The organism is Amycolatopsis sp. FBCC-B4732 (genome assembly GCF_023008405.1).
In the GTDB taxonomy this organism is placed as follows: domain Bacteria; phylum Actinomycetota; class Actinomycetes; order Mycobacteriales; family Pseudonocardiaceae; genus Amycolatopsis; species Amycolatopsis pretoriensis_A.
Map to the genome: position 1 here is coordinate 1091551 of NZ_CP095376.1, position 230686 is coordinate 1322236.

211 protein-coding genes, 1 tRNA gene and 3 pseudogenes (2 of these 215 running past the window's edge) are annotated in these 230686 nt (G+C 71.1%); 132 read left to right on the forward strand and 83 right to left on the reverse strand.

Features of this window, described 5'->3' with window-relative positions; genetic code table 11:
- The 14 genes from MUY14_RS04260 to MUY14_RS04325 form a co-directional block, all read right to left on the reverse strand.
- A protein-coding gene (locus tag MUY14_RS04260) for an acyl-CoA dehydrogenase family protein (RefSeq protein WP_247020998.1) crosses the window boundary here: on the reverse strand, positions 1–905 show its 5' portion. Its footprint begins 286 nt before the window's first position; only the first 905 of its 1191 coding nucleotides appear in the window; it begins with the start codon at positions 903–905; its stop codon lies beyond the left edge, outside the window.
- A 1-nt stretch (position 906) separates the two neighbouring features.
- Entirely contained in the window at positions 907–1827 is a 921-nt protein-coding gene (locus MUY14_RS04265) for a 3-hydroxyacyl-CoA dehydrogenase NAD-binding domain-containing protein (RefSeq protein ID WP_247021000.1), read from the reverse strand.
- 13 nt (positions 1828–1840) lie between these two features.
- The gene (locus MUY14_RS04270; protein ID WP_247021002.1) at positions 1841–2575 is read right to left on the reverse strand and encodes an acetoacetate decarboxylase; all 735 of its coding nucleotides are present in this window, start codon (positions 2573–2575) and stop codon (positions 1841–1843) included.
- Positions 2572–3315, reverse strand: coding sequence for a crotonase/enoyl-CoA hydratase family protein (locus MUY14_RS04275; RefSeq protein WP_247021004.1), 744 nt, complete (start codon positions 3313–3315; stop codon positions 2572–2574). Before MUY14_RS04275 ends, MUY14_RS04270 begins: the two co-directional genes overlap by 4 nt.
- A 48-nt stretch (positions 3316–3363) precedes the next feature.
- On the reverse strand, positions 3364–4506 hold the full coding sequence (locus MUY14_RS04280; RefSeq protein ID WP_247021006.1) for a CaiB/BaiF CoA-transferase family protein: 1143 nt from the start codon (positions 4504–4506) through the stop codon (positions 3364–3366).
- Positions 4507–4621: 115 nt separating this feature from the next.
- Complete coding sequence (locus MUY14_RS04285; RefSeq protein WP_247021008.1) at positions 4622–5527, reverse strand: LysR family transcriptional regulator; 906 nt, start codon at positions 5525–5527, stop codon at positions 4622–4624.
- A 20-nt stretch (positions 5528–5547) separates the two neighbouring features.
- Positions 5548–6507 carry a toll/interleukin-1 receptor domain-containing protein gene (locus MUY14_RS04290; protein ID WP_247021010.1) on the reverse strand — a complete coding sequence of 320 codons (960 nt, stop codon included), beginning with the start codon at positions 6505–6507 and terminating at the stop codon, positions 5548–5550.
- On the reverse strand, positions 6485–7936 hold the full coding sequence (locus MUY14_RS04295) for a VWA domain-containing protein (RefSeq protein WP_247021012.1): 1452 nt from the start codon (positions 7934–7936) through the stop codon (positions 6485–6487). Before MUY14_RS04295 ends, MUY14_RS04290 begins: the two co-directional genes overlap by 23 nt.
- 61 nt (positions 7937–7997) lie before the next feature.
- Positions 7998–9371 carry a HAMP domain-containing sensor histidine kinase gene (locus MUY14_RS04300; protein ID WP_247021015.1) on the reverse strand — a complete coding sequence of 458 codons (1374 nt, stop codon included), beginning with the start codon at positions 9369–9371 and terminating at the stop codon, positions 7998–8000.
- Entirely contained in the window at positions 9368–10054 is a 687-nt protein-coding gene (locus MUY14_RS04305; RefSeq protein WP_247021017.1) for a response regulator transcription factor, read from the reverse strand. Before MUY14_RS04305 ends, MUY14_RS04300 begins: the two co-directional genes overlap by 4 nt.
- A 45-nt stretch (positions 10055–10099) precedes the next feature.
- On the reverse strand, positions 10100–10285 hold the full coding sequence (locus MUY14_RS04310; RefSeq protein WP_247021019.1) for a hypothetical protein: 186 nt from the start codon (positions 10283–10285) through the stop codon (positions 10100–10102).
- Positions 10282–10686 carry a hypothetical protein gene (locus MUY14_RS04315; protein WP_247021021.1) on the reverse strand — a complete coding sequence of 135 codons (405 nt, stop codon included), beginning with the start codon at positions 10684–10686 and terminating at the stop codon, positions 10282–10284. Before MUY14_RS04315 ends, MUY14_RS04310 begins: the two co-directional genes overlap by 4 nt.
- 62 nt (positions 10687–10748) lie before the next feature.
- Positions 10749–12470: a CocE/NonD family hydrolase gene (locus MUY14_RS04320; RefSeq protein ID WP_247021023.1), complete on the reverse strand. Its 1722-nt coding sequence runs from the start codon at positions 12468–12470 to the stop codon at positions 10749–10751.
- 10 nt (positions 12471–12480) lie between these two features.
- A complete protein-coding gene (locus MUY14_RS04325; RefSeq protein WP_247021025.1) occupies positions 12481–13014 on the reverse strand; it encodes a TetR/AcrR family transcriptional regulator in 534 nt (177 codons plus the stop codon).
- A 23-nt stretch (positions 13015–13037) separates the two neighbouring features.
- On the opposite strand from MUY14_RS04325, the gene MUY14_RS04330 reads away from it, so the two are divergent.
- From MUY14_RS04330 to MUY14_RS04350, 5 genes are all read left to right on the forward strand, one after another.
- Positions 13038–13472 (forward strand): SRPBCC family protein, encoded by a 435-nt coding sequence (locus tag MUY14_RS04330; protein WP_247021027.1) that lies wholly within the window; start codon positions 13038–13040, stop codon positions 13470–13472.
- Positions 13473–13538: 66 nt separating this feature from the next.
- Positions 13539–14114: a TetR/AcrR family transcriptional regulator gene (locus tag MUY14_RS04335; protein WP_315863280.1), complete on the forward strand. Its 576-nt coding sequence runs from the start codon at positions 13539–13541 to the stop codon at positions 14112–14114.
- A 40-nt stretch (positions 14115–14154) separates the two neighbouring features.
- Positions 14155–14529 carry a helix-turn-helix domain-containing protein gene (locus MUY14_RS04340; protein ID WP_247021031.1) on the forward strand — a complete coding sequence of 125 codons (375 nt, stop codon included), beginning with the start codon at positions 14155–14157 and terminating at the stop codon, positions 14527–14529.
- A gap of 17 nt (positions 14530–14546) precedes the next feature.
- The gene (locus MUY14_RS04345; RefSeq protein ID WP_247021033.1) at positions 14547–15263 is read left to right on the forward strand and encodes a M50 family metallopeptidase; all 717 of its coding nucleotides are present in this window, start codon (positions 14547–14549) and stop codon (positions 15261–15263) included.
- A gap of 159 nt (positions 15264–15422) precedes the next feature.
- A complete protein-coding gene (locus tag MUY14_RS04350; RefSeq protein WP_247021035.1) occupies positions 15423–16646 on the forward strand; it encodes an HNH endonuclease signature motif containing protein in 1224 nt (407 codons plus the stop codon).
- Between the two features lie 870 nt (positions 16647–17516).
- Here MUY14_RS04350 and MUY14_RS04355 read toward each other — a convergent pair.
- Both MUY14_RS04355 and MUY14_RS04360 read right to left on the reverse strand, forming a co-directional pair.
- The gene (locus MUY14_RS04355; RefSeq protein ID WP_247021037.1) at positions 17517–18167 is read right to left on the reverse strand and encodes a response regulator transcription factor; all 651 of its coding nucleotides are present in this window, start codon (positions 18165–18167) and stop codon (positions 17517–17519) included.
- Positions 18142–19380, reverse strand: a complete 1239-nt coding sequence (locus MUY14_RS04360; RefSeq protein ID WP_247021040.1) for a sensor histidine kinase — start codon at positions 19378–19380, stop codon at positions 18142–18144. The genes MUY14_RS04355 and MUY14_RS04360 overlap by 26 nt, the downstream gene beginning before the upstream one ends.
- Positions 19381–19551: 171 nt before the next feature.
- Here MUY14_RS04360 and MUY14_RS04365 point away from each other — a divergent pair, with 171 nt between their 5' ends.
- Together MUY14_RS04365 and MUY14_RS04370 are read left to right on the forward strand one after the other, a co-directional pair.
- Positions 19552–20994 (forward strand): glycosyltransferase family 39 protein, encoded by a 1443-nt coding sequence (locus MUY14_RS04365; protein WP_247021042.1) that lies wholly within the window; start codon positions 19552–19554, stop codon positions 20992–20994.
- A gap of 11 nt (positions 20995–21005) precedes the next feature.
- The gene (locus MUY14_RS04370; RefSeq protein WP_247021044.1) at positions 21006–21659 is read left to right on the forward strand and encodes a GPP34 family phosphoprotein; all 654 of its coding nucleotides are present in this window, start codon (positions 21006–21008) and stop codon (positions 21657–21659) included.
- 513 nt (positions 21660–22172) lie between these two features.
- Here MUY14_RS04370 and MUY14_RS04375 read toward each other — a convergent pair.
- Positions 22173–22769 carry a TetR/AcrR family transcriptional regulator gene (locus MUY14_RS04375; RefSeq protein ID WP_247021046.1) on the reverse strand — a complete coding sequence of 199 codons (597 nt, stop codon included), beginning with the start codon at positions 22767–22769 and terminating at the stop codon, positions 22173–22175.
- A gap of 91 nt (positions 22770–22860) precedes the next feature.
- Here MUY14_RS04375 and MUY14_RS04380 point away from each other — a divergent pair, with 91 nt between their 5' ends.
- The 5 genes from MUY14_RS04380 to MUY14_RS04400 all read left to right on the forward strand — a co-directional run bounded on the left by MUY14_RS04380 (position 22861) and on the right by MUY14_RS04400 (position 27356).
- Complete coding sequence (locus MUY14_RS04380; RefSeq protein ID WP_396126730.1) at positions 22861–23358, forward strand: PH domain-containing protein; 498 nt, start codon at positions 22861–22863, stop codon at positions 23356–23358.
- On the forward strand, positions 23355–24827 hold the full coding sequence (locus tag MUY14_RS04385) for a PH domain-containing protein (protein WP_247021050.1): 1473 nt from the start codon (positions 23355–23357) through the stop codon (positions 24825–24827). Before MUY14_RS04380 ends, MUY14_RS04385 begins: the two co-directional genes overlap by 4 nt.
- Positions 24828–24836: 9 nt before the next feature.
- Complete coding sequence (locus MUY14_RS04390) at positions 24837–25601, forward strand: isocitrate lyase/phosphoenolpyruvate mutase family protein (protein ID WP_247021052.1); 765 nt, start codon at positions 24837–24839, stop codon at positions 25599–25601.
- A 32-nt stretch (positions 25602–25633) separates the two neighbouring features.
- Entirely contained in the window at positions 25634–26647 is a 1014-nt protein-coding gene (locus MUY14_RS04395; protein WP_247021054.1) for an aminotransferase class V-fold PLP-dependent enzyme, read from the forward strand.
- An 88-nt stretch (positions 26648–26735) separates the two neighbouring features.
- Positions 26736–27356: a hypothetical protein gene (locus MUY14_RS04400; protein ID WP_247025050.1), complete on the forward strand. Its 621-nt coding sequence runs from the start codon at positions 26736–26738 to the stop codon at positions 27354–27356.
- 4 nt (positions 27357–27360) lie between these two features.
- Here MUY14_RS04400 and MUY14_RS04405 read toward each other — a convergent pair whose 3' ends face one another.
- Positions 27361–28290: a ferritin-like domain-containing protein gene (locus MUY14_RS04405; protein ID WP_247021056.1), complete on the reverse strand. Its 930-nt coding sequence runs from the start codon at positions 28288–28290 to the stop codon at positions 27361–27363.
- A 118-nt stretch (positions 28291–28408) separates the two neighbouring features.
- Between MUY14_RS04405 and rimP the strand changes: the two genes are divergently transcribed.
- From rimP to MUY14_RS04440, 7 genes are all read left to right on the forward strand, one after another.
- Positions 28409–28942, forward strand: coding sequence for a ribosome maturation factor RimP (gene rimP / locus MUY14_RS04410; protein ID WP_247021058.1), 534 nt, complete (start codon positions 28409–28411; stop codon positions 28940–28942).
- On the forward strand, positions 28939–29985 hold the full coding sequence (nusA, locus tag MUY14_RS04415; protein ID WP_247021060.1) for a transcription termination factor NusA: 1047 nt from the start codon (positions 28939–28941) through the stop codon (positions 29983–29985). Before rimP ends, nusA begins: the two co-directional genes overlap by 4 nt.
- 77 nt (positions 29986–30062) lie before the next feature.
- Complete coding sequence (locus MUY14_RS04420) at positions 30063–30380, forward strand: YlxR family protein (RefSeq protein ID WP_247021062.1); 318 nt, start codon at positions 30063–30065, stop codon at positions 30378–30380.
- Between the two features lie 77 nt (positions 30381–30457).
- The gene (gene infB / locus MUY14_RS04425) at positions 30458–33448 is read left to right on the forward strand and encodes a translation initiation factor IF-2 (protein WP_247021064.1); all 2991 of its coding nucleotides are present in this window, start codon (positions 30458–30460) and stop codon (positions 33446–33448) included.
- An 80-nt stretch (positions 33449–33528) separates the two neighbouring features.
- The gene (locus MUY14_RS04430) at positions 33529–33822 is read left to right on the forward strand and encodes a DUF503 domain-containing protein (protein WP_155545954.1); all 294 of its coding nucleotides are present in this window, start codon (positions 33529–33531) and stop codon (positions 33820–33822) included.
- Between the two features lie 9 nt (positions 33823–33831).
- Complete coding sequence (gene rbfA, locus MUY14_RS04435) at positions 33832–34317, forward strand: 30S ribosome-binding factor RbfA (protein WP_247021066.1); 486 nt, start codon at positions 33832–33834, stop codon at positions 34315–34317.
- A gap of 3 nt (positions 34318–34320) precedes the next feature.
- A complete protein-coding gene (locus tag MUY14_RS04440; RefSeq protein WP_247021068.1) occupies positions 34321–35139 on the forward strand; it encodes an alpha/beta hydrolase family protein in 819 nt (272 codons plus the stop codon).
- Here MUY14_RS04440 and MUY14_RS04445 read toward each other — a convergent pair.
- Both MUY14_RS04445 and MUY14_RS04450 read right to left on the reverse strand, forming a co-directional pair.
- A complete protein-coding gene (locus MUY14_RS04445) occupies positions 35131–35754 on the reverse strand; it encodes a class I SAM-dependent methyltransferase (protein WP_247021071.1) in 624 nt (207 codons plus the stop codon). The two genes, MUY14_RS04440 and MUY14_RS04445, sit on opposite strands and share 9 nt — an antisense overlap.
- Positions 35751–36293 carry a TetR/AcrR family transcriptional regulator gene (locus MUY14_RS04450; RefSeq protein ID WP_247021073.1) on the reverse strand — a complete coding sequence of 181 codons (543 nt, stop codon included), beginning with the start codon at positions 36291–36293 and terminating at the stop codon, positions 35751–35753. The genes MUY14_RS04445 and MUY14_RS04450 overlap by 4 nt, the downstream gene beginning before the upstream one ends.
- A 167-nt stretch (positions 36294–36460) precedes the next feature.
- On the opposite strand from MUY14_RS04450, the gene MUY14_RS04455 reads away from it, so the two are divergent.
- A complete protein-coding gene (locus tag MUY14_RS04455; RefSeq protein WP_247021075.1) occupies positions 36461–36691 on the forward strand; it encodes a hypothetical protein in 231 nt (76 codons plus the stop codon).
- A 16-nt stretch (positions 36692–36707) separates the two neighbouring features.
- Positions 36708–37856, forward strand: coding sequence for a flotillin family protein (locus MUY14_RS04460; protein ID WP_247021076.1), 1149 nt, complete (start codon positions 36708–36710; stop codon positions 37854–37856).
- A 31-nt stretch (positions 37857–37887) separates the two neighbouring features.
- Here MUY14_RS04460 and MUY14_RS04465 read toward each other — a convergent pair whose 3' ends face one another.
- Complete coding sequence (locus MUY14_RS04465; RefSeq protein ID WP_247021081.1) at positions 37888–38919, reverse strand: TRM11 family methyltransferase; 1032 nt, start codon at positions 38917–38919, stop codon at positions 37888–37890.
- 25 nt (positions 38920–38944) lie between these two features.
- Between MUY14_RS04465 and MUY14_RS04470 the strand changes: the two genes are divergently transcribed.
- The 19 genes from MUY14_RS04470 to MUY14_RS04560 all read left to right on the forward strand — a co-directional run bounded on the left by MUY14_RS04470 (position 38945) and on the right by MUY14_RS04560 (position 59905).
- A complete protein-coding gene (locus MUY14_RS04470; protein WP_247021083.1) occupies positions 38945–39934 on the forward strand; it encodes a bifunctional oligoribonuclease/PAP phosphatase NrnA in 990 nt (329 codons plus the stop codon).
- A gap of 161 nt (positions 39935–40095) precedes the next feature.
- Positions 40096–40953 (forward strand): AfsA-related hotdog domain-containing protein, encoded by an 858-nt coding sequence (locus MUY14_RS04475; RefSeq protein WP_247021084.1) that lies wholly within the window; start codon positions 40096–40098, stop codon positions 40951–40953.
- Positions 40950–41594: an isoprenylcysteine carboxylmethyltransferase family protein gene (locus MUY14_RS04480; protein ID WP_247021085.1), complete on the forward strand. Its 645-nt coding sequence runs from the start codon at positions 40950–40952 to the stop codon at positions 41592–41594. Before MUY14_RS04475 ends, MUY14_RS04480 begins: the two co-directional genes overlap by 4 nt.
- Before the next feature lie 2 nt (positions 41595–41596).
- A complete protein-coding gene (locus tag MUY14_RS04485; protein WP_247021086.1) occupies positions 41597–44206 on the forward strand; it encodes a PEP/pyruvate-binding domain-containing protein in 2610 nt (869 codons plus the stop codon).
- A complete protein-coding gene (locus tag MUY14_RS04490) occupies positions 44203–45393 on the forward strand; it encodes a cytochrome P450 (protein ID WP_247021087.1) in 1191 nt (396 codons plus the stop codon). Before MUY14_RS04485 ends, MUY14_RS04490 begins: the two co-directional genes overlap by 4 nt.
- Positions 45390–46517 carry a hypothetical protein gene (locus MUY14_RS04495; protein ID WP_247021089.1) on the forward strand — a complete coding sequence of 376 codons (1128 nt, stop codon included), beginning with the start codon at positions 45390–45392 and terminating at the stop codon, positions 46515–46517. The genes MUY14_RS04490 and MUY14_RS04495 overlap by 4 nt, the downstream gene beginning before the upstream one ends.
- Positions 46514–47179, forward strand: coding sequence for a thymidylate kinase (locus MUY14_RS04500; protein ID WP_247021092.1), 666 nt, complete (start codon positions 46514–46516; stop codon positions 47177–47179). The genes MUY14_RS04495 and MUY14_RS04500 overlap by 4 nt, the downstream gene beginning before the upstream one ends.
- Positions 47176–47991 carry an LLM class F420-dependent oxidoreductase gene (locus tag MUY14_RS04505; RefSeq protein WP_247021094.1) on the forward strand — a complete coding sequence of 272 codons (816 nt, stop codon included), beginning with the start codon at positions 47176–47178 and terminating at the stop codon, positions 47989–47991. Before MUY14_RS04500 ends, MUY14_RS04505 begins: the two co-directional genes overlap by 4 nt.
- An 84-nt stretch (positions 47992–48075) precedes the next feature.
- Positions 48076–49395 carry an MATE family efflux transporter gene (locus MUY14_RS04510; protein ID WP_247025051.1) on the forward strand — a complete coding sequence of 440 codons (1320 nt, stop codon included), beginning with the start codon at positions 48076–48078 and terminating at the stop codon, positions 49393–49395.
- A 588-nt stretch (positions 49396–49983) separates the two neighbouring features.
- On the forward strand, positions 49984–51309 hold the full coding sequence (locus tag MUY14_RS04515) for a nitrate/nitrite transporter (protein WP_247021096.1): 1326 nt from the start codon (positions 49984–49986) through the stop codon (positions 51307–51309).
- 44 nt (positions 51310–51353) lie between these two features.
- Positions 51354–52259 carry a tRNA pseudouridine(55) synthase TruB gene (gene truB / locus MUY14_RS04520; RefSeq protein ID WP_281506252.1) on the forward strand — a complete coding sequence of 302 codons (906 nt, stop codon included), beginning with the start codon at positions 51354–51356 and terminating at the stop codon, positions 52257–52259.
- A gap of 29 nt (positions 52260–52288) precedes the next feature.
- Complete coding sequence (locus tag MUY14_RS04525) at positions 52289–53272, forward strand: bifunctional riboflavin kinase/FAD synthetase (RefSeq protein WP_247021098.1); 984 nt, start codon at positions 52289–52291, stop codon at positions 53270–53272.
- An 86-nt stretch (positions 53273–53358) separates the two neighbouring features.
- Positions 53359–53832 carry a helix-turn-helix transcriptional regulator gene (locus MUY14_RS04530; protein WP_086851932.1) on the forward strand — a complete coding sequence of 158 codons (474 nt, stop codon included), beginning with the start codon at positions 53359–53361 and terminating at the stop codon, positions 53830–53832.
- Positions 53832–54335: an RNA 2',3'-cyclic phosphodiesterase gene (gene thpR, locus MUY14_RS04535; protein ID WP_247021100.1), complete on the forward strand. Its 504-nt coding sequence runs from the start codon at positions 53832–53834 to the stop codon at positions 54333–54335. The genes MUY14_RS04530 and thpR overlap by 1 nt, the downstream gene beginning before the upstream one ends.
- Positions 54336–54466: 131 nt before the next feature.
- A complete protein-coding gene (rpsO, locus tag MUY14_RS04540) occupies positions 54467–54736 on the forward strand; it encodes a 30S ribosomal protein S15 (RefSeq protein WP_003084034.1) in 270 nt (89 codons plus the stop codon).
- A gap of 231 nt (positions 54737–54967) precedes the next feature.
- Positions 54968–57220, forward strand: a complete 2253-nt coding sequence (locus MUY14_RS04545; RefSeq protein ID WP_247021103.1) for a polyribonucleotide nucleotidyltransferase — start codon at positions 54968–54970, stop codon at positions 57218–57220.
- 128 nt (positions 57221–57348) lie between these two features.
- Entirely contained in the window at positions 57349–58713 is a 1365-nt protein-coding gene (locus MUY14_RS04550) for a pitrilysin family protein (RefSeq protein ID WP_247021105.1), read from the forward strand.
- Positions 58710–59450: a 4-hydroxy-tetrahydrodipicolinate reductase gene (gene dapB, locus MUY14_RS04555; protein WP_247021106.1), complete on the forward strand. Its 741-nt coding sequence runs from the start codon at positions 58710–58712 to the stop codon at positions 59448–59450. The genes MUY14_RS04550 and dapB overlap by 4 nt, the downstream gene beginning before the upstream one ends.
- Positions 59447–59905: a hypothetical protein gene (locus MUY14_RS04560; protein WP_247021108.1), complete on the forward strand. Its 459-nt coding sequence runs from the start codon at positions 59447–59449 to the stop codon at positions 59903–59905. The genes dapB and MUY14_RS04560 overlap by 4 nt, the downstream gene beginning before the upstream one ends.
- On the opposite strand, the gene MUY14_RS04565 is transcribed toward MUY14_RS04560, so the two are convergent.
- Positions 59891–60856: a phosphate/phosphite/phosphonate ABC transporter substrate-binding protein gene (locus MUY14_RS04565; protein ID WP_247021110.1), complete on the reverse strand. Its 966-nt coding sequence runs from the start codon at positions 60854–60856 to the stop codon at positions 59891–59893. The two genes, MUY14_RS04560 and MUY14_RS04565, sit on opposite strands and share 15 nt — an antisense overlap.
- A gap of 70 nt (positions 60857–60926) precedes the next feature.
- Between MUY14_RS04565 and MUY14_RS04570 the strand changes: the two genes are divergently transcribed.
- On the forward strand, positions 60927–61793 hold the full coding sequence (locus MUY14_RS04570; protein ID WP_247021111.1) for a LysR substrate-binding domain-containing protein: 867 nt from the start codon (positions 60927–60929) through the stop codon (positions 61791–61793).
- 105 nt (positions 61794–61898) lie between these two features.
- Here MUY14_RS04570 and MUY14_RS04575 read toward each other — a convergent pair whose 3' ends face one another.
- Positions 61899–62417 (reverse strand): hypothetical protein, encoded by a 519-nt coding sequence (locus tag MUY14_RS04575; protein WP_247021113.1) that lies wholly within the window; start codon positions 62415–62417, stop codon positions 61899–61901.
- 245 nt (positions 62418–62662) lie between these two features.
- On the opposite strand from MUY14_RS04575, the pseudogene MUY14_RS04580 reads away from it, so the two are divergent.
- Positions 62663–62965, forward strand: a pseudogene (locus MUY14_RS04580) (GtrA family protein); the annotation flags it as partial.
- A 66-nt stretch (positions 62966–63031) separates the two neighbouring features.
- Here MUY14_RS04580 and MUY14_RS04585 read toward each other — a convergent pair.
- A complete protein-coding gene (locus MUY14_RS04585; protein WP_247021115.1) occupies positions 63032–63589 on the reverse strand; it encodes a GNAT family N-acetyltransferase in 558 nt (185 codons plus the stop codon).
- A gap of 114 nt (positions 63590–63703) precedes the next feature.
- Between MUY14_RS04585 and MUY14_RS04590 the strand changes: the two genes are divergently transcribed.
- Positions 63704–64918 (forward strand): winged helix-turn-helix domain-containing protein, encoded by a 1215-nt coding sequence (locus MUY14_RS04590; RefSeq protein ID WP_247021117.1) that lies wholly within the window; start codon positions 63704–63706, stop codon positions 64916–64918.
- 3 nt (positions 64919–64921) lie between these two features.
- Here MUY14_RS04590 and MUY14_RS04595 read toward each other — a convergent pair whose 3' ends face one another.
- Positions 64922–65602 carry a TetR/AcrR family transcriptional regulator gene (locus tag MUY14_RS04595; RefSeq protein WP_247021118.1) on the reverse strand — a complete coding sequence of 227 codons (681 nt, stop codon included), beginning with the start codon at positions 65600–65602 and terminating at the stop codon, positions 64922–64924.
- 67 nt (positions 65603–65669) lie between these two features.
- Here MUY14_RS04595 and MUY14_RS04600 point away from each other — a divergent pair, with 67 nt between their 5' ends.
- A complete protein-coding gene (locus MUY14_RS04600; RefSeq protein ID WP_247021120.1) occupies positions 65670–66788 on the forward strand; it encodes an NAD(P)/FAD-dependent oxidoreductase in 1119 nt (372 codons plus the stop codon).
- Positions 66789–67511: 723 nt separating this feature from the next.
- Here the strand turns inward: MUY14_RS04600 and MUY14_RS04605 are convergent.
- Both MUY14_RS04605 and MUY14_RS04610 read right to left on the reverse strand, forming a co-directional pair.
- A complete protein-coding gene (locus tag MUY14_RS04605; RefSeq protein ID WP_247021122.1) occupies positions 67512–68423 on the reverse strand; it encodes a DUF4097 family beta strand repeat-containing protein in 912 nt (303 codons plus the stop codon).
- Between the two features lie 10 nt (positions 68424–68433).
- Entirely contained in the window at positions 68434–68937 is a 504-nt protein-coding gene (locus MUY14_RS04610) for a toxin-antitoxin system HicB family antitoxin (protein ID WP_247021124.1), read from the reverse strand.
- A gap of 122 nt (positions 68938–69059) precedes the next feature.
- On the opposite strand from MUY14_RS04610, the gene thyX reads away from it, so the two are divergent.
- The 7 genes from thyX to MUY14_RS04645 all read left to right on the forward strand — a co-directional run bounded on the left by thyX (position 69060) and on the right by MUY14_RS04645 (position 76388).
- Complete coding sequence (thyX, locus tag MUY14_RS04615) at positions 69060–69812, forward strand: FAD-dependent thymidylate synthase (RefSeq protein WP_247021126.1); 753 nt, start codon at positions 69060–69062, stop codon at positions 69810–69812.
- A complete protein-coding gene (locus MUY14_RS04620; protein WP_247021127.1) occupies positions 69812–70207 on the forward strand; it encodes an ACT domain-containing protein in 396 nt (131 codons plus the stop codon). Before thyX ends, MUY14_RS04620 begins: the two co-directional genes overlap by 1 nt.
- A gap of 128 nt (positions 70208–70335) precedes the next feature.
- Positions 70336–71577 carry an Nramp family divalent metal transporter gene (locus MUY14_RS04625; RefSeq protein WP_247021129.1) on the forward strand — a complete coding sequence of 414 codons (1242 nt, stop codon included), beginning with the start codon at positions 70336–70338 and terminating at the stop codon, positions 71575–71577.
- Positions 71578–71581: 4 nt separating this feature from the next.
- Positions 71582–72007: a hypothetical protein gene (locus MUY14_RS04630; protein ID WP_247021131.1), complete on the forward strand. Its 426-nt coding sequence runs from the start codon at positions 71582–71584 to the stop codon at positions 72005–72007.
- A 78-nt stretch (positions 72008–72085) separates the two neighbouring features.
- A complete protein-coding gene (locus MUY14_RS04635) occupies positions 72086–73579 on the forward strand; it encodes a serine/threonine-protein kinase (protein ID WP_247021134.1) in 1494 nt (497 codons plus the stop codon).
- Positions 73580–73680: 101 nt separating this feature from the next.
- Positions 73681–74694: a 4-hydroxy-tetrahydrodipicolinate synthase gene (gene dapA, locus MUY14_RS04640; RefSeq protein ID WP_247021136.1), complete on the forward strand. Its 1014-nt coding sequence runs from the start codon at positions 73681–73683 to the stop codon at positions 74692–74694.
- Positions 74691–76388, forward strand: a complete 1698-nt coding sequence (locus tag MUY14_RS04645; protein WP_281506255.1) for a ribonuclease J — start codon at positions 74691–74693, stop codon at positions 76386–76388. The genes dapA and MUY14_RS04645 overlap by 4 nt, the downstream gene beginning before the upstream one ends.
- A 234-nt stretch (positions 76389–76622) precedes the next feature.
- Here MUY14_RS04645 and MUY14_RS04650 read toward each other — a convergent pair whose 3' ends face one another.
- Positions 76623–81284: an eIF2A-related protein gene (locus tag MUY14_RS04650; protein ID WP_247021138.1), complete on the reverse strand. Its 4662-nt coding sequence runs from the start codon at positions 81282–81284 to the stop codon at positions 76623–76625.
- The gene (locus tag MUY14_RS04655; protein ID WP_247021140.1) at positions 81281–81766 is read right to left on the reverse strand and encodes a toll/interleukin-1 receptor domain-containing protein; all 486 of its coding nucleotides are present in this window, start codon (positions 81764–81766) and stop codon (positions 81281–81283) included. Before MUY14_RS04655 ends, MUY14_RS04650 begins: the two co-directional genes overlap by 4 nt.
- Before the next feature lie 160 nt (positions 81767–81926).
- On the opposite strand from MUY14_RS04655, the gene MUY14_RS04660 reads away from it, so the two are divergent.
- Positions 81927–83570: a substrate-binding domain-containing protein gene (locus tag MUY14_RS04660; RefSeq protein WP_247021142.1), complete on the forward strand. Its 1644-nt coding sequence runs from the start codon at positions 81927–81929 to the stop codon at positions 83568–83570.
- Here MUY14_RS04660 and MUY14_RS04665 read toward each other — a convergent pair.
- From MUY14_RS04665 to MUY14_RS04685, 5 genes are all read right to left on the reverse strand, one after another.
- A complete protein-coding gene (locus MUY14_RS04665; RefSeq protein ID WP_247021144.1) occupies positions 83567–84925 on the reverse strand; it encodes a deoxyguanosinetriphosphate triphosphohydrolase family protein in 1359 nt (452 codons plus the stop codon). The genes MUY14_RS04660 and MUY14_RS04665 overlap by 4 nt on opposite strands.
- A gap of 166 nt (positions 84926–85091) precedes the next feature.
- Complete coding sequence (locus tag MUY14_RS04670; protein WP_247021146.1) at positions 85092–86468, reverse strand: amino acid permease; 1377 nt, start codon at positions 86466–86468, stop codon at positions 85092–85094.
- A gap of 41 nt (positions 86469–86509) precedes the next feature.
- Positions 86510–87457, reverse strand: coding sequence for a DMT family transporter (locus MUY14_RS04675; RefSeq protein ID WP_247021149.1), 948 nt, complete (start codon positions 87455–87457; stop codon positions 86510–86512).
- Positions 87458–87506: 49 nt separating this feature from the next.
- Positions 87507–88121 (reverse strand): NAD(P)H:quinone oxidoreductase, encoded by a 615-nt coding sequence (gene wrbA, locus MUY14_RS04680; RefSeq protein WP_247021150.1) that lies wholly within the window; start codon positions 88119–88121, stop codon positions 87507–87509.
- 33 nt (positions 88122–88154) lie between these two features.
- Complete coding sequence (locus tag MUY14_RS04685) at positions 88155–88982, reverse strand: 1-acyl-sn-glycerol-3-phosphate acyltransferase (protein ID WP_247021152.1); 828 nt, start codon at positions 88980–88982, stop codon at positions 88155–88157.
- Positions 88983–89125: 143 nt separating this feature from the next.
- Here MUY14_RS04685 and MUY14_RS04690 point away from each other — a divergent pair, with 143 nt between their 5' ends.
- Both MUY14_RS04690 and MUY14_RS04695 read left to right on the forward strand, forming a co-directional pair.
- Positions 89126–91621 (forward strand): DNA translocase FtsK, encoded by a 2496-nt coding sequence (locus MUY14_RS04690; protein ID WP_247021154.1) that lies wholly within the window; start codon positions 89126–89128, stop codon positions 91619–91621.
- Positions 91622–91661: 40 nt separating this feature from the next.
- Positions 91662–92096: a hypothetical protein gene (locus tag MUY14_RS04695; RefSeq protein ID WP_247021156.1), complete on the forward strand. Its 435-nt coding sequence runs from the start codon at positions 91662–91664 to the stop codon at positions 92094–92096.
- 151 nt (positions 92097–92247) lie between these two features.
- On the opposite strand, the gene MUY14_RS04700 is transcribed toward MUY14_RS04695, so the two are convergent.
- The 3 genes from MUY14_RS04700 to MUY14_RS04710 all read right to left on the reverse strand — a co-directional run bounded on the left by MUY14_RS04700 (position 92248) and on the right by MUY14_RS04710 (position 94013).
- A complete protein-coding gene (locus tag MUY14_RS04700) occupies positions 92248–92853 on the reverse strand; it encodes a nitroreductase family protein (protein ID WP_247021158.1) in 606 nt (201 codons plus the stop codon).
- 52 nt (positions 92854–92905) lie between these two features.
- Positions 92906–93340 (reverse strand): phospholipase, encoded by a 435-nt coding sequence (locus MUY14_RS04705; RefSeq protein WP_247021160.1) that lies wholly within the window; start codon positions 93338–93340, stop codon positions 92906–92908.
- A gap of 163 nt (positions 93341–93503) precedes the next feature.
- Positions 93504–94013: an amino-acid N-acetyltransferase gene (locus MUY14_RS04710; RefSeq protein WP_247021162.1), complete on the reverse strand. Its 510-nt coding sequence runs from the start codon at positions 94011–94013 to the stop codon at positions 93504–93506.
- 123 nt (positions 94014–94136) lie between these two features.
- Between MUY14_RS04710 and rimO the strand changes: the two genes are divergently transcribed.
- The 7 genes from rimO (at position 94137) to MUY14_RS04745 (ending at position 101390) form a co-directional block, all read left to right on the forward strand.
- Positions 94137–95573 carry a 30S ribosomal protein S12 methylthiotransferase RimO gene (gene rimO, locus MUY14_RS04715; RefSeq protein ID WP_247021164.1) on the forward strand — a complete coding sequence of 479 codons (1437 nt, stop codon included), beginning with the start codon at positions 94137–94139 and terminating at the stop codon, positions 95571–95573.
- On the forward strand, positions 95570–96211 hold the full coding sequence (gene pgsA / locus MUY14_RS04720) for a CDP-diacylglycerol--glycerol-3-phosphate 3-phosphatidyltransferase (protein WP_247021166.1): 642 nt from the start codon (positions 95570–95572) through the stop codon (positions 96209–96211). The genes rimO and pgsA overlap by 4 nt, the downstream gene beginning before the upstream one ends.
- 163 nt (positions 96212–96374) lie before the next feature.
- On the forward strand, positions 96375–96941 hold the full coding sequence (locus MUY14_RS04725; protein WP_247021168.1) for a CinA family protein: 567 nt from the start codon (positions 96375–96377) through the stop codon (positions 96939–96941).
- Positions 96942–97040: 99 nt separating this feature from the next.
- Complete coding sequence (locus tag MUY14_RS04730) at positions 97041–97499, forward strand: helix-turn-helix domain-containing protein (RefSeq protein ID WP_247021170.1); 459 nt, start codon at positions 97041–97043, stop codon at positions 97497–97499.
- Between the two features lie 230 nt (positions 97500–97729).
- Positions 97730–98572 carry a PspA/IM30 family protein gene (locus tag MUY14_RS04735; protein WP_247021172.1) on the forward strand — a complete coding sequence of 281 codons (843 nt, stop codon included), beginning with the start codon at positions 97730–97732 and terminating at the stop codon, positions 98570–98572.
- Positions 98573–98607: 35 nt separating this feature from the next.
- Positions 98608–99588 (forward strand): phage shock envelope stress response protein PspM, encoded by a 981-nt coding sequence (locus MUY14_RS04740; RefSeq protein ID WP_247021174.1) that lies wholly within the window; start codon positions 98608–98610, stop codon positions 99586–99588.
- A 395-nt stretch (positions 99589–99983) separates the two neighbouring features.
- Entirely contained in the window at positions 99984–101390 is a 1407-nt protein-coding gene (locus tag MUY14_RS04745) for an amidase family protein (RefSeq protein ID WP_247021177.1), read from the forward strand.
- Here MUY14_RS04745 and MUY14_RS04750 read toward each other — a convergent pair.
- The 5 genes from MUY14_RS04750 to MUY14_RS04770 form a co-directional block, all read right to left on the reverse strand.
- Positions 101362–102399, reverse strand: coding sequence for a quinone-dependent dihydroorotate dehydrogenase (locus tag MUY14_RS04750; protein WP_247021179.1), 1038 nt, complete (start codon positions 102397–102399; stop codon positions 101362–101364). The genes MUY14_RS04745 and MUY14_RS04750 overlap by 29 nt on opposite strands.
- 65 nt (positions 102400–102464) lie before the next feature.
- On the reverse strand, positions 102465–103037 hold the full coding sequence (locus MUY14_RS04755) for a GNAT family N-acetyltransferase (protein WP_247021181.1): 573 nt from the start codon (positions 103035–103037) through the stop codon (positions 102465–102467).
- A gap of 408 nt (positions 103038–103445) precedes the next feature.
- Positions 103446–103934 (reverse strand): hypothetical protein, encoded by a 489-nt coding sequence (locus MUY14_RS04760; RefSeq protein WP_315863261.1) that lies wholly within the window; start codon positions 103932–103934, stop codon positions 103446–103448.
- A gap of 162 nt (positions 103935–104096) precedes the next feature.
- Complete coding sequence (locus tag MUY14_RS04765) at positions 104097–104906, reverse strand: DNA-formamidopyrimidine glycosylase family protein (protein ID WP_247021183.1); 810 nt, start codon at positions 104904–104906, stop codon at positions 104097–104099.
- Positions 104907–104909: 3 nt separating this feature from the next.
- Positions 104910–105803, reverse strand: a complete 894-nt coding sequence (locus MUY14_RS04770; protein ID WP_247021185.1) for a ParA family protein — start codon at positions 105801–105803, stop codon at positions 104910–104912.
- 106 nt (positions 105804–105909) lie between these two features.
- Here MUY14_RS04770 and MUY14_RS04775 point away from each other — a divergent pair, with 106 nt between their 5' ends.
- The 3 genes from MUY14_RS04775 to MUY14_RS04785 all read left to right on the forward strand — a co-directional run bounded on the left by MUY14_RS04775 (position 105910) and on the right by MUY14_RS04785 (position 109213).
- Entirely contained in the window at positions 105910–106638 is a 729-nt protein-coding gene (locus MUY14_RS04775) for a methyltransferase domain-containing protein (protein ID WP_247021187.1), read from the forward strand.
- A gap of 130 nt (positions 106639–106768) precedes the next feature.
- Positions 106769–107983: a DNA polymerase IV gene (dinB, locus tag MUY14_RS04780; RefSeq protein ID WP_247025054.1), complete on the forward strand. Its 1215-nt coding sequence runs from the start codon at positions 106769–106771 to the stop codon at positions 107981–107983.
- A gap of 825 nt (positions 107984–108808) precedes the next feature.
- The gene (locus MUY14_RS04785) at positions 108809–109213 is read left to right on the forward strand and encodes a DUF3040 domain-containing protein (protein ID WP_247021189.1); all 405 of its coding nucleotides are present in this window, start codon (positions 108809–108811) and stop codon (positions 109211–109213) included.
- Between the two features lie 129 nt (positions 109214–109342).
- Here MUY14_RS04785 and MUY14_RS04790 read toward each other — a convergent pair whose 3' ends face one another.
- The 3 genes from MUY14_RS04790 to MUY14_RS04800 form a co-directional block, all read right to left on the reverse strand.
- A complete protein-coding gene (locus MUY14_RS04790; protein ID WP_247021191.1) occupies positions 109343–111820 on the reverse strand; it encodes a DUF3488 and transglutaminase-like domain-containing protein in 2478 nt (825 codons plus the stop codon).
- Positions 111817–113091 carry a DUF58 domain-containing protein gene (locus MUY14_RS04795; RefSeq protein ID WP_247021193.1) on the reverse strand — a complete coding sequence of 425 codons (1275 nt, stop codon included), beginning with the start codon at positions 113089–113091 and terminating at the stop codon, positions 111817–111819. The genes MUY14_RS04790 and MUY14_RS04795 overlap by 4 nt, the downstream gene beginning before the upstream one ends.
- A gap of 92 nt (positions 113092–113183) precedes the next feature.
- Complete coding sequence (locus MUY14_RS04800; RefSeq protein ID WP_247021195.1) at positions 113184–114251, reverse strand: MoxR family ATPase; 1068 nt, start codon at positions 114249–114251, stop codon at positions 113184–113186.
- Positions 114252–114557: 306 nt separating this feature from the next.
- Between MUY14_RS04800 and MUY14_RS04805 the strand changes: the two genes are divergently transcribed.
- From MUY14_RS04805 to MUY14_RS04820, 4 genes are all read left to right on the forward strand, one after another.
- Positions 114558–114908, forward strand: a complete 351-nt coding sequence (locus tag MUY14_RS04805; protein WP_247021197.1) for a hypothetical protein — start codon at positions 114558–114560, stop codon at positions 114906–114908.
- 4 nt (positions 114909–114912) lie between these two features.
- Entirely contained in the window at positions 114913–115437 is a 525-nt protein-coding gene (locus MUY14_RS04810; protein WP_247021199.1) for a DUF3558 domain-containing protein, read from the forward strand.
- A gap of 76 nt (positions 115438–115513) precedes the next feature.
- The gene (locus MUY14_RS04815) at positions 115514–116017 is read left to right on the forward strand and encodes a PPE domain-containing protein (RefSeq protein WP_247025055.1); all 504 of its coding nucleotides are present in this window, start codon (positions 115514–115516) and stop codon (positions 116015–116017) included.
- The gene (locus MUY14_RS04820; protein ID WP_247021201.1) at positions 116014–116769 is read left to right on the forward strand and encodes an ESX secretion-associated protein EspG; all 756 of its coding nucleotides are present in this window, start codon (positions 116014–116016) and stop codon (positions 116767–116769) included. The genes MUY14_RS04815 and MUY14_RS04820 overlap by 4 nt, the downstream gene beginning before the upstream one ends.
- 38 nt (positions 116770–116807) lie before the next feature.
- Here the strand turns inward: MUY14_RS04820 and MUY14_RS04825 are convergent, their stop codons facing one another.
- Complete coding sequence (locus MUY14_RS04825) at positions 116808–117791, reverse strand: hypothetical protein (RefSeq protein WP_247021203.1); 984 nt, start codon at positions 117789–117791, stop codon at positions 116808–116810.
- 683 nt (positions 117792–118474) lie between these two features.
- Here MUY14_RS04825 and mraZ point away from each other — a divergent pair.
- From mraZ to MUY14_RS04885, 12 genes are all read left to right on the forward strand, one after another.
- Positions 118475–118906, forward strand: a complete 432-nt coding sequence (mraZ, locus tag MUY14_RS04830; RefSeq protein WP_125314530.1) for a division/cell wall cluster transcriptional repressor MraZ — start codon at positions 118475–118477, stop codon at positions 118904–118906.
- 216 nt (positions 118907–119122) lie between these two features.
- The gene (gene rsmH, locus MUY14_RS04835; RefSeq protein ID WP_247021205.1) at positions 119123–120076 is read left to right on the forward strand and encodes a 16S rRNA (cytosine(1402)-N(4))-methyltransferase RsmH; all 954 of its coding nucleotides are present in this window, start codon (positions 119123–119125) and stop codon (positions 120074–120076) included.
- Positions 120073–120807, forward strand: coding sequence for a hypothetical protein (locus MUY14_RS04840; protein ID WP_247021207.1), 735 nt, complete (start codon positions 120073–120075; stop codon positions 120805–120807). The genes rsmH and MUY14_RS04840 overlap by 4 nt, the downstream gene beginning before the upstream one ends.
- Complete coding sequence (locus MUY14_RS04845) at positions 120807–122732, forward strand: penicillin-binding protein 2 (protein ID WP_247021210.1); 1926 nt, start codon at positions 120807–120809, stop codon at positions 122730–122732. Before MUY14_RS04840 ends, MUY14_RS04845 begins: the two co-directional genes overlap by 1 nt.
- 236 nt (positions 122733–122968) lie before the next feature.
- Positions 122969–124513, forward strand: a complete 1545-nt coding sequence (locus MUY14_RS04850; RefSeq protein ID WP_247025056.1) for a UDP-N-acetylmuramoyl-L-alanyl-D-glutamate--2,6-diaminopimelate ligase — start codon at positions 122969–122971, stop codon at positions 124511–124513.
- A complete protein-coding gene (murF, locus tag MUY14_RS04855; RefSeq protein ID WP_247021212.1) occupies positions 124510–126012 on the forward strand; it encodes a UDP-N-acetylmuramoyl-tripeptide--D-alanyl-D-alanine ligase in 1503 nt (500 codons plus the stop codon). Before MUY14_RS04850 ends, murF begins: the two co-directional genes overlap by 4 nt.
- On the forward strand, positions 126009–127091 hold the full coding sequence (gene mraY, locus MUY14_RS04860) for a phospho-N-acetylmuramoyl-pentapeptide-transferase (protein WP_247021214.1): 1083 nt from the start codon (positions 126009–126011) through the stop codon (positions 127089–127091). Before murF ends, mraY begins: the two co-directional genes overlap by 4 nt.
- 1 nt (position 127092) lies before the next feature.
- Positions 127093–128499 (forward strand): UDP-N-acetylmuramoyl-L-alanine--D-glutamate ligase, encoded by a 1407-nt coding sequence (gene murD / locus MUY14_RS04865; RefSeq protein WP_247021216.1) that lies wholly within the window; start codon positions 127093–127095, stop codon positions 128497–128499.
- On the forward strand, positions 128486–130006 hold the full coding sequence (gene ftsW / locus MUY14_RS04870) for a putative lipid II flippase FtsW (RefSeq protein WP_247021218.1): 1521 nt from the start codon (positions 128486–128488) through the stop codon (positions 130004–130006). Before murD ends, ftsW begins: the two co-directional genes overlap by 14 nt.
- The gene (gene murG / locus MUY14_RS04875; protein WP_247021220.1) at positions 130003–131127 is read left to right on the forward strand and encodes an undecaprenyldiphospho-muramoylpentapeptide beta-N-acetylglucosaminyltransferase; all 1125 of its coding nucleotides are present in this window, start codon (positions 130003–130005) and stop codon (positions 131125–131127) included. Before ftsW ends, murG begins: the two co-directional genes overlap by 4 nt.
- On the forward strand, positions 131120–132517 hold the full coding sequence (murC, locus tag MUY14_RS04880; RefSeq protein ID WP_247021221.1) for a UDP-N-acetylmuramate--L-alanine ligase: 1398 nt from the start codon (positions 131120–131122) through the stop codon (positions 132515–132517). The genes murG and murC overlap by 8 nt, the downstream gene beginning before the upstream one ends.
- Positions 132518–132521: 4 nt before the next feature.
- Positions 132522–133364 carry a cell division protein FtsQ/DivIB gene (locus MUY14_RS04885; protein ID WP_247021224.1) on the forward strand — a complete coding sequence of 281 codons (843 nt, stop codon included), beginning with the start codon at positions 132522–132524 and terminating at the stop codon, positions 133362–133364.
- Here the strand turns inward: MUY14_RS04885 and MUY14_RS04890 are convergent.
- Positions 133354–133818 carry a M15 family metallopeptidase gene (locus MUY14_RS04890; protein WP_247021226.1) on the reverse strand — a complete coding sequence of 155 codons (465 nt, stop codon included), beginning with the start codon at positions 133816–133818 and terminating at the stop codon, positions 133354–133356. The genes MUY14_RS04885 and MUY14_RS04890 overlap by 11 nt on opposite strands.
- A gap of 87 nt (positions 133819–133905) precedes the next feature.
- Between MUY14_RS04890 and MUY14_RS04895 the strand changes: the two genes are divergently transcribed.
- Together MUY14_RS04895 and MUY14_RS04900 are read left to right on the forward strand one after the other, a co-directional pair.
- Positions 133906–134580 (forward strand): response regulator transcription factor, encoded by a 675-nt coding sequence (locus MUY14_RS04895; RefSeq protein WP_247021228.1) that lies wholly within the window; start codon positions 133906–133908, stop codon positions 134578–134580.
- A complete protein-coding gene (locus MUY14_RS04900; RefSeq protein ID WP_247021230.1) occupies positions 134573–135661 on the forward strand; it encodes a HAMP domain-containing sensor histidine kinase in 1089 nt (362 codons plus the stop codon). Before MUY14_RS04895 ends, MUY14_RS04900 begins: the two co-directional genes overlap by 8 nt.
- On the opposite strand, the gene MUY14_RS04905 is transcribed toward MUY14_RS04900, so the two are convergent.
- Genes MUY14_RS04905 through MUY14_RS04920 form a run of 4 tightly spaced genes read right to left on the reverse strand, consistent with a single transcriptional unit; the run spans position 135624 to position 139393 of the window.
- On the reverse strand, positions 135624–136778 hold the full coding sequence (locus MUY14_RS04905) for a glycosyltransferase (RefSeq protein ID WP_247021232.1): 1155 nt from the start codon (positions 136776–136778) through the stop codon (positions 135624–135626). The two genes, MUY14_RS04900 and MUY14_RS04905, sit on opposite strands and share 38 nt — an antisense overlap.
- Positions 136775–137392, reverse strand: coding sequence for a D-Ala-D-Ala dipeptidase VanX (vanX, locus tag MUY14_RS04910; protein WP_247021234.1), 618 nt, complete (start codon positions 137390–137392; stop codon positions 136775–136777). The genes MUY14_RS04905 and vanX overlap by 4 nt, the downstream gene beginning before the upstream one ends.
- On the reverse strand, positions 137389–138393 hold the full coding sequence (locus tag MUY14_RS04915) for a D-alanine--D-alanine ligase family protein (protein ID WP_247021235.1): 1005 nt from the start codon (positions 138391–138393) through the stop codon (positions 137389–137391). The genes vanX and MUY14_RS04915 overlap by 4 nt, the downstream gene beginning before the upstream one ends.
- Positions 138386–139393 carry a D-isomer specific 2-hydroxyacid dehydrogenase family protein gene (locus MUY14_RS04920; protein WP_247021237.1) on the reverse strand — a complete coding sequence of 336 codons (1008 nt, stop codon included), beginning with the start codon at positions 139391–139393 and terminating at the stop codon, positions 138386–138388. Before MUY14_RS04920 ends, MUY14_RS04915 begins: the two co-directional genes overlap by 8 nt.
- Positions 139394–139670: 277 nt before the next feature.
- Between MUY14_RS04920 and MUY14_RS04925 the strand changes: the two genes are divergently transcribed.
- Positions 139671–139973 (forward strand): hypothetical protein, encoded by a 303-nt coding sequence (locus tag MUY14_RS04925; RefSeq protein WP_247021239.1) that lies wholly within the window; start codon positions 139671–139673, stop codon positions 139971–139973.
- A gap of 347 nt (positions 139974–140320) precedes the next feature.
- Here the strand turns inward: MUY14_RS04925 and MUY14_RS04930 are convergent, their stop codons facing one another.
- Together MUY14_RS04930 and MUY14_RS04935 are read right to left on the reverse strand one after the other, a co-directional pair.
- Positions 140321–140692, reverse strand: coding sequence for an STAS domain-containing protein (locus MUY14_RS04930; RefSeq protein WP_247021241.1), 372 nt, complete (start codon positions 140690–140692; stop codon positions 140321–140323).
- A gap of 226 nt (positions 140693–140918) precedes the next feature.
- Positions 140919–141131 carry a DUF2188 domain-containing protein gene (locus MUY14_RS04935; protein WP_247021243.1) on the reverse strand — a complete coding sequence of 71 codons (213 nt, stop codon included), beginning with the start codon at positions 141129–141131 and terminating at the stop codon, positions 140919–140921.
- A gap of 274 nt (positions 141132–141405) precedes the next feature.
- On the opposite strand from MUY14_RS04935, the gene MUY14_RS04940 reads away from it, so the two are divergent.
- Complete coding sequence (locus tag MUY14_RS04940; protein WP_247021245.1) at positions 141406–141873, forward strand: DUF4383 domain-containing protein; 468 nt, start codon at positions 141406–141408, stop codon at positions 141871–141873.
- A 28-nt stretch (positions 141874–141901) separates the two neighbouring features.
- Here MUY14_RS04940 and MUY14_RS04945 read toward each other — a convergent pair whose 3' ends face one another.
- Positions 141902–142204 (reverse strand): hypothetical protein, encoded by a 303-nt coding sequence (locus MUY14_RS04945; RefSeq protein ID WP_247021247.1) that lies wholly within the window; start codon positions 142202–142204, stop codon positions 141902–141904.
- 72 nt (positions 142205–142276) lie between these two features.
- Between MUY14_RS04945 and MUY14_RS04950 the strand changes: the two genes are divergently transcribed.
- A complete protein-coding gene (locus MUY14_RS04950) occupies positions 142277–143218 on the forward strand; it encodes a LysR family transcriptional regulator (RefSeq protein ID WP_247021249.1) in 942 nt (313 codons plus the stop codon).
- Positions 143219–143237: 19 nt separating this feature from the next.
- On the opposite strand, the gene MUY14_RS04955 is transcribed toward MUY14_RS04950, so the two are convergent.
- Positions 143238–143807, reverse strand: a complete 570-nt coding sequence (locus MUY14_RS04955) for a TetR/AcrR family transcriptional regulator (RefSeq protein ID WP_247021251.1) — start codon at positions 143805–143807, stop codon at positions 143238–143240.
- A gap of 92 nt (positions 143808–143899) precedes the next feature.
- Here MUY14_RS04955 and MUY14_RS04960 point away from each other — a divergent pair, with 92 nt between their 5' ends.
- The 3 genes from MUY14_RS04960 (at position 143900) to MUY14_RS04970 (ending at position 146703) form a co-directional block, all read left to right on the forward strand.
- Positions 143900–144847 (forward strand): ketopantoate reductase family protein, encoded by a 948-nt coding sequence (locus MUY14_RS04960; RefSeq protein ID WP_247021253.1) that lies wholly within the window; start codon positions 143900–143902, stop codon positions 144845–144847.
- Positions 144848–145037: 190 nt separating this feature from the next.
- Entirely contained in the window at positions 145038–145352 is a 315-nt protein-coding gene (locus tag MUY14_RS04965) for a hypothetical protein (RefSeq protein ID WP_247021255.1), read from the forward strand.
- Between the two features lie 469 nt (positions 145353–145821).
- Positions 145822–146703: a diiron oxygenase gene (locus MUY14_RS04970; protein WP_247021257.1), complete on the forward strand. Its 882-nt coding sequence runs from the start codon at positions 145822–145824 to the stop codon at positions 146701–146703.
- A 7-nt stretch (positions 146704–146710) separates the two neighbouring features.
- On the opposite strand, the gene MUY14_RS04975 is transcribed toward MUY14_RS04970, so the two are convergent.
- A complete protein-coding gene (locus tag MUY14_RS04975) occupies positions 146711–147589 on the reverse strand; it encodes an SAM-dependent methyltransferase (RefSeq protein WP_247025057.1) in 879 nt (292 codons plus the stop codon).
- 5 nt (positions 147590–147594) lie between these two features.
- Complete coding sequence (locus tag MUY14_RS04980; RefSeq protein WP_247021259.1) at positions 147595–150462, reverse strand: BTAD domain-containing putative transcriptional regulator; 2868 nt, start codon at positions 150460–150462, stop codon at positions 147595–147597.
- Positions 150463–150839: 377 nt separating this feature from the next.
- Here MUY14_RS04980 and MUY14_RS04985 point away from each other — a divergent pair, with 377 nt between their 5' ends.
- Positions 150840–151118, forward strand: a complete 279-nt coding sequence (locus tag MUY14_RS04985; protein WP_247021261.1) for a hypothetical protein — start codon at positions 150840–150842, stop codon at positions 151116–151118.
- A gap of 214 nt (positions 151119–151332) precedes the next feature.
- On the opposite strand, the gene MUY14_RS04990 is transcribed toward MUY14_RS04985, so the two are convergent.
- Positions 151333–152127, reverse strand: a complete 795-nt coding sequence (locus MUY14_RS04990) for a helix-turn-helix domain-containing protein (protein ID WP_247021263.1) — start codon at positions 152125–152127, stop codon at positions 151333–151335.
- 402 nt (positions 152128–152529) lie between these two features.
- Between MUY14_RS04990 and MUY14_RS04995 the strand changes: the two genes are divergently transcribed.
- Complete coding sequence (locus MUY14_RS04995; protein WP_247021265.1) at positions 152530–153339, forward strand: hypothetical protein; 810 nt, start codon at positions 152530–152532, stop codon at positions 153337–153339.
- Between the two features lie 76 nt (positions 153340–153415).
- Here MUY14_RS04995 and MUY14_RS05000 read toward each other — a convergent pair whose 3' ends face one another.
- A complete protein-coding gene (locus tag MUY14_RS05000) occupies positions 153416–154036 on the reverse strand; it encodes a hypothetical protein (RefSeq protein WP_247021267.1) in 621 nt (206 codons plus the stop codon).
- Between the two features lie 232 nt (positions 154037–154268).
- Here MUY14_RS05000 and MUY14_RS05005 point away from each other — a divergent pair, with 232 nt between their 5' ends.
- The 4 genes from MUY14_RS05005 (at position 154269) to MUY14_RS05020 (ending at position 158745) form a co-directional block, all read left to right on the forward strand.
- On the forward strand, positions 154269–156668 hold the full coding sequence (locus MUY14_RS05005; protein ID WP_247021269.1) for a non-ribosomal peptide synthetase: 2400 nt from the start codon (positions 154269–154271) through the stop codon (positions 156666–156668).
- A complete protein-coding gene (locus MUY14_RS05010; RefSeq protein WP_247021272.1) occupies positions 156668–157402 on the forward strand; it encodes a class I SAM-dependent methyltransferase in 735 nt (244 codons plus the stop codon). Before MUY14_RS05005 ends, MUY14_RS05010 begins: the two co-directional genes overlap by 1 nt.
- A 50-nt stretch (positions 157403–157452) precedes the next feature.
- The gene (locus tag MUY14_RS05015) at positions 157453–158304 is read left to right on the forward strand and encodes a class I SAM-dependent methyltransferase (RefSeq protein WP_247021274.1); all 852 of its coding nucleotides are present in this window, start codon (positions 157453–157455) and stop codon (positions 158302–158304) included.
- 81 nt (positions 158305–158385) lie between these two features.
- A complete protein-coding gene (locus MUY14_RS05020; protein WP_247021276.1) occupies positions 158386–158745 on the forward strand; it encodes a VOC family protein in 360 nt (119 codons plus the stop codon).
- A gap of 42 nt (positions 158746–158787) precedes the next feature.
- On the opposite strand, the gene MUY14_RS05025 is transcribed toward MUY14_RS05020, so the two are convergent.
- Positions 158788–160365 carry a carbamoyltransferase C-terminal domain-containing protein gene (locus MUY14_RS05025; protein ID WP_247021279.1) on the reverse strand — a complete coding sequence of 526 codons (1578 nt, stop codon included), beginning with the start codon at positions 160363–160365 and terminating at the stop codon, positions 158788–158790.
- Entirely contained in the window at positions 160359–161222 is an 864-nt protein-coding gene (locus MUY14_RS05030; RefSeq protein WP_247021281.1) for an isocitrate lyase/phosphoenolpyruvate mutase family protein, read from the reverse strand. Before MUY14_RS05030 ends, MUY14_RS05025 begins: the two co-directional genes overlap by 7 nt.
- Positions 161223–161373: 151 nt before the next feature.
- On the opposite strand from MUY14_RS05030, the gene MUY14_RS05035 reads away from it, so the two are divergent.
- From MUY14_RS05035 to MUY14_RS05060, 6 genes are read left to right on the forward strand one after another with little or no spacing between them, the layout of a single operon-like run.
- Positions 161374–162417 carry an aminotransferase class I/II-fold pyridoxal phosphate-dependent enzyme gene (locus tag MUY14_RS05035; protein ID WP_247021283.1) on the forward strand — a complete coding sequence of 348 codons (1044 nt, stop codon included), beginning with the start codon at positions 161374–161376 and terminating at the stop codon, positions 162415–162417.
- A gap of 58 nt (positions 162418–162475) precedes the next feature.
- On the forward strand, positions 162476–162781 hold the full coding sequence (locus tag MUY14_RS05040; RefSeq protein WP_247021285.1) for an acyl carrier protein: 306 nt from the start codon (positions 162476–162478) through the stop codon (positions 162779–162781).
- A gap of 3 nt (positions 162782–162784) precedes the next feature.
- Positions 162785–164047: a condensation domain-containing protein gene (locus tag MUY14_RS05045; RefSeq protein ID WP_247021287.1), complete on the forward strand. Its 1263-nt coding sequence runs from the start codon at positions 162785–162787 to the stop codon at positions 164045–164047.
- Positions 164048–164094: 47 nt separating this feature from the next.
- Positions 164095–164826, forward strand: coding sequence for a hypothetical protein (locus tag MUY14_RS05050; RefSeq protein WP_247021289.1), 732 nt, complete (start codon positions 164095–164097; stop codon positions 164824–164826).
- Positions 164827–164838: 12 nt separating this feature from the next.
- Positions 164839–165207, forward strand: a complete 369-nt coding sequence (locus tag MUY14_RS05055; protein WP_247021291.1) for a hypothetical protein — start codon at positions 164839–164841, stop codon at positions 165205–165207.
- Complete coding sequence (locus MUY14_RS05060; RefSeq protein WP_247021293.1) at positions 165204–165977, forward strand: endonuclease/exonuclease/phosphatase family protein; 774 nt, start codon at positions 165204–165206, stop codon at positions 165975–165977. The genes MUY14_RS05055 and MUY14_RS05060 overlap by 4 nt, the downstream gene beginning before the upstream one ends.
- On the opposite strand, the gene MUY14_RS05065 is transcribed toward MUY14_RS05060, so the two are convergent.
- The 3 genes from MUY14_RS05065 to MUY14_RS05075 are packed head-to-tail and all read right to left on the reverse strand — an operon-like array spanning position 165950 to position 169514.
- Positions 165950–166981, reverse strand: a complete 1032-nt coding sequence (locus MUY14_RS05065; RefSeq protein ID WP_247021295.1) for a TauD/TfdA family dioxygenase — start codon at positions 166979–166981, stop codon at positions 165950–165952. The two genes, MUY14_RS05060 and MUY14_RS05065, sit on opposite strands and share 28 nt — an antisense overlap.
- Before the next feature lie 32 nt (positions 166982–167013).
- Positions 167014–168294, reverse strand: coding sequence for an aspartate aminotransferase family protein (locus MUY14_RS05070; protein ID WP_247021297.1), 1281 nt, complete (start codon positions 168292–168294; stop codon positions 167014–167016).
- 11 nt (positions 168295–168305) lie between these two features.
- Positions 168306–169514 (reverse strand): hypothetical protein, encoded by a 1209-nt coding sequence (locus MUY14_RS05075; protein WP_247021299.1) that lies wholly within the window; start codon positions 169512–169514, stop codon positions 168306–168308.
- 172 nt (positions 169515–169686) lie between these two features.
- Between MUY14_RS05075 and MUY14_RS05080 the strand changes: the two genes are divergently transcribed.
- The 11 genes from MUY14_RS05080 (at position 169687) to MUY14_RS05130 (ending at position 188616) form a co-directional block, all read left to right on the forward strand.
- The gene (locus MUY14_RS05080) at positions 169687–170979 is read left to right on the forward strand and encodes an MFS transporter (RefSeq protein WP_281506256.1); all 1293 of its coding nucleotides are present in this window, start codon (positions 169687–169689) and stop codon (positions 170977–170979) included.
- A gap of 149 nt (positions 170980–171128) precedes the next feature.
- Positions 171129–173669, forward strand: a complete 2541-nt coding sequence (locus MUY14_RS05085; protein ID WP_247021303.1) for an AMP-binding protein — start codon at positions 171129–171131, stop codon at positions 173667–173669.
- A complete protein-coding gene (locus tag MUY14_RS05090; RefSeq protein ID WP_247021305.1) occupies positions 173666–175162 on the forward strand; it encodes an argininosuccinate lyase in 1497 nt (498 codons plus the stop codon). The genes MUY14_RS05085 and MUY14_RS05090 overlap by 4 nt, the downstream gene beginning before the upstream one ends.
- Complete coding sequence (locus MUY14_RS05095) at positions 175159–176091, forward strand: kinase (RefSeq protein ID WP_247021307.1); 933 nt, start codon at positions 175159–175161, stop codon at positions 176089–176091. The genes MUY14_RS05090 and MUY14_RS05095 overlap by 4 nt, the downstream gene beginning before the upstream one ends.
- On the forward strand, positions 176088–178376 hold the full coding sequence (locus MUY14_RS05100; RefSeq protein WP_247021310.1) for a pyridoxal-phosphate dependent enzyme: 2289 nt from the start codon (positions 176088–176090) through the stop codon (positions 178374–178376). The genes MUY14_RS05095 and MUY14_RS05100 overlap by 4 nt, the downstream gene beginning before the upstream one ends.
- 41 nt (positions 178377–178417) lie before the next feature.
- Complete coding sequence (locus MUY14_RS05105) at positions 178418–179425, forward strand: GntG family PLP-dependent aldolase (protein WP_247021312.1); 1008 nt, start codon at positions 178418–178420, stop codon at positions 179423–179425.
- Between the two features lie 144 nt (positions 179426–179569).
- Positions 179570–182647: an amino acid adenylation domain-containing protein gene (locus MUY14_RS05110; protein ID WP_247021314.1), complete on the forward strand. Its 3078-nt coding sequence runs from the start codon at positions 179570–179572 to the stop codon at positions 182645–182647.
- Positions 182644–183795 (forward strand): acyl-CoA dehydrogenase family protein, encoded by a 1152-nt coding sequence (locus MUY14_RS05115; RefSeq protein WP_247021316.1) that lies wholly within the window; start codon positions 182644–182646, stop codon positions 183793–183795. The genes MUY14_RS05110 and MUY14_RS05115 overlap by 4 nt, the downstream gene beginning before the upstream one ends.
- A gap of 91 nt (positions 183796–183886) precedes the next feature.
- A complete protein-coding gene (locus MUY14_RS05120; RefSeq protein WP_247021318.1) occupies positions 183887–186886 on the forward strand; it encodes an amino acid adenylation domain-containing protein in 3000 nt (999 codons plus the stop codon).
- A 189-nt stretch (positions 186887–187075) separates the two neighbouring features.
- Complete coding sequence (locus MUY14_RS05125) at positions 187076–188476, forward strand: hypothetical protein (protein ID WP_247021320.1); 1401 nt, start codon at positions 187076–187078, stop codon at positions 188474–188476.
- A 17-nt stretch (positions 188477–188493) separates the two neighbouring features.
- Positions 188494–188616 (forward strand): MbtH family NRPS accessory protein, encoded by a 123-nt coding sequence (locus MUY14_RS05130; protein WP_247021322.1) that lies wholly within the window; start codon positions 188494–188496, stop codon positions 188614–188616.
- A 137-nt stretch (positions 188617–188753) separates the two neighbouring features.
- Here the strand turns inward: MUY14_RS05130 and MUY14_RS05135 are convergent, their stop codons facing one another.
- The gene (locus tag MUY14_RS05135) at positions 188754–189773 is read right to left on the reverse strand and encodes an LLM class flavin-dependent oxidoreductase (RefSeq protein WP_247021324.1); all 1020 of its coding nucleotides are present in this window, start codon (positions 189771–189773) and stop codon (positions 188754–188756) included.
- Positions 189774–189946: 173 nt separating this feature from the next.
- Here MUY14_RS05135 and MUY14_RS05140 point away from each other — a divergent pair, with 173 nt between their 5' ends.
- Positions 189947–191500 carry an AMP-binding protein gene (locus MUY14_RS05140; protein WP_247021326.1) on the forward strand — a complete coding sequence of 518 codons (1554 nt, stop codon included), beginning with the start codon at positions 189947–189949 and terminating at the stop codon, positions 191498–191500.
- Between the two features lie 31 nt (positions 191501–191531).
- Positions 191532–192365: a phenylalanine 4-monooxygenase gene (locus tag MUY14_RS05145; protein WP_247021328.1), complete on the forward strand. Its 834-nt coding sequence runs from the start codon at positions 191532–191534 to the stop codon at positions 192363–192365.
- A gap of 176 nt (positions 192366–192541) precedes the next feature.
- On the opposite strand, the gene MUY14_RS05150 is transcribed toward MUY14_RS05145, so the two are convergent.
- The 3 genes from MUY14_RS05150 to MUY14_RS05155 form a co-directional block, all read right to left on the reverse strand.
- On the reverse strand, positions 192542–192808 hold the full coding sequence (locus tag MUY14_RS05150) for a hypothetical protein (RefSeq protein ID WP_247021330.1): 267 nt from the start codon (positions 192806–192808) through the stop codon (positions 192542–192544).
- A 289-nt stretch (positions 192809–193097) separates the two neighbouring features.
- The gene (locus tag MUY14_RS46765; RefSeq protein ID WP_281506258.1) at positions 193098–193226 is read right to left on the reverse strand and encodes a hypothetical protein; all 129 of its coding nucleotides are present in this window, start codon (positions 193224–193226) and stop codon (positions 193098–193100) included.
- A gap of 846 nt (positions 193227–194072) precedes the next feature.
- Positions 194073–194146, reverse strand: a tRNA-Leu gene (locus tag MUY14_RS05155).
- Between the two features lie 176 nt (positions 194147–194322).
- Here MUY14_RS05155 and MUY14_RS05160 point away from each other — a divergent pair.
- The 7 genes from MUY14_RS05160 (at position 194323) to MUY14_RS05190 (ending at position 201298) form a co-directional block, all read left to right on the forward strand.
- Positions 194323–194937, forward strand: a complete 615-nt coding sequence (locus tag MUY14_RS05160; RefSeq protein ID WP_247021332.1) for an ANTAR domain-containing response regulator — start codon at positions 194323–194325, stop codon at positions 194935–194937.
- 426 nt (positions 194938–195363) lie between these two features.
- Positions 195364–196545: a branched-chain amino acid ABC transporter substrate-binding protein gene (locus MUY14_RS05165; RefSeq protein WP_247025058.1), complete on the forward strand. Its 1182-nt coding sequence runs from the start codon at positions 195364–195366 to the stop codon at positions 196543–196545.
- A 106-nt stretch (positions 196546–196651) separates the two neighbouring features.
- Positions 196652–197650: a branched-chain amino acid ABC transporter permease gene (locus MUY14_RS05170; RefSeq protein ID WP_247021334.1), complete on the forward strand. Its 999-nt coding sequence runs from the start codon at positions 196652–196654 to the stop codon at positions 197648–197650.
- Positions 197647–198792 (forward strand): branched-chain amino acid ABC transporter permease, encoded by a 1146-nt coding sequence (locus tag MUY14_RS05175; protein WP_247021336.1) that lies wholly within the window; start codon positions 197647–197649, stop codon positions 198790–198792. The genes MUY14_RS05170 and MUY14_RS05175 overlap by 4 nt, the downstream gene beginning before the upstream one ends.
- Positions 198789–199715: an ABC transporter ATP-binding protein gene (locus MUY14_RS05180; protein WP_247021338.1), complete on the forward strand. Its 927-nt coding sequence runs from the start codon at positions 198789–198791 to the stop codon at positions 199713–199715. The genes MUY14_RS05175 and MUY14_RS05180 overlap by 4 nt, the downstream gene beginning before the upstream one ends.
- Positions 199702–200415 (forward strand): ABC transporter ATP-binding protein, encoded by a 714-nt coding sequence (locus MUY14_RS05185; protein ID WP_247021340.1) that lies wholly within the window; start codon positions 199702–199704, stop codon positions 200413–200415. The genes MUY14_RS05180 and MUY14_RS05185 overlap by 14 nt, the downstream gene beginning before the upstream one ends.
- Before the next feature lie 121 nt (positions 200416–200536).
- Complete coding sequence (locus MUY14_RS05190; protein WP_247021342.1) at positions 200537–201298, forward strand: S9 family peptidase; 762 nt, start codon at positions 200537–200539, stop codon at positions 201296–201298.
- Here MUY14_RS05190 and MUY14_RS05195 read toward each other — a convergent pair.
- A complete protein-coding gene (locus tag MUY14_RS05195) occupies positions 201264–202235 on the reverse strand; it encodes a LysR family transcriptional regulator (RefSeq protein ID WP_247021344.1) in 972 nt (323 codons plus the stop codon). The two genes, MUY14_RS05190 and MUY14_RS05195, sit on opposite strands and share 35 nt — an antisense overlap.
- Positions 202236–202239: 4 nt before the next feature.
- Positions 202240–202680 (reverse strand): PaaI family thioesterase, encoded by a 441-nt coding sequence (locus MUY14_RS05200; protein ID WP_086858832.1) that lies wholly within the window; start codon positions 202678–202680, stop codon positions 202240–202242.
- Positions 202681–202742: 62 nt separating this feature from the next.
- On the opposite strand from MUY14_RS05200, the gene polA reads away from it, so the two are divergent.
- From polA to MUY14_RS05215, 3 genes are all read left to right on the forward strand, one after another.
- Positions 202743–205484, forward strand: a complete 2742-nt coding sequence (gene polA, locus MUY14_RS05205) for a DNA polymerase I (protein ID WP_247021346.1) — start codon at positions 202743–202745, stop codon at positions 205482–205484.
- Positions 205485–205581: 97 nt separating this feature from the next.
- On the forward strand, positions 205582–206115 hold the full coding sequence (locus MUY14_RS05210) for an EF-hand domain-containing protein (protein WP_247025059.1): 534 nt from the start codon (positions 205582–205584) through the stop codon (positions 206113–206115).
- A 206-nt stretch (positions 206116–206321) separates the two neighbouring features.
- Positions 206322–207923 carry a trypsin-like peptidase domain-containing protein gene (locus tag MUY14_RS05215; protein ID WP_247021348.1) on the forward strand — a complete coding sequence of 534 codons (1602 nt, stop codon included), beginning with the start codon at positions 206322–206324 and terminating at the stop codon, positions 207921–207923.
- Between the two features lie 480 nt (positions 207924–208403).
- Here the strand turns inward: MUY14_RS05215 and MUY14_RS05220 are convergent, their stop codons facing one another.
- From MUY14_RS05220 to MUY14_RS05245, 6 genes are all read right to left on the reverse strand, one after another.
- The gene (locus MUY14_RS05220; protein ID WP_247021350.1) at positions 208404–208976 is read right to left on the reverse strand and encodes a TetR/AcrR family transcriptional regulator; all 573 of its coding nucleotides are present in this window, start codon (positions 208974–208976) and stop codon (positions 208404–208406) included.
- Positions 208973–210868 carry a YhgE/Pip family protein gene (locus tag MUY14_RS05225; RefSeq protein WP_247021352.1) on the reverse strand — a complete coding sequence of 632 codons (1896 nt, stop codon included), beginning with the start codon at positions 210866–210868 and terminating at the stop codon, positions 208973–208975. Before MUY14_RS05225 ends, MUY14_RS05220 begins: the two co-directional genes overlap by 4 nt.
- Entirely contained in the window at positions 210865–211548 is a 684-nt protein-coding gene (locus tag MUY14_RS05230; RefSeq protein ID WP_247021354.1) for an ABC transporter ATP-binding protein, read from the reverse strand. The genes MUY14_RS05225 and MUY14_RS05230 overlap by 4 nt, the downstream gene beginning before the upstream one ends.
- A gap of 108 nt (positions 211549–211656) precedes the next feature.
- Entirely contained in the window at positions 211657–212577 is a 921-nt protein-coding gene (locus MUY14_RS05235) for a GNAT family N-acetyltransferase (RefSeq protein WP_247021355.1), read from the reverse strand.
- A 17-nt stretch (positions 212578–212594) separates the two neighbouring features.
- Positions 212595–213506, reverse strand: coding sequence for a GNAT family N-acetyltransferase (locus MUY14_RS05240; protein ID WP_247021356.1), 912 nt, complete (start codon positions 213504–213506; stop codon positions 212595–212597).
- Positions 213503–214354: a class I SAM-dependent methyltransferase gene (locus tag MUY14_RS05245; RefSeq protein WP_247021358.1), complete on the reverse strand. Its 852-nt coding sequence runs from the start codon at positions 214352–214354 to the stop codon at positions 213503–213505. The genes MUY14_RS05240 and MUY14_RS05245 overlap by 4 nt, the downstream gene beginning before the upstream one ends.
- Before the next feature lie 282 nt (positions 214355–214636).
- Between MUY14_RS05245 and rpsA the strand changes: the two genes are divergently transcribed.
- Entirely contained in the window at positions 214637–216136 is a 1500-nt protein-coding gene (gene rpsA, locus MUY14_RS05250; RefSeq protein WP_247021360.1) for a 30S ribosomal protein S1, read from the forward strand.
- Positions 216137–216231: 95 nt separating this feature from the next.
- Here the strand turns inward: rpsA and MUY14_RS05255 are convergent, their stop codons facing one another.
- On the reverse strand, positions 216232–216861 hold the full coding sequence (locus tag MUY14_RS05255; protein WP_247021362.1) for a TetR/AcrR family transcriptional regulator: 630 nt from the start codon (positions 216859–216861) through the stop codon (positions 216232–216234).
- Positions 216862–217032: 171 nt separating this feature from the next.
- On the opposite strand from MUY14_RS05255, the gene MUY14_RS05260 reads away from it, so the two are divergent.
- Entirely contained in the window at positions 217033–217653 is a 621-nt protein-coding gene (locus MUY14_RS05260; protein ID WP_247021365.1) for an HD domain-containing protein, read from the forward strand.
- Positions 217654–217657: 4 nt separating this feature from the next.
- Positions 217658–218098: an OsmC family protein gene (locus MUY14_RS05265; protein WP_247021367.1), complete on the forward strand. Its 441-nt coding sequence runs from the start codon at positions 217658–217660 to the stop codon at positions 218096–218098.
- Between the two features lie 597 nt (positions 218099–218695).
- Here MUY14_RS05265 and MUY14_RS05270 read toward each other — a convergent pair.
- Complete coding sequence (locus MUY14_RS05270; protein WP_247021369.1) at positions 218696–218941, reverse strand: hypothetical protein; 246 nt, start codon at positions 218939–218941, stop codon at positions 218696–218698.
- Between the two features lie 201 nt (positions 218942–219142).
- Here MUY14_RS05270 and coaE point away from each other — a divergent pair, with 201 nt between their 5' ends.
- Positions 219143–220327, forward strand: a complete 1185-nt coding sequence (coaE, locus tag MUY14_RS05275; RefSeq protein ID WP_247021371.1) for a dephospho-CoA kinase — start codon at positions 219143–219145, stop codon at positions 220325–220327.
- Here coaE and MUY14_RS05280 read toward each other — a convergent pair.
- Positions 220324–221584: pseudogene (locus MUY14_RS05280) on the reverse strand (glycosyltransferase family 39 protein). The gene coaE and the pseudogene MUY14_RS05280 overlap by 4 nt on opposite strands.
- On the opposite strand from MUY14_RS05280, the gene MUY14_RS46770 reads away from it, so the two are divergent.
- Positions 221532–221654: a hypothetical protein gene (locus MUY14_RS46770; RefSeq protein WP_281506344.1), complete on the forward strand. Its 123-nt coding sequence runs from the start codon at positions 221532–221534 to the stop codon at positions 221652–221654. The pseudogene MUY14_RS05280 and the gene MUY14_RS46770 sit on opposite strands and share 53 nt — an antisense overlap.
- A 419-nt stretch (positions 221655–222073) precedes the next feature.
- Here the strand turns inward: MUY14_RS46770 and MUY14_RS05285 are convergent, their stop codons facing one another.
- Positions 222074–222592 carry a DUF402 domain-containing protein gene (locus tag MUY14_RS05285; RefSeq protein ID WP_247021373.1) on the reverse strand — a complete coding sequence of 173 codons (519 nt, stop codon included), beginning with the start codon at positions 222590–222592 and terminating at the stop codon, positions 222074–222076.
- A 104-nt stretch (positions 222593–222696) separates the two neighbouring features.
- Here MUY14_RS05285 and MUY14_RS47085 point away from each other — a divergent pair.
- The 3 genes and pseudogenes from MUY14_RS47085 to MUY14_RS05300 all read left to right on the forward strand — a co-directional run.
- Positions 222697–223569 (forward strand): annotated as a pseudogene (locus MUY14_RS47085) (DUF5685 family protein); the annotation flags it as partial.
- Between the two features lie 1211 nt (positions 223570–224780).
- Positions 224781–226937 carry an excinuclease ABC subunit UvrB gene (gene uvrB, locus MUY14_RS05295; RefSeq protein ID WP_281506259.1) on the forward strand — a complete coding sequence of 719 codons (2157 nt, stop codon included), beginning with the start codon at positions 224781–224783 and terminating at the stop codon, positions 226935–226937.
- 141 nt (positions 226938–227078) lie between these two features.
- Positions 227079–227426 (forward strand): MmcQ/YjbR family DNA-binding protein, encoded by a 348-nt coding sequence (locus MUY14_RS05300; protein WP_247021376.1) that lies wholly within the window; start codon positions 227079–227081, stop codon positions 227424–227426.
- Here the strand turns inward: MUY14_RS05300 and MUY14_RS05305 are convergent.
- Complete coding sequence (locus MUY14_RS05305; RefSeq protein WP_247021379.1) at positions 227423–227809, reverse strand: VOC family protein; 387 nt, start codon at positions 227807–227809, stop codon at positions 227423–227425. The two genes, MUY14_RS05300 and MUY14_RS05305, sit on opposite strands and share 4 nt — an antisense overlap.
- A 58-nt stretch (positions 227810–227867) precedes the next feature.
- A complete protein-coding gene (locus tag MUY14_RS05310) occupies positions 227868–229259 on the reverse strand; it encodes a S28 family serine protease (protein WP_247021381.1) in 1392 nt (463 codons plus the stop codon).
- Between the two features lie 280 nt (positions 229260–229539).
- Between MUY14_RS05310 and MUY14_RS05315 the strand changes: the two genes are divergently transcribed.
- Complete coding sequence (locus tag MUY14_RS05315; protein WP_247021383.1) at positions 229540–230040, forward strand: SRPBCC family protein; 501 nt, start codon at positions 229540–229542, stop codon at positions 230038–230040.
- Here MUY14_RS05315 and MUY14_RS05320 read toward each other — a convergent pair.
- A protein-coding gene (locus MUY14_RS05320; protein ID WP_247021385.1) for an enoyl-CoA hydratase/isomerase family protein crosses the window boundary here: on the reverse strand, positions 230037–230686 show its 3' portion. The gene runs 91 nt beyond the window's last position; the window shows 650 of its 741 coding nt (coding positions 92–741); its start codon lies beyond the right edge, outside the window; the stop codon is at positions 230037–230039. The two genes, MUY14_RS05315 and MUY14_RS05320, sit on opposite strands and share 4 nt — an antisense overlap.

Here is a 230686-nt window from a genome sequence, read left to right on the forward strand (position 1 = left end):
CCGAGGCTCTTCACGAGCAGGTCCTGCACCAGCTGGAACCGCGCGATCGGGCGGCCGAACTGCTTGCGCTCCTGCGAGTAGGCCAGCGCGGCTTCGTAGGCGCCGATCATCACGCCCAGCGCCTGCCAGGCGACCCCGCCGCGGGTGGCGCGCAGGATCTCGGCGACGTCGCGGAAGGAGTCGATGCCCTGCAGGCGGTTCGCCTCCGGCACGCGGACGTCGGTCAGGGTGATCTCGGCGTTCTCGACGATCCGGAACGCCGTCTTGCCCTGGATCTTCTCCGGCACGAAGCCGGGCATGCCCTTCTCGACGACGAACCCCTTGACGTGGTTGTCGTCCAGGTCGCGGGCCCACACGACGACGTAGTCGGCGAAGGTCGCGTTGCCGATCCACTTCTTCGCGCCGTTGAGGATCCAGGTGTCTCCGGTCCGCTTGGCCGTGGTGCGCATGCCACCGGCCACGTCGGACCCGCCGAGCGGCTCGGTCATCGCGAACGCGCCGATCTTGTCCATCGCCGCCATCTCGGGCAGCCAGCGGTCGCGCTGTTCCTGGCTTCCACCGCTGTAAATCGAGTACATCGCGAGTCCGTTGTGGACACCGAAGAACGTCGCCACGGACGCGTCCGTGCGGCTCATCTCCATCGCCATCATGCCGGTGAGCAGGTGGCTGACGGCGGGCTTGTGCTCGCCGTAGCCCTCGTACGGCAGGCCGGCGAGACCGCTTTCGCGGAACATGCCGATGAGTTCCTTCGGGAAGGTGCCGGCTTCCCAGTTCTCGTTCACCAGCGGCTTGACGTCGTTCGTCATGAACTCGCGCGCCTTCACGAGCAGCTTGCGCTCGTCGTCGGCGAGCAGCGCCTCGAAGTCGTAGAAGTCGGCGGTCAGCTTGTCCTTCAGCGGTTCCATGTCAGTTCTCCTCCACTGCGTGCAAAACGGCGAGCTGCTTGCGGTCGCGCGTCTCGGCCAGGTCCGAGTACGTGGAGGAGCCGTAAGCGGTTTCGACGGCTTCGATCAGCCGTTCCTGCTCTTCGGGGCTCTGGCTGGGGGTGCCCAGCCCGGCCCACATCTTCTTCATGGACTTGCCGATGTGCTCGGCCATGTGCCGGTAGCCGCCGGGGCCGCCGCCGAGGTGCGAGCCGAGGAACGGCCCGACCGTGGCCCAGCGGATGCCGAGCGAGTTCGTGATGACCTTGTCGAGCTCTTCCGGCGTCACGACACCCTGCTCGACGAGGTAGATCGCCTCGCGGCTCAGCGCGTTCTGCAGCCGGTTGCCGACGAACCCGGGCATCTCCTTGCGCTCCACGACCGGCGTCCGGCCGAGGAAGGTGTAGAACTCGACGGCCCGCTCGACCGACTCGTCGCTGGTGCGCTCGCCGGGGACGACCTCGACCAGCGGGATCAGGTGCGGCGGGTTGAACGGGTGTCCGATGAGGACCCGGCTGCCGTCGATCTCCTCGGTGAACGCGGTCGAGGGGATGGCGCTCGACGAACTCAGCAGCAGCGCGTGCTGCGGAGCTTCCTCGACGAGCTGCTTGAACAGGTCCTTTTTGAACTCGACGTTCTCGGGCCCGTTCTCCTGCACCACATCCGCTTCTTTCACTGATTCAGTGACGCTTTCGGCGATGCTCACCCGGCTCGCCAGCTCGGCGGCGGTGGTGCCCAGGTGCGGTGCGAACGTCTTCAGCGCTTCGGCGATGGCGTCGGCGAGATCCGGGCGGGGGTCGGTGACGCGGACGGTGAGACCGTGGCTCGCGAACAGCGCCGTCCAGGACAGGCCGATCGTGCCGGCACCGACGACTGCCGCGTTCTTCACGACTGTGTCATTCATGCTGTGCTCCCCTTCAGCTGAGGTAGTCGAAGACCGGCTTGACCGGAGCGAGCGTCAGGTCGGTGAGGATGTGGCTGGCGGAGACGACCTCCAGCACCGGCAGGTCGGCCAGCGGGGCCAGGACGTGCTGGAACAGCTGCAGCCGAGCGGGGCCGGTGTAGGCCTCCTTGACCACGACGTCGGTGATCTCGGTGCGGACCAGTTCCTGCACGCGCGGCGCGCCGTCGTAGCCCGGGATCGTCTTGAGCATGAACGTCGGGACGGTGATCTGGCGTTCGGCCTCGCGGGCGTCCAGCTCGTGGTGCTTGTAGCCCATGGTCGCGGTGGCCACCCGGAGCGTCCCGTAGTCCAGCGTGCCCACGAGAACACCGTTGTCGACATAGAGCTTCGGGCTGCCGACCGTCTTCGGGTACGCGCTGACCTCGCGCCCGGACGCCGTCGCCGGGAAGTTGTCGAGGTACATCGCGTGCAGGTACTCGCCGCGCTCGCCGTCGAAGCTGACCTCGATCGCCTGGCCGGATTCGGTGTAGGGGCCGTAGCCGGAGACGTCGCCCATTTTCATGACTTCGAAGCGCACCAACGGTTCTTCGACCTTCAGCGGCTCCGGCACGACGGCGCGCAGGGCGTCGGCGTCGGTGCGGTAGACGATGTTCAGGTACTCGCGGTTCGTGAACCTCGGGACCACGGGCGCGAACGCCGGGGCGGTCAGGGGAGTGGTCACGTGCCGGCGGACTTCTTCGATCTTCATTCGCCTGTCCACTTCGGAGCGCGGCGCTCGGCGAAGGCGGTCATGCCCTCGCGGACGTCGGCGGACTGCATCAGCTTCTTGATTTCCTCGCGCTGCGCGGCTTTCGGATCCGCGGCACGCACGACCTTCTTGACGGCGGCCAGCGCCAGGGGCGCGTTCTCCGCCAGCTTCTCGGCCAGCTGGAGCGCGACGGCGGCGGCGTCGCCGTTCGGCGTCACGCGGTTGACCAGGCCCAGCTCGCCGGCCCGGCGGCCGGTGACGGGCTCGCCGGTCAGCAGGAACTCCATCGCCAGGTGGTGCGGGATCCGCTTCGGCAGCCGGATGACGCCACCGCCGGCGGCGATCAGGCCCCGCTTGACCTCGGGGAGGCCGAACCGCGCATCTTCACCGGCGACGATCAGGTCGCAGCCCAGCGCCAGCTCGAACCCGCCGCCCATGGCGAACCCTTCGACAGCGGCGATCAGCGGCTTGGCCAGCTCGGCGTCGGTCAGGCCGCCGAAGCCGCGTCCCGGGATCTCCGGGGACTCGCCCTTGAGCGCGGCCTTGAGGTCCATCCCGGCGCTGAAGGTGTTCTCGGCGCCGGTCAGGACGCCCGCCCGGAGCGTGGGATCGGCTTCCAGCTCGTCGAGGGCGGCGGCCAGCTGGGTCGCGACGGCGGCGTTGACCGCGTTGCGGGCCTGCGGGCGGTCGATCGTGATCAGCAGGGTGCCGCCGATCCGCTCGGTGCGTACTTCACTCATGACTTCACACTTCCTTGACGCCACTTTCGTAGGGAAAGTTGCGTTGGTCTAGACCAGTTCGGCGAGGACTTCGGCGGTGTCCTGGCCGGCCAGCGGGGCCAGGCGGCGGATCGAGCCGGGCGTCGCGGAGAACTTCACCGGGATGCCGACCGTGCGGATGGTGCCCTCGCTCGGGTGCTCGACGGTGTCGAGCAGGTGGCCGTCGCGGACGTAGGCGTCCTCGTGCGCGCGGTCCAGTTCGAGCACCGGCGCCATCGGGATGCTGTGCTTCGCGCAGACCTCGGCCCACTCCTCGGTGGTCAGCGCCGGCGCGCACGCGGCGATCTGCTCGGTCAGCCACTCGTTGTCGGCGCGGTCGATGGCGTCGCCGTTCACGCGCGGGTCCGCCGCCAGCTCGGGGCGTCCGGCCGCGGCGAAGAAGTCGCGGAAGTTCTTCGGGTTGTAGGGGATGACGCAGGCGAGGCCGTCCTTGGTGTGGACCGCGGCATGGCCCTTCGTCATCGACAGCCCGAACCCGGTGGGGCCCTCGGCCGGCTCGTAGGTGTGCCCGGCGAGGTGCTCGACCAGGTTGAACGCGAGCAGCGTGTCGGTCATCGGGATCTCGATCTGCTGGCCCTCGCCGGTCTTGTCGCGGTGGACCAGCGCGGCGAGCACGCTGTAGGCGATGGTCAGCGACGACACCTTGTCGCCGATGATCGTCGGCAGGTAGACCGGCTTGCCCAATGCGCGGTTGGCCACGTCGACCAGGCCGGAAGAGGCCTGCACGGTCTCGTCGTAGGCGGCGTTGCCGGCCTGCGGGGAGTCGCCGCGGAAGCCCTGCGCGTGGGCGTAGACCAGGCGGGGGTTGCGCTCGGCGACGTCGGCGTAGTTCAGGCCCAGGCGGCTCAGCGCGCCGGGGCGCATGTTGGTGATCAGCACGTCGGCGGTGTCGATCAGCTTCAGCGCCTGCTCGCGCTCGGCGTCGTCCTTGAGGTTGAGGGCCACGCTGCGCTTGTTGCGGTTGACGTTGAGGTTCAGCGCGGTCATGCCCGGCGTGGTCCGGTAGCTGCCCACCCGGACGGTGTCCGCGGGGGACTCGATCTTGATCACGTCGGCGCCCAGGTCACCGAGGATCTGGGCCGCGTACGGGCCCATGACCACGGTCGAGAGGTCGATCACGCGCACGCCGTCCAGCGGTCCGGTGCTGTTCATCGTTCGTCCTTTCGCGCCTTGCTGTTTCGCTCTACCTACGAAGCTAATAGCGTGGGCGCCAAAAGGGAATGATCATGATGCGAACAATGGTATGACCGCAGTGGTCATACCATTGTCAGCTGGTGAGGGGTTCGGCGAAGATCTCTTTCGCGACACCGACGAGTTCTCGCAGGTCGCCGTCGGTGCGATCACGCCGCCAGAGCAGGCCGGTGTCCAGCTGGGGCCGGAAATCGGTGAAGGGCAGCACGATGACGTTGTCGAGCCGGTAGCCGTGCATCGGCGACTTCTCGTCGAGCATGGAAATGGAGAACGCCTCGCCACTGGAAATGATTTCGGACGTCCCGCCGTACCCGGTGTTGGTCAGCCGGATGCGTTTCTTGACGCCGAGTTCGCTCAATTGGTGGTCCAGCTGGTCGAAATAGGCGGGGACGATTTCCTCCGGCGAGGCGACGTACGGGAAGTCGGCCAGCTCGGCCAGGCTGACGGAGTCCCGCCCGGCGAACAGCTCGGCGGGCACGACGGCCCCGAGCCGTTCGGTCATCACGGGCAGCTGCTCCAGCGCGGGATCGGTGACCGGCAGCCGCGCCAGCGCAAGGGCCAGCTTGCCCTCGTGCACCCCCTGCACGAGATCGGCGGTCGTCCCGGGCCACCGCTTGAGCTCGTAGGTCTCCCGAACGCGCCCGGCGAGGGCGTTGACGCGGTCCCGCAGATCGGGGTGCACCCCGGCGGGCATCCCGAGGAAAACGGTCCGCCGCTGCGGCCGGGTCGCCTCGGCGAGCTTCCACGGAATAGCGCCGACCTGCTCGAGCACGTCCCGCGCGAGGGGCAGCAACGCGGTCCCGGCGTCGGTGAGGGTGACGTGGTGGGTGCTGCGGTCGAACAGCTGCTGCCCGAGCTCGTGCTCGAGGTCCTTGATCCGCTGACTGAGCGGCGAGGCGGCCATGTGCAGCTTCCGCGCGGCAGCGGAGAAGTTCAGCTCCTCGGCGACCGCGACGAAGTAGCGCAGGTGCAGCATCTCCACGTGATCACCCTAGACGGCCGTCACCGCCGTTGCAGGAACTGGACGAACTCCCCGAACTCGACCTTGTTCCGGTAGGACACCCGTTTGCGGTCCCGCAGCAGGAGCGGCAGGGCACCCGGGTCGACGTCGTCGAGCAGGACGGGGATCACACGGCGGGTTTCGTCTCCGGAGAACTGGGCGTTGAGGATCGCCTGGTACTCCGCGCGCATCCAGCCCGAATCCCGCTGGTCGATGCTGAAGCACGGCAGGACGAAGCGGCTGCGTGACAGGCCTTTTTCGATCGCGTCGGTGATCGCGTCCCCGAAGGCGATCTGCTCGGAGTCCAGCCAGCAGGTCAACCCCGCCTCGGACAGCCGGCCGGCCAGCTCGGTGACCGTCGGCTTGTCCGGTGACGAGTGACACAGGAAGACGTCGAAGTCGTATTCGGCGGGCGGGTCCACCTGGCTGGGGGAAGGGATGTCGCTCAGGGTCGCGGAGAAGTCCCGCGCCAGCATCGTCGCGCGGTAGAACTTGACCAGCCCGGTCAGCCCGGGGAACGGCAGGTGCGGCACGGTCGCGGACAGCTCGCAGGTCCGGTCGTCCGCGACGATCTCCCCGCGGACGTGCCCGGAGAAGAACTCCAGCGAGAACCGGTTCGCCCGCCTCGAGAGCACCACCGGCTCGGCCGAGACGGCCACCGGCACGAACAGGCCCTCCTTGAACACGCCGATCCGGGCGAACGTCGAGTCCGCCGAGTCGCCCGACGGTGCGGTGTAGAAGGCGAGGAACGACCAGGCGGTGTCGGCCCGGCAGACCAGGCCGGCCCCGGTCTGGTGCCGGTCGGTCAGGGTGATCGACGCGCTGACCCGGCCGTTCAGCATCCGCTGCTCGGACAGGACCGCGTAGGACGTGCCGAACTCGCCGGTGCCCTTCCCGTGCCCGGTGAGCAGGGTTTTGCCGAAGGTCCAGGCGCCCGGCTCAGAGCCTTGCCAGGTACTCACGCAGTGCCTCCACCCGCCGCCCGATGGTCTCGGCGTCGTCCGGGTAGCGCGCGGCCAGCTCGCCGCCGAGGGTGATGGCGCGGGCCACGAGGTCCACCACCATCCCTTCGTCGGAGCCTCTCACGGAGCAGTCGCGGATCGAACTGCGCTGGTACTCCTGCCGCAGGCCTTTGCGCCAGACCGACACGAACCGGGTCACGTCGGGGTCCGCGAGGAAGGGCTCCAGCAGTTCGGTGAGCTCCATCGACACCTCGGAGACCATCACCCGGTTCGTGAGGTTCCGCAGCTCGTACCGGACGCGCGCGGTGTCCTGCTCGGCTTCGAGTGCGTCCGTCACGTGCCGCATGCCTTCCACCTCGGCGATCAGGAGGCGTTTCATGAGGTTCATGTCGCCCGAGTCGAGCTTGTCGAGCATCTCCTCGTCCGACGTTGTCATCGTGTATTGGCTGACCACACTGACCACCAGCGGCTCGGACGGGGTCGCCGCCGCCTGCTCGACCGGGAGCACCTCGACGGCGGCGGTGGCGCTCGTCACGAGCGTGTCGGCGTCGTAGAGCCGCGCGCCGATCTCCGTCCCCTCGTTGCCGAGCGCCTTCGGGTCGATCGACAGGCGCACGGCGAAGTTGAACATGTCCTCGCCCTTGAGCGGCCGGATCCGGTAGCGGTTGCCGCTCTTCTTGAGCATGTTGAGCTCCTGTTCCACAACGACACCGTCGGGCAGGGTCAGTTCGACCCTCGGCCGGTCGAGTGTCGTGCTCAGGGCACCGCTGAACTCTTCCTCGATGATGTCTTCGAGCCGCGACTCGCTGATGCTCCAGAACCGGCCGCCCGAGCCGGAGGCGATGGCTTCGAGGAGGTCCTCGTTGAAATCGTCCCCGATCCCGATCGTCGACGTCGTGATGCCGAGGTCCCGGGATTGCGCCGCTTCCCTGGCCAGCGTGGTCCGCTTGGTCTCGCCGGCGTTGGCTTGCCCGTCCGACAGCAGGAACAGTCGGTTGTAGTGCCGGTCGGTGGTGTGCGTCTGCAGTTCCAGCAAGCCGAGGTACCAGCCGAGCGAAAGGTTGGTGTTGCCTCGCGAACCGACGGCGCGAATCCGCTCCTGCGCCGTGGCGCGGTCCATCTGCGGATTGGCGACCACTTCAGCCTGGCCGTCGAAAACCACCACGGTGAACAGATCGCGTTCGGCGAGGCGGCCCAGGATGTCGAGGCAGCTGCGTTTCGCGGTCTCCAGTTTCCGGCCGTTCATGCTGGCGCTCCGGTCGATCACCACGCACAGGTTCATCCGCATCGCGTCACCGGATTCGCGGGCGGAACTCCCGGCCCGGCAGCGGATTTCGACGACCACGTCGAGGTCGGTGGCCGTGTCGTTCCGCACCGCGGGCCGCTCGGTCAGCACGACCAGTTCGATCGGGCCGCCAGTTTCGCTCATGGTTTCCGCCTCCACCTTTTCCGACGAGGACGCCTGGGAAGTCGCCGGAACACGGCGGTTGTTACGGCGGAGAAGAAACCGCGGTGGTCAACGGGAAAACGATCGTGAACGCCGCCCCGCCTTCCGGGGCCGGGCCCGCGGTCAGCGTTCCGCCCATCCGGGTGACGAGGCCGTGCACCAGCGCCAGCCCGATGCCCGACCCCACCGGCCGCCGATCCCGGTACCTCTTGTTCAGCACGCCCCGCTCGAACGCCACCGGGTAGTCCTCCGGTGCCAGTCCCGGCCCGCCGTCGCGCACCGAAAGTGCGGCTCCGGCGGCCGACACCGAGAGCGCGAACACCATCGGTGCCCCGGCCGGCGTCACCCGCAGCGCGTTTTCCGCCAGTCCGTCGACAACCTGACGCAGCCGCCGGGCGTCCGCCACCACCACGACCGGGGCCGCGGGTGCCGACACCGACAGCCGGACGTTCTCGCGGGCGCACCGCAGCTGCCAGACCTCCGCGCAGTCACGCACGAGCGCGGCCAGGTCCACCGAAGCCAGGTCCAGCCGGAACTCGTCCGCGCCCAGCCTCGCCAGTTCCAGCAGGTCCGTCACCAGCCGCTCCAGCCGCAACGCCTCGCGCTGGATCGTCCGACCCGCGTGCACGGCGTCGTCACCGGTGGCGACGCCGTCCGCGATCGCCTCCGCGAAGCCCGTCACGGCGGTCAGGGGCGTCCGCAGCTCGTGCGACACCGACAGCAGGAACTCCCGCTGCCGCGCCTCGCTCACCGCCAGCGCGTCGGCCAGCGAGTTCAACGACCCCGCGACCTCCGCCACCTCGCGCGGCCCCTGGACCGGGACCCGCACGTCCCGCCGTCCCGCCCGGAGCGAGCCCGCCGCAAGCGCCGCCCGCCGCAGCGGACGGCCCAGTAACCGGCCCGACACGAAGCCCGCCAGTGCCGCGACCACCAGACCGATCCCCAGGGCCAGCGCGATGTTCCGCACCAGCGCGCGCTGCGTCGCGTCGGCGTTGCGCGCGGGCAGGACCAGCGCGAACGCCGCCCCGCGTGCGCCGACCACCCGCGTCTCGACCAGGTACTGGGAGCCGCCGACCGTGACGCGGCCCGAATGGTCCGCCGCCAGCCCCAGCTTGCCCGCGGCCTGCACCGCGACCGCCTCGCCGAGTGCCTGGCCGCCGCCCGCGCGGCGCACCACCACCGAAATGCCCTGCCCGCGCACGACGTCGGCCACCTTGCCGACCCCGAGCCGGTTGCCGATGCCGGTTTCGTCGAGCTGCGTCGCGACGACGTCGGCCTGCGCGGACAGCGAAGACTGCAGCACGTTGTCCGCCGTCGTCCGCACCAGCCGGGCGCCGACCAGCCCGGCGACGATCACCGCGACCCCGGCGACGCCCAGGCACACCAGCGTGATCCGGCCGGCCAGCGTGCCCCTCACGCCGGGTCCGCCGCGTAGCCGATGCCGCGCACCGTCCGGATCGGGCTCGCCGCGCCGAGTTTCGCCCGCAGCTGCGCCACGTGGACGTCGACCGTGCGCGTGCCCGCCGCCGCGGCGTAACCCCAGACGGCGCTGAGCAGCTGGTCGCGCGAAAGCACCTGCCCCGGGTGCCGGAGCAGGTGCGTGAGGAGGTCGAACTCGGTGGACGTCAGCGAAACCTCCGCCTCGCCCGCCCAGGCGCGGCGGCTGGTGACGTCGACCCGGGCGCCGCCGACGGTGAACGTCTCCGCGGCCGGCGTCGCCCCCGACGCGCGCCGCAGCACCGTCCGGACCCGGGCGGCCAGCTCGCGGGGGCTGAACGGCTTCGTCAGGTAGTCGTCCGCGCCGATCTCCAGGCCCAGCAGGCGGTCGAGTTCGTCGTCGCGGGCGGTGACGAACAGCACCGGCGTCCAGTCCCCGGCCGCGCGCAGCGCCTTGCAGATCTCGATACCGTCCATTCCGGACAGTCCGATGTCGAGCACGATCGCGACCGGCTTCAACCGCCGCACGGCGTCGAGGGCCCGCCCGCCGTCGGCCTCGACGTGCACCCCGAAGCCGTCGCGCTTGAGGTAGAGCGCCGCCAGCTCGGCGATCGCGGCCTCGTCCTCGACCACGAGGACGAGGCCGCGTCCCGGTGACCCCATACCTGCTCCCGTCTCCGCCGCTACCGACGGGGAGACGCTAGCCGGTCAGGGGGTGCCATCGCTGTTCATGTCCGACTCGATGCCGTTGAGCGTCGACTCGACGCCACTCAGCTCGGACGACGCGGGCGCGTTGTCGGATGGCGAGCCCATCAGGTTGTCGCGGCACCCGGAACAGCCGAGCGCGATGAGCGCGGCGGCCCCGACCGCCGCCGCGATCCTCGCCGCCCTCACTTCGCCGGCTTGCAGTGCGCGGACGCGAACGCGTCGAGCTTCTGCTTGGCCGCGTCCAGCTCGCCGACGCGGCCCTGGCGCTTGGTGGCGCGCTGGTCGAGCTGGTCGGCGCGCTGCGTGTGGCCCTTGGCGCGCTGGTCGGCGGCCCGCGCCTTGAGGTTGGCGACCGAGCCGCTGATCTCGGCGCCGCCGTTGATCCGCTTCTTCAGGTTGTCGGCCTTCTTCTGCAGCTTCGGCACCCAGTCCGAGCAGACCTGCTGGGACTCCTCGGGGCTGAGCGTGATCGGTGCGACCGGCGCCGGCGACGTCGTCTGGGCCGAGGCCAGCGGCGCCGCCACCAGCAGGCAGGCCGCGCTCCCGGCGCCCGCCAGCGCCAGCCGCGTCCAAGTGGTTCCTCGCATCGTGTCTCCTCGTGTCGGGTACGAGGAGAACTCTGGCCGGGCGGTGTTCGGAGGGCGTCCGCCTAGTGTTCGGGCTTTGTAAGGCCGGCGGTGACCGACGTCCGCGCGAGGTCGAACGTCAGCGTGTCGTCCAGCACCGGCAGCGCCGGGTCGAACAGCTGCCCGTCGGTGCCGCCGAGGAGCAGGCCGAGCCGGTGCCCGGCCGGGACGACGTGGTCGAGGGCGCTGAGGGTGAACGTCATGGTGTACGCCCGGCCCGGGACGAGCGGCTCATCGTGGCGCAGCGACGCGTGGTGCCCGAGGTCCGCCCAGCCCGCAGCGACGATCCGGTGGTCCACGTGCACGAGGTCGGTGGCCGTGTCGAGGAAGCACGCGGAGTCCCCGGGCCGGCTCTCGCCCCAGCACGACTTCGTCGTCAGGTTCTTGATCCCGCTCCCGTAGTTCGCGGTGGCGCGGACGTCGGCCGGCCCGTAGTCGACGAGCGCGACGCCGACCCGCGCGGCGGTCTTGTCCGACGACGCCGTGATCGTCACCGAAGGCGATCCGGCGATCCGCACCGCTGCGGGCAGCGCCGGACCGGTGAACTTCGCCGCCGAGACGCCGGCCGCCCAGTCCTCGCGGCCCACGGCGGGGTCGTCGACGACGGTGGCCGTGCCCGAGCCGCGGAGCCCGAGCGTGCCGCCGGTCGACGGGTACACGGTCACCGGCAGGGCCGCGGGCGGCCAGCTCCGGACGTCGGTCCAGTGATCCGGCGTCGTCTCGAGGTGGACGGCGGGCTCGTGCTCGACGCCGTTGCGGACGCCCTTCAGCCAGCGGTCGAACCAGCGGCCCAGCGTCTCGACCCACTGCGCGCGCTGCAGGTCGAACGGGTCGACGTGCCCGGCCTGGCTCAGCCACGCCTTGCGCGGGACCCCGGCGCGGCCGAGCGCGTCCCAGTAGGTGGCGAACTGGTTCGGCGCCACGACGCTGTCCCCGAACCCCTGCGCGATGAGTACGCTCGCGCGGCCGGGGTCCGGTACGTAGTTCACGCTTCGCCAGTAGGCGTTGTAGTCGCCGTTCGTGCCCATCCGCGCCTTGAGGTCCGCTTCGAACGGCTTGCACAGCTCGGCCGCGTGCTCGTTGTAGGTGAACGACGACCCGGTGTTCTCGGGCGTGGCCAGCGGCGCGCCGTTCGCGACGAGCTGGGCGTAGTTGTCGGCGACCCCTTCGATCGGCACGATCGTCTTCAGCCCGTGGACCCCGGACGCGGCCATGCCGATCGCGGTGGCGCCGTCCTGGGACTTGCCGATGGCGCCGACGTCCCCGGTGGCCCAGTCCGCTTTCACCGGGCGGCCGCCTTCGGGGGCGTCGAAGGCCTTCGCGCGGCCGTTGAGCCAGTTCACGACGGCGTTGCCGTTCGCCACGTCGTCGAAGCACCCCGACGAGCGGTTCGTCCCGCCGACGTCGGCGAGCACCACGGCGTACCCGCGCGGCACGAAGTAGTTGTCGTAGAAGAGCGGCAACTGCTCCGGGGTGCCGTCCGGCGCGTACGTCTTCTTCTGCGACTCGTTGCCCCGGCCGCAGCAGGCGTAGTACGGGCTCACGTCGAGGATCACCGGGACGCGTCCGCCGGTCGCCGGCCGGGCGATGTCGGCGGCGACGCGGTCGATCTTCCCGTCGTGGTCGTGGTCGGTGCCGGTTTCGACCCACGCCGTTTCGCGGACGGGCGGGCTCGCGGCCGCCGCCACGGGCGTCAGCACGGTCGTCGTGAGCACTGCGGCGGAAATCCCCAGGAGCAAGCGCATCGCGCCAGTATCACGCGGGTTGTTCGTACCTGGCCAGGAACTGCGCCATCGCGGCGTCGACGGCTTCGCGGTCACCGGTCGTGACGAGGTCGAGCAGCAGCCCGCGGGTGACGGCGAGGCCGAGCCGGGCGTGGGCTGGGCGGTCGGCTTCGGGGACGCCGTACTTCCCGAGCAGCGCTTCGATCGGGGTCAGCCAGTCGTCGACGACGCCGTCGAGGAGCCCGGTCGTGCCCGGAGTGCCGCCGAGGGCCTGGCCGTAGAGCTGGAAGAACAGCCTCTCGTTGGCGCGCAGGTCGTCGTCGGTGAGCCGCCGCCAGAACTCCGCCGGATCGAGACCGGCGAACGCCGCGCGCTGCCGGGCTTCGACTTCGCGCGCCACCGCCGTGAGCAGGCCTTCCTTCGAACTGAAGTGGTAGATCAGCATGCGGTGGCTGGTGCCGAGGTCGGCGGCGAGGGCCCGCAGGCTCTTGCCCGCGCCGCCGTGGTGGGCGATGTGGTCGATCGCGGCGGCGAGCAGCCGGTCTCGCGGGCTTGTCTCGATCATGTACCAGATGGTACACGTACCAAATGGTACAAAGCATTTCCGTGCGCGGCCGGACGTCCGCGCCGCCCGACGCCGTGTACGCGCTCCTCCGCGACGGCGCGACCTGGCCGGAGTGGTCGCCGCTGGGCTCGTTCGAGCTGGTCCGCGAGGGGGCGGGGGAGCCGGAAGGGCTGGACGCGGTCCGGCTGTTCCGGACCGGCGGCGTCAAGTCGTACGAGAAGGTCGTCGCGCTGGAGCCGGGCCGCCGCTTCGGCTACGCGCTCGAGCACGGCCTGCCGTTGCGGGACTACGTCGCCTACGTCGACCTTTCCCCGCGCGACGGCGGCACCGAGATCCACTGGCACTCGACGTTCACGGCGAAGATCCCCGGCACCGGCTGGTTCTACCGGCGGTTCCTGGGGCGCTTCATCGGGCGGGTCGTGGCGGGGCTGGTCGAGGCGGCGCCGGTGGCCCCATAAGGTGGGCGCATGTCAGCGCCACGACGGGGATCGACCGGCCGCACGCAGGAGGAGCGCAGCGCGGCGATGCGCGTCCGGCTGCTCGACGCGACGATCGACTGTCTCGTCGAGTACGGCTACGCGGGCACGACGACCACCCGCGTCGCCGACCGCGCCGGCGTCACGCGCGGCGCGCAGGTGCACCACTTCCCGACGAAGGCCGACCTGGTGACGTCGGCGATCCGGCACCTGGCGGCCAAGCGCACCGAGGTCGCGATGGCCGAGCTCGACCGGCTCCGCGCGTCCACCGACCCGGTCGGCGACGCGCTGCAGCTGATGTGGGAGATGCACCAGGGCCCGGTGTTTTCCGCGACGGTGGAGCTGTGGGTGGCCTCGCGCACGGACCCCGAACTGCGCCGCCAGATGGCCGCGGTCGAGCCGATCGCGACGTCCAGCCTGGTCGAATTCGGCAAGGCACTCCTGCCGGAGCATGCCGAGCACCACGAGTTCCTGCACGCGGTGTACACGGCGATGGACGTCGTGCGCGGCATCCTCATCGCCAGCTGGGCCACCCGTGACCAGTCGGAGCTGGAGGCCCGCTGGGAGCGCGGACGCCGTCACCTGCGGGTCCTGTTCGAAGCGCTGCTGGCTCCCACTGGCTGAAACGCGTGTTACTCTCTCCGAGAGAGTGAGGAGACACGCCGTGTGGCAGCCCGACCCGTACGACCGCAACTGCCCGACCCGCCAGCTGCTCGACCGCATCGGCGACCAGTGGACGGTGCTGATCGTGGGCGCGTTGAAGGACGGCCCCCTCCGCTTCACGGAGATCGGCCGCCGCGTGGACGGCATCTCGCAGAAGGTCCTGACGCAGACGCTGCGCAGCCTGGTCCGCGACGGCATCCTCACCCGCACGGCGTACGCGACGATCCCGCCGAAGGTGGAGTACGAGCTGACTTCGCTGGGCCGGAACCTGTCTGAGCCGCTGGAGATGCTCGATCGGTGGGCCCGGGAGCACATGTCTTCGGTGCAGGACGCGCGTGAGGCGTACGACGCGGAGCACACGCCGGCGTCGGCGTAGTCCGGGACGGTTCCCCGATGGCGTCCGCGTTCGCCGTGCTCAACGAGACTGTGCCCGCGCCGGGCTGGACGCTGGTCGCCACGACCGCGCTGTTCGCTGCTGCCGTGTCGGCGACGTCGTTCGCGCTCATGACGACCGGGAGACGGTTGCTGCTGAACCGGGTGAACGTTCTCGGGACGCTTTTCCACGAGGGTGGCCACGCACTCGTGAGCATCTTGACCGGGGGCGGGGTGTTCCGGATCGAGATCACCGGTGCCGAGTCCGGTTCCACGCGGCATTGGAACCCGTCGCCGTTCGCGGGTGTTCTCGCCACTGCCGCCGGGTACGCGATGCCTCCGCTGGCCGGTCTCGGTGCGGCTGCGTTGCTGCATCGGGGTTTGGTGCCTGCGGTGCTTGCTCTTACCGCTGTTGCCATGTTGTTCATCCTGCTGTTCACGCGGGACGTCATCACCGGTCTCGTGGTCGTCACGGTTGGTGCGGTGGTGTTTTTTGCGTTGCGGTGGGCTCCGGATTGGGTGAAGAACGGGGTTGCGTATGCGGAGGCTTGGTTGTTGCTGACCAGTGAGGTCGGTGGGCTGGGGGCGTTGGTCGCGAACCGGGTGCGTGGGGTTCGGGGGGATGATGCTTCTTCGCTGGCTGAACGGACTGGGGTTCCTGGGGGTGTTTGGATCGTCGCTTGGTTCGTGCTGATCGGGTGGGCTGTTTGGTGTGCCTTCCCGATGTTGTGGCCGTAGTTTTCGGCTTTACTGATACGGCTTCGCCGGGGCGTGGGAAATCGGCGCTCGTGGTGGTTGCCTTAGGGTGGTGGTCGGCAGCGCCGATTCCCCACGCAACGATCATCGCCACCTGATCGAGTGATGAACATACGGTCGATGGTCGGGTAATCTTGTTGTGTGGACAGAGAAGCGGTGTGGCAGACAGACGCGGAGGCCTTGGCCGACCGTCTCCGTGGGCTGCTCACCGTCGTGCGGTCTGCCGAGGCGGAAATCGGGACTCTGCTGGTGGAAATCGAATCCCGCGGCGTCATGGAACTGTTCGGGTACCGCTCGGTTGCCCGGTTGCTGGAACACCTCGCGGACATTCCCCATACGGCTGCCCAGCGCACGGTCACCCGAGCCCTCGCTCTCACCTCTGCGCACACCCTCGATGCCACGCCCGCTGTTGCCCCCGCCACCGGCGCTGCCGCCCTGACGGGCGCCCTGAGCACCCCGATGATCGACACCATCATCACCGCCCTGACTCCCATCCCGCTCGAACACCGCGACTCCGTCGAAGAGGACCTGCTCGCCTTCGCCGCCGACGCAGGCCACAAGCAAGTCGCGGCCCTGGGCACCCGGATCCTGGCCCACCTCGACCCCGACGGCGCCGAGCCGGTCGATGTCGAGCCCGCCACCCCGACCCGCGAACTCTCATTACGCCGCAGGCGCACCGGAACCTGGGAACTCACAGGCCGGTTCGACGACGAGACCGGCACCCGAGCCAGCGCCCTACTCGACGCCCTGGCCGAACGCCGCAGCGCCGACGATGGCGGAGACTTCCGTTCCCTACAGGAACGCTACGGCGACGCCTTCTCCGACGCCATCGACCTCGCCCTCAACTCCCCAGAGCTCCCGACGCAGGCCGGTGAACGCGCCCACGTCCTAGTCGCCGTCTCCCTGTCGGACCTGCAATCCGGCCTCGGCCAGGCGACCCTGGGCGACACCGGCCGGATCTCCGCGGTCGAGGCCCGCATCCACGCCTGCGACTGCAAACTGATCCCGTCCGTTTTGGGCGCCACCAGCGAACCCCTGGACCTGGGTAGAGCCCGCCGCCTGATCTCACCCGGCCTCCGCCGAGCCCTGTTCCTCCGCGACCGAGGCTGCGCCTTCCCGGGCTGTCACCGCCCACCGCGGCACTGTCAAGGCCACCACATCCGCCACTGGGCCGACGGCGGCCCCACCGATCTCGCGAACCTGGTCCTGCTCTGCGCGCATCACCACCGCTTGATGCACCGCTCCGGCTGGCAAGTCCGCCTCGCGGCCGACGGCCACCCCGAGTTCCTACCCCCGGTGTTCCTGGACAAGCACCGAAAACCCAGGCGCAACAACATCCACCAGCCACTCCCATTCGCAGCCTGACACAACCACATATGGGAAAGGCCCGCAGCCACCGGCTACGGGCCTACACCCACGTCCCCACAACGTGCCTCCGCCAACACTCCCCAGCGACCACTAATCGCCCTCCACGCCCGGCCCCACGCCGCACTCATTCGGCATCCGACGGCAATCGCCTGCCCAGCGCCACCCGCCCGAGCACTGTCCTTAGGCGCTGCCCGCTCAGTGCTACCCGTCCGAGTGGTGTCCTCGAGCGCTGCCGTTCCAGTTCTACTGGCCGAGCCTTGTCTGCGGGTGCTGCCCGCTTGAGCATTGTCGTCGGGTGCTGCCCGCTCAGTGCTACTCGCCCGGGCGGTGTCCTCGAGCGCTGCCGTCCCAGTTTTACCGGTCGAGCTTTGTCCTCGGGTGCTGCCCCGCCCGAGCACAGTCCTTGGGCGCTGTCCGCCCCAGCGCTACCCGCCCGACCACCCGTGTTCTGCCTGGTCCAACGGCGCTCGCCCCGACTGTCGTCCGCCCGGCAGCGTCCGCTCACTGCTGCCCGCCCCAGTGCTTGCCGCCCGAGCGCTGCTGACTTCAGCGGTGCTGCTCAGTGTTGGCCGGCCCGGCGGTTCCGCACGAGCGCTGTCGGCCCCAAGCTGCCCGCCAGCATTGCCCGCCGCCGCATTCCCACCCCAGCACTGTCCGCCCGGGTGCTGCCCGCTCCCGCCTCGAGCGCTGTCCCCCCAGCACTGTCCGCCGCTGCTACCCGCCCGCTAACCCCGCAGTCGACAGAGCACCTACCGGCCGCCGTCATCGCCGAGGGTCCCGCAGCGGGTGCGCGTCAGCCGATCCCCGCAACCGCCAGGAGCCACATCGACCAGGCCGGCTACCGCGCCCGCAACGAAGTCGACACGCTTACCGGACCACCAAACCAGCCTCATGGGCCAGCAACCCCGCCTGCGTCCGGTTAGCGCACTCCAGCTTCACCAGCATCCGCGACACATAACTCTTCACCGTGGCCTCGGCCAGATGCAACCGGCCCGCGATGTCCGCATTGGACAGTCCCTCACCCAGGCACGCCAGCACATCGCGCTCCCGATCGGTAAGCCCCGCAGTCCGCCGCCGAGCATCCTCGCCACGCTCACGCCCGTCCGAAGACAACGCCACCAACCGACGTGCCGCCGACGGTGACAGCACCGTATGACCGTCCGCCGCCACCCGGACCAGGCCGATCAGATCCTCCGGCGGCGTCGACTTCACCAAGAACCCCGCCGCCCCCGCGCGCAGAGCCCGGATGACGTACGTGTCCGCATCGAACGTCGTCAGCGCCACCACCGCGGGCGGGTCGGGCATGGCCGTGATCCGGGCGATCGCCGTGAGACCGTCCACTCCCGGCATGCGCAGGTCCATCAACACCACGCGCGGCCGGTGGCGGATCACGGCCTCGACCGCTTCCGCGCCGTCGGCGGCCTGTGCCACCACCTCGATGTCGCCCGCCGAACCCAGGATCGTGCGCAGGTGAGCGCACACCATCGGCTCGTCATCGACCACGAGCACCGGGATCACAGTGCGTGCCTTCCGCCGTCGGTACGTAGGCGGGCAGTATCGCACCGACCCGGAAGCCGCCGCCGGGGGCTGGGCCTGCCTCGAAGCGGCCGCCGACCAGCTCCACCCGCTGGCGCAGGCCCGCCAGGCCCGCTCCGGAGCCGCTCTTGGCCAGGGCCGGGTCGGGTGGGCGGGCCGCCGCCGTGTTGGTGATCGAGACGTCCAGGCCGGCTTCGCGGTAGTGCAGGGAAACCGTCGCCGACGCGCCCGGTGCGTGCTTGCGCACGTTCGTCAGTGCCTCCTGGACCAGCCGGAACGCCGTGCGCGCGACCGTCGGGGACAGCCGGGCCGGGTCGCCGTCCACCAGCAGCTCCGTCGTCACGCCGACCGAACGGGACTCCTCCACCAGCCGCGCCGGGTCTCCAGGCTCGGCCGGGCTGAGCGTCCGGGCGCCCACGACCTCCGTGCCGTTGCGCAGGACGCCGACCAGGTCGCGCAGCTCGTCGAGCGCTTGGGCGCCTTCGCGGCGGATGTCCTCCGCCGCCGTCCGGACCGCCGGCTCGGCCGACGTCACGCCCAGCGCGCCGGCGTGCAGCACCATCAGGCTGAGCCGGTGCGTGACGACGTCGTGCATCTCGCCCGCGAGGCGCCGCCGTTCCTCCGCGCGGGCCTGCTCGGCGAGCAGGTGCTGCTCGCGTTCTGCTCGTTCCGCGCGGTCGCGCAGCGACTGCAGCAGCTGGCGCCTCGCCTCGAAGTACAGCGAAACCAGGGCCGGCAGCGCCGTGCTGAGCAGCCCGAACGGCGTCACCGCCCAGCTCGGTGTCCACGGCCGCGCGGCCACGACGGCCAGGATCCCGGCGACCCACAGCACGGTCCGCCGGTCCAGCACCCGCGCCGCCTGCGAAAGGATCACCGGGGCGATCGTCGGGACGGTCAGCAGCGCGAGCGGGTTGACCGGCACCAGCAGACCGGGTGCGAACAGGTCGGACGCCAGCATCGCGAACGCCGCCGCCGTGACGAACGCGCACACTTGGACCGGGAACCGGAACAACAGCACCAGCGTGCAGTCGCAGACCACCTGCAGGACCAGCCCGGCCGCCGGGCCGAGCGCCCCCGACGTCCGGTCGCCCAGCGCGAAGAAGAGCGCGTTCAGCCCGGCGAACGCGAACGCGGCGAAGAACAGCCAGTAGGCGTCGGAGCGGCTCGGCCACAACGGCCGCCGGGCGGTGGTCACGCGGTCACGGTAACCGCCGCGCAAGCCCGCCGCGCCCGGATGACAACCAAAGTTGCGGGCCGCCCCCGGAGCCCGCAACCTTCGGCGCCGCGATCACCACCCTCGTCCGCTTTCGCGGGGTCCCGGCGAACCGGTGGACTGGGGACACCACGGCGAAGGGGGGAAGAAGCGATGACTGTCCTGACGCGACCGAAGACGACGTTCGCCACGGGCCCGGTGCTCGTGGTCGCGGGACTGGCCGGGCTCGCGCTGCTGCTGACCAGCGGGCGCTACGCCGGCGGGTTCGACGAGCTCTACTTCCTGGTGGCCGGTCGAGATCACCTGGACTGGGGGTATTTCGACCAGCCACCGCTCATCCCGGCGCTCGCGGCGGCGATGGACTGGCTCGCGCCGGACTCGCTCGTCGTGCTGCGCCTGCCGATGACGCTGGCCGCGGCCGCCGGGGTGGTCGTCACGGCGCTGATCGCCCGCGAGTTCGGCGGCGGCCGCAGCGCCCAGGTGATGGCGGCCGCGTGCTACGCGACCTCCGGCATCGTCATCACGAGCCACTGGCTGGCCACCTACGTGCTCGACCCGTTCCTCTGGACGGTCGTCATGTGGCTGCTGGTCCGCTGGACCCGCACCCGCCGCGACGGCCTGCTCGTCTGGGCCGGCGTCGTGACGGCGGTGTCGCTGGAGACGAAGTTCCTGATCCCCGCGCTCTGGGCGGCGGTGCTGCTCGCCGCGCTGTGGCTGGGCCCGCGGGAGCTGCTCACCCGGCCGAAGCTCTGGCTGGGCGCCGCGATCGCGGTCGTGGCCACGCTGCCGACGCTGGTCTGGCAGGCCACCCACGGCTGGCCGTACACCCACATGAGTGACGTCGTCGCGGCGGAATTCCCCGGCTACGGCGGCTTCGCGCGGGACGCGCTGCTCGGCGCCGGGGTCGGGGCCGGCGTGCTCGCGCTGCTCTACGGGGTCTGGCGGCTGCTGCGCTCGCCCGAACTGCGGCCGTACCGGTACCTCGGCGTCGCGGCGCTGGTGGTGTCGGTGGCCGTGCTGGTCATGCACGGCCGAGCCAACTACGTCATGGGGCTGTACGCGGTGCCGTTCGCGGCCGCGGCCACCGAGCTCAGCAGGCGGAACCTGGTCCGGTGGTGGAAAGCGGTGGTGTGGCCGGTGTTCGCGGTGTCGGCCGTCGTCACGCTCGCCGCGCTGCCGGTGTGGCCGGCGACGGCGCGGACGTCGTACGGGCCGTTCCTGCTCGGCAGCACGTTCGCGCAGGGGGAGCTGCCGCAGCAGGAACTGGCGAAGGCGGTCGGGCAGGCGTACGCGGCCCTGCCCGCGGACGTCCGGGCGCGGACCGCGGTGTACGCCGAGATCTACCCGTTCGCGGCGGTGACGGAGTTCTACGGCCCGCCGTCCGGTATCCACCGTGTCTACAGTGGACACCGCGGGTACTGGTACTTCGGGCCGCCGCCGGAAACGGCCGACGCGGTGCTGTTCCTGGGCTTCGACCCCGGCCTGCTGCGGCCGTACTTCGCGCACGAGACGACGGTGGTCGACGGACTGCTGTGGGAATACGACGGCCGGACGGCGCCGTGGCGGGACATCTGGCCCGCGCTGAAGCGGCAGTGAGGAGAACGACGATGCTTTCCCTGCCCGCACGGGCGTACCTGCTCGCCTGCGACACCCGGCGGGACCGGCTGCCGGACCGCGAGCGCGTGGCGCTGCTGGTCCGCGCGGCGGCACTGACGGACCTGGTGCTGCGCGGCCTGGTCGCCGACGACGGCGGCCGCCCGGTCGTCACCGGCGCCGGCGGCACCGGGCACCTGGTGCTCGACGACCTGCTCGTCGAGCTGGCCGCGGACCCGCACCGCAAGTGGCGCGCCCGGGTCCGCCGCGGTGCCCGTGGCACGCTCGAATCCCTGGAAGCGCAGCTCGACGCGGCCGGGGTGATCACGCTGCGGACGTCGCGGGTGCTGGGGCTGTTCCCGCGCCGCCGCCCGGAGGTCCGCGACCGCGCCGAGGCGGCCGCGCTGCACGACGAGGTGGCGTCGGCGCTGCGGAGCACCGGCGAGGTGCCCCCGGCGGTGGCGGCTCTGACGGCGTTGGCCGCGGCGGTCGAGCTGGGCGCGGTGCTTCCGCGCGCGGAACGGCGGCGGCACAAGGCGCGGATCGCGCAGCTGGAGGAGCAGGCGGGCGCGGCGGTCCCGGCCCTGCGCAAGGTGATCCGCGAGGTGAACGCGGCCCGCGCGGCGGCGATCTCGGCGGCGTCGGGCGGCGGTGGGGGTGGCGGCTGAGCGGTGCCGCCGCGGGGAAGCGGATGTGGCCGGCGGTGGTCGCGGCTGAGCGGTGCCGCCGCGGGGAAGCGGCGGAGCCGGTGCGGCGCAGGTGAATGCGGTGCCGCCGCGGGAGAGCGGTGCCGCTGCCGGGATGGGTTCGCGTGGCGGCCTCGGGTGGCGGCTGAGCGGTGCCGCCGCGGGGAAGCGGCGGAGCCGGTGCGGCGCAGGTAAATGCGGTGCCGCCGCGGGAGGCGGATGCGGCCGGCGGTGCCGCCGCGGGAGAGCGGTGCCGCTGCCGGGATGGGTTCGCGTGGCGGCCTCGGGTGGCGGCTGAGCGGTGCCGCCGCGGGGAAGCGGCGGAGCCGGTGCCGCGCAAGTGAATGCGGCCCGCATGGCGGCGGAAGTGCGGCCGGAGCGGCCGCACTACCGCAGCGGTGCCGCCGCGCGATGGGCTGCGGTGCGGGCGTCCTCCACGGCGCTTCGCTCCGCGGGGGCCGGCTGACGCCAGGGAGCCGAGGGGGCTCGCTGGCGTCAGCCGGTGAACAGCCGGCCGAGGTAGTAGTCCACTGTGGCCACTGCTTCGGCCGGTGTTCGGTGTCCCATCAGGATTTCCGAGCCCTGCGAGTCCGCGAGGGCCCACAGGATCGCCGCCTCCGTCGCGGGGTCGGCCCACGCCGGGACGTCGCCCGCTTCCTGGGCCTGGCGGACCTGGTCGGCGAAGAACGCCAGCAGTTCGGGCATGCCCTCGCCGAACACCTTCGACATCGCCGGGTCGGCGACCGCGCGGATGAAGTACGCGACGCCCATCAGGAAGTCGCCCTCGCTGTCCGGGTCGCGCGGGAGGACCTCGACCAGGCACGCGCGCAGGATCGAGCGCGGGGTCGGCGGTCCCTCGGCGAGCACCTTCGCCGTGATCCGCTCGCTGCGGAGCTTGTGCCGGTGCTCCAGGGCGAACCGCAGCATTTCGTCCTTGGTCTTGAAGTAGTGCTGCACCGATCCCATGGACATGCCCGCTTCGGCGGCGACGTGGCGAAGGCTGACGCCCTCCAGCCCGGCTCTCGTGGTCAGCCGCTGGAGCGCCTCCGCGATCTGCACGCGGCGCTGTTCGTGGTCCACCTGTTTCGGCACGTCCGCTCCCGTTGTCATGCGATCGCATTGCGAAGACCCGGCGTCCGCCGTTACGATGCGGTCGCATTGTAAAACAACCTCGGGGGTATCCGTGTCTGACGGTGTGGTGCGGCTGAGGCCGCCGCGCAACGCGCTCGATCGCCGCGCGATCGGCTGGTGGCGCACGCAGTGGGCGCTCGTGTTCGGGCCGGCCGTGCTGGTCCTCGTCCTGCTCGGCGTGCTGATCCCGCCGGCCGCGTTCTGGCTGCTCGGCCCGGCCGCCGTGCTCGCGGTGGTCGGCGCCGCGTGGTGCGCCGTCCTGCCGGTCTGGTGGTTCGGCCTGCACCGCTGGGAGGTCACCGGCACCGCCGTCTACGTCCGGTCGGGCTTCCTCTGGCAGGAGTGGCGGGTGGCGCCGCTCTCGCGCGTCCAGACCGTCGACACGCTGCGCGGGCCGCTGCAGCAGCGCTTCGGGCTCGCCACGGTCACCGTGACCACGGCGTCGGCGCGCGGCGCGGTCAAGCTCCGCGGGCTCGACGCGCAGGTCGCCGCGGACGTCGCCGAGCGGCTGACCGACCGCACCGAAGCCACGCCCGGGGACGCGACGTGAGCGAGTGGCGCCGGCTCGACCGGCGCACCCTCGGCGTCACCGCGCTCGTCACGGCGGGGATCGCCGTCTCGGCGGGGATCCCGGTCGCCATCGGGACGCGCTCGCTGTGGCTCGTCCCGGCCGCCGTCCTGTTCGTCGGCCTCGGCGTGCTCGGCGACTACGTCCGCTGGCGCGCCACCCGGTTCCGCTGCACGCCCGAGCGCCTGGAACTGGAGTTCCGGTTCGCCGCCCACACGCGCAAGTCGCTGCCGCGCGAGCGGATCCGCACCGCCGACCTGACGGCCAACCCGCTGCACCGCGCGTTCGGCGTCGCCGTGCTGACCGTCGGCACCGGACAGCACGAGAAGTCCGGCCAGAGCGGCCTCACCCTCGCCCCATTGGCCAGGGCGGACGCCGAAGCCCTGCGCACCGAGCTGCTCCACCGCGGCACCGCAACTGAGAGCCCCGGGGCCACCGACGGTTCGCTGGCGAGCCTCGACCCGCGCTGGATCCGGTACGCGCCGGTGTCGTTCGTCGCGCCGGCGCTCGGCCTGTCCGCGTTCGGCGCGCTGTTCAAGGTCGCGGACTGGTTCGGGGCCGGCGGCGGCCTGCTGAACTGGCTGCTGGACCGCTTCGGCGACCTCCCGCTCGCCGCCAGCGTCCTGCTCCTGCTGGTCCTGGCGGTCGTCCTCGGCGTGGCCGGCGCCGCGGGCCTGTTCGCCGAGATGTGGTGGCACTACCGGCTGGACCGCGAACCCGGCGGCACCCTGCGCGTCCGCCGCGGCCTGCTGACGACCCGGTCGGTCACCCTCGAGGAGCGGCGCCTGCGCGGGGTCGAGCTCGTCGAGCCGCTCGGGGCCCGGCTCGCCGGCGCCGCACGCGTCGACGCCATCGCCACCGGCGTGAAGCGCGACGACGACAAGTCCGAATCCAAGACGCTGCTGCCGGCAGCACCGCGGGCGGTGGCCGTCGACGTCGCCGCGAGGGTGCTGGGCGAGCCCGTCGCGGACGTCCCGCTGGTGGCGCACCCGCGGGCCGCCCGTGGCCGCCGGCTGCGCTGGGCCCTGCTGACCGCGCTGGTGCCGGTGCTGGTCCTGCTGGTGCTCGGCGCGCTGCTGACCGACGTCCTGCTCGTGCTGGGCGGGGCCCTCGCCGTCGTCGCGCTGCCGGTCGCGGTCCTGCTGGCCCTGGACGCCTACCGCGGCCTCGGGCACGGTTCGCGCGACCGCTACCTGGTGCTGCGCGCGGGCACGGTCCGGCGCGGCACGGCCGTCCTGGCGCGGGACGGGGTGATCGGCTGGACCGTGAAGCAGTCGGTGTTCCAGCGCCGCCGCGGGCTCGCGACCTTCACCGCGACCACGGCGGCAGGCACCGGCGCCTACTCGATCCTCGACGCGGACGCCGGCGAAGGGCTCGAGTTCGCGGCGGCGGCCGTGCCGGGGATCCTCACGCCGTTCGCTTCGGTACCCGCCGAAGCGTCGCGGACCTAGGTTCGGGGCATGGACGAATTCCGTGCCCTGCACGTCCCCGGGTCCCCGCTGCTGCTGCCGAACGCGTGGGAGTTCGGCGTCGGCGCGTTCCTCGCCGCGCAGGGCTTCCGCGCGCTCGGCACGACGAGCCTCGGCGTCTCCGCGGCGGCGGGGGAACCGGACGGCGCGCCGTCGACGCGGGGCGCGACGGTCGCCCTCGCCGCCCGGCTGACCCGGCTGGACGCGCTGGTGAGCGTCGACATCGCCGACGGTTTCAGCGCGGACCCGGCGGCGGTCGCCGACCTGGCCGGAGAACTGGCCGCCGCCGGTGCCGTCGGCGTCAACCTCGAAGACGGCCGCGCGGACGGCTCCCTGGCGCCGGTCGATGTCCAGTGCGCGCTGGTCACGGCGGTGAAGGAGCGCGTGCCGGAGCTGTTCGTCAACGCGCGGACCGACACGCACTGGGCGGGCGATCGCTCGATCGCCGAAGCCGAGCGGCGGGTGCGGGCGTACGCGGCCGCGGGCGCGGACGGCGTGTTCGTGCCCGGCCTCGCCGAGCCGGCGGACGTCGAGCGGATCGTCGGCGCCGGGCTCCCGCTCAACCTGTTGTTCCTGCCCGGGAAGGTCACCGTGGCCGGGCTGGCCGAGCTGGGCGTCGCGCGGATCAGCCTCGGCTCGCTGCCGTACCGGATGGCCCTCGCGGCCGCCGCCGAAACCGCGCTGGCCGTGCGCGACGGCCGTGACCTGCCGCTGAGCCCGCCGTCCTACGCCGAGGTCACCGCGCTGCTGCCGTAATCGGCTTGCCCCGGTCTGCTTGAGTCGGAGGCATGCGTGCCTTCGGAACCGACTTCGCCGTCCCTCCCGGCTACCTGAACACGCCCAGCGTGGGCATCCCGCCCGCGCCGGTGGCCGAAGCCGTCGCGGAGTCGGTCGAACGGTGGCGGACCGGCGCGACCCGGCCCGGCGAGTTCGACCCGTACGTCGCGCGCTCGCGGGCCGGGTTCGCGCGGCTGCTCGGCGTCGACGCCGAGCGGGTCGCGATCGGGGCGTCGGCTTCGCAGCTCGTCGCGAACGTCGCCGCGGCCTTGCCCGCCGGCACCCGCGTCCTCGCCGCCGAGGGCGACTTCACCAGCGTCACGTTCCCGTTCGCGGCGAACCCGGGCGTCACGGTGACCGAAGTGCCGCTGGAGCGGCTGGCCGGGCGGGTCGAGGGCCACGACGTCGTGGCGGTGAGTGTCGTCCAGTCCGCCGACGGCCGGATCGCCGACCTCCCGGCCCTGCGCGCGGCGGCCGAGGCCGCCGGGGCGGCGGTGCTGCTGGACGCCACGCAGGCGGTGGGCTGGCTGCCCCTGGACGTCGCCTGGGCCGACTGGGTGGTCGCGGCGGGGTACAAGTGGCTGCTTTCGCCCCGCGGCAGCGCGTGGCTCTACGTGCGGCCGGACGCGCACGAGCGCACCCGGCCGGTCGCGGCGAACTGGTACGCGGGGGAGGACCCGTGGACGACCGTCTACGGCCTTCCGCTGCGCCTGGCCGGCGACGCGCGGGCGTTCGACCTCTCGCCGGTGTGGCTGGCCCAGGTCGGCGCCGCGGCGGCGCTGGAGTACCTCGATGGGGTGGACTTGGCGCAGGTCCGCGCGCACAACACCGGGCTCGCCGACGCGCTGCTGGAGAAGCTCGGACTGCCCCCGCGCGGCACCGCGATCGTGTCGCTCGACGCCGATCCCGGGCGGCTGGCCTCGGCCGGGATCGCGGCGAGCGTCCGCGGCGGCCGGGTGCGGGTCGGCTTCCACCTCTACAACACCGTTGACGACGTCGAACGCGTTTTACACGCATTCGAGTGAACTCCGCGCGGACGGTGAACTACCGTATGGCCCCGTGGTTGGTGCTCGTTTCACCCCAGGCCCGTCCGACACGGCCCCGCTGGGCGCGGTGCCCCCGCAGCCCCGCCCCCCGGCGCCGGGGCCGCCGGCGCGCGACACCCGGTCCCTGCTGCTCAGGGGCGCCGGGCTGGTCGCGATCGCCGTCGTCGCCGGGCTGCTGTGGTTCCTGATCAGGCACGACTCGACGCCGGACGAGCCGGTCGCGCAGCCGCCGTCCCAGAGCACGGGGGCCTACCAGTTCACCAAAGTCGCCGGGCCGGAGCGCTCGGACGACTGCCCGGCGACGTCCTACGGCAAGACCAAGGAGTTCTTCCAGGACAACCCGTGCCAGTCGCTGGTCCGCGCGCTGTACACGACCGAGACGGGCGGGCAGAAGGCCCTGGTCTCGGTGGTCGTGGTCGGCATGCCGGACTCGTCGAAGGCCAAGGCGCTCAAGGCGCTCACCGAGCAGGACGGCACCGGCAACGTCACGGACCTGGTGCGCGACAAGACCTTCGCCGGCACCGGCACCCCGAGCCTGAGTGGCAAGAACTCGGCGTACGCCTCGAAGGTCGACGGCACGAACACGGTGATCGTGCTCGCCGACTTCTACGAGAAGCACACCGACAAGGCCCTGATCGAGAAGATCGCCGACGACGCCCTGCGCCTGTCGGCGGACCTCCACTCCTGACCTTTCAGCTCGCCTGGCCGGGCATCGCGATCGCCGTCGGCTTCTCGCCCGCCTCCGAACGCCACGGGGTGCCGCGGCGGGAGGCGGCGACCAGCGCGTGCAGCGCTGTCGTCCGCAAGCCCGCGTCGTCGGTGTGGTTCACCACCGCCAGCCACGCCGACGCGCAGTCCGCTTCGGCCGTCGCGACGACCTGGGACGCCGACTTCGTGTCCGTCACCGGGTTCTTCGGCACGTACGCGGCTTCGGGGGCGACCGGGGTCGCCCCCGAAGCCGCCAGCGTCGTCTGCAGGTAGTCCCGGCGCAGGGCGTGCTCCGCCGCGCCGCTCTTCTCGCCGTCGCCGAAGTCGGCCGGCAGGAACGCGCCGACCAGGCCGTACACCCAGACGGCGGCGTGCTCGGCGGCCAGTGCGGTCTGCAGCGGGTCCACCGCCTCCGCGGGCACCGCGCCCCCGGGTGCGACGCCCACCTTCGGCGCGTCCTCGCCCGGGCCCAGCGCGGGGTCGATGCGCTGCAGCGCCGCGCAGCCCGCCGCCACCGCGGCGACCAGCCCGGCGCGGTAGCGCGGCAGGCCACCGACGAGGTCTTCGGCCTGCTTGCGGGCCGCCGCCAGCCGGTCCTTGAGGTCGCCCAGCGCCGCCGGGGCGGGCGGGGCGGCCGACGGCGAGGGTTTCGGCCGGTTCAAGCGGTCCACTTCGGACTTGAGCGCGGCCGCGTGCGCCGCACGGGCGGCGGCGAGCTGCCCGGCGGCGTCGTCGCCCTTGGCGAGGGCCTTGGCGGCCGCGGCGTCCGCGTCGGCGGCGGCCAGCAGCGGCTGCAGCGGGTCGGGGGTTTCGTCGTAGCCGGGCCCGCAGGCGGCGAGCGGGACGGCCAGCACGGCCAGCGCCCCCGCGCGGAGGGCGGCACGACGGGTCAGGTCGGTCGGTCTTCCGGTCACGTCGGCCCATCCTGCCAGGCCCCCGGCCGCCCCCGCCGCTCGCGCGGCCCGAGCGGGCGACCGGATAAGCTGGTCCACCACCGACCCGACCACCCAGTCCGAACAAGGAGACCCCCACGTGCCAGGAGAACTCGCCAGCCGGCTCCAGCCGATAGTGGCCGAAGCCGTCACCGCCGCGGGTTTCGACCTCGATTCGTTCGAGGTGCAGCAGGCCGGCCGGCGGCAGCTGGTCAAGGTCGTCGTCGACGCCGACGACGGGGTCGGGCTGGACGAGGTCGCCGAGGTCAGCCGCAAGGTGTCGGCGGCGCTCGACGAAAACGACCACGTGCTGGCGAGCGCCTACACGCTGGAGGTCACTTCACCGGGGCTCGACCGCCCGCTCACCCAGGCCCGGCACTGGCGGCGCGCGCGGTACCGGCTGGTGAAGATCACCCCGGCCGACGGCACGGCCTTCATCGGCCGGGTCGGCCACGCGGGCGCGGACGCCGCCCGCGTCCTCGAAGGCGGCAAGTTCCGCGACGTCCGCTACGCCGACGTGGCGAAGGCGGTCGTGGAGATCGAGTTCAAGCAGCCGCCCGCCGAGGACCTGAAACTGCTCGAAGACGACGCGTCCGGCATGATCGCCGCCGAGACGGAGAAGGGGTCGAAGTGAACGTCGACATCGCCGCGCTGCGGGCGATCGAACGGGACAAGGACATCCCCTTCGAAACGGTGATCGAGGCCATCGAAACGGCCTTGCTCACCGCGTACAAGCACACCGAGGGGCACCAGCCGCACGCCCGCATCGACATCGACAAGAAGAGCGGCCTGGTCCGCGTGCTCGCGCACACGCTGACCCACGACGGCCAGGTCGACGAGGAGTGGGACGACACCCCCGAGGGGTTCGGCCGGATCGCCGCCACCACCGCGCGCCAGGTCATCCTGCAGCGGCTGCGCGACGCCGAGCACGAGAAGACCTTCGGCGAGTTCTCCACCAAGGAGGGCGAGATCGTCGCCGGCGTGATCCAGCGCGACGCCCGCGCCAACGCCCGCGGCATGGTCGTGGTCCAGGTGGGCGACACCGAGGGCGTGCTGCCGTCGGCCGAGCAGGTCGCGGGGGAGTCCTACGAGCACGGCAGCCGGATCAAGGCGTACGTGGTCACCGTTTCGCGCGGCAACCGCGGCCCGCAGATCACGCTCTCGCGCTCGCACCCCAACCTGGTGCGCAAGCTGTTCGCGCTCGAGGTGCCGGAGATCGCCGACGGGACCGTCGAGATCGCCGCCATCGCGCGCGAACCGGGGCACCGCACGAAGATCGCGGTCAAGTCCACCGTGGCGGGCGTCAACGCCAAGGGCGCCTGCATCGGCCCGGTCGGCGCGCGCGTGCGCAACGTGATGAGCGAGCTGGCCGGTGAGAAGATCGACATCATCGACTTCTCGGAGGACCCGGCCCGCTTCGTCGGGAATGCGCTGTCGCCCGCGAAGGTTGTATCGGTCCGAGTGGTGGACGAGCGGGCGAAGACCGCCCGCGTCGTGGTGCCGGACTTCCAGCTGTCGCTGGCGATCGGCAAGGAGGGCCAGAACGCCCGGCTTGCCGCCCGTCTGACCGGCTGGCGGATCGACATCCGCAGCGATGCCGCACCGGCCGACGACGAGGGTGATCAAGACCACGCCGGTCCGACGCGGCCCGCCGCGACAACCGGTTCGGCTGAGTGAAGGTCGAAGCGCTAGACTCAGGAGTGGTTCAACGCCCGCGGCGGGTAGCCGAGCACCAGCCCCACCGGATTTCCCCGGTGCGGACTTGTGTCGGCTGCAAGCGGCGGGCCTTGATCGGTGAGCTGCTGCGCGTGGTCGCGGTGGCCGGGCGGGTGGTCGTCGACGAACGTCGGCGGCTGCCGGGCCGGGGGGCTTGGCTGCACCCCGACCCGGACTGCCTGGCCAAGGCCGAACGGCGGCGGGCCTTCCCCAGAGCCCTGCGGGCGACGGGGGCGCTCGACGCCCGCGAGGTCCGCGAGCACGTCGGGCTCATCACTCCGCACCACGAAACCGGGATGCTCCCGGGTTCGCGAGGAATCAAGGAAGCAGGTCGACCCGTCATGAGTCAGCCGTGAAGCTGAAGCCATGAGCGTCAGACAATAAGGACGAGGTCAGCGGGTATCCGCCTGGCCTCCCCTAGATGAGGAGAGTTGTGCCAGGCAAGGCCCGCGTACACGAGCTCGCGAAGGAGCTCGGCATCACCAGCAAGGACGTTCTCGCGAAGTTGAAGGAACAGGGCGAGTTCGTCAAGTCCGCGTCATCCACGGTCGAGGCGCCCGTCGCCCGCCGTCTCCGCGACGCGTACGCCCCCAAGGGCGCCAAGAAGCCCACCCCGGGCCCGTCGGCGCGCCCCGGCCCGCCGGCCAAGCCCGCCGCCCCGAAGCCCCCCGCGCCTGCCCAGCAGGCTCCGGCGGCCAAGGAGGCTCCGGCTCCGGCCGCGTCGGCTCCGGCCGCGCCCCAGCAGCAGGCGCCCGCGGCGTCGAAGCCGGCCTCGCCGGGGCAGCGCCCCGGTCCGCGGCCCGGCCCGCGCCCGGCGACGCCCGCACCCCAGCAGCAGGTCCCGGCCGCGAAGGCCGAAGCCCCTGCCGCGCCCCAGCAGGACACCCCCGCCGCGCCGCCCGCACCGGGCACCGGCTCGGTCGTCCCGCCGAAGCCGCAGGGCCCCAAGCCCGGCGGCCCCAAGCCCGGTCCGCGCACTCCGCGGGTCGGCAACAACCCCTTCGGCGTCGGTTCCGGCGCTCCGCCGCGCCCGCAGGGCCCTCGCCCCGGTGGCGGCCCCGGCCAGGGCGGCGACAACCGTCCGCCGCGGCCCGGTGGCGGCCAGGGCTCGGGTGACCGCCCGGCCCCGCGGCCCGGTGGCGGCGCCGGTGGCAACCGGCCGAGCCCGGGCAACATGCCCCCGCGGCCGAACCCCGGCATGATGCCGGGCCGCACGCAGCGTCCCGCCGGTCCCGGTGGTGGCGCTCGTGGTGGCCCCGGCGGCGGTGCCCGTGGTGGCCCCGGTGGCGGTGCCCGTGGCGGTCCCGGTGGTGGCGGCGGCGGTTTCCGCGGCGGTCCCGGTGGCGGCGGCGGTGGCGGTGGCTTCCGCGGTGGCCCCGGTGGCGGTGGCGGTGGCGGCGGCTTCCGTCCGGGTGGCGGTGGCGGCACCGGTGCCCCGGCGGGCGGCGGCGGTTTCCGTGGCGGCGGCGGTGGCCGTGGCGGCCCCGGTGGCCGTGGCGGCACGGCGGGTGCCTTCGGGCGCCCGGGTGGTCCCTCGCGCAAGGGTCGCAAGTCGAAGCGGCAGAAGCGCCAGGAGTACATGGACAACATGCAGGCGCCCAGCGTCGGCGGCGTCCGCTTGCCCAAGGGGCAGGGCGAGACGATCCGGCTGCCGCGGGGTGCTTCGCTGACCGACTTCGCCGAGAAGATCGACGCCAACCCGGCTTCGCTGGTGCAGGTGCTCTTCCACCTCGGCGAGATGGTCACCGCGACGCAGTCCGTGTCGGACGACATCCTCGAGCTGCTCGGCGGCGAAATGAACTACACGGTTCAGGTCGTCAGCCCCGAGGAAGAAGACCGCGAGCTGCTGGAGACCTTCGACATCACCTACGGCGACGACGCCGGTGGCGAAGAGGATCTGCAGGTCAGGCCGCCGGTCGTGACCATCATGGGTCACGTCGACCACGGTAAGACCCGACTGCTCGACACGATCCGGAAGACGAAGGTCCGCGAGAGCGAGGCCGGCGGCATCACGCAGCACATCGGTGCGTACCAGATCGAGACCGAGCTCGAGGGCAACCCGCGCCTGATCACCTTCATCGACACCCCGGGTCACGAGGCGTTCACCGCCATGCGTGCCCGTGGTGCCAACTCGACCGACATCGCGGTGATCGTGGTGGCGGCCGACGACGGTGTGATGCCGCAGACGGTCGAGGCGATCAACCACGCGCAGGCCGCCAAGGCCCCGATCGTGGTCGCGATCAACAAGATCGACAAGGAAGGCGCGAACCCGGACAAGATCCGGCAGCAGCTGACCGAGTACGGCCTGGTCGCCGAGGAGTACGGCGGCGACACGATGTTCGTCGAGATCTCCGCGCGGCAGAACATCAACATCGACGGCCTGCTCGAGGCGATCCTGCTGACCGCCGACGCCGCTCTGGACCTCCGGGCCAACCCGGACATGGAGGCCCAGGGTGTCGCGATCGAGGCGCACCTCGACCGCGGCCGCGGCCCGGTGGCCACCGTCCTGGTCCAGCGCGGCACGCTGCGCGTCGGTGACTCGGTCGTGGCGGGTGACGCCTACGGCCGCGTCCGCCGGATGGTCGACGAGCACAACGTCGACGTGACCGAGGCGCTGCCGTCGCGTCCCGTCCAGGTCATCGGGTTCACCTCGGTGCCGGGTGCGGGCGACACCTTCCTGGTGGTCGACGAGGACCGCGTCGCCCGGCAGATCGCCGAGCGCCGCGCCGCTCGTACGCGCAACGCGCTCAACGCGTCGCGCCGCAAGCGGGTCAGCCTCGAGGACCTCGACTCCGCCTTGAAGGAGACGAACAGCCTCAACCTGATCATCAAGGGTGACAACTCGGGTACGGTCGAGGCCCTCGAAGCCTCGCTGCTCCAGCTGGACGTCGGCGACGAGGTCGAGCTGAACGTGGTCCACCGCGGTGTCGGTGGCGTGACCGAGTCGGACATCGACCTGGCGACCGCGTCCGACGCGATCGTCCTCGGGTTCAACGTCCGCGCCCAGGGCAAGGCGACCGAGCGGGCCACCCGCGAGGGCGTCGACGTCCGGTACTACACGGTCATCTACCAGGCGATCGACGAGATCGAGCAGGCCCTCAAGGGCATGCTCAAGCCGGAGTACGAAGAGGTCGAGCTGGGCCGCGCGGAGGTTCGCGAGGTCTTCAAGTCCTCCAAGATCGGCACGATCGCGGGTTGCCTGGTCATGTCCGGCGAGATCCGGCGCAACGCCCGGGCCCGTCTCCTGCGCGACGGCACCGTCGTCGCGGAGAACCTGCCGATCAGCTCGCTGCGGCGGTTCAAGGACGACGTGGTCGAGGTCCGCGAAGGCTACGAGTGCGGTCTGACGCTCGGTTCGTACGGCGACCTCAAGGTCGGCGACTCGATCGAGACGTACGAGCAGCGCGAGAAGCCCCGCGCGTAACGCGTGAGTCCCCGGGTGTGCGGTTTCGCACCGCACACCCGGGGTCTTCCCATCCCTACGACACCACCTCAAAACTGCCTATGTTCGTCGGAGCCCTTGAGCTCGACATCCTGCTCGGCGACGTCCATTCGCTGAAGCAGAAGCGATCCGTGGTCCGTCCGGTGCTGGCCGAGGTGCGCAAGCGCTTCGCCGTTTCGGTGGCCGAAGCCGGGCACACCGACCTGCACCGCCGGACCCTCATCGGGGTGGCCGTGGTCGCCGAAGGTGGCGAGCACGTGCGTGACGTGCTCGACTCGTGTGAGCGGTACGTGGCGAGCCGGCCGGAGTTCGAGCTGCTCACCGCCCGCCGCCGGCTGCTCGGTCCAGAAGACTAGGAGAAAGACATGGCTGATCCTGCTCGGGCTCGCAAGCTCGCCAAGCGGATCTCGCAGATCGTGGCGTCCGCGATCGAGCACGAGGTCAAGGACGCCCGGCTGGACTACGTGACCATCACGGACACGAAAGTCACCGGCGACCTGCACGACGCCACGGTGTACTACACGGTGCTCGGCGAGAAGCTGGACTCCGTCCCGGACTTCGCAGGCGCCGCCGCCGCGCTCGAATCGGCGCGCGGGATGCTCCGCTCCAAGGTCGGGCAGGGCACCGGCGTCCGCTACACGCCGACGCTGACGTTCGTCGCGGACACGATCCCGGAAGAGTCGAAGCGGATCGAAGACCTCCTCGCGAAGGCCCGTGAGGCCGACGCGGAGGTCGCCCGCCGCGCGACCGGCGCCCAGCACGCCGGCGAGGCCGACCCGTACAAGGCGCCTCGCGAAGAGAACGAAGACGCCGAAGACGACGAGTTCGCGGAAGAGGAGAGCCGGGGCTGACCCGTGCTTTCCCGCCGCACCCTGCTCGCCGGCAGCGCACTCGCGCTGCTGGCGGGCTGCTCGCCGTCCGCACCCCCGCCCGGTCCGGCCGCGGTGCCCGTCCCGACCCGCCCGTCCGTGCTGCGCGACCCGGTGACCGTGCAGCGCATGCGGTCGAACGCCCGCGGCACGGACGTCGACCTGGTGCTGATCACCCCGGCCGGGGTCCCGGCGTCGGGGCTGCCGGTGTGCCTGGCCCTGCACGGCCGCGGCGCGCAGGCCCGCACGTTCCTCTCCCTCGGTGTCCCGGACCTGCTGACGGCGGCGGTCCGCGCCGGCACCCCGCCGTTCGCGATCGCGGCCGTCGACGGTGACCACTACTGGGTCGACGTCGGCGAAGGCGACGATCCGCAGCGGATGCTGACCGAGGAGGTCCCGGCCTGGCTGACGGGCCGCGACCTGCTCCCGGCCTCGGCGGTGTTCGGCATCTCGATGGGCGGCTTCGGCGCGCTGCGGTTCGCCCGCGACCACCCCGACCTGAAGGCGGTGGCGACGGCGAGCGCGGCCCTGTTCGTGGACTGGCCCGATGCCCGCAGCCGCAAGGTGTTCTCCGGTGAGGACAACTGGCGCGCGGAAGAACCCTTGCTGCACACGGCGGATCTCCGCGCGCCCGCGCTCGGCGTCTGGTGCGGCGAGTCGGATCCGTTCCTGGGCGCGGACAGGAAGCTGGTGAAAGCCGTTTCGCCCGCGGTGTCGAATTTTTCGCCGGGCGGGCACAAGGACGAGTACTGGCGCGGGATCCTGCCGGACGTCCTGGATTTCGTGGGACAGCGGCTACGCTGACGCGCGGGCGAACAGAATCGCTTGCGACACCTTGTTTTCCGGGTTCAGCGACCACTCGGCCTCGACCGTGAACCCGGCCGCGCGCACCCGCCTCGCCAGCCACCACGGCTGCCGGAGGTGGATGTGGACGCGCATCGGGTGCCCGCCGTAGCCCTCGGTCTTCAGCCGGGTCCCGGCGCCGACGTGGTACCCGATCACCAGCAGCCCGCCCGCGCGCAGCACGCGCCGGAAGTGCCCCAGCGCCACCGGGACGTCGTCGTCCGGGACGTGGATCAGCGACCAGGACGCGAGCACGCCCGCCACCGACGCGTCGGGCAGCGCCAGGTCCGTCATCGAGCCCACTTCGAACGCCAGCTCCGGGTGCGCCCGCCGGGCCAGCCCGACCATCGCCGGGGAGAGGTCGACGCCGGACGCGTCGACGCCGAGCGAGGCCAGGTACGCCGTGAAGTGCCCCGGCCCGCAGCCGACGTCCACCGCCGGCCCGTCGACCTCCGCGGCGAACAGCGTCAGGGCGGCCTTGAGGTACGGCTGCTCTTCGAGGGCGCCGGCCACGAACTCGGCGTAGCTCTCGGCGACGGTGTCGTAGGAGGTGCGGGTGTCCGCGAGCCAGCTCACCGCGCGCGCAGCCCGTCGAGGACCATGCCGAGCGCCCGCCGCCAATCCGGGGTGGCGGTCGCCGCGGCGAAGACGATGGCGAGGTCGGGCCCGCGGAAGTCCGTGCGCAGCGCCCCGGCCTCCTGCGCCCGTTCGATGATCCGGTTCATCCGGGAAGCGTTGGCGTGCTTGGCTTTCTCGATCCCCGAGGCCGGGTCGAACGCCCGCGAGCACACCTCGGTGAACCCGCGGTCGGCGACCTGCATGAGCACGCAGCGTTCGAGCAGGAGCACGAAGCCGTCCCAGGGATCGGCGCACCGGAGCGCTTCTTCGGTGATGGCTTCGGCTTCTTCGAGCGTCGGGAGGAAGGCGGCCTCGACGAGGTCGGCCCGGGTGGGGAACCGGTTGTAGAGGGTCCCGATGGCGACCTCGGCCCGCCTCGCGACTTCGTCGAGCGGGGCGTCGACGCCCTTGGCCCCGAAGACTTCCCGCGCGGCGGCGACCAGGGCCTCCCGGTTGCGCCGCGCGTCCGCGCGCAGGGGACGCTCGCCGACGGTCACGCTCCGGAGTATAGCCAAGCCGGACGTCAGTACACGCCCGAGCGGGCTGCCCGGTTGCCTCCTGATCGGAACCTCACAGTGCCCACCGCCGGTGGCGGCCAGGAGCACAATGGGGTTCAGCGGGGGCGCAACCCGCACCGAGGCGGTCAGCGAGGGAGGTCGGCGCCATGCACTCCGACCTCTCCCCGGCGGGCCGGACCGGAGTCCTCCTCGTCGGCACCCGCGGGCAGCGGGGCCCAGGGGAGGTGCTGATCAGGATCAGGGGCGGCCTGGAAACCTTCCTTGCCTGGTCCGACACGGAGCTGCCGAAGGGCACGACCGTCCTGGTCGTGGAAACCCGGGGACGGCGCACGGTCGACGTCGTGGCGTGGGACGCCTCGGATCCTGCTTCTCAGTGATCGCGGAAGGACAGCCGTGTTCGGTTATCGCGTTCCGGCCCCCAACGAGGCGATGCTCATCTCCGGGGGCAAGCACAGCCAGGGCACCTCGCCGTTCCGGGTCGTCACCGGCCACGGCGCGTTCGTCATGCCGGTCTTCCGGAAAGTCCGGTTCCTCACGCTTTCCATGTGCGAGGCCGAAGTGACCGAAGTGTGCGTCACGAAACAGGCCATCGCGCTGACGGTCCGGGCGGTGATCGCGTTCAAGGTCGGCAACGACACCGAGAGCATCGTCAACGCCGGGCAGCGCTTCCTCTCCGACCAGGACCAGATGTCCGTGCTGACCGGCCGGATTTTCGCCGGGCACCTGCGGTCCATCATCGGGTCGATGACGGTCGAGGAGATCATCACCGAGCGGCAGAAGCTCGCGACCGAGGTGCTGGACGGCTCGGCGGTCGAGATGGCGAAGATCGGGCTCAGCGTCGACGCGCTGCAGATCCAGTCGATCGACGACATGAAGCTCGGCTACATCGCCGCGATGGCCGCCCCGCACAACGCCGCCATCCAGCGGGACGCCCAGATCGCGCAGGCGGTGGCGAACCAGGCCGCGGCGGAGGCGGAGCAGAAGTCCCAGCGGACGCAGGCGGAGTACGCGCGGCAGACGTCGATCGTGCAGGCGCAGTACCGCGCCGAGGTCGACAAGGCGCAAGCGGAGGCGGCGCAGGCCGGCCCGCTCGCGCAGGCGCGGGCGCAGCAGGAGGTCATCGACGCGCGCACCGAGCTGGCGCAGCGCGAGGCGGAGCTGCGCCAGCAGCAGCTGGTGGCCGAGGTCATCAAGCCCGCCGGCGCCGAAGCCGAGCGGATCCGCATCCTGGCGCTGGCCGAGGCGGAGAAGATGCGCGTACAGGCGGAGGCGGCGGCGTCGAACAACCGGGTCGCGCTCGACCGGATGCTCATCGACCAGCTGCCGCAGATCGTCAAGGAAGCGGGCCGCGGGCTGTCCGGCGCGAACGTCAACATCCTCAACGGCGCGGACGGCCTGGGCGAGATGGCCGCGGGACTCGTCGGCCAGGGACTGTCCATCTTGGACTCGGTGAAGCGCGGCCTGAGCCCGTCACCGTCGACGCCGGCGGCTCCCGAGGAGAACGGTCAGGTGCCGAAGCCGGCCGAGCTCACGCAGTCCTGAGGCGCTTTGTCGACTCAGGATGCTTTTCGGCTCAGGAGGCGGGTTTCACCGCGACGACCAGGTCGCGCAGGATGGCCTGGTCGACCCGGTGGGCGAACTCCTCCCACGGGCCGCCCTCCCGGACGTCGAGGCCGGCCTTCCGCAGCACCTCGACCAGCTCTTCGCGCGGCAGCACCGTGGTGTTCCACGAGATCCCCAGCGCGCCGCCCGGGCGCAGCACCCGGGTCCACACCGGGACCGCGGCCGCCAGGAGGTCGCGCGGGCTTCGCTGCAGGCCCGCTTCGCGGTGGCTCCCGTGCTGCACGCCGTACGGCGCGTCGGTCACGATCACGTCGAACGAGTTCGCCCGCAGCGCCTCGTCGGTGGTCAGCGTGTCCGCGTTCAGGTACACGAGCCGCCGGGTGTCGCCGGCCTTGTACTCCTCCTTGGACAGCGCGTACTCGATGTCGAGCCGCCGGCCGAGGCGGACCTTGTTCCGGCGCAGCTGGCCCGACTCCGCGGTGTGCTTCACGCGCTTGTTCCGCAGCCACGTCTTGATGAACGCCTCGTACGCCTCGAAGTCCTTGCCGTCGACGTCCAGGCCGGTGGCGTGCAGGCCGTACATCATCGCCTGGTTCAGCGTCGTGCCGCGGCCGCACAGCGGGTCCAGCAGGTACTTCGCCTTCGCGGAAAACGGGTCGGCCGTCGCCATCAGCGTCACGTTCACCAGCAGCTTCGTGAACAGCTCGTTGGTCTTGCCCGCGTACTTCTGGATCGTCAGCAGGTCCGAGTCCGCCTTCGCCAGCGGTGTCACGGTGACTGGGCGCAGGACCCCGTCGCCCAGCTCGAACAGCGCGTACAACGAGGACAGGTTGGACAGCAGCGCGAGGTCGCGCCCGGCCAGCGGGGACGAACTCGTGAAGCGCACGTACCCCACGCCGCCGAGTTCGACCTCGTCGATCGCGGACAGTTCGGCGGCCAAGGCCGCGCCGAAGACCGCCAGCTCGGCGCGCAACAGGGCGGTGGAGGAGGCGGCGTAGACCCGGTTGGCCGACGGGTAGACCAGCATCGCGTACTCAGGCATCCCGCAGAGCGTAGCGTGACGCACCGTGACCCCTACTTCGGCGCAGGACATCCGGGACGCGGTGGCGCTGCTCGCCGCGGCCACCGACGTGACGATCCTCGGCCACGTCCGCCCCGACGCGGACGCGCTGGGCAGCGCGCTCGCCCTCGGCCGGGCCCTCGTGCAGCGGGGCGTCAAGGTGCGCGTCTCCTTCGGCGAGCCCGACGAGGCGCCCGAGACGCTGCGGTGGCTCGACGAAGACGGCCTGCTGACCCACCCGGACGACCTCCCCGCCTCCGAACCGCTGCTGATCTGCGTCGACACGCCGACGCCGAAGCGGCTGGGCCGGCTCGCCGGGCGCGTCGAAGCCGCCGGCGCCGTGCTGGTGGTCGACCACCACGCCACGAACACCTACTACGGCACCTGCCACGTCGTCGACGAGTCGGCCGAGGCCAGCGCGATCCTGGTGTTCCGCATCCTGGACGCACTGGGCGCCGCGCTGGACGAGCCGATCGCGCGCGGGATCTACGCCGGGATCGTCACCGACACCAGCGGGTTCCGCCGGGCGAGCCCGGAGACGCACCGGATGGCGGCGCGGCTGCTGGAAGCGGGCGTCGACGCCGAAGCGGTCGTGCGGCGGATCGTCGACGAGCGCCCGTTCGCGTGGCTGCCGATGCTGTCGTCCGTGCTGAACGAGGCCCGGCTCGAACCGGAAGCCGCTCAGGGCAAGGGTTTCGTGCACGCGGTGGTGCGGCTCGACGCGGCCGCCACCGTGCGCGGGGAAGAGGTCGAGTCGGTCATCGACGTCATCCGCTCGGTACGCGAAGCCGCCGTCGCCGCCGTGCTCAAACAGGACCCGACCAACCCGGCGCAGTGGCAGATCTCGTTGCGCTCCACCGGGATCGACGTCTCGGCAGTCGCCGCGGAGTTCGGCGGCGGCGGGCACCGCCAGGCCGCGGGCTGCACGATCCCGGGCACCGCCGAGGAGGTCCTCGCCGGACTGCGCGCCGCGCTGGAGCGGGCGCCGCTGCTCTAGCCGCACGCCCGGCGGACGGTTTCGTGCGGAACGCACTGCCCGTCCGGGAATTCGGCACTTCGTTGCGCGCTCGCCGCAATCGGGGAGCAAGCCCCGCCGCGATCACGCGCGATGCTTCGTTGCCAGCCGGTCTTGTCCGGCTGGGAACGAAGGAGGCGCGCATGAGCGAAGCGAAGCCGCTGACCGGGCCGGTGCGGAAAACGGGTCCAGGGTGGACCGCGGGACTGACCGTGCCGCGGGAACACCCCTTCTTCTTCGACCACCCGCTGGACCACGTGCCCGGCTCGCTGACCATCTGCGGCCTGCTCGACCTGGCGGAATCGGTGACCGGGCCGGCGGGCGGGGCCGAGCGGCTGCTGCTCGACCTGCGCTTCCCGGCGATGGGGACGCTGTCCGGCCCGGTCGAACTCGGCCTGGCCCCGGCACCGGGTGTGCCCGGCCAGTGGTCGCTGCTGGCCCAGCAGGCCGACGCGGACATCTGCGCCGGCACCCTGCGCCGGGTCGCGGGCCTCGGCCGGCCGGCCACCGCACCGCAACCGGGGGATGCGCGGAACTCGCTGTGCCCCCAGGACCTCGTCCACCGCGTCGACGAGGACAACATCGTGCTCGGCGTCCCGGCCGACGCCGGGGACGAGGTCACCGCGCCCGCCGTGCCGCCCCGGCCGGGGCACTACCTCGACCACGGTGGTCCCGCTTTCTCGGCGCGCAGCCTGATCGAGTCGAGCCGGCAGTTCTTCACCGTGCTGGAGCACTGGGCGGCGGGCTGGTCCTACGGCACCACGGTGCTGTGGACGGCTTTCCACGCCGACCTGCCGGCGTCGCCGCCGAGCCCGGCGTACTCCTTCCGCTGGGTCCGCGAGCCGGTGAAGCGCAGCAAGCTGGACGTCTCGTTCGACCTGCTCGACGCCGAGGGCGTGGTGGCCGGCCGGTTCGACTACGTCGCCATCACCGTCAGCGCCGCCGCGTACGAGCGGTTCCGCGCCGCCCGCGGCCGCCTGGCCGGGGAGGCCGCCGCGTGATCGGCCTCGTGCGGGTGAACCAGGTTCCCCGGCTCCTGTACTTCGTCATCGTCGGCGGCCTCGGCGCGGGCCTCGTGCTGCGCCTGCTCTCGGCCGCCGACCCGCGGTCCGCGGTGGCCGCCGGGTTCGTGCTGGTCCACCTGGTCTGGATCGTCGCGGAATCCCGGATCACCTTCACCCCTAACGGCACTTCGCCGCCCGACCCGACCGTGCTGCCCTACGGTTTCGCGCGCACGGTGGTCGTCGTCGCCGGCGCGCTCGGCCCGCTGCCGTGGGCCGGGGGCCCGCTGTGGTGGACGCCGGCGCCCGCCGCGTTGTTCCTGGGCGGAATCGCGTTGCGGCTGCGGGCGATCGGCGAGCTCGGCCGGTTCTACACCCACCGCGTGCTGCGCCACGACGGCCACGAAGTCGTCACCACCGGGCCGTACCGCGCGGTCCGCCACCCGGCCTACACCGGGATGCTGGCGGCGAGCGCCGGGTACACCGCCTACCTGTTCACCGTGCCCGGCGCCGTCGCGCTCGTGGTGCTCGCCGGGGCGCTGGTGTGGCGGATCCGCGTCGAGGAGCGGATGCTCTTCGACGTCCCGGGGTATCCCGCGTTCGCCGCCGGCCGCGCCCGGCTGGTCCCGGGGGTGTGGTGACCGTGGACCTCCTCCACGACGGCCCGCGGCTGACCGACCCCGGCGTCGTCGGGAATAAGTTCGCCCGCCAGGCCGAGCTCCGCGCCGCGGGGTTCGAAGTCCCCGAGTTCTTCTGCGTTCCGGTGGAGGCGTTCGACGCCGCCCTCGCCCGGGTGCCGGACGGCGAGCCCGCCGCCCGGCGGCGGGCGCTGCTCGGCCACGGCGTACCGGAGCCGCTGGCCGGCGCGCTGCTGGCGGCGTTCGACCGGCTCGCCGGCCCGGACGGCGTGGTCGCCGTGCGCGCCTGCGTCGTCGGCGACGGGGAAGACAGCGCGGCCGACCCGTTCGCCGGGATGAGCGACAGCTTCCTCAACGTCGGCCGCGCGGCGCTGCTCGCCCGGGTCGCCGAGTGCTGGGCGTCCGCGTTCACCGACCGGGCGGTGGCCTACCGGCGGCTGCGCGGCGCGGACCCGGGCGCGGCGCGGGTCGCGGTCGGCGTGCAGCGCATGGTGCGGGCGGAACGCTCGTTCGTCGCGTTCAGCCGCGATCCGCGCACCGGGGCCGCGCAGCACCTGATCGCGGCCGCGTACGGGCTGGGCGAAGGCGTCGTCCAGGAACTCGCCGACGTCGACCACTTCGTGCACGACCCCGCGGCCGGTCGCGTGTCGCGCACGGTCGTCCCGAAGCACCGCATGGTCGTGCCCGATCCCGCTCGCTCGGGTGCGCCGCTGCTCGCCGGCGTCCCGGTCGGGCTCGTCGCGGCGCCGGTGCTGACCGACGCCGAGGTGCGCGAGATCGGCGTGCTCGCCGAGCGGGTGGCCGAGCACTTCGGTGCCCCGCAGGACATCGAGGGCGCGTTGACGGCGGACGGGACGATCGAACTGGTCCAGGCCCGCCCGATCGTCTTCACCGAGCCGGAGCCGGACCCCGGACCGGCGTCCGACGTCATCTGGACCAACCACAACCTGACCGAGAGCTTCCCGGGCGTCACCTGCGCGCTCACCTACTCGCAGGCCCAGGAGTTCTACGAAGTCTGCTTCCGCGGGTTCTACCGCCGGATCGGCGTGCCCGCCCGGTTGCGGCACCGGCACGCCGGCGACCTCGCGCGGATGATCGGGCTGCTCGACGGGCGCGTCTACTACCAGCTCGACGCCTGGTACCGGCTGCACGCGATGATGCCCGGCTGGGGGCTGCTGCGCCCGACCTGGCAGCGGACGCTGGGCCTGTCCGGCGACGAGCTCGACGAGGCGCCGCCGCTGCCGCGCGACGGCCGGCTGCGGACGGTGCGTGCGCTGCCCCGCGCGGTCGCGAGCCTGCTCGGGCACCCGCTCGCCGTGCGCCGGTTCCTGACGTGGTGGGACGACCTCGCCGCGACCACCGGGCCGCTCGACGGCCTCCCGCCGGCGGAACTGGTCCGCCGCTACCGCCGGATCTGGGCGGAGTTCGCCGGGCAGTGGCCGGTCACCCTGCTCAACGGCTACTTCCTGCTCGGCTGCCTGACGCTGACGCAGCGGCTGCTGTCCCGCTGGACCACCGGCGACCCGGCGCTGCTCGTGGGGCTGCTGCCCGGCGGCCCGGAGAACCGCTCGCTGCTGGCCCTGCGCTCGGCGCTGCGGCTGGCCACGCGGTTCCGGCACGACCCGCGGCTGACGGCGGCGCTGGCCGCCGGGACCGACCGGGAGGTGCACGACGGGATCGTCGCCGGCCGCTTCGGGGACGACGTCGCCGAGGCGTTCGCCGAGCACCTGCGCCGGTACGGCGACCGGACCGTGCACGACCTGAAGCTCGAGGTCCGCACGCCGCGCCAGGACCCGTGGCGGCTGATCGGCGTGCTGCGGCCGCTGGTGGCCAGCGGCGAGACCGCCGAAGGCAACCGCACCGCGGAGCGGAACGCCCGCCGTGACGGCGTCCGGCGGCTGCGCCGGGCCTGCTCGAGCCCGGTGCGCCGGATCGCGCTCGGGCTCTGCGTCCGGGTGCTGCGGCGGTTCGTCAAGGCGCGGGAGGACACCCGGTTGTGCCGCAGCCAGCTCTACGGCCTCAGCCGGGACATCCTCTACCGGCTGGGTGACGTCCTGGCCGCCGACGGCCGGCTCGCCGACGCCGGCGACGTCGTGCACCTGCGGGTCGAAGAGGTCCTCGGTGCCGTCGACGGCACCGGCGGCACGGCCGGGCTCGCCGACCTGGCCGCCCGGCGCCGGGCGGAACTCGAAGCCTGGCAAGGGAAACCCGCGCCGCCGGGCTACCTCTCACCGGACGGACCCGGCCGCGACGCCGCCCGCAGCGGCCCGCCGCCGGGTAACGTCCTGCGGGGACTGGCCTCCAGCCGCGGCGTCGTCCGGGCCCGGGCGGCGGTCGTGCTCGACCCGACCGCCCCGGTCGAGGACTGCCGGGATCGCATCCTCGTCGCCCGCGAGACCGATCCCGGCTGGCTGTACCTGATGACCGCGGCGAAGGGCATCGTCGTCGAACGCGGCAGCCTGCTGTCGCACACCGCCATCACCGGGCGGCTGCTGGGGATCCCGACCGTGGTGGCCGTGCCCGGCGCCACCACCGCCATCGCCGACGGCGGCTGGATCGAACTGGACGGCGCGGCCGGCACGGTCCGGCTGCTGCGCACCGAGGAGGCGGGATGAGCGCGCCCGAGTTCCCGTTCACCGAAGGACCCGGGCTCGAACCGCCCGCGGAGTACGGGGAAATCCTCGGTGCCGGCGCGCTGTGTCCGGTGACGCTGGCGGGCGGCCGGCACGCCGTGCTCGTCACGCGGCACGCCGACGTGCGGACCGTGCTCGGCGACCCGCGGTTCAGCCGCGAGGACCACGGGGCCCTGTTCGACCGGGAGGCCGGGTCGCTCGCGTTGCTGCTGACCGATCCGCCGGTGCACACCCGGCGGCGCCGCACGGTCGCGGCCGGCTTCACGGCGCGGCAGGCCGAGGCCGCGCGCCCGGGACTGGCCGCACTGGCGGCCGAGCTGGTCGCCGGGCTGCGGGCGCGGGGCACCGAAGCGGAACTCGTCGAGGAGTTCGCGGTGCCGTTCACCCTTGCGGTGATCAGCGACCTGCTCGGGGTGCCGGCCGCGGACCGGGGCCGGTTCCGGCCCTGGGTGAACGCGATGATGTCGCGCGGCCACGCCTCGCCCGAAGAGGTCGCCGAGGGGCACCGCGCGATGCACGAGTACTTCACCGCGCTGGTCGACGAAATCTGGGCGGGGGACACCCGCGACGGCATCATCGCCGACCTCGCCCCGGTGCCCGGCCGGGCGGGGGAGCTCTCGCGCGAGGAAGCGATCGTGATGAGCGCCGGCCTGCTCGTCGCGGGCTACGAGTCGACGAGCAACCAGCTCGCGTCCTGCGTCTACCTGCTGCTCACCGAACGCGCCCGCTGGGAATCCCTGCTGGGCGAACCCGCGGCGCTCGACCGGGCGATCGAGGAGATGCTGCGCTGGACGTCGTTCACCACCGGCGGCGGCACGCCGCACGTGGCCACCGAGGACGTGCGGCTGACCGACCGGCTGGTGCGCCGCGGCGAGGTCGTGGTGCCGCTGACCGACGCGGCGAACCGCGACGCCGAGGTCTTCGCCGACCCGGACCGGCTGGACCTGACCAGGGAGCCCAACCCGCACGTGGCCTTCGGCGCCGGGCGGCACCGGTGCCTCGGCGCCGAACTGGCGCGGGCCGAGTTGCAGACCGGCCTGGCGGTCCTGCTGCGCGAACTGCCCGGACTCGAACTCGCGGTGCCCGAAGGGGCGCTGCGCTGGCGGAGGGAGATGCAGGTGAGCGGTGTGTGGGAGCTTCCGGTGCGCTGGGCGGGTGACGCGCGATGAGCGAGCCCGCCGTCCCCGACGTGTACTTCACCGACCGGCAGATCGCGGCGGTCCGGCACGTGGTCGAGCACCGCCTCGGCGGCGAGATCGAACTGGCCTACCTGGCCGGGAGCCTCGCCGTCGGCCTCGGCCACGGGACGTCCGATGTGGACGTCTACGCCGTCGGCGACCACCTGCCCGGCCAGGACCACGGCTACGAGCACGACGGCGTCGTGGTGCACGTGACCAAACTGGACGGTGCGCTGGTGCGCCGGCTGGCCGGGCTCGGCAGCCGGTTCACCGCCACCGGCGCCGACCGGGAGCAGTTCCTGCTCGAGTTCAAGGTGCTCAACGCGCTGGTCCGGCTGACCACCGGGCACCGGGTCAAGGTGGCCCCGGCCTGGCAGGACGCGCTCGCGCCGCTGCGCCGGGACGTCGTGCGGCGGATCCTCGTCGCCCGGCACGCCAACATCTTCGCGGCCTTCGCCGAGGACGTCTGGGGCGCGTTGCTCAGCGGCGACCGCTACACCGCGGCGACGGCGTCCGCGATCGCGCTGGAGAACGCGGCGGAAGCGCTGCTGGCGGCGGCCGACGACCTCTACGTCGGCCCCAAGTTCCTCTTCCGCAGGCTGCGCCGGACCGAGGTGACCGCGCCGTGGGCGGGGGAGCTGTGGCGGCTGCTCAACCAGGTCTTCGACGCCGGGCTCGACGACGTCGAAACCGTTGCGGCGCACCGGCTCCGGGTCGGCAACCTGCTGCTGTCCTGGTGCGTGACCGAGGGCTGGGACAAGCCTCTCGCGGAACTGCCGCCGCCGGCGGCCGCGGAGACGTCGCGGCGCAGCCCCTACTTCGCGCCGGTGCGGTTTTCCGACGGCATCGCGCTGATGAGCGCCGAAGAGGCCTACGCCGTGGACGAATCGGTCGTGGCGGCCTGGCGCGACGCCGACCGCTTCGGCCTCGACGGCGGCGAGCTGTCCCCGGCGCTGCGCGGCCTGCTCGCGATCGGCGCGCTGGACGGTCCCGACCGGCCCGGCGCCGAAGCGCGCAACCCGCGGCTGCCCGCGGATCCGGCGGTGGCCGCGCTGATCCGCGTCCAGCCCGGGTACACGGTGCACCCGCAGGCCGCGCCGGTCGCGCGCCCGTGACCGTCCGGAGTGGACCCGTCGTCGCGGTCGTCGGCGCCGACGGGGCGGGCAAGTCGACGCTGACGGCGCTGCTGGCCGAGCGGCTCACCGCCGCCGGCCACGCGGCGGCCCGCGTCGACCGCTGGGACATCGCCGACGCCGGTCGCTACCCCCACGCGAGCTGCCTGACCGGCGACGTCGCGGTGGCGCGCCGGTGCGCGGCGCTGATGCCGGCCGGGCCCCGGCTGCTGTTCCTGCTGTGGGCTTCGGCGCTGGCCCTCGCCGACCGGCCGGGCGAGCCGGGGGAGATCCTGTTGCTCGACGGCCACTGGCAGAAGCACGCGGCGAGCGAAGTGGCTTACGGCGCCGACGTTTCCTGGGTGGAAGCGGTCGGCGCGGGACTGCCCGCCGCGGACGTCACGGTCTACCTCCGGATCGCGCCCGAAGAGGCGTGGGCGCGCAAGGACGGCAAGGCGGTGCCGTTCGAGTGCGGGATGGACCTGTCCGGCTCGCGGGAGAGCTTCCTGGCCCACCAGCGGTCGATCACGGGCACGCTGGACCGCTGGGGGGCTCGGGACGGCTGGCTGGTCCTCGACGCCCGTACCCCGGCGGACCGGCTCGCGGCGCGGCTCGTGCCCCGGGTCCTCGCTTTGGCCGATGGGGAAGCGAGGGAGAGCGCGTGAAGATCGGGCTGTGCGCGTTCCCGACCGACTACGGGATCGCGCCGGGCGCGCTCGCCGTCGCGGCGGAGGAACGCGGCTTCGAGTCGCTGTTCTTCTGCGACCACACGCACATCCCGGTGTCGCGCCGGACGCCGTACCCGCCCGGTGGCGAGCTGCCGCGGATGTACCTGCGCTCGCTCGACCTGTTCGGGGCGCTCACGGCGGCCGCGGCGGTGACGGCCACGCTGCGCGTCGGCAGCGGCGTCTGCCTGGTGGTGCAACGGGATCCCATCGTCACGGCCAAGCAGGTCGCCACCCTCGACCTGCTCAGTGGCGGCCGGTTCCTCTTCGGCGTGGGCGCGGGCTGGAACCGCGAGGAGATGGCCCACCACGGCACGGACCCGAGGACCCGGATGCGGCTGCTCGGCGAGCGCGTCCGCGCGATGCGGGCGATCTGGACCGAGGACGAGGCCGAGTTCCACGGCGAGTTCGTCGACTTCGACCCGCTGTGGTCGTGGCCGAAACCCCGCCGCGTCCCGCCGGTGCTGGTCGGCGGCATGGGCCCGGGCGTGGAGGACCGCATCCTGGCCTGGGGCGACGGCTGGCTGGCCCAGAACGTGACCGCGGACACGATCGATGCCTTCGCCGCCCGCCTCGGCCGGTTGCGGGAGCGGGCGCCGGTGCCGGTGACCTTGTTCAACGCGTCGGCCGACCCCGCGATGCTGGCCCGCTACGCCGAGCTGGGCCTGGAGCGCGTGCTGCTGCTGGTGCCGGACGCGGGCGCCGACGTCGTGCTCCCGCACCTGGACCGCTTGGCGCCGCTGCTGGCGTGATCGACGTCGGATGGCAGGCCCGGAAAGTTCCCCGGTTCCCGCCGGTCAGAACTGTCGGTGGGGGCGGTTAGAGTCCGGTTCGTGGTGAACGTGGAGGAGACCGAGCGGGTGCCGGCGAAGCGCGTGCTGGGCTTGGCCGTGCCCGCGCTGGGGGTGCTGGCCGCCGAGCCGCTGTACGTGCTGGTCGACACCGCCGTGGTCGGCCACCTCGACGCGCTCTCGCTGGCCGGGCTCGCGCTGGGCGGGGTGGTGCTGGCGCAGGTGTCGAGCCAGCTGACGTTCCTGTCCTACGGCACGACGTCCCGCACGGCCCGCCTGCACGGCGCCGGCCGCCGGGCCGACGCGGTCCGCGAAGGCGTGCAGGCGACGTGGCTGGCGCTGTTCGTCGGGTTCTTCGTGCTGGCCGTCGGGCAACTGCTGGCGTGGCCGATCGCCCGGGTGCTGTCGGGGAGCGACGAGATCGCGTCCGCGGCCGTGTCGTGGCTGCGCATCGCGCTGTTCGGCGCGCCCTTGATCCTGGTCACGATGGCGGGCAACGGCTGGATGCGCGGGGTCCAGGACGCCGCGAGGCCGCTGCGGTACGTGCTGGCGGGCAACGGGATTTCGGCCGTGCTGTGCCCGGTGCTCGTGTACTGGGCGGGGCTGGGCCTGGAGGGCTCGGCGATCGCGAACGTCGTCGCGCAGGTGATCTCGGCGGCGCTGTTCTTCGCGGCGCTGGTCCGCGAGAAGGTGGCGTTGCGGCCGGACTTCAAGGTGATGCGCGCCCAGCTCGGCCTGGGCCGCGACCTGGTCCTGCGCAGCCTGGCGTTCCAGGCGTGCTTCGTCTCGGCGGCGGCGGTCGCGGCCCGCACGTCGACGGAGGCGGTGGGCGCGCACCAGGTGGTGCTGCAGCTGTGGACGTTCCTGGCGCTGGTCCTGGACTCGGTGGCGATCGCGGCCCAGTCGCTGGTGGGCGCGGCGTTGGGCGCGAACTCGGCCCGCCAGGCGCGAGGGGTGGCCAACCAGATCACGGCGTACGGCCTGCTGCTGGGGTGCTTCCTGTGCGTGCTGTTCGCGGCGCTGTCGTGGGTGCTGCCGCACGCGTTCACGTCGGATCCGGGCGTGCTGGCGGAGATCCCGCACGCGTGGTGGTTCTTCGTGGCGCTGCAGCCGATCGCCGGGGTGGTGTTCGCTCTGGACGGGGTGCTGCTGGGAGCGGGGGATGCGGCGTTCTTGCGCAACGCGACGCTGGGTAGCGCGGCGCTGGGGTTCTTGCCGCTGATCTGGGCGTCGCTGGGCTTCGGGTGGGGTCTGACGGGGATCTGGACGGGGCTGTCGTTGTTCATGGTGATCCGCTTGGCGTTCGTGGTGGCGAGGTGGCGCTCGGGCAACTGGGCGGTGACGGGAGCGATCCGCCCGGCTTGAGTCGCGGCTCGCGCGGCCGGCCGCGGCCGCGTTGGGTTCCCGAGCCTCGCGGCGACCGCCCGCCTGAACGCAAACCGTTCGGCACCTGCCCAGGTGTCGCGTGGTGCCCCCGAGCTGTGCCGCAGCCGGCCGGCCGGCTGAGCGCGCAGCAGCCGCTCACCCAAGCCGCACCGCGACCCAAGTCGCGCGGCCGCCCGACCCGTTCACCCGGTGGCAGCGGGCTCCGGGCGCACCGGGGTCCCGAGCCCCGCCGGCCGCCCACTTGGGTCGCCCGGCAACCCCAAGCCGCTCGGCGGCCGGTTGCCCACTCGGATTGCGCGGCAGCCCCAGCCGCGCGGCACTTCGTCCAGGTCGCTCGGCGATCCCAAGTCGCGCACTCACCCGCCGCCGTCCGGCCGACCCCACCCGTTCACCCGTCCGAGCGACCCCCACCCAAACACCCCCTGACCACCTGTGACGCCCCCGACCCTGTGGCGAAAACCACCCGGATAACGGCTATGTTTCGCCGTTGCTTAGGCGATACAAGTAGTAGGGACGGCAGCGCGGGCGTCCCGCGCCCCGAACACCGCCGAACCCCTGGAGGTCCTTGTGCCGCCCGCCACCGGCCGCGCCACTGCCCGGTCCTGGCTCGTCTGGCTCGCCGCCGTCACCGTCTACCTCCTCGCTGTCTTCCACCGCACCTCCTTCGGCGTCGCCGGGCTGCAGGCGGCCGAACGGTTCGGGGTCGGGGCCGCCGCGCTCGGCACCTTCACCGTCCTCCAGGTCGGCGTCTACGCCGCCATGCAGATCCCGACCGGTGTGCTGGTCGACCGCTACGGTCCCCGCCGCGTCCTCATCGTCGCCGTGCTGATCCTCGGCACCGGGCAGCTCCTGCTCGGCATCGCGCACACCTACGGCCTCGGCCTGCTCGCCCGCGGTGTGCTCGGCCTCGGCGACGCGCTCACCTTCGTCAGCGTGCTGCGCCTGGTCGCCGCCCACTTCCCGGGCCGCCAGTACGCGCTGCTGACGTCGTTCACCGCCGCCGTCGGCTACATCGGGAACCTCGCCGCCACCGTTCCGCTGTCGCTGCTGCTCGACGTCTCCGGCTGGACGCCCACCTTCCTCGCCGTCGGCGCCCTCACCGTGCTCTACACGCTGGTCGTGGCGCTGCGCGTGCGGGACGTGCCGCACGGCGAAACACCGCCCGTCCGCGAAGAGGTCCGGCCGCGCCAGCTCGCCCACCAGGTCGCCGAGGCCTGGCGGACGCCGGGGACGCGGCTGGGTTTCTGGGTGCACTTCAGCACGATGTTCGCCCCGAACGCGCTGACCCTGCTGTGGGGCGTCCCGTGGCTGGTGCAGGGCCAAGGGCAGACGAAAGCCGCCGCGAGCGCGCTGCTCACCGTGTTCGTCTTCGGGTCGATGGCCGGCGGGCCGCTGCTCGGTGGCGTGATCGGGCGGCACCCGTCGCTGCGGATGCCGCTGGTCGGCGGGTACATCGGCGGCGCCGCGCTGCTCTGGGCGGTGCTGCTGAGCTGGCCCGGCACCGTGCCGGTGCCGGTGCTCGTGCCCGCGTTCGCCTTCCTCGCCCTCGGCGGCCCGGCGTCGATGATCGGCTTCGCGCTCGCCCGCGACTACAACCCGCTGTCCCGCGTGGGCACCGCGACCGGCGTCGTCAACGTCGGCGGTTTCGTGGCCACGACGATCGCCGCGCTCGCGGTCGGCGTGCTGCTTCAGTGGACCGGCGGGAGCTTCCGGCTCTCGCTGCTGGCGATCGTCGCGATCCTCGCGCTCGGCACCTCCCGGATGCTCGTCTGGTGGCGCCGCACCCGCGCCCACCTCTTCCTGGCCGAGGCGCGCGGCGAGGAGCTGCCGGTGCGGATCACCCGCCGCCGCTGGGACGCCGCACTACCGGAGACGCCGATCGTCGCCGCCTGAGCGGCCTGATCGTTCCCCGAGGGACGGCAGCTAGGGTTTGCCGCGTGTCGAGCCCCAAACCGCCCCGCCGCCCCGCCCCGCCACCCGGTCTCCTGATCGTCGACAAGCCTGCCGGGATGACGTCGCACGACGTCGTCGCCCGCGCCCGCCGCATCATGGGCACGCGCAAGGTCGGGCACGCCGGCACGCTCGACCCGATGGCGACCGGCGTGCTGGTGCTCGGCATCGAGCGCGCGACCAAGCTGCTCGGCCACCTGGCGCTGGACCGCAAGACCTACCTGGCCACCCTGAGCCTCGGCAGCAGCACCACGACCGACGACGCCGAGGGCGAAGTCCTCACCGAGGGCGCGACGGACCACGTGACCGACGACGACATCGCGAGCGGCGTCGAGAAGCTGACCGGCGACATCCAGCAGGTGCCGAGCGCGGTCAGCGCCGTCAAGATCGACGGCAAGCGCGCCTACGCCCGCGTCCGCGCCGGCGAGGACGTCGTGATCCCCGCGCGCCCGGTCACCGTCTACCGCTTCGACGTCCTGGCCGTGCGGCACGAAGACGACCACGTCGAGGTCGACGCCGTCGTCGAGTGCTCGTCCGGCACCTACGTCCGCGCGCTGGCCCGCGACCTCGGCGCGGACCTCGGCTGCGGCGGGCACCTGAAGGCGTTGCGGCGCACCACGGTCGGCCCCTTCACCCTCGCCAAGGCGCGCACCCTCGACCAGCTCGAGGAGGCGCCCGAACTGAGCCTGGACCTCGACGCCGCCGTCGCCGCCGCCTTCCCGCGGCGCGACCTCGACGCGGCCACGGCGAAGGCGGTCCGGCACGGGCAGCGCATCCCCGCGGCCGGGCTCGAAGGCACCTACGGGCTCTTCGGGCCCGACGGCCGGGTACTCGCGCTGGCCGCCGACGAAGAAGGCGTGTCCCGCGCGGTGGTGGTGTTGCTGCCCGCCTAGGGTGGGCCTTACAGAGACGGGAGTGCGACGTGCTGCGGTGGCGTGGGCTGGGGGACCTCCCCGGCGGCTGGGGCCGGTGCGTGGTCACCATCGGCGTGTTCGACGGGGTGCATCGCGGGCACCAGGAGCTGATCAGCCGGACCGTGGCCGCGGCGGCCGAACGGGGGCTGCCGAGCGTCATGCTGACGTTCGACCCGCACCCGTCGGAGGTGCTGCGCCCCGGTAGCCACCCGGCGCAGCTGACCACGTTGCGGCGCAAGGCGGAAATCGTCGAGAGCCTCGGCGTCGACGTGTTCTGCGTGCTGCCGTTCACCTTGGAGCTGTCCCGGCTCGCGCCGGAGGAGTTCGTGCACGAGGTGCTCGTCGACCGCCTGCACGCGGCCGCGGTGATCGTCGGCGACAACTTCACCTTCGGCGCCAAGGCCGCCGGCGACGTCGCGATGCTGCGCACGCTCGGCCGCCGGTTCGGTTTCGCCGCCTACGGCGCGGAACTGCAGGGCAAGGAACTGTCCGAAGAGGACCAGGCGTCGATCACCTTTTCCAGCACGTACGTCCGTTCGTGCATCGACGCGGGTGACGTCCTCGCCGCGGCGGAGGCGCTCGGCCGTCCGCATCGCCTGGAGGGCATCGTCGTCCGCGGCGACGGCCGCGGCCACGAGCTCGGCTACCCGACGGCGAACCTGTCGACGCCGCGCTTCGCCGCCGTCCCGGCCGACGGCGTGTACAGCGCCTGGTTCACCCGCTCGGCGGACCCGTCGCGCCGGCTGCGCGCCGCGGTCTCGGTGGGCACCAACCCGACGTTCTCCGGGCGCGAGCGGACCGTCGAGGCGTTCGTCCTCGACGTCGACGAGGACTTCTACGGCCAGCACGTCGCGATCGACTTCGTGACGCGGCTGCGCGACCAGGTGCGCTTCGCCGACTCGGCCGGGCTGGTCCAGCAGATCGACGACGACGTGATCGAGACGAGAAAGGCACTCGAGGTGCCCCCGGACGCCCCGACCGGGGGCGAATAGGGGATTTCGCGTTCACGCACGTGAGGGCGATGGCAAGATGCTCACGGACGGTGTGCGCGGGCAAGGCTTAGGGGAGAGCGGGACTGGTGGAGGACCACAAGATCGTCCAGCGGAACATCGCGTTGCAGCGCGAGTGGTACGGGGAGCCGCTCGGCGACCGCGTGCGCCGGCTCGTCGTCGCGTTCGACGTTTCGCAGGCGTTCTTGGCCGAGGTCCTCGGGATCAGCGCCCCCATGCTCAGCCAGGTGATGAGCGGGCGGCGGGCGAAGATCGGCAACCCGGTCGTGCTGGCCAGGATGATCATGCTGGAGCGCAAGATCCTCGTGCCCGAGGTCGCCGCCGGCAACCGCGACGCGATGCTGGCCGCGATGGAGGACGTCCGCGACTCGCGCCCCACCGTCGGCCGCGACAACATCCCGGTGGTCAACGAAGACGCGAAGGTCCTCGCGTACCTGCGCGACCTGGCCGAGGACGAAGACCTGGGCGAGGCCGCCAAGCGCCTCGACGACGAGTTCCCGGCCATCGCCGACCTGCTCCGCCGGGCGGGCCACGGCTCCTGATGCCGGTCCTGTTCAGCGCGCTGTTCCCGCCGGACGACGTCGTCGCCGCGGTCGCGGACGCCGTGGGCGAGCCGGAACCCGGCCTGCGCTGGGAGCCGCCGGAGCGCTGGCACGTCACGCTCGCCTACTACGGGCCGGACGACGTCGAGGCGCGCGGCGCCTGGCTGGCCGGGCGCCTGGCCGGGCGGACCGGCGTCGACGTCCGGCTGGAAAAGGCCGCGACGTTCCCCGGGGTGCTGTGGTTGACTGTCGCCGGAACGGAGCTGACGCCGCTCGCGCACGCCGCGGGCGCCGACGCCGAAGCGAGGCCGTACGCGGCCCACCTGACGCTCGCGCGGTTCCCCCGGGAAGAACCGGGGCTCGCCGCGCGTTGGACCGAAAAGCTGGCCGGCTTCACGAGCCGGAGCTGGCGAGCCGCCGAGGTGGAGCTGGTCACCAGCGAGCGCGAGCCGGGTGGTCCCCGCTACCGGGTGGCGCGCGTCTTCGAGCTGGACGGCGCCTGAAGCCGCTGTTCAGCGGGCTGGTAACCTCACGACCGGGTCCGGCTGCAGTCCGTGGCGGCCGTGACCGTCTTCCCGGCGTCCATTCCGCGTCCGGGGCCGCACGGCACTGATTATTTCGAGGAGCAACACAAGTGGCGCTGTCCACCGAAGAGAAGAAGTCGATCCTGGCCGAGTACGGCGTGCACGACTCGGACACGGGATCCCCCGAGGCCCAGGTCGCGCTGCTGACCAAGCGGATCGTCGGCCTCACCGAGCACCTCAAGGCTCACAAGCACGACCACCACTCGCGTCGCGGGCTCCTGCTGCTGGTCGGCCGTCGCCGCCGGCTGCTGAACTACGTGATGAAGGTGGACATCGAGCGTTACCGTGCGCTGATCCAGCGCCTCGGCCTGCGCCGATAGCTGCACCCCGAGGGGGAGTGACCACATCGGTCGCTCCCCCTCGGTCTGAAAGAGAACGAACGGCGCGAGCGCGCACGAGGGTCCGTCCGCCGGTCCTCGGTAGTGGTTCCCGGGAAGCGTCCCGGGGGCTTCGATCGAAGACCGGCCTCATTCCTCGAGCGTCCTCAGGCGAAACGGGTCCCAGGGTGGGAGACTCGCGCCGACTGAAGGAACCAAAGAGGAGAAGCATCTATGACCGACTCCACCGGAGTCACCGTGCACGAGACCGAAGCCGTCATCGACAACGGCAAGTTCGGCACTCGCACCGTTCGTTTCGAGACGGGCCGCCTGGCCAAGCAGGCCGCCGGCGCCGTCGTCGCGTACCTCGACGAAGAGACCATGCTGCTCTCGGCGACGACCGCGTCGAAGCACCCGAAGGAGCACTTCGACTTCTTCCCGCTGACCGTGGACGTCGAAGAGCGCATGTACGCCGCGGGCCGCATCCCCGGCGCGTTCTTCCGCCGCGAGGGCCGCCCGTCGACCGACGCGATCCTGACCTGCCGCCTGATCGACCGGCCGCTGCGCCCGTCGTTCGCCGACGGTCTCCGCAACGAGATCCAGGTCGTCATCACCGTCCAGAGCCTCAACCCGGACGACCCGTACGACGTGCTGGCCATCAACGCCGCTTCGGCGTCGACCCAGATCGCCGGCCTCCCGTTCTCCGGCCCGGTCGGCGGCGTCCGCGTCGCGCTGATCGAGGGCCAGTGGGTCGCGTTCCCGACCTGGTCGCAGCTGGAGAAGGCGACCTTCAACATGGTCGTCGCCGGCCGCATCGTCGGTGATGACGTCGCGATCATGATGGTCGAGGCCGAGGGCACCGAGAACACGCTCGACCTGATCGCCGACGGCGGCAAGGCGCCCGACGAGGTCGCGGTCGCCGAGGGTCTCGAGGCCGCGAAGCCGTTCATCAAGGTCCTGTGCGAGGCGCAGCAGCGCCTGGCCGACGCGGCCGCGAAGCCGACCGGCGAGTTCCCGGTCTACCCGGCCTACCAGCAGGACGTCTACGAGGCCGTCGCCGCCATCGCGACCGACGACCTGGCGAACGCCCTCCAGATCGCCGGCAAGCAGGACCGCGACGCCGCGACCGACCAGGTCAAGGCCGCCGTGCTGGAGAAGGTCGGCCTGGGCGAGGGCGAAGCCTTCGCGGGGCGCGACAAGGAGATCGGCGGGGCGTTCAAGGCCCTGACGAAGAAGATCATGCGCCAGCGCGTCCTCACGGAGAAGATCCGCATGGACGGCCGCGGCCTCACCGACATCCGGTCGCTCGCGGCCGAGGTCGCCGTGATCCCGCGGGCGCACGGTTCGGCGCTGTTCGAGCGCGGCGAAACCCAGATCCTGGGCGTCACCACGCTGAACATGCTTCGCCTGGAGCAGCAGATCGACTCGCTGTCCCCGGAGACGCACAAGCGCTACATGCACCACTACAACTTCCCGCCCTTCTCCACCGGTGAGACCGGCCGCGTCGGTTCGCCGAAGCGCCGCGAAATCGGCCACGGCATGCTCGCCGAGCGCGCCCTGGTGCCGGTGCTGCCGAAGCGGGACGAGTTCCCGTACGCGATCCGCCAGGTCTCCGAGGCGCTGGGCTCCAACGGCTCGACGTCGATGGGCTCGGTCTGCGCGTCCACGATGAGCCTGTACAACGCCGGCGTGCCGCTCAAGGCGCCGGTCGCGGGCATCGCGATGGGCCTGGTCTCGGACGAGGTCGACGGCGAGACCCGCTACGTGGCGCTCACCGACATCCTCGGTGCCGAGGACGCCCTCGGCGACATGGACTTCAAGGTCGCGGGCACCAAGGACATCATCACCGCGCTGCAGCTCGACACGAAGCTCGACGGCATCCCGTCGGAGGTCCTCGCGGCCGCGCTGAAGCAGGCGAAGGACGCCCGGACCACCATCCTGGAGGTCATCGCCGAGGCGATCGACAGCCCGGACGAGATGAGCCCGTACTCGCCGCGCGTCACCAGCGTGAAGATCCCGGTCGACAAGATCGGCGAGGTCATCGGCCCGAAGGGCAAGATGATCAACTCGATCACCGAGCAGACCGGCGCCGACATCTCCATCGAGGACGACGGCACGATCTACGTGGGCGCTTCGGACGGCCCGTCGGCGGAGGCGGCGATCGACCTGATCAACGCCATCGCCAACCCGCAGCTGCCCAAGGTCGGCGAGCGCTTCCTCGGCACCGTGGTGAAGACGGCCGCGTTCGGCGCGTTCGTCTCGCTGCTGCCGGGCAAGGACGGCCTGGTGCACATCTCCAAGCTGGGCAACGGCAAGCGGATCGCCAAGGTCGAGGACGTCGTCAACGTGGGCGACAAGCTCCGCGTCGAGATCGCCGACATCGACAACCGCGGCAAGATCAGCCTGATCGTGGTCAAGGAGGACGACGCGAAGCCCGCCGAGGGCGACGCGCCGGCCGCCGACGCCGAGACGGCCGACGCCAAGTAACACCATTCGACGCGAAGGCCTCCTGATCCGCGGTGCCGGGTCGTGGGTGTTCAGGGCGGTTGGAACCGCCCTGAACACCACGACCCGGGCGGGCAGGGGGCCTTCGCGGCATCGTGAGTAAGGAACCCATGGCACGGCAGGTTTCCGGGCACGAACAGCCCATCGGCACCACCCGCACGCTCGAGTCCACCCCGGACGGTGCGGTCGTCAAGCGCAGCGTGCTGCCCGGTGGCCTGCGGGTGATCACCGAGCACGTCCCCGCGTCCCGTTCGGCCACGGTCGGGCTGTGGGTCGGCATCGGTTCCCGCGACGAGCCGGTGGCCGTCGCCGGCGCCGCGCACTACCTCGAGCACCTGCTGTTCAAGGGCACGAAGAACCGCGACGCCACGCAGATCGCCGAGGAGATCGACGCGGTCGGCGGCGAGTTCAACGCCTTCACGGCGAAGGAGCACACCTGCTACTACGCGCAGGTGCTCGACGCCGACCTCCCGCTGGCCGTGGACCTGGTCACCGACGTCGTGTTCGAGGCGCTGTGCACCGACCGCGACATGGACATGGAGCGTAGCGTCGTCCTCGAAGAGATTTCGATGCGCGACGACGACCCCGAGGACCTGCTGCACGAGACGTTCGTCAGCGCGGTCCTGGGTGACCACGCGCTCGGCCGCCCGGTGCTCGGCACCGAGAAGTCGATCGTGGAGATGTCGCCGGTCGCGCTGCGGAACTTCTACAAGCGCCGGTACACCCTGCCGCGGATGGTCCTGGCCGTGGCCGGGAACGTCGACCACGGCCAGGTGCTGCGGCTGGTCCGCAAGGCGCTGAAGGACCGGCTGACCGGGACGGCGACGCCGGTCGCGCCGCGTGAGGGCCGCGCCCGGATCAAGACCCCGCCGAAGCTGGCCCTGCACACCGACGACACCGAGCAGGCGCACGTCATGCTGGGCCTGCGGTCCCTGTCGCGCCACGACGAACGGCGCTTCGCGCTGTCGGTGCTCAACGCGGCCCTCGGCGGCGGCATGAGCTCGCGGCTGTTCCAGGAGATCCGGGAGCGGCGCGGACTGGCCTACCAGGTGTACTCCTCGGTCGCGAGCTACGCCGACACCGGCCACATGGCCGTGTACGCGGGCTGCCAGCCGGAGAAGCTCGGCGACGTCGCCGGCGTCATCCGCGAGGTGCTCGACAAGGTCGGCGTCGACGGCCTGACCGAAGCCGAGGTGGCCCGCGCGAAGGGCCAGCTGCGCGGCGGGATCGTGCTGGGCCTGGAGGACACGTCGTCGCGGATGTCGCGGATCGGCAAGACCGAGCTCAACTACGGCCGCTACCTGGGTGTCGACGACACGGTCGCGCGCATCGACGCCGTCACCACCGAGGAAGTGTGTGCCCTCGCTCGCACTTTGTTCGCGCGCCCGGGCGGGGTCTCGGCGGCGGCGGTCGTCGGGCCGTACGCTCACGCCGACGACCTTCCTGACGACCTCCACGAGGTGATCGCTTCATGACCATCAACGTCGGTGTGCTCGGTGCCCGGGGCCGCATGGGCGCGACGGTGGTGAACGCCGTCGAAAGCGCGGGCGACATGAAGGTCGTCGCGGCGCTGGACGCGGGCGACGACTTCGCGGCCCTCGCCGACGCGCAGGTGGTCGTGGACTTCACCCACCCCGACGCCGTCATGGACAACCTGAAGTACCTGGTGGCGCACGACATCCACGCGGTCGTCGGCACCACCGGCTTCAGCGAGGAGCGGCTGGCCGAGCTGCGCGCGTTGCTGGAGCCGAAGCCTTCGCTCGGTGTGCTGATCGCGCCGAACTTCGCGCTCGGCGCGGTTCTCGCGATGCGCTTCGCGGCCCAGGCGGCGAAGTTCTACGCGTCGGCGGAGATCATCGAGCTGCACCACAACCGCAAGGCCGACGCGCCTTCGGGCACCGCCGCGCACACCGCCCGGATGATCGCGGCGGCGCGCGCGGAGGCCGGCGTGACGCCGGGCCCGGAGGCGACGACGGCCGAGCTGGACGGTGCCCGCGGCGCTTCGGTCGAGGACGTCCGCGTCCACTCGGTCCGCCTGCCGGGCCTGGTCGCGCACGAGGAGATCCTGTTCGGCGGCGAGGGGGAGACCCTGACCATCCGCCACGACTCCCTCGACCGGACGTCGTTCATGCCGGGCGTGCTGCTCGGCGTCCGCACGGTGCTGACGCGCCCCGGCCTGACGGTCGGCCTGGAAAACGTCCTCGACCTGTGAGGGCCCGCAACGTGGCGCTGCTGCTGACGGCGGCGCTGGTGGTGTACCTGGTCCTGCTGGCGGACCGCGCGTTCGCGCTGTTCGCCTCGGGGACACCCCTGGGCATCGCGCTCGGCGTCGGCGTCCTGCTGCTGCCGATCCTCGGCGTCTGGGTCGTGGTCGTGACCTGGCGCAACGGGCTGCAGATCCAGCGCCTGTCACGCCGCCTGGACGCCGAGGGCGCGCTCCCGGACGTCTCCGACCTGCCGCGCCGTCCTTCGGGCCGGGTGGACCGCGACGCGGCGGACGCGTGGTTCGAGCAGCGCCGCGCCGAGGTCGAGGCGGACCAGGAGAACTGGCGGGCCTGGTACAAGCTCGCGTACGCCTACGACATCGCGGGTGACCGCCGCCGGGCACGCGAGACGATGAAGACGGCCGTGGAGCTGGAAGCCGCCGAGCGCTCAGGTGCCGAGTAGCTCCGGCGCGAAGACTTCCTCGACCTGCCGGCGACGGGACGACAGCCCCTGCTCGTGGTGGTACCGCAGGTAGGTTTCGAGCGTCGCGCGGTTGGCGGAAATCCCGTAGGGCCACCAGTTTTCACCGAACTCGGCGAGCGTTTCGTCGACCAGCGCGTCGGCCCACGGCACCATGGTCTGCACCTGGTAGAGCCGCTGCCCGCGGCGGTACCGCTCGGCGGCGGCGTCCTTCGCGGCTTCGAACATGGCGTAGACGCTCCGGGCGAGGCCGGGATCGTCGGCCAGGAGGTCCCGCCGGACGACGACGGCGTGCATGATCGGGAAGATCCCGGTGCGGCGGTGGTAATCGCGTTCGCGCGCGACGTAGTCGGGGAACAGGCGGGCGACGTTCGGGGAGCCGTCGAGCACGCACTGCGGGACGTTGGCGGAGAACAGCGCGTCGATCTCACCGGCGTCGAGCAGATCGCTCAACGTCCTCCCGTCCCCGGCCTGGGTGACGTCGAGGCCGGCCGGGTGCGGGTGGGGGATGAAGCCGAAGGGCGCCGACGGGCGGTCGAGCCCGCCGATCACCCAGCGGTTCTCTTCGGGCTTGAAGCCGTACTCGTCCATGAGGATGCCCTTGGCCCAGACGCCCGAGTCCTGGCCGTAGGTGCCGAATTCGCCGATGGTCCGGCCGGTGAGATCGCCCGGCCCGGCGATGCCCGCGTGGGTGTTGACGAAGACGCAGGAGTGCCGGAACACGCGGTTGGGGAAGATCGGCAGCGCCACGAAGGGCGTGCCTCCTTCGAGCAGGCGCAGGTAGAACGTGAGCCCGAGCTCGGCGACGTCGTATTCGCCGCCGCGGATCGTGCGCTCGAAGATCTCGGGCAGCGTGTCGGCGGTTTCCACGGTGGTGGTTTCGAACAGCTGCCGGGTGGTGTCGTAGGGGAAGCATCCGATCCTGAGGTCCATGCCCCCGATCCTCGGTCCGCGAGCCATCGGGCGTCCAAGACCGGCTGCGTCAGCTCGATACCCTGGAAGTATGGACTTGCGCGTGCTCCGGTACTTCGTCGCGGTGGCCGAGGAACGCCACGTCGGCCGCGCGGCGAGCCGCCTGCACATGGCACAGCCGCCGCTGAGCCGCGCGGTCCGCGGGCTGGAGGACGAGCTGGGCGCGACGCTGTTCGACCGCACCTCGAAGGGCGTCACGCTCACCGCCGCGGGCGCGGTGCTGTACGAGGAGGCGACGGCACTGCTGGCCCAGTCGGCCCGCATCCGCGACCGCGTGACCGCGGCGGCGGGCACGGCGACCCTGGTGGTGGGGACGTTGGCGGACACCGCCGAGCAGGCCGGCGCCCGCCTGGTGGCGCTGTTCCGCGACCGCCACCCGCACGTCGACGTCCGGGTCCACGAGACGGATCTGGCCGACCCGACGGCGGGGTTGCGCACGGGCCTGGTCGACGTGGCCCTGACGCGGACTCCGTTCGGCACCGGGGGAATCAGCACCCACGTCCTGCGCCCGGTCCGCACCGGCGTGGTCCTGCGCGACGACGACCCCCTGTCGGGTCGCCCTTCGGTGTCCTCCGCGGACCTGGCCGGACGCCGCTGGATCCGCCTCCCGGACGGAACGGACCCGCTGTGGGCGGCCTATTGGACGGGCGGCGAGCCCCGGGAAGCCGCCCCGGTCGTCCGGACGATCCAGGAATGCCTGCAGGCGGTGCTGTGGAACGGGATTTCGGCGTTCGCGCCCCTCGGCCAGCCGCTCCCACCGGGCCTGCGCATCGTCCCGGTACCGGACCGCCCGCCGAGCGACCTGGTGGTGGCCTGGCCGAAGTCCGGCGGCGGCCCGCTGGTCCGCGGTTTCGTACGCGTGGCGGCGTCGTTGGGGCCGGCGGACTGGACGCAGTGACGCGGGCCGGCCCCGGCGCGACCGAACCGGCGGCCCTGCCCGCCCCCGAGCGCGCCCGGACCGCTTGCTGTTCCCCTCACCGGCCCGCCGAGGCACTCGACTCACTCAGTGGTGCAGCCACCCGGCGAACACCGCAGGGGAAGCCGCGATCAGGCTGAACCGGATCCACCTTCCGGCCAGCCCGGTCGTCAAGAACGTGGCCAGCCGCATCTGCACCAGCCCGGCCAGCACGCTCGTCGCCATGAACGGCGGCAACCCCACCAGCGAACTGACCCCGTAAGTCCCGGCCATCCAGTGCGGGTGCCGGTGGCAGCGCTCCCGCAACCGTTCGACCCACCCGCGAATCCGCTTCGTCCGCAACTGCCACCGCACCCGCCGCGGCGTCAGAGGCCGCTCGCGGTGCAGCCGGTCGTGCAGCGGCTTCGGCAGCTTGATGGTCCCCCGCGCGGCGAGGTAGTACAGCGTCTTCCCGGCGATCTGCCCGACGGCGACCGCCGCCCCGAGCCACAGCCAGTGCAGGCCCGGCTGGCTCGCGCAGAGCCCGATCAGGAACACCTCGGCGTTGATCAGCGGCACGATGGCCGAACCGAACGCGACGCCCAGCGTCAGCAGGATCCAGCTCATCGTGTCACCTCCCGAAAATCGCTCGCGTTCTTCACGTTATCAGTTCGAAATCCGGAAACACGGGGGTTGGCCCCCGTCTTCGGCCGGGGGTCCGCACCAGAAGATCACCTGCCGGACGGCTTCCGGTCACCTCCCGCTGGAACGCTGACGTCGTGGCCGCCGAGCAACCCCGTACGCCCGCTGACCGCTTCGGCGCCTTCTGCCGGGCCGTCGTCCGGGTACTGCCGCTGGGCCTGTCGCGGATCGTGGCCCCGACGTTCCTCGGCTTCTGCCTCATCAACGGTCTGACGTTCGGCGTCGACCTCGGGTTGCTGACGATCTTCCACGGCCTGCTCGGCTGGCCCGTGTGGCTGGCGATCACGGTCGCCTACGGCTGCGCGTTCGGGCTCAGCTTCGTGCTGAACCGGACGTTCAACTTCCATTCTCACGCCGCCGTCGGAATCCAGCTCGCCCTTTACATCGTGGCGATCGCCGTCAATTACGCCGCGTTTTTGCTGGGTGTGGGCGCGGGCCTGACGGCGCTGGGCGTCGAATACCACGTCGCACGGCTGCTCGCGGGCGCCTGTGAGGGCGTCTTCATGTACGCCGTGCTGCGCTGGGTGATCTTCCGCGACTCAGGTGAGCGCGAGCTCGAGGGTGCCGGTGAGCCGGACCTCGCGGAGCAGCCGCTCGCCGGTGTCGAGCGTGCGGACCGTGCCGTCGGGGTTCCAGCCGGCCCGCCGGTAGAAGGCGAGGGTGGCGTGGTCGCCCTGGGCGACCCAGGCGATGCCGCGGCCGGCGCCGTCGGCCCGCAGGCCCGCGGCGGCCGTCGCGAGTAGCCGGCCGGCGTGGCCGCGCCGTCCCCACCGCGGCTCGACGAGCAGGGTGGCGATCAAGCCGGTGGAGCCGGCGTCCTCGGGCAGGCTGCCGTCGGCGGCGGCGACCTCTTCTTCGGGCGCGCGGCCGGCGACGCAGAACCCGACGGTGAACTCGCCCTCGGTGGCTACGTAGACCAGGCTGCCGGGGTAGTCGATGGTCTCGGTCCAGGTGCCGGCGAGGTCGGCGGCGTCCAGTTCGGCGAGCGCCTGCTTGCCCAGCAGGTCCTCGTAGGCGGCGTGCCAGGTGTCGCGTTGGATGCGGGCGATCTCCGCGGCGTCGGACAGGTCGGCGGGGCGGACGGCGGCGTCGCTCATGGGCAAAAGTTAGTACAGCGGAGCGCAGCTCCTCCGTTGAGGGCGGTGGCGGGGGCATGGATGGATATCGGGTCGCCGAAAACTGTCGGTGGTGGCTGGCATCATGAGCTCACCATGCAAACGATCAGCGTCGCGACGGCCCGGAAGACCTTCCTGGCCGCACAGGGCTTCACCGACCCGCGTCCCTCCGGCGAGCCGTCCCGGCGGCACCTGAAACGCGTGCTTTCGCGCGTCCAGCTGCTGCAGCTCGACTCGGTGAACGTCGCGGTGCGGGCGCACTACATGCCGGTGTTCTCGCGCCTCGGTGCGTACGAGCCCGCGCTGCTGGACGCGGCGGCGTGGGCGCACTCGGCGCGTCAGCCGCGCCTGCTGGTGGAGACGTGGGCGCACGAGGCGAGCCTGCTGCCGATCGAAGACTGGCCGCTGATCCGCTCGGGCGCGAAGCGCGACGGCTGGTGGAAGCACTATGGCCCCTTGATCGAGAAGTCGCCGGGGCTGGTCGAAGAGATCCTTTCGGTGGTCAAGGAACTCGGCCCGATCGGCGCGGGCGGCATCGAGCGCGAGGTCGAGGCGGACGCGCAGCGGCGGGGGCCGGGCTCGTGGTGGGAGCGGTCCGAGGTCAAGCGCGTCTGCGAGTACCTGTTCGGCATCGGCCAGCTGACCACGGGCACGCGCCGGTCGTTCGAGCGGCTGTACGACCTGACCGAACGGGTGGTCCCGCCGGACGTCCTGGCCCGGACGGTCTCGGCGGAGGAGGGCGCGCGCGGCCTGATCGAGCGTTCGGCGCGCGCACTGGGCGTCGCGACGGAGACGGACCTGCGCGACTACTACCGCCTCGGCCCGGCCCCGGCACGCCAGGCGGTGGCGGAGCTGGTCGAATCCGGTGTCCTGGAGCCGGTTTCGGTGCGCGGCTGGAAGGCGGTGGCGTACCGGCACGCCGAGGCCCGCACGCCGCGGTCGGTGACCGGCCGGGCGCTGCTGTGCCCGTTCGACCCGCTGATCTGGGAACGCGCGCGCACCGAGCGGCTCTTCGGGTTCCACTACCGGATCGAGATCTACGTCCCGGAGCCGAAGCGCGTGTACGGCTACTACGTGTTCCCGTTCCTGCTGGACGGCGAACTGGTCGGGCGGGTGGACCTGAAGTCCGACCGCGCGGCGGGTGTCCTGCGGGTGCAGGGCGCCTTCGCGGAGGAGGGCGCCGACGTGGCGCGCGTGCTCCCGGAGCTGGCCGCGGAGCTGCGGCACATGGCGGAGTGGCTCGGCCTGTCCGGCGTCGCGGTGGGCACCCGCGGCGAGCTGGCCCGGCCCCTGGCGAAACTGGTGCGCTGACGGCTATTCCACCGCATGGACCGTGCCGATCCCGGTCAGGATGAGGTCGACGCCCGCCAGGAACTGTTCGCGGTCGTCGTGGTCGCGCATCTCGTCGGCGACCGCCCGCGCGAAGGGGTACTCCTCGGCGTCGAGCGCCTCCCACGCGGTCGAGACGGCGTCGAGGAACTCGCCGCGGCCGGCGCCGGGGTGCACGACGCGCGCGTTCGCGGCGTTCTGGCCGGCGGCGCCGAGAACGTAGTGCACCAGCGCCGAGGTCGCCGTGAACCAGCTGCCCTTCGGCACGCCCAGGTCGCGGACGTGCCGTCCGAAGCTCTCGAAGATCTTCGGCGTCACCGAACCCGACGGACCGCGCGAAAGCTGCGCCGAGAGCTGCGGGGCGAGCCACGGGTGGCCCTCGATCGCGTCGAACAGGCCGAGCGCGACGGCGCGGACCTCGTCCTGCGGTGACCCGGCGGGCTCGGCGCGCCCGGCCCTCAACGCGGCCGAGACCACGGCGCCGGTCGCGGCGTCGAGCAGTTCGCCCTTGTTCGCCACGTGCCAGTAGATCGCCCCGGGGCCGGTGGCGAGGCGCTCGGTCAGCGCGCGGAACGTCAACCCGCGCTCGCCGTCGGCGTCGAGCAGTTCGACCGCCGTCTCGATGATGCGCGCCCGCGAGAGGGCTTCTGTGCGCCGTTGTGCCATGCCTCATCTTGACATGTCTGGAACGCCGTTCCAATATTGGAACCACGTTCCAGAAAGAGGAGTCGCGATGTCCATCCCCGTCACGATCGTCGGCGCCGGCCTCGGCGGGCTCACGCTCGCCCGCGTCCTGCACGTCCACGGCATCCCGGTCACGGTCCACGAAGCGGAGAGCTCGCCGTCCGCGCGCACGCAGGGCGGCATGCTCGACATCCACGAGCACAACGGCCAGCCGGCCCTCGAGGCAGCGGGGCTGACCGACGGCTTCCGCGCCCTGATCCTGGAGGGCCGCGAAGCTACGCGGATCCTGGACCGGACGGGCAAGGTCCTGCTCGACGAGCCGGACGACGGCACCGGCGGCCGCCCCGAGGTCCAGCGAGGCGAGCTGCGCGGCCTCCTGCTCGACTCACTGCCCGCGGGCACGGTCCGCTGGGACCACAAGGTCACCGCGGCCCGGTCCCTGGGCGACGGCCGCCACGAGCTGACGTTCGCCGACGGCACGACGGCGACCACCGGCCTGCTGGTCGGCGCGGACGGCGCGTGGTCCCGCATCCGCCCCCTGGTGTCGGACGCGGTCCCGGAGTACGTCGGCACGTCGTTCGTGGAGACGTACCTGTTCGACAGCGACACCCGCCACCCGGCAACCGCGAAGGCGGCCGGGGGAGGAGCGCTGTTCGTGCCGGAGCCGGGCAAGGGCATCCAGGCGCACCGCGAAACGGGCGGCACGCTCCACACGTACGTGGTGCTGGCGAAACCGCAGGACTGGTTCACCGACTTCACCGACCCGGACGCGGCCAGAGCCCAGATCGCGGCCGAGTTCACGGACTGGGCCCCGGAACTGACGGCCCTGATCACCGACGGCGAGACGGCACCGGTGTTGCGCCCGATCAACGCCCTGCCGCCCGGCCACAACTGGCCCCGCACCCCGGGCGTGACGCTCCTGGGCGACGCGGCCCACCTATCGGTCCCGAACGGCGAAGGCGCCAACCTGGCGATGCAGGACGGCGCGGAACTGGGCCGAGCAATCGCCGCCCACCCGGACGACCCGGAGGCCGCCTTGGCCGAGTACGAGCGGGAGTTGTTCCCCCGCAGCGCAAAGGAAGCGGCGGAGGCGGAGCGTGATTTCGAGACCTGCTTCGGCGAGCGGACCCCGCACAGCCTGATCGACCTGTTCACGGGCCAGGGCTAGGGTCCGGCGCCGGTCCACAGTGGACTCAGGGGGGTTGCGTGCCGCCGATGCCACGGCCAGGCCCGCGTAGCCGCCAACCGCGACCGCCGCGTCGACATCGCGGTCCGGTGGCCATGCCGCCTCGCCCCGCGACTGCGCCGCCGAGCGCCGCAACCGCTGTTTCCGCCGGCTGTACTCACCGACTCGGCCCCGACCCGCCGCGCTCGCCGCGGCGACATGCCGCCCGCCGCTCCCACGGTCGTGGTCGGCGGCCGCGGCAACCGATGGCGTTGCCTGCAGCCGCGGCCCCCTGGCAGCCGCATTTGGCGGCCGTCGCCTGCCGTGCTCGCCGCCCCGGCGATATGCTCGTCGCCGCGGCGACGGCCCGCGGGCGCCCGGATACCGCGCTGCCACGTCCCGCGACCGCTCCCGCCGGGGAGCTGCCCCAGCCGCATCGCCACCGCCACATCGCCCCGGCCACATGCCAGTCGCCCCGGCGACATGCTCGTCGCCGCAACGACGGCCCGTGGCGGCCCCGGATACCGCGCCGTCGCGTCCCGTCCAACGACCGCTCCCGCCAGAGAGCTGCCCCAACCGCATCGCCACCGCCGCGTCGCCCCGGCCACATCGGCACTCCACCGCATCGCCTCAGCCCCGTCGTCGCGGCGACCGGCCACATCTCCCCACGCACGCAGACGGGCCGTCCCCGGCACCCCCGCCGGGAACGGCCCGTCTCCCCCTTACTCAGCCGGCCGCGCGTGTCACCACGGCGTTGCCGGAACCCGTCCGCGCCCGGACCCTCAGCTTCACGTCACCCTCCGGCGCCGCCGCCAGCACGTCCAGCTCGCTGGAAACCCGCCCGCCGCTCGACGTCAGATCGATCTCCGCCGCCGTGCCGCCGCGGATCCCGATCCGCACCTCGCCCGAGCCCGTGATCAAGTCCAGCGAGCCCGAAGCCGCATCGGCCACCGACAGGTCGCCGCTTCCCGTACGGGCCATCACCTCGCCCGAAACCGCGCCCAGCCAGACGTTGCCCGTTCCGGTCGCCAGCGTGGCCGAGCCCGCCACCGAGGACGCCTCGACGTGGCCGCTGCCGCTGCGGAGCTGGAGGCCGGCCAGGGTCGGGCCGAGGGTGATGCCGCCGCTGCCGGTGCGGATCGTGGCCGAGCCGTCCGCGCGGTCGAGCTTGACCTCGCCGGAGCCCGTCAGCAGGTCGACGCGGCCGGCCGAACCCGTCACCGTCACGTCCGCCGCGCCCGCGCGCACCTCCACGTGCGAGCCCGCCGGGGCGTGCACCTTCACCGACAGCGCGACGTTTCGCAGCTGCCACGCCTTCGGGGCCTGGACGACCAGGCGGTTGCCCAGCTTCTCGATCCGGCTCTGCCGCACCGCTTCGGCGGGGGAGCTCGCCGGGTCCACGCCCAGCTGGTCGCCGAAGCGCTCGCCGACCCACGACAGCAGGTTGTTCACCCCCGCCACCCACGGCTGCTGCTCACCCTGGTCGTGCCGCAGCTCCACCCGCGCGCCCGAGTCGCCGTCGAGGACGACTTCGACGCGCCCGATCGTCACGCTGACGTCGAGCTCCAGCGGGCCTTCGGCCTCGAAGTCGTCGACCCGCACCAGCTCGTCGGCCGGCGTCGTCTGTTCCTCGCTCATTTCCGTCCCCTCAGCCTTCGACCCAGCCGTGCAGGCGCGACCCGGATCGGTCGTCCTTGCCGTGGTGCTGCTTGTGCCCGCCGCCGCCGAGCGCGCCCTGCACCGCCTGGGAAACGAACGTGTTCAGCGAGACTCCCTGCGCCGCCGCCGCGCGCTCGGCCTGCCCCTTGATCTGCTCGACCAGGCGCAGGGTGATGCGGGTGATGTCGCCGCCGTCGATCGGTGGTGGCGGTGTGGTGTCACGTGGTGTCGCGCGTGGTGCCGGCTCCTCGGCGGCACCGGTGACGACCACGCGGACGTCGCGCCCGTCCAGCCGCACGTCCACGACCTGGCCCGGCAAGGCGGCCGTGACCTCGGCGGCGAGGTCGGCGAGGGCGTTCATCAACGTCAGGCGGACGGCTGGTTCGAGCGCGGAGGACAGCAACGCGGCCGCTCGCCGGGTCTGCTCGTCCCCGGCGGCAGCCGTGTTCGCGAGGTCCTCGCGAAGGTTGGCGATGTACGGCGTCAAGTCCATGACACCACTATGACGTCAACCGTGGTGTCAGTCAAGGAAGCCGATGGTGTCACGCGTCGCCCGGGACTCCCGCACGGCCCGCGGATAGGCTGCCGGGGGAGTCGTGGACAAGGAGTGCTGACGTGACCGAAACCGTGTCACCCAGGGTGCAGCTGATCGCGAAAACGGAGTTCTTCCCGCCCGAGGATGTCCCGTGGTCGACCGACGCCGACGGCGGCGAGGCGCTGGCCGAGTTCGCCGGCCGGGCCTGCTACCAGTCGTGGCAGAAGCCGAACCCCGCCACCGCGACCAACGCCGGCTACCTCGAGCACATCATGGACGTCGGGCACCTTTCGGTGCTGGAGCACGGCTCGGTGACCTTCTACATCACCGGCATCTCGCGGTCGCTGACGCACGAGCTGATCCGCCACCGCCACTTCTCCTACTCCCAGCTCTCGCAGCGCTACGTCCCGGAGCGCACCGCCGCCGTCGTCGAGCCGGACGTGATCGCGAACGACCCGGTGCTGCACGAGAAGTTCCTCGCCGCGACGCAGGCGAGCGTCGACGCCTACACCGAGCTCCTCGCCGGCCTGGAGGAGAAGTTCGCCGACGTCCCGAGCGCGACGCTGCGCCGCAAGCAGGCCCGCCAGGCCGCGCGGGCGGTGCTGCCCAACGCGACCGAGACGCGCATCGTCGTCACCGGCAACTACCGCGCCTGGCGCCACTTCGTCGCGATGCGCGCGACCGAGCACGCCGACGTCGAGATCCGTGAGCTCGCCGTCGAATGCCTGCGCCAGCTGCAGAAAGCGGCCGCGAACGTCTTCGCGGACTTCACGATCTCGACGCTGCCGGACGGCACCGAGATCGCCACTAGCCCGAAGGTGTTCGAAGGCTGATGAAACGACTCGCGATCGACGTCCGGCCCGGTGACTACGCCGTTGTCCGGCTGCCCGCGGACGCCCCGGTGCCCGCCGAGCTCTTCGAGCCCGGCGAAGCCTTCGTCTCGGTGACCCGCACCCCCCAGGAGCTGTCGGTGATCTGCCCGGCCGGCCGCGAGCCGGCCGGCAGCACGGCGGCGGAGGACGGCTGGCGGCTCCTGTCCGTCCGCGGCCCGCTGGAGTTCACGCTGACCGGCATCATCGCCGCGCTGGCTTCGGAGCTGGCCGCGGCCGGGGTCGCGCTGTTCTCGATGTCGACGTTCGACACCGACCACATCCTCGTCCGCGCCACCGATCTCGAGCACGCGGTGACGGCGCTGCGCGAATCCGGGCACGAGGTCGGGCACGCCTGACGCTTTTCGGCGGGCGATCACCGGGTACTCCGGGCACGACGGTGGGAACCGTCACCCTTGAAATCGAAAGTTCGGCGCGCCTAAACTTCGATTTGGGGTCCCCGACATCCGGTTGAGAGGCAGGCGCCGTGGCAGTGACCGAGGCCGTGCGGCCGAGACTGGCCACCCGCCTGCGCACGGGCTCGGCCCTGCTCGGGCCCGCGTTCGTCGCCGCGATCGCGTACGTCGACCCCGGGAACGTCGCCTCCAACATCAGCGCCGGTGCCCGCTACGGCTACCTGCTGGTCTGGGTGATCGTCGCGGCGAACCTGATGGCCGTGCTGGTGCAGTACCTGTCGGCGAAACTGGGCCTGGTCAGCGGGATGTCGCTGCCGGAGGCCCTGCGCGCCCGGCTGTCCGGGCCCGCGCGGCTGGCCTACTGGGCGCAGGCCGAGGTCGTCGCCATCGCCACCGACCTGGCCGAGGTCGTCGGCGGCGCGATCGCCCTCACCCTGCTGTTCGACCTGCCGCTCGTCGTCGGCGGCCTGATCACCGGCGCGGTTTCGCTGACGCTGCTGGCGGTCCAGGACCGCGGCGGCCAGCGGACGTTCGAGCGCGTCGTCACCGGCCTGCTGCTGGTCATCGCCGTCGGCTTCCTGGCGAGCCTGTTCGTCGAGCCGCCGTCGGCCGCGGACACCCTCGGCGGCCTGGTCCCGAAGTTCGACGGCGCCGGCAGCGTCCTCATCGCCGCCGCGATGCTCGGCGCCACGGTCATGCCGCACGCCGTCTACCTGCACTCCGGCCTGGTCCGCGACCGCCACGGCCTGCCGGACGTCACCACCCGCCGTCGCCTGCTGCGCGCGACCCGCGCCGACGTCGGCCTGGCGATGCTCCTGGCCGGCGCGGTGAACCTCGGCATGCTCCTGCTGGCCGCGACGAACCTCCAGGGCCAAGCCGGCGTGGACAGCATCGAAGGCGCGCACACCGCGGTCGCCGGGGCACTCGGCCCGGGCGTCGCGCTGCTGTTCGCGATCGGCCTGCTGGCCTCCGGCCTGGCCTCGACGTCGGTCGGCGCGTACGCGGGCGCGATGATCATGCAGGGCCTGCTGCACAAGCGGATCCCGCTGGTCCTGCGCCGGCTCGCCACCCTCACTCCGGCGATCGTGGTGCTGGCGGTGGGCACCGACCCGAGCGCCGCGCTGGTCGTGTCCCAGGTGGTGCTGTCGTTCGGGATCCCGTTCGCCCTGGTGCCGCTGATCCGCCTGACGGCCGACCGCACGCTGATGGGCGAAAACGCCAACCACCGGCTGACGACGGTGGCCGCCTGGGTGATCGCGGCGATCATCATCGCGCTGAACCTGGTCCTCATCTACCTGACCTTCGTAAGCTGAGCCGGTGACCCGGGTCTACGCCCTCAACGCCGAATGCGGCGCGCGGGAGAACCACGCTCGTGACCTTGCCCGCCATTTCGACGGCTGGCCCACCTCTGTCTTCTCCGACGGCGCCGGCTGGTGGTGCGGAGTGGCGCCCGAAGGCCCCTCCGGGGTCGCCCCGGCCGAAGACGCGGCGACGATGACCGCGGCGGGCCGGCGGCTGTACTGGCAGCTCCGGACCGCTCCACCGGTCTACCGCTACGCCCTCGCCGGGGTCGGCACCGGCGGGTTCCGCGTCTACACCGACCTGGTGACCGAGGACCTGACCGCTTTCCCCGGCCTGGTGGTTTCCGAAGACATCTGGGCGGCGACCGGCGGCCGCGCCGAGTTCAGCGTCTTCGCGCCCGGCTACCGGTGGCTCCCGTACCGCGGCGAGACTCACCGCTGAGTCACGAATTCCGCGGAACCCGCGGCGCCCGGCGGCGGTCCGACTAGCATCTGCGCGACCGCCGCCAAAAGGAGCACCGTGACCGACGAACAGACCCGTCCGTACCCACCCCAGGCGCCTGTCACGCCTGGTCAGCGGGTCGTCGCCGGCCGCTACCTGCTGCTCGGCGAACTCGGCCGCGGCGGCATGGGCGTCGTGTGGCGGGCGCAGGACCAGGTCATCGGGCGGCAGGTCGCCGTCAAGGAACTGCGCCTGCCCGACGCCGAGTCCGCCGCCGTCTTCTCCGAGCGCGCGCTGCGGGAGGTGCGCACCGGCGGCCGGCTCAACGACCCCGCGGTCGTCACCGTCTACGACGTCGTCACCGACGGCGGCACCACGTTCATCGTCATGGAGCTCGTCGAAGCGCCGTCGCTGGCCGACCTCGTGCGCCAGCGCGGCCCGATGCCCGGCGCGCAGGCCGCGCTGATGGGGGAGCGGGTGCTGGCCGCGCTGCAGGCCGCGCACACCGCCGGGATCGTGCACCGCGACGTCAAGCCGGCCAACATCCTGGTCGCGCCGGACGGCCGCGTGAAGCTCACCGACTTCGGCATCGCGCACGCCGTCGACGACCCGCGCCTGACCACCAGCGGCATGATCGTCGGCTCGCCCGCGTTCATGGCGCCCGAGCGCGTCGAAGGCCGCGAAGCGCTGCCCGCGTCCGACCTGTGGTCCCTCGGCGCGACGCTGTTCTTCGCCGTCGAAGGCACGATCCCGTTCGAGCGCGCCACCACGGCGGCGACGCTGCACGCGATCATGACCGAAATCCCGTACCTGACCCGCGGCCACGGCCCGATCGCCGCGGCCATCCTCGGCCTGCTCGTCGCGAACCCCGACGCGCGGCTGTCCGCCGCCCAGGCACAGAACCTGCTGACCACGGCGCAGGGCGTGCGCCCGACCCCGCCGAACGGCACCGCGATGCTGGCCGGCCCCGCGACGCGGATGGCCCCGCAGGCGCCGCCGAAGAAGAACCTCCGCGCGCTGTGGCTCTCGCTGGCCGTGGTGCTCGTCGTCGGTGCCCTGATCGGCGGGTTCTTCGCGGGCAAGGCCTACCAGACCCCGGCTGTCGACCAGCAGAAGCAGCCGACCATGACCTTCGGCCTCAACGGGCAGCTCCGCACCGCCATCGGCGGCTACTACCGGTGCTTCAACACCCCGGTGCAGGACGGCTCGATCATCAGCGACGACGACAACAAGACCGACTGCGAAAAGAGCCACACGCTGGAGGTCTACGAGATCGGCGGCCTGCTGTCGGTCGAGAACTGGAACTCCGACGACGCCAAGGTGGCCGCCTACCCCGGCCAGGCCGCGGTGACGGCGAGCGCCGAGGCGGCGTGCGCGACCGCGTTCCGCTCGTCGATCGTGCCCGAGCCCAAGCGGCCGGACCTCACCTTCCGCGCGCTCGTGCCGACCCAGGCGGCGTGGGAGAGCGCGCCGTCGAAGAGCGGCGAGGAGCCCACCCGCGAGTTCTACTGCGTGCTCGCCCGGTCCGACGGCGGGCCGATCACCGCGCCGATCGTGACCAAGGTCAAGTAGAAGTTCCGCGACGAGCGGCCGGGTCCCGGAAATCCTCCGCACTTCGCCGGAGGTGACCAGGTCGGCGCGGTTTTGTCGGGGGGACGGGGTACCGTCTGGGCATGTCCAACCCACCTACCGCAGCGCCCGGACGGCCGTTCGGGCGCGTGCTCACCGCGATGGCCACCCCCTTCGACGCCGACGGGTCACTGGACCTGAAGCGGGCGCAGGAGCTCGCCGAGCACCTCGTGGAGCTGGGTAACGACGGCCTGGTCGTCAACGGCACCACCGGCGAGAGCCCGACCACGACCGACGACGAGAAGCAGCAGCTGATCCGCGCCGTGGTCGAGGCGGTCGGCGACCGCGCGACGATCGTGGCCGGCGCGGGCACCAACAACACCGCGCACAGCATCGTGCAGGCGAAGCAGGCCGAGGCGGCGGGCGCGCACGGCCTGCTCGTGGTCACCCCGTACTACTCGCGGCCGAGCCAGGCCGGGCTGTACGCGCACTTCACCACGGTCGCCGACAGCAGCGGGCTGCCGGTGATGCTCTACGACATCCCGCCGCGCTCGGTCGTCCCGATCGAGGTCGACACGCTGCTGCGGCTGGCCGAGCACCCGCGGATCGTCGCGGTCAAGGACGCCAAGGGCGACCTCATCGCCGGCTCCGAGGTCATCGCGAACACCCACCTCGCGTACTACTCGGGTGACGACGGCCTGAACCTGCCGTGGATCTCCGTCGGCGGCACCGGCGTGGTGAGTGTGATCGGTCACGTCGTCGCGGGCCGGATCCGCGCGATGATCGACGCCTACGAGAACGGCGACACGTCCACCGCGCGCACGAACCACCGTGCGATGCTGCCGGTGCTGCGCGCGATGTCGCGGGTCGGCGGGGTCGCGTTCAGCAAGGCGGCGCTGCGGCTGCGCGGCTTCGACATCGGCCACCCGCGCCTCCCGATCGCCCCGGCGACCGAGGAGCAGGTGGTCGCGATCGCCGCCGATCTGGCCCAGGGCGGCGTGCCGCTGGGCGACACGGCGGCCCAGGACTGGCATGGTGAGCGGGTGGCACAAGCAGACTCGAGGGCCGCCTACGTGGCGCCGACCTCGCACACCAGCGTTGGGACCCTGCCTCGGTGAGCTCACTTCCCCCCGGTCCAGGCCCCACCAACGCCCCGCCCGCACTCCCCGAGGGAGCCCTGCGCGTCGTCGCGCTGGGCGGCATCGGCGAGGTCGGGCGCAACATGACCGTCTTCGAATTCGGCGGCCGGCTCCTCATCGTCGACTGCGGGGTGCTCTTCCCCGAGGACGACCAGCCCGGCGTCGACTTGATCCTGCCCGACTTCCGCGCGATCGAGGATCGCCTCGACGACATCGAAGGCCTGGTGCTCACCCACGGGCACGAGGACCACATCGGTGCCGTCCCGTTCCTCTTGCGCCTGCGGCCGGACCTGCCGATCTACGGCTCTCGGTTCACCAACGCGCTGCTCGCGGCCAAGGCCAAGGAACACCGGCAGCGGCCGAAGCTGATCGAGGTCCGCGAGGGCGAGCGCCGCGACGTCGGCGTGTTCAACCTCGAGTTCTTCGCGGTGAACCACTCGATCCCGGATGCGCTGGCCGTGGCCATCCGCACGCCGGCGGGCGTGGTCCTGCACACCGGCGACATCAAGCTCGACCAGCTCCCGCTGGACGGGCGCCTCACCGACCTGGCCGGCTTCTCGCGGCTCGGCGACGAGGGCGTCGACCTGTTCTGCGTCGACTCGACCAACGCCGAGGTCCCCGGGTTCGTCATGCCCGAGCGCGACATCGGCCCGGTCCTCGACGACGTCATCCGGCGCGTCGACCAGCGCGTGATCGTGGCCTGCTTCGCCAGCCACGTCCACCGCGTCCAGCAGGTGCTGGACGCGGCGCACCGGCACGGCCGCCGGATCGCGTTCGTCGGCCGCTCGATGGTCCGCAACATGGGCATCGCCGCCGAGCTGGGCCTGCTCAACGTGCCGGACGGCCTGCTGGTCGACCTCGACCAGGCGAGCAACCTGCCCGAGAGCAAGGTCCTGTTCGTCTCGACGGGCTCGCAGGGCGAGCCCCTCTCGGCGCTGTCGAGGATGGCGCGCGGCGAGCACCGCCAGATCTCGATCCGCGCGGGCGACACGGTCGTGCTGGCCAGCTCGATGATCCCGGGCAACGAGACAGCGGTGTTCGGCGTGGTCAACGGCCTGACCCGGCTCGGCGCGAACGTCGTCCACCAGGGCAACGCGAAGGTCCACGTGTCCGGCCACGCGTCGGCGGGCGAGCTGCTGTACCTGTACAACGCGGTGCGCCCGAGCAACGTGATGCCGGTCCACGGCGAGTGGAAGCACCTGCGCGCGAACGGCGAGCTGGCCATCCGCACCGGCGTGGCCGCGGAGAACGTGGTCATCGCCGAGGACGGCGTGGTCGTCGACCTGGTCGACGGCAAGGCCACCCGCACCGGCCGCGTCGAGGTCGGCCACGTCTACGTCGACGGCCTCTCGGTCGGCGACGTGGGCGAGTCGACCCTGTCGGACCGCCTGGTTCTCGGCGAGGGCGGCTTCATCGCGATCAACGTGGCGGTGGACTCGAACACGGGCCGGCCGGTCAGCCCCCCGACGGTCGCGGGCCGCGGCTTCTCGGACGACCCGAAGGCCCTCGACGCGGTCGTCCCGCTGGTGGAGATGGAGCTGGCCCGCACGGAGGCGGAGGGGATCACCGACACCCACCGCATCGCCCAGGCGGTCCGCCGCGTGGTCGGCCGCTGGGTGGCGGACACCTACCGCCGCCGCCCGATGATCGTCCCGACGGTCATCCCGGTCTGATTTACCTCGCTTCGTGAAGGCCACCTCGGATCATCGAGGTGGCCTTCACGGCGTTCAGCGGGCTTTGGCCAGCAGCAGCGCCAGCGTGACGGTGACCCCCTGGCGGAGAAGCGCCCGCCGAGCCCGGCGCTGTTCGGCACGTGTCGGCTTCATGGAGACAAGTGTTTCGCCTGACGCGGGCCCGGACATCCCGCTATCGGCCGGACCGGGTCCCTCCCAGGGATGAGCTTGCCCCTAGGGGCCTGTCCGCTTAGCCACGGGTAGCGGCCCGAACGTCTCGGCGGGGAGGTAGTCGTTGTGTCCGTTTTCGGTCACGCGCCAGCCCAACGATCGCCAGGCACCTTCGCTGCAACACACCAACTCATGGGTCACTGCATCGAAGACGGCGAATTCATCTCCTGGTAGCAGGACGAACTTATGGTTCGTAAGGCTCTCGAGGTCAGGGTTCCAGATGTGGACAGTGTTGTCGTCGCCGCCGGTGAGTATGCGGGTGCTGTCGGGTGACCAGGCGACGGCGCGTACCCGGCCGGTGTGGGCGGTGAGTTGGTGGAGTTGTTGGCCGGTGTTGGCGTCCCAGATGCGTGCGGTGTGGTCGTCGCCGCCGGTGAGTATGCGGGCGCCATCGGGTGACCAGGCCACTGCCTGCACCCAATTGGTGTGGCCGGTGAGTTGGTGGAGTTGTTGGCCGGTGCTGGCGTCCCAGATGCGTGCGGTGTGGTCGTCGCCGCCGGTGAGTATGCGGGCGCCATCGGGCGACCAGGCAACAGCGCGTACCCAGTCGGTGTGGCCGATGAGCTCGCGGACCGGCTGGCCGTTTTCGGCGTCCCAAACGTAGATGGTGTGGTCGTCGCCGCTGGCCAGGATGTGCGTACCGTCGGGTGACCAGGCCACTGCCTGTACCCATTTCGTATGGGCGGTGAATTCGTCGAGTTGTTGGCCGGTGTCAGCGTCCCAAAGGAAGACTGCGCTGTCGTCACCGCCGGTGAGAATTCGGGTGCCGTCGGGTGACCAGGCCACGGATTCGATCCAACCGGTGTGGGCGGTGAGTTGGTGGAGTTGTTGGCCGGTGTTGGCGTCCCAGATGCGTGCGGTGTGGTCGTCGCCGCCGGTGAGAACGCGGGTGTCGTCTGGTGACCACGTTGCTGCGGTGATCGCGCTGCTGTGGCCGGTGAGTTGGTGGAGTTGCTCACCGCTGCCGGCGTCCCAAATACGGATGGCGCTGTCGTCGCCAGTGAGGATGCGAGTTCCGTCTGGTGACCACGTTGCCGAGGTGATCGTGCTTCTACGATGGCTGAGCTGGCGGAGTTGTTGGCCGGTGTTGGCGTCCCAGATGCGTGCGGTGTTGTCGTTGCCGCCGGTGAGAACGTGGGTGCCGTCGGGTGACCAGGCCGCGGCTTTTACCCAGCCGGTGTGGCCGGTGAGTTGGTGGAGTTGTTGGCCGGTGTTGGCGTCCCAGATGCGGGACGTATCGCCGCTGTCGCTGGCGAGGATTCGAGTCCCGTCCGGCGACCAGGCTACGGCCTGCACCCAGCCGGTTTGGTCGGCGAGTTGATGGAGTTGTTGGCCGGTCTCGGTGTCCCAAACATATACGACGCTGTCGTCGCCGCCGGTGAGGATGCGGGTGCTGTCGGGTGACCAGGCGACGGCGCGTACCCAGTCGTTGTGGCCGGTGAGTTGGTGGATTGGTCGGCTGGTGTCAGCGTCCCAAAGGAAGACTGTGCTGTCGTCGCCGCCGGTGAGGATGCGGGTGCTGTCGGGTGACCAGGCGACGGCGCGTACCCGGCCGGTGTGGGCGGTGAGTTGGTGGAGTTGTCCGCCGGTTTCGGCGTCCCAGATGTGGGCGTTGTAATCGTTGCCGCCGGTGAGGATGCGGGTGCTGTCGGGAGACCAGGCGACGGCGCGTACCCGGCCGGTGAGTTGGTGGAGTTGTCGGCCGGTGTCGGCATTCCAGACGCGAGTAGTGCTATCGTTGCCGCCGGTGAGAATGCGCGTGCCATCGGGTGACCACGATGCCACAAGTACTGAGCCGACGTGGCCGGTGAATTGATCGAGAAGCTGGCCGGTGACTCTATCCCAGATCTTCGCTCCGCCGTCGCCGCCGGTGAGAATGCGCGTGCCGTCAGGCGACCAAGTCACCGAGTTAACGTGACCTGTGTGTCCGAAGAGCGGGACCAAACGATCTTCACTCGCCGGACGGGCTCCTGAGCGGGGAGCGATTCTGAGTCCAGGGACTTTGTAGTGCAACGGCGTGCAGGAGAGGGCCTGGGTTCGGTAGACGGCGGCGCGGTCGAGCCTCGCCCCTTCAATGTCGCAACCGCGAATAATTGTACCTGTTATTCGGGCTGATTCCCACCGAGTATTGCGCATCGATGAATCTCGAATTTCCGCGTTTGTCAAATCTGCGTTGTCGAAGTTGGCGCCGCTGAGGTCTATGTTGGAAAATACGGTCCGCCGAAGATCTGCGCCAGCGAAGTTGGCTCCCGGCATTCGAAGAGGGGTCTGGTCGGAGTCGATCTGCATGTCGGCGAGGTATGCGCCGCCGAGTTGCACTCCGGCGAGGCTGTGGTGGGGGTAGTCGTATTTCTTTGCGTGTAGTGCATAGGCAAGGGCGAGCTCGGACGCTTGACGTGCGTAGCTTCGCCCGACCCGTCTGAGAGATTCCAGGGCTTGGGGCTGAAGGTCGCCGGAAATCAACTGCCCCAGGAAGTCCAGAGTTTCTGCACTGGGTACCCTGAGTGCGATTGTCTCGATGCGAAAATCTCGGTCATTCAACGAATGATAAATATATTGTGCTAAGAAGTACTCGAATAAAGAACGGTGACCGAACTCGAACGAGTCTTCCTCACGCTTCAAAAATGTCGCCGTACGGAAGTCTGATTTCCACAAATCTGGTACGCGCTCTCGATAGTGGCGCTGCAGATCCGGGCGTCGGTCCAGTAGTGCGAGCAGCCAGTCGTCCACCTCGGCGGGGCTCCATGAATTCTTTTCCGATCGCCACAGTTCCGCTGCGATCTCTTCCATCAGCAGACGCTTGTGTTCTGGAGTCAGTGTGTGCTTGCCTTCGTCGCGGGATATCCAGCGATCGACGACCTCTGAGTAGATGTCCACCGAGCGGAGGACTCGGTTTTCTAGCTTTGCCAGTTCGATGAATTCGACCTGGTCGGCGATCATGCGAAGGGTGATCGGCCGCCGGGCCAGATCGGGGAGGTCGTGGACGGCGGCGATCGTTTCCAAGAAGCGGTCCACCCACTCCGCGCCGCGGGTGAGGTTGCCGACCAAGTATTCGCGGATCTGTTTGTCGCGGAACGGTAGCATCAACAGGGCCAGGTAGTCACTGCCTCTTATTCCTTGCCGGGTCTCGCCGGTGAAATAAGTGACCTCATCCCGGATCGTTCGGAAATACTGGGTTCGGCAGCTGAGCAACAAGCGCACGCTCGGGTGGTCGCCCAGCACCCGCCAAATCTGCCGGGTGAAGAGTTGCCGGTCCTGTGGGCCCAGATGCACCAGCACCTCGTCGAGACCGTCGAACACGACCACCACGTTGCCCTTGGACAGTCGGTTTCGAAGCACGGCCGCGTTGAGCCGATCCGACGGCACGCCCGCCGGTCGGGTGGCCTCGAGCATCGCATCCAGGATGTGATCGAGGCTCATCGACCCGGCAAGACCGGCGACCCGGACGTCGCGCAGATCGAAGAGAATGGTCAATGGCACCATTGCGTCGCTCTCGCGCATTTTCAGCAGGTGCTGGGTGAACAGTTTCGTGGTGGTGGTTTTGCCCATGCCGACGTCGCCGAGTAGTGCACAGAGACGTGGCGCACCTGGACGCTCGTCGGTTGCCCAATCGGCGATGCGATGGACAGCACGCAATGGGGGACTGGCGGCCCTTTGCGACGAATCCAGAAGCGATTCCTGAAGACTGGCTTCCGAAATTTCGGGTGGGACGAGATGCCGGCTGTCATCCCTTCGCTGTCGCCGGGCCACCTCGATGGTCCAGTGCATCAAGTCGTCGTCGGTGGTGGCCGTGTGGTCTTGGACGACCGCAGGGCCTGGCGACAGCGCCCGCCTGATCTCTCGAAGCAGAATCCTGACGTAGTTCTTGCGTTGTTCGGCCCGAGTCAGTTCGTCCCAAGGTTTTTCCTGTTGCTGCACGTCGTGCCAGCGCAGCGGAGCCAGATCGAGTGGGCCGTTCGGCAGGCCGCTCAACGCGAAGGCCACTACCGGTCTCGAGGGGTCGAGGGCGCGGCGGCGTTCTTCCTTGTCCGACAGGTATCCCGCACTCAGGAGAACGACACGGACGTCGGCCTCGGCGCTGAGGCGGTCGCGTACTCGGGTGATGTCCTCGCCGAGCGGGACCGATCTCGAGTCGGTGACCTCCCACTTGCGTTCGGAGTCCGCGGCCAGGGATTCACGCACCTGATCGAGCAAAGTCGTCGTTCGCCGCATCGGGCCGGCCTCGACGTGGTAGCTGAGGTACACGCGCGTAGTCGGTTCGCCTAGCTCCGCGACTTCGGCATCCACCGGCCTCCGAATGTCGGTACGGCCGGCGGCAACCTCGGAGAGGGCTACGAGGCCCTTTTCGACTAGGTCGCCGCCGCTGAACCAGCCGTGGCGCTGGTCAGGAGTAGTTTTCCGGGTGTCGAGCTCCAGGCGGAGGTCGACCCCGGCCTTCTCCGCTGCGTCGTTCGCCCGCTTCCGGAAGTCCTTGAAGCTGTCCTGCGCGCGGCTGTCCGGTCCCGAGAACTCCGCGACTTCGAGCGCCTCCCGCAGCAGGAACCGGCCGTCGGCGTCGAGGATGCGGCTGATCTCCGCGAGCCTGGTCGCCTGCATCGTCGTCAAATGCGGGCGCAGCGTCTCGAGGTACTGCTCGACCTCTTGCTGCTGAAGTCGGCTGGTCACAGTGATCGGTATCCGTTCCCGCCCAGGCCGCGCCGGCGGATCGACGCTGCCAGGTCGATGGCGAAGTTCGAGCGCTTGGCGCCGCTCTGTTCACTGAAGCTTCGGCGACCGTCGGCGAAGAAGACGAGTTTGTCCTCGACACCGCAGAAGTCGTGCTGAGGCTCGAACCTGGGCAGCGGACTCAGGGCGACCGGGAGCGCCTGCTTGTCTGCCGTCGGCCCGGCGAACCGGGGGAGCTCGTGTTCCAGGATGAACGGGCTGCCGAAGTAGCGATTGCTCAGCAGGATCAGCCCGAAGTCGGCTTCGTCCAGCCGGTCGAGGATGCCGGGCAGGAGCTCCTCACCGCAGGTCAGGTGGCTGTCCTCCCACCATTCGACCTTGAAGTCACTGAAGACGCTCAGCGCCGGCATCAGGTCGCCGAGCAGGGCCTCCTTGAGCTTCTTGTCGAGCCGGCACCAGCTGAGGAAGATCCGGATCCGCATCTTCGCCTCCTCCGGAACACTCCGGAACGGACTCCGGATCGAAAAAGGGTAACATCGCCACCGTCCGACTGCGGGCTGTTACGCCGTCTGGACCACGAGATGCCGCTTTGCCGCGGGATAACCTTGGTCCCCAGTCGTCTCGCGCAGAGAGGCCGCGCCGATGGGACGTCACTCGCCGGATGGGCGACGCCGGCTGCTCGTGCCCGCCCTCGCGATCGGGCTCGTGCTCGTCCTCGGTGGCGCGGCCTGGGTGACCGTGTCGGCCGTCGGCCGGAAGCCCGGGTGTGACCAGCCCGCGAACGTGCTCGTGACGGCGTCCTCGGACATCGCGCCCGCGTTGTCGCTCGTCGCGCGGGGTCTGGACCTCGCGTGCGGCAGCGTCGAGGTCCAGACCAGGGAGGCGACGCAGGCCGCCGAGCGGCTCGCCATGTCCGACGGCAGCCCACGCCCGCAGGTGTGGGTGCCCGACTCCACGCTCGCCCTGCGCCGCGCGCACCAGCTCGGGGCCGCTGACGTGCCCGAAAGCGGGGCGTCGGTGGCCAGTTCGCCGGTGGTGCTCGGCGTCGCCGCGGACGTCGCCAAGGGCCTCGGCTGGCCCGACCGCACGCCGACGTGGGCGGAGGTCCTGGCCGGGCCCGGGGTCGTCCCCGGCATGCCCGACCCGGCCCATGACGCGGTCGGCGCGCTGGCGCTGCTCGGCCTGCGTGACAGCGTGAAGGCCGCGCCCGAGCCCTCGGCCGCGTACGTCGCGCTGCTGCGGCGGTTCTCGGTCAACGCGCTCGGCGCCGAGACGGACCTGATCGCGCGGCTGCCGGGCTCGAGCGACGGCAGCGGCACGGCCGCGGTGACGGCGTTCCCCGCGTCGGAGAACTCCTTGCTGCGCCACAACATCGAGGACACGTCGTCGCCGCTCGTCGCCGTCTACTCGACCGCGGTGCCCACTTTGGACTACCCGTTCGCGGAACTGGGCGGCATCACCCCGAAGCAACGCCCGATCATCGACGCGCTGCGGGAGGCACTACTCGGCGGCCCCGGCGCCGACGCGATCGCGAAGACGGGCCTGCGCGCGGCGGGCGGCCAGGCGCTGCGCGACCACACCGACGACCCCCGCGTGGCGCCGACGGGCTTCAAGGCCACCAACCTGCCGCCGGCCACCACCGTCGACGAGCTCCTCAACCAATGGGCGGGCGTCAACCTGAGCGCGCGCGTGCAGGTGCTGCTCGACGTCTCGGGTTCGATGAACGCGCAGGTGCCCGGCACGTCGCTGAACCGGATGCAGCTGACGGTGGAGGCGACGCAGAAGGCGTTGCACCTCTTCAAACCGGCGACGCAGCTGCGCATGCTGGCGTTCTCGACCAAGCTCGACGGCGACAAGGACTACTGCGAGATCCTGCCGATGGCCCCGGTGGCCCAGCACCTGGCCGGCGGCGCACTGGACAAGCTCGCCCAGCTGAAGGCAACCGCGGACGGCGGAACCGGCTTGTACGACAGCGTTCTGGACACCTACCGCACCGCCCGCCGCGAGTGGGAGCCCGGCCGCCTCAACCTGGTGATCGTGATGACGGACGGCCGCAACGAGGACCCGCACAGCATCAGCCGCCCGGACCTGCTGGCCGAGCTGGCCAAACTCCAGGACCCCCGCCGCCCCATCCCGCTGATCGGCGTGGGCGTCGGCCCGGACGCGGACAAACCGGAACTGGACCAGATCACGGCGGCAACGGGCGGCCAGGCGTTCGTGGCCCCGGACCCGGCGAGGATCACGGACGTGTTCTTCGGAGCCCTGAGCCGCATCGCCGGCGGCTAGCTGAACCAGGCGCCGAACATCGAACTGTGCGACCGGCCGCTGAGCCGCTCGTCCAGGTCGACGGCTTGGGCTTCGGTCAGCACACAGATGTAGTCGACGACCGCCCGTGCTTCCCGCGCTTCCGCGGACCCTCGGTAAGCGGAGTCGAAGTCAGGGTCCCGCCCCAGTTCTCGATAGATCGAGCGAAGCTGGATCGGCAACCGGGGGCTCTTGGGTGATTCGGTCAGGCAGTCGCGGAGCCGGTCGTAGAGGGATTGGACGATCCGCTTCTGCCCTTCTTGCATCACCGCCAAGGACGGCTTGTCGATGACGTAGTACCAAGTGAGCTCCTTCAAGGCTTCGACCAGGTACTGGCAACGGGCATCGACTGCTATGTGCGGGGGATCCGCCGCGAAGGAAACAGCATTGACGCAGTCGGTGATGTTCGCCGTCGTGATCACGTTCATCGCGGAGCGGTTCTGGCGGGTGTCCCAGCACGAAGACGTGATCTTTCCGAACCTGCTGATGACTTTGTCCAATCCGGCGTCGAACAGAGCCGGCTCGAAGTCCGGCAGCTTGCCAAGCCGGCGTCGGGCGTGTCTGGCGATGCGGTCCCGGTCGCTCACCAGGTCGTGCAGGGGAATGAGCCCGGCCCGGAAACAGTCTTCGATGTCGTGGGTCGCGTAGGTGATGTCGTCCGCCCAATCCATGAGGATGGCATTGGCTGACCTGAGGCTGCTCGTTGCTCCTTTGCGAGCCCACCGGAAGTCCTCGAGTTCGCTCGCGTACGCGCCCCACTTGCTGCCGAATCGGCGATCCGTCCAGGTCGGAGCGGTGAACAGATCGTCTGCGGACCGTGGCCTCGGCCGGGGGTACTTGAGCATCGCGTCGAGTGCGGCCCGGGTGAGGTCGAGACCCGCGTACTCCGTTCTGCGTCTGGCGAGTTTCGTGACGATCCGGAACGACTGGGCGTTCCCTTCGAAGCCTTCCAGCCCGACGGCCCGGCGGAGGCAGGCGTCGAGGACCGGTTCGGACACGTGCCCGAACGGCGGGTGCCCGATGTCGTGCACGAGTCCTGCCGTTTCGACGACGTCGGCGTTGATTCCGAAGCTCTTCCGGAACTCCCGAGCTTCCGCCGAGTCTCCCTGCTTCAGGTGTTGAACCAGCCGACGCCCGAGTTGAGCCACTTTGAGGCTGTGGGTGAGGCGGTTGTGCAGTACCCGTTGTTCGTTCACGGCGGCGACTTGGGCCACTCCGGACAGTCGCCGGAACGCCGACGAATAAAGTACCCGGTCGCGGTCTCGCTGATAAGGAGTTCGGAAAGGATCGTCCTCGGATTTTTCGTGTCGTCGCTTCCACTTTCGTGGGTTCCCCATGGTCGCCCCTCGCTCGTTCGCAGTTGCCGTATACCAACGTCGTGGCCGGCGGCTTGTTACTGCGTGGAAGGGGAAGATCGCCATAGTTGCAGTGTTGTGTCAGATCCGGAAGCATGTTGCGACCCGTGGATGCCGTCGATTGCGGTTCGGCATCGCCGGTCGCGGCTCAGTCGGGTGGGTCGACTGCCGCAGTTCGGATGGATCGCCGGCGGATGAGGGCGTAAACGCCCAAGATCACCGCCAGACTGATCAAACTCAAATACAGCTGGGACCGCGCATCCGAGTCCACGAACAGCATCGACGCCACCACCGCCAGCGTCAGTACCAGCGTCACCCAGCTCAGCCACGGGTACCCCCACATCCGCAGCTTCAGCTTCTCCGGCGCCGAAGCCTCCAGCGCACGCCGCATCCGCAACTGGGACCCGCAGATGATCGCGTACACGAACAACGCCACCGCGCCCGCCGAATTGATGATGAAGTAGAAGATCTTGTCCGGGGACACGTAACTCATCACCACCGCCACGTAACCGACCGAAGTGGACACCAGGATCGCCTTCCACGGGACGCCCCGCTTGTTCGTGTCCGAGATCCACGACGGCGCCCAGCCGTGGCGTCGCAGCGCGAACAGCATGCGGGATGCCGTGTACAGTCCCGAATTCAGCACCGACAGGGCCGCCGTCAGGGCCACCGCGCTCACGATCGTCGACGCCGCCGGGACGCCGAAGCGGCCGAACGCTGCCGCGAACGGGCTTGTCTCGCTCGGGATTTCGCGCCACGGCGTGATCATCACCAGCAGGGTCACCGAACCCACGTAGAACACGATCACGCGCCAGACGATCGTCGACGTCGCCTTGCGGACCGCCGTCTCCGGCTGGTCGGACTCCGCCGCCGCGATCGTCACGATTTCCGCGCCGAAATAGGAAAAAATCACGATCACCACGCCGTGGACGACCGAAAAGCCGCCGTGGGGCACGAAACCGTCGAGAGCGATGTTGCCGACCGAGAAGTGCGCGCCCGGCCAGAGTCCCAGCACGAACAGCAGGCCCAGCACCAGGAACACCACGATCGTCGCGACCTTGATCGACGCCAGCCAGAACTCCGTCTCCCCGAACGAGCGCGCCGACGCCAGGTTCGTCGCCGTCAGCAGGAGCATCAGCGCCAGCGAGAACACCCACGGCGGCACGCCGGGGATCCAGCCCTGCAGGATCTTCGCGCCGGCCACCGCCTCGAACGCGACCACGCCGACCCAGAAGTACCAGTACAGCCAGCCGATCGTGAAGCCCGCCCAGCCGCCGAGCGAGTCGCGGGCGTACTCCATGAACGAGCCCAGTGCGGGGGCGGCCGTCGCCATCTCGCCGAGCATCCGCATCACCAGCACGACGAGCAGGCCGCCCAGCGCGTACGAGAGCACGGCCGCCGGACCTACGGTGCGGATCACCGCGCCGCTGCCGATGAACAGGCTCGCGCCGATGATGCCGCCGAGGGCGATCATGCGGACGTGCCGCTGCCGCAGGTCGGGCCGCAGCCCGGACTTCGTCGTCACGGTGTGGGATTCTCGCACTTCGGCGCCACATCGTGAAGAACTCAGGTCGCGAGGATCTCCGACTTCCGCTGCACCAGGTACGCGCCGCCGAGCAGGATCGCCGAACCGAGCAGCTGCAGCCAGGTGAGCTCCTCGCCGAGCAGCGCCCACGCCGTGACGGTGACGATCACCGGCTCGACCAGCCCCAGCACGCTCGCCACCGACGCCGGCAGGTGCCGCAGCGACGAAATCCCGAAGACGTAGGCCAGCACGGTCGCCACCAGCACCAGCAGGGTGATCAGCAGCCACACGGGCGGGTGCCACGCGCCGAAGCCGACGTCGGTGGCGAGCAGCCCGACCGGCCACGTCCACGGCGGCGCGGCGAAGCTGATGGCGACCGCGCCGATCACCATGCCCCAGGTGACCAGGCCCAGCGGGTCGATGTCGGCCACCGCGCGCTCGCCGAGCAGGAAGTACCCGGCCGAGCAGAGCGCCGCGCCGAAGCCGGCGAGCAGGCCGACGCCGTCGAGCGTCACGCCCTGCCAGACCTGCGCGACCAGCGACAGCCCGACCATCGCCAGCGCGATGCCGCCCCACACCGACCGCGGCAGCCGGTGCCGCCGCACGAACCGCACCCACAGCGCGATCAGCACGGGGGAGACGAACTCCAGCAGGATCGCGATGCCGACGGGGATCCGGCCCGCGGCGACGAAGTAGAGCAGCTGCACGCCGGCGACGCCGAGGAGGCCGTAGCCGGCCAGTACCGGCAGCTCGGCCCGGCCCACCCGGAGTTTCCGCGGCGCGACCAGCGCGACCCCGGCGAGCAGCACCAACCCGGCCAGCGCGATGCGCATCGAGGCCACCTGCTCCGGGGTGATCCCGGCGCTCATCGCGGACTTGCCCAGCGTGCCCGACGTGCTGAAGAACAGCGCGGCCAGCAGGACGAGGGTGGTCCCGCGGCCGCGATGGGCGACCCGGGGCGGGGCGAGGACGGGCAGCTCGGTGGTCACCCCGGCGACTCTAAGCGTGACCGCGTCACTGCCAAAGCGGTTTTCACGGTTACTCGGCCTGCTTGAGCCCCGTCGCGACGTGCGTGGTGATGGTCGCCAGCCGCCGCCCCTGGACGCGCAGCGCGCCGAGGGCGAGGTCGTCGGGCGCCGCGGACTTGCGGGACACGAACGAGCCGCCGTACGGGTTGCCCGACTCCATCAGGTGCGGGTCGGCGTAGCCGAGCGGCACGACGATCGCGCCCCAGTGGTAGAAGACGTTGTTGATCGCCAGCAGCGTCGACTCCAGACCGCCGTGCGCGGTGGACGCCGTCGTGAACGACGTCGCGACCTTGTCGGCCAGCTTCCCCTTCGCCCACAAGCCGCCCGTGCTGTCCAGGAAGGACTTCAGCTGGGCGGCCGGGCCGCCGAACCGGGTCGGGCTGCCGATCGCGAGGCCGTCGGCCCACTCGAGGTCGGCGAGCTCGGCCAGCGCGTGGTGCGGGCCGGCGTCGATCCAGGCCTGCCAGCGCGGGTTCTGCGCGACGGCCTGCTCGGGCGCGGTCTCCCGCACGGTCCGCACCCGCACGTCGGCGCCGGTTTCGCGGGCGCCGGCGGCGAGGGACTCGGCGAGGGCCGCGGTGTTGCCGGTCGAGCTGTAGTAGACGACGAGGATCCGTGTGCTCACGTCCGCCGACTCTAGGGTGCCGGGCCGGGCGTCTCAGGATCCGGACACGGGCTTCCAGGGGCTGACCGTGTCGGTCGGCCGCGTCGGGTCGTGGAAGCGCGGGCGGTCCAGCTCGCCGCGGCGCAGCGGGACCAGGCCGTCGGCGATCGCCTGCATGATCTTCGCGTGCGCGCGCACGCCGGCGCCGGGCCGCTCCGGTTCGATGTCCGAGAGGTCGACGGGGTCGCCGAAGTGCACCTGGAACCGCGGCCGGCGCAGCGGCGCGCTGAGCCCGGAGCGGGCGAGCGGGACCAGGTCGGCCGGGCCGTTGACGGTCTCGGTGCCCCAGTAGACGGCCTCGTGTGCGCCCCACTGGCTGATCGGGATCACCGGCACGCCCGAGGCGAGCGCCAGGCGGGCCGCGCCGGTCTTGCCGCGCTCGGGCCACAGGCCGGGGTCGTGGCTGATCCGGCCCTCGGGGTAGACGATGATCGGCTCGCGCGTGGTCTTCATCGCCTCGACGGCCTCGGCGAACTGCCCGACGGCGGTCCCGGCGTGCTTGCGGTCGACCCGCAGGTGCCCGCTGACCCGCAGCGCCGGCCCGATCACGGGCGCGTCGAGGATGCCGCCGGCCAGCATGAACCGCGGGTTGATGCCGATCCGCTTGCACGCCGCCATCAGCACGAACGCGTCGAACACGCCGATGTGGTTCGCGGTCATCAGCAGTGGCTTGCCGCGCAGCTGAGCCGGGATCCGGCCGGTGACGGTGAGCCGCCCGACCAGGTTCACCAGACCGCGGTCGATGTTCAGCATGGTCCGCCAGATGGCGGGGGCACGGCGGGGCGGTTCGGCGGTGCGCAGCGCGAGCATGGGGCAGAGCATGGCAGACGCCGATTTCACCCGAATGCGCACTGGCCGGATCGGTTCACCCGGATGGCCCCGCCGCGCCGGTTGTGAGGCAGAAGTTCACCCTGAGCCGAGAGTGGCGCACGAGGCGAACGGGCACGGGCGGTTACCGTTGACGCATGGCTGGGTCGGCGACGAGGAAGAGAAGCACGGGAAGCGGCGCGAAGGGGGCAGCGGCGCGCAAGCCGCGTACGCCCGCGAAGCCACGGCCACGTTCGTCGCCCGCCCGCAAGCCGGCCCCGCGCCGCAAGACGCCCGGGATCTTCGGCAAGGGCGTCCGCGGCACCTGGAACCTGCTGGCCAAGGGCACCGGAACGCTGGCACGCACGGTCGGCCGCACCCGTGAGCTCGAGGCCGAACACCGTCGCGACGGCCTGGCGCTCGGCCTGATCGCGCTGGCCATCATCGCCGCCGTCGGCGTCTGGTGGCGGGCCGCCGGGCCGATCGGAGCCGGGGTCGAGATCGCCACCCGGAGCGTGCTCGGCGCCGGGGCCGTGACGCTGCCGCTCGTGCTGGTCGTCGTCGCCGTCGCGCTGATGCGGTCCGAACCGCACCCCGAGACGCGGCCGCGGATGGTCATCGGCACGATCATGGTCGTGCTGTCCGTGCTCGGGATGCTGCACATCTTCACCGCGCTCCCGGACACCAACGACGGCCGGATGTACGCCGGCGGCATCATCGGCGCCTTCTCCGGCGGCCTGCTCACCATGGGCGTCACCACCTGGGTCGCGGTGCCGCTGCTGATCCTTGCGCTCGTCTTCGGCATCCTCGTCTTCACCGGCACGCCGGTCCGCGAGATCCCGCAGCGGCTGCGCAACTGGGGCCTCGACGAGGAGGAGATCGCCGAGGCCGAGGCCCAGCGCTCCGGGTTCGCCACCGACGAGGACGCCGTCACCGACGCCGACCCGAAGGCCGCGCGGCTGCGCAAGCCGTCGCGGCGCCGCCAGGCCGCCGACGCGGACCCCGAGCAGCTCGACATCGACGCGATGCTGGCCGAGGCACCGACGCCGATCAAGCCGCCGAAGGCGCTGCCCAAGCCCCCGGTCGAGGTGCCCGAGAAGAAGCCGAAGAAGGCCCCCGAGCCTCCGCTGGCCGTCACGCGGACCGTCGAGGGGGACTACCAGCTCCCGCCGCCCGACCTGCTGAAGCTCGGCGACGCGCCGAAGTCCCGCAGCAAGGCCAACGACGCCATGATCGAGGCGATCACCGGCGTGCTGGAGCAGTTCAGCATCGACGCGCAGGTCACCGGCTTCACCCGCGGCCCGACGGTCACGCGCTACGAGGTCGAGCTCGGCCCGGGCGTGAAGGTCGAGAAGATCACCGCGCTGACCAAGAACATCGCCTACGCGGTCGCCACCGACAACGTCCGGCTGCTGGCGCCGATCCCCGGCAAGTCCGCGGTCGGCATCGAGGTGCCGAACTCCGACCGCGAGATGGTCCGCCTGGGCGACGTGCTGCGCGCGCCGTCCACGGTCAAGGACAACCACCCGATGGTGATCGGCCTCGGCAAGGACATCGAGGGCCACTTCGTCACCGCGAACCTGACGAAGATGCCCCACCTGCTGGTCGCGGGCTCCACCGGTTCCGGTAAGTCGAGCTTCGTCAACTCGATGCTGGTGTCGCTGCTCGCGCGCTCGACGCCGGACGAGTGCCGGATGATCCTGATCGACCCGAAGATGGTCGAGCTGACGCCCTACGAGGGCATCCCGCACCTGATCACGCCCATCATCACCCAGCCGAAGAAGGCCGCCGCCGCGCTGGCCTGGCTGGTCGAGGAGATGGAGCAGCGCTACCAGGACATGCAGGTCAACAAGGTCCGGCACATCGACGACTACAACAAGAAGGTCAAGTCCGGCGAGATCACCGCGCCGCCGGGGTCCGAGCGCGAGTACCGGCCGTACCCGTACATCATGGCGATCGTCGACGAGCTCGCCGACCTGATGATGACCGCCCCGCGCGACGTCGAGGACGCGATCGTCCGGATCACGCAGAAGGCGCGCGCGGCGGGCATCCACCTGGTCCTGGCCACGCAGCGGCCGTCGGTCGACGTCGTCACCGGCCTGATCAAGACCAACGTGCCCTCGCGGCTGGCGTTCGCGACGTCGTCGCTGACCGACTCGCGGGTCATCCTCGACCAGCCGGGCGCGGAGAAGCTGATCGGCATGGGCGACGCGCTCTACCTGCCGATGGGCGCCGGCAAACCGGTCCGCATCCAGGGCGCGTTCGTCGGTGACGAAGAGATCGCCGCGGTCGTCAACTACGCCAAGGAGCAGGCGCAGCCGGACTACCAGGACGGCGTCACCGCGCAGAAGGCCGGCGAGAAGAAGGAGATCGACCCGGACATCGGGGACGACCTGGACGTCCTGCTGCAGGCGGCGGAGCTGATCGTGACGTCCCAGTTCGGCTCGACGTCGATGCTGCAGCGCAAGCTGCGGGTCGGCTTCGCGAAGGCCGGGCGCCTGATGGACCTGCTGGAAAGCCGGGGCGTGGTCGGGCCGTCGGAGGGCTCGAAGGCCCGCGACGTGCTGATCAAGCCGGAGGAGCTGGAAGGCGTCCTGTTCATGATCCGCGGCGGCGGCCCGGTGGACGCCGACGCCGACGGCGACGACGAGTAGACGGTGCAACCCGTGACGCCGTCCGTTCCGTCCTGAGCACGTGGACCTGAAGCGATTCGTAGCCGGGCTGTTCGCCTTCGCCGTCGTGACGGTGGGCGCCGGGAGCTCGGTCGCCACCGGGCAGCCCGCCGCCCCCGGGCCGGCCACGCCACCGTCCTCGACGGTGAGCGCCCCGGCCGGCCGCGACGTCACCCTGCGGCTCGGGCAGGAGGCCGCCGTCCAGGGCAAGGACCTGACCGTGCGCTACACCCGGGTCGTCTCGGACTCGCGGTGCCGCCCGGGCATGACGTGCATCTGGCAGGGGGAGGCCACGCTGGCGTTCCTGCTGAAGGAGCCCGGCCGCGGCGAGAGCACGACGGCCGAGCTGCACAGCGGCCCGCGTACGGGCCCTCAGGCGACGTCGTTCGCGGCCAGCCGCATCGAACTGGTGTCGGTCAGCGAGGACGGCGGGGAAGCCACGGTCCGGGTCACCTGAGCCGCCGAGGCCCAAGGTGATCCAGACCGCGGCGGCGATCCGCGCCACGTGCCCTTGGTCGCGGCCCGGCCAGGAATGCGATGGCCGCGAGCATGCCGCCGATGGTCTTGACCGGCCCGGACTCCTCGAAGAGTGCGTTGAACTCCAGGAATCACCCGAGCGGCGTGCCCCAGTGGTCCTGGAAGGCCACTTCGGACAGCGGGGTGCGCGGCGCGGGCTTGAAGTCCGGCACGGTCGTGTACGCCACCGGCAGCAGCCCGGCCTGCGTGTGGCCCTCCGGGATGCCGAGGATCTCCGCCGCCTCGGCCTCGCGGGAGAGGTGGTACGTCGTGAGCGTCGAGCCGAGGCCGCGTGAGCGCAGCGCCAGCTGGAAGTTCCACACCGCCGGGAAGATGCCGCCGTAGAAGGCCGCGTCGACCGCGTTGTCCCCGGCCGGGCGGCCCCGCAGGACCGGGATCACGAACACCGGGACGCGCTCGATCACGTCGATCAGGTGCTGCCCGGACGCCAGCGCCCGCGGGTCGCCCGTCTTCGTCGCGAGGTAGGCCTCGCCGACCTCGCGGAACAGCACCCCGAGCCGGTTCTTCACATCCTGGTCGCGCACGACGAGCCAGCGCCAGGCCTGGACGTTGCCGGGTGTCGGCGCCTGCAGCGCCAGGTTCAGGCACTCCTCGACGACGGCGGGTTCGACGGGCCGGTCGAGGTCGAGCTTGCGGCGCACCGCGCGGGTCGTGCCGAGCAGGTGATCGATCTCCATGACCCCATCCTGGCCCAGGCGCGCGCGAGCGCACCCGGGCCGGGGCGCGGGCTCAGCCGCCGAACTTGCGGACCGCCTGGTAGTACGTCCAGGCGGCGCCCTTGCAGGCCACGTTGGAGCCGCAGACGCTCTTGAGGTCGCTGTAGAGGTTGTCGTCGATCTTCAGCCGGTTCGCCTCGGAGAAGCGGCCCTGCTTCTTGTAGTTGCGGTAGCCGAAGTCGTGCCGGTGGCAGCCGGGCAGGAACTGCCAGCCGAACGGCGTGTCCGGCGACCACGAGCAGCCGTCCGACGACCAGTCGAGCTGGCCGGAGTAGGGCGCCTGGTTCCGGATCGACTCGAAGCCGGAGAGGGACGTGGAGAAGAGGTACTGGTCGGTGACCGTCGGGATGTCGACGGCCGCCGCGGTGCTGGCGCCCGCGAGGACGCCTCCGCCGACAGTCACGGCCACCGCCACGGTGGCCCCCAGGTTCCGCAGTGTCGTGCGCATCGTTGCTTCCTTGCCGATCGAGTGACTTGGTGCCCGACCAGCTTCGGGCAGGCCAGTGGCGTGGGTCACCGCCCGAAAGGATGTTGTTGGGAAAATTTCCCCCTGACTTCGCCCCCTAGGCGGGAATCGTCCAGACGACCTAGGGGTGGCCGACCCGGCCGCGTCAGAGCTGCAGCAGCATCCGCGAGTTGCCCAGCGTGTTCGGCTTCGCGTACGGCAGGTCCAGGAACTCCGCCACGCCCGTGTCGTGCGAGCGCCGCATCTCCTCGAACACCTCGTGCGAAACCGGCGTCCCGTCGATCTCCACGAAGCCGTGCCCGGCGAAGAAGCTCGTCTCGAAGGTCAGCACGAACAGCCGCCTGAGACCCAGCTCACGGGCCTCCTCCACCAGCCGCGCCACGAGCAGCCGCCCGACACCCTGGCCGCGGACCGCCTTGTCGACCACCACCGTGCGCAGCTCGGCGATGTCCTCCCAGAGCACGTGCAGGGCCGCCGCGCCGACGACTTCGTCACCCAGTTCGGCGACCCAGAACTCCTGGACCGCCTCGTAGAGCGTGACCAGGTCCTTCTCCAGCAGGACGCGGCCGGCGTCCGAATCGACGAGGGCCTTGATCTTGCGGACGTCGGCGATCCGCGCGCGGCGGACGGTCGGGCGGGGGGAGGCGGACGGCACGATCGTCAACCCTGCCACATCGCCCGGCGCGCGCGGCGACGCAGCTCGCTCTTCGGGTCCGGTTGTCGCAGCCGGGCCACGCCGTCGTCAGGCCGCGTGCACCCGGCGGCTACCCTGAACTTCGTGCCTTCCCCTGCCACGGACCCAGCCGCCACCCGACGCGTCTCCCTGCTGACCCTGGGCTGCGCCCGCAACGAGGTCGACTCGGAGGAGCTCGCGGGCCGGCTCGCGGCCGGCGGCTGGGAGCTGGCGGCCGATCCCGAAGAGTCCGACGTCGTGGTGGTCAACACCTGCGGCTTCGTCGAATCGGCCAAAAAGGACTCGGTGGACACGCTGCTGGCGGCGTCCGACACGGGCAAGAAGGTCGTCGCCGTCGGCTGCATGGCCGAGCGCTACGGCCACGAGCTCGCCGACAGCCTCCCCGAAGCCGACGCCGTGCTGGGCTTCGACCACTACGCCGACCTCTCGGCCCGGCTCGACGACGTCGTCGCCGGCCGCAAGATCGCCTCGCACACCCCCGGCGACCGCCGCAAGCTGCTGCCGATCAGCCCGGTCCAGCGGCCCGCCGCCGCGGAGACCGTCGAGGTCCCGGGCCACGCGCAGCACGGCTGGGGCCCGCGGGTGCTGCGCACGCGCCTCGACGACGCGCCGGTCGCCGCGCTGAAGATCGCCTCCGGCTGCGACCGGCGCTGCTCGTTCTGCGCGATCCCGTCGTTCCGCGGCTCCTTCGTCTCGCGGCAGCCCGACGAGATCGTCGCCGAAGCGATGTGGCTGGCCGAAAACGGCGTCAAGGAACTGTTCCTGGTCAGCGAGAACTCGACGTCGTACGGCAAGGACTTCGGCCGCGACGGCGCCACCGCGCTGGAGCGGCTGCTGCCGCGCCTGGCGGCGGTCGACGGCATCGAGCGCGTCCGCGTCTCCTACCTGCAGCCGGCCGAGACGCGCCCGCAGCTGGTCAAGGCCATCGCCACCACGCCGGGCGTCGCCGAGTACTTCGACCTGTCGTTCCAGCACTCCAGCGAGCAGGTGCTGCGCCGGATGCGCCGGTTCGGCTCGACCGACTCGTTCCTCGCGCTGACCGAGCAGATCCGCGAGTACGCGCCCGAGGCGGGCATCCGCACCAACGTGATCGTCGGGTTCCCCGGTGAGACCGAGCACGACCTGAGCGAGCTGGAGCGCTTCCTGACCGGCGCGCGCCTCGACGCGGTCGGCGTCTTCGGCTACTCCGACGAGGACGGCACCGAGGCCGAGGGCTTCGACGGCAAGCTCGACGCCGAAGAGGTCGCGAAGCGGGTCACCCGGATCTCGGCGCTGGTCGAGGAGCTGACCTCGCAGCGCGCCGAGGACCGGATCGGCACCTTCGTCGACGTCCTGGTCGAGCTGGACGACGACGGCGAGGTCACCGGCCGCGCCGCGCACCAGGCCCCCGAGGTCGACGGCGAGTGCATCATCCTCGACGCGCCGGAGAAGGCCCAGGTCGGCGACTTCCTGCGGTGCGAGGTCGTGGACTCGGCGGGCGTCGACCTGATCGTCCGCGCGGTACCGGACGCCGACCGGTGAGTGCGCTCCCCAGCGACGCCGCCGACGAGGGCCTGACGCACGACGCCCCCGCCCAGGTCCCCGAGCCGACCCCGGTCCCGACGCTCAACGTCGCGAACCTGCTGACGCTGTCGCGGCTGGTCCTGGTCCCGCTGTTCGTCGCCGCGCTGTTCGTCGGCGACGGCCACGACACCACCTGGCGCGCGCTCGCGACCGGCCTCTTCGCCATCGCTTCGGCCACCGACCAGCTGGACGGCTGGGTCGCCCGCAAGTACGGCCTAATCACCGACTTCGGCAAGATCGCCGACCCGATCGCGGACAAGGCGCTGACCGGCGCCGCGCTGGTGGGGCTGAGCGTTCTCGGCGAGCTGGGCTGGTGGGTCACGATCGTGATCGCGGTCCGCGAGATCGGCGTGACGCTGCTGCGCTTCTGGGTGATCCGCCACGGCGTGATCCCGGCCAGCCGGGGCGGGAAGGCGAAGACGATGGCGCAGATCGCGGCCATCGTGGCGTACCTGCTGCCGCTGCCGGCCGGCGCGGACCCTGTCCGCTGGTCGCTGATGGGCCTGGCCCTGGTGCTGACGGTGGTGACGGGCGTGGACTACCTGGTCCGCGCGATCCGGCTGCGCGCGGCCGGGCGCCGGGTCACCGGGAGCTGAGCTTGGCCGAGGTGCCGCGAACGACTCAGGGGGGACCGCCGGCGTCCCGAATGAGTCATTGGCGACCTCCGGCCGGCCCGGCCGCTGCGCGCGAGGTGGCCGCGGGCGGCACCGCCGGGGCGGACCGGCGCCTGTCCCTCACGACCGGGCCGAGGTGCCGCGAATGACTCATTCGCGATCTCCGGCCATCCCCGCCGAGGGTGACGAGCAGGCCGCCGCCCTCGTCGCGGCCCTCACCCGGCGCGGGGAGACCGTCGCCGCCGCCGAGTCGCTGACCGCCGGGCTCGTCTGCGCCACCCTCGCGCGCGTGCCCGGGGCCAGCGCGGCCCTGCGTGGCGGGCTCGTCGTCTACGCCACCGAACTCAAGACCGTCCTCGCCGGCGTCGACGCCACCCTGCTGGCCGAGCACGGCGCCGTCCACCCCGAGGTCGCCGCGCAGCTCGCCGAGGGTGCCCGTGAGCGGTGCGGGGCCACCTGGGGCCTCGGGCTCACCGGCGTGGCCGGCCCGGGCGCGCAGGACGGCGTCGAGCCCGGAACCGTGCACGTCGGGCTGGCGGGGCCAGGAACACGCACACCGCGTGTTTCGGGGGTTCGGGTGGCGGAGCCCCCGACCCGAGGCGAAGCCTCGTTTGTCACAGTCCGTACGCTGGCGTTGAGCGGCGATCGCGACTTGATCAGGACCCGATCGGTCCAGGCCGCGTTTGCCCTGCTTGGGGAACATCTGACGTGAATCCGGCGTTCGCCCTTGGCGTACGGGAGCACCAACTCCTGCGCCCAGGGCACCGCTCTGGGTAACGTAGGGGGTACTTGTACGGAAGGGAGGCGCGTGATGACCGTGCTGTTGCGTGAGGCGATCGGTGATCGGCTCCGTCATGCCCGCACCAACCAGCGTCGTACGCTGCGCGACATCTCCCGCGCCGCCAGGGTCAGCCTCGGCTACCTCTCGGAGGTGGAACGGGGCCAGAAGGAGGCGTCGAGCGAGCTGCTCGCGTCCATCTGCCAGGCTCTGGACCTTCCGCTCGGCGAACTGCTGCACAAGGTGGCGGCGGACGTTTCGGCCCTCGACAACGTCGAGGTCGCGCCGGTCGACGAGCGGATCGTGGAGGGCAGGCCCCGGGAGAAGCGGGGTGCCGAGGCCTCGGCGGCCGGTATCGAAGGCGGCCGCCTGATGTCCGAGCTGATCGGGAACGACCTCGCCGACCTGCGGGTTTCCCCGGCACCGCGGATGAACACCACCCTGCGGACGACGATCGGCCAGCCCAAGCTGGCCTCGACGATCGCGGCATAGTCACAGGTCGGACACGACGACGGCCCCGGGCAACCCGCCCGGGGCCGTTCGCGTTGCCTACTCGGGGTGATCAGGGCGATCCCTGAATTCCGCCGGGTCGCCTGGAACGGACGTGGCCGACCTGACACGATGGAACCCAACGCCGGGGTCGGTGCGTTGCAGAAGCAGGGGAGCGACGCCCCACCCCGAGTACTCAAGGCCCGTGGGACGCAAGAAGGCAGGCGGAGGAGATGGCCAACCCGTTCGTGAAGTTCTGGAAGTACATGATGGCGGCGTTCTCGTCGAAGATCGACGAGCACGCCGACCCGAAGGTACAGATCCAGCAGGCCATCGAGGAGGCGCAGCGCAACCACCAGGCGCTGACGCAGCAGGCCGCCTCCGTGATCGGCAACCAGCGGCAGCTGGAGATGAAGCTCAACCGGCAGCTCGGCGACGTCGAAAAGCTGCAGGCGTCCACCCGGCAGGCGCTCGTCCTCGCGGACGAGGCCCGCAGCAAGGGTGACGAGCAGAAGGCCACCGAGTTCGAGAACGCCGCGGAGAGCTTCGCGACGCAGCTCGTCACGGCCGAGCAGAACATCGAGGACCTGAAGACGCTGCACGACCAGTCGCTGCAGGCCGCGGCCCAGGCCAAGAAGGCCGTGGAGCGCAACTCGCAGATGCTGCAGCAGAAGCTGGCCGAGCGCACGAAGCTGCTCTCGCAGCTGGAGCAGGCGAAGATGCAGGAGCAGGTCTCCGCTTCGCTGAACCAGATGAGCCAGCTGGCGGCGCCGGGCAACACGCCGTCGCTGGAAGAGGTCCGCGACAAGATCGAGAAGCGCTACACCACGGCGCTGGGCTCGGCCGAGCTGGCGCAGAACTCGGTCCAGGGGCGGATGATGGAGGTCCAGGCCTCCACCACGCAGCTGGCCGGCCAGTCGCGGCTGCAGCAGATCCGCGCGTCGATGCACGGCGACTCGGTCGCCCAGGTGACCGACGGCGGCGCGGCGGCCCAGAAGCCGGCGAGCAGCTCGGCGGACATCCAGCGGGAGATCCAGGCGCGCGTGCAGGCCGAGCAGGGCAAGAACCCGGCCTGACCCGGGCTTGAACCAGGGCGAAGGGGGCGAAAGCGATGGGGCAGCAAGGCAAGCGGCGTGACTTCGGCGAACTGAGCGCCAAGCTGGAGAAGCACATCGAGAAGCTGCCCGACTACGCCGTCCGCGCCCAGGAAAAGCTCCAAAAGGTGCAGAAGTACTTCCCGCCGGCCGAGCAGGCCGGCGGGAAGTCTCCGCGCCCGAACCCGCTGCAACGGCCGCCCGTGCGGCGGCCGGACGTGACGACGTCGCTGACGTCGATGGCGAACCAGGTCCCGGCCTTCGCCGAGGCCCGGGCCAAGTGGGACCGCTGGAACCACCCGGCCGCGAAGCTCGAACGCCGCAAGCGGCGCACGGCGAAGGCGCTCACGCTGTGGATCATCCTCACGATCCTGTGCGGCGTGGTCACCGTGGCGGCCGCCGTGGGCTGGATCAGCCCCACCCACGCCGCGATGATGCCGCAGGCGATCACGGCGTTCGCCGGAGTCGTCATCTTCGGCACGTTCAGCGTCCGGTCCGGCCTCAAGCTGCGCGACCTCAAGCGCACCCCGATCCCGGCGGCGCCGGCCGGCCCACCGCCGCTGCCGGCCGCCCGGTCGGCGGCCCGCGAACCCATGGAACGGCTCGCCGAGTGCGAGGCGTCGCTGATCGAGCTGCTGCGCCAGCTTTCGGTGCCGTCCCCGGTGGGCACGGCCCCGGTTTCCGAGGTGGCCGTCGCGGACGCCCGGCAGACGGCGAACGAAGCCGCCGCCGCGCTGCGCGGCCTGGCGGCCCGCATCCAGGCGATCGAGCGCGGCCGGGACTCCGCGCCGGCCCGGGAGAAGGCGGCCTTGGCCGCGGCGGTCGGCAAGCTCCGCGAACAGCTCGACGACGGCATCGAGGGCTACCGCGGCCTGGTCGCCGCGGCGGGCCACACGGTCGCCGCCTCCAGCGACGGCCTGGTGACGTCGAAGCAGGACCTCACCGACGCGACCGACCGCCTGGCGGGGCTGGCGATGGCCCTGCGCGAGCTCTCCTGACCGTCCGATTCCGCCCGGCGCGCTCGCCCGGCGGAACGAAATCCGGCTGATCCCAGCCGGATCCCACGTTTTCCTCGCCCGTCACGCGAATCCGGCTTCGCTGCGCCATCCGGGCACCTCGCTCCGCCGTTCGAGGGCGCCCATGCGGCCGTCCGGCCCGTTCGTCACCCCGCGTGCGTGATCGTGCGTTTCACCCCGGCGTCGCCCCCTGTTCACCTCTTGGTGCCGAAACACGCGCGTAATCGGAAACTGATCGCGACGGAAACGTCGGCGAACTAACGTTTCTGTCATGCATGCAGAGGTGTCACTCGCCGGGAGGCCCGCCGTGCACTGAGGTTCGCCGGCGCCGACCGTACACAGTGGACTTTCTCGACCCGCCGAGGAAAGGACGCCCCGTGAACACGCTCCCGCCGGACCCGGACCTCGTCCCGGTCACCCCGCCCACCGCCTCGCACCGCGTCGTCGCCGCCTTCGAGCGCATCACCGAAGCCGGCCGCCCCGAAATCTGGACCACCCTCCGCGCCGTCGAAGACGTCCTCGTCGACGCCAAGACCGTCGACGAACGCGTCAAAGCCGGGGAAGACCTGCCGCTGGCCGGCACCGTGTTCGCCGTGCAGGACCTGATCGACGTCGCCGGGCAGCCGTCCGGGACCGGCGTGCCGGAGACCAGCGCCCCGGTCGTCGCCCGGCTCATCGCCGCCGGTGCCCTCGTGCTCGGCAAGACCGGTGCCGCCATGGTTTCCGGGACCTGGGACCGCACCAAGGCCGGCGGGAACGGCGCGGCGGTCGCCGTCGCGCTGGGCATCGTCGACCTGGCGCTGAGCACCGGGGGAGCCGTCCCCGCGGCGCTGAACGCCGTCGCCGCCGTGAAGCCGACACGCGGCCTGCTGCCCGCCGCCGACGGCGTCTCCGTCTACTCGAACGGCCTGGTCACCGCGCACCGCGCGCTCACGCAGATGACCGGCGGCGACCGGTCCTGGCCCGCCGACGTCCGCCTCGGCGCCGGCGAGCACCCGAGAATCGGCTACCCCGCCGACCTGCCCCTCGGCGAGGCCGCGAGCCTGGCGCTCGAGACCGTCGTCGCCCGGCTGACGGCGTCGGGGGCCGTGCTGACCCCGTTCTCCGTGCGAGAGCCCGGGTTCGACGGGTTCGACGCCCTCGTCGTGCCCACCGTCCCGGAGCACCCCGGGATCGCCGAAGCGCTGGCCGACCCGGCCGGCGTGGGCCACCGCCTGGCCGCCTGCACGGCGTTCGCGAACCTCCTCGACGTGGCCGCGGTGTCGGTCCCGGTGTCGCCGGGCGACCGCCGTCCGTTCGGCGTCACCTTCCTGACGCGGGCGTTCGAAGACCAGATCGCGCTGGACCTCGCGACCGTCTGCACGGACGAGCCGATGACGCCCTACCCCGAGCCGGGCGAGGACGTCGTCGTGTTCGGCGCGCACCTGCGCGGCCAGCCGCTCAACGCCGAGCTCACCGGGCTCGGCGCCCGGTTCGGCGGACCGGTCCGGACCATCGAGGGCTACCGGATGGTGCTCCTGGGCACCGAGCCGCCGCAACCCGGCGTGCTCGCCGGTGGCGCCGTCCTCGACGGCGAACGCTGGCGGCTGTCCCCGGCCGCGTTCGAGCGGTTCGCCGCCGCGCTCAAGGAACCCTTCGTGCTCGACCGCGTCGAGCTGGACGACGGCACCGCCCCGCTCGCCGTCCGCTGCCTCGCCGCGGACGGGCCCGCTCTGGACCGCTACGAGTCCTGGCGCGGGTACGTCCGGTTCGCTTCTACCGCCGGCCTGCGAGCCCCCGGCTGACGCGGCGCACCAGGCCCGGCCCGTGCAGCGCGAAGCCCGTGTAGAGCTGCACGAGCGACGCACCGGCGTCCACGAGCCGGAGCGCGTCGTCCGGGCCCAGGACGCCGCCGACGCCGATGATCGGCAGGGTCCCGCCGGTGTGGTCGTGCACGAACCGCACGACCTCGGCCGCGCGGGTGGTCAGCGGCCGGCCGGACAGCCCTCCCGCCTGTCCGGCCAGGCCGCTCTCCGCGGCCGCGATGCCGTCGCGGGACAACGTCGTGTTCGTCGCGATGATCCCGGCGACGCCGTGCTCGACCGCGACCTCCAGCAGCTCGCCCAGCGCGTCGTCGGTCAGGTCGGGCGCGACCTTCACCAGCAGCGGCGTCGGCGTGCCCTGGCCGGCCAGCTCCGCGGACGTCGCCCGCAGCTCGCCGAGCAGCTCGGCCAGCGCGGCGCGGTCCTGCAGCTGCCGCAGGCCCGGCGTGTTCGGGGAGCTGACGTTGATCGCGAAGTAGTCCGCGTACGGGTACAGCGCCCGCAGCGAGAACCGGTAGTCCTCGACGGCCTCGTCGAGCGGCGTCACCTTCGACTTGCCGATGCTGATCCCCAGCGGGACGCCGGGTTTGCCGTCGCGAGCCAGCTTCGCCGCGAGCGCTTCGGCGCCGTCGTTGTTGAAGCCCATGCGGTTGATCACCGCGTCGGACGCGGGGAGGCTGAACAGCCGCGGCCGGGGGTTGCCCGGCTGCGCCAGCCGCGTCACCGTGCCGACCTCGACGAACCCGAAGCCCAGCGCGGCCCACGCGGGCAGCGCGCGGCCGTTCTTGTCCATCCCGGCGGCCAGGCCGACGCGGTTGGGGAAGCGCAGGCCGAGCACCGTCACCGGGTCGTCGACGCGGAGGGCGCCGCCGAGCGCGGGCGCCGCCTTGCCGAGCCGGGCGAGGACGCTGATCGTGCGCTCGTGCACCAGCTCGGGGTCGTGGTAGGACAGCCGGTACAGCGCCGGGCGGACGATCTTGTCGAAGAACACGCCCCCATGCTGCCAAACCGCCCGCGGCCCGCTACCGGAGCGCCGCCTTCACGTGAAAGCGGCCACTACGCGCCCGAGGCCCGGAGGTCTTTCCACTCGTCTTCGAGCAGGGCGTAGATCAGCTCGTCGGTCCACTCGCCCTTGACGATCTCGTTCTCCTTAAGATGCGCTTCCCGGCGCATCCCGAGGCGTTCCATCAGCGCGGCGGACGCGGTGTTCCGGCCGTCGCAGCGGCCGATGACGCGGTGCAGCCCCAGGTCTTCGAAGGCCAGCCGCAGCAGTTCGGTCGTCGCCTCGGCGGCCAGGCCCTTGCCGTGGTGGTCCGGGTGGAAGACGAAGCCGATCTCGCCCTGGCGGTGCTCGCTGCTGATCCACTCGAGGTTCAGGTCGCCGATCAGCTGCCCGGTCGAGGCCAGTTCGACCGCCACGGCCAGGAACTGCCCTTCCTTCGTCAGCGTGGAGCTGTGGACCCGCTTGGCCAGCGCGGCGGCCGACTCGGCCCGGCTGCGCGGCCCCCAGTAGAGGTAACGGGCGACGTCGGCACGGGACTGGAAGGAGTTCAGCGCGTCGAGGTCGCCGGGCGTGAACGGGCGCAGGAGCAGCCGATCCGTGGTGATCGGGTAGTCGGGCCTGAGCATGCGTCCAGGCTAGCGACCTTCAGCCGTCCGGGTGACAGAACGGGGAAACGCTGATCGCCGGACGGTCGTCCCGCGACGCCGGGTGGCGCGACCTGCACAAATGAGCACTCCATCGAGAAAATGGAGGAACCCCCGGGGTGCCTCTCGGACGCCGTCAAACGTCCGAGCCCGAGCCGGACTGGTGCTCGGGAACCCCGGGGGCACGGTGACTGCCTGGTATTCGCTATCAGGCATCACGTGGAGCAGGCGATGAGCCAGAAGGTGGCTCAGCTGTAGCGCTGCTCAAAGTCCTCCACGTGCCATCCGCTAGCGGACAGCCACCTCACGAGTCCTGTTGGAATACAACTTGGGACCACCTCCTCTCTCGTGTACTTCCACGCTAGGCGAAGCTCCCAGGGTCCGGCAATGTCATTTTCGCGATCTCACTCCGCAGACGGCCTTCGCGCTGCTCGCCGAGGAAGGACGCGTCGACGGCGTGCTTCGCGAGCCGCGCCGGGGTCGGCCGCAGCCAGCCCCAGCCCCTCGGCGACGTACTCGCCGGTCATGCGCCGCACCGGGTGTGCGGCGACGCTGGTGAGCTGCGCGGTCCGGACGTCGGGCACGCTTCAAGCGAGATCCGGTGCGCCGCACGGTGTTCCCGCAGCGCGGGGTCGGCCGCGAAGCCGGTGCCGTGCCCGATCCGGTGGTTTCGCCCGTGTGCAGGACGGTGTGCAGCCCGGCTTCCCGCGCCCGCGTGAAGAACGGGCCGAACCGCGCTCGCCCGACGCCCGGTTCCGGCCCACCCAACCCGAAGGACACCAGGCCCTCAGGGCGTTCGCGCAGCGCGAACACGAGCGTCTCCCGCCCGGCTTTGACGCCCGTTTCTCCCGGGATGTCGGAGCACCAGGCCAGTTCCACGCCCAGCCCGGCCGCTCTCCAGCCCGGACAGCAGTTCGTCGCCGGGCACTCCGTCGAGCACGTGGTTGTTCGGCGTGACGGTGACTTCGGCGTAGCGGCAGCTCTGCGCGGCGAGATCGGCGGGCCAGTGCGAGGACGGTCGCCAAACGCGCGGCACGGGGCCTACTGCGGCGGGTGCGGTCCGGCCTGGTCCTTCGGGCAGAACCAGGTCGGCCGGCGCTGGACGTCGTGGCCCTGCGTGCGGACCAGGAGCCGTCCGCCGCAGCGGAAGCAGCCCTGGCGGGTGCGCTCGTAGACCCAGTTCTTCCGGTTGCGGTCGAGGTGCCCGGTGGTGCTCTGGTCGAAGCGGCCGGAGCGGGCGTTGGCCAGCAACAGCTTGCGGGCCAGCGCGACCGTGGTGGCGGCGTCCACTTCGGACACCGGAACCCACGGCGTGACGCCGAGCAGGAAGGCGATCTCGCACTTGTAGAGGTTCCCGACCCCCGCCATGACCCGCTGGTCGAGCAGTGCCAGCCCCAGTTCGCGCTCCGGTGCGGCGGTCAGGTTCGCCACCGCGCGCGCCGCGTGCTCTTCCGTCCACTGTGGATCGAGCAGGTCCGGGCCGAGGTGCGCGACGAGGTCGTGTTCCTTCGGCGTGGCGACGATCCTGAGGTCGTGGACGCGGAAGCCGATCACCTGGACGTCGGCCGCGGTGAAGACCACGCGGGCGTGGTGGCCGGGCCGCCGCCACTTCGCGCCGGCGGCGTAGACGTCCCACATGCCGTCCATCATCAGGTGCGAGTGGAGCGTCAGGTCGCCGGAGAAGCGCGTGAAGAGGTGCTTGCCGACCGTGCCGACGCCGAGGACCTCGCGTCCGGCGAGGTCCACAGTGGCCAGCTGGGGCACGCGGAACTCCCCGCGCAGCAGCGTTTTGCCGGCCAGTGCCTTGTCGAAGCGCTTCCCGACGAGGTAGACGGTGTCACCTTCGGGCACGGCTCACCCCGCCGATTCGGACACCTCGGCGGGCGCCTCGGGCGTCTCCGGCGCCGGGCCTTCTGGCCAGTCCGGGCCCTCGGGCTCTTCGCCGGCGACGCGGTGGCGGCCGGCCCGGTTCGAGCGCAGGATCTTCGCCAGCACCATGTTGAACGTCAGCGCGATCTCCTGGGCACCGGGGGAGTGCCATTCGTGGATCGGGCTGCACGCGCCCTGGGCCTGCTGCACCGCCAGGCGGTCGGTGATCGCCGTCGGCATCACCAGCGAACCGAAGTTCTCGCGCAGCTCGGCGATCCGGAACTGGTGCTCGTAGGACCGGACACGCAGCTTGTTCACCAGCACGCCGATCGGGCGCAGCCGCGGGTTGAGGTCCTTGCGGATCTTCTCGATCGCTTCCAGAGCCCGGTGCGCGCCCGCGACGGCGTACATGGTCGGCTCGGTGACGATGAGCGCGCTGTCCGCGGCGACCAGCGCCGACTTCGTCAGCCGGCCCAGCGACGGCGGGCAGTCGAGGATCACCAGCTCGTAGGGCAGCTCGCCGAGCGGCTCGCGGTGCAGTTCGTCGAGCGCGCGGGAGAAGTTCGCCAGCCGCTCGCTGTCGGCGTCGGGGTCGTTGAGCAGTTCCAGCTCTTCGGTGCCGACGAGGACGTCGACGTCCTCGCTCCACACGCTGGGCGCGATCGCGCGTTCGAGCATCTCCCGGGTCGGGGTCTCGAGCACGTCCGCGAGGGTGGCGTCGGTGAACGGCGGGTCGAGCGAGGTGGTGGCGTTGCCCTGCGGGTCGAGGTCGACCACCAGCGTTCGCGTGCCCCTACGCAAGGCGGCGGACGCGATACCGAGAGCGACCGTCGTCTTGCCGACGCCTCCCTTGAGGCTGAGTACGGCGACCGTGTGCACGACGACCAGCCTACGGGTGTGGGCGAGGCGCGCCGTCGGGCAAGGGGCGTTCACTCGAAGGGAGGAGCCGGGGAGGCGGGCGGGGGCGGGCACTACCCTGTCCGGCATGAAGACGGAGACCGTGGCCGCCCGGGGTTCGGGCGCCGTTCGCCGGGTGCTCGAGGCCGAGCTGAAGGCCGCCCGCGCCCGGGGCGTCGAGCACCCCCGCGTCGTCGACGTGGGCGGCGGCAGCGGCGGCTGGGCGGTGCCGTTCGCGGCGGCGGGCTGCCGGGTGACGGTCGTCGAACCGAGCCCCAACGCGCTGGCCACGCTGCAGCGGCGGGCCGAGGAAGAGGGCGTCGCCGACCGGATCACGGTGATCGCGGACGACTCCGACGCGCTGGGCAGGCACGTCGAGGCCGGCTCGGCCGACCTGGTGCTGGCGCACGGCCTGCTGGAGATCGTCGACGACCCGGCGGCGGTGCTGACGGCACTGGCCACGGCGGTCGCCCCGGGCGGCGCGGTGTCGGTGCTGGTGGCCAACCGCCACGCGTCGGTCCTCTACCGGGCGCTGTCCGGCCGCGTCGCCGAAGCCCGGCAGCTGCTGGAGAGCGCGGACGGCGTGGTCGCGGGCGACACCGTGCTGCGGCGCTTCGACGCCGACGGCCTGCGCGCCCAGCTGGTGACGGCGGGCTTGGACGTGACGCTGCTGCAGGGCGACCGGGTGATCTCGGACCTGGTGGGCGGCGACGTCCGCGAAGACGAGCTGGCGGACTTCGAGCGCGTGGCGGCGGCCACCCCGGCGTTGCGGGAGATCGCGAGCCGCCTGCACGCGGTGGCGCGGCCCCCGGCCTGAGCGGCGGATTTCGGCTGACGTGCGGCCGTGACCGGCGGATTCCGGTCGTCGCGCACCGCTTGATCCGGAATTGTCGGTGGTGCCCGGTAGCGTCCCGGGCGTGGGGCGAAATGCTGAACTGCCGGGCGGGATGGCCCGGTTCCGCGTCCGGCCGGGGGAGCCGGCGCCGGACGACGCCGGCTGCGGGCTGCTGCACGTCGACATGGACGCGTTCTTCGTGTCCGTCGAGCTGCGCACCCGCCCCGAGCTGGCGGACAAACCGGTCGTCGTGTCGGGCGGCGGCCCCCGCGCGGTCGTGGCGGCGGCGAACTACCCGGCGCGCAAGTTCGGTGTGCGCTCGGCGATGCCGTTCTCGACCGCCAAGCGCCTCTGCCCGCACCTGATCAACATCCCGCCGACGTCGGGCCTGTACGGCGAGGTCTCCCGCGGGGTGATGGGGATCTTCCGCGAGCTGACGCCGCTGGTCGAGCCGCTGAGCCTGGATGAGGCGTTCCTGGACGTCAGCGGAGCACTGCGCCGCCTGGGCGCGACACCCGCTTCGCTGGGCGCGCAGATCCGGGCGCGGGTCGAGGCCGAGCACGGGATCACCTGCTCGGTCGGCGTGGCGAAGGTCAAGTTCGTGGCGAAGCTGGCGTCGGGGATGGCGAAGCCGGACGGCATGGTCGTCGTCCCGGCGGCGGAAACGCTGGCCTTCCTGCACCCGCTGCCGGTCTCGGCGCTGTGGGGCGTCGGCGCCCGCACGGAGGAACAGCTGAAGCGGCTCGGCCTGGACACGATCGCGGACGTGGCCGCGTTCCCGCCGGAGCGCCTGAAGAAGTCGCTGGGAACGGCGATCGGCGAGCACCTGTACCGGCTGGCGCATGGAGTCGACGAGCGCGCGGTGGTGATCGACTCCCCGGAGAAGTCGATCGGCGCCGAGCACACTTTCGACGTCGACCGCCATGACCGGGCTTCGCTGGGCCTGGAGCTGCTGAGGCTCTCCGAGCGGGTGGGGGCGACGCTGCGGGAGCGGGGCGTCCGCGGCCGCACGGTGTCGATCAAGGTGCGCTTCGCGGATTTCCGCACGATCACCCGTGCCCGCACGCTGATGTCGGCGACGGACGTGGCCCGGGAGATCCACGCGGTGGCGGTGGCGCTGCTGGCGGAGCACGCGCCGACGGGGGCGGTCAGGTTGATCGGCGTCCGCGTGGAGGGCCTGGACACGGGGGAGGCGGGCGAGCAGCTGGTGTTCGATTCCGCGGCGCCCCGCTGGCGCGACGCCGAGGTGGCGGCCGACGTGGCGAGATCGAAGTTCGGCTCGGCAGCGGTGCGGCCGGCGTCGTTGCTGGCACCGCGGGAGCAGTGAGGGGAGAGCGGCCGGAAGTGGCGAGGGAGCCGGTGGAGGGGAGCGGTCGCCCGCCGCCCGCACTGCCATCCGCTCAATCGCCTTCCCCATCCGCCATCCGCTCGCTCGCCGCCTCAACCCGCCATCCGGTCGCGAGCCCCGCCGCCACCCGCCAATCTTGTTGTTCGGCCGCGCACCGGCGGCGAGCGCCAACCCTCCGCTCGCCGCCGGTCACCAGACCACCCGCCGCCGATCCCGCCGTCCGGCAGCGCGCCCGCCGCCCCAACCTGCCTCCACCGCCGACCCCGGTTCAGCCCGCCACTGCCAACCCCGCCCCGCCGGACCGCGAACCGGCTGCCCCACCCCGCCCGCCGACCCCGCGAACCGGCTGCCCCACCCCGCCCGCCGACCCCGCCAACCGTCCGTCCCACCCCGTCCGCGGTCCGGCTGCCGATCCCGCCTCGACCGTTGATTCCGGTTCGGCCGCCTGCTGCCGCCAACCCCGCCCGACCGCCGACCCCGCCAACCGGCCGCCCCACCCCGTCCGCGACCCGGCCACCCACCCCGCCCCACCACCGGTCGTGTACGGAAGGTGATCTTCCGCTCGTCCGCCATCCCCCACATCGCCGCTCAGGCCGTTAACCGGTCACGATGGGCCACCGTGACCCTCCGCGACGCCCCTCCGGCGGGATTTAGCCCAATTCGATCCCTACTGGATGCGGGATCGGGTAGTCGTGCGGGCGCGGGCCTCGTATCCTGGACAGTGCCACCCCGCCTGGGGTTGGCTGTTGGGTCCAGGACGTTGCGCGGCCCGGCGCCCGCGACAGCTGTGCCGGAGGAGGAAAGATGCCACTCTCCGAGCATGAGCAGCGGCTGCTCGATCAAATCGAGCGCGAGCTCTATGCCGAGGACCCCAAGTTCGCATCCACGGTGCGTGGCACCCGGTTGCGTCGCCCCGCTCGCCGACGGCGGATTCAGGGCATCGCCCTGTTCGTGGTGGGCGTGGCCCTGCTGGTGCTGGGCGTGGTGGTGCCGCAGTTCCGGGTGGCCGACATCCCGCTGATCAGCGTGCTCGGGTTCCTCGTGATGTTCTTCGGGGTCATGTTGGCCGTCACATCGATTCGGCACGCCGCCGAGGGGGACGGCAAGGGCGGTGGATCGGGCGCCCGCGGTGGCAAGCAGCCAGGGCGGCGCAGTTCCTTCACCCAGCGGATGGAAGAACGCTTCCGCCAGCGCTTCGAGGAGCAGTAGCGCCGCAAGACCACGAGATCCGCGTCCGGCCACCCAGGCCGGACGCGGATCTTCTTGTGTGCTCTACGCCTCGCCCCGGTGGGTCACCCGCGTCCGTGACAACGGGTGACCCCCGATCGGGTCAACTGCTCAGTCCCGGTTGCGGAACAGGGACTTCGGGAAGAGCCGGCCCTTCCAGGACAGCGGCGCGTTGCGGTGCAGGCTCCGGCGGAGGTGGTCGAACGCCGACGGCAGCGTCGGGTCGCCTTCACCTTCTCCGCCGTACCAAGACCGCTCGACCACGCCGATGACCGTGCGGAGGCCCTCGCGGCCCTCGTCGTCCAGGTGGTGCTTCGCTGCCAGTTTCTGGCCGGCCACGCGGACCGTGTCGCTCGGCGGAATCGGCAACCCGCGGTCAGCGCACTCGGCGCGCAGCTCGGACCACGCCGCGTCCGCCGCGCCCGGGCGGTGGCCGACGATCTCCTGCAGCCGCCGTCGCCTGCCGACGTCGCGGGCGGCCGAGGGGCCGAGCAGCCCGGCCAGGAGCAGCACGACCAGCAGGCTGAACCACCAGGCCACCAGCCAGGTCAGCACGCCGAGCAGCGCCACCCACAGCGCCGCGGCGATCAGCGGCAGCCAGTTCTTGAGCAGCGCGCTCAGCCCGGTGGCCGCCGGTTCGCGGTCCGGCCGTCGTCGTCGTCCGCCGGCGATCACCAGGACCGTCGCCAGCAGCGCGAGCGCGAGCAGCGCCAGCACCAGCGCCCACACCCAGTCCGGCGTGCCCGGGTCGGCCTGCTCCGGGCCCTGCGCCTGCTGGTTCTGCCCGGTGTCGCGCGGGACGCCGGTCGGCGCCGCGCTCGACTGGACCGTGCTGGGCGCCACCTGGGTGTCGTCCGGCTGGTCGCCGTCCTGCGGGCCGGCCTGCAGGTACGGCGGGGTGATGCCGCGCCCGTCGGACAGCGGGGTCGGGTCGAACGTCACCCAGCCCTTGTCGCCGAAGTACGCCTCGACCCACGCGTGCGCGTCCTGGGTGCTGATCGACAGGTAGTCGTTGACCTGCGAGCCGGGGGTGAAGCCGATCGCCACCCGCGACGGGATGCCCGCCACCCGCAGCATCACGGCCATCGCCGAGGCGAACTGCTCGCAGAAGCCGCGCTTGCCGTTGAGGATGAAGTCGGCGAGCGCGTCCGCGTCGTTGGCCGGCGCGGTCTTCGTGTCGTAGACGAAGCCGTTCTGCGCCGTGAAGTACCGCCAGATCGCCGACGCGCGGTCGAAGTCGTTGCCCGCGCCGGCGATCAGCTGCTGCGTCTTCGCGCGGACGCGGTCGTCGACCCGGTCGAGCTCGGTGTAGCGCGGCGGCAGGTCGTCGACGCGCGCGGTCACGCGCAGCTCGGCGGCCGTCGGCTCCTTCAGCGACGCGTATTCGACGTACGACGGCGGGGTTTCGCTGCGCGTGGTGAACACCGTGCCGCTGACCTGGTCGTAGAGGTAGCCGTTGCCGGCACCGTCGATCACCCGCGGCGCGCCGAACACCGGCAGCCAGTTGTCGCGCCAGCTCGTCGGCTCGACGTCGATCTTGCGCGCGGCGCCGGTGCCGTCGTCGCCCGGCGCGGCCGGCAGCTGCGGCCCGACCGGGACGCCCTGCTGCGAACGGCCCTCGTCGTGCAGGCCCCAGCCCTTGTTCGGGTAGAAGGTGTCCAGCGTCATCGCGCGCAGCAGCCGCCGGTCGGTGCCGAGGCCGCGGACCTTGAACAGCTCGCGGTTGGAGCCCTGGTCGAGCATCCCGCGCAGCTCGGTGAACGGCTGGATGCCGAAGCCGCCGGAGCCCGCGCCGGCGCCGTTCCCGCTGGCGCCGAAGGGGATCCGCCCGACCGTGCCGACCCACGTGATCGCGCCGCCGAACAGGCCGAGCACGATCGCCGCGCTGACGACCGCGACCGGCGCGGACAACACGCCCTGCTTGCCGCTGCGGCCGGGTGCTTCACGGGTCCGCCAGCGCCGGTGCCGGTGGTTGCCGTCGACGGCCAGCAGGCCGGCGAAGGCCGCGCCGCCGAGCAGGAACGTCCACCAGGGCAGCATTTCCTCGCTCAGCGCGGCCGGCACGGCGTAGACGCAGAGCAGCACGAGCCCGGTCGCGGCCGGCGCCGCGGCGGCCACCGTCAGCGTGTCGACCAGGACGGCGACCAGGCCGATCAGGATCGTCACCAGGCACAGGATCGGCTGGCTGCCCTCGACCGGCGGCAGCCCGACGCGGATCTGCTCGGCGGCGGCCGAAAGCGTCGTGCCGATCTCTTCGAACGCGTCCGGGCCGGGGATCACCTGCAGGATCCCGTTCGTGGTGAACGCGCCGGTGATGAGGAACAGCAGCACCAGCAGCTGGCCGAGGCCGACCAGCACGGTCGGCACCTGCAGCGAGCGCAGCGCCAGCCCGGTCGCGCCGATCAGCAGGACCGCGACGAAGAGGTAGCCGAACCAGGCCAGTCCGGCCACGACGCTGGTCACCGACGTCGCCGCGCAGAGCGTCGCGATGCCGGCCGCGGCCGGCGCCAGCAGGCTGCTCCGCCAGGCCGACAGCGGGTGCTGGGACGACGGGCGGTTCGCCGGGCGCGGGGGTGCGGAGGTGCTCATCGCTGACCGCCGATCAACGTGTGGCCGCGGGCACCGCTGCGGCTGAGCTCGGCCCACACCTGCGGCATCGGCGAGCCGGGCCCGGCGATGACCACGCCCCAGCCCGACGCGCGCAGCAGCGCGGCCGAGTCTTCGGTGGCCGCGGCCCGCTGCTCGGGCGCGCTCACCCCCGCCGACCAGGTGGGCGTGTCGAGCAGGACGGCGAGGCTGCGGATGCCGCGCGGACGGTACTGGGTCAGTTCGTGGACGGCTTCGGTGCTGACCGTGCCGAGCACGGCGATCAGCTCCTGGCCCTCGCCGGGGTCGCCGGCCAGCGTGATGTCCCGCTGGTGTGCCGGCTGCAGCGCGGCCAGCGCGTCGAGCAGGACGTTGTCGTAGTGGTCCCCGCCTTCGCCGGGGGTGTCGGCGAGGGTGATCCCGTGCTCGCTGACCAGCCGGACGCGGTGCCCGGACCGGCGCAGGTGCAGCGCGGCCGACGCGGTGAACGACACCGCCCACTCCAGGCTGGCGGCCGGGCCGCTGCCGTGGTGCGCGGCGGCGCGGTGGTCGAGCAGCACGGTGGTGCCGCCGCGCCACGGCCGTTCTTCGACGCGCACCATGATCTCGTCGCGGCGCGCGGTCGAGCGCCAGTGCACCTTCCGCAGGTCGTCGCCCTGGCGGTACTGGCGGACGATGACGTCGGCCTCGCCCTGCCCGGCGTGCAGCCGGACGGTGCCGTCGTCGCCGACGCCGATCCCGGCGCCGCTCGGCATGCCCCACAGCGGGACCACCCGGGGCACGACGACCAGCCGCGAGTGCCCGATCAGCTCGCGCTCGAACTCGCACAGCCCGAACGGGTCGGTGATGGTCGCGCGCAGCGGCCCGACCTGCTGGACCCCGCGCAGCACCGGCTGCAGCGGGTAGCGCAGCGCGACGCGGCGGTCGTGCGGGAGCCGCTCGACGACGAACCGCGGCCGCGAACCCAGCGCGTACGGCACGCCGTCCTCGAGCAGGATCTCGCCGGCCGGCAGCCGGCCGCTGCGCCACAGCTCCAGGTGGACTTCGCCGTTGCCGCCGACCGCGACGCGCTGCGGGTTCAGCGTGCGGGTGGCGCCGATGCGCAGCCGGGTCGCCGAGATGAACGCGGCGACCAGCAGCGGCAGCGCCACCACGAACACCGCCACGCGCAGCAGGTCGCGTTCGTTGAGCACGAACGAGCACACCGCGGCCGCGATCCCCGCGGCCAGGAGGCAGCGGCCGCGGGTGGTCAGGCCGGACAGGGCACGCAGCATGCCGTTCTCTTCCCCTTCGCGCGCTGGAACAATTTTTCGGGGGTTCGGGTGGCGGAGCCCCCGACCTGGGGCGAAGCCCCAGATGTCACCAGCTAGGGACGGGAGCCCTGCGGCACCGGGACCCGGTGCAGCACCGCGCGCACGACGTCGGTCGCCGACCGCCGCGCCGCGTGGGCCTCGGTGGTCAGCACCAGGCGGTGCGCCAGCACCGGAACCGCGACCGTGTGCAGGTCGTCCGGGACGACGTAGTCGCGGCCCGACAGCGCCGCCTGCGCCCGCGCCGCGCGGACCAGGTGCAGCGTGGCCCGCGGGGAGGCGCCGAGGCGGATCTCCGGGACCTGCCGGGTGGCCGCGACGACGTCGACGGCGTACCGGCGGACCTCCGGCGCCATGTGCACGTTGCGGACCGTCTCGATCAGGCGGTGCACGGTCTCGCCGTCGGACACCGGCTGCAGCTCTTCGAGGGGGTTGTGGCCGGCGTGCTCGTCGACCATGGCCAGCTCGGCCTGCTGGTCGGGGTAGCCGATGGAGACGCGCGCGGTGAAGCGGTCGCGCTGGGCCTCGGGGAGGGCGTAGGTGCCTTCCATCTCGATCGGGTTCTGGGTCGCGATGACCATGAACGGCTCTTCGAGGCGGTAGGTCGAGGTGTCGACGGTGACCTGGTGCTCTTCCATGCACTCCAGCAGCGCCGACTGCGTCTTCGGCGAGGCGCGGTTGATCTCGTCGCCGACCACGATGTTCGCGAACACCGGGCCGGGGCGGAAGTCGAACTCGCCGGACTGGCGGTTGTAGATCGAGACGCCGGTGACGTCGCTCGGCAGCAGGTCCGGGGTGAACTGGATGCGGCTGACCGTGCAGTCGATCGACCGGGCGAGCGCCTTGGCCAGCGACGTCTTCCCGACGCCGGGGACGTCTTCGACCAGGAGGTGGCCTTCGGCGAGCAGCGTGACCAGCGCGATCCGGATGACGTCGGGCTTGCCGACCAGCACGCGTTCGACGTTGGCGGCGATCCGGCGGGCGGTTTCGTGCAGCTCGTCCAGCGACACTCTGGCGGGCCGGCCGGCGGCCCGGCCGTTGCCCGTGGACTCCGCCGGGTAAGGCGGCCGTCCGGATGCCTGCTCGCCCGATCCGGGCGTCGCAGACTGGATTCTCGACGTCACTCGACCTCCTGGTGGCGCGTGGCCGCGCGCACTGTGCGCACCGCCGGGCCGAACGGCCCCCATCGCTGCTGTCCGCGCGCAGCGACCAGCCTTCCATCCAGTGTGTCAAACCCGGGCGAACCAGGGGCCGGAACCCCGTGAACCCCGGGCAATCACGCCCGCCACGGCGGTTGATGACACTGCGCAAGCAGCGACGATACCCCGAACGGGTGTGTTGTCACCCGATTCTGGGTGCTCCCGCTGACACCCCGCTTTGTCGTATGCTGCGTTTCGAGGTCGCCCGGCTACAGAGAGGCGTAACCGCTCATGAGCGACGTGCGCGCGCAACCGCCGTTCGACGTGCGCGGCTTCGCGGTCGCGCCCGAGCTGGCCGCGGACGCCTACGGGAAGCTCGGTCGGCTGCAGGACGTCGTCGGCGAGATGGTCCGCGAGGCCAAGGTGCTGGGGCGGACGGTGCCGCTCGGCGGCGGGTACGCGGGGGAGCTGGGCCGGTTCATGGCCGAGTACGGCATCGGCGGCCAGGGGTCGGCCGTGCAGCAGCTGACGGCGTTCGGCAAGGAGCTCGAGACGCTCAAGCACCGGATCTCGGAGGCGCTGGCGAAGTACCAGCACGCCGACGAGCAGGCGGCGGACGGGGTGGACTGCTCGGGTGGCTGATCGGATGCGACTGCTGGGGGTCCCGGTCGCGCTGGTGGTGCTCGCCGGCTGCGCGCAGACCTCGCCGCGAACCGAGATCGGCCACACCACGTCGACCCCGGCGTCGTCGACGCCGCCCGTCGCGTGGACCGGCCTGGCCGCGATGGACCCGTGCACCTTGCTCAGCCCCCAGGACCGCTCGAGCGCCGGGGTGAGCGTGCTCGGCAAGCCCAAGGAGATCGCGGGCGCCCGCGCGTGCGACTGGACCGTGCCCGGCGCCTTCGGCGTCACCGTGACCCTCAGCGAGACCGACGGCCTGGCCGACCTCGAAGTCGCGAAGAAGACCGCGACGAAGACGACGGTCGGCAGCCACCCGGCGCTGAAGGTGATGGACAAGAAGGCCGCCGACGGCACCTGCGCCGTGCTGCTCGGGGTCGGCGACGCGGCCAGCGTCCAGATCGACGTCAGCAACACCGGTTTTTCGGACACCCCGCTCGCGTGCCGCCGCGCGGGCACGGTGGCCGGCCTGGTGGAACCGAAACTGCCCTGACCACGAGAGGTGCGCCGTGCCCGACGCCCAACCGCCCGTCCCCACCGCGCGGTACGAGTCCTACAGCCACGAGGCCATGGCCGCGGAGGTCGAGGCGGGCAACGACCCGGTCGCCGCGGGCGAGGCGGGCGCGCGCTGGGACGGGCTGGCGAAACGGCTGCAGGAGTCGACCGCCGAACTGGCCGGGCTGATCACGTCGTCGCGGGAGAACTGGCGGGGCGGCGCGGGCGACGCGGCGCGGGCGGCCCTCGGCCGGGCCGCGGACTGGCTTTCGCACTCCGCCGCCGTCTCGGCTTCGGTCGGCCGCGCGGTCGGCGCGCAGGCGGAGGCGGCGGCGCGGGCTCGGGCCGACATGCCGCCGCCGGTGGGCTACGACCCGGCGTCGATGATCCGGGACGCGGCTTCGTCGGGGAACCTGCAGGTCCTGGCAGGACTGTCGGACGAGCTGGCGGTCCGCCGCGCCGAGGCGGAAGCCGCGCGGCAGAAGGCGATCGACGTGATGCGCACCCGCGACGCGGCGCTGCACGGCCACGTGCCGGCCGAGACGTTCCCCGCCGCGCCGTCGCTGGGGCAGGCTTGATCCGCGTCTCGGCGTCGGCGTTCGACATCCTGTGGACCGACCTCGGCCACGACCGCCCGCCGGAGCCGCTGAGCGTCCGCAGCGTCGGCGGCACCGAGGAGGAACGCGCCGAGGTCCGCAAGGCGGTGTACGACAACCTGGCCGAGCGCGGGCTCTACGACGGTTCTGCGCTGGAGCCGGCGTTGACGGAGCGGCTCGCGCTGCTCGCCTCGGCGGAGGTCTTCGTGGCGTGCGAAGCGATGGTGGACATGACGGCGGAAGCCCCGTTCCGCGCGGTGACGGCGGTCCGCGGCCGCCGGGGCGTCCTGGCGACCCAGCCGGAGCAGACGATCGCACTGGCGGCCATCCGCGACGCCGAGCTGTGCACGGCGATCATCGACGTCCTCCCGGAGCTGACGGCCGGCCCGGGGTACGGGGTGAGCCTGCCGGCGTCGTCCTTGGCGGGCTCGGTGGAGGACCCGGTGTTCTCTTCCCGCGGCGCGGCTTCGGCGGCTTCGTCGGCTCAGCTGCGGGAGGTGCTGGCGATCCAGGCGCGCCCGGTGTACTCGGCGGGGTCGTTCAGCGTGAGCCGCCGTGGCCCGTCGGGGAGGGTGGCGCGGGTGGGCGGGCTGTCGTGGTTCGACACGGACGTGGGCGCGTATTGCGCGACGAAGACGCCGGGGCGGGGCGGGCAGGACTGGGTGAACGTGACCCCGGTGGACAGCACCCGCCTGGCGGCGCGGGTCGCGTCACTGCTCACTCCGGAGGACTGACCCGGCCCCGCAACGTCATGAACGACTCTTTCATGTCGTCAGGCGCCATGAACGACTCTTTCGTGACGTCCGGTCAGGACCACGGGCGGACGCGGGTGGGTTGCGGCGGCCTGGTACGCGGAGATCAGCTCGGCGACGACGGCTCGGGGGTCGTCGCGCAGGCGGCTCGGCACGGTCTGGACCACGGCGACGCCGGCGGCCGCGTAGCGGTTGTTGCGGGCGAGGGTTGCCGCGTAACCGGGCTGCCCGAAGTGGAACTCGTAGGAGTCGATCTCCCAGGCGAGGGCGACGTCGTCGAACCAGGCGTCCGGGGTGGCGATGTAGCGGCCCCGGTCATCGCGGAGTTCGAAGTTCCAGACGGGCTCCGGCAGGCCTGTCCGGCGCCACACCGCCATGGCTTCGGCTTCCGCGGCCGAACGGGCGCCATCGGTGATCTCCCGGAGCGCTGAACGCGGCAACGCGGTTCCCCGCTTGCTGCCGGCCTCCAGCTCAGCGGCCAGCTCGGCCGGGTCGACGCCGAGCTGCTGGACCGCCTCGGCGAGCAAGGCCCGGATCGGTGCCCGCTCACGCAAACGCCGGCACTCGTCGAGCACCGCCCGCACCGCCGGTGCGACGACGAGCCCGTCGCACCGGACCGGAACGGGCATGCGCTTGGTACGTTCGACGAGGACGTAGCCGGTGCTGGTGGTCTTCAGGTGCAGCGGCAGCAGGACGTGGATCAGCTCGCCCGGCACGGCCGGCCGGTCGAGGCCCTGCCTGCGGCACGCTTCGACACCCGTGACCACGGCTTGGTCGCCGCAGTGGAGGAGAGCGCCTTCGACCAGCTGCCGCCGTGTGGGTTCGCCGGTGCGCAGCAGCACCACACCCGGGAGGAGCCGCCGCCAGGGCCCGCCGGGGAGGCACCGCCGGTAGCTGGTTCCCTGCGGCACGCCCAGCGCCTCCAGGTGCGCCACCGCGATCACGCCTCGTCGGCTGGCCGCGAAGAGCGCTTCCGCGTCGCGCGTCCAAGATCCTCTTGTCACTCGCCGATCGTGACTCGTTCGGCCAGAGGGAACCAGAGCTTTGCGCGATCTGTGGACTACTCGGGGTGACTTCGCGTGCCTGTGGACAAGTCCCGGTGTGGTCCGGACGTCATGAACGACTCTTTCATGGCGTCCGGCGAGGTGAACGACTCTTTCATGACATCCACGCGCGGCGGGGGAGGGGCGGGGTGCTCTTCGCTGGATCCAGCCGGGAGCTCCCTTCGGTCCCCACGCACCCCCACTGGCGTCCCGGCGCGCCCGCACCCGGGGGCTCCACGTTCCCCACCCACAGCCCCACGTGCCCTCACCCGTGTCCCCACGGGACCCCACCGAAGGCCCCACGCATCCCCACCCGGGGCCCCACGCACCCCCACCCGGGTCCCCACGGGACCCCACCCGGGGCCCTTAGGGTTCCTTCGCGGCCGTTATGCGGACGTCCGGGGTACAGCTGAGGTTGCTCCGGCCCCCGCCGAGGGGGATCTTGGCCACCGCCCCCCACACTGGCCCCCACCTGCCCCCACCTCGTTGACCTGCGTAAACGGACCACACGACGGAGTGAGCCGTCGGTTTCTCGCGTTGACTGTGGTGAAAAGTGGGGTACGGTGGTGGCCAGTGGGGCGGAAGGGAAGCCCTGGAGCCGTAGACGGTGGTTCGCCACCGGGTGCGGTAGGGAGGTGGAGGCCGTGTTCCTCGGCACCCACACCCCGAAGCTGGACGACAAAGGGCGGCTCGCGCTGCCCGCGAAGTTCCGCGACGCCTTGGCCGGCGGGCTGATGCTCACCAAGGGGCAGGACCACTGCCTCTTCGTCTTCCCCCGCGCCGAGTTCGAGCAGATGGCGCGCAAGGTCGCCGAGGCCCCGTTCACGAACGAGGCGGTTCGGGCCTACCAGCGCTACCTGTTCGCCGGGACGGACGAGCAACGGCCGGACGGCCAGGGGCGCATCACGATCGCGTCCGAGCTCCGCCGCTACGCGGGGCTCAGCAAGGAGTGCGTGGTGATCGGGGCGATCACCAGGCTGGAGATCTGGGACGCCCAAGCGTGGCAGGGCTACCTGGAAGAACACGAAGACAGCTACGCGAAGGCTCGAGAGGAAGTACTGCCGGGCGTCTTCTAGACGTGCGGACGCGGTGCACCTTCGTCGTCGGGGGACGAAGAGGTTCGCCGCCCGCGCGAAGAGGGGAAGCCCACCCGGATGCCGTGAGGCCTCTGTCCGCTCAACAGCCCTGGTGCACCTTCCCCGGTACCAGGTCCGCAGCGGGCGGACAGGGACCTGACGGCATCCGCCATATTTCCCCCGGGCCGCCCAGGCGAGAAAGGGGGAGGGAACACCATGGCGGCACCCGAACACGTCCCGGTACTGCTGAGGCGCATCGTCGAGCTGTTCACCCCTGTGTTCGCCGACCGAGACGGCGTCCTCGTGGACGCGACCGTCGGGCTCGGCGGCCACTCCGACGCCCTCCTCGAAACGTTCCCGCGGCTGCGCCTCGTCGCCTTGGACCGCGACCCGGCCGCGCTGGAGAAGTCCGGGGAGCGCCTCGCGCGCCACGGTGACCGCGTCGACTTCGTGCACACGGTCTACGACGGACTGCCGGAAGCCCTCGAGGGGCTGAAGATCGACAAGGCCGACGGCATCCTGTTCGACCTCGGCGTCTCCTCGATGCAGCTGGACCGGGCCGAGCGCGGGTTCGCCTACTCCAAGGACTCGCCGCTGGACATGCGGATGGACCCGACCACCGGGTTCACCGCCGCCGACGTGCTGAACACCTACGCGCCCGGCGAGCTGATCCGGATCCTGCGGGACTACGGCGAAGAACGCTTCGCGCAGCGGATCGTCAAGGCCGTCGTGAAAGCCCGCGAACAGGAGCCGTTCACCACGAGCGGGCGCCTGGTCGAGCTGCTCTACGACGCCGTCCCGGCCGCCACCCGCCGCACCGGCGGGCACCCGGCCAAGCGCACCTTCCAGGCGCTGCGGATCGAGGTCAACGGCGAGCTCGAGGTGCTCCGCCGAGCCATGCCAGCGGCACTGGGCGCCCTGAAGACGGGCGGGCGGATCGTCGTCGAGTCCTACCAGTCCCTGGAAGACCGGCTCGTCAAGCAGGCGCTGGCCGAGCTCGCGAAGTCCCGCACGCCGGAAGGACTCCCGGTCGAACTGCCGGGACACGGACCTGAGCTGAAGCTCCTCACCCGCGGGGCCGAGAAGGCCGGCGACGAGGAGATCGAACGGAACCCGCGCGCCGCCTCGGTGCGGCTGCGGGCCGCAGAGAGGATCGGAGAGCCGCGATGACCGCTCCCACGAGGTCCCGCCGCCGCACCGCGCCGGCGACGCGGGGACGCGGCGAGGCCGCCCGCACCTCGACCACCGTCGAGCCGGACCCGCAGACCACCGAACCGGGCAAGGCGTCGCCCCGGCGCGCGTCACGAGGCCGCACGTCCGCGGCCGAACGCGCCTACGCCCGCCGTGCCCAGCGCGCCGACCTGCTCAAGGAGCGCGAGCCGCGCCCGCAGCCGAAGGCGGCCCAGCCCGGCACGCCCGCACCGAAGCTCAAGCTGAAGCTGCGGCTGCCGAAGTCGCGCGCCTCGTTCGTGCTGCTGATGATGGCGCTGCTCGCCGTCGGCGTGGCCACCACGCTGTGGCTGTCCACGCAGGCGATCGCCGACTCTTACCGGCTCGAGCAGCTGCGCACCACCAACGCGAGCCTGGCCGAGGCGAAGGAACAGCTCCAGCGCGACGTCGCCAAGGCCGAGTCGCCCGCGTCGCTGGCCCCCGCGGCCCAGCAGCTGGGCATGGTGCCCGGCGGCGACCCGGCGCGGATCGTCGTCGGCCCGGACGGCAAGACCTCGCTCGTCGGCGAGCCCAAGAAGGCCAAGGGGGACACGCCGGCGGTGCCGGTCGCGCCGCCGGCCGCGCCCGCCGCGGGCACGCAGTCGCAGCAGGGCGCGCCGATCGAAGGTGACCAGCCCGCCGTGCCCGCGGAGGAGCAGCCGCCGCCCGCGCAGCCGGGGGCCGGTCAGTGATGGCTTCGTCCAGCCGGGGACAGGTCCGCGCGCGCTCCGCCGGGAGCGCGCGCCGGACCTACTCCGCCGGGACGCGCAGCGCGGCCGCGCGCCGGGGCAACGGCGGCAACCGCACCCGGTTCTCCGCCGTGCGCCTGATCCTGGTCGCCGTGCTGCTCGTCGCCGGCGGGAAACTGGTGCAGGTGCAGTGGTTCGAGGCCGGGGCGCTGTCCGCCGCGGCCGAGCGGCAGCGCACCCAGACCATCGACATCCCGGCCCAGCGCGGGTCCATTGTGGACCGCAGCGGCGCCAAGCTGGCGTTCAGCGTCGAGGTGCGCACGCTTTCGGTGAACCTCAAGGCGCTGCACAAGAGCATGGACGACTTCGCGACGAAGAACCCCGGCACCGCGCGGACCTTCGACAGCGAAACCGCCGCCGCCGCGAAGTACATCGCCGGCAAGCTGCCGAACGTCATCGGCGAGCAGCAGCTGCTGGACCTGTTCCACAAGCAGGCGTCCTTCACCTACCTGGTGAACAACGTCGAGCCGTCGATCGCCACCGACATCGTCAAGCACTTCGCCTGGATCGGCGTCGAGAAGCGCGCGCTGCGCGAATACCCGGGCGGCAGCCTGGCTTCGAACATCGTCGGCGCCGCGAACTGGCGTTCCGACGACCCGGACGTCTCCAAGCACAACCTGCACGGCCTGGTCGGGCTGGAGCTGCTGCGCGACAACGACCTGGCGGGTACGCCGGGCCGGATGATGGTCAACACCAAGAACGGCAGCGACAACGTCGTCATCCCGGGCACGGAGCACGACCTCCAGGCCGCCGTCCCCGGCTCGGACCTCGAGCTGACCATCGACTCCGACCTGCAGTACGAGGTGCAGCGGCAGCTGTCGGACTACGTCCAGCAGTCGCACGCCAAGGGCGGGCAGGCGGTCGTCACGGACACCAAGACCGGCGAGGTCTACGCGCTGGCCAACGACAAGACGTTCGACCCCAACGACCAGTCGACCTGGACCAACGAGGACCTGGCCAACCCCGCGGTCACGACGCCGTTCGAACCGGGTTCGGTGAACAAGGTCGTCACCGCCACCGGCGCGATCGACGAAGGCATCGCGACGCCGGAGTCGACGATCCAGGTGCCGGGCGCGCTGCAGGTCGCCGACAAGACCGTGCACGACGCCTGGACCCACGGCACGCAGACGTTCACCACCGCCGGCATCTTCGCCAAGTCGTCCAACATCGGCACGCTGCTGCTCGCCCAGAAGATCGGCGAGGAGCACTACTCGGAGCTGCTCAAGCGGTTCGGCCTCGGGCAGCGCACCGGCGTCGGCCTCCCCGGCGAGAGCGCGGGCGTGGTGCCCGCGCGCAGCCAGTGGTCGGCGACGACGTTCGGCAACCTGCCGATCGGGCAGGGCCTGTCGATGACCGTCCTGCAGATGGCGGGGATGTACCAGGCGATCGCGAACGACGGCCTGCGCGTGGAACCCCGGATCGTCAAGGCGAAGGTCAACCCGGACGGGACGACGGTGCCCGAGCCGGCGCCGAAGAGCGTCCAGGTGGTCAGCCCGCAGACGGCGAAGACGGTGCGCGACATGATGCGCGCGGTCGCCCAGAACGGCAAGGGCGTGCAGAAGGGCACCGCGCCGACGGCGGCGGTCGAGGGCTACCAGATCTCCGGCAAGACGGGCACCGGCCAGCAGGTCGACCCGCGGACGAAGGCCTACAGCGACCACCTGTACAACATCACCTTCGCCGGCATCCTGCCCGCCGACCACCCGCGGTTCGTGGTGGGCATCCGGCTGGACGCGCCGGACACGACGCTGCCGGTCGGGCACTCCGCGGCGCCGCTGTTCCACAGCATCGCGTCGTACCTGACGCAGCGGTACCAGATCCCGCTGTCGGACGGCCCTTCGCCGGAAGTCCCGCTCATCGTCCAGTAAGCACTGTGCGTCAAAGGCCCCTCACTCCGGTGGGGGGCCTTTGACGCGCCCATCGTCCACATCGGTCCGGAGCGCGGGGGAAGTCCTTGCGGTGCAACAAGGTCCGGGACGTCGCTTAGCACATCTGCCTCAGCCGCGCGCAATCGCCGTACCGCGTGCGGGCGCCCGAACCGGCCGCCGGTAGCCTCTTGGCCGTGTCCGTGTCCTCGTCCAGTTCCCAGGTGCCGGAAAGCCCGGTGAAAGCGGTCCCCGCGCCGCCCCGCCCGGCGCGCATCGACCCGGTCCCGCTGGCGACGCTGCTCGCCAGGGCGGACGCCCGGCTGATCGCCGACTCGCCCGACGCCGCCGACCTCACCGTCACCGGCACCACCCTGCGGGCCCAGCACGTGCTGCCCGGCGACCTCTTCGCCGCCCTCCCGGGGGCCAGGGCCCACGGCGCCGACTTCAGCGACCAGGCGGTCGCCGCCGGTGCCGTCGCGGTGCTCACCGACGCCGCGGGTGCCGAGCGGCCCGCCCTGCGCGACGCCGGTGTCCCGATCCTCGTGCACACCGACCCGCGCGCCGCCCTCGGCGAGATCGCCGCCTGGATCTACGGCGAGCCCTCCCTGCGGCTGGCCGTCCTCGGCGTCACCGGCACGTCCGGCAAGACCACGACGTCGTACCTGGTCGACGCCGGGCTGCAGGCCGCGGGCCTGACCACCGGCCTGATCGGCACGGTCGAGACGCGGATCGCGGGCGAACGCCTGGTCAGCGGCTTCACGACGCCCGAGGCGCCGGACCTGCAGGCGCTGCTCGCGGTGATGCTCGAGCGCGGCGTCACGCACGTGCCGATGGAGGTCTCCAGCCACGCGCTCGCGCTGGGCCGCGCCAACGGCACCCGGTTCGCGGTCGGCGCGTTCACCAACCTCTCCCAGGACCACCTGGACTTCCACAAGGACATGCAGGAGTACTTCGCCGCGAAGTCGCTGCTGTTCGACGGCCGCTCGACCAGCGAGGTCGTCGTGGTCGACAGCGCGTGGGGCCAGGCGCTGCTCACGCCGCAGACGATCACCGTGACCACCGACCCGGGCACCGAAGCGGCGTGGAAGGCCACCGACCTGGAGGCCACCCCGCACGGTGAGCAGACGTTCACCCTGCACGGCCCGGACGGCGCCAGCGCCGCGGCGAAGATCCCGCTGCCCGGCGAGTTCAACGTCGCCAACGCCGTGCTCGCGGCCGCGATCCTGAGCACCGCCGGGGTGGGCCTGGAGCACATCGTCGCCGGGCTCGCGCAGGTGCAGGTGCCTGGGCGGATGGAGCGTGTTTACGTCGGCCAGGAGTTCACCGCCGTCGTCGACTACGCCCACAAGCCGGCCGCGGTCGCCCAGGGCCTGGACGCGCTGCGGGCCCGCACCGAGGGCCGGATCATCACCGTGCTCGGCTGCGGCGGCGACCGGGACACCGCCAAGCGCCCGATGATGGGCGAGGCGGCGGCCCGCCGCAGCGAGTTCCTGATCGTCACCGACGACAACCCGCGTTCCGAAGACCCCGCGGCGATCCGCGCGGCGATGCTGGCCGGCGCCCGCGCGGTCGGACCCGCCGAGGGCGGCGAGGTCATCGAAATCGGCGACCGCCGCGAAGCCATCGAGCACGCGGTCGCGCTCGCGCGGCCGGGCGACATCGTCTTCCTCGCCGGCAAGGGGCACGAGTCCGGCCAGGAGGCCGGCGGCGTCGTGCACCCGTTCTCCGACCGCGACGAGCTGGCCGCGGCCATCCGCAACAAACTCGAGGTGAATGTGTGATCGTGCTCAGCCTGGCCGAGATCGCCGACGTCGTCGGCGGCCGGCTGCACCGCGCCGAACCGGGCGTGCGGGTGACCGGCAGCGTGGAGTTCGACACCCGGCAGCTCACCCCCGGTGGCCTGTTCGTCGCCCTGCCGGGCGAGAAGGTCGACGGCCACGACTTCGCCGCGCAGGCCGTCGAGGCCGGCGCCGTCGCCGTGCTGGCCGCCCGCGAGGTCGACGCGCCCGCGATCGTCGTGCCCCCATTGGGGGAGGGGGAGGCCCACGAGCGGTCGGTCGCGCTGACCGGCGACAAGGACGGCTCCGGCGCCGCGGTGCTGGGCGCGCTGGCCAAGCTCGCCCGGTACGTCGTGCAGCGGCTGGCCGAGGGCGAGCTGACCGTCGTCGGCGTCACCGGCTCGTCCGGCAAGACGTCGACGAAGGACGTCATCGCGCAGCTGCTCGAGCCGCTCGGCCCGACGGTCGCGCCGCCCGGGTCGTTCAACAACGAGCTCGGTCACCCCTGGACGGCCCTGCGGGCCGACGCGAGCACCCGCCACCTCGTGCTGGAGCTGTCCGCGCGCGGCCCCGGGCACATCGCCCACCTCGCCGAGATCGCGCCGCCGAAGATCGGCGTCGTGCTCAACGTCGGCACCGCGCACGTCGGCGAGTTCGGCTCGCGCGAAGGCATCGCGAAGACCAAGGGCGAGCTGGTCGAGGCCCTGCCCGCCGACGGCGTCGCGATCCTCAACGCCGACGACCCGCTGGTCAGCGCCATGGCGAGCCGCACGAAGGCCCGGGTCGTGTTCGTCGGCGAGAGCCCGTCCGCGCAGGTCCGCGCCGAGGGCATCACCCTCGACGACGAGGCCCGCGCGTCCTTCCGGCTGGTCACCCCGGCCGGCGAGGCCGACGTCAAGCTGCCATTGCACGGCGAGCACCACGTCGGCAACGCGCTTTCGGCCGCGGCGGTCGCCCTGGAGCTGGGCGCGACCCCGGCGGAGGTCGCCACGCGGCTCTCGGGCCTCGAACGGCGGTCCGCGCGCCGCATGGAGGTCGTGACGCGCGAAGACGGCGTCACGATCCTCAACGACTCCTTCAACGCCAACCCCGAGTCGATGCGGGCCGGCCTCAAGGCGCTCGCGGCGATGACGCGGGAGAGCGGCCGCCGGTCCTGGGCCGTGCTCGGCGTGATGGGCGAGCTCGGCGCGGACGCGATCACCGCGCACGATGAGATCGGCCGCCTGGTCGTCCGGCTCAACATCGCCAAGCTCGTCGTGATCGGCCCGGAAGCGGCCGCCATGCACCAGGGGGCGCACCAGGAGGGTTCCTGGGGCGAGGAATCGACCCTGGTACCCGACGTACGCGCCGCCATCGCCCTGCTGCATGATCAGCTCCGCCCCGGGGACGTGGTGCTGGTGAAGGCCTCCAAGGCCGCCGGCCTCTGGCGGGTCGCCGAAGCACTGCTCGAACCCCGGGAAACCGACAACTCCGAGAATCGCTCGAACGGTGGTGACGCGTGATCAGCATCCTGATCGCGGCCGCGGCGGGCCTGCTGGTCTCCATCATGCTGACGCCCTACCTGATCCGGGTCTTCTCCCGGCAGGGCTTCGGCCAGGAGATCCGCGAGGAAGGCCCCCAGGGACACAAGTCCAAGCGCGGTACCCCGACCATGGGCGGTGTCGCGATCATCATCGCGATGGTCGTCGGGTACTTCGCCGCGCACTTGATCAACTGGATGTTCAACTCCCGCAGCGGCGCGCCGACGGCCTCCGGGCTGCTCGTGCTGATGCTGGCGGTGGGCCTGGGGATCGTCGGGTTCCTCGACGACTTCATCAAGATCCGCAAGCAGCGCAACCTGGGGCTGAACAAGACCGCGAAACTGGTCGGCCAGCTCGTGGTCACCATCGCGTTCGCGGTGCTGGCGCTGAACTTCGCGGACGCCCGCGGCATCACGCCGGCGTCGGAGAGCCTCTCCTACGTCCGCGACCTCGCGCTGATCACGTTCCCGGCGGTGATCTTCGTGATCTTCTGCTACGTCGTGATCTCCGGCTGGTCGAACGCGGTGAACTTCACCGACGGGCTCGACGGCCTGGCCGGCGGCTCGGCGGCGATGGTGCTGGCCACCTACGTCGTCATCGCGTTCTGGCAGGAGCGGCTGAACTGCGCCAACGGCCCGGCGCCCGCCTGCTACGACGTCCGCGACCCGCTCGACCTGGCGGTGGTCGCCGCCGCGGCCACCGGCGCCTGCGTCGGGTTCCTCTGGTGGAACGCGGCCCCGGCGAAGATCTTCATGGGCGACACCGGCTCACTGGCCCTCGGCGGCCTGGTCGCCGGCCTGTCCATGACCACCCGCACCGAGCTGCTCGCCATCGTCATCGGCGGCCTGTTCATGGTCGAGATGATCTCGGTGGTCGCGCAGATCGCGGTGTTCCGGACGACCCGGCGAAGGCTCTTCCGGATGGCACCGTTCCACCACCACTTCGAGCTCGCCGGGTGGGCGGAAACCACGGTCATCATCCGGTTCTGGCTGCTCTCGGCGATCTGCTGCATGTTCGGGCTCGGCCTGTTCTACAGCGAGCAGCTCGGCTTCGGCGGCTGACGTGGAGATCTCCGGTCGTCACGTTCTCGTCGCCGGTGCGGGGGTCACCGGGAAGTCGATCGTGCCCGTGCTCACCGAGCTGGGCGCGCGCGTCACCGTCACCGACGGCAACGCCGAGCGCCTGGCCGAGCTGGACGGCCTGGGCGCCGAGCTGGTGCCCGGGCTGACCGAACCGCCCGAAGACGTCGTCCTCGTCGTCACCAGTCCCGGCTGGCGGCCGACGTCGCCGCTGCTGGTCGCCGCCGCCGAGGCGGGCGTCGAGGTGATCGGCGACGTCGAGCTGGCCTGGCGGGTCGGGCAGCTGCGCGAGCACCCGCCGGCGTGGCTCGTGGTGACCGGGACCAACGGCAAGACGACCACCGTCGGCATGCTCGAGTCGATCCTCAAGTCGGCCGGCGCCAACGCCGTGGCCTGCGGGAACATCGGCTACGCGGCACTCGACGCGGTCCGCGCGGGCTACGACGTCCTCGCCGTGGAGCTGTCGAGCTTCCAGCTGCACTGGTCCTCGACGCTGGCCCCGGACGCGGCCGTGGTGCTGAACCTGGCCGAGGACCACATCGACTGGCACGGCTCCATGGACGAGTACGCGGCCGCGAAGGGCCGGGTCTACACCCGCGCCAAGGTCGCCGTGCACAACGCCGACGACGACTGGTCCACCCGGATCGCCGGCGCGCACGCGCCCGAGAGTGCCCGCCGCGTCGGCTTCCGGCTCGACACCCCGCGGGTCGGCGAGCTCGGCCTGGTCGAAGACCTGCTGGTCGACCGCGCGTTCGTCGCCGACCCGGCGACCAGCGCCGAGGAACTGGCCACCCTCGCCGACGTCCGCCCGGCGGGCCCGCACAACGTCTCGAACGCCCTCGCGGCGGCCGCGCTGGCCCGCGCGCACGGCGTCTCCCCGGAGGCCGTGCTGAAGGGCCTGCGCGAGTACCAGCCCGCGCCGCACCGGGCCGTCGAGGTGGCCGAGGTCGCCGGCGTCCGGTACGTCAACGACTCGAAGGCGACCAACCCGCACGCGGCGGCCGGGTCGCTGCGCGCGCACCAGAGCATCGTGTGGATCGCCGGGGGCCAGCTCAAGGGCGCTTCGGTCGACGAATTGGTGAGCAGCATCGCGGGCCGCCTGCGCGGAGTTGTGCTACTCGGTGTCGATTCACCCGTGATCGCCGCCGCGGTCGCGCGACACGCGCCGGATGTCCCGGTGAACAGCCTCCGTCCGGGTGACCATGAACCCATGACTGCGGCGGTGAGTGCGGCCAGCGAGATGGCCCGGCCAGGTGATGTGGTGCTGCTGGCACCCGCCGCGGCGTCGTTGGACATGTTCCCGAACTACGGCGCGCGCGGCGACGCGTTCGCCGCGGCGGTGCACGTCCTCCGCGACGACGCAGCGGGGGAGCCGAGTGACGGCCACTGAGCCCAAGACACCCAAGCCCCGGGAAGCGCCGAAGCGGCCGCGCCGCGAGCGCAAGGAGAGCGGCTTCGTCGCCTTCCGGACCGCGCTGACCGCGTGGCTCTCGCGCCCGCTGGCGTCGTTCCACCTCGTGCTGGCCCTCACCGGCGTGCTCACCGTGATCGGCGCCGTCATGGTGCTGTCGGCGTCGTCGGTCGAGTCCTACAACCCGAAGACCGGCAGCGGGGTGTACTCGCTGTTCATCAAGCACCTGGTGTTCGTCGCCATCGGCTCGGTCGTGTTCTGGCTGGGCCTGCGGGTCAAGCTGGAGCGGATCCGTGCGATGTCGGCCACTGCGACGGTCGTCTGCCTCGGCCTGCTGGTCCTGGTCCTGACGCCGCTGGGCTCGACGGTGAACGGCTCGCAGGGCTGGTTCCGGATCGGTGACTTCACCTTCCAGCCGGTCGAGGCCGCGAAGGTCGCGCTGGCGTTCTGGGGCGCGCACATCCTGGTGATCAAGTACAACGTGATCCACCAGTGGCGGCACCTGCTGGTGCCGGTGGTGCCGATCGCGCTGCTGATGTTCGCCCTGGTCATGCTGCAACCCGACCTCGGCGGCACGGTCACCCTGGCCGTCGTGCTCCTGGCGCTCCTGTGGTTCGCCGGCGCCCCGAAACGGCTGTTCGGCGTGATCCTCGCGGGCGGCCTGGCCGGCGTGCTCGTGCTCGCCCTCATCGCGCCCTACCGGCTCGCCCGCGTCATGTCGTTCCTCTCGCCGGACGCCGACACCAGCGCCGAGGGGTTCCAGGCCAACCAGGCCAAGCTGGCGCTCGCCGACGGCGGGCTGTTCGGCAAGGGCCTCGGCCAGGGCGCGGCCAGCTGGAGCTACCTGCCGAACGTGCAGAACGACTTCATCTTCGCCCTGATCGGCGAAGAGCTCGGCTTCATCGGCTGCATCGTGGTGCTGAGCCTGTTCGCCGGCGTCGCCGTGGTGGGCCTGCGGATCGCCACCCGCAACATCGACCCGTGGATCCGGATCGTCTCCGGCACGCTGACGGTGTTCCTGGTGGCGCAGGCCGGCATCAACATCGGCTACGTCGTCGGCCTGCTGCCGGTCACCGGCGTGACGCTGCCGCTGATCTCCTACGGCGGGACGTCGCTGGTGATCACCATGCTCATCATGGGCGTGCTCGCCAACGCGGCCCGGCACGAACCGGAGGCGGTGGCCGCGCTGCGCACACAGGGGCCGGGTAAATTCGGACGCCTGCTGCGGCTGCCCGCGCCCGATCCGTACCGCCCGCCCGCCACCCGCAAGGGTGCGGCGCGCGCCGGGGCGAAGGCGGCCAGGCCCGCGCCCCGTGCGGCGCGGGCCGCCCCGGCGCAGGAACGGCGCAGGTCGGTCCGCGAGCCGGTGCGCCGCAGCGCGGCACGGACGAGCACGACCCGCACGAGCACCGCTCGCGGCGGGGCCGCGCGGACAACAGCGAGCCGTGGTACCCGGAGTACCGCGAACCGGAGAGGTCATTGGTGAGTAAGCCCGTCAAGGGAACCGAGCGATCAGCCGCAGGCAGAGGGCCTGTGGTCGTGGTCGCCGGAGGTGGCACCGCAGGACACATCGAACCCGCTCTCGCACTGGCCGACGCCGTCATGCGGCTGCGCCCGGACGCGACCGTGATCGCCCTCGGGACCGAGCGCGGCCTGGAGAACAAGCTGGTCCCGGCCCGCGGTTACGACCTTGAGCTGATCCCGCCGGTGCCGCTGCCGCGCAAGCCGACACCGGAGCTGCTGCGGCTGCCGCTGAAGGTCCGCGACTCGGTGCGCAAGACCCGCGCGGTGCTCGACCGGGTCGGCGCGGACGTCGTCGTCGGCTTCGGCGGCTACGTCGCCCTGCCGGCCTACCTGGCCGCGCGCGGGCGCGTCCCGATCGTCGTGCACGAGGCCAACAAGTCGGCCGGCCTGGCGAACAAGGTCGGCGCGCGGTTCGCCGAGCGCGTCGCCGTCGCCGTCCCGGGAACCCCGCTGCCGAAGGCCGAGGTCGTCGGGATCCCGCTGCGGCGGTCGATCACCTCGCTGGACCGCGCCGCGCTGCGCGCCGAGGCCCGCGCCCACTTCGGGCTGGACCCGGACGCGCCGACGCTGCTGGTGTTCGGCGGTTCGCAGGGTGCGGCGTCGATCAACAACGCGCTGTCCGGCGCGGCGAAGGACCTGGCCGACGCGGGCGTCGGCGTGCTGCACGCGCACGGCCCGAAGAACACGCTGGTCGTGCAGGAGTTCCCGGGCAAGCCGGCCTACGTGCCGGTGCCGTACCTGGAGCGGATGGACCTGGCCTACGCCGCGGCCGACGTCGCCGTGTGCCGGTCGGGCGCGATGACCGTGGCCGAGGTGACCGCGGTCGGGCTGCCCGCCGTGTTCGTCCCGCTGCCGCACGGCAACGGCGAGCAGGCTTCGAACGGCCGTCCCGCGGTCGACGCCGGCGCCGCGCTGATGGTCGACGACGCCGAGCTCACCCCGGCCAAGGTCGCCGAGCTGGTCGTGCCGCTGGTCACCGACCCCGACCGCGTCGCGAAGATGAGCGCGGCCGCCGTCGGCATGGGTCACCGCGAGGCCGACGAGACCCTCGCTCGCATCGTCTTGGAGGCCGCCGGTGCCTGAACTGCCTGAAGAGCTGCGCCGGGCGCACCTGATCGGGATCGGCGGTGCCGGCATGTCCGGCATCGCGCGGATCCTGCTGGCCCGGGGCGCTTTCGTGTCGGGCTCGGACGCCAAGGAGTCGCGCGCGCTGCTGTCGCTGCGGGCCCAGGGTGCCGAGCTGTTCATCGGCCAGCGCGCCGAGAACATCTCCGCGCTGCCCGAGCCGCCGTCCGCGGTCGTCGTCTCGACGGCGATCAAGGAGACCAACCCCGAGCTGGCCGCGGCCCGCGAGGCCGGCATCCCGGTGCTGCACCGGGCGCAGGCGCTGGCCGGGCTGATGGAGGGACACCGCGTCGCCTGCATCGCGGGCACGCACGGCAAGACGTCGACGACGTCGATGCTCACCGTGGCGCTGCAGCACTGCCGGCTCGACCCGTCGTTCGCCATCGGCGGCGACCTCAACGAGTCCGGCGCCAACGCCCACCACGGCGAAGGCGGCATCTTCGTCGCCGAGGCCGACGAGAGCGACGGCTCGTTCCTGACCTACTCGCCGTCGGTCGCGGTCGTGACGAACGTCGAGCCCGACCACCTGGACCACCACGGCACCGCCGAGGCTTACACGAAGGTGTTCACCGAATTCGTGGGCCGGATCGTGCCGGGCGGGCTGCTGATCGTCTGCGGTGACGACGCCGCGGCCGACGAGCTCGGCAAGCAGGCGGCGGAGCTGGGTGTCCGGGTGCGCCGCTACGGCCGCACGGTCACCGGCCCGGACGACGCGCGCGTGCTCGACTACGCGCCGGCCCCCGACGGCGGCGTCGTGCGGCTCCTGCTGGACGGCTCCGAGCTGTCGGTGCGGGTCGCCGTGCCGGGTGAGCACATGGCGCTCAACGCGGTCGCGGCGCTGCTGGCCGGGATCGAGCTGGGCGCGCCGGCCGCCGGGCTGGCCGAGGGGCTGGCCGCGTTCGGCGGGGTCCGGCGCCGCTTCGAGTTCAAGGGCCGCTCCGGCGACGTCCGCGTCTACGACGACTACGCCCACCACCCGACCGAGGTGGACGCGCAACTGCGCGCGGTCCGGACCGCGGCCGGGGACGGCCGGGTGGTCGTCGTGTTCCAGCCGCACCTGTTCTCGCGGACCAAGCTGTTCTCGAAGGAGTTCGCCGCGGCGCTGTCGCTGGCGGACGAGGTCGTCGTGCTGGACGTCTACGGGGCTCGCGAGGAACCGGAGCCGGGTGTCACGGGTGCGCTGATCGCCGATGGCGTGACCGTGCCGGTGCACTACGAGCCCGCGTTCGACGTCGCCGCCGGCCTGGTGGCCGGGCTCGTGCGCGGCAACGACCTCGTCGTCACCATGGGCGCCGGGGACGTGACGCAGCTGGGCCCGGAGATCCTCGCCGAGCTGGACAAGCGCTGACACCATGAGTCCGACCAGGGAACGCCGCCGTCCGTCCGAAACCGGCGATCGGGATCGTGCTGCCCTGGCGCGGGAACGGCGCGGGCGGCGCTCCGACGAGGAGCGCCGCCGCACCCGCGCCGCGCGCGCGAAGACGGCGCCGCGCACCCGGCCCCACCGGCCCAACCGGCAGGTGGAGATCCGCCGCCGGTGGGTCGCGCTGCTGACCGTGGTGACCGTCGTCGCGGGCGTGTACCTGCTGTTCTTCAGCTCGATGCTGGGCGTCAAGGACGTCGCGGTGGCGGGCGCGCGCACGGTGAGCGCGGACCAGATCCGCGCGGCGGCGGCGGTGCCGGCCGGGAAACCGTTGCTGCGCCTGGACGCCGACGAGATCCGCGACCGGGTGGCGGGCATGCCGGGTATCGCGACGGTCGAGGTGTCCCGCTCCTGGCCGAGCACGATCGAGATCACGGTGACCGAGCGAACGGCCATCGCGTTCTTCGACAGCGGCCCGGGCGGCGACGGCGTCCACCTGGTCGACGGCGGCGGCGTGGTCTTCAAGACGGTTCCGGCCCGCCCAGCCGGCCTGCCGGAACTGAAGCTCCCCAAGGTGTCGGCGGACGACCCGGTGACCCGAGCGGTGACGGCGGTCCTCGGCGTGATCCCGGAGCAGTTGCTGAAGCAGGTGACGACGGCGACGGCGAAGACACCGGCGAGCGTGGAGTTCACGTTGTCGAGCGGGAAGATCGTCCGCTGGGGGACGGCGGAGCAGACGGACCGCAAGGCGAAGGTCCTGGCGGCCCTGCTGACGCAGGAGGGCAAGGTCTACGACGTGGCGGCCCCGGAACTGCCGACGATCACGTCCTGACCCTCGTCCGCGGGTCGTGACTCGGGTCGGGGTACATCGGCGGGCAGCCGTGCTCGACAGCTTCGGGGCGCAGCTCGAAGTGCCACGGTTCGTTGCGGTAGATCTGGCACAGCCCGTACCCCGCACCGTGCTCGGACAGCCACCGCCGGGCCGCCGCGGGGCCGACGTCGACGGCGTTGCCCGACACGTGCGCCGAGGTGCCGGGCGGGGCCACCCAGCGGCGGGCTTCCCGTTCCGAGCCGTACTCGGCGACCGCCCGGCGGAACAGCTCTTCCTGGTACTCGGGCGACCGCCAGCCACCGTTGACGAGGATCGGGATCCCGGCGTCGGCCGCGGCCCGGCGCAGGGCGGCGAGCAGCTGCGGATCGAGGTTGGCGACCGCCGGGGTCTCGTCGTCGAAGACGCTCACCGGGTGGGGGACGGCGCCGCGGACGACCAGTTCGCGAGGAGTCATGCGCCCAGTCAAGGCAGGGCCGCGATGCCGGCCCGTATCCGGTTTTCGATACGCCGCCGATAGGAGCCGGCTCGTACGATCGGGAGCGTGCGTGTGCTGGTCGTCGAGGACGAACCCTATCTGGCCGAAGGCATCCGGGACGGGCTGCGCCTGGCGGCGATCGCGGCCGACATCGCCGGCGACGGGGACACCGCGCTGGAGCTGCTGAGCGTCACCACCTACGACATCGCCGTGCTCGACCGCGACATCCCCGGGCCGTCCGGCGACGAGGTCGCGCGGCACATCGTCGCCTCCGGCAGCGGCACCCCGATCCTCATGCTCACCGCCGCCGACCGGATCGACGACAAGGCCACCGGGTTCGAGCTCGGTGCCGACGACTACCTCACCAAGCCGTTCGCGCTGCGGGAGCTCGTGCTGCGGCTGCGGGCGCTCGACCGGCGGCGCGCCCACAACCGGCCGCCCGTGCGGGAGATCGCCGGCCTGCGGCTGGACCCGTTCCGCCGCGAGGTCTACCGCGACGGCCGTTACGTCGCCCTGACCCGGAAGCAGTTCGCCGTGCTGGAGGTCCTCGTCGCCGCCGAAGGGGGTGTCGTCAGCGCCGAGGACCTCCTGGAACGGGCTTGGGACGAGAACGCCGACCCGTTCACCAACGCCGTCCGCATCACGGTGTCGGCGTTGCGCAAACGGCTCGGGGAACCCGGGATCATCGCCACCGTGCCCGGCGCCGGCTACCGCATCGAGCCGGGAGCCGGCCGTGGATAGGGTGCCCGGCCTGAGCGTCCGCCTCAAACTGACCCTCAGCTACGCCGGTTTCGTCATGCTCACGGGCACGCTGCTGCTCGCCGCCATCGGCCTGTTCCTGCTGTACTACCAGCAGCTCGGCATGGAGCTCATGCCGGTGGTGATGGCCCCGCCGGGCCGCGTCCTCATCCGGGCCTTCGCACCGTCCGCGGCGGCTTGCCTGATCTTCCTGCTGGTGTTCGGGCTGACGGGCGGGTGGTTCCTCGCCGGGCGGATGCTCGCCCCGCTGACCCGCATCACCGACGCCACCCGCACGGCCGCGGACGGCCTGCTCTCGCACCGGATCCGGCTGCCGGGCCGGCGCGACGAGTTCCGCGAGCTCGCCGACGCCTTCGACACCATGCTCGCCCGGCTCGAAGCCCAAGTCGCCGAACAGCGGCGGTTCGCCGCCAACGCGTCCCACGAACTGCGCACGCCGCTGGCGATCACGCGGACGCTCCTCGAGGTCGCCCGTCACGACGGCGACCGTGACGTCGACGAGCTCGTCGGCCGGCTCGACGCCGTCAACACCCGGGCGATCGACCTCGCCGAAGCGCTGCTCCTGCTCAGCCGCGCCGACCAGCGGTCGTTCACGCCGGAGCCCGTCGACCTGTCGCTGGTCGCGGAAGAGGCCGCCGAGACGCTCCTCCCGTTCGCGGAGAAGCGCGGCGTCGGGCTTTCGGTGTCCGGCGAGCCGGCCGCCGCCACCGGCTCGGCCGCGTTGCTGCTGCAGCTGACGACGAACCTCGTGCACAACGCGATCGTCCACAACCTGCCGGTGGCGGGCACGGTGTGGGTCGAGACGAGCGTCCACGCCGGGAGCGTCGAGCTCACCGTCGAGAACACCGGCGAGCCGCTCCCGCCGGAGCTGGTGGCGACGCTCGCCGAGCCGTTCCGGCGCGGTACCGAACGCGTGAAGAGCGACCAGGCGGGCGTCGGCCTCGGCCTGGCCATCGTCAGCAGCATCGCCCGCGCGCACGACGGAACGCTCACCCTGACGCCCCGGCTCGACGGCGGCCTCCGCGTCACCGTGCGCGTGCCCGCCGCTCCTCGAGCGCGGTGAGCACGTGCCGGGCCAGGACGACGTCCGCGTCGGGCGCACTGGTCGCCCTCGCACGCGCCGACATCGCCGCGATCCGCGCCGGATCGGTGAGCACCGGGACGAGGGTGGTCTCGATCCAGGCCGCGTCGAGGTCTTCGTCGTCGACGAGCAGGGCCGCGCCGGCCGAGACGGCGGGCTCGGCGTTCAGCCGCTGTTCGCCACCGCGGTCGGGGAGCGGGACGTACGCCGCCGGCAGCCCGACGGCGGCCAGTTCGGCGCAGGTCATCGCCCCCGAGCGGCAGAGCACGAAGTCGGCGGCGGCGTAGGCGTAGCGCATCTCGTCGACGTAGGGGACGACGACGTAGGACGGGTCGCCGTCAGCAAGCTGTGGCGCGTCGGCGGGCCGCGGCCCGGTGGCCGCCCGCAGTGCCGCCGTCGTGTCGGCCACGTGCCGCGGTCCCGTGATGTGCAGGACCTGCACCCCGGCCGCCCGCAACGCCGCCGCCGCGCCGGTCACCGCGGCGTTGATCGTCCGCGCACCCTGCGAACCACCGGTGACCACCAGCACCGGCCCGGAGGAGCGCAAGCCGGACCGCCGCCGGGCGGCATCGCGCAGTGCGGGCCGGTCGAGGCCGGTGATCGCCGGTCGCAGCGGGATCCCGATGGCGGTCGCGTGCGGCAGCCGGACCCCCGGTGCGGCCGTGAACACGTGCGGCGTCAGGCGGGCGGCCAGCCGGTTCGCCACCCCGGGCCGCGCGTTCGCCTCGTGCACGACGATCGGCAGGCCCCGCCGCCGGGCGGCGAGGTAGGCGGGCCCGGCCACATAACCGCCGAAACCCACCACGACCTCGGCGCGCACGCGGTCGAGCACCGCCGCGGCCGCCCGCACCGAGTCCAGCAGCCGCGCCGGTGCCCGCACCAGGGCCGGGTCCGCGCCACGCGGCAGCGGCGCCGGCGGGATGAGTTCGAGCCGGTAGCCGCGGGCCGGGACGAGCGTGGTGTCCAGGCCGCGGACGGTCCCCAGCGCGGTGACTTCCGCGGTGGGTGCCAGGCGGCGCAACGCGTCGGCGAAGTTCAACATGGGTTCGATGTGCCCGGCCGAATGACCCCCGGCGACGACGACGCGCGGCGCCGTCACGATCGCCACGGCACGGGGAAGTCGAAGTAGGTGTCCGGGTAGGGCTCGCCGTTCAGCGTGTAGTGCCACCATTCGCGGTCGTACCGGCGGAACCCGCAGGACTCCATGATGGCGCAGAGGTGCCGCCGGTTCTCCGCCTCGGCCGGCGTGATCCCGGCCGCCCCGTGGTGCGAGACCGCGTCCATCAGGTCGTGGCCACCACCCATCGCGGCGAGCTCGCCGGTGTCCAGGTGGTAGAGCGTCAGGTCGACGGTGCTGCCCCGGCTGTGTCCCGACTTCGTGGCCACGTAACCCTTTTCGACCATCGCGGCCCGCTCGATGTTCGGGTAGTGCCGCGGCTTGGTCCGGCCGTCCTCGGGTTTCCGCGACCAGCGCAAGAAGCACTCGACGGCCCGCTGCGGGCGGTAGCCGTCCCACAGGAGCAGCCCGAACCCGAGGGTTTCGGCCTTTTCCCGGGCCCGTTCCAAAGCCGCGCACAACGCCCGGGTGCCGACGACCCGGTTGGCGAGGTAGCCGTCCACGGGCCTGCCGGTGAAGTTGTCCCAGGTGGCGTACTTGGCGTCCCAGCGGATCCCGGGCACGAACTCGTCCACGAAGACGAAGCCGTCCTTCACCGCGTTTTCTCCTTCAGCGCCAGCGAAATCAGCCGGTCGAGGACGTCCCCGAGCGGCAGTCCCGCGGCGGCCATCATCCTCGGGTAGCGGCTGTAGGAGGTCAGGCCGGGCAGGGTGTTGACCTCGTTGAGCACGACGGTCCCGTCCTCCTTGAGGAACACGTCGACCCGCGCCAGCCCCCGGCACCGCAGGGCGCGGTAGACGGCCTTCGCCGTCTCCAGGACGAGCGCACGCGCCGCCGCCGGGATGTCCGCGGGCACGATGAACGCGGAGTTCTCGGACCCGCTTTCCGGGTTCTCCTCCTGGTGGATCTTGAAGAACCCGTGGCTGAGCGCGACCCGGTCCAGCTCGCCCGTGATCAGGTCGGAACCATCGCCCAGCAGGGAACACCCGATCTCGCTGCCGACGACGGCTTCCTCGACCAGCACCTTCTCGTCGTACTGCCGTGCGGCTTCCACCGCGTCCGGCAGGTCTTCCGCGCGGAGCACTTTGCTGACCCCGAAGGAAGAACCCGACCGCGCGGGCTTGACGAAGACGGGATAGGTGAACTCGCCGGGGTTTTCGTCCGCGTCCCAGTGCTTCGGCGTGGCGATGCCCGCGCTCGCGACGACGAGGTAGGTGAGGGACTTGTCCATGCACAGCGCGGAACCGGTGACGTCACAGCCGGCGTACGGAACGCCGGCCAGTTCGAGTAAACCCTGCACCGCGCCGTCCTCGCCGAACCGGCCGTGCAGCACCGGCAGCACGACGTCCAGCCGGATCACCTCGTACTTCCCGTCGGAAAGCACGAGCAACCCGTCCGGCGACAGCACGACCGGGCTGCCGTGCTCCGCGCCGGGACCGTCGCAGAGTTCCCAGTCACCGTCCTGGGAGATCCGGATCCAGACCGGCTCGTACTTTCCGGCGTCGAGGTGCCCGGCGACCTCGCGCGCGGACTTGACGGAGACGGGGTGTTCCTCGGACGGGCCCCCGAAGAGGATCCCGACTTTCAGCTTAACCACGGTGGTTCCCGCTTTCGAAGCTCAGGCAGTTGACGAGGCTGTTTTCGACGGTGTCGCTCAGGGCGTGGTCGGTGTAGTAGGCGGTGTGCGGGCTGATCACGACGTTGGGCAGTTTCTGCAGCCGCACCAGCACTTCGGTTTCGATGGCCTTCCCCCGGCAGTCGGCGTAGAAAACGCCTTCCTCGCCTTCGAGGACGTCCAGCGCGGCGCCGCCCAGCCGCCCGCTTTCCAGCCCACGCAGGAGAGCGTCGGTGTCGAGGAGCGGCCCGCGCCCGGTGTTGACGACGAAGGCACCCCGCTTCAGCCGCGCGATCCGCCGCCGGTCGAGCAGGTGGTGCGTGTCCGGCGTCAACGGCGTGTGGAGCGTGACGATGTCGCTGACCTGCAGGAGTTCGTCGAGCGGAACGTAGTCGGCGGAGTTCCGTGGCAGGCTGTCGTGCGCCAGGATGCGGCACCCGAACCCCCGCAGCCGATCCATGACGGCGACCCCGATGCGCCCGGTGCCGACCACCCCGACGGTCAGGTCCCGCAGTTCCTTCCCGCGGACGTCGTTCAACCGGAAGTCGTGGACTTCCGCGCGCCGCAAGGTGGTCTTCGCGTCCCGGAGCACCATCAGCATGAGCAGCAAGGTGTAGTCGGCCACGCTGTCGGGCGAGTAGGCGACGTTTTCCACGGTGATGCCGACGGACTTCGCGTAGCCGACGTCGATGTGGTCGTAGCCGACGCTCCGGGTGGAGACGTACTCCACGCCGATCCGGCTCAGCGCGAGCAGGGTGGCCGCGGTGACCCGCGTCTTGTGCCCGACGCTGACGCACCGCATGCCGGTGGCCAGCCCGGCGTTGGCCGCGGAGACGGCGGCCTCGGTGATGGCGGGCGTGACCCCGCAGTGCACCGCCAGCTCCCGGAAGAGAGCGGCCTCGTCGGCCCCGCACCCGTAGACGGCGACCCCGGTGGTCACGGACCCCGGCCCCCGGGCCGGCGCTTGCTGGCTGTCGGTCATGCGCCCCAGTCAAGAGCGGCCGCCGTTGCCGTCCCGTATGCGGATTTCGATACACCGGCGATATCCCGGGGCGCCGAGGCCGGCATCGACCGGCCGGAAGGCCTCCGCCGGCCGCGGTCACCCGGACCGCGTCACGACTCGATGCGACGACCGGCCGCGCTCGGTACCTGCTCGGGCCGCGGGAGCCAGACCGGCTGGTCGGCGCCGCGGGGCGACAGCACGTTCATGTAGTGGTGCGGGGTCCGTCGCGCGCGCCCAGGCCGAGCCGGGCGACGACATGCTCGGCCTTGGCACGCTGGCCCTGCTGCGCCACCCCGACCAGCCGGCGCTGGTGCGCGACGACCCGGCCGCGGTCGAGCCCGAGGTGGCGGAACTGCTTCGCCGGCTCTCGATCGTCCACGTCGGCGTCCCCCGCAAGACGACCACCGAGGTGGAGATCGCCGGGCACAAGACCCCCGCCGGTGAGCAGCTGGTGCCGGCCCGGCCTGCGGCGAACCGGGACTCGCCGCTCACCGAGTGCGTCGAGTTCCGCGCGTTCCACGTCGTCGACGGACTGCACGCCCTGCCCATCACCTGGTGAGTCAACGTACGGGCATGGCGTCAGCGTGCGGACGGCGCCTCCGGGGCGACGCGGTGCGCAACCACGAGCGCATCGTCGCGGCGGCGGGCCAGGCCTTCGAGGAAGACGGCCCCGGGGTGACACGTCGAGGACGTCGTTCAGCGCGCGGGCGACGGTGTACCGGCGCGTCCGCAAACCGCGACCTGGCCGCGGTGGTCGTGATGACGCCGGCCACCGCCCACCCCGGTGATCCCGCGGGCGCCGACCGCAAGGGTACCTCGCGCTCCTCATCGACGGGCCGCGCCCGGTGTCGACCACCGCCTCCGTCCACATCGGACCGCCAGGCGTCCGGTTCGCCTTGAGCTCGGTCAGCAGACCTCGATCGCTTCCCTGAAGCGCAGCGGGAAGAGGCCGATGGTGCGGAGGATCGGGCTGCCGGCGGAAACCCTGACGGTGCAAAGGATCTGGTGCTGACACGCCCGGAGGTAGCCGTGTTCGAGGACGGAGAGCCCGGCGGCACTGAGGAAGCCGACCTCGGTGAGGTCGATCACGAGCCGCCGCAGGGTGCTGTTGGCGCGGGCCTCGAGCAGCTCGGCCAGCCGCGGCGCACCGGCGGCGTCGAGATCACCGCCGACTTCGACGACGGCGGTGCCGCTCTCCGGCCGGTGGGTCCGCACCCACAGGTCGGTCGGCAGGGTGATGGCGGGCTGGACCGTGGTGCGGTCGAGTTCGATGGTCATGGTGGCCTGCTTTCGTAGGACACACCCTAGGTACAACGCTGAAGTGTGATCGCGGTGAGAAGGCCGCGCGACAACTGATGCCCCGAGCGCGGGGTACAGGTTTGCGGCCGTTGTCTCGACCGGTTCACCACCCACGGTAGAACAAGTAGCCGGTCGGGGCCACTTTCGGGTGACGTCGGCGCGGCGGGCAGCACCACGGCGGCGGCCGACCTGGGCACCGTCGCGCCTACCGGTCGAGCGGCCGGAAAGTCCGCTCGCTTTCGATCCCGCCGTCGCGGTCGTGGACGACGTGCGCGACGTGTCGCTTCTTCGCGGTCTGCCGTCCGGCGACGACGGCGTCCACCCGGTGCCGCGAGGTGTTGGAAGCGCGGACGCCGCCCTCGATGCGGTTTTTCCACTGGCTGTCTTCGAAGTAGGTGTGCACGTCGCCGTCGGCCATGGGGAACCCCTTCGCTCGGGTGCTCGGCAGCGCAGGCGGGACGGCCGCGCGAGCGGTGGCCGTCGCGGCGCCCGAGCTGGGGTTGAACCCGAGACCACTTCCGAGGGCGGACCGTGGGGATCCGGCGTCGGTCGGTGGCTGCGTGCCTTGACGTCGAGCGGATACCCGGACGAGCGCGATCGAACCCTCAGGTGTGTTCGCGGGAAAACCGGGAAGCCCGCTATCCGTGCCGGAAGGCGGCACGTCTCTGATGCGGTTCCACGAAGGGAAAGCCATGTCGGCAACCAGTCCTGCTCGCACGCGGACACCGGTGCAGCTCACCGCGATGGTCGTGTCGGTCGTGTTCCTGCTGGTCGGCGTACTCGGGTTCGTCCCCGGCGTCACCACGGACTACGACCAGCTGAGCTTCGCCGGCCACGACTCGATGGCCATGCTGCTGGGCGTGTTCATGGTCTCGGTCCTGCACAACGTCGTGCACCTGCTGTTCGGCGTCGTCGGCCTCGCTTCGGCCCGCACCGCACGAGGCGCGCGGACGTTCCTGATCGGCGGCGGGGCCGTCTACCTCGTTCTCTGGCTGTACGGGCTGGTCATCGACCACGGCAGCGACGCCAACTTCGTCCCGGTCAACACCGCGGACAACTGGCTGCACCTGGGCCTGGGCGTCGCCATGATCGCGCTGGGCCTGCTCACCGCCCGAGCCGGCGCGAACTCCCGCGCGGCCCGCGGTCCGGGTCTCGGCTAGTCCGGCGTCACGGTCGCCGCGAGACCGATCAGCCCGGGGAGCTCGACGGGGCTGTCTCACCCGGGGTCGGCCTGCCGCTCAGGGCGCCGCGCGCGCTGATCAGCGTGATCACGCTGATCAGGACCCAGACGAAGTTCGCGGCGACCCCGGGCCAGGCACCGCTGGCGGCGGCCGAGACGGCGAGCAGGGCGGCGCCCGACAGGTTGAGCGACTGGAACGTGGCCGAGCCCGATTCGACCACCCGGCCGGAGACCAGGCCGTACGCCGTTGCGGTTCCGAGTGCTCCCAGCCAGCCGGCCGTGGTGGCGGCCAGTGACAACATTTCCTCCATGGCGCCATCGTGACGGGCCGCGGGGGTACAACGCAATCGAAGTTATCTGCTCCGGGGGTTAAGCTCTGCTGAATGCAGATCGATCCGCGCCGGCTCGCCGTCCTGCTCGCCGTGCACCGCGCAGGCGGCGTGCTCGCCGCCGGTGATCTCCTGCACCTGACGCCCTCGGCGGTGTCCCAGCAGATCGCCCGTCTCGAGGAGTCGACCGGCACGGCGGTGCTCGACCGCCAGCCCACCGGCGCCGTCCTGACCCCGGCCGGGCGGGTCCTGGCCGAGGCGGCCGAGCACATCGAGGCCGAACTCATCGACGCGCGCAAAGCCCTGGCCGCCCTTGCCGAAGACGTCACCGGCACGGTCGTCATCGCCGGGTTCCAGTCCGTCATCCGCTCGCTGCTGATCCCGCTCGTGCACCAGTTGCGGGAGCAGTTCCCCGCGCTGGAAGTGGTGATCCGCGAGATGGAGACCGGCAAGGCGCTGCAATCACTGCGTTCGGGCACGGTCGATCTGCTCATCCTCGAGGACCGAAGCCTTTCAGGCGAGGGAAAACCGGCGCGCGGCACCCGCGACGTCCCGATCCTGGAAGAACCGTGGCTGGTCGTCCTGCCCACCGGAACTCCGGACCCGGCCAGCACGGCCGACTTGGAGCACCTGACCTGGCTGGGCGTCGACTCCGAAACGGCAGCGCACACGGCCACCGAGCACGCCCGCCGCGCATTTCCGCCCGCCCCGGCGCCCGGCCACAGCTACTACGACTACAACGTCGCCCTGTCGATGGTGGCGGGCGGCCTGGGCATCGCGCTCGTGCCCGCGCTCGCGGTGCGGGAAGCGGTCCCGGACGGTGCGAAGGCGGTGTCGTTGCCCGGCCTCGGAACCCGCACCCTCGTCGCGCGGCACCGCACCACCCGCTCGGAGCCACGCAAGGAGGTGGTGACGGTCCTCAACGCGATCGTCGCCCTCGCCGCCGGTCTCGACGCCGACATGCCGCGGACCGAAAACCCGGCAGATCCGTCCTGACGCGTCGGTGCCACGCTTGTCATGGCCGGCAGCGCAACCCGTCCAGCACGAGGGTGATGACACCGTCGGCCTCGGCCCGCCAGCCCGGTCGGTCGTGGGCCGCGCCGATGCCGTGCAGCGCCATCATCACGGCACCGGCGTCCACGTCGTCACGGACGGCGCCGTCCCGCACGGCGGCGGCCACCAGGTCGGCGACCGCCTGCTCCAGCGCCCGGCTGCCTTCGGCGAGGTCGCCGGCCCGATCGGCCATGAGCGTGGCCAGCGTCCGGGCCAGGCCCTCGTGGGCCGCGATGTGGTCGACCATGCCGCGCAGGAAGGTCGCCAAGGCCTCCGCCGGGGGCAACGTGGCCTGCAGCCGGCGGGCGCGGTCGCACAGGGCGGCGACTTCCCCGCGGTAGACCGCTTCGGCCAGCGACTCCCGGGTGGGGAAGTGGCGGTACAACGTGCCGGTGCCCACCCCGGCCAACCGGGCGAAGTCGTCGAAGCGCAGGTCGAAGAAGCCGCCGGCGTCGAAGACCTCCCGGGCCTTGGCGAGCAGGGCATCGCGCTTGCGCTGGGCATCGGCCCGCAGCGGCTTCTCTGCGGTCACGAACCACCCTCCCGTTGACAAATGGAGATGATCTCCATATTTTCAGAAGTGGAGATGACCTCCAGATCGAGAGAATACCCCACGAGGTGCGCGTGAAGATCCTGATGTTCGGCCGAGGCGTGATCGCCACCGTTTACGGCTGGGCCCTCCAACGGGCGGGGCACGACGTCGAGTTCTACGTCCGGCCAGGCCGCGCGGCGACGTACGGGGACACGGTGGAGCTCGACCTGAGCGACCTGCGGCGCCGGGTGTGGGGGCAGCGCGTCACCGAGAAGTGGCCGGTGCGCTACCGCGAGGCCCTGGAGCCCGGCCACGACTTCGACCTGATCGTGCTCAGCGTGCCGCACCACCGCCTCGAGGAGGCAACGGCCTTCCTGGCCCCGCGCCTCGGCCAGGCCACGGTTCTGGTCTTCGGCAACATCTGGACGGAGCCCCCGGCCGCGATCGGCGCACTTCCGGCCGACCGCATCGCATGGGGCTTCCCTCAGGCCGGCGGCGGCTTCGACGCGGGAGGAGTGCTCCGTGGAATGCTGATGCGTTCGGTCGTCTTCGGCACGCTCGGCGAACCCCCGACCGACCGAGAACTGGCGGCGCGCCAGGCATTCCGCGAGGCCGGACTCCGCATCAAGGAACGCCCCGACTTCCGCGGCTGGCTGTGGGTCCACTTCGCGTCGGACGCGGGCCTGCTCTCACAGGGGCTGCGAGTGGGGTCTCTGTCCAAACTGGCCGGGTCGAGGAGAGACTTGCGCGAGGGACTGCTGGCGGCCCGCGAGCTGCTGCCACTCCTCGAGGCACGCGGCGTCGACTTACGCCGTCACCGGGGCGGGGTGCTGCTGTTCCGGGCACCCACCTGGCTGACAGCTCCGGTGCTCGCCTGGCTCACCGCTCACGTCGAGCCGGCGCGCGTGAGTATGGCGGCGCACTCCGACCCCGAGGCCGAGGAGCCACGCGAGGTCTGCCGGGACACACTGACCGAAGCACGACGGTTGGGCATTCCGGTACCACGGCTGGAAGCGGCGGAACCGAACTTCGCCCGGTAGCAGAGCCCGGAACCGCAGGCGTACTCGTCCACGTTCGGCCGACGTCCACTGTGGTCAGCCGGCCTACTGGTTCTCGGCACCAGCCAGACGTTGAGCGCGGCCAACCCGGCGCCGCCGCCCAGCCGCCCCGCGGGCGACCGTGGATGTGCGACCTGCGGCCGGCTGACGCAGATGTGGCAACATCCCCGCCATGTCTCTGGTGACCTGGGAGTTCGATGGCGGCTTGTACTGCGCTGCGACCATCGAGACCGGCGTAGGCGAGGATCGGACCACGTATTTCGAGCTCAGTGAGGCGCGCACGGTTCCGGCCTCAGCTGCTATGCCTGCTTCACCGGCTCCAGGACCGACCGCCGTGACGGTGGTGGTCTACGCGCCCGAAGAAGAGAAGCCGGCGGACGTCTTCTTCGACGGGGAGCAGACGCTGCCGTTCGTCGTCTTGCAGCACTTCGTCGAGATCGTCGCTTCACAGGCTGGCGAGCACGGAATCCTGGGGCTGCCGTCCTGACTGCCCCGGACGCAGCTGGATCAGACAAGTGCGGCCCCTGCCCAGGTTCTGCCTGGTCAGGGGCCGTTTTCTGCTGGTGCTCGCGAGTCCCCCGGTGAGATTCCGGCGGCAATCACACCAATCGTCCTGCCCGATGGCCTGCTGATCCGCGTTGACGTACGGCTGGTGATGGAGCGTCGGTCGCGGGGGAGCGCGCGGTGAACGTGATGCGCAGTTCGAGGCGATGAGGAGGCGGTTGCGGTCTACTCCGCCGACGCGGCGGCCGCGGCTACGCCCCGGCGAGCGTCACGACTGTCCTGGTCGGCACCGATTCGCTCAGCGTCAGCCGGACTCGTCGGCGAGCGGGGGCACCGGTATCCGGTTCGTACCAGCAACGCGATCCAGTCCGCTTAGGTTGACAGCTCGGCTTCACGCCGGGCAGCCTTGAGAAGGACGAAGAAAAGCACGTAGGGTGAGCAGGGGAGTTCAGGTGAACCAAGAGCAGACCGCCCGGCGGTTGCTCAGGTCGTCGGCCGATCGATCGTATGATCCGCAGGTGGATATCGATTGGCGCGCGCCAATTGACGAAGACAAGCTCTTCTTCCCGACGCATCGTTTACCTCTGTACGGCACCCCATTGTGGGACTCACTCTCTCCCGAGCAGCGGATCGAGCTGGCGCGGCAGGAAGCGATCACCTTGTCGTCCGTGGTCATCCACGCCGAGCTCAGTCTCATGCGGTCACTGCTTCGTGCAGTGCAGGAGGGTGCTCCGGCGTCGGATCCGGCGTTGTACGCCCTGACCGAAGTCGCCGACGAGTGCCGGCATTCGACCATGTTCGCGAAAGCGACAACGTGGCTCGGCGGTTCGGTCGTGCCGCAGTCGAGGCTCGTCACCAAGTTGGTGAACGTCGTTTCGGCGATTATCCCGCAAGGTCCGTTCTTCTGGGCCAGCGCGCTCTTCTTCGAGGAACCGGTCGATCGCCTGCAGCGTGAGGCGATGAACGACGAGAGCATTCAACCATTGCTGCGAATGGTTTACCGGATCCACGTTCTGGAGGAGAGCCGGCACGTGACCTACGCGCGTGAGGCCGCGCTGCGCACGATGACGGAAGCCGGGCCGCTTTCACGCCGGCTGAACCGAATCGGCGTGGCGTTGCTGGGGTGGTCGCTGGGACGCACGCTGCTCCGGCCGGCGACCTACCGGCGAGCCGGATTGAGTTCGCGGGCCGCCTACCGGGCTGCCCTCGCCAATCCGCGTTACCACGAGTCCTTGCGCTGGATGTCCGAACGGCTGGTGGCCTTCTGCAAGGACGCCGGCTTCATTGAAGGTTGGTTGACCTCGGCCATCTGGCGACGATCGCACCTGCTCTGAGCAAGACTCAGTGACGTGACCGGGGCACCTGGGCATGGACGAAGCCGCCGAAAAACCAGATCGGTCCTTGGACCGACCCGTCGGGACGTGTCAAGTATCGGCGTTGGGCCGCGGCGGCTTCCAGGTCTTCGACCAGGTGCAGCCGGTGCGCGGCGAGCAGTTCTTCGGCGCGGCCTCGCCGGATGCCCCAGCGCCACGGCTCGCCGCGCGCGGCTACCTGCCGGAGGATGGCCTGAGCCTCGGGGATGACGGCCGTGCCGTCCAGGATTTCCTGCCAGCAGTAGTCGAAGACCAGAGAACTTCCGGGCGCCAGCCGCGCGAACCAGCGCAATGTTGTTTCGACGCTCTCCGCCCGCAGGTACGGCGTCACGCCTGACCACAGCACGACGGTCCTGAGGGTCTGGTCGAAGCCGGCCGATTGCAGAACTCCGTCCAGATCTTCTTTCTCGAGATCGACGGTCACGTACCGGACGCCGTGCTCGGGCAGGGTGCGGACGCACTCCTGCTTGCGCGCGGACATGTGCGGCTGATCCACCTCGAAGACCGACGCAGTCCCGAGCGCCTTCCGCAGGCGGTGGACGCGGCTGTCGAAGCCGGCACCGAGGAGGACGACCTGAGACGCGCCGGCCGCTGTCGAGGCGGACAACACGTCGTCCATGTATTTCGTCCGAATCACCTCGTACCACATCCCCGCGGCGTGCTTCTTCCGGATGGCCCGGCTGATCAGCAAACGTATCCCGGGAACCTTGATCAAAGCAGGCAGAGGTGGCCACCACGGCAGGACCCGGGATGCGAGCAAGTCGGGATTGCGCAGTTCCCGCTCCGGCTGAAGGGCCCCTGCTGCCCGCAGCAGCGTGACCGATTCCGCTGTCGATATCGTGGGCATCTCGTTCACCTCACAGGGCTGTGGTGGGCATCCAGGCGTTCTCGTACTCGATCGATCTCGGGGACGCCCAGCTGGCCGTAGAGTTCCAACGCCTGTTGCCAGTGAACGGTTGCCGAACGTGCATCAGCGTACTCGATGCGGGCGTCGCCGACCCCCTCGTGTGCGCGTGCTTCTTCGTAGCGGTTTCCGGTCTCTTTCGCGAGGTGAAGAGCTTCTTCGTACCTCTGGCAGGATTTCTCGGGTTCGCCAAGGCGGCGATGGATCTCACCGAGCGTGCGAAGCGCTCGGTTTTCGATGTTTCTGTTCCTGGTCCGGCGCGCCAACTCCAACGCTCGCACGCAATGCTTGAAGGCCTTGCGGTGCTCGTTGATGTTGGAAAAGATTTCGCCGAGAGCGCGGAGTGCGTAGCCCTCGATCGTTTCGTTTCCCGCTCGTCGCGCGACCGACACGGCTTCCTCGTAGCTGGTGATGGCGTCCGCGTACTCGCTGCGATTGAAGTAGATTTCGCCGAGACCTCGCAGCGCATATCCCTCGAGGTCGTGATCGCCGGTTTCCCGGCCGGCGGCGAGGGTGCGAAGCAGGACGTCTGCGGCTTCTTCGTTCGAACCGAGTCTCGTGTGGACCAGGCCCAGTGCGTGCAGTGCGCGGCCCTCGAGACTGCGGTCACCCTCGTCGGCCGCGATGCGAACGGCCGCTTGGCAGTCGGCGAGTGCTTGTTGATATTGACCGAGGAACCAGCGGATGTATCCGCGGCTGGCCAGTGCGTCCGCTTCGAAGAGGACGTTGCCGAGAGACAACGCCGCGGCGAGTGCGTTCGTGTGCACGACCAGAGCCTCGTCGTGGTTGCCGGAGATGTGAAAATACCGCCACACGGTCGACGAAAGCAGGGATGCGTGAGCCGGCCAGCCGTGCGAGGCGGAGAATTCCGACATCGCGACCAGATTCGAGCGTTCGGCGTTGAGCCAGCCGAGCGCACGGTCGTAGTCCGAGACGTCTGCAGTCGCGGCTGCGCGTTCGGGGAGTGTCGGACGGTGTGCCCCGTCGGTCGGCGCGACCGAGTCCATCGCCTTCGACGCTGTGGAAAGGTAGTAGTCGAACAATCGAGTGAGGGCCGCGCGGCGGCCCGCTTCACTGTCGGCGGCAGCCGACAGCTTGGCCGCGTGCGCCCGGATCAGATCGTGGAACCGGTACCGGGCCGGGATTGTCTGCTGAAGGAGGTGCGCGTCGACGAGGTTCTCGAGCTTCCTCTCCGCCTCCTCCGGGGCGCAACCGGTCAGCGCGGCCACCGCGTGCGGTTCGACGTCGGCACCGGGAGCCACTCCGGCCATGCGAAAGGCATGCTTCTCGTCGTCGGGAAGTTGCTCGTAGGACAGCGAAAAGGCGGCCGCGACACTGAGGTCGCCGGTTTCGAGTTCCTCGAGCCGCCGGTGGTCGTCGCGCAGCCGCGCAGCCATGAAAGAAGTGGTCCACGCCGTTCGATGGCGTAGCCGGGCTCCGGCGATCCGGATCGCCAGAGGAAGGCAACCGCACAGCCTCAGTACCTCTTCGGTGGCGCCGGGATCGGCGAGTGGCCGGTCGTCGCCGACGACCTTCACGAACAGTTCACGCGCATCGGCGAGGGGCATCACGTCGAGCGAGACGAGGTTGGCGTCGAGATTGGTGAGCCGATGCCTGCTGGTGACCAGGGCCAGGCTCTGCGTCGATCCCGGGAGCAGGGGCTTGATCTGGGCGGTGTCGGCCGCGTTGTCCAGGACGACGAGGACGCGCCGGCGGGCCAGCTGGGCCCGCCAAAGCGCCGACCGGTCTTCGAGTTCGGGTGGGATGACCTCGGTGCCCAACCCGAGCGCCCGCAACAACTTCTCCAGGGCCGCTGACGGCGACATGGGCGTCCGGCCGGGGGTGTGCGCGTTCAGGTCCACGAAGAGCTGAGCGTCGGGGAACCTCCCGGCGAGCCGGTGTGCCACGTGCACCGCGAGTGTTGTCTTGCCGACGCCGGCCATCCCGTCGATCGCGGAGATCACCACGGTACCGCCCGCGGTTCTCGCGGAGACCGACAGGATTCGTTCGAGCGCGGGCCGCCGGCCGGTGAAGTAGCTGATGTCGCGAGGCAGGTCGTTGCGAGGCGTCCATTGTTCGGCGGCAGGTGCGGAAGGCGTGTTGGTGACCTGTTCTCGCAGGCGTTTCAGCTCGGGGCCTGGAGCGATTCCGAGCTGCTCACCCAGCGCGTTCTCGATGCGCTTGTAGGCGAGCAGGGCCTGGGCGGGTGTACCCGACCGGTGCCACGCGACCATCAATTGAGCGGCGAGCCGTTCCCGGAGCGGATGCTCTTCCGCCCACCGTGTCAGCTCGTCCGTGAGCTGACGGTGCCGGCCCAGCTCCAGCTCGAGCGCCACGCACTCTTCGTAGGCGGCAAGCCGTTGTTCCTGGAGCCCGGTGATCTGCGGAGCCAGGGCCGGGCACTCGAGCCCGGCCAGCACGGCGCCCCGCCACATGCCCAACGCGCTACGAAATTCGTCGACTGCGTCCGCCATTCGCGATGTTTTTCGCATTTCCCGTGCCAGTTGGAGGCGGCTTGTGAAGTCGATTGCGTCCAGTGTGCCGGCGGCCAGGACGTAACCCCTCGACGCGTATTCGATGACGTGCCCGTTGCCCCCAAGGGCTCCCCGAAGGTTTGAAACGGCGTTGCGGACCTGCTTCTCGGCGCTGGGAGGAGGTTCGGACTCCCACACCACGTCGACGAGGGTTTCGATCGGAACGACGTGGCCATGGGCCAACAGGAGAGCAGCGAGGACTTTCTGCTGCTTCGGCCCGCCGAGCGGCAGTCGCCGGTCACCATCTGTCACCTCCAGAGGTCCCAGCACGCCAAATCGCACAGCGTCCCCTCCCTTGGACGTACCTGATCATGACAACAATACCAAGATTCGCAAAGGGAGCGAGGACAGAACGAGGACGGCCTGAGGCAGCATCTCTCACCGTCGGCCGTGGCGCCGAATGCTCGACGGTGAGCCGAAAGGGGCAGTGTTGCGGCACAGAAGTCGTCGTCAGGACACGGAAAAGCGAGCAACACGGCCGGGCCGGAGAGCCGGAAAAGGCCGCGGCCGGGCGCGATTCGCGGCCTGGATGACCGGGGCCGGCCCACGTCAACTCGCTGCGCGCCTTTTTGCGGCACCTTGGAAGCAATGGTCTCCTCGGGAACCCTGTCGTCGCCGTGCGTGCTCGCCCGCGTCGAGCCGTCGTAGCCGCACGCCCGGTGGACAGGTACGAAATCGAGGGGATCGCAACGATGATCATCAGCCGCGCGGACATGACTGCCCACATCGAAGCAGGTCGGGCCCGGCCCTGGACCCGGGCACTCGGGTCGGAAAACATGGTTCCCGCGGTCGCGCAACTGAATGGCGAGTGGTTCGTCGTCGTGGCCGGAACCGACGGGTACCAGCGAGCACCGGAACCGTTGGCCTGGCTGCTCACGGCTGCGCAGCTGGTGCTGGGAGCCGGCGACGAGGAGACGTCAGCGGGCAATGTCACCTGAATCGGTGCCGGTGCACGGCGGTGGCTGCCGGGACCGGGTGGTTCCGCTCATCGGGACCGGGGAACATCGCCTTTTCGCACCGCCGCTCACCGGCGATGGCGAGCAGTCACGCAGCTGCGGCCGTGAATGCGTGGTGGCCGTGCCCGGCGCGGTGCCGGTCCGCATTCGATGCGCCGGCTCAGCGAGCCCGCGAACCGGCACCGGCGGCGGAGCGCTACCCCTCGGTCGCCGGCTTCGCCCCGCCGTCGCGCTTCGCCGTCTCGACCTGGAGGAAGGCCTGAACCATCTGGGCCATCGCCTCGCGGCCGGCGAAGGTCTTGACCTTGGCCAGTTCCAGCGCGAGCTGAAGCACGCCGGCCTCCCGCAAGTCGCGCAGCACGGCCAGTCGCGGGTTGACGCGCTCGGCGGCCGTGCCGTCGACGAGGTAGGAGACCGTGACGCCGAACAACGCGGCCAGCTTTCGCAACGAACGGATGCCGATGTCGACGTCGGCACCCGCACGCAGGCCTTGGAGGTCCTCCGGAGCGCAGTCGATGGCCTCGGCGACCTCGACGTCGGTGTACTCCTGGTCGCCGCCGCCGGGGCGCACCGCATCGAAACAGGCGTTGAGCCGGTCGGCCAGGGTCTGGTCGCCCTGGCCGGCGTGGGTCGCGGCCACCCGCTGGTCGACCTCGGCCACCGGGTCCGTGTCGTCCTCGGCCAGGTAGGAGACTGGGACCCCGAACACCGTCGCCAGCTTTCGCAGCACCTTGATGGTGGGGTTGTCCTTCTCCCCCCGGCGCAGGTAGCCGATGTACTCCGGCGTGCTGCCGACCGCGGTGGCCACCTCAGCGTAGGTCCACGGCCGCAGCGCTCGCTCGATCGTGTGGTCGCCGCCGGCGGCGGCGACGGCCCGAGCGTGCTCCTTGTCCGTGACTTCGCGCAAAACCGTGGTGAACAGGTAGTCGAGCTTGGCCGCGAGGGTGGGGTGCCGGCTCGAGCTGGTCCCGGCCTTCGACGGAGCGGACATGGCTCAGTCCCCTTGCATCTCCTGCGGCTGCCTTCGACAACTCTAACCGATGTGGGGCGGCGTGACGCGGGCGCTTGCCATCGCAGTTAGCCCGACTGGCTCGTTGCCGGCTACCGACCGTCGCAACGTTGGTCTGATGGGGGTAGATCGAATCGCGTGGTGGCCGGAAGTCGCCAAACTGACTTAGAGTCGTATCGCGGATGGTCTTGAAATGAGTTAGGTCAGACACCGTGTGGGCGCCATGAGGGGTGGGCGCGGTCCACGAGAACGACGTTCGGGGCTTCAGACGCCAGTGCCGTCAGCCGGCGCGCTGTGCGAACCCGGCTCGGGTCGGCGCTGGGTGGGCGTGCTCGGACACCTTCAGGCTGAGGCCGGGCGCTCAAGGCGAGGGGAGGATTACGCATGGGTACTGCCCGTGAAGACGACACTGTGGTCGTGATGTGGTCGAATCCCGACAAGAGCCATCGGGATCCCGGCACCTACGAGTCGGCGCATCTCTTTCCAGGACAGCAGATGTGCTTCGGCATCTCGAGCCGGTCCGGGGCTTTCGACCCGCGCCCGGCACGCAGTGTCGGGGCCTTCGAAATCGTGTCGGGCAACTTGCACATCTCGAACTTCACCTCCACCACGACCTTCGCGATCGAGAATCTCGAGGGGGGCGCCGAACTCGTCAAAGTCACTTCGCGACGCCGCCGGATGGTGATCCCGTTCGAGATGTCGCGCGTTCTCATCCCGTCGTGGGCCGGGCTGATCGCGGTCACGGTCTTCGGCAGGCCGCCGGAAGTGGTTCACGAAGCGGGGGTCGTCGACCTGCCCGAGTCATCGCCGTTCCAGCTGGACGAGACCAGCAAGTACTTCCTGGTGCTGGTCGCGCTCTGTGAACCGCGGCTGCGCGGTTCCTCCATGGCAGCGGTGCCCTCCGTCCAGGAGGTCGTCGATCGGCTCCGGCAGAACGACCGCTTCAAGGAGGCGAACCGCAGCAGCGTGAACTACCACATCGACTACCTCCGCGAACGGAAGCTGCGGGTCGAGCAGTGGGCGATGTACTCCGCCAACGGGCGCATGCACTCGAAGCGTGAGGCGCTTGTTTCCTTCGCATTGCGCTACGACCTCGTGCGAGAGGAACACCTCAGCCTCCTTTCGCCGCCCGTCACACCGGTGGCGTCTCGAGACGACGTGGTCGTCCCGAGAGTGGGAATCCACACTGCTTGAGGACGGAACCCCAGGTCGGCCGCTGGTACCGGTGTCACACCGGGATCGAGGTCACAGCAGCGTCGGCCGGCACAGTTCACCCGTTCTCCACGTGCGGGGACTCGATGGTCAACGGTGGCACGGCGTCGCCGGTGAGTTGGTTCAGGTGGGTGACCGTGCGGTCCAGGTGCTCGGCGAGGCGGGGGATGGTGCTCGGTGGCAGGTAGGAATCGGCGCCGGCGTTGAGCAGGCGGCGAACCGGACCCTGGTAGCTCACGCCGAGTTCACTGTCTTCGATCTCCGTGATGATCACCCGGGCTTTCGGGAACATGGCCCGGAAGCTTCCGATCAGCTGGGGGCTGATCGGCGGCACCAACAGTACGTCGACGCTCTTCGGGGCCGACTTCATGTCCAGCACGATGTAGTCGGGCCCGAGCTTGTCCGACAACGACGACCGGGCCGACTCCGACAGCTTCATCGCGGTAGCCACCACAGTCACGTCTTCGCCGGCCGGCGAGCCTTCGGCCGTCGAGTGGTGCCGGCCGAGGGTGTCGGCGGTCTCGGCGCCGAACGCGCCGCGCGCGCTGGAAATGGTCGCGATCGGTTCCCCGTTTCGGGTGATGAGCAGATCTTCGCCGGAGCCGAGGGCATCAATGAGCGCGACGAGGCCTTCGGGCAGAAGAGCGGCGTCGATTCGCCCCGCGGGCTGTTCACTCACTGTCAGTCCGGAAGACACGGGAAACCGCGACGGCGTGGGTGCTTGGCGAGGACGTCACGACGATTGATTGTTCCACACCTGATCGGGCTTCGGCCAATCGGCGCCAGCTGCCCCCTCGGTCGGCGCGCCGCTCCTGACCGGTGTCAGTACGGTCCGCCGCGTGGATCGACAATCCTGCTGAAGCCGGTCAATCCCACCGGACGATGTCGTCGAAGTCGAGCGGAAGGCGGCCATGGCCAACTCGCCCGAAACCGCGTGGAATACGTACGAGGTGCCGATACCGGCGGGGATCCTTCGCGCGGTTCCGGCCGTCGGCGATCAGCTCGACCTGCTGGTAGCCGCGTACGCCAAGGTGACCTCGGTCCTCACGGGGGAGCGGGCGGTGTCCGCGGGGTTCCGGTCGGCGGCGCATGAACGGGCACGGCTGCTTCGATTGACCGTCGAGGACGGCTCCTGGCTCGATCTGCTGAAGCTGTCGCACGAGGCCAGACAGCGCCCGGCCGATCGCCTTCCGGCGGGTACCCTGCCGGGCGAAACCGGTGCGGGATACGAAACGGCGTTGGACCTCTCCGGCTGGACAGGCCCTTCGGGGCCGGACATCGACCACTCCGGACTGGTCTCGCTGTGGAGTCTCGTCGAGGTCGGCGGCGCGCCGGCACTCCGGATGAAGTACCGCCCGGACTGCTGCAGCGAAGTGAGCGCCGTGCGTCGCGGAGGCTATTTCTGCCGTGCGCTCGAAGCCATCGTCCACGATGTCGCTGCGGATCACGGCGACCACGTCCTCGTTTCGCCGGAAGAACTCGAACTGCAGATGCGGGAGCTCTCCGGACCGGCGGCCGATCTCCCTCCGGAGCCGTTCCACCGCGCGTTTTCGGCGCAGTGCGCAAAGACTCCGGACGCACCGGCCGTCAAGGACGGTGACCGGGCATGCTCCTACCTGGAGCTCGACCGGCTGGCGAACCGGATCGCGCACTCTCTGCTGCGGCACGGTCTCAGTGCCGAAGGCGTCGTCGCGGTAAGCCTGCCGAGGTCTGTCGAGTGGGTCGCGGCCATCATCGGGGTGCTGCGGGCAGGCGGTGCCTACCTCCCGGTGGATCCCGGTTGGCCGGCAGAGCGGGCGAAAGTCGTTCTGGAGCAGGCCGAAGCGCAGATCCTGCTGACTGGCGAGCCTGCCGAGGACGGCGGGGGCGGGACCGGCGAACCGGCCTTCAGCGCCGCACGAGTGCTGAACATCCGCACGGCGCTGCAGGAATCGAACGAGGGCACCCCGGACGTCGATGTGGTGGCGTCGCAGTTGGCGTACATCTACTTCACCTCCGGCTCCACCGGCGCGCCGAAGGGAGCGATGTGCGAGCACGCCGGGGTGATGAACCACCTCGTGGCGAAGCTGGAACACCTCGACATCACCGCCGAGGACCTCCTGGTGCAGAGTGCGCCGGCCACGTTCGACATCTCGTTGTGGCAAGCGATCGCCCCGCTGCTCGTCGGCGCGGCGACGATGATCGTCCCCGCCGGGCAGGTCCGGGACATCGATGCCTTCATCACCGAAGCCGGGAAGGCGGGGGCGACGGTGCTGCAGGTCGTCCCGTCCTACCTGGAACTGCTCACGACGCGACTGGCAGAGCTGGAGCCGGCACACCGGCTGCCTACCGTGCGGCACGTGGTGGTCACGGGGGAAGTCCTGAAGAAGGAGCTCGTGGAGCGGTGGTTCGCGCTGTGTTCCATCCCGTTGACGAACGCGTACGGGGCGACCGAGGCGTCGGACGACACCACGCACCACACGATGGTGGAGCCCCCCGCCTCGACGTCGGTGCCGGTCGGCAAGCCCGTGCGCAACGTGCGTGTGCTGATCATCGACGACCGTGCCCAGGTACTGCCTCTGGGGGCGCCGGGAGAAATCGCCTTTGCCGGTGTGTGCGTCGGCCGGGGCTACGTCAACGACGAAAAGCGCACGGCAAGGGCCTTCTCGTACAGCCGGACCGATCCACCGGTGCGGATCTACCGGACCGGCGACTACGGGCGGTGGTGCCCGGACGGGGTGCTCGAATTCCTCGGCCGCCGCGACGAGCAGATCAAGATCCGCGGTATGCGCGTGGAGCTCGGTGAAATCGAGAACGCGATGCTCCGCGTCAGTGGCGTGCGCGACGCCGCGGTGGTCGTCAAGCGCGGCGCAGATCCCGACACGGGATTGGTCGGGTACTACACGGCAGCGCACCCCGTCGCGGCCGCGGATCTTCGATCAGCCCTGGCCGGGACGCTGCCCGGGTACATGATTCCCGCGCACCTGCGCCGCCTGCCGGTCATGCCGTTGACCGACAACTCGAAGATCGACAAAGCCGCCCTGGTGGACCAGGCGGATGTCGCCGGCCCGGCCAGGGAGGAGGGTGCGGCACCGCGAACAGAATCCGAGCTGATGCTGGCACAGCTCTGGGCGGAGCTCCTCGGCCTGCCGCTGTCGAACATCGGCCGCAACGACGACTTCTTCCGCAGAGGAGGCAGCTCCCTGTCGGCCATCCAGCTCGTCGTCAGACTGGGCAAACGGGTGTCGCTGCTCGACGTCGTGAGCAATCCGGTCCTGGCCGACCTCGCCGCCGCTGTCGACGGAAGTCGCCACCCGGGAGGCGAGCCGTGATGCAGGACGGTGATCACCGGGCGAAGCTGCTGCGGGCTCTGGAGTACCGTCGATCGTTCGACGCCCGGCTCGAACGGATGGACCGGGAGACGCCATTCGATCGGGTTCACGGCGTGGACACCGGGACGCCGGTCGAGCTCTGGGAGCTACCCGAAGCGGACCTGATGCCGATCGGGCGGAACGCCCGGTACGCGCCGGCGCCCGTTCGCACGGTGCGGAACGTGCTCGCTTCCTGTGGTCTCGTGCACGAAGAAGTCACGTTCGTCGACGTCGGGTGCGGCAAGGGACGGGTCCTGCTGCTGGCCGCGGAATTCCCCTTCCGCCGGATCGTCGGAGTCGAGGCGTCGGAGACGCTGTGCGACATCGCGCGGGACAACGTGCACACCATGTCACATGTCCACGGCGGGTACGACCGGATCGAAGTGGTGAACGCCGATGCCGCGCAGTTCGACGTCCCCGGCGACGCAGGGTTTTTCTTCTTCTACGAACCCTTCTCCGCCGAGGTGTCATCGACCGTTCTCGAGCGCATCGAGAGTTCGATCCGGCAGTGCCCCCGCGACGTCCTCCTGTGCTTCACAGGCCGGGGACAACCGGAAGACGAGGACGGTGAAGCCCAGTCGCGGCCGGTGGCGGCCGCGGCCGCGGAGGCGCGAGCCGGCTGGCGGGCGGCCGGAACCGTAGCGTCACCGGACGCGAAATTCTACGACTCGTTCCTGTTCGAGTACCTGGGGTGAGAACTGCTGTCGCAGCGCTGTACCCAACCGATGGGGAAGGAAGCCCGAAGATGACCGCTCAGTTCGAATCGATCAGGACCTTGCAGGACCGCGTCCCCGAACAGGAGAAGGACCAGATTCGCGAGATCTACGACGACATCGCGGCGGAGTACGACCGGCGGATCCCGGGCGAGGGGCCCACGGACCACATCTTCACCGAGTCCGAGTCCGAATTCCTGCTGTCGAAGACGCACGCGGGTGATGAAGTCCTCGATCTGGGCTGCGGGACCGGACGGTTCACCATTCCCCTGGCCGAATCCGGCGCGGTCGTGACCGGGTTGGACCTGTCGCCCGGCATGCTCGCGGTGGCCCGCGCCAAGCTGGGGGAGCGGGGGCTGCGGGCGGACCTGCGGGAAGGGGACATGGCCGACCTGCCGTTCCCCGACGCCTGCTTCGACGTCGTGACCAGCATGCTGGCCCTGATGCACATCCCGATCCCGGACCGGCCGAGGGTGTTCCGCGAGGTGCACCGGGTCTTGAAGCCGGGTGGCCGCATGGTGCTGTGTGTGAAGAATGCGGTTTTCGAGCGAATGTTCACCGGCGACCGGTTCGCCTCGGTGGACATCACGGACGTGCAGGACAAGAAACTGATCTTCACCGGTACCGGTAACGGCACCGAGCACACCGCGTCGTGGTACAGCTTCGCGCCGCACGACTTGGCCGCGCTCTTCGCCGGGGCAGGGATGGCGGTGACGCACCTGAAAGGCAACAGCCCGGTCAGCGCGTGGCTGGCGGACGAAGTCCTCGCCGACGTCCGGGTACGGGGATTCGTCCGGACGCTGGAACGGGCGCTGTCCGACGTGCCGCCCTTCAACCACCTCGGCTACTACCTGCTGGCCGAAGCGGTCAAACCAGTCGCTTGACCGCTTCTCCGGCGCCGCCGGCCGGCTCCTGCGGGAGCGAGGACCGGTGGCGCCGGAGCGGAGCGGGGACGGAGGCAAGTCATGACCAGCGTGATTCTCACGGTGACGATCGACTGCGTGGACGCCGAATCATTGTCCGAATTCTGGTGCCGGGTACTCGGCTACGCGAAGATCAGGCGGTTCACCGACGCCAAGGGCGTCGAATACATCGAGGTCGGCGGCGACCGGGAGCCGGTGCTGCTCTTCCAGCCTGTGCCCGACGCCAAATCGGGGAAGAACCGGCTGCACCTCGACATGGCGCCGGCCGAGGGCAGCCTGGCCGACGAAGTCCGCCGCCTGGTCGGCCTCGGCGCCCGCCTGCTGGTGGACGACCCGGAGTGCCCGTGGACCGTCCTGGCCGATCCCGAAGGCAACGAGTTCTGCGTCCTGCCCCGGGCATGACCGCAGCTCCTCTCGTGCCCGCTGCCGTCCCCGGCATCCGTCTCAGCCGCGGCGGACCGCCGTGCGCGGCGTGACGAAGCTGCCATTGATCACGTAGCCGTCCAAGCCGTGCTTCTCGCCGTAGGCGATGAGGTCGCTGGTGCGGTTGATGAAGCCTCGTCCGTTGTTGTTCAGCGAGGTGTTGCACAGGACGCTGAAGCCGGTGCGGTCGCGGAAGGCCTCGAGCAGGTCCGCGATGCCGGGGTTTTGCTCACGCGTGACCGTCTGGGTCCGCGCGGTGCCGTCGACGTGGGTGACCGCCTTGAGCCGGTCGGACGTGACGTGGTTGAAGTAGAGCATGTACGGGTCCACGACCGATCCGGCGAACCACCGGGGCGCATCGGACTCCAGCACGATCGGGGCGATCGGACGGTATCCTTCGCGGCGCTTGATCCGGTTGAGCCGGACCGTGGTGTCCTCCGTGAAGGGTGCGGCCAAGATGGACCGGTTGCCCAGCGCACGGGGCCCCATTTCGTAGCGACCGCGGGCCCAGCCGATGATGTGGCCGCGTTCGAGGTGTTCGGCGACGTCCGCGGCGACCAGCGGACGCACGGCGTAGGCCGACGGGTCAGGCTGGACGTCTTCGACGAATTCCTCGCCCGCGTAGACCGTCCAGTCGATCGTGGCCTGACCGGTGTAGAACCATTGGGCGTCGATGGCGGTGCCAAGAGCGGAGCCGCTGTCGTTCGGGCACGGCGGGACGAACACCGATTCGAACAGGTCGCTCTCCCGCCACATCCGGTTCCAGTCGCAGTTGAGCCCGCAGCCGCCGGAGACCAGCAGCGGCAGACCTTCGGTGAGGTTCTTCTCGGCGTAGTCGTGGAAAGCGGAAAAGATCGCATCGGAGTGCCGCTTGGCGAGGTTCCGGTACTCCTGCGACTCGACACCCTTGTCATGTACGGGAGACCACGACATGGCTTCCTTGGGCAGCGACGAAAAGACCCGGTTCTGGGCCAGGATGAACTCGATCGTCTTCAGCTCTCGCCCGGTGAGCGGCACGTCTTCGGCGAAGCCGGTCAGCGCCATCTGCTTGCCGGCGTCGCCGAAGCGGAAGACAGCACCGCCGGGGTGCGCCGGATCGGCGAGCGCGAACAGGAACGCGTACTTGCTGCCCGGGTCGCTCATCACCTCCTTGAGGTGGGTGGCTTCGCCCTTGGCGTCCACGCGGTAGAACGATCCGATGTGGCCTTCCCAGACCAGCGCGTAGTACTCCTTGCCAGGAGCCGCCGGTGCCATCCCGAGAGAGGCGTAGATGTGCGACCGTTCGTGGGTCGAGGAGAAGTGCCGGATCTGCTTGCCGAAGATCCGGCCCGCCGCATCGGAGGTCGAGCCTTCGCCGACTCCGAAGTATCCCGTCCGTGACGGCGGATCGGCCAAGGAGAAGCCTTTCATCCACCCGCCGAGCGCTACGACGTCCGGAACCCGGTCCAGTGCGCCGACGGCTCGGGTGACCACGTCGGCGGTCAGCCGGTCGTACCGCGGGAAGTTGTCCTTCTCCGCCTCGAGCGAGAACAGCAGCTTGCCGTCCTCGATCGCGGCGACGCCGCCGTCGTGCCCTTCCTTCATGGCCAAGATCAACATGTCGGCCTTTCTCCGTTCGCCGGTTCCGCGGGAAGAAGGGAGTTCATCGCGTCGAATGCCAGCCCTTCGGCGACGCGGTCGAAGGTGCCCCGCTGCAGGGCGTCGCTCGCCGTGGCCATGGTGACCGCCATCGCGGTCTGCGCGAGCCAGCTGCCGAGGCTGATCCTCCGTACGCCGGCGCCAGCCAGCTCGGCGACCGTGGGGCCGCCCGGCATGATCCCGGCGTTGACCGGCAGGGGCGTGGTCGTACTGATCCTCTTCAACGTGTCCAGGTCGAACAGCCACGGGACGAAGAGCCCGTCTGCGCCCGCGTCGGCGTAGGCCTCGGCCCGGCACAGCACCTCGTCCAGCCGCCCGGCCGGATCGCCGATCGCGAACAGGTATCCGTCGGTGCGTGCGTTGACGAAGAGCTCCGGGCAGCCCGCTGCTGCCGCCGCGTCTTTCGCCGCCCTGATGCGGGCACACTGCGCTGCGACGTCGAAGAGCGGTCCACCGGGCCGCCGTGAGTCCTCCAGGTTGACGCCCACCGCGCCGGCGTGGATGATCGCCGTCACGGTCGCGGCCACGTCGGCCGGATCGGGACCGTAACCGGCTTCGATGTCGGCGGTCACCGGCAGGTCGACGACCCGCGTGATCCGCCGAACGGCAGCCGCCATCTCGGCGGCCGGTATCCGCTCGCCGTCGCGGTAACCCTGGCTCCACGCCACGCCGGCGCTGCTGGTCGCGATGGCCTTCGCGCCGGTGGCGGCCACGACGACCGCACTGGCCGCGTCCCAGGCGTTCGCCAGGAGCAACGGCTTGCCGTCGTGTGCCGCGCGAAACAGCTTCGCCTTGGCTGACCAGGAACCGTTGCTCACGATGACAACATTCCTTCCCCCGATCGTAAAGGTGGCCGCGGCTGCGACACACAGGACTTTTCCAGCCAGGGCCGCGCGCTGCTCCTGACTGATGTCAGTACGGGCGGGGTGCGTTGCCGGATAGCGTCCTGTTTGACGGGGAGGAGAACGCATGGTGCCGTGTGTTCCGGATGCATCGGCCGGGGACGGACCTTCCGCACGGCAACGCCGAGTCGCTCTCGGAAGCGTTTCCCCGCTCGGCATTCCCGAGTTGCGCGAGGCGATCGTCGGTCGGGAACGAGCGGTGTCGAAGAGCGCCTTCGTCGGCAAAGCGAACGTGGCGGTCACCGAGGGAAGCGCGAACGCGGTCGGCGCCGCCTTGCGTCATTGTTCCGCCCGCGGCTACCGGAAGGCCGTCTGCGGGGCTCCGGTGCCGCTCCGGATCCGGAAATCGATGGCTTCCGCGGGATTCGCCGTGAAGGCGCTGCCACTGGCGTACGAGGAAGATGACTGGTTCGTCCTGCACCGCGCCTGCGGGGACCGGGCGGTGATCTACCTGAGCTTGCCCGATGACCCCACCGGAGCGGTGGCCACGGCCGGCTACCTGTCGATGCTCGCAGGGTTCGCCGCTTCGCATGACGTGGTTCTCGTGTACGACGCCAGGTTGGACGCGTTCCGGTTCACGGCGGACAGCTGCCCGACGCCGGTCGATCTCGCCGTTTCGGCCTCGAACGTCGTCGTCGTCAACTCGCTGGCGGAGAACTACGGCGGGACAGGCGACCGTGTCGGGTGGATCGTCGCACACGAGGCGGTCGTCGACGGCCTGGCACACCAGCCCGGGTGGGCCGCGAACCGGGTGAGTCTCAGTGACCAGCTGGCGGCGGTGCGCGTCCTGGGCGAGGGCAACGACGCGGTGACAGCCGAGGTCCGGAACGGCCGCGCCGCGTACCAGGCCCGCGTGGCGGGGCACCGGATCTTGGACGTGCCCCTCCCGGGGGGTGGCAGCCGGCTGTGGCTGGATCTCGGCGTCCGCGACGTCGACTCGCTGGCCAAGTACGCGCGGATCGAGCACCAGCTCGTGCTCACGACCTCGTCCGGCTACGCACCGCCGGAGCCGGGACACATCCTCTTCCCCACCGGGGTTCCGGTCCACCGCCTGTGCGAAGGCGTGGACAAGCTCGAACGGGTGCTCGCCGGATGGGGAGACGGGCCTTGACACCTGAGCCACCACGCTGCCCGAAGCTGACCCTGCGCCGAGGAAGGTACCCGTTCCGATGCCCCGAAGTCCCCACGCTGCGGACCACGTCGCCGCCTTGACCACCATCTGGCGAGAGGTCCTGCGCAACGACCACCTCGACGCGACCGCCGATCTGTTCGAGAACGGCGGTACGTCGCTCCACGTGCTGCAGATCGTCGGCCGGATCTACGACACGCTGGGTGTGGAAGTCCGGCCCCGGCACGTCTTCCTGCACGCCTCACCGCAGGACCTCACGGCGTTCCTGGTCGAAGATCCGGCTAGTGAGCGGCCGGCCGGCCGGCGGTCGGACGACGATCGAACCCACTCGCGACCCCGGAGGTAGACGATGGCGACCCGCCGGGCGGGGTATTCCTCAGGTCCGACGTCGCTCCACGAAGAGGAGCGCCTGTCGGGAGAGTACGCGGACTGGAGCAACCTGGTCCTGGGAACGGCGTGGCTCACCGGTGAGCTGGACATCGCCGCGGTCCGCGAAGCATGGCGACGGGTCTGCCTGCGGCACGACGTCATGCGGCGGACCTACGCCGGCGTAGACGAAGCGCGGACCTACGCAGACCCGCTGAGCGACGTCGAATTCCACGTCCGCGAGACCGACGCGGAGGCCATCGAACTGATGCGGGCGACTCTCGGCGTTCCGTTTTCCCTGTTCGGCATGGGGTTCTCCCGTATCGCGATCGTGCGGACGGGGGAACACCGCCACCTCGTGGGAATCGCATTCGACCACATCATCACGGACGAGCTTTCGTGGAGCCTCCTGATGACCGACTTCACCGAGTTCTACCGCCGGGCCCGGGAAGCCGGCGTCGGCGCCGTCGCCCAAGCCAGGTCTTACCACGATTTCGCAGTCCTGCAACGGCGGGAGCTCGGCGGCGAATGGGGTCGGCGACGCAGGGAGTTCTGGCGGTCGTACACGACCGAGTTCGGCACCTCTCCACCGGGCTTTTCGACGCGGGCGAGTTCCGTGGCCCCGCCCGTGAAAAAGGTGCTGCGCCAGGACCTGCCGGCCGACACGAAGGAGAGGGTGGCGGATTTCGCCCGGCGGGCGCGGGTGACGCCGTTCGCGGTGACGGCCTCGAGCGTTCTCGCGGCGATGCGGGAATTGGCCGGCGACACGTCGGTGGGGCTTTTCACCGGCTGGTCGAGCCGCACACTTCCCGGCACGTCACGGACCGTCGGGCTGCTGGTCCACAACGCCCCGCTGCACCTCAGCAGGCGGACGGCAGATCCCCTGGAGGTGGTGCGGGAGGTTTTTCGCCGCAGCATCGACCTCTCGGAATACGGCCTGCCGCTCGTGGGGGCCGGCAGGCTGTGGGGAGAGGAACTGATGTCGCCGGGCGCAAAGGCGGGCGTACACCTGTTCTTCTACGACGGCACGGCGGTTCCGAAGGTCCGTGCTCTCGCCGGGACGTCCACCGAGCCTGTCCTGTTGGAAGTCCCGGGCAGTCCCCGCATCTGGGAGGACACGATCAGCGTCGACTGCCAGGTCGGCGAGAAGGATCCGCGGATGGTCGCCGTGTACAACGAGAATCTCTTCCCCGGTGACCTCGTCGAACAGCTGCTGCGGGTGGCCGCGAGGTTCGTCCTGTCGTGATGGGACCGAGCCTGTGTTCAGGACACGGAAAGAGGAGTGATTCAGGAATGCCGCGAGTTTCCGCCCGGCCGACGTTGCCGGAGATCGATCACCAGCTGCACTCGGCCGGGGAGCGGGGTGCGGACGCGCTCTTCCGGCGGGGCGAGGAGGTGGTCCGCCGCCTCACCGATCCGGCCGAACTGAGGTCGCTAGTCGAGCAGGTGCTGGCAGACGAGACCCGTCTCGCGCGGATCGCCGCGCGTTCGTACTACCACGCGAACAACTTCCTGAAGGTGGTCCTGATGGGAGGAGCCGGGGACACCTGGAAGCTCCGCCTGCACGTGTGGCACCCGCAGCCGGCGGGTGCCACGTTGAAACAGGAGGACGTGCACTCGCACCGGTGGGACTTCACCACCGCCATCGTGCTCGGGAAGTACCACGCCCGCGAGTTCGGCATCGCGCCCGGTGAGGAGTACCACCACTACAACTACCTCCCGGTCGGCGACTCGCGATCGTTCTCCTTGGTCTCGCGTGGCCCCGAACAGCTCCGCACGGTGTTCGACGCCACTTTGCCCATGGGGACCGTGTACCACCTCGACCACCGGGTTCTCCACAGCATTTCCCAGGCCGACACCGAGCCGGTGGCGTCGGTCGTCATGCAGGGCGTGCCGGTCCGCGACGCGACAGACGTCTACCGCACGACACGGATCGGCGACGAGCCCACCACCGAAAACGCGGTCCACCGGCCGTCGTCCGCACTGCTGGCGAAGGAGCTGGTGCAGTTCCTGTCCTGGATCTGAGCGGAGGGCACCATGACCCGATATCGGCACACCGCCCGGGACGCGGCGCGGTTCTCCAAACACGGGATCGACCTCACGGTCTACGGTCAGACTTCGTCCTTGGTCACCGTCGCGCGGGTGTATGTCGAGAAAGGACACTTCGAGGAGTTCTTCGATCTGCGGAGCACCTACCTCTACTACATCGTGAGTGGCCGGGGAACGTTTGTCCTCGACGATGAAGCGGTGGTCGCCGAAGAGACCGACCTGGTGGTCGTTCCACCGAACACGCGCATCTACTACTTCGGGACGATGGAGATCCTCCTGACTGTGTCTCCTTCGTTCGACGAGCGCAACGAGCGGCACGTGCGGTTCGTGGCCGACAGCGAGAGTCCCTACCGATGACGGCGGGAGCCGGTTCGGTGAAGCTCGCCACCTGGAACATCGGGGGTGGCGTCCTGGGGCCGTCCCACCAGAGCGGCGGCGAGCCGTCGCTCGGCTACCACGCGTCGATCCTGGCGGCGCACTCACCCGACGTGGTCTGCCTGCAGGAGGCGCACGACTACCGGGGACGCGGGGAGAGCCAGCCGGACCGCCTGGCCCGCGAGCTGGGCTACCCGTACGTGGCGTCCTTCCCGGTTTGCGAGTCGCACCTGGACGAGAACGCCGCATTGGCACTGGCGATCCTGTCGCGTTTCCCGGTGCTGGACGTCGTCGGCACGAAGCTGCCCAACCCCGGGCTGACCTGGACCGGCCCGGACGGTACTCCGTGGACACTGGCCGACAAGGGCTATGTCACGGCGGTCGTCGACTTGGGCGACCGGGAGATCGGCATCCTCAACGGGCACTGCTTTCCCCTGCACTACTTCGGGGCGAGCCCGCTCGAGGCCCGGTTCGCGCCGGGGTGGGAGGCACTCGGGGCGGACCTGATGGCGATGAAGGCGGAACGGTCCGCATTCGCCGCCCTCGACCTCAACCACGAGCCGGTGCACAGCGTGCTGCGGGATGTCCTCGGCGCGGATGGCTACGCCACCGCGTTCGAGAACACACCCACGACGCCCAAAGGTGTGCAGCAGGACTACATCCTCTACGATTCCGCGGTGCGGATGCTCACGTCCACCGTGGCCGGCACGCGCGCCGACCACTTCTACTGCGAGGCCGGTTTCCTCGTGTGAGCCGGGCCTGCCCCGGTCGTCCCGGGCCTACGCGGAAAGCCGGTGGCGAAGGTGACCAGGAATTCGGGAGAGCCCTCGTAGGCCGAGCGGCCCTGCGCCGTGGCGATGTTGTCGACGAGCAGCAGATCTCCCCGGTGCCATGGGACCTCCGACGTGACGGCGTCCCAGGCGCGCTGCACGGCGGCGACGTCTTCCACCGACAGCGGCGAGCCGTCGCCGAACGAAGTGTCCATGGGCATGTCCCTTCCGAAGGCCTTGGTCATGACCGTGCGTTCGGCTGGGTCCAGGCTGTGGGCGTTGAGGAAAGAGATCTGGTTGAACCAGCACTCCTGCCCGGTTGCCGGGTGCGCTATGACCCCGGGCCGGTGCCGGATCGTGCGCAGCACGCCCTCGGAGAGTTGCTGGTGGCCGATTCCTCCGGCTTCGAAGACCTCTTCGAGCGCGGCCCGGTCCGGGACGGAAAAAGCTTCCTCCGGCGACAGGCCGAACCCGTCGTGGAAGACCCGGGTCATGATCCAGCCGTCCGCCCGCACCCGGCTGGCCAGGCGGGTGGGCAGGTGGCCGGCAATCCGTCGGGCATCGGCGAGGCGGGCCCGCCCGGTGCCCGCCGGCGGGGTGAGGCACGCGGTGAGCACCACCGACGGGAACGTCATGCTGAAAGCGCTCTCCTGGAACGGGCACACCGCACGATCCTGCGGCCAGTCGATCGGTGAGACGACTCCCCGGCTGAATTCGCCTCTTCGGGTGAACGCCTCGACGGGCCGCTGGACGGTGAGACCCAGGGCCTCCCTCGCGTCGGCGAGGGCATCGGGTCCGTCGAGGGGAAGGCCCTGGACGAGCACCGCGCCGTAGCGCAGCAGATGTTCACCGACGGCCTCCGCCGTCTCGCGCAGCCACGAGAACGGGTCCTCCGCCGGGGCGCCGAAGCTGGGGATCCAGGTCTCGACGGACGCCCCGGCGGTGGGGAACCTCGCGGCACAGAGAGAAGGGGTGGCTTCGCTCACCGGGTCCTCCTTGTGAACGGCGGGCCGCCGGGTCAGTGACGGGCTGCGGCGGCGAGGTCGGCGGCGGTCGCGACCGCCTCGATGATCTCCGTCGTTTGCTCGGAGGTGAGTGGCAGCGGCGGGGCGATCCGGATCACGCCGCGTTCGTGACGTGTCAGCACGCCGGCCTGGGCCGTGGCGGTCGCGATGGCCTCGCCGGATTCCGGGCCATCGGTTTCGAGAGCGACCATCAGCCCGAGCCCCCGGACGTCGGCGATCAACGGGTTCGGCTCGAGCTTCCGCAGGCCGGCCAGGAGCTCGCCGCCCTGGGCGGCCGCGTTTTCGACCAGCTTCTCCTCGGCCATGACGTCGAGCACGGTGTTGGCGACCGCGCTGGCGACGGCGTGCCCGCCCGTGGTGTGCCCGTAGCGGAGTCCTTGGGCGATCGGCTCTCGCCGGAACGAGTCTTTGATCGGCGTCGTGACCGTCACTGCGGCCAGCGGAACGTAGCCGCTGCTGATCCCCTTGCTCATGGTGACGATGTCCGGCGTGATGCCGTCGTGGTCGAAGCCGAACATCCGGCCCGTGCGGCCGAACCCGCACAAGACCTCGTCGATCACGAGGAGCGTTCCGTGCCGGTCGCAGAGCTGCCTGAGCCGGGTGAGGAAACCGGCGGGGAGCACGACGCAGCCGCCGAGGCCGAGCAGCGGCTCCACCATGACCGCTGCCGCCGGGGTGCCGTTTTCCAGCGCGTCGGAGAACCTCGCGATCAGCGCGTCGCACGCTTCTTCGGTTCGCGCATCGCGGGGGGAGGTGGGCACGGTCACGTGGTCGACCGGAAACGGCCGGTCCCACTCGCTCATGGTGAAGGGGAGCCCCGACAACTGCTGGGCGAGGAACGTGGAACCGTGGTACCCCGTTTCGAAGGTGATGACCCGGTTGCGGTTCTCGCCGATGTTGCGCCAGTACTGCAGGGCGATCCTGATCGCCGCTTCGGTCGCCTCCGAGCCGCTGTTGAGCAGGCAGGTTTCGTTCAGCTCGCCCGGCAGGATCCCGGCGAGCCGCGCCGTAAGCGTCTCGGCGGGGTCGTGGCTCGACACCATGAGGTCGTAGTGGACGAGCTGCCGGAGCTGCCGGGTCGCGGCCTCGATCAGCGCGGGGTGCCCGTGGCCGCACGAGGCGTTGAGGACGCCGGAAATGCCGTCGAGGTACCAGTTGCCCTCCGCGTCGCGGACGCGGTTGCCCTGCGCCTCGACGATCCGCATGGCGCCGGCTTGCTGGGCGATAGGCGTCCACGGACGCCACAGTTTGCTCGTCGGGTGGGAATTCGGCATGGTCACACCTTTCATGGGGACGTGGGTGGTGAGGATTTCGCTTCGGTGAGGGTCGAGATCGCCGCGGCAAGCCAGTGGTGCCAGCGGCTGCCGAATTCGCGTGCTCCGTAGCCGGTGATGCGCTCGTCGAGGCTGAGCCGGAGGTGGAGTGCGTCGCCGGAGACGACAGCAGCCGCCTGGAAGGCGCAGGTCGGTGGGGTGCGCACGTGGGTCTGCGGCACCCTGACGGCCGGGACACCGGCGACGGGCACGGCGAGGTCCGCCACGTGGGTGTAGTCGAGGTAAGCCGCGACGGCTCCGTGGAATACGGGGCCGAGCGCCGCGACCGCGGTGTACGGCACGTCGGCGTGCTCGATTTCGTCGTGCCACTGCGCGACGAAGTCTTCCGGCTTCCGGGCCGGCCCGCCCGGAGCGATGGACAGCACGGTGTTCATGAAGCACCCGACGACGTCGGAGTGCGAGGGAGGCCGGTTGGCCCAGGGGTAGCCGATGACGGTCGGCCCGGGCCCCCCGACGTCCTGCAAGGCGCGGTGGAGCGAGTAGAGGACGTAGGGGAAGGGGGAACCGCGGAAGCCGGCGGGGACGGCGACGCTCGGGAGTTTTCGGACCGGGACGAACCGCGCGGTCTCCTCGTGCGGTTTCGGAAAGCTGCCACCGGCGGTTTCGAGGCGGTCCGCCCAGAACTCGATCCCGGGCCCGCCGGCGGCCGCGGCTTCGGCCGCGATCTGCTGCTCGACCGCTTCTCGGTATCGCGTCGGCCGGCACCTGTCCGGCTCGGCGGGGGCAGCCAGCTGCCGCTTGACGAGCTCGAGCGACTGTTCGTCGACGAAGGCGTGGTCGAGAACGAGGACCAGCTCGTCACATTCGGGCGACCGGATGAGGCGCGCCGAGATGGGGGGACCTTCCGTTGCGGATTCCGATTCCTCGATCGCTTCGAGCACCCGTTGCGAACGGGATTCGCTGTTCGGCGCGCGCAGTTCGGCGAACTCGCATTCAGCGGGGTACCACTCCTGGTGGACGGAGCCTTGGGAGAACACGATCCGGTGAGACAACGCCGGGTTCCGCAACACCAGCGATCGCAGGACGGCGCGCACGGAGCCGGTCGCGAGCCGAGCCGGCGGTGTGCGGAACCTCAAGGCGATGACGGCTTTCCGGTCCGAGCGCTGCGTGTACATCGCGAAGGCCAGCTGGGCGCTGAGCAGGGGAAGCCGTTCCGTCATACGACTTCTCCTTTCGGCTTCCGGTGCCCCTCCGAGCTTCGTGGAATCCTGCTCCCGGAAGTCCTGGCATCTGACAGGAACAGGGTGCCCGCGTGCTGTTCGCCGTGGTCGGAAAGCGGCGGGTCGCGCGGACCCGGCGGTTCCCGGAATCGGGCGTGCTAGGTTGCCTCAGATGACGGATGAATCGACGGATCCGCAGCCTGCCGGGTCCAGGTCCGGTAGTCCGGCGCTGTGGCGTCACCGGGATTTCATGTTGCTTTGGAGCGGGCAGACGATCAGCGAGATGGGGTCCGCAGTCACCCAGATCGCCCTGCCGTTGGTCGCCGTACTCCTGCTCGACGCCAGCACGTTCGAGGTCGGGTTGCTGGCGGCGGCGGGTACGGCGGCGTTCGTGCTGATCGCGCTGCCCGCCGGGTCGATCGTGGACAGCCGGCCCAAACGCTCGGTCATGATCGTCTGCAACGTTCTCCGCCTGGTGGTCGTCGGGTCGGTCCCGGCGGCCGCCGCGTTCGGCGTGCTGACGATGGCGCAGCTGTACGCGGTCGCGTTGGCGGCCGGGGTGTGCACGGTGTTCTTCGACGTCGCCTACCAGAGTTACGTGCCGTCCCTGATCGCCGCCGACGACCTGATGGACGCCAACGGCAAGCTGGGAACCACCCAGGCGTTCGCGCAGCTGGGTGGGCCAAGCCTGGGCGGGGGACTGGTCGGCCTGTTCGGCGCCGCGGGCGCGATGGTGGCCGATGCGCTCTCCTACGTGGTCTCCGTCCTGTCGATCCTCGGGATCGCGAAACGCGAGGAGCCTCCGGCGCGGCCGGTGGACGAGCCGCTGCGGCGCCGGATCACCGGGGGCCTGAGGTTCGTCCTCGGTCACCCCGTGCTGCGCCAGGTCGTCGCGTGCACGGGCACCGCGAACCTGTTCTCCGGTATGAGCTGGTCGCTGGCGATCGTGTTCCTCGTCCGCGAGCTGCACGTGAAGCCCGCCCTGACCGGGCTGGTGATGGCGGCCGCCGCGGTCGGCGGGATAGCCGGGGGAGCGCTGGCCGGGCGCCTCGCGAAGAAGATCGGTTCGGCGCGGATCATCTGGGTGTCGACCCTCGTTTTCGGGGCGCCGCAGACCATCGTGGCGGCTGCCTGGCCGGGCTGGGGAGTGCTGCTGGCCCCGCTGGGCTGGGCCATCGGCTATTTCGCCTCGATGGTTTACAACATCGCGCAGCTCAGCTACCGCCAGTCGGTGACACCGCCGGAGCTGATGGGCCGGATGAACGCGGCCGTCCGCTGGGTGGTGTGGGGCACGCTCCCGCTCGGCGGCGTTCTCGGTGGCCTGCTGGGCACACTGATCGGCGTGCGGGCGACGTTGTGGCTCGCGTTCGGCGGCGCTTGGGCGGCCGGCTGGTTCGTTTTCTTTTCTCCGCTTCGCCGACTCCGTGACGTTCCGCAGTCCGTGCCGGAGTCCGCCTCACGCTGAGGCAGTCCGACGCCCCGAGATCGTCGGAGTCCTATCCGATGTCAGTACGGACCGGTGTCGCAAGCGCATTAGCGTCTTCGTCGTCGCATCGCCCCACTACGAACGCCTAGCTCTTGAGCTGGCGGCTTGTCGCAGGGAAAGGCTGGTCCGTGACGGAGCAAGTCGAGGCAGTTCGTGATCGGACGGCGCTCGGAGCGGGCCCGGTGCGGCCGCTCCCGGATCGCCGCGTTCACGAGCTCTTCGCGGAGTGCGCGCGCAACACGCCGTCAGGAGTCGCGGCCGTGCACCGCGGCGTCCGCCGGACCTACGCCGAACTCGACGAGGCTGCCGATCGGGTGGCCGGGACGCTGCTGGCAGCCGGGCTTCCCGCCGAGGGCGTCGTCGCGGTGATCAGTCAGCGTTCGCTCGACTGGCTCGCGGCGATCCTGGGCGTTTTCAAAGCGGGCGGGGTCTACCTGCCGATCGATCCCGCGTTCTCCGACGACCGCATCGCAGAACTGCTGCGCCGCAGTGGTTGCCGGTTCTCGCTGGTCGAGGGGGAAGCGGCGGTGGGCCGGGTCGAGGCGGCGGCGGTGCGCGCGCTGCCGCTGGTGCCGGAGGGAAACCCCGGAGGACGGGCTGAGTGCGTTCCGGCCGGAGCACCGGCCTACCTCTTCTTCACCTTCCGGTCCACAGGCGAGGCGAAGGGCGCTGTCTGCGAACACGCCGGCTTCCTCAACCACCTGCTGGCCAAGGTGGAGGTCTTCGAACTGAGGCCGGGCGCAGTCGTCGCCCAGACCGCGTCCCAGTGCTTCGACATCTCGCTGTGGCAGGCGCTGGCGCCGCTCGTCGTCGGCGGTACCACCGTGGTCGTGGACCCCGAAACGATGCTGGACGTGCCCGAGCTGTTGCGGCTGCTGGCCGCCGAGGAGGTCGACGTCCTGCAGCTGGTCCCGAACTACCTTTCCCTGCTGGTCACCCGGCTGGAACAGGGACACCGGATGCCCGATTCCCTCAGGATGCTGGGCATCACCGGCGAAGCCGTGAGCTCTCGGCTGCTCGCCCGGTGGTTCGCCAGTTGCCCGGCGGTCCCGGTGGTCAACGGTTACGGCGCGACGGAGGCGTCGGACGACACCACTCACGAGGTCATTCGCACCACGGCGGACGGCGGGCAGGTGAACGTGGGCGCGCCGATCGCGAACGTCTTCGTCGACGTCGTCGGCGCGGACGGGCTACCGGTCGGCGGGATCGGCGAAATCGGCGAGGTCACCTTCTCCGGCGTCTGCGTCGGCCGGGGTTACGTCGACGACCCCAAGCACACGGCGGAGGTGTTCGGTGCCGATCCGCTCCGGCCCGGACTGCGCCGCTACTTGACCGGAGACTGCGGGCGCTGGCTGCCCGGTGGCCGGCTCAAGCTGGTCGGGCGGCGGGACGAGCAGTTGACGATCGATGGCGTCCAGGTGGAGGCCGGTGCGGTCGAGGCCACCCTCCAAGGGGTGCCGGGGGTCCGGTCGGCGTGTGTGATCGTCGTCCCCGACGGGCCGGCCAAACGCCTGGCCGGTTTCTACACCGCGGCGTCGCCGATGGCCGATATCGGTGACCTGCTGGCCGGGCTGGTGCCCCGGCAGCAGGTGCCGTCCACGCTGCGCTGGCTACCGGAGCTCCCGCTCACCGGTAACGGGAAGGTCGACCGGCGTGGGCTGGCCGACCTCGAGACGAGCATGGCGAACGGCAACACCATCCTGCCCCCGCGGACAGCCACTGAGCGGGTGATCGCCACGGCCTGGGCAGAGGTGCTCGGCCTGCCGCTCGGGGAAGTCGGCCGGACCGACGACTTCTTCGTGCGCGGTGGCGGCTCACTGGCCGGCGTCCGGCTCGTGGTGCAGCTTCGCGGCCTCGTGTCCCTCGTGGACCTCATGGCGAACCCGGTGCTCGCTGACCTGGCGGCGGTCGCGGACGGTGTCCGACCGCGTGGCTCTTCGCTTCTCCAAGAGCTCTCGGTGCCGGAGAACGCAGTCGCGGCCTTGGTCTGCGTGCCGTACGAGGCGGGCAACGCGCTCAACTTCGAGTCGATGGCCCGGGCGCTGGCGCCGGCGGCCGTGGCGGTGTACGCGGTGGAACTGCCGGGCCACGATGCCGCCCGCCCGGACGAAGAGCTGGCCGGCCTCGACCGGCTGGCCGGCCGCTTGACCCGGGAGATCGTCGACCGGATCGGGCACCCCGTGGCGCTGTGGGGCCACGGGACCGGCGCGGCGCTCGCGATGGAAACCGGCCGATCACTGCTGGCCGCCGGGATGCCGCCTCGGCACCTGTTCGTCGCGGCGGCGACCCGGCAGGAGCCACGCGACAGTGCTGCGGCAGCCGTGGAAGCCGGCGCGTGGTTACGCGATTCTGGAGCGCTGACCGATGTGGACCACTGGCGCACCGCGCGCGGCGAGCTGATCGAGCGCGCCTACCGGCACGACATCGATGTGGCGGAGCGATATTTCGCCACTTGCGGAGAGCCCATCGACATTCCCGCGACCATTGTCGTGGTCCCGCGGGCGCCCGGGGAGAGCGGCGCCGCGGCTCGGTGCACGGCCGTCCTTCCCGCGGTACGGACAACGTGGTTCGAGGACCCGGATCGGTATTTCGTCCGCAACGATCCCCGCACGGCGGCGCACCTCGTCGCTGCGACGATCGCGGCCGCGGAGGAAGGCGGTTCCCGGTGACGCTGACCGGCAGGCTTGCGGAGACGCCGCACGACTTCATCCGGCAGGAATTCCTCGAACCACAGTTCCGGCACGAGGTCGCTCACCTTTTGCGCTGGTACGTGCTGATCGAGAAAGCGCTCCTAACCGAGTACCGCCGCCTTGGCCTCCTGTCCGCCCGGCAGGTCGGTCAGATCGCGGCGGCGCTCGACGGACTGACTCCCGAGGAACTCACCGTCACTGCCGGAGCGGCTCTCTCGGACATCGCCCTGGCGATGGAGACGCGGGTCACCGAGGCGCTGCCGGAGCCGGCACCGACCTGGCACGTCGACCGGAGCCGCAACGACCTGCAAGCCTGCGCACAACTGCTGCACGGACGTGAGCGGCTCGGTGAGGTCGCCGCCATGCTCGCCCAGCTGGCCGAAGTGGCGCACGAACGCGCGGGCCACGACGTGAGCTCGCCGATGCCCGGGTACACGCAGTTGCAGTCGGCGCAGGTCATCACCCCCGGTTTCTACCTCAGCGCCGTGGTGGAGCACGTGCTGCGAGTGTCGTCCCGATTGCTCGGTACCTACGACCGGATCAACTTCTCCCCGCTCGGCGCCGGGCCGATGGCAGGCCAGGAACTGGCTTGGGACCGGGACCGCCTGGCGCGGGCCGTCGGCTGCGCCGGTCCGGTCCCCCACGCGCTGACCGCCGTGGCGTCGCGGGACTGGCTGCTCGATATCGCCGCAGACATCGCCTCCGCGGGGGTGGGGTTCAGCCGCTTCCTGACCGACCTCATGGCCTGGTCGTCGAGTGCGTACGGCTTCGTCGAGCTGCCGGACGAGCTGGCCGGGATCTCGGCGGCCATGCCTCAGAAGAAGAACTACCCGCTGCTGGAGCGGCTGCGCGGCCGTACCAGCCACCTGACCGCGTGCTACGTCGACTTCGCGACCGGTCAGCGGAACACGTCGTTCAGCAACACGGTGGAGGTTTCGAAAGAAGCGGGGACGCACGCGGGCGCGATGTTCACCGCGATCCGCACGGTGCTGACCGGGTTCACCCTGGTCGTCGGAAGTCTGCGGTGGCGCACCGACCGGATGCGCTCAGCTTCGGAAGAAGACCACTTCGGTGCCTTCGGGCTGGCCAACGAGCTGACCCTGCGCGCGGGCATTCCCTGGCGGACCGCTCAGGTGATCGCCGGCCGGTACGTCACCGCTGTGCTCGCCGAAGCGGGCGGCCGCGGTGGGCACATTGCGCCGGCGGCGCTGGCCACGGCGGCGCGAAGCGCGGGTTGTCAACTGGACGATCCGGCCTCCTACCTGGCGAATTCCACCGATCCGGACGCCCAGCTGCGCGCGAAGGTGTCCTCGGGTTCGACCAGCCCGGACTCCGTCGTTGCGCTGCTGGCCGGGCAGCGTGAGCGGCTCGACGAGCTGGCGGCGGAATGGGGCGCCCGGCGGGCCGCCGTCCGGGAAGCCGTCGCGGCAACCGATGCCGCTACGCGGACCGGCTCCAGGAGTGCCGGATGACGGGCCATCAGCTCATTCGCAGGCCGGCTTCCGCTCGCGCGGTCGCGGTCAGCTCCGCCTTCGGCACCTTCGGCGAGCTGCTGCAGGGCGCGCTGCCCGATGACGGTCCCGACTTCTTGGTCACGTTGCCCATTGCCCGGTGGGCCACCGCGACTTTCGAATACGAAAACACCCGCGACGGTGTCGAGGTGTTCCCGGCCAGGAAGACGAAGGCCCGGCGGGTGGCCGAAGCCGTGCTCGCCCGGTACCGCGGCGGCGGGGGGACGCTGCGACTGGGCGGCACCCTGCCGGAGGGGAGGGGAATGGCGAGCTCCTCCGCCGACCTCGTGGCGACGGCGCGGGCCGTGGCGAGCGCGATCGGAGTGGACTTGGCACCGCAACGCGTCGAGGACCTGCTGCGGGGCATCGAGCCGACGGACGGCGTCATGTACCCGGGGGTCGTGGCGTTCGAGCACCGCAACGTGGTCCTGCTGGAACAGCTCGGCGGCGTGCCACCGATGACGATCGTGGGCATCGACGAGGGCGGTACCGTGGACACGGTCGCGTTCAACCGGATCCCGAAGAACTTCACCGCTTCGGAGCGGCTCGAGTACGCGCGGCTGCTCGACGAGCTCCGGGGCGCGGTCGCGGCGGGCGACGTGGCGGCGATCGGCCGGGTGTCGACCCGCAGCGCCCACCTCAACCAGCGGCTCTGCCCGAAGCGCACGCTGTCGGCCATGACTGCGCTCAGCGCCGAGATCGGCGGGGCCGGGGTGGTCACCGCGCACAGCGGCACGGCGATCGGGGTCCTGATCCCGGACGACGTCCCGAGGTTCCGGAGCCGGCTGGCCGAGGCCATCACGCGGTGCGGTCAGCTCGTTCCCCGCGATCGGGTGCTCTGCTGCCAGACGCTGGGGTTCGCGCGCACGGGCGAGCGGGCTACGCCATGATCTTCGACAACCTCGTCGACGCGATCGGGCACACGCCGGTCGTCCGCTTGCGGTCGGCGCCCGCGCACGTCACGGCGCTGGCCAAACTGGAGCTGCAGAACCTGTTCGCGATGAAGGACCGGGTGGCCCGCCAGGTCATCGTCGAGGCCCGCGAGAACGGAGTGCTGGCCCCCGGTGCGCCGATCATCGAGAGCTCGTCGGGAACGATGGCGCTCGGGCTCGCCGTGGCCGGCAGCGCGCTCGGCCACCCCGTCCACATCGTGACGGACCCCCGCATCGACGCCATCACGCTCGCGAAGCTGAGGGCGCTCGGCTGCTCGGTGCACGTCGTCGAGGCGATGACCACGCATGGCTGGCAGAGCGCGCGGCTGGAGCGGCTGGCCATCCTCCGGGGGCAGTACCCGGAGGCGTTCTGGCCACGGCAGTACTCGAATCCGCAGAACCCGCTCGCCTACGCCACCTTGGCCCGCGAACTGGTGGCGGACGTGGGCCGGATCGACGTCCTCGTCGGCGCGGTCGGCAGTGGCGGCTCGCTGTGCGGCACCGCCCGGGCCCTGCGCCGGGCGCTCGGAGACGCAGGGAAACCCGGCCCGTTGCGGGTGGTCGGCGTCGACGCTGTCGGCAGCGCGCTCTTCGCGCAGCCGGACCGGCCGGAGCGCAAGCAGAGCGGTATCGGCAACAGCCTGATCCCGGGCAATCTGGACTATGCGCAGCTGGACGAGGTCCACTGGCTCAACGATCGGGAGGCGTTCGCCGCGACACGCGAACTCGCCCGCCGCGAAGGCATCTTCGCGGGGAATTCGTCGGGATCCGTTTACCGGGTGCTGACGCACTTGGCGGCCACCGCCACCGCCGGGACGCGCATTGTCGGTATCTTCCCGGACCGCGGCGACCGGTACGCGGACTCGATCTACGACGACGACTACTGGCGGCGTACCGGTATAGCGGCGCAGCCGGTCCGGGCCCGGCCGCGCCGGGTGCGTTACGGCACGGAAGTCGGCAGCTGGGCGCAGGCAAGGGTACCGTCCGAACCGCGCAAGCACCTGGTGTTCGTCGAGGCGAACACCACGGGTACCGGAATGCTTGCTCTGCTTCGCGCCAGAGACCTCGGGCTCGTACCTGCGCTGCTCACCAACCGGCCGAGCCGGTACCAGGGCGTCGGCGAAGCCGATTGCGAGATCATCCGCTGCGACACCACCAGTGTGACGGCACTGACCGCCGCCGTGCGAGCTCACCTGCATCCCGGCGAGGTGGGCGGCGTCACCACCACCAGCGAGTTCTCCCTGGAGGTCACGGCTGCGCTGGCCGAATCGCTCGGCTTGCCGGGCAACCCGCTGCCGGCCGTGCAGGCGTGCCGCCGCAAGCCGCTGACCCGCCGGTTGCTGGCAGGTGCAGGTCTGCCGCAGCCGGTCTCGGTGGTCGTGACCGAAGCGGCCGACGTCCCGGAGGCCGTGGCGGCGACCGGCCTGCCGTGCGTGGTCAAACCGGCATCGGATTCGGGCTCCACGGGGGTACTGCTCTGCACCTCGGTCCGGCAGGCGCGGGCACACGCGGCGAGATTGCTCGCGATCACGCACAATGCGCGCGGGCAGGTCGTCTTGCCGGAGGTGCTGGTCGAAGAGCTGGTCCAGGGGCCGGAGTTCAGCGTGGAAACGGTCTTCTCCGAAGGGGAGCTCCACGTGCTGGGGACAACGAGGACATCGCTGTCGCCGCCGCCTTCGTTCGTCGAGCTCCGGCACGTTTTCCCCGCACCGCTGGACGAGTCCGCGTCCCGCGAGGTCGAGAAGACCGTCCGGACCGCGATCGCGGCCATCGGACTGAGCCACGGCGCCTGCCACACCGAGTTGCGCCTGGCCGCGGCCGGACCGACGATCATCGAGGTCAACGCACGGCTCGCGGGCGGCATGATCCCCGAGCTGATCCGGCTGGCCGGCGGAGCCGACCCACTGGCCCAGCAGCTGAGGGCGGCGGCGGGGATGCCCGTCGAGCTGCCGCGGGAACCGCTGCGCCGGGCCGGCGTCGCCTTCATCACCAGCCCGGAGGAGGGGCGGTTGGTGCGCCTGGACGGTAGGGAAGCAGCCCGGCAGGTCGACGGTGTGTCCGAAGTCCGGATCGCGCGCTGTGCGGGAGATCCGGTGCGGCCGGCTGCCGACGCCTCCGACCGGCTCGGCTACGTCATCGCGTCGGCTGCCTCGGTCGGGCACCTCGACCGGTCGCTCGACGCGGCGCTGGACCGCATCACGGTTCGCGTGGCAGGCGAGGCGGACGGGAGCGCAGTGACGTGATCGAAATGCGGAGCGACACCTTCACCCTGCCCACCCGGCAGATGCTCGAGGCGATCGCGGGGGCAGCGCTCGGAGACGACGTGTACGGCGAAGACCCGACGGTCGCGCGGCTGGAGGAGCTCGCCGCGGAGATGGTCGGCAAGCCGGCCGCGTGCTTCATGCCCAGCGGCACGATGGCGAACCTCGCCGCCCTGCTGGTCCACGTGCCGCGAGGCGGAAGAGTGCTCGTCGGGAACGAGAGCGACATCTACCTGTATGAAGCCGGCGGGGCGAGCGTCTGCGGTGGGCTCGTCTACGAACCTGTTCCCACGCAGTCGGACGGCACGCTCGCACCGGCCGATCTGGCCGCGACGATGCCACCCGATCCGGACGATCCCCAGTTCGCGCCGCCGGGGCTGATCTGCGTGGAGAACACCCACAACCGGATGGGTGGACGGGTGCTGAGCCGGCGGTATCTGGCCGAGCTGAGGGAATTCGCGGCCGGCCACGGTCTCCCCGTGCACATGGACGGCGCCAGGATCTTCAACGCGGCCGTCGCGACGGGTGTGCCGGCCGCCCGGATCGCCGCTCACGCCGACTCAGTCCAGTTCTGTTTGTCCAAAGGCCTTTCGGCGCCGGCCGGGTCGATCCTGGCCGGTGAATCCGCCTTCGTCACCAGGGCGCGACGCGTCCGCAAGATGCTCGGCGGTGGCATGCGGCAAGCCGGCCTGCTCGCGGCAGCCGGCATCGTCGCGCTGACGTCCATGACGGACCGGCTCGCCGAAGACCACGAGCTGGCGGCGGCGTTCGCCGCGAGCCTGGCGCAAGTGGACGGCATCGAGATCGAAGCGGGCGCCGTGGTCACGAACATCGTCCTGTTCCGCGTCGAAGCCGGCGGGCTGGACGACGAGTCGTTCCTGCGGGCCGCTCGGGGCCGCGGACTGGCCATGGCCGAATTCGGGCACGGGAGGATCCGGGCCGTCACGCACCGCGGCCTCACCGCCACCGACATCGCCGATGCCGCGGCGATCGTGGCGGATGTGGTGCGTACGGGCAATCCTGCCGTCTGACGGGATCTCCCGACCGGTCACGGCCGGTACGGTGAAAACGAGGTCGCCGTCGCGGCCGTGCGGTTTCCCGCCAACCGGGGCCTGCCTGACGCGCATCCGCCCCGTCGTCCCCTGGCCGGGCGCTGACGATCGGAGAACCAGTCGATGTTCGGACTTTCCGCCTCGCAGGAGATCGTGTGGCTGCACGAGCAACTCGCGCCCGGCAGCCGGGCCTACAACTTCACGGCGACGCTCGATCTGCGCGGTGGCCTGGACACGACCGCGCTCCGGGACGCACTGGGCGCCGCCGTCGAACGCAATTCCGGACTCCGGCTGGAACTCGTGGCCAAACCGGGACACCTTCCCGTGCAACGGGTTCGCGAGCAGTGCGCGCCTCGGATGCGGGTAGTCGACTTCAGCGGAGAAGCCGATCCCGAGAGCGCTTTCGCGGAGCTGCTCACAACCGAGGCTCGCACGCCGCTGGACACCTTCGCGGCGCCGCTGCTGAGATGGTGTGTAGTCAGGCTGGGCGAGCGCCATCACCGGATCATCCACGTCGAGCACCACCTGATTCACGACGGATTGTCCCTGGCCCTGTTGCTGCGTGAAGTGTTCGGCGGTTACCGGGCGTTGCTGTTGGACGAAGAAATCGAGCCGCTGCCGGTGGGTTCGTACGAGGAACACGTGCTCGCACAGCGGGAACCCAGTGCGGAGAGCGTCGAATTCTGGCGCCGTGAACTGGACGGTGCCACGTTCGACATGCCGCTGCCGGCAATGAGCCGGGCGCGGGCAGAGCGCACGCGTGACGGGAAGCAGCTGCGGAACACCATCGACCCGGAAACCGCGACGGCACTGCGGAAGGCGGCCCAGGAACGCGGCCACACACCGTTCGCCGTCTTGCTCGGCCTGCTCGCCGAGCTGCTGCGCCGGCACAGCGGCCGTTCCGACATGGTGATCGGTACGGCGGTCGGCAATCGGCCCGCGGGTACCGAGACAACGATCGGCATGTTCGTCAACACGATCCCGCTGCGGCTCCGGCTGGACCCGGAAGTCACCGCAACATCCATTGTGGACAACGTCATGGACAAGCTCTTCCTTTGCTTGTCCTACCAGGACGTGCCGGTACAGACGATCACGAGAGCAGCGGGGTTGAACAGCGACGGCGTGGACAACCCCCTGTTCGACGTGATGTTCAGTGCGTACGACGCTGTGCTGCCCGACATCGACGTGCCGGATCTCGAAATCTCGCTCTTCGAAGGCGTCAACACCGGTACGACGCGACTCGACCTGGACATCTTGCTGATCCCCGACGACCGGCGTGTCGTGGGTTCCCGATCCGGGCCGGGCGGCATGATCCTCGTCTGGGAATTCGACAAGGGCCGGTTCACCGACGCGGCCGTGACCGAACTCCAGGGCAGGTTGGTCAGCCTGCTCAAAGCCTACCTCGCCGACCCGGACGCGGCCATCGCCTCCCTCGACACGATGCCGGTGGTCCCGGCGGGGGAGCCGGACCCGGCCGAAGACGCGTTCCTGGACGGCGGGCGTCACCGGCCCTCGGAAAGCCCGGCGATCGTTTCGGGAGCGGACCACCTCACCTACGGCGAACTCGACCGGCGCGTGACGTCCTTGGCGGAGCGGCTGCGGGGCGCCGGAGTGCGAGCAGGGCAGCCGGTTTGCGTCGTCCTGCCCAGGGGCGTCGCGTCCGTCATCGCCCTCTTGGCGTGCCTGCGGCTGTCGGCCGTGTACTGCCCCCTCTCGCCCGATGACCCGCCCGCGCGCCTGGCGCACCTGACGCGTGGAGTGAACCCCGCTCTCCTGGTCGCGGGCGAGGCGCTGCCGCTCGGTCCGGGCACGGCACCGGTCGCGGTACTGGGCGAGGACGTGTTTCCCCGTGCCGTCCCGGTTCCGGTGATCGAGGGCGATGCCGCGTACGTGATCCACACGTCCGGATCGACCGGAAAACCGAAACCGGTCGTGGTGAGCCGGGCCGCACTGGCCCGTCACATCGAACGGACGATCGTCCGGTTCGAACTGACGGCTCGAGATCGCGTGCTGCACTTCTCGCCGCCGGTGTTCGATGTCGCGCTGGAGGAGGTGCTGTCCGGTCTGCACGTGGGTGCCTGCCTCGTCGTGCCGCACCTCGATCTGCCGACGCCGGCGGAACTGGTCGGTGTCCTGGCGGCCCGCCGGGTCTCGGTGGTGAACCTGGTCACCAGCCACGTGGTGACCGCCCGGGCGGAGATGTGCGCCGCGCTCGCGGACGGACGGTGGTCGCCACGGTTGATCGTGCTGGGCGGCGAACGACCGCCGGTCAGCGTGCTCCGGCAACTGCGGAACGCCACCGACGCGGCGGTGTTGAACGTCTATGGCGTCACCGAGGCCGTGGTCACGACCACGGCACACGAGCTGTCGGAGGCAGACCTGGACACCGACGACGTGCCGCTGGGCGTCGAGCTCGCCGGATCGCACGTGCACGTGCTGGACAACGGTCGCTGGCCGCTGCCCGACGGTGCGGTCGGCGAGCTGGCCATCGCGGGTGGGGTCTTGGCCACCGGCTATCTCGGCGACGGACCGGCGACCGCTGCGCGGTTCCCCGTGGTGGCGGGTGGGCGGGTCTACCGCACCGGCGACCTCGGTTACCGGGACGCGGCCGGCCGCCTGCACTTCATCGGCCGGTCGGACAACCAGGTGAAGCTGCGCGGCAACCGGATCGAGCTCGAAGAGATCGAAGCGGTGGCCGCCGAAGAACTCGACCTGCCGGGCTGCGTGGTCGTGCTGGACCAGGCGGCCGAGGTGCCGCGCCTGGTCGGGTTCTACAGCGGGGAGAAGCACCTCGACGAAGCTGCCGTGCATGCGAAACTCGCCCGGCGGTTGCCCGCCGCACTCGTGCCCGCCGACTGGGAGCGGCTGGACGCCATGCCGGCGCTGCCGAGCGGCAAGCCGGATCGCGGCACGCTGCAGAAGCTGGCCGCTGACGTACGACCGGTCGAAGAAGCCCCGTTCACCGAAACCGAGAACGACGCGATGCAGAGCCTCGTGGGGCGAGGCTGGCGGGAAGTGCTCGGTCACGACCGGTTCACCAGTTCGTCGGACTTCTTCCGTGTCGGCGGGCATTCCATGTTGCTCGGCCAGCTGGCGGCGTGGCTGGAAATGCAACTGGGCGACCGTCCTCCGCTCCGCCTGCTTTTCCAGCACACAGTGCTGGCGAAGCAGGCGGAGGCGATGAGGGAGCTGGTGTCGTGAGGACTCCGTCGTCCGTTTTCGCGGCTGAGCACCGGGAAATCATCGACGCGTTCGAAGATTTCGTGCGACGGGAACTCGCGCCACTGGCTGCCGAACTGCCGCCGGAGGCCGACATCGTGCCTGCCGAGCTGCACGACTACGTCCGGACGCGTTCGGCACGTCTCGGCTTCTACGCGGGCGACTACCCCGAAGAGCTGGGTGGGGCGGGGATGCCGGTGGCCGCGATCGTGCACCTCCACCACGCCGCCGGACGCAGCGGTTGCCGGCTCGCTCCGCTCGCGCTGACCGGCTCGGACGGACCGAGCCCGATCCTCCGGAACGGTGACCGCGAACAGGTCAAGCGTTACCTGGAGCCCCTGGTGCGCGGGGAAGCGACACGGTGCCTGGCGCTCACCGAACCGGCGACCGGATCCGACGCTTTCGCCCTCGCGACGACGGCCCGTCAGGACCCGGCGACCGAGGAATGGGTCCTCGACGGCCGGAAGACCTTCGTGAGCCACGCCGACCGTGCCGACTTCGCCATCGTGATCGCCCGGGTCGGGGACCACGGACCCACCGCGTTCGTGGTGGCCAAGGGCACCCCGGGAATGCGGATCGGGCAGCGTTACGTCGGCATGTCGGGTGAGCCGGTCTTCGAACTGCTCCTGGATGGGGTCCGGCTGCCCGCCGACGCGGTGATCGGCGGGGTCGGTGCGGCGATGGCTGACACCATCGACAGCTTGAGCCGGGGCCGGATCATGATCGCCGCGATGTGCACCGGGATCGCCGAGTACGCGCTGGAGCTCGGAGTCGAGCACGCCCGCCGGCGCGTCGCGTTCGGCGAGCCGATCGGGGCGTTCCAGCACGTGCAGGAGCACTTGGTGACCAGCGCGGCGGACGTGGAGACGGCGAAACTGCTCACGTTCGGCAGTGCTCGACTGGTCGACGAGGGCGTGACGAGTCCGGAGAACGCGGCGCTGGCCAAGCTCACGGCCAGCGAAACGGCCGTCCGGGTCGTGGACCGGGCGATGCAGGTGCACGGCGGAGCCGGCTGGCTGCGCGGTCACCCGCTGGAACGCCTGTACCGCCAGGTCCGGGTGATGACGATCATCGACGGCACCTCCGAGATCCAGAAGGTCATCATCGCCCGCGCCCTGGGGCTCGGGTGAGCCAACCGGACGGCCTCGGCGCCGGCCGAGTGCGGATCACCCATGCGTCAGTGGCCAAGGCCCGAGTCATCAGGCAACCCGAGGAGCCGGCATGCCCCTTCCGCTTTCGGCCGCACAGCGGCGCCTGTACGAGCTCGCCGAGTCGAGTCCCGGTGTTTCCTGCCACGGCAGGCCCTTCGCCGTCGACATCACCGGTGACCTCGACGTAACCGCGGTGGCCGGTGCCGTCGGCGAAATCGTGCGCCGTCACGAGCCTCTCCGGACCGGCGTGCGTCGCGACCGCGACGGCGAGCTTCGGCGAGTGGTCCACCCCGCCGGACCGGTCACGATCCCGGTGCTCGATCCCGCAGGAGCGGAACGGTTCGCGGATGAGCCGTTCGACCTCGCCGGTGGCTCCCTCTTCCGGGTCGCTCTCGTACGGCACGGCGAACGCACCCACAGGTTGCTGGTGAACGCCCACCAAATCGTTTTCGACGGCCTGTCGCCACACATCTTCGTCACCGAACTCATGGCGTTGTACCAGGGCGAGGAGCTGGCGGAACTGCCCGTGACCGAACCCGGCCGGCTCGGAGAACCGCCTGACGCGTCGGTCCGGTACTGGGCCGAGCGGCTGCGCGGGGCACCGGAGGTGATGGAGCTGCCCCTCAGCGGGGCCCGGTCCGCGAGCGGCGGCCGGCTGCCGGCGCGGCGGTTCCGGGTGCTGCCGCCGGAACTCGGTGAATCGATGCAGGCTCTGGCCCGGCGCACCGGCGCGACCGTGTTCATGGTGCTGAAGGCCGCCTGCGATGTCCTGCTGCGTCAGCACGGTGCGGCCGACGTGCTGGTCCGTGCGACGCTTTCCGGGCGGGACAGCGCCGAAGCCGCCAAGCTCATCGGTCCCTTCGCCCAGCCCGTCGTCCTGCGTACCACGCTGTCCGACGAGCACAGCTTCACCGACGTCGTCGACTTGGTGCGCGCCGACATCGGCGCGGCTCGAGGTCACGGCGAGCTGCCGATCGACGCCGTGCTGGCCGCGCTGGGCGTGGCGCGCGACCCCGGTTTCGAGCCGTTCCAGCAGGTCAGTTTCGGCTATGTGGAGCAGCTGCCACACGGCACCGTGAACGGCGTCGAGTTCAGCAGCGCCCCGATCCCGGTACCCGGGGCTGCCGCCGAACTGGACATGACGGTGCACGAAGCCGACGGCGGCCTCCGCGCGGATTTCGGTTACCGGGCCGACTTGTTCGACGAGGTGACCATCGATCGGATGCTGTACCGGCTGGAAGTCCTCCTGCGCCGCGTCACGGCCGACCCGCACGCGCGGGTGGCCGACTTGATCTTGCCGGACGAAGCCGAGCACCGCCAGGCGGTCGTGACGTGGAACAGCACCCGTGCCGAGTACCCCCGGGAAAGCGGGATCCACGAGCTCTTCGAGAAGCAGGCCGACCGCACCCCGCACGCGGTCGCGGTCGTGGACGGCGACCGTACCTGGACCTACGGCGAGCTCGACGTGCTGGCGAATCGGGTGGCCCACCGGCTGCGCGACGCGGGGATCGGGCCGGAGGTACCCGTCGGGGTGTGCCTGCCCCGATCCGGCGAACTGCTCGCGGTCATGCTGGGGATCTTCAAGGCGGGCGGAGTCTACTTGCCGTTGGAACCCGGCCTGCCGACCCGCCGGCTGCGGGCCATGGTCGACGACGCCCGGCCGGCGGTGATCCTCGCCGGAGGGCCTCTGGCGGACCTGGGCGCACCGGTGGTGCGAGTCGACGCCGACGGCCGCCCCACCGACCGGCTGCCGGCCCGGGGCAGTGGGCGTAACGCCGCCTACATCCTCTTCACCTCAGGGTCGACCGGGAGCCCGAAGGGCGTCGTGCTGGAACACCGCAATCTCTGCAACCTGCTGACGTGGGCGCACCGGACGCTCGGTGCGGACACCTTCGCCTCGGTACCGTTCATCAGCTCGTTGTCGTTCGACGTGTCGATGTGGGAGATCTTCACGACGTTGACCTGCGGCGGCAAGGTGATCATTGCGGAGGACGCCTTCGCCATGCGCGGAACGACCCCGGTGAGCCTGCTGACCGCCGTGCCGTCGATCCACGCGGAACTGCTCAAACTGGGGAGCATCCCGGCATCCGCAGGCACGATCATCTCCAACGGCGAGGTCCTGCCGCCTTCCGTACTGGCCGCGTTGGCCGGCCTCGGGACAGCCGAAGTGATCTACAACATGTACGCACCCACGGAGACCACCACCTTCTCGCTGTACAACGTCGTCCGTCCGGGAGAGCCGATTCCTCTCGGCCGTCCGATGGACAACACCATGGCCTACGTCCTGGACAGCCGGCTGCGCCCGGTGCCGGCCGGTGTCGTGGGCCAGCTCTACCTCGGCGGCGCCGGTGTCGCCCGCGGATACCTGAACAAGCCCGCGTTGACCGCGGACCGGTTCCTGCCCGATCCGTTCACCGACGAGCCCGGGCAGCGGATGTACGCCACCGGCGACCTCGTGCGGCACGGCGCCGACGGCCGGATACTGTTCGTCGGCCGCGTCGACCACCAGGTGAAACTCCGCGGGGCAAGGATCGAGCTCGGCGAGGTCGAAGCCACCTTGCGCACGCACCCCGCGGTCGTCGAAGCGTGCGCCGTTGTCCTGCGCGGGAGCCCCGATTCGCTCGCCGCCGTGGTGGTGACCCGGCCGGGAGCCGACAGAGAAGCCGCCGGGTTGCGCGCATACCTCCGGGATCGCCTGCCGGGGTACATGGTTCCCGACAAGATCCGGGTGCTGGGCACCCTGCCGTTGTTGCCGAGCGGAAAGCTCGACCGGAAGCGCATCGCCCAGGAGCTCGTAGCCGGGCGGGACCCGGTGGCCGCCGACCCGCCGGCCGGTGAGCTGGAGACCAAGGTCGCTGCGGCATGGGAGACGGTGCTCGGCCGCCCGGTGGGGGTGAACCAGCACTTCCTCGAAGCCGGCGGCACGTCTCTCGCGTTGTTGTCACTCCGTGAACGGTTGCGAGCCGAGTTGGGGAAGGAAGTGCGGCCGGTCGAGTTGCTGCGGAACCCGACGATCCGTGCGATGGCCGCTTTCCTGACGCCCAGCGGTGCCAGCCGCGAGGTCCCTTGACCGGCCGACACCGCCGGTGTCCGACACACCCTTCGTTGTTTCCGAGCTTGGGGGATGATGATCTTGACGATGTCCGATGCGGCGGCGTCCGCCGTCGACCTGGCCGAACTGCGCGCGCAGACCCTGGAGATGCTGCGCTCCGCGATGACCGACGTCAACTTCGCCGGGGCGCGGCGGTGCGTCGACCGGTTGCTGTCCACCCTGCCGAAACGGCGACTGCGGGAGAACGTCGTGCTGGTCGCCTACGGTGGCGGGAAGGACAGCTCGTATTCGCTGGCGTTCTGCCGGGCCGTGCAGCTCATGGTGTTCGCGAATCAGGGTGAGACGTTCCGGCTGCGCTCGGTCACCAACCGGCATACAGCCATGCCGAGAGCGGTGATGGACAACATCGACCGCGCGTACCGGGCGTTGCGCATTCCCGATGATCCCGATTGCGAAGCACTGCTGGTCGACGGCGACGAGGTGAAGCCCTTCCAGGTGGACGAGGTCCTCGCCGCGCCGGTCATCGCGCGAAACCGGGTGGACCTGCTGATGACCGGGCACCGGACGGCAGCCGAGTCGAGGCCGACGTTCTGCAACGCCTGCAACCTGAGCATGGTGAACTCCTTCGGCGTCGCCGCCGCTTACGACGGAGGTGTCGACGTGATCGTCACCGGTGATTCGCCCGAGGAGCAGCGCGCGTACTACCTCTGGGTCAACCGGCTCACTCGCCATTACGGCCGGAACCCCGCCCCCTCGAAGGAAACGGGGTTCCGCCGGTTCCTGGAGAAAGCCGACGACCTGGCCCAGGTCTACTTCACCGGCATCCTCGGCCCCGATTCGGCGGCCGAGGTCGAAAGCCGGCGCGTCACCCACGAGGTCCCGCGCGCCCTCACCTTCTTCTCGATCTACGAGGACACCCGGTATTCGGCGGCAGAGCACTGGCACCTGCTCAACGACTACCTGGGGTTCGTGTTCGACGAGCTGGCCTTCAGCTTCACCGAGTCCGATTGCGGCGCACCGACTCTGATGGCCCACCTGCGCGGGCTCAAGTGTGAACGGTTGTACCGGCGCAGCTACGCGGAAGGGCTGGCGGAATACGTCGGGTTCGCGCTCGGCCTGATGCGTCGCAAGGAATTCCCGGAACGATTGATCGAGCGGATGCGTGCGCGCTACGCCGACGAGGACAGCATCAACCGGATGCGAGCCAAAGCGAACGATTTCGCACGGGAAGCTTTCGCGCTGGGCGAGGACCAGCTGGTCTGCATGCTCTATTCGCCGTTTCCGGGCCGGGGTGAAGGCCTGGAAGCTTACCTGGCGGCCGAACAGCCCGACCTCGCCGCGGTCGCGGCGGAAATCCATGCCCTGCTGGACGAGACCGCGGAATCCGGGGACGACCGGGACCTGGTGACCCGGCTGGAAGAGCTCAGCGGACTCGGACTGGAGCGGCTGCGCACCCTCTACCGGAGCCCCGCGATCCCCGGGCGGGGCACGCACGCGAACGGGGATCTTGTGGGCGCGATCTTGGCCGGGGATCCGCACAAAGCTGTCATCCCGACCCGGCACGCGCCGGGCGGGCCGGTGGTGCACGAACTGATCAGCGGTCGTTGAGAGGCTGAGTAGCTGCCGTGAGTGAAACTCTCCACCAGGTGGTCCGCAACCAGGAGGACCAGTACTCGATCTGGCCGGCGGGGCGGCAGCTTCCGCGCGGCTGGGACGCCGATGGCCCCCACGGAACGAAGGCCGAATGACTGGACCACATCAGCGCGGTCTGGAACGACATGCGCCCGTCGAGCGCGCGTAGGCAGGCAGAGACCCGCTGAAGGCCTTCTCCGGGATGCGGGCTCCGTGGCCGCGGCTCCTGGTCCGGCCGACCGACACGGTCAGGTCAAACGCTCAGGTCGCCGGCCAGTTCGAGCGCGGGGACGATCTCGTCGGCCGCGGCGACCGACGCGCTGAACCTGCGCACTCCCTGCTTCGCCAGCGTTTCGACGCGGGCGGCGACGTCCGATCGTGTCCCGGCGATGACGAACCGCTCCAGAAGGTAGTCGCGTACGCCCAGCCGTGAAGCCAGTTCGCGGTAGCCGGCGGCTTGCTGGGCCGTCATGCTGCCGTGGGTTCCGAGGTCGTACGCCTCGCCGAGCGCGCGGATGCCGGCGTGGTACTTCTCCGGCACGAACTTGCCGTGCAACGAGAACCGGGAGAAGTGGTGGGCGAAGGACGCCACCAGCCATTCCGCTTTTCGTGCGGCGGCTGCGGAATCCTCGTCGATGTGGATCCCCCCGGAGTTCCAGGTGAGCTGCAGGTCTTCGGGTCCGCCGCCGAAGCGGCCACGGACGTCGGCGATGATGTTCAGCACCGGTTCCACGACGTCCGGGCTGTGCCCCAGGCCCAGGAGCAGACCGTCGGCCAGTTCCGCGCCGAGCTCGAGGGATCGCCTGCCGTGCGCGGCCAGGTAAACGGGAACGCTTCCGCGGGGCCGGATGGACGTGTGGTACGCCTTCCCGGCCACCTTGGTCCGACCGGAGCCCAGTAGCTCCTTGACGGCCACGACGAAGATCCTCAGGTCCGCGAGCGTGCAGGCCCGTCCGCCGAGGTTGTACACGCCGCTGTCGCCGGTGCCGACGCCGAGGTACACCCCGGCTTCGGTGGCGTGGCTCAGTGAAGCGACCGCGTTGGCGGTCACCACGAGGTGCCGCGTCGTCGGATTCGTCACACACACGCCGATGGGCGTGGTGGTGACCTCCCGGGACAGGACACCCAGCGCCACCCACGGGTCGAGGTAAAGAGCGGGCGAATCCCACACGCCGATCTGGTCGGCGCCCATCAGCTCGGCGGTACGGGCGATCGAGATGGCCTGGTCCATTGAGGACGGATTGATGTTCACTTCGATCTCGAACTTGCGCATGTGTGCTGTCCGTTCCCGGAAAATCAAGCCTGGACGGAAAGGTTACCGTTCCGCGCGACGGCACGTGCTCCTGATGGGTGTCAGTACGGTTCGGCGCCGGAATCGACGATCGTTCCGGGTGCCGAATTCTCCAGTGTGCCGGTTTGGTCTGTGATCGATGGGGGTTCACGGTTATGTCGCTCTTGCTGACTGAGCGGTTCTCACGAGGACTGGAGCTGTCAGCCGATGGTCCCGCCATCCGGATCGGCCGGAGTGAACTCACCTACCGGCAGGTGCACGAGAAGGCGTTGCGCTGGGCGGGAGCTCTGCTGGCGGATGGGGCTCCTCGCCCGGTGGGCGTTTTGACGGCCAAGAGCATGACGACGTACGTGGGCCTGCTAGCGGCGCTGTACGCCGGGGCCACGGTCGTTCCGCTGCAGCCGGATTTCCCCGCCGCGCTTCTCCGTCGTATGGTGAAGCTGGCCGGGGTGGGCACCTTCATCGCCGACGAACGCGGCCTGGCCGTCCTGCCGGAAATCCTCGGTCGCGACAGCAGCGCCCGAGTGCTCGACACCGGCGGCGTCGGTGACCGGTTCCCGGTGGTTCCGTCGGCGTCGTGTCCGGCGATCAGCGCCCCGGTCGAGGTGAACCCGGCCGACCCGGCGTACATCCTCTTCACCTCCGGATCGACCGGTGAGCCGAAGGGTGTTCCTGTGTCGCACCGTGGTTTCGCCCACTATTTCGGTCAGCTCGACAAGCGCTGCGACTTCGGCCCGGACGACGTGTTCTCCCAAACCTTCGACCTCAACTTCGACCCCGGTATCCACGACGTGTTCGCCGCCTGGGGCGCCGGTGCCGCACTGGTCGCGGTACCGCCGTCAGCCTACCGCGATCTTCCGGGGTTCCTGGCCGAGCACGGGGTCACGGTGTGGCACTCCACGCCGAGTGGCATCTGGATGGCCAGGGAAATGGGGGGTCTGAAGGAAAACGCGCTTGACGGTCTGCGGTGGTCCTTCTTCGGGGGAGAAGCACTGCGGTGCCGGGACGTCGCGGACTGGGTGGTGGCCGCACCGCATTCGAAGGTGGAAAACCTGTACGGGCCGACCGAGTTTTCGATCGGCATATCCTGGCACCGGTGGCTCGGTGCGGAGTCGGTGCGACGCGGCGCCAACGGGACCGTTCCGATCGGGAGGGTCCACGACGGACACGATTTCCTCTTGATGACCGAGAGCGGACAGCGGTCCCCGGTCGAGGGTGAGTTGTGGATCACGGGTACGCAGATTACGACCGGATACCTCGAGCCTGCCCAGGATGCAGGCCGGTACGTCGACCACGACGGCCGGCGGTGGTACCGCACGGGCGATCGGGTACGCATGACTTCAGGGGGCGAGCTCACCTACCTCGGACGGGTGGATTCCCAGGTCAAGGTGCACGCTTGGCGGGTCGAGCTGGCTGAGGTGGACCAGGCGGCTCGCAGTTGCGCCGGAGTCCGCGATGCGGTCACCGTCACACGGTCCGCGGCGCACGGCACGGAACTGGTGGTGTTCTACACCGGCGAGGAAGTGCCGGAGCGGGTGTTGGCCGAGGGGCTGCGTGCCGTGCTGCCGGACAGCGTTCTGCCGCGTCACTACGTCCACACGGAGATGTTTCCGTTGAATTCCAACCGGAAGGTCGACCGGCTCGCCCTACGTGAGCGCGCCGAAAACCTGCCCGGCTTCAGTGCGGCGGCTGCCCAGGGGACCCGCTGACGCACTCGTGAAATGCATTGGAGAACTTATCATGTCACGGTCGCTCGACTCGATCACGGATGCCGCCTACGAGCGGCGCCGCGGTGAAATCTCGGCTCTCTCGGCCGGCCTGCCGCCTGAGGCGTCCGTTCCGGTGGTCGAGTACACCGACTGGGAGCACGACGTGTGGCGGACGGTTCGCGCAGAACTCGCCGGCCGGCACCGCACGTGTGCGGCCGCGGAATACCTCGATTCTGTGGAACAACTGGCGGTCCCCGTGGATCACGTTCCTCAGTTGCGGGACGTGAGCAGCCGCTTGGCCTCGATCTCCGGGTTCCGCTTCCGGGCGGCTCCCGCGCTTGTCCCGTTTCCCGAGTTCTGCGGTGGCCTTGCGAAGTCCGTCTTCCACTCCACGCAGTACCTCAGGCACCCTCGTTCGCCTTTCTACACCGAGGAACCGGACCTGCTGCACGACGTCGTGGGCCACGGCGGCGTCCTGACGAGTAAACGCTTCGCCCGCCTGTACCGACTGGCGGGCGAGGCGGCTGTTCGGGTACGGCGCGCAGAGTCGGTGCAATTCATCAGCAAGGTATTTTGGTTCACGCTCGAATGCGGTGTGGTTCGTGAACGCGGTATGCACAAGGCTTATGGCGCCACGCTGGTCTCGTCATGCGGAGAGCTCGACCAGTTCCGTGCGGCCGAGTTCCGGCCGCTGGACATCAAGGGCCTCGTCGACATCGGGTACGACATCTCGACTTACCAGCCCATCCTGTTCGAAGTGAGCTCGATGGACCAGCTCGAGGACACAGCAGGCACCTTCTGGAACGAGTGCGACGACGACAGCATCGCCGCACTGCTCCGATCCGGTCCCTCAAGGTCCGGCTGAGCTGCAAGCTCGACGCCACCGCCATGGTCACGACCGTCCGAGCCACATTGACGACCGCGACCGTGTGCTGGGCGCTCCACGCCGGCTTCGTCCTCGGCAGGCACGGCGAGCTCGCCTTCACTCCCCAAGCCGGTCAGGCCGCTCACGGCCGACCACGTTCGCTGCGGGGCAATGGATCAGGATCGGCGCTGCGTGGTGACGCCGCGGCGGCGGCCGTCCGGCAGCGGGCGGCCGCGTTGCAGGTCGCGGCGGGTGGTGGAGCGCAGCTGCCACGGCACGCTTGTCACCATCACCCCGGGCTCGAACAGCGGCCGGCCCTTGAGCCGCAGCGAACTCTGGTTGTGGAGGACGTTCTCCCCACCAGTGACCGACGAGGTATTCGGGAATGCGGATGCAGACCACGTCGCGAGGCTGTCGCGCCGGAGGTTCTTGACGTACTGCACGACCGGGCGGGTGATCTCGCGGTAGGGGATTCGATCACCTTCAGCGGGATCTTCATTGCGCGCCGCTCCTGCCGGCGCTGCACCTCGCGGGTGTCGGCGTCGTCGGCGTCAACGGTGATGGCGCTCAGCGTGTCGGCCGAGTGGCGCGGCGAACGCGATGGCGCGCTGGCCCGGTTTGTGCAATGTGGGCACGAGGACGATCGCGTGGACGCGGCTGGGAGCAGTTCGAATTCGTCGTCCGGCTGGAGTTCTTCGCGGACGTGGGTGTAGTGCCGGTGGATCGCGCGCATCAGCGGGGGATGGCGATGACTACCAGGTCGGCGCCGCCGCGGTGTTCGCGAGTGTCGGTGGTGTCGGCGAGGACTCGGTTCCAGTGCCGGACCGTGCTGGCCTGGCACAGGGTGAAGGAGGTGTACACCCCGAGGACGTAGAGCTGGATCAGGCGAGTGCTCCAGCCGTTGAAGGCGAAGCGCAGCCTCCCGGCGATGAGCGAGAGCGTGACGATGCCGTTGGAGAAGGCGGGCCGGGTCGCCGCGGGTGTGCAGCTGCCGGGGCAGGTAGCGGTCCTGGGCCAGGATCGAGGCCGGCAGGGGGAAGCCGTTGAACCGGTGTTCGCCGCGAGGATCAGGATGAGGGCCGCGGCGGCCTGCAGGACGCAGAACAGGACGGCGTGATCGCCGCCGAAGAACCGCGGCGCCGATCTGGCTGATCACGGTGCGCCGCGGGTCGGTGGCACAGTCCCCGCGGAAGCCGGTCAGGTCACAGGTGTTCTCCGCGATGTGCACCTTGGTGATCAACGCCGGCGCGGTGATGCCGCCGAACATGACCACGGCGGTGACCCCCATGGCGGTCATCGTGCGGGCGGCGTTCAGCGCCTTCGGCTTCCGGAACGCGGGCACGCGGTTCGAGATCGCCTCGGCACCGGTCAGCGCGGTGCAGCGGAGGAGAACGACCGCAGCACCGCCTGGCCTGGATCGGCCAATCCGGACCATCGGGGTGCTGGTGCGACGCGGCACCGCCCGAGCCAGCCTGTGCGGTCCCGGGCCTTGCGGCCCGGTCGATGTCGGGACAGAGAAGTTCTTGTCGCGCAGACCGATGATCGTGGTCGGGAATGGTGAGGTGGCCGCCCAGACAGGGATCTTCTTCCGGTCTTTGCCGGTGCGACCCCTGAGGGATTCGAACTCACACGCCTTGACCTGGGTAAACGCTGACTGCCAGGCAGCAACGTTGCCTCTGTATAGGCCGCTGACCTGGGATTTCCTCGTGCCCCCGGTGAGATTCGAACTCACACTGGACGGGTTTTGAATCCGTTGCCTCTGCCAGTTGGGCTACGGGGGCGCGACGCGACAACCCTACGGGATCACCGCTCTCCTCCGACCTTCGGGGGCGGGAGTGTCGTCCCCGCCACTTCGTGGTGAACGCCATCTCTCGAACTGGATCGTTCCCGGTAGGCTTCAGGTTCGCGGGAAGCCGCGAAAAACCGACTGTCCCGCCGAGTCTTCAGGAGGACCCCGGTGACCGATCAGGCTACCGAGGCCAACGGTGCCGCCACCGTGCCGCAGCGACGGGTGCTCGTCGCGGAGGACGAGGCGCTCATCCGGCTGGACCTCGTCGAAATGCTGCGTGAAGAGGGTTACGAAGTCGTCGGCGAAGCCGGGGATGGGGAGCAGGCCATCGCGCTGGCCACCGATCTCAAGCCCGATCTCGTGATCCTCGACGTGAAGATGCCCAAGCTGGACGGGATCGAGGCCGCGGCCAAGATCACCGGGGATCGGATCGCGCCCGTCGTCATCCTCACCGCCTTCAGCCAGCGGGATCTCGTCGAGCGCGCGCGAGACGCCGGCACCATGGCCTACCTCGTCAAGCCCTTCGCGAAGCGGGACCTCGTGCCCGCCATCGAGCTCGCCGTCAGCCGGTTCTCCGAGCTGCAGGCGCTCGAGGCCGAGGTCGCCGGGCTCACTGACCGGCTCGAGACGCGCAAGGTCATCGACCGGGCCAAGGGGCTGCTTATGAGCCGCCAGGGGCTCACCGAGCCCGATGCCTTCCGCTGGATCCAGCGCACCGCCATGGACCGGCGGACGACCATGAAGGCCGTCGCCGAGGCCGTCGTGGAGAGCATCGGGAGCTGAACCACCACCGACACGGGGTGTGCCGGGACGACCGGCGCACCCCGTTTTCGTGACGCTCCGGGTGCCCGAAAGGGCGTTGTTGGTACCTTTGCGAACCTTCCCGGCGTGGCCGGGCGCGGTGATCGACTCGTGGTCCGTAGACTCTGCACACGTTGAACCGGGCGTCAAGGGGCACTCCGCGGGCTGTTGAGCACCGAGAGTCACCACCCGCTGGTCAGATTACGACGAGCGGGTGTAAATCATACGTTAATACTCGTGACGACCGTCACGATGTGGCTACAAGAGCACGTGTGACTCTGTGCAACGGCTCCCGGGGCGGCTACTTTCAGCGGCCAGTCAGGTCCCACATGGGGACAGCCGTCCTACCGGGCGGTCAGGTGGCATTTGGAGGAACGAGTGCAGAAAGCACGACTTGCGCGGTTCATCGTGCTGGCCGCTGCCGGGGCCATTTCGCTCAGCGCGTGTTCGGCACGCACGGACAGCGGCTCGGGCGACAGCAGCGCGAGCTCGCAGTCCCAGGCCGCGGCTCCGTCCGCCGCCGCCGACGCGGCCGACCCCGCCGGTGACGGCAAGGCCCAGTGTTCCCCGACCTCCATCGCGTACGCGGGCACCATCAACGGCGCCAACGCCGCGCTGGGCGTCAACATCCTGAACGGCGCGAAGCTCGCCGTGGAGCAGCACAACAAGGCCAACCCGGGCTGCCAGGTCAAGCTGGAGCAGTTCGACACCGAGGGCACGCCCGACAAGGCGCCCGGCATCGTGACGCAGATCGTCAACACGCCGGGCATCATCGGCGTCGTCGGCCTGCCCTTCTCCGGCGAGTCCAAGGCCGCGGGCAACATCTTCAACGGCGCGGGTCTGGTCACGGTCACCCCGTCGGCCACCAACCCGACCCTGTCCCAGAACGGCTGGAAGACCTTCTTCCGCGGCCTGGGCAACGACAACACCCAGGGCCCGGCCGCCGCGAAGTTCATGACCGGCGAGCTCAAGGCCAACAAGGTGTGCGTCATCAAGGACGACTCCGACTACGGCACCGGCCTGGCCGCGTCGACCATCCAGGCGCTCGGCGACAAGGGCACCTGCCAGGACTCCGTCAAGACGAAGCAGACCGACTTCTCGGCCGTGGTCAACAAGATCAAGAGCGAGAAGCCGGACGCGGTGTTCTACTCCGGGTACTACCAGGAAGCCGCTCCGTTCGCGCAGCAGCTGAACGACGCGGGCGTCGAGGCCAAGTTCGTCGGCCCGGACGGCGTCAAGGACGACGAGTTCGTCAAGGGCGCCGGCGAGGCGGCCTCGAAGGCGTACTTCACCTGCCCGTGCGTCCCGGCGGACCAGTTCACCAAGTTCACCGACGCCTACAAGGCCGCGGTCGGCAAGGACCCGGGCACCTACTCGCCCGAGGCCTACGACCTGGCGACGATCCTGCTCAAGGGCATCGACGCGGGCAAGAAGGACCGCGCCGGCCTGCTGGACTTCGTCAAGTCGTACGACGGCCAGGGCATCACGAAGCACTTCAAGTGGGACGACAAGGGCGAGCTGTCCAGCACGACCGTGTGGACCTACAAGGTCGAGGGCGGGAAGATCGTCCGCAACACCGAGATCAAGTAGCGCAACGCTCCCGTTCTGATTCCCGGGGTGCTCGCCCGGCGGCTCGATCCCGCCGGGTGGGCACCCCGGTCCCACATGGAGAACTAGTGTGTCATTGACTCATCACTTGAGCTCGGTCGTTCTGGCGCAGAGCGACAGCTGGATCACGTTCGACGTGAGCGCGTTCCTCGACCAGTTCTGGAACAACACGTTCGACGGGCTCGCCTACGGCAGCATCTACGCGCTCGTGGCGCTGGGGTACACCCTCGTCTACGGCGTCCTGAAGCTCATCAACTTCGCCCACTCCGAGGTGTTCATCTACGGCGTCTACGCGACGTGGTTCACCTTCTACGGCCTCGGGTTCCGCCCCGGTAACACGCCCACGCTCACCGTGATCGAGCTGATCGGCTTCCTGCTCCTCGCGTTGCTGGCGTCGATGGCGATCTCCGGCGGCACGGCGGTGGTCCTCGAACGGGTCGCCTACCGGCCGCTGAGAAAACGCGGCGCGCCCAAGCTGGTCTTCCTGATCACCGCGATCGGCGCTTCCTTCGTGCTGCAGCAGCTCATCTTCATCTGGCGCGGCGGCAACCCCGAGCTGGGCATCCGGCTCATGCGCAACCAGGAAGTCTTCACGCTCTTCGGCGGCAGCGTCACCAACGTCACGATCATCACGGTCGTCGCGTCGATCCTGCTGATGCTCGGCGCCAACTACTTCGTGAACAAGACGAAGTTCGGGCGCGGCATCCGCGCCGTGGCGCAGGACCCGGACACCGCGACGCTGATGGGCGTCAACAAGGAACGCGTCATCATGCTGACCTTCCTCATCGGCGGCCTGCTCGCCGGTGCGGCGGCGCTGTTCTACATGATGAAGATCCCGCAGGGCGCGTGGTACCAGGGCGGCTTCCTGCTCGGCATCAAGGCGTTCACCGCGGCGGTGCTCGGCGGTATCGGCAACCTGCGCGGCGCGCTGCTGGGCGGCCTGCTGCTCGGCGTCGCGGAGAACTACGGCCAGTCGCTGTTCGGCGGCGGGTGGCGCGACATCGTCGCGTTCGTCCTGCTGGTGCTGGTCCTGATGATCCGGCCCACCGGCATCCTCGGTGAGTCGCTCGGAAAGGCCCGGGTATGACGACGACCACGACCCAGCCGGCGGTGGCGAGCCCCGGCAAGCACTCGCTGCGCGAGCGCTGGAACAACCTGAGCCGCGTCCAGCAGTGGGTCATCCTGATCCCGCTGGTGGTGCTGATCTACTTCCTGCCGGTGCTGAACCCGCCGATCCTGACCACCCAGCCGGGGTACGACTTCCCGATCGCGATGTTCGAGGTGGCCCGCTACGCGCTGGTCGCCATCGGCCTCAACGTCGTGGTCGGCCAGGCGGGCCTGCTGGACCTCGGGTACGTCGGGTTCTTCGCGATCGGCGCGTACGTGATGGCGCTGTTCACGAGTCCCGACTCGTCGCTGTCGCACCTGCCGTTCCTCGTCGTGCTGCCGATCGCCATGGTCGTGACGATGGTGTTCGGCGTGATCCTCGGGACACCGACGCTACGGCTGCGCGGGGACTACCTCGCGATCGTGACGCTCGGGTTCGGCGAGATCGTCCGCCTGCTCGCGGACAACGTCGGCCCGCTGCGCGGCAACTCCGGCTTCAAGGAGGTCGGGCACCCGCCGGGCACGAACGCCGACGGCTCGGCGCTGTTCAACAACTCGAACGGCACGCCGTGGTACTGGCTGTGCGTCACGCTGATCATCGCCGTCCTGTTCCTGGTCGGGAACCTGGAGCGCAGCCGCGTCGGCCGCGCGTGGGTCGCCATCCGGGACGACGAGGACGCGGCGGAGATCATGGGCGTGCCGACGTTCAAGTTCAAGATCTGGGCGTTCATCAGCGGCGCGGCGATCGGCGGCCTCTCCGGGGCGCTCTACGCCGGGCAGCTCGGCTTCGTGAACAACCAGAAGTTCGACGTCGTCACGTCGATGCTGTTCCTGGCCGCGGTGATCCTCGGCGGGTCGGGCAACAAGGTGGGTGTCCTCCTCGGCGCCTGCGTCGTCGCCTACGTCCCGCTGCGCTTCCAGGCGATCGCCGAGTACAAGTACCTGATCTTCGGCCTGGCGCTGATCATCCTGATGATCTTCCGGCCGCAGGGCCTGCTCGGTGCGCGACAGCGGCTGCTCGCCTACGGCAGGCAGGCGTACCAGCGACTGCTGGGCCGCGGTGAGCAGATCAGCAGTGACGGCGCGCTGCAGACCGAACCGACCCCGGGGAGCAAGTCATGACCGAGCCCCAGAACGGCGGGCCGGAGGTCGTCGCCGAGGGCGGCCTCGTCGCCGAACTGCAGCAGATGACGGCGGAGGAGCGGGCCGAGCACGACGCCGAGGTCGCCGAGGTCGTCGCGCCGGACCGCGACATCGAGGTCGAGGTCGGCGAGACGTTGCTCGAGGTCGACGACGTGACGATGCGCTTCGGCGGTCTCGTCGCGCTCGACCAGATCTCCTTCGGCATCCGCCGCGGCGAGATCCTCGGCCTGATCGGGCCGAACGGCGCGGGCAAGACGACGTGCTTCAACGCGATGACCGGCGTCTACCGGCCGACCTCGGGCGAGGTCCGGCTGGAGGGCAAGGCGCTGGGCAAGACGTCGCGGCACGGCATCACCCAGCTGGGCATCGCGCGGACGTTCCAGAACATCCGGCTCTTCAGCGAGATGACCGCGCTGGAGAACGTCGTCGTCGGCACCGACGCGCGGCACAAGACCAGCCTGCTCGGCGCGCTGGTCCGCTCCCCGCGCCACCACCGCGAGGAGAAGGCCGCCGTCGAGAAGGCGATGGCCCTGCTGGAGTTCGTCGGCATCGCCGACCGCGCGGCCGACCGGGCGAAGAACCTGCCCTACGGCTACCAGCGGCGCCTGGAGATCGCGCGGGCACTGGCCACCGAGCCGAAGCTGCTCTGCCTGGACGAGCCCGCGGCGGGCTTCAACCCGGCGGAGAAGGAAGACCTGATGGGCCTGATCCGGACCATCCGCGACGACGGCTACACCGTGCTGCTCATCGAACACGACATGAAGCTCGTCATGGGCGTGACCGACCGGATCGTGGTGCTGGAGTTCGGCAAGAAGATCGCCGAAGGACTGCCCGCCGAGATCCGCGAGAACCCCGCGGTGATCGCGGCCTACCTGGGGGTGCCTGACGATGACGTTGCTTGAGTTGTCGGACGTGTCCGTCCACTACGGACGGATCCAGGCGGTTTCCGGGCTGTCCATCTCGGTCGAGGAAGGCGAGATCGTCACGCTGATCGGGGCCAACGGCGCCGGCAAGTCGACGACGATGCGGGCCATCTCGGGCATCCGGCCGATCTCGTCGGGCAAGATCACGTTCGCCGGCGAGGACATCTCCAAGCTGCGCGGCGACCTCCGGGTCGTCCGCGGCATCTCGCAGGCGCCGGAAGGCCGCGGGATCTTCCCGGGCATGACGGTGATGGAGAACCTCGACATGGGCGCCTACGCCCGCAAGGACCGCAAGGACCTGGCCGAGGACCTGGAACGGGTCTTCGAGCTGTTCCCGCGGCTGGCGGAGCGCAAGGGCCAGTTCGGCGGCACGATGTCCGGCGGCGAGCAGCAGATGCTCGCGATCGGGCGCGCGCTGATGGCGAAGCCGAAGCTGCTGCTGCTGGACGAGCCGTCGATGGGGCTCGCCCCGCAGTTCATCCAGCAGATCTTCCGGATCATCACGGAGATCAACAAGCAGGGCACCACCGTGCTGCTGGTGGAGCAGAACGCGCAGCAGGCGCTGTCCCGCGCCCACCGCGCGTACGTCCTCGAAACCGGCCGGATCACCAAGTCCGGCACCGGCAAGGAACTGCTCGCGGACAACAGCATCAAGGAGGCCTACCTGGGCGTCGGCTGACGTCCCGGCGGCTTTCACCCCGGCCACAACCACCGGTTGTCGTCGCGGTCCGGAAGGCTGTTGGACCCGCTCGTCTTCTCGCGGTTTGCTTGGGGCACGACGAAAACCGAGGGAGCACGAGATGATCGAGGGTATCGCGGCCGGGGTGCCGTTCGTGGCGGTGCCGCCGGCGAACGCCGGCGAACCGGCGGCGCTGGTGGCCGGCTGGCACCTGATGGACGTGCCGTCGAGCGAGCAGGCGATGGCCGAGGCCGTGCCGATGGCGGGTCTCCAGGCGTGGCGGGTGTACTTCGGGCTGCCGCTGAGCGGGGCGCGGCTGCCCGAAGGCGGCCACGACGAGGTCTTCCGGCGGGCGGGCGAGGACGCCGTCTTGAACGTCTTCGAGCCCGTGACCGAGCAGGCGGCGGGCGAGTTCCCGGCGGCGCTGGCCGAGCTGCGCGACCGGCTGCCGGGCGCGAGCGGGCCGCTCGGGGTGTTCGGCGGCTCGGCCGGGGCGATCGTGGCGCTGGAGGTGCTGGCGCGCGGGGACGCCGAGATCACCGCCGCCGCGGTGGTCAGCCCGGTCGTGCAGCTCGCGCCGATGATCGCCGCCAACGAGCGGCGCTTCGGGGTGACCTACGCGTGGACCGAGCGGTCCCGCGCGGTCGCGGCGCGCTACGACTACGTGAACCGGGCCGCCGAGCTGACCGCGCCGCTGCTGCTCGTGACCGGGGCCGACGACGACGTCGCCGTGCGCGAACCGGCCGCGGCCCTGCACGAGAAGCTGGGTGCCGAGCTGGTGGCGGTCGAGGGGATGGCGCACGAACTCCCGCCGGGCACGCCGGCCGCGGCCCGGGTCGACGCCGCGTTCACCGGGTGGTTCGCGCGGCAGCTGCGAGGATGACGTCGTCGTCCGGCACCCAGGCGTGCGCCGGGTCGTAGGCGCACCAGTCCTCTTCGCGGCTGGTGCGCCCGGCCAGCGCCATCAGCCGCTTCAGCGCCGGGTGCGCCTTCCCGCGCCGCCAGACCAGCGACCACGGGAACAGCGGTGACGGCTCGAACGGCAGCACCTTCAGGTTCAGGTCGGGCGCGAGCTCCATGTCCGCGCCGGCGAGCGTGACGCGCCGCTTGCCGTAGCGGGTCTGCTCCAGGGTGTGCCGCAGGTCGTAGCTGACGCCGGAGTCGTCGATCGGCACGCCGAAGCGGGTGCACAGCTCGTGCACGTAGGACAGCCATTCGGCGGGGCCGCCGTGCCCGGGCAGCCAGATCCCGTCGGCGCGGAGGTCGGTCAGCGGCAGGGTGTCCTGCACGGCGAGGGGGTGTTCCGGGGCGAGCAGGGCGACCAGTGGCTCGAGCCGGACGACCCGGTGCTCCAGCTCGTCGGGCAGCGGCCGCCCGAAGCCGTTCACCCGGCCGAAGGCGGCGTCGAGCTCGCCGCTCAGCAGCTTCTCGACGGCGGTGGCGAACCCGCCGCCGGCGACCTTGTCCACCCGCAGCCCCGGGTCCCGCTCGGCGAGCCGGCGCAGCAGGAACATCGGGGAGAGGCGGTAGTCGAGCAGGTCGAGGCGCAGCGGCCGGTCGTCGGCGCCCATGGCGGCCACCGCCGCGTCGGCCACCCGCACCAGCTCCCGCGCGTGCGGCAGGAACCGCTCGCCTTCGGCGGTCAGCTCGACCGACCGGTTGGTGCGCAGGAACAACGGCGCCGCGAGGGCGTCCTCGAGCTTGCGGATGCGCTTCGAGAGCGCCTGCTGGGTGAGGAACAGCGCCTGGGCGGCCCGCCCGAAGTGGCGCTGGTCCGCGGTCACCACGAACGCCCGCACCTGGGCGAGGTCGAGGTCCACCGGCTCAGGCGCCCGGCGGGCGGTCCCGGACGACGCAGGTGAGCCGGGCGGTGCAGGTGCGGCGGCCCTCGTCGTCGGTGAGCACGATCTCCGCGGTGATGGTGCCGCGGCCGACGTGCAGCGGCGTCGCGACCCCGGTGACGGTGCCCGCGCGCACGGCCCGGTGGTGGGTGCAGGACAGCTCGAGCCCCATCGCCGCGCGGCCGGGGCCCGCGTTCAGGGCCGCGACCGTCGAGCCCAGCGCCTCGGCGAGCACCGCGTTCGCGCCGCCGTGCAGCAGGCCGTAGGGCTGGAGGTTGCCCTCGACCGGGATCGTGCCGACCACGCGTTCGGCCGTCGCTTCGAGCAGCTTCATGCCGATCTTGTCGTTCAGCTGCTGGTCCGCCGCCGCCGGGTCGATGCCCGACAGCCGCTCCACGTCGATGGGGGCGGCACTGTCCGTCACACAAAGCTCCTGTTCCTATGCGACACGTAAGAGTGTCGGACCCTCAGCCTAGACTCGGGCCCGTGAGCCCGAGTGAGAAGACGACCGTTGCCAACGCCACAGGATCGACCAGCGTCGCCGAGCGCCCGAAGCTGCTGCTGATCGACGGCCATTCGATGGCCTACCGCGCGTTCTTCGCGCTGCCGGCGGAGAACTTCAAGACCAAGACCGGCCAGGTCACGAACGCGGTCTTCGGCTTCACCTCGATGCTCATCAACCTGCTCCGCGACGAAGCGCCGACCCACCTCGCGGTGGCGTTCGACCTCTCGCGCAAGACGTTCCGCTCGGAGACGTTCGCGGACTACAAGGCGAACCGCAGCGCGACGCCGGACGAGTTCCGCGGCCAGGTCGACCTGGTCAAGGAAGTCCTCGACGTGCTCGGCATCCCGTCGCTGACGAAGGAGAACTTCGAGGCCGACGACATCATCGCCACGCTCACGACGCAGGCGACGGCGGAGGACTTCGACGTCCTGATCTGTACGGGTGACCGGGACGCGCTGCAGCTGGTCACCGAGCACGTGACCGTGCTGTACCCGAAGCGCGGCGTGTCGGAGATGACCCGGTTCACCCCGGACGCCGTCGAGGAGAAGTACGGGCTCACCCCGCGGCAGTACCCGGACTTCGCGGCGCTGCGCGGCGACCCCTCGGACAACCTGCCGAACATCCCGGGCGTCGGCGAGAAGACCGCGGCCAAGTGGATCAAGCAGTTCGGCTCGCTCGACGACCTGATCGACCGCGTCGACGAGGTCAAGGGCAAGGCGGGGGAGGCGCTGCGCGCGCACCTCAGCTCGGTCCAGCTGAACCGCCAGCTCACCGAGCTGATCCGCGACGTCGAGCTGGAGATCGCCCCGGCCGGGCTGGAGCTGCGCCCGTGGGACCGCGAAGCCGTGCACGCGCTGTTCGACGAGCTGGAGTTCCGCGTGCTGCGGGACAGGCTGTTCGCGACGCTGCAGAGCGCCGAGCCGGAGGCCGACGAGGGCTTCGAGGTCTCGGGTGCCGCGCTGGCGCCCGGCGCGCTCGGCGCGTGGCTGGCGGCGCACGCGAGCGGGGGCGAGCCGGTGGCGCTGGCGTTCCGCGCGGTGGGCGCGTCCGTCCGCTCCGACCTGCGCGCGGTCGCTTTCGCGGCGGCGGACGGCGAAGGCGCGTATGTCGACGTCACGGCGATGGACCAGGCGGACGACGCCGCGCTGGCCGCCTGGTTCGCCGACCCGGAGATCCGCAAGACCGGCCACGACCTCAAGGTCGCGCTGCACGCGATCCACGCCCGCGGCTGGACGCTGGCCGGGCTCGCCATGGACACCGCGCTGGCCGCGTACCTGGTGCGCCCGGGTCAGCGCACGTTCGAGCTGGACGACCTCGCGCTGCGCTACCTGCACCGCGAGCTGCGCTCGGAGACCGACGGCGGCGACGGCCAGCTGTCGCTGCTCGACGGCGGCGCGGAAGGCCTGGAGCAGAAGGAAATCCAGGAAGAGCTCGTCAAGGCCCGCGCCATCTTCGAGCTGGCCGGCGCGCTCGAGAAGGAGCTGGAGGAGATCGGCGGCGCGAAACTGCTCGCCGAGCTGGAACTGCCGCTGCTGGAGGTGATCACCGAGCTGGAGATCGCCGGGGTCGCCGTCGACCTGGAGCAGCTGACCACGCTGGAAGCGCACTACCTTTCGCGCGTCACGCAGGCGGCCGAAGAGGCGTACGCGGTGATCGGCAAGCAGATCAACCTCGGTTCGCCGAAGCAGCTGCAGGTCGTGCTCTTCGACGAGCTCGGCATGCCGAAGACCAAGCGCACCAAGACCGGCTACACGACCGACGCCGAGGCGCTGCAGGGGCTGTTCGAGAAGACCGAACACCCGTTCCTGCAGCACATGCTGGAGCACCGGGACGCGACGAAGCTGCGCACGACGGTCGAGGGGCTGATCAAGTCCGTCGCCGACGACGGGCGCATCCACACCACGCTGCTGCAGACGATCGCGGCCACCGGGCGGCTGTCCTCGACCGAGCCCAACCTGCAGAACATCCCCGTGCGCACCGAGGAAGGCCGTCGCATCCGCGACGCGTTCGTCGTCGGTGAGGGCTTTTCCGAGCTGATGACCGCGGACTACAGCCAGATCGAAATGCGGATCATGGCGCACCTGTCGAAGGACGAAGGCCTGATCGAGGCGTTCAACTCCGGTGAAGACCTGCACACGTTCGTGGCGTCGCGGGCGTTCTCGATGCCGCCGGAGGAGATCACGCCGGAGCTGCGCTACCGCGTCAAGGCGATGTCGTACGGCCTCGCGTACGGGCTTTCGGCGTACGGGCTTTCGCAGCAGCTGCGGATTTCCACCGAGGACGCCAAGTCCCAGATGGAGGCGTACTTCGACCGCTTCGGCGGCGTGCGCGACTACCTCCACTCGGTCGTCGGTGTCGCGGCGAAGAACGGTTACACCGAAACGGTCTTCGGCCGCCGCCGCTACCTGCCGGACCTCAACAGCGACAACCGCCAGCGCCGCGAGATGGCCGAGCGGATGGCGCTGAACGCCCCGATCCAGGGCAGCGCGGCCGACATCATCAAGGTCGCGATGCTCAACGTCCACCGCGAACTCGTCAAGGCGAAGCTGAAGAGCCGGATCCTGCTGCAGGTCCACGACGAGCTCGTGCTGGAGGTCGCCGAAGGGGAGCGCGAACAGCTGGAGAAGCTGGTGCGCCACGGCATGGGCTCGGCGTACGAGCTCGCCGTGCCCCTCGAGGTCTCGGTCGGCTACGGGCGGTCGTGGAACGAAGCCGCGCACTGAGTTCACTCAGCGCCACGATCCGGATCACCGGGTCGTGGCGCTGGTGTACTCGGGCGGACGTCGTCGGGAGCCGGTCGCGGCGGCGAAGCTGTCGGGCATGGCCAGTGACTTCCAGCGACGCAAGATCGCCGGCATCTTCGGCGCGATGGACGCCGACGACGACGGCTACCTGACCGAGTCCGACTTCCGCGCGCTCACGGCGAGGTGGCTCGACGTGCGCGGCACCGACGGCGGCACACCCGAAGGCGTGAAGCTCACCTCGATCATGATGGGCTGGTGGACGACGCTGCGCGACGCCTCCGACCGCGACCGCGACGGCAAGGTCTCCCTCGACGAGGTCCTCGCCGTCGTCGACGAGCTCCCGAAGACACCCGGCGCGGTCACCGGAACCGCGTCGGCGATGTTCGAAGCGGTCGACGAAAACGGCGACGGCGCGATCTCGGCGGCGGAGTACCACCGGATGATCGAGGCGTGGAGCGGTGCCACGACGTCGACCTACGACGTGTTCGCGCTGCTCGACACCGACGGCGACGGGCGGCTTTCCCACGCCGAGTTCACCGGGCACTGGTACGAGTTCTGGGCGGGCGACGACCCGGCGGCTCCGGGGAGCGCCGTCTTCGGCCGGGTTTGAGGGTGCACGATCCGATGATCTTTCGGGCAGACCGCTCAGTGGGGCCTCGATCCCGCTGAGCGGTCTCCTCAGGCCTCCGATCACTCATCTGCGCACGAAAACCGTTGGCATTACGACGAACGGAGGACTCCGTTCGGGTGAGCTATTACCGCTGGGTAGGGAGGTCGGCGCCCGAGGCGCGGCGATCACGGCGTAGGGTCCGCCGAATGGGGTTCGAGCGTGAGCGACGACGCTGGCGGGTCCGGCTGCACGACGAACTCGGCCGGGTGTGCGGGGCGGGCACGGTACTGGACGAGTACCACGTGCTGACGAGCGCGCACGTCGTCGAGACGGCCGGCGGGCCGAAGTCCGCGCTGACCGTCGACTTCGTCGGCCTGGCCGAGGCACTGCCCGGCACCGCGACCGTCGTCGAAGGCTGCTGGGTGCCCTCCGACGGTGGCGGGCACGGCGATCTCGCCCTGCTGCGCCTGGACCGCCCCGAATCGCGCGTGTTCCGCGCGCCGCTGCACCGCATGCCGCTCGGCGAGCACCAGCTCGTGCGCGCGTTCGGCTTCCCGCCCGGCTCGGTCGGCCGGTGGACGCACGCCCGGCTCGGCGCCCCGGAACCGACCGGCGGCGAGTGGGTCCGCCTGTTCCGCACCGCCGAAGCCGAGCCGCTCGGCCCCGGCTTCGGCGGCACGGCGGTGCTCGACGAGGCGACCGGCCACGTCGTCGGCGTGGTCGTCGGCAAGGACACCGGGACGTGGATGGTGCCCGTCGAAACCATGCTCGGCCACCTGCCGCAGCTGAGCATCTGGACGTCGGGCAGCCCGGCCATCGACGCCAGCTTTTCGCGCCCGGTCGGGGAAGCCGTCGACGTCTCGTTCGTGCAGCGCGTCGCGGACTGGTTCGCGAAGGCCGAGCCCGGCACGGTCTGGGTGGTCGACACCGGCGAGGCGGGTTCACCCGTGGCGGCGGCCCTGCGGTTCGGCATCGTCCTGGCCGACCGCGAGCGCTCGCTCGGCGTGGCCGGCCTGCCGCCCGCGTTCGGGCAGATGCCGCCGGCGGGCAGCGTCGACCTGGCCGTCGACGCGACCGGCCGCACCGCCGACGCCGTCCGCCACCGCATCGCCGACCGGCTGACGAACGGGGTCGCCGGCCGCACCCTGGTCGTCGACGCGATCGACGACTCGGCCGAACCCGACCGCCTGGTCGGCGAGGTGCTCGCGCCGCTGGCCGGCCGTGCGGCCGAGCTGGGACTGCGCCTGCTGCTGGGTTTCCGCGAGGAGTCGTCCCCGGGAGTGGCGGCGGTCCGCGCGGGCACGGCGGCGGCCCGCCCGGCTCCGGACGACCTCGCCGGCCGCCTCGAGGTGCTGACGCAGGCGGTGGCGGAGCTCGCGGAGATCGAGGCGTACCAGCTGCGCGTGGCGACGCGCTTCACGGGCGTGGCCATGCTCCCGGCCCGCGCCCACCGCCTCCGCGGCGCGTTGAAGCAGCTGCGTTCGGCGGAGGTCGACGGCGACGCGGAGTGGGTGGAGCGCCACATCGACAGCCACGAGCACGCGGTAGCCCCAGCGGTCGAGGACGGCCGCCGCCAGCGCGCGGTCCTGGACGGCTTGATGGCCCGCCGCGAGGAACTCCGAGCGCGCCTGGCGGGCGACAACGAGCTGGCCCGCGAGCACGGCCTGGAGAGCGACCCGGAACTGGACCAGGCGTACGTCCCGGCGAAGCGCCTGCTGATCGACGGCCCGTGCGAGCTGACGGCGGCGGCCACGGCGGTGGACACGTACGCGGCAGCGGTCCGGGCGCGGTTGGAAGACCGCGGCTGAGCCGTCCGTTCCGGCGCCCGTCAGCGATCGCATCGGGCTCGGCCACCTCACACGGCTGGCCCCCGGGGACGGCCGTGCTCGACCATGGCTTGTGCGAGGGCTGGGAACCGCGAGTGGCAGCGGTCCGGACCCGCCTGGAAGACCGCGGCTGAGCCGTCTGTTCTGGCCCCGGCCGCGACCACACCAGGCTCGGCTACCTCACTCGGCTGAACCAACCACCCCGAGACGGCCGCGCTCGAACATGCCTTGCGCGGGCGCTGCCGAACCAGTGCCCAGCGCCCAAGGTCACCTTGGGCGCTGGACACCACGAGCAGCAGCGGTCCGTGCCCGCCCGGAAAAGCGCGGCTGACCCCAAGTTCGTGGGGGCCACCTCCAGGAACTTACGTTCCTCAAGGTGACCTTCACGGCTTTCGCCCCACGGAATTGTCGGTGCCGCCCGGTAGCGTGGAAAACGGGGGCGCCCCCGCGGGCCAGGCTGAGCTACCGCCGCCCCAAACCCCGGATCAGCACCATCACCGCGTCCCGGACCTCCGCCCGGGTCCGCTGTGGTCCGAACACCTGCCAGTCCAGCGCCACCACCAGCATGGTCCCGAACAGCCCCGCCGCCGCCGTCGGGATTTCCACTCCCTCCGGCAGGCGCCCCGCCGACTCCAACCGGGACAGCTGCTGCTTCACGATCGAGATGATCTCCTCGCGCAGCAGCGAAAGCGTCCCGTGCCACTGGCCCGGCGTCCGCCACAGCTCGCTCACCAGGATCTGCGAAAACCCCGGGTACTGCGCGATGAACTCCAGCGTCGTGTCGACCTGCGCCTCGATCACCGCCAGCGGGTCCGCGTCCGAAACGGCGGAGCGCAACCGGAGAGCGAGCATGTCGACGCCGTACCGCAGGAGCGCGTCGACCAGGCCGTCCTTCGAGCCGAAGTTGTAGTACACCGTCCCCTTCGCGACCCCGGCCGCCGCCGCGATGTCGTCGACCGTCAGGCCGACCAGGCCCCGGCTCTTCGAGAGCTCCAATGTGGCCTCGAAGAGCTTCTGCTTCGTCCCGCCGCTCACAGGCTCAGTTCGGGCTTGAGCGCGGACACCGTCCAAACGCGACGCTTGCGCGCGGCCAGCGTGGACACCAGGATCCCGCCCACCAGGTAGGCCAGCAGCACGCCGATGTCGCCGAGCAGGTTCACCGTCGCGCCGCTGTAGAACAGGTGGCGGAAGCCGTCGATCGCGTAGCCCATCGGGAGCGCCACGTGCAGCGGGTACAGCGCGTCCGGGATCGTCTGCCAGGGGAACGTGCCACCCGCGCTGACCAGCTGCAGCACCAGCAGCACCAGGCCGAGGAACTTGCCGACCGCGCCGAAGAACGCGTTGAGCGCGTGCACGACCGACGTGAACGTCAGCGACACCAGTACCGCGAACCCGATCGCGCCCAGCGGGTGGGCGATGTGGATGCCGACCAGCCACGTCACCGCGCCGAAGAGGACGACCACCTGCGCGATGCCCAGCAGCGCCGAGGACAGCCAGCCGCCCACCGCGACGCGGAACGGGGCCGCGCCCGCCGTCAGGGCCCGCGTCGACAGCGGCCGCAGGATCAGGAACAGCACGAACGCGCCGATCCACGTGGCCAGCGAGATGAAGAACGGGGCCAGCCCCGCGCCGTACGTCCCCGCCGACGCCTCGCCGTTGGCGTTCACCGCCACCGGGTCCGCGATCGTGTTGGCCGTCGCGTTGCGGGTCGGGTCGTCCGGGTTCGGGATCTGCTGGAGGCCCGCGGCCAGCCCGTCGCGCAGCTTGACCGCGCCGTCCGCGAGCTGGTTCGTGCCGTTGACAGCGGTCTTCTCGCCGTCGTTGAGCTGCGAAGCACCGTCCTTCAGCTTGTTCGCGCCGTCGGACGCCTCCGCGACGCCGCTCGCCAGCTGCGGGGACGCCGCGGCGAGCTGGGCCGCGCCGTCGGACACCCGGCGGGCGCCGTCGGCGAGCTTCGCGAGGTCGCCGTTGGCCTGCTGGATCTTGCCGTTGGCCTGGTCGACGGGGGAGCGCAGCTGGTCGGCCTTGGCCAGGATCGCCTGCACCTGCGCCTCCGGCACGCCGGCGTCGCGCAGGTCGGTCTGGAGCTGGCTGCGGTAGGAGTCGAGCTTGCCCTGGATGTCGGACGACGCCGTCGCGGCGATCGAAGCCGCGTCGGCGACCTTCTGGTCCCCGGTGGCCACCTGCGAAGCGCCGTCGGCGAGCTGCTGCGTCTTCGAAGGCAGGGAAGCGGTGCCGCTCTTGATGGTGCCCAGGCCGGTCGCCAGCTTCGACGAGCCGTCCGCGAGCTGGGCCGCGCCGTCGGCCAGCTTCTGCTGCCCCGACTTGAGCTGGGTCGCGCCGTCGGCGAGCTGGGCCGCGCCGGTCGACGCCTCCTGGATCTTGGCGTAGATGGTGGAGAAGCCGACCAGGAACCGGTCCGCCGCCTCGCTGCCGACCTTCTCCGCGATCGTCTTGCGCACCTGCTCGGCGACCTGCTTCGCGATGGTGCCGGACAGGTAGTTGTTGGCGTCGTTGGTGGTCAGCGTGATCGTCGCCTGCTGCGGCTGGAAGTTGCCGACCGACAGCAGCGCGGCGGAGAAGCCGCTCGGGATGCCGATGGCGAACGAGTACTTGTCGTCGCGGACGCCGTCGCGCGCTTCCTGCTCGGACACCTCGTGCCACTGGAAGGTGCCGGACTTGACCAGCTCGTCGGTCACCTCGCGGCCGACGTTGCGCTGCTGCCCGCTCGCATCCTTCGCGCCGCTGTCGCTGGTGAAGACCGCGGCGGGCAGCTTGTCGAGCCGGCCGTACGGGTCGTAGTTCGCGTAGAGGTAGAAAGACGCGTAGAGCAGCGGTACCAGCACGAGCGCGACCAGCGCGAGCTTCGGCATCGTGCCGGTGGACAGGCGGCGCAGCTCGTTGCGCGCGATGCGGAAGGCGTTCATTCGGAGACCTCGTCAGTGCTCTCGGGGAGCTCTTCGGTGGGGGCGGGGGCGTGGTGCTGCGGCTCCGGCTGCTCGGCGGCGCCGAGGCGCGCGGGCGGGAAGGGGAGCGCGGACAGCGGGGTGGTCGCGGTCAGCACGACGACGGCGAGACCGCGCCCGGCCAGCTCGCGCGCGAGCCCGGCCCAGCTGCCGACGTCGCTGGTGTGCCGGTCCGGGGTGTCGAGGACGAGCACGCGCACGCCCTTGCGCTCCGCGGCCAGCTCGGTCAGCAGCCGGGTGCGCAGGGTGGGCGCGAGGTTCTCGAACCGCGTGCCCGCGAACGGCGCGGCGTCGTGCTCGCCGAGCCACCGGGCGACGTCCTCCTTGCCCGCCGGGCGGTGCGCCAGCGCGAGCTCCTCGCCGGCGACCACGCGCAGGGGCAGGGCGTCGTCGGGTTCGCTGACGTCCGGCGCGTCGACGACCGCGACGAGCTCGGTCAGGCCCGCGTCGACGCCCTCGGCGTGCACCGTGCCGGTGGTCGGCTTGAGCCGCCCGGCCAGCGCCAGGCCGAACGCCGTGACGCCGACGCCGGGTTCGCCGTGCACGATCGCCAGGTCGCCTTCGCCGAATGTCAGCGAGGTGGGCGGTAACAAGGTGCCGTGGTGCCCTTCGAGGGACACGCGATCGGCTCGGACCTGCACGATTTCTCCCGCTTCGCGAACTTTTGAACTGACCGGTCAGTTCAAAAACGTAGTCCTGGCGGGAGGTCGGAGCAAGATCACCGGACGCACGTCACACGAGCGAGTGATTCACCGGAGCGCCGACGCGGGGCGCACTTCCCAGCTCGTCCACAGCGGACGATAGCCCTGCCGGTGCCAGAACACCGAGGCCAGCGGGTTGGTCGGGTTGTAGTAGAGGTACGTGCGGGTGGCGCCGCCGCGGTGGAGCTCCCGGTGCACGTGGGCCATCAGCGCCCGGCCGAAGCCGCTCCCGCGCTCGCCCGGCGCGGTCACGACGTTGTTCACGTACCCCCAGCGGCCCGTCGGGAGCAGCTCGCCCGCCTCGCTCCCCGGCGTCGAATCCACCCACGCGCAGTGCGCGAGCGCCCGGATCCCGCCGTTCTCTTCGGCCAGCCAGACGGGCGGTTCGTCCTCGTCGAGCGCGGCTCGCAGGCCCGGTCCCAGCAGGTCCGCGGTGTTGGCCCGGCGGGGCGCGGCGACGAGGCCGGTGTAGTCGAAGGTCGCCTCGGCCAGCGCCACCGCGGCGGCGTGGTCGGCCGGCCCGGCGCGGCGGACGGTGACCGCCGGGTCCGCGGCACCCGGGGGAGCGGTCCGCACCGCGACCGCGGACAGCGGGACCAGGCCGTGGTCGAGGAAGGCGCGGATCGCCTCGGCGTCCCGGCTCGGCCAGAGGACGACGCACGCCGAGTCGTCGCCGGTCGCCTCCGCGTCCAGCCGGCCCCGCAGCGCGCGCAGCAGCACGTCGACGCCCTCGGTGCCGGTGTCGCCGAAGTAGGGGAAGAGCTGCCAGGTGTCGGCGGCCGACCACAGCATCGGGACGTCGCCGGGGCCGAACCGCTGCCGCTGGAGGACGCCGGTCACCTGGGTGCCGGCCGCGGTGGCCGCGTCCAGCCGCTCGCCCTCGGCAGGCGGTGCGGCGGGCGGGAGCAGCGCGTCGACCGCCGCGAACCGCGCCTGGTGGGCCGCGAGCAGCGGCTCGGCGATGTCCATGGGGTTCCCCCTCGCGATCAGGACCAGGCGGGGCGCCGGATCCACATGGTCCACAGTGGACGATAGCCCTGCCGGTGCCAGAACACCGGGGACAGCGGGTTCGGCGGGTGGTAGAAGAGGAACGTCCCGAGCGCGTCCGGCCGGAGCAGCTCCCGGTGCGCCACCGCCATCAGCGCCCGGCCCACCCCGCCGCCGCGCGCCGCGGGCGCGACCGACAGCGTGTCGACGTACCCCCAGCGCCCCGGCCGCAGCCGCCCGTGGATGCTGTCGCCCGGCGCCGGGGCGGCCAGCGCGCACGCGGCCAGCCCGGCCGGCACGCCGTCGTCCTCCGCGAGCCACACCAGGCCGCTGAAGCGCAGCGCGCGGACGACTTCCGCGCGCAGCAGCGGCCGCGCGCCCGGCCGCTGCACGGCGGTGCCGACCAGCGACGTGTACCGCCACTCGGCCAGCCGCAGGTCGGTCAGAGCTTCGACGTCGCCGTCCCCGGCGCGGCGGACGGTGACCCGCGCCGGCCCGGGTTCCGCCGGCGGGTCCGGCGGCCGCACCGCCAGGCACGTCGACGGCGCGAAGCCGTGGGCCAGCAGGACCGCCGACGCCTCCGTGTCGCGGCTCGGCCAGGCCACCGTGCAGCCCGAGTCCGCGCTCGGGCTCGTCCCGCGCAGCCGCTCGCGCCACGCGTCGAGCAGCGCGGCCAGTCCCGCCGCGCCGCTGTCGCCCGGCACCGGGGTCAGGTCCCAGATCTCCGACGGGCCCCACAGCGTCGGCCACGAGCCCGCCGGGTGCACGTGGTGGGCGAGCAGGCCGCCCGCTTTGCGGCCGCCGGTGTCCACCAGCAGCGGCTCGCTCACCGCGGGCGGGGCGGCGATCGGCGGCAGCAGCGGGTCGAGCGCGGCGAACCGCGCGTTCTGCTGCTCCTCCAGGGAGCTCACGAGCGGCGCGTGCGGAAGATCGCCGTGCCGGGGAAGAGCTTCCCGCGCAGGGGGCTCCACTGGCCCCACTCCCGCGTGTGCCCGGCCGGCCACTCGGGCTCGACCAGGTCGGTCAGCGCGAACCCGGCCGCGGCCAGCGCCCGGACGTAGTCGCCGAGGGTGTGGTGGTACTCGACGTAGGTGGCGGTGCCCTCGTCGTCGACCTCGACGTACGGGGTCCGGTCGAAGTAGGGCTGGGTGGCGGTGAGCCCCAGCGGGCCCGGGTCGTCCGGGAAGATCCACCGCATCGGGTGAGTCACCGAGAACACCCACGGCGCGCCGGGCCGCAGCACCCGGTGCACCTCGGCGAAGACCGCGTCGACCGAAGCGACGAAGGGGATCGCGCCGAAGGCCGAGCAGGCCGCGTCGAAGCTGCCGGTCGCCAGCGGCAGGTACTCGGCGTTGGCCTGCACGAGCGGGACGGCGAGGCCGGTGCGCTCGTTGCCTTCGCGGGCGTGGCGCAGCATGCCGGCGGAGAGGTCGGTCGCCACGGCGTGCGCGCCCTGCTCGGTCAGCCAGCGCGAGCACGCGGCCTGCCCGCAGCCGACCTCCAGCACGCGCTTGCCGCGGACGTCGCCGAGCAGCCGGGCCTCCGCCTCCCGCACGCCCTCCGGGCACCAGACGAAGTCGGCGTCGCCGAGGAAGCCGCCGTGCTCGGCCTGGTAGTCGTCGGCGTCGGCGTCCCACCAGGCGAGGTTGGCCGCCGCGGCCTCCGGCCCGCCGACCTCGCGGTAGGCGACGGCGGCGGTGCCCAGGTGGTGCTCGGCCGCGTCGTGGCGCCCCGGCGCGGGCGGCTCCTCCGGTGGCATGATGGTGGTCTCCGGTCCCTGGGGGTTTGCTTCCGCGAGGACCTTAGCGAGCGGCGGGGACCCTGATTGTGCCGCCCGGCGACCGCCGCGTAGGATAAGTGTTAGCGCAGTGGGTTCGCGCTGCCTTCCGCTCAGCTTCTGGTTGGGACTCGGGTCGCGCACCGTATGCGGGTCATGCCGCGGTCGTTCACTGGTGGACGTTTGCTCGCAGGGTCGTCGCATGCACCCATTCGCGCCGACAACTGCCAACCCTCGATTCCATCCACCGGAGCAACCCGCCTAATGACCACCGACACCGCCACCGCCCCGACCGCCCCCACCGGGGCCCCGCAGGTCGCCATCAACGACATCGGGTCGGAGGAAGATTTCCTCGCGGCTATCGACAAGACGATCAAGTACTTCAACGATGGCGACATCGTCGAAGGCACGATCGTCAAGGTCGACCGCGACGAGGTCCTGCTCGACATCGGCTACAAGACCGAGGGTGTCATCCCCTCGCGTGAGCTCTCCATCAAGCACGATGTCGACCCGGCTGAGGTTGTCACCGTCGGCGATGAGGTCGAAGCCCTGGTCCTCCAGAAGGAGGACAAGGAAGGCCGTCTGATCCTGTCCAAGAAGCGCGCGCAGTACGAGCGCGCCTGGGGCACGATCGAGGAGCTCAAGGAGAAGGACGAGCCCGTCAAGGGCACCGTCATCGAGGTCGTCAAGGGCGGCCTCATCCTGGACATCGGCCTGCGCGGCTTCCTCCCCGCGTCCCTGGTCGAAATGCGCCGCGTCCGCGACCTGCAGCCGTACGTCGGCCGCGAGCTCGAGGCGAAGATCATCGAGCTGGACAAGAACCGCAACAACGTGGTCCTGTCCCGCCGCGCCTACCTCGAGCAGACCCAGTCCGAGGTGCGCAGCGAGTTCCTCAACGCGCTCGCCAAGGGCCAGGTCCGCAAGGGCGTCGTGTCGTCCATCGTCAACTTCGGTGCCTTCGTGGACCTGGGTGGCGTCGACGGCCTGGTGCACGTTTCCGAGCTGTCCTGGAAGCACATCGACCACCCGTCCGAGGTCGTCGAGGTCGGCCAGGAGGTCACGGTCGAGGTCCTGGACGTCGACATGGACCGCGAGCGCGTCTCGCTGTCGCTGAAGGCGACCCAGGAAGACCCGTGGCGCCAGTTCGCCCGCACCCACGCGATCGGCCAGATCGTGCCGGGCAAGGTCACCAAGCTGGTTCCGTTCGGTGCGTTCGTGCGCGTCGAAGAGGGCATCGAGGGCCTGGTCCACATCTCCGAGCTGGCCGAGCGCCACGTGGAGATCCCGGAGCAGGTCGTCCAGGTCAACGGCGACGTCATGGTCAAGGTCATCGACATCGACCTCGAGCGCCGTCGCATCTCGCTGTCGCTGAAGCAGGCGAACGAGGGTGTCACGCCGGACACCGAGTTCGACCCGACCCAGTACGGCATGGCCGCCGAGTACGACGCCGAGGGCAACTACATCTACCCCGAAGGCTTCGACCCGGACACCCAGGAGTGGCAGGAAGGCTTCGACAAGCAGCGTGAGGAGTGGGAGCGCCAGTACGCCGAGGCGCACACTCGTTACGAGGCCCACATGAAGCAGGTCGTCAAGGCCGTCGAGGCCGACGCCGAGGCCGCCGCGGACGCCGCGACCGGCATCGAGGGTGGCGCGGAAAGCTACACCTCGGGTTCGGCTCCGGCCGACACGAAGAGCAGCGGTGGCACCCTCGCCTCCGACGAGCAGCTCGCGGCGCTCCGCGAGAAGCTCTCCGGCGGTGCGTGAGCACTAGCTCTCCGAGCTGAACGACGGAACCCCCGGTCCACTTCGGACCGGGGGTTCCGTCGTTTCCGGCGCCTGGGTTTCAGCGGCGCAGCGGTTCAGCGCAGGCCGAGGCCGCGCATCATCGCGGAGACGCCCTGGCGGTACACCGCTTCGTTGGCCTCTTCGGTCGGCGGGATGAACCAGTCCGTCAGCGGGGTCCGCGAAGCCAGCATCAGTTCCGAGCCCACGAGCCCGTGCATCGCGGTCCACAGCTGGTACGCGGCGGCCTGGGCGTCCGTTCCCGGCGGGGAGACCCGCTGGACGCGCTCGATGAACATCCGGAACGTCGTCCGCAGCACGGCCGAGCGCAGCGCCGGGTCCGGGTCGAAGCCGGGGACCGGGCGCTCGAACATCAGCGCGTAGCGGGCCGGGCTCTCTCGGGCGAAGTGCCGGTACTCGAGCGCCAGGTGCAGCAGGTCCGCCAGACCGTCCGAGCTCGACGGCGGCAGAGTTTCGAGCATCTCCCGCAGCGAGTCGAAAGTGCGCTCGTACAGGGCGTCGAGCAGACCCGAGCGGCCGCCGAAGCGGGCGTACACGGAGATCGTCGACGCGCCGGCGGCCTCGGCGACCCCGCGCACGGTCAGGCTCGGAACACCCCGGTTCACCAGCACCGAGAGCGCCGCGTCGAGAAAGCGCTCTCGGCTGCCCTGGTCGGCCGGGCGCATCGGCAAGTGCCTGGTGGCCATCGGCGCACCCCCTTCACGGCAGCCCGGCGCGGACGGCGTCCGGGCGGCCCACCCGCAGCAGAAGATACGATATCCGGCGCGTCTTGGGAATGCGTCCGATGTCCGGAATTGCGGTATTCCCGTCCGCTGGACGCAGGTCCGAGCACCGCGCGGGCAGGCATCGTCGGTGTCATGACCCTTGAAGTCCCTGACACCGCCCTCGCCCGCGAAGCAGCCGAGTACGTCCGCGACACCGCCGGCCCGCTGCTGTACGACCACTCGGCCCGCGTCTACCTCTTCGGCGCCCTGCAAGGCCGACGGCGCGGCCTCGAGTTCGACGACGAGCTGCTCTACGTCGCCGCGCTGTTCCACGACCTCGGCCTCGTCGACGGCCACCGCACCGACCGCCGCTTCGAGCTCGACGGCGCCGACGAGGCCCGCCGCTTCCTGCTCACCCACGGCGCCGACCCCGACCGCGCGCGGATCGCGTGGACGGCCATCGCCCTGCACACCACCCCGGGCATCCCGGAGCACATGGAACCCGAGATCGCCCTGGTGACGGCGGGCGTCGAGTACGACGTCCTCGGCATCGGCTACCACGACCTGCCCGCCGCGGACCGGGCCGCCATCGTGGCGGCGCACCCACGCCCGGACTTCAAGCGGCGCATCCTCGTGGCGTTCACCGAAGGCATCCGCGACCGGCCCGACACGACCTTCGGCAACGTCAAAGCCGATGTTCTCGCCCGCTTCGTGCCAGGCTTCGTCCGGCAGGACTTCGTGACCACGATCGAAGAATCACCCTGGGAGGACTGACCCGATGCCCGACCCCGGCACGGTAGTCGTCACCGCAACCGGCGACGGCACGTACACACAGCAGATCACCACGGCCACCCACACCCTGCTGGCCGACGAACCGATCGCGGCCGGCGGCGCCGACGCGGGCCCGAACCCGTACGAGCTGCTGCTGGCGTCCCTGGGTTCGTGCACGGCGATCACGCTGCGGATGTACGCCGACCGCAAGGGCATCCCCCTGACCCGAGCGACGATCCGCCTCCGCCACGACCGCATCCACGCCCGCGATTGCGAAGACTGCGAGACGGAGATCGGGTTGCTCAGCCGGATCACGCGCGAGATCGAGCTGGAGGGTGAGCTCGACGACGAGCAGCGCGCGAAGCTGATGGTGATCGCGGACAAGTGCCCGGTGCACCGCACGCTGTCGTCGGAGATCGTGATCGAGACGCAGGAAACCGCCCACTGACCGCGCACGTCCAGGCACGCGGACGGTTTCGCCGGTGGTCGTGCGTGGGCGGGGAGCGGCGCGGGTGGTTGCGGTGGCTGCGCGCGGGTTGGCCGGCGAGGTCGGTGGCTGGACGTGGGGTCGGCGGGGACGGTTTCGCCGGTGGCCGTGCGCGGGCGGGGAGCGGCGCCGGTGGTCGCGGTGGCTGCGCGCGGGCCGGCCGGCGAGGTCGGCGGCTGCACGTGGGGTCGGGCGGCGGGGACGGTTTCGCCGGTGGTCGTGCGTGGGCGGGGAGCGGCGCGGGTGGTTGCGGTGGTTGCGTGCGGGCCGGCCGGCGAGGTCGGCGGCTGCACGGGGGTTCGGGCAGCACGGACAATTCGCCGGTGGCCGCGTGGATCAGGCGGCGCAGGCCGCTGTGGTGGCGGCATGCCGGATCCGGGCGATGCGAGCGGACGCGTGCCGATCGGGCGGTCATGGCGGCCGCGTGCGGCGGGGGTGGTCGCGGCGGCCGTGCGTGGGTCCGTGGTGCGGATGGGTGCGCGTGGGTCGGGCGGCGCGGCCATCGGCTGCGCGCGGGTCGGGCGGCGCGGACGGTTTCGTCGGCGGGTGCTCGCGAGGTCAGGCGGCGCGGACGGTCGCCGTAGCCGCGCGTGGCACGACGGCGGGGACCCAGATGCGCTCGAGGGCGGCGGCGCGGGCCTTGCGGCGGAGGCCGGCGAAGCTGTGCTTGGCCGGGATCATCAGGGCGCTCAGCCAGGTGCGCCGGTAGTCGGCCAGGGCGTCGGCGACCGGGTGGTGGCGAACGCAGTGCACCAGCCCCGGCGTGCCGAGCCGGTGCTTCCCGACGTGCTTGCTGTTCGCCATCGTTCCTCCGCGTGGGCGCCCCTTGTCGCGCGGACGGTACGCACCGGTGCCGGGCGGGGTGGGTAAGCAACACGGCGTGTCCGGATATCGGTTGAGTCACGCGTCACGATCGGCTTGCGGATCGTCCGTCCGTCCGGACGGGCTCCGCCGCTCGGCCGGGCACCCTGCTTGAGCAGGCCGGGCTTGGCTAGGGTGATCGGCATGTTGCGTGTGGGGTTGACGGGTGGGATCGGGGCCGGCAAGTCGACCGTGGCGAACCGGCTCGCCGAGCACGGGGCCGTTCTCGTGGACTCGGACCGGATCGCTCGCGAGGTCGTCGAGCCCGGGACCGGGGGGCTGGCGCGGCTGGTCGAGGAGTTCGGGACCGAAATCCTCGCCGCCGACGGGTCGCTCGACCGGCCCGTGCTGGCCGCGAAGGCGTTTGCCGACGACGAGTCGCGGCGGCGGCTGAACGCGATCGTGCACCCCCTCGTCGGCGCGCGCACCGGCGAACTGATGGCGGCCGCGCGGCCGGACTCGATCATCGTCCACGACATCCCGCTGCTCGTCGAAAACGGTCTCGCGACGGCGTACCACCTGGTCGTCGTGGTCGACGCGCCGGTCGAGGTGCGGGTGCGGCGGCTCGTCTCGGCACGCGGGATGCCCGAGGACGACGCCCGGGCGCGGATCCGCGCGCAGGCGAGCACCGAGCAGCGCCGCGCCGTCGCCGACGTCTGGCTCGACAACGGTGGCGCCGAAGACGCCGTGCTCGCCGAGGTCGACGCGCTGTGGGCGGACCGGCTGGTGCCGTTCGAGGCCAACGTGCGCCTGCGCCGCCCGCGGCCGCCGATGTCGCCCAAGATCGCCGAGTACGACCTGACCTGGCCGGCGCAGGCCGAGCGCGTGCTCGCCCGCGTCCGCGCCGCGGCGGGGGAACTCGCCCGCCGCGCCGACCACATCGGCTCGACCGCCGTCCCCGGCCTGCCCGCCAAGGACATCCTCGACCTGCAGCTGAACGTGGCCACCCTCGACGACGCGGACACGCTCCTGGAGCTGCTCTCCGACGCCGGGTTTCCCCGGCTGACCGGCGACTGGTGCGACGACGCCCAGGACGGCACCGGGACGTGGCCCAAGCGCCTGCACGTCGGCGCGGACCCGAAGCGGCCGGTGAACCTGCACGTCCGGTCCACCGAGACCCCCGCGTGGCGGCTCGCGCTGCTCTTCCGCGACTTCCTGCGCGCGAACCCGGACGAGCGCGACGACTACCGCGACGTGAAGCTCCGCCTGGCCGCGGCGCATGCCTCGGACGGCACGGTCGAGGCCTACGCCGACGAGAAGCAGGAGTGGGTCAACGGCGTGTTCGCCCGCGCCGAGAAGTGGGCGGCGACCACCGGCTGGACGCCCTAAGCGCGCATGTCCTTGAGCTGCGGCCAGATCTCGGCCCAGCTCGCGGTCCGGCCGGTGAGCAGCCAGACCGGCATGTGCTCGCTCGCGTTGCGCACGCCGAGGCGGTTGCCGGCCTGCCCGACGATCCGCGCGTCGCCGAAGTGCTTCGCGATCTTCGACGGGTCGTAGCCGACGAAGAGCACGTTGCCCGCGTTGTCGTCCGGACGGCCGAAGTACCAGAAGCCCCGGCTCGGGCTGTACGCCTCGGGCAGGCCCTGCTCGGGCCCGTACCGCCCGAGCGCGCCCGCCTGCCAGTAGCCACCGGTGACGACGGCCGTGCCCGGCGGCGCTGTCCGGTACAGCGCGGCGACGTCGTGGGCCAGGTCCGGCCAGCCGATCTCCTCGGCGGCGTACGCGGGCCGCGGCGCGCCCGGGTGGTCGACGAGCCAGTGCGCCGGCCACAGCGGCAGCGTGAACGGCAGGCTGAACAGGGCGGACAGCACGAACACCGGCCAGGTCGGCACCCACCGCCACCACCGCGACGGCGGCCGTGCCTCGAGGTGGACGGCGGCGGCCGCCCACAGCACGCCGAACGTCCCGGCCGCGTAGTAGTACCGCCCGTTCGCGACCAGGAACACCGCGACGACGCCCAGCGCCGTCCAGCCCAGGAACCGGTAGGGCCGCAGCTCCCGGCTCCCGACCAGCACGATGACGCCGTAGAGCACGCCCAGCGCGCCGATCACCCAGCCGGCGCCGGCCAGCAGGTTCGGGAGGAAGGTCTCGCGGCCGCCCGCGGCGTCGACCTCCGCGCCGACCGCGTCGCCCATGCCGAGCTGCGGCCAGCCGTTCGCGCGCTGCCACAGCAGGGTCGGCACCAGCGAGACGGCGGCGATCAGCGCCCCCAGCCAGAGCTTCGGGCGGCGCAGCAGCTCGCGCGGCCCGAACACGAGCACCGCCAGCCCCGCCACCAGCCAGAACGCGCCGATGAGCAGCTTGCCGTTGAGCGCCACCGCCGTGACCACGCCGAGCCGGACGAGCAGCGCGTCGTTCCGGGTGCGGACCCAGCGGACCAGCAGCCACAGCACGAGCGTCCACAGCAGCGGGTCGATCGTCGACGTCGCCAGGTAGTGCCCCGCTGCCGACGAACTGGCCGCAGATCGCGTACGCCGCCGCGGCGCGGGCCTGCGCCTTGCGCTGCCCGCCGAGCTCGCGCGCGGTCAGCGCGGTGACGACGACCCCGGCGGCGGTCGCCAGGATCGCCGGGATGCGGAACACCACCAGTGAACCCGGCGCCAGTGTGTTCATCACCCAGGCCAGGGCGGGCACGAGCGGCGGCTGGTCGGCGTAGCCCCAGGCCAGGTGCTTCGCGGCGGCGAGGAAGTACAGCTCGTCCCCGAAGTAGCCGTAGCGGCCGGCGGTGAGCAGCAGGGCCGTCGCCGTCCCCGCCGCGAGCAGGAGCACCGGGAGCCGGGCGAACGGCGCGAGCTCGGCTTTCGCCTGGTCGGGGGCCGTGGCTACGGCGTCCATCGTGCTCCTGTTCCTCGCGGGCGCCCGGTCTCCCGCACCCTACGTGCGCCGGCCGCGCATCACCGCGCAGGCGCCGCCGCCAGGGACGCGGCTCACAGCCGGACGCCCGCTCCTCGCCGATGACCACCACGTCGCTGCCCCCTTCCGGCCCGGTGCCGATGGATCAAGGGTCGCGCGGCGGGGCGGACCGGCGCGTCATCACAACGGTCGGGATCGCGTCATCACTTCGGAGGAGGCGGGCTACGGATGCCGTCGCCAGGTCAGCGAGACGTCCTTTGTGGACAGCCAGGCCGAGAGGTCGTAGCCGTGCGCGGCGAGTCCTTCCACCGCCGCGTAGGTCGTCGTCAGGGCGTACTCGGCGTCTTCGGCGGTGACCAGGCCGGCCGCGTGGGCCTCGAGGAGCTCGTCGGAATCGATCACCCGCAGCGACAGCTTGTCCTTCAGCACGATGTCGACGTAGAGGTCGGTGGCGACCCAGCGCGGGCCGTCGCGGCGGACGCGGACGACGTCGAGGTAGAAGTCCTGGTCGCGTTCGTGGCCGGGGGAGAACCAGAAGTCGGTGAAGCGGAGGCCGAGCCCGGGCACCAGCCACGACTCGAGGTAGTGGAACTGCGCGCGGCCCGGCGCCGGGCGCGCGAGGTACAGGCCGAACGGCTCCTCGCGGTACTCGTCGACCTCCCGGCGGATGCCCTTCGGGTCGATGTTCTCGCGCGCGGCGGGGTCGAAGACCTCGACCTTCGGGGGGTGCAGTGCGGCCATGCGGTCATCCTGCCGGGCCGGTCACGAATCGCGCACTCCCGCCCCGCGTGCCACACGTTCGGGCTAAGGTGCGCCGACCGTCCGGAATCGAGGGGGAACTGAGGATGTTCGGGATCATCAGGCCGTGCCGCCACCGGCTGTCCGCCGGCCTGCACGCGGACTGGATGGCGCACCTGTGCGGTCTGTGTCTCACGCTGCGTGACGAACACGGCCAGTTGGCCCGGGTCGTCACCAACTACGACGGGCTGATCATCTCGGCGCTCGTCGAGGCCCAGACCCCGCAGGCGGACCGCCGCCGGGAAGCGGGCCCGTGCCCCCTGCGCGGCATGCGGACGGCTTCAGTGGCCCGCGGCGAAGGCGCCCAGCTCGCGGCGGCGGTGTCCCTGGTCTTGGCGGCGGCGAAGATCGGCGACCACGTCGAGGACCGCGACGGTGCGTTCGGCAGGCGTCCGGTGGCGTTCGCGGCCCGCCGGGTCGCGGCTCGCTGGGCGGACCAGGGTGGACGGACGGGTGGCCGGGTCGGCTTCGACACTTCGGTGCTGACGGAGGCGGTCGAGCGTCAGGGTTCGATCGAACGGTCTCTCGGGGCCGGCGATTCGCCCCTTCTCGCGACGGAGCCGGCCGAGCTGGCGACGTCGGCGGCGTTCGCCAGGACGGCTGAACTGGCCGGCCGTCCGGGCAACGCGGCCCCGCTGGCGGAGGCGGGGCGGTTGTTCGGGCGAGTGGCGCACCTGCTGGACGCGGTGGAGGACCACGCGACCGATGCGGCGGTGGGGGCGTGGAACCCGTTGCTGGCAACGGGAACCGGGGTGGCTGAGGCGCGGCGGTTGTGCGATGACGCGGTGGTGGGTGTCGAACTGGCGCTGCGGGAGGTGGAGTTCGCCGAGCCGGGGCTAGTGCACGCTTTGCTGGTCCATGAGCTGAGGCAGGCGGTCCGGCGGGCTTTCGGTCATGGTGCCGGACATGGGCACGGCAGCGGTCATGCCGGGACGCCGGAGCGGCTCGGGTCCGGGGCGGGCTCGGCCGACGGGTGGCTGCTTGCCGGGGAGCCGGGCTCGGCCGAGGGGTGGCGGGGCGCCTGGGGGCCTGGTTCGGCTGAAGGGGCGCAGGTCGCTCGGGAGCCGGGTTCGGCCGAGGGGCGGCCGGTCGCTTGGGAGCTGGGCTCGGCCGAGGGGTGGCCGGTCGCTTGGGAGCCGGATTCGGCCGGGCAGCAGCCGCCGCCCGGGTGGATCGGGCCGGGGCCCACTCCGCAGCAGCATCCGTACCAGCAGCCGCCGGCCGGTCCCGCTCCGCACCAGGCTCCGCCGGGGTGGGGCGGTTCTCCGCGGCCGCAAGGGTTTCCGCCGCCGGGGCCGGTGCCTCCACCGGGTGCTCCCGGTGGCCGCGGGCCGGGTGGTCCAGGAGGCCCTGGCGGTGGTGGTCCGGGTGGGCCTGGCGGTCCCGGTGGCCGCGGCCCAGGAGGTCCCGGTGGGCCTGGAGGCCCGGGTGGACCCGGAGGCCCTGGAGGCCCGGGTGGACCCGGAGGCCCTGGGGGACCGGGTGGTCCTGGTGGACCGGGCGGGCCCGGCGGACCGGACGGCCCCGGCAACCCCGAATCCCTCAACGGCAAGGGCGGCGGCCTCTGGTACCCGAAGTTCGCCGTCCCCCCGAAGAAGCGCAACTTCTTCGTCGGCTGCGCCCTCACGCCCTACATGTGCTGCACCTGCCAATTCTGCTGCCGCGATCCCTTCCCCGGCCCGTGGAGCGGAAAACCGCACACGAGCGGCGGGTGCGACTGTGGCGGTTGTGACGGGTGTTGCGACTGTTGCTCTTGCTGCGACTGCAGCTGAGAGCTTTCGGCGAACTGGCCTCCGGGCCGCCGCTGAGCGTGCACCTGCGTACGGGGCCGGCGGAGGTGTGCGAAGTCGTCGTCCGGACCGCCGGGTCCGCGCGCCGTTTCCGCCGCTGACCAGCTGAACCGCCTCTTCGAAGGGCACGGCCTGTCGATCCCGCCGCCGCGCTCCCTTCGAGAGGTGGTCCTCGCGCACCGGTCGGGCCCGACCGCGTCCTCGTCTCCTGCTTCGGCGACGACCCGGCGCGATCCCGCACAGCGCCGTCACGGGCGGCGAAGTCACCTCCGTGACGGTGTTCCGACCCTCCTGACCAGGGCCGACGGAAATTGTCGGTGGTGCGTCGTACTCTGGTCGACGTGGCTTTCGCAACCGAACACCCCGTGCTCGCCCAGTCCGACTTCCGGCCCGTCTCGGAGATCCCGCGGACCGGCGGCCGGTTCGAGGTGATCAGTGACTACCAGCCCGCCGGTGACCAGCCGGCGGCCATCGACGAGCTCGAACGGCGGGTCAACGCCGGCGAGAAGGACGTCGTGCTCCTGGGTGCCACCGGCACCGGCAAGTCGGCGACGACGGCGTGGCTGATCGAGCGCGTCCAGCGGCCGACGCTGGTCATGGCGCCGAACAAGACCCTCGCCGCCCAGCTGGCGAACGAGCTGCGCGAACTGTTCCCGAACAACGCGGTCGAATACTTCGTCAGCTACTACGACTACTACCAGCCCGAGGCGTACATCGCGCAGACGGACACCTACATCGAAAAAGACTCCTCGATCAACGACGACGTCGAGCGGCTGCGGCACTCGGCGACGATGAACCTGCTGTCGCGGCGGGACGTCATCGTGGTCGCGAGTGTCTCCTGCATCTACGGCCTCGGCACGCCGCAGTCGTACCTCGACCGGTCGTCGAAGCTCGCGATCGGCATGCAGCTGGACCGGGACGTCTTCCTCCGGGCGCTGGTCGACGTCCAGTACACGCGCAACGACATCGCGTTCGCGCGCGGCACGTTCCGCGCCCGGGGCGACACGGTCGAGATCATCCCGGCCTACGAAGAGCTGGCGATCCGCGTCGAGTTCTTCGGCGACGAGGTCGAGAAGCTCTACTACCTGCACCCGCTGACCGGCGACATCGTCAAGGAGGTCGACGAGGTCCGCATCTTCCCGGCCACGCACTACGTCGCCGGGCCGGAGCGGATGGAGAAGGCGATCGCGGGCATCGAGAAGGAGCTCGAGGAGCGCCTCGCGGACCTGGAACGCCAGGGCAAGCTGCTGGAAGCGCAGCGGCTGCGGATGCGCACGACCTACGACATCGAGATGATGCGCCAGGTCGGCTTCTGCTCCGGCATCGAGAACTACTCGCGCCACATCGACGGCCGCGGGGCCGGCACCGCGCCGGCGACGCTGATCGACTACTTCCCGGACGACTTCCTGCTGGTGATCGACGAGTCGCACCAGACGGTCCCGCAGATCGGCGGCATGTACGAAGGCGACATGTCCCGGAAGCGGAACCTGGTCGAGTACGGCTTCCGCCTGCCGAGCGCGGTCGACAACCGGCCGCTGACCTGGGAGGAGTTCTCCGACCGGATCGGGCAGACGGTGTACCTGTCGGCGACGCCGGGGCCGTACGAGATGGGGCAGGCGGGCGGCGAGTTCGTCGAGCAGGTGATCCGGCCGACCGGCCTGGTCGACCCGAAGGTGGTCGTGAAGCCGACCGAGGGCCAGATCGACGACCTGGTGCACGAGATCCGCGAGCGGGCGGAGAAGGACGAGCGCGTCCTGGTCACCACGCTGACGAAGAAGATGTCCGAGGACCTCACCGACTACCTGCTGGAGCTGGGCATCCGGGTGCGCTACCTGCACTCGGAGGTCGACACGCTGCGCCGCGTCGAGCTGCTGCGGCAGCTGCGGGCGGGCGACTTCGACGTGCTGGTCGGCATCAACCTGCTGCGCGAGGGTCTCGACCTGCCCGAGGTGTCGCTGGTGGCGATCCTCGACGCGGACAAGGAAGGCTTCCTCCGGAGCGGGACGTCGCTGATCCAGACGATCGGCCGTGCGGCGCGAAACGTCTCGGGTGAAGTCCACATGTACGCGGACAAGATCACCGACTCGATGCAGCACGCGATCGAGGAGACCGACCGCCGCCGGGCGAAGCAGGTCGCCTACAACGAGGAGCGGGGCGTCGACCCGCAACCGCTGCGGAAGAAGATCGCGGACATCCTCGACCGCGTGTACAGCGAGGCCGAAGACAGCGAACAGGTCTCGGTGGGCGGCTCGGGCCGCAACTCCTCGCGCGGCAAGAAGCCGGAGCAGGGCGACCGGGTGCGCAGCTCGGGGATGCTGGTCGACAAGAACGTTTCGGCCATGCCGCGCGCCCAGCTCGCCGACCTGATCCAGCAGATGACGGACCAGATGATGCAGGCGGCCCGCGACCTCCAGTTCGAACTGGCGGCCCGGTTGCGCGACGAGATCTCCGACCTGAAGAAGGAGCTGAGGGGCATGGACGCGGCGGGCATCAAGTAGCCGCGTCGGCCTGAGGGGGCACCTGGCGATGAACATCAAGGAGGCGGAGCGGCGGGCGGCGGAGGTCGCCCACCGGCGCTCGGCCCGGTCGGCGTTCGTGCGGTTCTCGCAGACCGGCCTCGAACGGGTGAGGCGGGAACCGTGAACATCGAAGCCGTCGTCGCGTACTGCCTCGCCAAGGCCGGCGCGCAGGAGTCCTACCCCTTCGGCGATCACGTGCTCGTCGCCAAGGTCGGCGGCAAGGGCTTCGCGTTCATCGGGCAGGACGAACCCGGCAGCGTCGCCGTGAAATGCGGTGCCACCCAGGAAGAAGCGGCCGAGATCCGCGCCCGCCACCCGGGCGCGGTGACCGTGATGGACTACCTCGGCCGCTACGGCTGGAACCGCGTCGAACTCGGCGCCGGGGTGCCGGACGCCGAGCTCGAGGAGCTGATCGACACGTCCTACGACTCCGTCGTCGCGCGGTTGCCGAAGGCGAAACGCCCTTAGGGCGCCGGGGCGTTCTCGTCCGGCTGCAGCAGGCCGAAGACGTTGCCCTCGGTGTCCTTGCAGTAGGCCAGCCACCCGACCCCGGGAACCGGGTTCTTCGGCAGGGCCAGCGACCCGCCGGCGTCGTTGACGTCCCCGAGCACGGCATCGAGGTCGGTCACGGCGATGGTGTTCACGAACCCGTGAACCGGCGCGGACGCCTCGGGTGCGGGACCTTGACGCGGGAGGAGCCCGCCGTCGATGCCGTTGCCCTCGCCGGTCGAGATCACCCAGTACGGGGCGTCGCCCCAGCGCTCGAACTTCCAGCCGAACACGCTGGTGTAGAACGCCACCGCGCGCTCGGGGTCACCCGCGTGGATTTCGAAGTGGACGGGACGAGGCATGCCGCCTCCTCGGGCCGGGCCGTCAGGTGCCGTGAGACTACGCCCGGCCCGGCGAATGTCACAGCGGTGGCCGCTCCGTCAGGGTGAGGTCCGCGTCGAACGTCGGGAAGCCCGCCGGGGCGCTGCGTGCCGTCAACGCCGACGTCGGCGGCAGGCCCGCCCAGCGGCGGATCGTCGCCGTCGCCTGCGCCGCCTCGGCCGGGGGCAGCTGGGCGATCTTCGAGCCGTGGTTGCCGCCCTGGACGTAGTAGCGGTACGAGTCCCGGCTGCCCCGGCCCAGCTCGAACGGCTCCGCGCCCCACGGGTCGTTCGAGCCGTACACGAACAGCAGGCGCGAGCCGTGGGTCTTCACCCAGAAGTCGATGTCCGGCATGGCCAGGTAGTCGAAGCGCGGCAGGCGGATCGACGCCGGGACGAACGTCTTCGGCTGGTCGGCGCCCGGGTAGCGGAGCAGGTCGCGCAGGTAGCTGTCGTACGCCTCGGGGGAGCCGAGCTGGACCGCGGCCTGGTAGTAGTACGGGATGTAGGGCGCCAGGTCCTGGTCGGAGTACGTGTTGAGGCTTTCCACCTTCTCGTACCAGGCGTAGACGTCCGCCGCGGGGGCGCCGGCCGCCGGGATCGTCGCGCAGTCCGCCTGGGTCTGGTACTGCCAGAAGGCGAAGTACGAGTCGATCACCGAGATCTCGAGGGACTTGTCGGCCGAGCCGACGATCGAGAACGTCAACCCGCGCTGCGCCGCGTCCGCCGCGGCGATCGCCCCCAGCTCGTCACGTCGCTTCAGCGCGTCGCGCTGGATCGCCTTCAACGCGTCGCGGCAGCCCGGGTCGTTGCCGGCGCGCGAGAGGAACCGGTTGTAGACGTCGATCGGGTCGATGACGTCGTTGGGTGCGACGTAGGGGACCGTGCCGTCGACGTCGTCGGGGAAGAAGCGCCGGAAGTACGTCGCGGTCATGCCGCCTTTGCTGCCGCCGGTCGCCAGCCACTTGCCCGGGTAGATCGCCTTGAACGCCTGGACCGCGCGGTGCTCGTCGGCGGCGGCCTGCCAGACCGTCAGCTGCTTCGCCCAGTTCTCCGGCTCCGGCCGCGAAGGCGTGAAGTAGCGGTACTCCATCGACAGCTGGTTGCCGTCGACGATCTGCGTCGGCTCGGACCGGTTGGCGGAGCCGCTGACGTTGTAGCCGCTCGTGAAGGCGACCGTCGGGGCGGCGAAGTCGCGGTGCAGCAGGGTGAACCGCTGCTGGAACGTGCCCGCGCCCGGGTGGCGGTGGTCGGCGGGCTGCGTGTACGTCAGCTTGAAGAACCGGAAGCCGGCCGGGGCCGGGTCCTCCGAAGTGATCGTCAGGCCGGGGATCTTCTGCAGCTCGGCCTTGATGTCGGGGGCGGCCGCGGCCGCCGGGGCCAGGCCCGCCGTCGCCAGCAGGACCGCCGCGGCGGTGAACAGTCTGCGCATCGAGCACCCTCCTGGCACGCCGGACCCTCCGAGACAGCCGGGGCTCCGCTACCCGGACCCCCGAAAGACCCTCCGTGGGACCCTCACAGAACCGGTGGAGGTCGGCAATCGGCTGTCCGGGCGCAGATTCGGTCAGGACCCGACTTTCGGCGGGTGCGGCCGACGCCGGGTCGGCGTCCTCGGCCGTGCGCAGCCGCGGGCACCGTGCGAGTTGTCGGCGTGATCGGCGCCACGTTACCGTCCGAAGCCGTAGGCACCGGCATCGAGCGAGGGGTCCGCCATGAAGGTTTCCGACTGCCCTACGACACAGGTCGAAGTCCGCATCGAAGCGTCGCCGGACGAGGTCTGGTCCTGGCTGCTGGACGTCGACCTGCCGGCCCGCTTCTCCACCGAGTTCCAGGGCGGTGGCTGGGTCGACGGCTTCGAGCCCGGCCTCGGCGCGCGGTTCCGCGGCCGCAACTCCCACCCGGTCGCCGGGGAGTGGGAGACGGTCTCGACGGTGACCGGTTACGAGCCGGGGCGGCTGTTCGCGTGGGCCGTCATGGACGTGACCAACCCCGCCGCGTCGTGGAAGTTCGAGCTCGTCCCGGACGGCGGCGGCACGCTCCTGCGTCAGTGGGCCCAGATCGGCCCCGGCCCGTCCAACCTGACGACCATCATCGGCTCGATGCCCGAGCACGAGGAAGAGATCGTCGCCATGCGGCTGGGCGAGTTGCAGGCCAACATGCAGAAGACCGTCGAAGGCATCAAGGCCCTGGCCGAAACCGGCGTACGCGCCTAACGCAGCACCCGGTCCACATAGGACTTGACGGCGGCGAGCGCGGCCGGCGACTGCCACAGCCGTTCGACCTCGGGGTCGTCGGAGTGGCGGTACTCGGCGATGCGCTCGTGGAAGGGCTGCCGGATCTGGGCCTTGGTGTGCGCGAACGCCCCGGCCGGCAGCTCACCGAGCCGGCTCGCGACGGCCAGCGCCCGCTCGAGCACCTCGTCCGGCGGCGCCAGCTCGTCGACCAGGCCGGCGGCCAGCGCGTCCTCGCCGCCGCGGGTTTCGCCCGAGTAGGCGAGCGAGGGCAACGGCGCCGTGCCGTAGGCGCAGCGCAGGATTTCCAGCGCGGCCAGCGGGAACGGCACCCCGACCAGCAGCTCGGTCACGCCGACCGTGCCGGAGCCGAGCACGCGGTGGTCGCACGCGGCGGCGAGCACCGCACCGCCGGCGACGGCGTGCCCGTTGAGCGCGGCCACGACCGGACGCGGGCAGCCGAACACCGCCAGCAGCGCGTCCGACAGCAGCGGCAGGAACTGCGCCACGTACGACGCGCCGCCGTCGTCGATGCGCTTGAGGTCGACGCCCGCGGAAAAGACGCGCCCGGTGCCGGTGAGCACGACCGCGCGGGCTTGTTCGACCTCCTCCAGCCGCAGCACGAGGT

What these genes read in the sequence shown, in the direction of transcription:
- MUY14_RS04265 (WP_247021000.1), bottom strand. Translation starts at nt 1,827, where the DNA reads ATGAATGACACAGTCGTGAAGAACGCGGCAGTCGTCGGTGCCGGCACG.
- MUY14_RS04270 (WP_247021002.1), bottom strand. Translation starts at nt 2,575, where the DNA reads ATGAAGATCGAAGAAGTCCGCCGGCACGTGACCACTCCCCTGACCGCC.
- MUY14_RS04275 (WP_247021004.1), bottom strand. Translation starts at nt 3,315, where the DNA reads ATGAGTGAAGTACGCACCGAGCGGATCGGCGGCACCCTGCTGATCACG.
- MUY14_RS04280 (WP_247021006.1), bottom strand. Translation starts at nt 4,506, where the DNA reads ATGAACAGCACCGGACCGCTGGACGGCGTGCGCGTGATCGACCTCTCG.
- MUY14_RS04295 (WP_247021012.1), bottom strand. Translation starts at nt 7,936, where the DNA reads ATGAGCGAAACTGGCGGCCCGATCGAACTGGTCGTGCTGACCGAGCGG.
- MUY14_RS04305 (WP_247021017.1), bottom strand. Translation starts at nt 10,054, where the DNA reads ATGGGGTCACCGGGACGCGGCCTCGTCCTCGTGGTCGAGGACGAGGCC.
- MUY14_RS04315 (WP_247021021.1), bottom strand. Translation starts at nt 10,686, where the DNA reads ATGCGAGGAACCACTTGGACGCGGCTGGCGCTGGCGGGCGCCGGGAGC.
- MUY14_RS04320 (WP_247021023.1), bottom strand. Translation starts at nt 12,470, where the DNA reads ATGCGCTTGCTCCTGGGGATTTCCGCCGCAGTGCTCACGACGACCGTG.
- MUY14_RS04325 (WP_247021025.1), bottom strand. Translation starts at nt 13,014, where the DNA reads ATGATCGAGACAAGCCCGCGAGACCGGCTGCTCGCCGCCGCGATCGAC.
- MUY14_RS04330 (WP_247021027.1), top strand. Translation starts at nt 13,038, where the DNA reads ATGGTACAAAGCATTTCCGTGCGCGGCCGGACGTCCGCGCCGCCCGAC.
- MUY14_RS04335 (WP_315863280.1), top strand. Translation starts at nt 13,539, where the DNA reads ATGCGCGTCCGGCTGCTCGACGCGACGATCGACTGTCTCGTCGAGTAC.
- MUY14_RS04345 (WP_247021033.1), top strand. Translation starts at nt 14,547, where the DNA reads ATGGCGTCCGCGTTCGCCGTGCTCAACGAGACTGTGCCCGCGCCGGGC.
- MUY14_RS04365 (WP_247021042.1), top strand. Translation starts at nt 19,552, where the DNA reads ATGACTGTCCTGACGCGACCGAAGACGACGTTCGCCACGGGCCCGGTG.
- MUY14_RS04370 (WP_247021044.1), top strand. Translation starts at nt 21,006, where the DNA reads ATGCTTTCCCTGCCCGCACGGGCGTACCTGCTCGCCTGCGACACCCGG.
- MUY14_RS04390 (WP_247021052.1), top strand. Translation starts at nt 24,837, where the DNA reads ATGGACGAATTCCGTGCCCTGCACGTCCCCGGGTCCCCGCTGCTGCTG.
- MUY14_RS04395 (WP_247021054.1), top strand. Translation starts at nt 25,634, where the DNA reads ATGCGTGCCTTCGGAACCGACTTCGCCGTCCCTCCCGGCTACCTGAAC.
- MUY14_RS04430 (WP_155545954.1), top strand. Translation starts at nt 33,529, where the DNA reads ATGTTCGTCGGAGCCCTTGAGCTCGACATCCTGCTCGGCGACGTCCAT.
- rbfA (WP_247021066.1), top strand. Translation starts at nt 33,832, where the DNA reads ATGGCTGATCCTGCTCGGGCTCGCAAGCTCGCCAAGCGGATCTCGCAG.
- MUY14_RS04455 (WP_247021075.1), top strand. Translation starts at nt 36,461, where the DNA reads ATGCACTCCGACCTCTCCCCGGCGGGCCGGACCGGAGTCCTCCTCGTC.
- MUY14_RS04465 (WP_247021081.1), bottom strand. Translation starts at nt 38,919, where the DNA reads ATGCCTGAGTACGCGATGCTGGTCTACCCGTCGGCCAACCGGGTCTAC.
- MUY14_RS04475 (WP_247021084.1), top strand. Translation starts at nt 40,096, where the DNA reads ATGAGCGAAGCGAAGCCGCTGACCGGGCCGGTGCGGAAAACGGGTCCA.
- MUY14_RS04490 (WP_247021087.1), top strand. Translation starts at nt 44,203, where the DNA reads ATGAGCGCGCCCGAGTTCCCGTTCACCGAAGGACCCGGGCTCGAACCG.
- MUY14_RS04495 (WP_247021089.1), top strand. Translation starts at nt 45,390, where the DNA reads ATGAGCGAGCCCGCCGTCCCCGACGTGTACTTCACCGACCGGCAGATC.
- thpR (WP_247021100.1), top strand. Translation starts at nt 53,832, where the DNA reads ATGCCGGTCCTGTTCAGCGCGCTGTTCCCGCCGGACGACGTCGTCGCC.
- MUY14_RS04545 (WP_247021103.1), top strand. Translation starts at nt 54,968, where the DNA reads ATGACCGACTCCACCGGAGTCACCGTGCACGAGACCGAAGCCGTCATC.
- MUY14_RS04550 (WP_247021105.1), top strand. Translation starts at nt 57,349, where the DNA reads ATGGCACGGCAGGTTTCCGGGCACGAACAGCCCATCGGCACCACCCGC.
- dapB (WP_247021106.1), top strand. Translation starts at nt 58,710, where the DNA reads ATGACCATCAACGTCGGTGTGCTCGGTGCCCGGGGCCGCATGGGCGCG.
- MUY14_RS04565 (WP_247021110.1), bottom strand. Translation starts at nt 60,856, where the DNA reads ATGGACCTCAGGATCGGATGCTTCCCCTACGACACCACCCGGCAGCTG.
- MUY14_RS04570 (WP_247021111.1), top strand. Translation starts at nt 60,927, where the DNA reads ATGGACTTGCGCGTGCTCCGGTACTTCGTCGCGGTGGCCGAGGAACGC.
- MUY14_RS04575 (WP_247021113.1), bottom strand. Translation starts at nt 62,417, where the DNA reads ATGAGCTGGATCCTGCTGACGCTGGGCGTCGCGTTCGGTTCGGCCATC.
- MUY14_RS04585 (WP_247021115.1), bottom strand. Translation starts at nt 63,589, where the DNA reads ATGAGCGACGCCGCCGTCCGCCCCGCCGACCTGTCCGACGCCGCGGAG.
- MUY14_RS04590 (WP_247021117.1), top strand. Translation starts at nt 63,704, where the DNA reads ATGCAAACGATCAGCGTCGCGACGGCCCGGAAGACCTTCCTGGCCGCA.
- MUY14_RS04595 (WP_247021118.1), bottom strand. Translation starts at nt 65,602, where the DNA reads ATGGCACAACGGCGCACAGAAGCCCTCTCGCGGGCGCGCATCATCGAG.
- MUY14_RS04600 (WP_247021120.1), top strand. Translation starts at nt 65,670, where the DNA reads ATGTCCATCCCCGTCACGATCGTCGGCGCCGGCCTCGGCGGGCTCACG.
- MUY14_RS04605 (WP_247021122.1), bottom strand. Translation starts at nt 68,423, where the DNA reads ATGAGCGAGGAACAGACGACGCCGGCCGACGAGCTGGTGCGGGTCGAC.
- MUY14_RS04610 (WP_247021124.1), bottom strand. Translation starts at nt 68,937, where the DNA reads ATGGACTTGACGCCGTACATCGCCAACCTTCGCGAGGACCTCGCGAAC.
- MUY14_RS04620 (WP_247021127.1), top strand. Translation starts at nt 69,812, where the DNA reads ATGAAACGACTCGCGATCGACGTCCGGCCCGGTGACTACGCCGTTGTC.
- dapA (WP_247021136.1), top strand. Translation starts at nt 73,681, where the DNA reads ATGTCCAACCCACCTACCGCAGCGCCCGGACGGCCGTTCGGGCGCGTG.
- MUY14_RS04655 (WP_247021140.1), bottom strand. Translation starts at nt 81,766, where the DNA reads ATGCGGATCCGGATCTTCCTCAGCTGGTGCCGGCTCGACAAGAAGCTC.
- MUY14_RS04660 (WP_247021142.1), top strand. Translation starts at nt 81,927, where the DNA reads ATGGGACGTCACTCGCCGGATGGGCGACGCCGGCTGCTCGTGCCCGCC.
- MUY14_RS04665 (WP_247021144.1), bottom strand. Translation starts at nt 84,925, where the DNA reads ATGGGGAACCCACGAAAGTGGAAGCGACGACACGAAAAATCCGAGGAC.
- MUY14_RS04685 (WP_247021152.1), bottom strand. Translation starts at nt 88,982, where the DNA reads ATGCTCTGCCCCATGCTCGCGCTGCGCACCGCCGAACCGCCCCGCCGT.
- MUY14_RS04690 (WP_247021154.1), top strand. Translation starts at nt 89,126, where the DNA reads ATGGCTGGGTCGGCGACGAGGAAGAGAAGCACGGGAAGCGGCGCGAAG.
- MUY14_RS04700 (WP_247021158.1), bottom strand. Translation starts at nt 92,853, where the DNA reads ATGGAGATCGATCACCTGCTCGGCACGACCCGCGCGGTGCGCCGCAAG.
- MUY14_RS04705 (WP_247021160.1), bottom strand. Translation starts at nt 93,340, where the DNA reads ATGCGCACGACACTGCGGAACCTGGGGGCCACCGTGGCGGTGGCCGTG.
- MUY14_RS04725 (WP_247021168.1), top strand. Translation starts at nt 96,375, where the DNA reads ATGACTCATTCGCGATCTCCGGCCATCCCCGCCGAGGGTGACGAGCAG.
- MUY14_RS04730 (WP_247021170.1), top strand. Translation starts at nt 97,041, where the DNA reads ATGACCGTGCTGTTGCGTGAGGCGATCGGTGATCGGCTCCGTCATGCC.
- MUY14_RS04735 (WP_247021172.1), top strand. Translation starts at nt 97,730, where the DNA reads ATGGCCAACCCGTTCGTGAAGTTCTGGAAGTACATGATGGCGGCGTTC.
- MUY14_RS04740 (WP_247021174.1), top strand. Translation starts at nt 98,608, where the DNA reads ATGGGGCAGCAAGGCAAGCGGCGTGACTTCGGCGAACTGAGCGCCAAG.
- MUY14_RS04755 (WP_247021181.1), bottom strand. Translation starts at nt 103,037, where the DNA reads ATGCTCAGGCCCGACTACCCGATCACCACGGATCGGCTGCTCCTGCGC.
- MUY14_RS04775 (WP_247021187.1), top strand. Translation starts at nt 105,910, where the DNA reads ATGAAGACGGAGACCGTGGCCGCCCGGGGTTCGGGCGCCGTTCGCCGG.
- dinB (WP_247025054.1), top strand. Translation starts at nt 106,769, where the DNA reads ATGGCCCGGTTCCGCGTCCGGCCGGGGGAGCCGGCGCCGGACGACGCC.
- MUY14_RS04785 (WP_247021189.1), top strand. Translation starts at nt 108,809, where the DNA reads ATGCCACTCTCCGAGCATGAGCAGCGGCTGCTCGATCAAATCGAGCGC.
- MUY14_RS04790 (WP_247021191.1), bottom strand. Translation starts at nt 111,820, where the DNA reads ATGAGCACCTCCGCACCCCCGCGCCCGGCGAACCGCCCGTCGTCCCAG.
- MUY14_RS04795 (WP_247021193.1), bottom strand. Translation starts at nt 113,091, where the DNA reads ATGCTGCGTGCCCTGTCCGGCCTGACCACCCGCGGCCGCTGCCTCCTG.
- MUY14_RS04805 (WP_247021197.1), top strand. Translation starts at nt 114,558, where the DNA reads ATGAGCGACGTGCGCGCGCAACCGCCGTTCGACGTGCGCGGCTTCGCG.
- MUY14_RS04810 (WP_247021199.1), top strand. Translation starts at nt 114,913, where the DNA reads ATGCGACTGCTGGGGGTCCCGGTCGCGCTGGTGGTGCTCGCCGGCTGC.
- MUY14_RS04815 (WP_247025055.1), top strand. Translation starts at nt 115,514, where the DNA reads ATGGCCGCGGAGGTCGAGGCGGGCAACGACCCGGTCGCCGCGGGCGAG.
- rsmH (WP_247021205.1), top strand. Translation starts at nt 119,123, where the DNA reads ATGGCGGCACCCGAACACGTCCCGGTACTGCTGAGGCGCATCGTCGAG.
- MUY14_RS04840 (WP_247021207.1), top strand. Translation starts at nt 120,073, where the DNA reads ATGACCGCTCCCACGAGGTCCCGCCGCCGCACCGCGCCGGCGACGCGG.
- MUY14_RS04845 (WP_247021210.1), top strand. Translation starts at nt 120,807, where the DNA reads ATGGCTTCGTCCAGCCGGGGACAGGTCCGCGCGCGCTCCGCCGGGAGC.
- MUY14_RS04885 (WP_247021224.1), top strand. Translation starts at nt 132,522, where the DNA reads ATGAGTCCGACCAGGGAACGCCGCCGTCCGTCCGAAACCGGCGATCGG.
- MUY14_RS04890 (WP_247021226.1), bottom strand. Translation starts at nt 133,818, where the DNA reads ATGACTCCTCGCGAACTGGTCGTCCGCGGCGCCGTCCCCCACCCGGTG.
- MUY14_RS04920 (WP_247021237.1), bottom strand. Translation starts at nt 139,393, where the DNA reads ATGACCGACAGCCAGCAAGCGCCGGCCCGGGGGCCGGGGTCCGTGACC.
- MUY14_RS04925 (WP_247021239.1), top strand. Translation starts at nt 139,671, where the DNA reads ATGCTCGGCCTTGGCACGCTGGCCCTGCTGCGCCACCCCGACCAGCCG.
- MUY14_RS04930 (WP_247021241.1), bottom strand. Translation starts at nt 140,692, where the DNA reads ATGACCATCGAACTCGACCGCACCACGGTCCAGCCCGCCATCACCCTG.
- MUY14_RS04935 (WP_247021243.1), bottom strand. Translation starts at nt 141,131, where the DNA reads ATGGCCGACGGCGACGTGCACACCTACTTCGAAGACAGCCAGTGGAAA.
- MUY14_RS04940 (WP_247021245.1), top strand. Translation starts at nt 141,406, where the DNA reads ATGTCGGCAACCAGTCCTGCTCGCACGCGGACACCGGTGCAGCTCACC.
- MUY14_RS04945 (WP_247021247.1), bottom strand. Translation starts at nt 142,204, where the DNA reads ATGGAGGAAATGTTGTCACTGGCCGCCACCACGGCCGGCTGGCTGGGA.
- MUY14_RS04950 (WP_247021249.1), top strand. Translation starts at nt 142,277, where the DNA reads ATGCAGATCGATCCGCGCCGGCTCGCCGTCCTGCTCGCCGTGCACCGC.
- MUY14_RS04965 (WP_247021255.1), top strand. Translation starts at nt 145,038, where the DNA reads ATGTCTCTGGTGACCTGGGAGTTCGATGGCGGCTTGTACTGCGCTGCG.
- MUY14_RS04975 (WP_247025057.1), bottom strand. Translation starts at nt 147,589, where the DNA reads ATGCCCACGATATCGACAGCGGAATCGGTCACGCTGCTGCGGGCAGCA.
- MUY14_RS04990 (WP_247021263.1), bottom strand. Translation starts at nt 152,127, where the DNA reads ATGTCCGCTCCGTCGAAGGCCGGGACCAGCTCGAGCCGGCACCCCACC.
- MUY14_RS04995 (WP_247021265.1), top strand. Translation starts at nt 152,530, where the DNA reads ATGGGTACTGCCCGTGAAGACGACACTGTGGTCGTGATGTGGTCGAAT.
- MUY14_RS05005 (WP_247021269.1), top strand. Translation starts at nt 154,269, where the DNA reads ATGGCCAACTCGCCCGAAACCGCGTGGAATACGTACGAGGTGCCGATA.
- MUY14_RS05010 (WP_247021272.1), top strand. Translation starts at nt 156,668, where the DNA reads ATGCAGGACGGTGATCACCGGGCGAAGCTGCTGCGGGCTCTGGAGTAC.
- MUY14_RS05015 (WP_247021274.1), top strand. Translation starts at nt 157,453, where the DNA reads ATGACCGCTCAGTTCGAATCGATCAGGACCTTGCAGGACCGCGTCCCC.
- MUY14_RS05020 (WP_247021276.1), top strand. Translation starts at nt 158,386, where the DNA reads ATGACCAGCGTGATTCTCACGGTGACGATCGACTGCGTGGACGCCGAA.
- MUY14_RS05025 (WP_247021279.1), bottom strand. Translation starts at nt 160,365, where the DNA reads ATGTTGATCTTGGCCATGAAGGAAGGGCACGACGGCGGCGTCGCCGCG.
- MUY14_RS05035 (WP_247021283.1), top strand. Translation starts at nt 161,374, where the DNA reads ATGGTGCCGTGTGTTCCGGATGCATCGGCCGGGGACGGACCTTCCGCA.
- MUY14_RS05040 (WP_247021285.1), top strand. Translation starts at nt 162,476, where the DNA reads ATGCCCCGAAGTCCCCACGCTGCGGACCACGTCGCCGCCTTGACCACC.
- MUY14_RS05045 (WP_247021287.1), top strand. Translation starts at nt 162,785, where the DNA reads ATGGCGACCCGCCGGGCGGGGTATTCCTCAGGTCCGACGTCGCTCCAC.
- MUY14_RS05050 (WP_247021289.1), top strand. Translation starts at nt 164,095, where the DNA reads ATGCCGCGAGTTTCCGCCCGGCCGACGTTGCCGGAGATCGATCACCAG.
- MUY14_RS05055 (WP_247021291.1), top strand. Translation starts at nt 164,839, where the DNA reads ATGACCCGATATCGGCACACCGCCCGGGACGCGGCGCGGTTCTCCAAA.
- MUY14_RS05060 (WP_247021293.1), top strand. Translation starts at nt 165,204, where the DNA reads ATGACGGCGGGAGCCGGTTCGGTGAAGCTCGCCACCTGGAACATCGGG.
- MUY14_RS05070 (WP_247021297.1), bottom strand. Translation starts at nt 168,294, where the DNA reads ATGCCGAATTCCCACCCGACGAGCAAACTGTGGCGTCCGTGGACGCCT.
- MUY14_RS05075 (WP_247021299.1), bottom strand. Translation starts at nt 169,514, where the DNA reads ATGACGGAACGGCTTCCCCTGCTCAGCGCCCAGCTGGCCTTCGCGATG.
- MUY14_RS05080 (WP_281506256.1), top strand. Translation starts at nt 169,687, where the DNA reads ATGACGGATGAATCGACGGATCCGCAGCCTGCCGGGTCCAGGTCCGGT.
- MUY14_RS05095 (WP_247021307.1), top strand. Translation starts at nt 175,159, where the DNA reads ATGACGGGCCATCAGCTCATTCGCAGGCCGGCTTCCGCTCGCGCGGTC.
- MUY14_RS05100 (WP_247021310.1), top strand. Translation starts at nt 176,088, where the DNA reads ATGATCTTCGACAACCTCGTCGACGCGATCGGGCACACGCCGGTCGTC.
- MUY14_RS05105 (WP_247021312.1), top strand. Translation starts at nt 178,418, where the DNA reads ATGCTCGAGGCGATCGCGGGGGCAGCGCTCGGAGACGACGTGTACGGC.
- MUY14_RS05110 (WP_247021314.1), top strand. Translation starts at nt 179,570, where the DNA reads ATGTTCGGACTTTCCGCCTCGCAGGAGATCGTGTGGCTGCACGAGCAA.
- MUY14_RS05120 (WP_247021318.1), top strand. Translation starts at nt 183,887, where the DNA reads ATGCCCCTTCCGCTTTCGGCCGCACAGCGGCGCCTGTACGAGCTCGCC.
- MUY14_RS05135 (WP_247021324.1), bottom strand. Translation starts at nt 189,773, where the DNA reads ATGCGCAAGTTCGAGATCGAAGTGAACATCAATCCGTCCTCAATGGAC.
- MUY14_RS05140 (WP_247021326.1), top strand. Translation starts at nt 189,947, where the DNA reads ATGTCGCTCTTGCTGACTGAGCGGTTCTCACGAGGACTGGAGCTGTCA.
- MUY14_RS05145 (WP_247021328.1), top strand. Translation starts at nt 191,532, where the DNA reads ATGTCACGGTCGCTCGACTCGATCACGGATGCCGCCTACGAGCGGCGC.
- MUY14_RS05175 (WP_247021336.1), top strand. Translation starts at nt 197,647, where the DNA reads ATGACGACGACCACGACCCAGCCGGCGGTGGCGAGCCCCGGCAAGCAC.
- MUY14_RS05180 (WP_247021338.1), top strand. Translation starts at nt 198,789, where the DNA reads ATGACCGAGCCCCAGAACGGCGGGCCGGAGGTCGTCGCCGAGGGCGGC.
- MUY14_RS05185 (WP_247021340.1), top strand. Translation starts at nt 199,702, where the DNA reads ATGACGTTGCTTGAGTTGTCGGACGTGTCCGTCCACTACGGACGGATC.
- MUY14_RS05190 (WP_247021342.1), top strand. Translation starts at nt 200,537, where the DNA reads ATGATCGAGGGTATCGCGGCCGGGGTGCCGTTCGTGGCGGTGCCGCCG.
- MUY14_RS05210 (WP_247025059.1), top strand. Translation starts at nt 205,582, where the DNA reads ATGGCCAGTGACTTCCAGCGACGCAAGATCGCCGGCATCTTCGGCGCG.
- MUY14_RS05215 (WP_247021348.1), top strand. Translation starts at nt 206,322, where the DNA reads ATGGGGTTCGAGCGTGAGCGACGACGCTGGCGGGTCCGGCTGCACGAC.
- MUY14_RS05225 (WP_247021352.1), bottom strand. Translation starts at nt 210,868, where the DNA reads ATGAACGCCTTCCGCATCGCGCGCAACGAGCTGCGCCGCCTGTCCACC.
- MUY14_RS05235 (WP_247021355.1), bottom strand. Translation starts at nt 212,577, where the DNA reads ATGGACATCGCCGAGCCGCTGCTCGCGGCCCACCAGGCGCGGTTCGCG.
- MUY14_RS05245 (WP_247021358.1), bottom strand. Translation starts at nt 214,354, where the DNA reads ATGCCACCGGAGGAGCCGCCCGCGCCGGGGCGCCACGACGCGGCCGAG.
- rpsA (WP_247021360.1), top strand. Translation starts at nt 214,637, where the DNA reads ATGACCACCGACACCGCCACCGCCCCGACCGCCCCCACCGGGGCCCCG.
- MUY14_RS05255 (WP_247021362.1), bottom strand. Translation starts at nt 216,861, where the DNA reads ATGGCCACCAGGCACTTGCCGATGCGCCCGGCCGACCAGGGCAGCCGA.
- MUY14_RS05260 (WP_247021365.1), top strand. Translation starts at nt 217,033, where the DNA reads ATGACCCTTGAAGTCCCTGACACCGCCCTCGCCCGCGAAGCAGCCGAG.
- MUY14_RS05265 (WP_247021367.1), top strand. Translation starts at nt 217,658, where the DNA reads ATGCCCGACCCCGGCACGGTAGTCGTCACCGCAACCGGCGACGGCACG.
- MUY14_RS05270 (WP_247021369.1), bottom strand. Translation starts at nt 218,941, where the DNA reads ATGGCGAACAGCAAGCACGTCGGGAAGCACCGGCTCGGCACGCCGGGG.
- coaE (WP_247021371.1), top strand. Translation starts at nt 219,143, where the DNA reads ATGTTGCGTGTGGGGTTGACGGGTGGGATCGGGGCCGGCAAGTCGACC.
- MUY14_RS05285 (WP_247021373.1), bottom strand. Translation starts at nt 222,592, where the DNA reads ATGGCCGCACTGCACCCCCCGAAGGTCGAGGTCTTCGACCCCGCCGCG.
- MUY14_RS05305 (WP_247021379.1), bottom strand. Translation starts at nt 227,809, where the DNA reads ATGCCTCGTCCCGTCCACTTCGAAATCCACGCGGGTGACCCCGAGCGC.
- MUY14_RS05310 (WP_247021381.1), bottom strand. Translation starts at nt 229,259, where the DNA reads ATGCGCAGACTGTTCACCGCCGCGGCGGTCCTGCTGGCGACGGCGGGC.
- MUY14_RS05315 (WP_247021383.1), top strand. Translation starts at nt 229,540, where the DNA reads ATGAAGGTTTCCGACTGCCCTACGACACAGGTCGAAGTCCGCATCGAA.